Origin of the sequence: Zobellia uliginosa, from assembly GCF_018860745.1 — a bacterium.
Lineage (GTDB): Bacteria > Bacteroidota > Bacteroidia > Flavobacteriales > Flavobacteriaceae > Zobellia > Zobellia uliginosa_B.
Genome location: NZ_JAHKPY010000002.1, coordinates 1 through 230,686 on the forward strand (window position 1 = coordinate 1; position 230,686 = coordinate 230,686).

203 protein-coding genes, 2 tRNA genes, 1 other RNA gene and 1 pseudogene (1 of these 207 cut by a window edge) are annotated in these 230,686 nt (G+C 37.1%); 120 read left to right on the forward strand and 87 right to left on the reverse strand.

The genetic code is table 11. The features are described from left to right. The first annotated feature begins 13 nt into the window (after positions 1–13). The 3 genes from KO521_RS00685 to cmk all read left to right on the forward strand — a co-directional run bounded on the left by KO521_RS00685 (position 14) and on the right by cmk (position 7,628). Positions 14–4,186, forward strand: coding sequence for a galactose-binding domain-containing protein (locus KO521_RS00685; protein ID WP_215938006.1), 4,173 nt, complete (start codon positions 14–16; stop codon positions 4,184–4,186). Positions 4,187–4,485: 299 nt separating this feature from the next. Further along, positions 4,486–6,936: an endopeptidase La gene (gene lon / locus KO521_RS00690; protein ID WP_215938557.1), complete on the forward strand. Its 2,451-nt coding sequence runs from the start codon at positions 4,486–4,488 to the stop codon at positions 6,934–6,936. Next, complete coding sequence (cmk, locus tag KO521_RS00695) at positions 6,936–7,628, forward strand: (d)CMP kinase (protein ID WP_215938007.1); 693 nt, start codon at positions 6,936–6,938, stop codon at positions 7,626–7,628. The genes lon and cmk overlap by 1 nt, the downstream gene beginning before the upstream one ends. Positions 7,629–7,681: 53 nt before the next feature. Here the strand turns inward: cmk and KO521_RS00700 are convergent, their stop codons facing one another. Beyond that, positions 7,682–8,062 carry a LysM peptidoglycan-binding domain-containing protein gene (locus tag KO521_RS00700; protein WP_215938008.1) on the reverse strand — a complete coding sequence of 127 codons (381 nt, stop codon included), beginning with the start codon at positions 8,060–8,062 and terminating at the stop codon, positions 7,682–7,684. A gap of 263 nt (positions 8,063–8,325) precedes the next feature. On the opposite strand from KO521_RS00700, the gene rpsA reads away from it, so the two are divergent. From rpsA to ppk1, 9 genes are all read left to right on the forward strand, one after another. Then, a complete protein-coding gene (gene rpsA, locus KO521_RS00705; RefSeq protein ID WP_215938009.1) occupies positions 8,326–10,158 on the forward strand; it encodes a 30S ribosomal protein S1 in 1,833 nt (610 codons plus the stop codon). A 190-nt stretch (positions 10,159–10,348) separates the two neighbouring features. Beyond that, a complete protein-coding gene (pyrR, locus tag KO521_RS00710; RefSeq protein WP_215938010.1) occupies positions 10,349–10,888 on the forward strand; it encodes a bifunctional pyr operon transcriptional regulator/uracil phosphoribosyltransferase PyrR in 540 nt (179 codons plus the stop codon). A 2-nt stretch (positions 10,889–10,890) separates the two neighbouring features. After that, positions 10,891–11,817, forward strand: coding sequence for an aspartate carbamoyltransferase catalytic subunit (locus KO521_RS00715; RefSeq protein ID WP_215938011.1), 927 nt, complete (start codon positions 10,891–10,893; stop codon positions 11,815–11,817). A 7-nt stretch (positions 11,818–11,824) separates the two neighbouring features. Then, entirely contained in the window at positions 11,825–12,157 is a 333-nt protein-coding gene (locus KO521_RS00720; protein ID WP_215938012.1) for a ribonuclease Z, read from the forward strand. Then, positions 12,154–12,627 carry a DUF3291 domain-containing protein gene (locus KO521_RS00725; RefSeq protein ID WP_215938013.1) on the forward strand — a complete coding sequence of 158 codons (474 nt, stop codon included), beginning with the start codon at positions 12,154–12,156 and terminating at the stop codon, positions 12,625–12,627. The genes KO521_RS00720 and KO521_RS00725 overlap by 4 nt, the downstream gene beginning before the upstream one ends. 4 nt (positions 12,628–12,631) lie before the next feature. Further along, positions 12,632–13,537, forward strand: coding sequence for a ribonuclease Z (locus KO521_RS00730; RefSeq protein WP_215938014.1), 906 nt, complete (start codon positions 12,632–12,634; stop codon positions 13,535–13,537). A gap of 71 nt (positions 13,538–13,608) precedes the next feature. After that, complete coding sequence (gene pdxH, locus KO521_RS00735; protein ID WP_215938015.1) at positions 13,609–14,256, forward strand: pyridoxamine 5'-phosphate oxidase; 648 nt, start codon at positions 13,609–13,611, stop codon at positions 14,254–14,256. 52 nt (positions 14,257–14,308) lie between these two features. Next, positions 14,309–14,794, forward strand: coding sequence for a SixA phosphatase family protein (locus KO521_RS00740; protein WP_215938016.1), 486 nt, complete (start codon positions 14,309–14,311; stop codon positions 14,792–14,794). Next, complete coding sequence (gene ppk1 / locus KO521_RS00745; protein ID WP_215938017.1) at positions 14,795–16,897, forward strand: polyphosphate kinase 1; 2,103 nt, start codon at positions 14,795–14,797, stop codon at positions 16,895–16,897. It begins immediately after the preceding gene. A 58-nt stretch (positions 16,898–16,955) separates the two neighbouring features. Here the strand turns inward: ppk1 and KO521_RS00750 are convergent, their stop codons facing one another. After that, on the reverse strand, positions 16,956–17,537 hold the full coding sequence (locus KO521_RS00750; RefSeq protein ID WP_215938018.1) for a tRNA-(ms[2]io[6]A)-hydroxylase: 582 nt from the start codon (positions 17,535–17,537) through the stop codon (positions 16,956–16,958). Positions 17,538–17,715: 178 nt separating this feature from the next. Here KO521_RS00750 and KO521_RS00755 point away from each other — a divergent pair, with 178 nt between their 5' ends. The 7 genes from KO521_RS00755 to KO521_RS00785 are packed head-to-tail and all read left to right on the forward strand — an operon-like array spanning position 17,716 to position 24,530. Then, entirely contained in the window at positions 17,716–18,573 is an 858-nt protein-coding gene (locus KO521_RS00755; protein ID WP_215938019.1) for an EboA domain-containing protein, read from the forward strand. Between the two features lies 1 nt (position 18,574). Further along, positions 18,575–19,483 carry a TatD family hydrolase gene (locus KO521_RS00760; RefSeq protein WP_215938020.1) on the forward strand — a complete coding sequence of 303 codons (909 nt, stop codon included), beginning with the start codon at positions 18,575–18,577 and terminating at the stop codon, positions 19,481–19,483. Then, positions 19,483–20,385: a UbiA-like protein EboC gene (gene eboC / locus KO521_RS00765; protein ID WP_215938021.1), complete on the forward strand. Its 903-nt coding sequence runs from the start codon at positions 19,483–19,485 to the stop codon at positions 20,383–20,385. The genes KO521_RS00760 and eboC overlap by 1 nt, the downstream gene beginning before the upstream one ends. A 32-nt stretch (positions 20,386–20,417) precedes the next feature. Next, positions 20,418–21,578, forward strand: coding sequence for a 3-dehydroquinate synthase (locus tag KO521_RS00770; RefSeq protein ID WP_215938022.1), 1,161 nt, complete (start codon positions 20,418–20,420; stop codon positions 21,576–21,578). 1 nt (position 21,579) lies between these two features. After that, positions 21,580–22,773 (forward strand): metabolite traffic protein EboE, encoded by a 1,194-nt coding sequence (gene eboE, locus KO521_RS00775; RefSeq protein WP_215938023.1) that lies wholly within the window; start codon positions 21,580–21,582, stop codon positions 22,771–22,773. 3 nt (positions 22,774–22,776) lie between these two features. After that, positions 22,777–24,156, forward strand: a complete 1,380-nt coding sequence (locus KO521_RS00780; protein WP_215938024.1) for an alkaline phosphatase family protein — start codon at positions 22,777–22,779, stop codon at positions 24,154–24,156. Further along, positions 24,153–24,530, forward strand: coding sequence for a transmembrane 220 family protein (locus KO521_RS00785; protein WP_215938025.1), 378 nt, complete (start codon positions 24,153–24,155; stop codon positions 24,528–24,530). Before KO521_RS00780 ends, KO521_RS00785 begins: the two co-directional genes overlap by 4 nt. On the opposite strand, the gene KO521_RS00790 is transcribed toward KO521_RS00785, so the two are convergent. Beyond that, positions 24,502–26,334, reverse strand: a complete 1,833-nt coding sequence (locus KO521_RS00790; protein WP_215938026.1) for a DNA polymerase III subunit gamma/tau — start codon at positions 26,332–26,334, stop codon at positions 24,502–24,504. The genes KO521_RS00785 and KO521_RS00790 overlap by 29 nt on opposite strands. 126 nt (positions 26,335–26,460) lie before the next feature. Between KO521_RS00790 and rnpB the strand changes: the two genes are divergently transcribed. Next, positions 26,461–26,770, forward strand: an RNA gene (gene rnpB, locus KO521_RS00795) — RNase P RNA component class A. A 6-nt stretch (positions 26,771–26,776) separates the two neighbouring features. Here rnpB and KO521_RS00800 read toward each other — a convergent pair. The 3 genes from KO521_RS00800 to KO521_RS00810 are packed head-to-tail and all read right to left on the reverse strand — an operon-like array spanning position 26,777 to position 28,801. Further along, positions 26,777–27,340 (reverse strand): RsmD family RNA methyltransferase, encoded by a 564-nt coding sequence (locus tag KO521_RS00800; RefSeq protein ID WP_215938027.1) that lies wholly within the window; start codon positions 27,338–27,340, stop codon positions 26,777–26,779. Beyond that, entirely contained in the window at positions 27,340–28,173 is an 834-nt protein-coding gene (locus tag KO521_RS00805) for a DUF3822 family protein (RefSeq protein ID WP_215938028.1), read from the reverse strand. Before KO521_RS00805 ends, KO521_RS00800 begins: the two co-directional genes overlap by 1 nt. Then, positions 28,148–28,801 carry a hypothetical protein gene (locus KO521_RS00810; protein ID WP_215938029.1) on the reverse strand — a complete coding sequence of 218 codons (654 nt, stop codon included), beginning with the start codon at positions 28,799–28,801 and terminating at the stop codon, positions 28,148–28,150. The genes KO521_RS00805 and KO521_RS00810 overlap by 26 nt, the downstream gene beginning before the upstream one ends. A gap of 101 nt (positions 28,802–28,902) precedes the next feature. On the opposite strand from KO521_RS00810, the gene KO521_RS00815 reads away from it, so the two are divergent. From KO521_RS00815 to KO521_RS00840, 6 genes are all read left to right on the forward strand, one after another. Then, positions 28,903–30,345, forward strand: a complete 1,443-nt coding sequence (locus KO521_RS00815; RefSeq protein WP_215938030.1) for an ATP-dependent DNA helicase — start codon at positions 28,903–28,905, stop codon at positions 30,343–30,345. A gap of 109 nt (positions 30,346–30,454) precedes the next feature. Then, positions 30,455–31,018 carry a DUF4126 domain-containing protein gene (locus KO521_RS00820; protein ID WP_215938031.1) on the forward strand — a complete coding sequence of 188 codons (564 nt, stop codon included), beginning with the start codon at positions 30,455–30,457 and terminating at the stop codon, positions 31,016–31,018. Positions 31,019–31,115: 97 nt separating this feature from the next. After that, positions 31,116–31,829 (forward strand): 3-deoxy-manno-octulosonate cytidylyltransferase, encoded by a 714-nt coding sequence (gene kdsB / locus KO521_RS00825; RefSeq protein WP_215938558.1) that lies wholly within the window; start codon positions 31,116–31,118, stop codon positions 31,827–31,829. Beyond that, entirely contained in the window at positions 31,820–32,521 is a 702-nt protein-coding gene (locus KO521_RS00830; protein ID WP_215938032.1) for an HAD family hydrolase, read from the forward strand. Before kdsB ends, KO521_RS00830 begins: the two co-directional genes overlap by 10 nt. 6 nt (positions 32,522–32,527) lie before the next feature. Further along, the gene (locus KO521_RS00835; RefSeq protein ID WP_215938559.1) at positions 32,528–33,655 is read left to right on the forward strand and encodes an iron-containing alcohol dehydrogenase family protein; all 1,128 of its coding nucleotides are present in this window, start codon (positions 32,528–32,530) and stop codon (positions 33,653–33,655) included. Between the two features lie 83 nt (positions 33,656–33,738). Continuing rightward, complete coding sequence (locus KO521_RS00840) at positions 33,739–34,272, forward strand: 1-acyl-sn-glycerol-3-phosphate acyltransferase (RefSeq protein WP_215938033.1); 534 nt, start codon at positions 33,739–33,741, stop codon at positions 34,270–34,272. 153 nt (positions 34,273–34,425) lie between these two features. Here KO521_RS00840 and KO521_RS00845 read toward each other — a convergent pair whose 3' ends face one another. From KO521_RS00845 to gcvT, 5 genes are all read right to left on the reverse strand, one after another. Beyond that, positions 34,426–35,136, reverse strand: a complete 711-nt coding sequence (locus KO521_RS00845) for a YebC/PmpR family DNA-binding transcriptional regulator (RefSeq protein ID WP_215938034.1) — start codon at positions 35,134–35,136, stop codon at positions 34,426–34,428. A 122-nt stretch (positions 35,137–35,258) separates the two neighbouring features. Next, complete coding sequence (locus tag KO521_RS00850) at positions 35,259–35,546, reverse strand: 4a-hydroxytetrahydrobiopterin dehydratase (protein ID WP_215938035.1); 288 nt, start codon at positions 35,544–35,546, stop codon at positions 35,259–35,261. A gap of 91 nt (positions 35,547–35,637) precedes the next feature. Next, positions 35,638–36,459, reverse strand: a complete 822-nt coding sequence (locus tag KO521_RS00855; protein WP_215938036.1) for a sugar nucleotide-binding protein — start codon at positions 36,457–36,459, stop codon at positions 35,638–35,640. A gap of 3 nt (positions 36,460–36,462) precedes the next feature. Then, positions 36,463–37,377 (reverse strand): glutaminase, encoded by a 915-nt coding sequence (locus KO521_RS00860; protein WP_215938037.1) that lies wholly within the window; start codon positions 37,375–37,377, stop codon positions 36,463–36,465. Next, on the reverse strand, positions 37,377–38,462 hold the full coding sequence (gene gcvT / locus KO521_RS00865) for a glycine cleavage system aminomethyltransferase GcvT (protein WP_215938038.1): 1,086 nt from the start codon (positions 38,460–38,462) through the stop codon (positions 37,377–37,379). Before gcvT ends, KO521_RS00860 begins: the two co-directional genes overlap by 1 nt. Before the next feature lie 141 nt (positions 38,463–38,603). Here gcvT and KO521_RS00870 point away from each other — a divergent pair, with 141 nt between their 5' ends. Continuing rightward, positions 38,604–40,217 (forward strand): aminopeptidase P family protein, encoded by a 1,614-nt coding sequence (locus KO521_RS00870; RefSeq protein ID WP_215938039.1) that lies wholly within the window; start codon positions 38,604–38,606, stop codon positions 40,215–40,217. Between the two features lie 39 nt (positions 40,218–40,256). Here KO521_RS00870 and thrC read toward each other — a convergent pair whose 3' ends face one another. Genes thrC through thrA form a run of 3 tightly spaced genes read right to left on the reverse strand, consistent with a single transcriptional unit; the run spans position 40,257 to position 44,922 of the window. Further along, positions 40,257–41,552, reverse strand: a complete 1,296-nt coding sequence (gene thrC / locus KO521_RS00875; protein WP_215938040.1) for a threonine synthase — start codon at positions 41,550–41,552, stop codon at positions 40,257–40,259. Continuing rightward, positions 41,552–42,475 (reverse strand): homoserine kinase, encoded by a 924-nt coding sequence (locus tag KO521_RS00880; protein ID WP_215938041.1) that lies wholly within the window; start codon positions 42,473–42,475, stop codon positions 41,552–41,554. Before KO521_RS00880 ends, thrC begins: the two co-directional genes overlap by 1 nt. Before the next feature lie 2 nt (positions 42,476–42,477). After that, entirely contained in the window at positions 42,478–44,922 is a 2,445-nt protein-coding gene (thrA, locus tag KO521_RS00885) for a bifunctional aspartate kinase/homoserine dehydrogenase I (protein WP_215938042.1), read from the reverse strand. Between the two features lie 377 nt (positions 44,923–45,299). Here thrA and KO521_RS00890 point away from each other — a divergent pair, with 377 nt between their 5' ends. After that, positions 45,300–46,856, forward strand: a complete 1,557-nt coding sequence (locus KO521_RS00890) for an NAD(P)H-hydrate dehydratase (protein ID WP_215938043.1) — start codon at positions 45,300–45,302, stop codon at positions 46,854–46,856. 82 nt (positions 46,857–46,938) lie between these two features. On the opposite strand, the gene KO521_RS00895 is transcribed toward KO521_RS00890, so the two are convergent. Together KO521_RS00895 and KO521_RS00900 are read right to left on the reverse strand one after the other, a co-directional pair. Next, complete coding sequence (locus KO521_RS00895; RefSeq protein WP_215938044.1) at positions 46,939–47,340, reverse strand: STAS/SEC14 domain-containing protein; 402 nt, start codon at positions 47,338–47,340, stop codon at positions 46,939–46,941. Between the two features lie 202 nt (positions 47,341–47,542). After that, complete coding sequence (locus tag KO521_RS00900; protein ID WP_215938045.1) at positions 47,543–50,089, reverse strand: ATP-dependent Clp protease ATP-binding subunit; 2,547 nt, start codon at positions 50,087–50,089, stop codon at positions 47,543–47,545. Between the two features lie 256 nt (positions 50,090–50,345). On the opposite strand from KO521_RS00900, the gene gyrA reads away from it, so the two are divergent. Both gyrA and KO521_RS00910 read left to right on the forward strand, forming a co-directional pair. Beyond that, entirely contained in the window at positions 50,346–52,886 is a 2,541-nt protein-coding gene (gyrA, locus tag KO521_RS00905; protein ID WP_215938046.1) for a DNA gyrase subunit A, read from the forward strand. A gap of 43 nt (positions 52,887–52,929) precedes the next feature. Then, the gene (locus tag KO521_RS00910) at positions 52,930–54,192 is read left to right on the forward strand and encodes a tetratricopeptide repeat protein (protein WP_215938047.1); all 1,263 of its coding nucleotides are present in this window, start codon (positions 52,930–52,932) and stop codon (positions 54,190–54,192) included. Positions 54,193–54,273: 81 nt separating this feature from the next. Here the strand turns inward: KO521_RS00910 and KO521_RS00915 are convergent, their stop codons facing one another. Both KO521_RS00915 and KO521_RS00920 read right to left on the reverse strand, forming a co-directional pair. Continuing rightward, complete coding sequence (locus KO521_RS00915) at positions 54,274–55,026, reverse strand: C40 family peptidase (RefSeq protein ID WP_215938048.1); 753 nt, start codon at positions 55,024–55,026, stop codon at positions 54,274–54,276. Positions 55,027–55,050: 24 nt separating this feature from the next. After that, on the reverse strand, positions 55,051–56,223 hold the full coding sequence (locus KO521_RS00920; RefSeq protein WP_215938049.1) for an acetyl-CoA C-acyltransferase: 1,173 nt from the start codon (positions 56,221–56,223) through the stop codon (positions 55,051–55,053). A 121-nt stretch (positions 56,224–56,344) separates the two neighbouring features. Here KO521_RS00920 and KO521_RS00925 point away from each other — a divergent pair, with 121 nt between their 5' ends. The 5 genes from KO521_RS00925 (at position 56,345) to KO521_RS20370 (ending at position 64,241) form a co-directional block, all read left to right on the forward strand. After that, the gene (locus tag KO521_RS00925) at positions 56,345–58,393 is read left to right on the forward strand and encodes an HD family phosphohydrolase (RefSeq protein WP_215938050.1); all 2,049 of its coding nucleotides are present in this window, start codon (positions 56,345–56,347) and stop codon (positions 58,391–58,393) included. Between the two features lie 184 nt (positions 58,394–58,577). Continuing rightward, positions 58,578–58,666 (forward strand) — tRNA-Ser (locus tag KO521_RS00930). Positions 58,667–58,740: 74 nt separating this feature from the next. Beyond that, positions 58,741–58,818 (forward strand) — tRNA-Pro (locus tag KO521_RS00935). 627 nt (positions 58,819–59,445) lie between these two features. After that, on the forward strand, positions 59,446–61,845 hold the full coding sequence (locus tag KO521_RS00940) for a triple tyrosine motif-containing protein (protein ID WP_252729806.1): 2,400 nt from the start codon (positions 59,446–59,448) through the stop codon (positions 61,843–61,845). Positions 61,846–62,144: 299 nt separating this feature from the next. Beyond that, on the forward strand, positions 62,145–64,241 hold the full coding sequence (locus KO521_RS20370; RefSeq protein ID WP_252729807.1) for a family 16 glycosylhydrolase: 2,097 nt from the start codon (positions 62,145–62,147) through the stop codon (positions 64,239–64,241). A 348-nt stretch (positions 64,242–64,589) separates the two neighbouring features. Here the strand turns inward: KO521_RS20370 and KO521_RS00950 are convergent, their stop codons facing one another. Then, positions 64,590–65,330: a hypothetical protein gene (locus KO521_RS00950; RefSeq protein WP_215938052.1), complete on the reverse strand. Its 741-nt coding sequence runs from the start codon at positions 65,328–65,330 to the stop codon at positions 64,590–64,592. A 5-nt stretch (positions 65,331–65,335) separates the two neighbouring features. Here KO521_RS00950 and KO521_RS20580 point away from each other — a divergent pair, with 5 nt between their 5' ends. Next, positions 65,336–68,002: a hypothetical protein gene (locus KO521_RS20580; RefSeq protein ID WP_215938053.1), complete on the forward strand. Its 2,667-nt coding sequence runs from the start codon at positions 65,336–65,338 to the stop codon at positions 68,000–68,002. Between the two features lie 656 nt (positions 68,003–68,658). Here KO521_RS20580 and KO521_RS00960 read toward each other — a convergent pair. After that, positions 68,659–70,032: an FGGY-family carbohydrate kinase gene (locus tag KO521_RS00960; protein ID WP_215938054.1), complete on the reverse strand. Its 1,374-nt coding sequence runs from the start codon at positions 70,030–70,032 to the stop codon at positions 68,659–68,661. A gap of 217 nt (positions 70,033–70,249) precedes the next feature. After that, positions 70,250–72,355 (reverse strand): bifunctional aldolase/short-chain dehydrogenase, encoded by a 2,106-nt coding sequence (locus KO521_RS00965; RefSeq protein WP_215938055.1) that lies wholly within the window; start codon positions 72,353–72,355, stop codon positions 70,250–70,252. Between the two features lie 175 nt (positions 72,356–72,530). Here KO521_RS00965 and KO521_RS00970 point away from each other — a divergent pair, with 175 nt between their 5' ends. From KO521_RS00970 to KO521_RS01055, 18 genes and pseudogenes are all read left to right on the forward strand, one after another. After that, positions 72,531–73,577 carry a GntR family transcriptional regulator gene (locus KO521_RS00970; RefSeq protein WP_215938056.1) on the forward strand — a complete coding sequence of 349 codons (1,047 nt, stop codon included), beginning with the start codon at positions 72,531–72,533 and terminating at the stop codon, positions 73,575–73,577. A 400-nt stretch (positions 73,578–73,977) separates the two neighbouring features. After that, positions 73,978–74,984 (forward strand): annotated as a pseudogene (fbp, locus tag KO521_RS00975) (class 1 fructose-bisphosphatase). Positions 74,985–76,193: 1,209 nt separating this feature from the next. Further along, positions 76,194–77,741, forward strand: a complete 1,548-nt coding sequence (locus tag KO521_RS00980) for a long-chain-fatty-acid--CoA ligase (RefSeq protein ID WP_215938057.1) — start codon at positions 76,194–76,196, stop codon at positions 77,739–77,741. Positions 77,742–77,768: 27 nt separating this feature from the next. Next, positions 77,769–79,208, forward strand: a complete 1,440-nt coding sequence (locus tag KO521_RS00985) for an aldehyde dehydrogenase family protein (protein ID WP_215938058.1) — start codon at positions 77,769–77,771, stop codon at positions 79,206–79,208. Positions 79,209–79,415: 207 nt separating this feature from the next. Further along, positions 79,416–80,288, forward strand: a complete 873-nt coding sequence (locus KO521_RS00990) for an acyl-CoA thioesterase (RefSeq protein WP_215938059.1) — start codon at positions 79,416–79,418, stop codon at positions 80,286–80,288. Positions 80,289–80,582: 294 nt separating this feature from the next. Continuing rightward, positions 80,583–81,164: a Crp/Fnr family transcriptional regulator gene (locus KO521_RS00995; protein ID WP_215938060.1), complete on the forward strand. Its 582-nt coding sequence runs from the start codon at positions 80,583–80,585 to the stop codon at positions 81,162–81,164. 123 nt (positions 81,165–81,287) lie between these two features. Beyond that, a complete protein-coding gene (locus tag KO521_RS01000; RefSeq protein ID WP_215938061.1) occupies positions 81,288–83,102 on the forward strand; it encodes an acyl-CoA dehydrogenase in 1,815 nt (604 codons plus the stop codon). Positions 83,103–83,377: 275 nt separating this feature from the next. Further along, entirely contained in the window at positions 83,378–84,154 is a 777-nt protein-coding gene (locus KO521_RS01005) for an SDR family NAD(P)-dependent oxidoreductase (protein WP_215938062.1), read from the forward strand. A gap of 52 nt (positions 84,155–84,206) precedes the next feature. Further along, positions 84,207–85,421: an acyl-CoA dehydrogenase family protein gene (locus KO521_RS01010; RefSeq protein ID WP_215938063.1), complete on the forward strand. Its 1,215-nt coding sequence runs from the start codon at positions 84,207–84,209 to the stop codon at positions 85,419–85,421. A 26-nt stretch (positions 85,422–85,447) separates the two neighbouring features. Then, complete coding sequence (locus tag KO521_RS01015) at positions 85,448–86,515, forward strand: phosphotransferase family protein (RefSeq protein WP_215938064.1); 1,068 nt, start codon at positions 85,448–85,450, stop codon at positions 86,513–86,515. A 4-nt stretch (positions 86,516–86,519) separates the two neighbouring features. Then, positions 86,520–86,903: a DUF1330 domain-containing protein gene (locus KO521_RS01020; RefSeq protein WP_215938065.1), complete on the forward strand. Its 384-nt coding sequence runs from the start codon at positions 86,520–86,522 to the stop codon at positions 86,901–86,903. Positions 86,904–86,978: 75 nt separating this feature from the next. Next, complete coding sequence (locus tag KO521_RS01025) at positions 86,979–87,734, forward strand: SDR family NAD(P)-dependent oxidoreductase (protein ID WP_215938066.1); 756 nt, start codon at positions 86,979–86,981, stop codon at positions 87,732–87,734. Between the two features lie 5 nt (positions 87,735–87,739). Next, on the forward strand, positions 87,740–88,507 hold the full coding sequence (locus KO521_RS01030) for an enoyl-CoA hydratase/isomerase family protein (RefSeq protein WP_215938067.1): 768 nt from the start codon (positions 87,740–87,742) through the stop codon (positions 88,505–88,507). Between the two features lie 57 nt (positions 88,508–88,564). Further along, entirely contained in the window at positions 88,565–89,563 is a 999-nt protein-coding gene (locus KO521_RS01035; protein ID WP_215938068.1) for an NADP-dependent oxidoreductase, read from the forward strand. A gap of 77 nt (positions 89,564–89,640) precedes the next feature. Further along, the gene (locus KO521_RS01040) at positions 89,641–90,618 is read left to right on the forward strand and encodes an NADPH:quinone oxidoreductase family protein (protein WP_215938069.1); all 978 of its coding nucleotides are present in this window, start codon (positions 89,641–89,643) and stop codon (positions 90,616–90,618) included. Between the two features lie 83 nt (positions 90,619–90,701). After that, the gene (locus KO521_RS01045; protein ID WP_215938070.1) at positions 90,702–91,439 is read left to right on the forward strand and encodes an SDR family NAD(P)-dependent oxidoreductase; all 738 of its coding nucleotides are present in this window, start codon (positions 90,702–90,704) and stop codon (positions 91,437–91,439) included. Between the two features lie 4 nt (positions 91,440–91,443). Continuing rightward, complete coding sequence (locus KO521_RS01050; RefSeq protein ID WP_215938071.1) at positions 91,444–91,908, forward strand: MaoC family dehydratase; 465 nt, start codon at positions 91,444–91,446, stop codon at positions 91,906–91,908. A gap of 64 nt (positions 91,909–91,972) precedes the next feature. Beyond that, positions 91,973–93,793, forward strand: a complete 1,821-nt coding sequence (locus KO521_RS01055) for an AMP-dependent synthetase/ligase (RefSeq protein ID WP_215938072.1) — start codon at positions 91,973–91,975, stop codon at positions 93,791–93,793. A 167-nt stretch (positions 93,794–93,960) separates the two neighbouring features. Here KO521_RS01055 and KO521_RS01060 read toward each other — a convergent pair whose 3' ends face one another. Then, positions 93,961–95,193 carry a hypothetical protein gene (locus KO521_RS01060; protein ID WP_215938073.1) on the reverse strand — a complete coding sequence of 411 codons (1,233 nt, stop codon included), beginning with the start codon at positions 95,191–95,193 and terminating at the stop codon, positions 93,961–93,963. Between the two features lie 56 nt (positions 95,194–95,249). Beyond that, entirely contained in the window at positions 95,250–98,276 is a 3,027-nt protein-coding gene (locus KO521_RS01065) for a PKD domain-containing protein (RefSeq protein ID WP_215938074.1), read from the reverse strand. A 338-nt stretch (positions 98,277–98,614) separates the two neighbouring features. On the opposite strand from KO521_RS01065, the gene KO521_RS01070 reads away from it, so the two are divergent. The 10 genes from KO521_RS01070 (at position 98,615) to KO521_RS01115 (ending at position 109,098) form a co-directional block, all read left to right on the forward strand. After that, positions 98,615–99,049, forward strand: coding sequence for an Hsp20/alpha crystallin family protein (locus KO521_RS01070; protein WP_215938075.1), 435 nt, complete (start codon positions 98,615–98,617; stop codon positions 99,047–99,049). A 273-nt stretch (positions 99,050–99,322) separates the two neighbouring features. Next, complete coding sequence (locus tag KO521_RS01075; protein ID WP_215938076.1) at positions 99,323–99,913, forward strand: DUF6134 family protein; 591 nt, start codon at positions 99,323–99,325, stop codon at positions 99,911–99,913. 67 nt (positions 99,914–99,980) lie between these two features. Beyond that, positions 99,981–101,417, forward strand: a complete 1,437-nt coding sequence (gene cls, locus KO521_RS01080) for a cardiolipin synthase (protein WP_215938077.1) — start codon at positions 99,981–99,983, stop codon at positions 101,415–101,417. A 71-nt stretch (positions 101,418–101,488) separates the two neighbouring features. After that, complete coding sequence (locus KO521_RS01085; RefSeq protein ID WP_215938078.1) at positions 101,489–102,250, forward strand: patatin-like phospholipase family protein; 762 nt, start codon at positions 101,489–101,491, stop codon at positions 102,248–102,250. 260 nt (positions 102,251–102,510) lie between these two features. Next, positions 102,511–105,789 carry a PAS domain S-box protein gene (locus KO521_RS01090; RefSeq protein WP_215938079.1) on the forward strand — a complete coding sequence of 1,093 codons (3,279 nt, stop codon included), beginning with the start codon at positions 102,511–102,513 and terminating at the stop codon, positions 105,787–105,789. Next, positions 105,767–106,834, forward strand: coding sequence for a response regulator (locus KO521_RS01095; RefSeq protein WP_215938080.1), 1,068 nt, complete (start codon positions 105,767–105,769; stop codon positions 106,832–106,834). The genes KO521_RS01090 and KO521_RS01095 overlap by 23 nt, the downstream gene beginning before the upstream one ends. Before the next feature lie 107 nt (positions 106,835–106,941). Further along, complete coding sequence (locus tag KO521_RS01100) at positions 106,942–107,523, forward strand: Crp/Fnr family transcriptional regulator (protein WP_215938081.1); 582 nt, start codon at positions 106,942–106,944, stop codon at positions 107,521–107,523. Positions 107,524–107,609: 86 nt separating this feature from the next. Beyond that, complete coding sequence (locus KO521_RS01105) at positions 107,610–107,960, forward strand: YciI family protein (RefSeq protein WP_215938082.1); 351 nt, start codon at positions 107,610–107,612, stop codon at positions 107,958–107,960. Between the two features lie 13 nt (positions 107,961–107,973). Further along, on the forward strand, positions 107,974–108,417 hold the full coding sequence (locus KO521_RS01110) for a DUF1569 domain-containing protein (protein ID WP_215938083.1): 444 nt from the start codon (positions 107,974–107,976) through the stop codon (positions 108,415–108,417). Positions 108,418–108,426: 9 nt separating this feature from the next. Further along, complete coding sequence (locus KO521_RS01115; RefSeq protein ID WP_215938084.1) at positions 108,427–109,098, forward strand: hypothetical protein; 672 nt, start codon at positions 108,427–108,429, stop codon at positions 109,096–109,098. Between the two features lie 70 nt (positions 109,099–109,168). On the opposite strand, the gene KO521_RS01120 is transcribed toward KO521_RS01115, so the two are convergent. From KO521_RS01120 to KO521_RS01130, 3 genes are read right to left on the reverse strand one after another with little or no spacing between them, the layout of a single operon-like run. After that, the gene (locus tag KO521_RS01120) at positions 109,169–109,399 is read right to left on the reverse strand and encodes a DUF6327 family protein (protein ID WP_215938085.1); all 231 of its coding nucleotides are present in this window, start codon (positions 109,397–109,399) and stop codon (positions 109,169–109,171) included. Next, on the reverse strand, positions 109,396–109,746 hold the full coding sequence (locus KO521_RS01125; RefSeq protein WP_215938086.1) for a hypothetical protein: 351 nt from the start codon (positions 109,744–109,746) through the stop codon (positions 109,396–109,398). Before KO521_RS01125 ends, KO521_RS01120 begins: the two co-directional genes overlap by 4 nt. A gap of 6 nt (positions 109,747–109,752) precedes the next feature. Then, positions 109,753–110,082 carry a YtxH domain-containing protein gene (locus KO521_RS01130; RefSeq protein ID WP_215938087.1) on the reverse strand — a complete coding sequence of 110 codons (330 nt, stop codon included), beginning with the start codon at positions 110,080–110,082 and terminating at the stop codon, positions 109,753–109,755. Positions 110,083–110,244: 162 nt separating this feature from the next. Between KO521_RS01130 and KO521_RS01135 the strand changes: the two genes are divergently transcribed. From KO521_RS01135 to bglX, 5 genes are all read left to right on the forward strand, one after another. Then, the gene (locus KO521_RS01135) at positions 110,245–110,727 is read left to right on the forward strand and encodes a hypothetical protein (RefSeq protein WP_215938088.1); all 483 of its coding nucleotides are present in this window, start codon (positions 110,245–110,247) and stop codon (positions 110,725–110,727) included. Between the two features lie 140 nt (positions 110,728–110,867). After that, complete coding sequence (locus KO521_RS01140) at positions 110,868–111,638, forward strand: sigma-70 family RNA polymerase sigma factor (RefSeq protein ID WP_215938089.1); 771 nt, start codon at positions 110,868–110,870, stop codon at positions 111,636–111,638. A 69-nt stretch (positions 111,639–111,707) separates the two neighbouring features. Continuing rightward, a complete protein-coding gene (locus tag KO521_RS01145; RefSeq protein WP_215938090.1) occupies positions 111,708–112,115 on the forward strand; it encodes a hypothetical protein in 408 nt (135 codons plus the stop codon). A 177-nt stretch (positions 112,116–112,292) separates the two neighbouring features. Next, the gene (locus KO521_RS01150; protein WP_215938091.1) at positions 112,293–112,658 is read left to right on the forward strand and encodes a hypothetical protein; all 366 of its coding nucleotides are present in this window, start codon (positions 112,293–112,295) and stop codon (positions 112,656–112,658) included. Between the two features lie 172 nt (positions 112,659–112,830). After that, complete coding sequence (bglX, locus tag KO521_RS01155; protein WP_215938092.1) at positions 112,831–115,104, forward strand: beta-glucosidase BglX; 2,274 nt, start codon at positions 112,831–112,833, stop codon at positions 115,102–115,104. A 53-nt stretch (positions 115,105–115,157) separates the two neighbouring features. On the opposite strand, the gene KO521_RS01160 is transcribed toward bglX, so the two are convergent. The 15 genes from KO521_RS01160 to KO521_RS01230 form a co-directional block, all read right to left on the reverse strand. Then, positions 115,158–116,561 (reverse strand): NAD-dependent succinate-semialdehyde dehydrogenase, encoded by a 1,404-nt coding sequence (locus KO521_RS01160; RefSeq protein ID WP_194551016.1) that lies wholly within the window; start codon positions 116,559–116,561, stop codon positions 115,158–115,160. Between the two features lie 25 nt (positions 116,562–116,586). After that, positions 116,587–117,126, reverse strand: a complete 540-nt coding sequence (locus KO521_RS01165; RefSeq protein ID WP_215938093.1) for a DUF1566 domain-containing protein — start codon at positions 117,124–117,126, stop codon at positions 116,587–116,589. A 173-nt stretch (positions 117,127–117,299) separates the two neighbouring features. Further along, positions 117,300–117,899, reverse strand: a complete 600-nt coding sequence (locus tag KO521_RS01170; RefSeq protein WP_215938094.1) for a DUF1566 domain-containing protein — start codon at positions 117,897–117,899, stop codon at positions 117,300–117,302. Between the two features lie 15 nt (positions 117,900–117,914). Continuing rightward, positions 117,915–119,534 carry a carbohydrate-binding domain-containing protein gene (locus KO521_RS01175; protein WP_215938095.1) on the reverse strand — a complete coding sequence of 540 codons (1,620 nt, stop codon included), beginning with the start codon at positions 119,532–119,534 and terminating at the stop codon, positions 117,915–117,917. A gap of 186 nt (positions 119,535–119,720) precedes the next feature. Next, the gene (locus KO521_RS01180) at positions 119,721–121,001 is read right to left on the reverse strand and encodes a DUF1566 domain-containing protein (RefSeq protein WP_215938096.1); all 1,281 of its coding nucleotides are present in this window, start codon (positions 120,999–121,001) and stop codon (positions 119,721–119,723) included. Between the two features lie 21 nt (positions 121,002–121,022). After that, positions 121,023–121,499 carry a Dps family protein gene (locus KO521_RS01185; protein ID WP_215938097.1) on the reverse strand — a complete coding sequence of 159 codons (477 nt, stop codon included), beginning with the start codon at positions 121,497–121,499 and terminating at the stop codon, positions 121,023–121,025. Positions 121,500–121,676: 177 nt separating this feature from the next. Further along, positions 121,677–122,735: an ArsO family NAD(P)H-dependent flavin-containing monooxygenase gene (locus KO521_RS01190; protein WP_215938098.1), complete on the reverse strand. Its 1,059-nt coding sequence runs from the start codon at positions 122,733–122,735 to the stop codon at positions 121,677–121,679. Between the two features lie 110 nt (positions 122,736–122,845). Continuing rightward, on the reverse strand, positions 122,846–124,786 hold the full coding sequence (locus KO521_RS01195) for an oleate hydratase (protein WP_215938099.1): 1,941 nt from the start codon (positions 124,784–124,786) through the stop codon (positions 122,846–122,848). Between the two features lie 131 nt (positions 124,787–124,917). After that, positions 124,918–125,481 (reverse strand): HdeD family acid-resistance protein, encoded by a 564-nt coding sequence (locus tag KO521_RS01200; RefSeq protein WP_252729808.1) that lies wholly within the window; start codon positions 125,479–125,481, stop codon positions 124,918–124,920. A gap of 62 nt (positions 125,482–125,543) precedes the next feature. Next, on the reverse strand, positions 125,544–127,145 hold the full coding sequence (locus KO521_RS01205) for an oleate hydratase (protein WP_215938100.1): 1,602 nt from the start codon (positions 127,143–127,145) through the stop codon (positions 125,544–125,546). 362 nt (positions 127,146–127,507) lie between these two features. Beyond that, positions 127,508–128,779, reverse strand: coding sequence for an MgtC/SapB family protein (locus tag KO521_RS01210; protein ID WP_215938101.1), 1,272 nt, complete (start codon positions 128,777–128,779; stop codon positions 127,508–127,510). A 28-nt stretch (positions 128,780–128,807) separates the two neighbouring features. After that, positions 128,808–130,490: an ABC1 kinase family protein gene (locus tag KO521_RS01215; protein WP_215938102.1), complete on the reverse strand. Its 1,683-nt coding sequence runs from the start codon at positions 130,488–130,490 to the stop codon at positions 128,808–128,810. A 14-nt stretch (positions 130,491–130,504) separates the two neighbouring features. After that, complete coding sequence (locus tag KO521_RS01220; protein WP_194534251.1) at positions 130,505–130,891, reverse strand: hypothetical protein; 387 nt, start codon at positions 130,889–130,891, stop codon at positions 130,505–130,507. Positions 130,892–131,163: 272 nt separating this feature from the next. After that, a complete protein-coding gene (gene ftsH, locus KO521_RS01225) occupies positions 131,164–133,137 on the reverse strand; it encodes an ATP-dependent zinc metalloprotease FtsH (protein WP_215938103.1) in 1,974 nt (657 codons plus the stop codon). 1 nt (position 133,138) lies between these two features. Next, on the reverse strand, positions 133,139–133,489 hold the full coding sequence (locus KO521_RS01230; protein WP_215938104.1) for a carboxymuconolactone decarboxylase family protein: 351 nt from the start codon (positions 133,487–133,489) through the stop codon (positions 133,139–133,141). 198 nt (positions 133,490–133,687) lie between these two features. Here KO521_RS01230 and KO521_RS01235 point away from each other — a divergent pair, with 198 nt between their 5' ends. The 3 genes from KO521_RS01235 (at position 133,688) to KO521_RS01245 (ending at position 135,749) form a co-directional block, all read left to right on the forward strand. Then, positions 133,688–134,368, forward strand: coding sequence for a WG repeat-containing protein (locus KO521_RS01235; protein WP_215938105.1), 681 nt, complete (start codon positions 133,688–133,690; stop codon positions 134,366–134,368). A gap of 116 nt (positions 134,369–134,484) precedes the next feature. Then, positions 134,485–135,267, forward strand: coding sequence for a universal stress protein (locus KO521_RS01240; RefSeq protein WP_215938106.1), 783 nt, complete (start codon positions 134,485–134,487; stop codon positions 135,265–135,267). A 50-nt stretch (positions 135,268–135,317) separates the two neighbouring features. Next, positions 135,318–135,749 carry a hypothetical protein gene (locus tag KO521_RS01245; protein WP_215938107.1) on the forward strand — a complete coding sequence of 144 codons (432 nt, stop codon included), beginning with the start codon at positions 135,318–135,320 and terminating at the stop codon, positions 135,747–135,749. Between the two features lie 113 nt (positions 135,750–135,862). On the opposite strand, the gene glk is transcribed toward KO521_RS01245, so the two are convergent. The 6 genes from glk to ppsA are packed head-to-tail and all read right to left on the reverse strand — an operon-like array spanning position 135,863 to position 143,106. After that, positions 135,863–136,936 carry a glucokinase gene (gene glk / locus KO521_RS01250; protein ID WP_252729809.1) on the reverse strand — a complete coding sequence of 358 codons (1,074 nt, stop codon included), beginning with the start codon at positions 136,934–136,936 and terminating at the stop codon, positions 135,863–135,865. 12 nt (positions 136,937–136,948) lie between these two features. Next, on the reverse strand, positions 136,949–137,995 hold the full coding sequence (locus KO521_RS01255; protein ID WP_215938108.1) for a class I fructose-bisphosphate aldolase: 1,047 nt from the start codon (positions 137,993–137,995) through the stop codon (positions 136,949–136,951). Between the two features lie 10 nt (positions 137,996–138,005). Then, positions 138,006–138,959, reverse strand: a complete 954-nt coding sequence (locus tag KO521_RS01260; RefSeq protein WP_215938109.1) for a 1-phosphofructokinase family hexose kinase — start codon at positions 138,957–138,959, stop codon at positions 138,006–138,008. Positions 138,960–138,990: 31 nt separating this feature from the next. Beyond that, positions 138,991–139,680: a 2,3-bisphosphoglycerate-dependent phosphoglycerate mutase gene (locus tag KO521_RS01265; protein WP_194551004.1), complete on the reverse strand. Its 690-nt coding sequence runs from the start codon at positions 139,678–139,680 to the stop codon at positions 138,991–138,993. A 7-nt stretch (positions 139,681–139,687) separates the two neighbouring features. Beyond that, positions 139,688–140,677 carry a 2-hydroxyacid dehydrogenase gene (locus tag KO521_RS01270; RefSeq protein WP_215938110.1) on the reverse strand — a complete coding sequence of 330 codons (990 nt, stop codon included), beginning with the start codon at positions 140,675–140,677 and terminating at the stop codon, positions 139,688–139,690. Positions 140,678–140,697: 20 nt separating this feature from the next. Then, positions 140,698–143,106, reverse strand: coding sequence for a phosphoenolpyruvate synthase (gene ppsA / locus KO521_RS01275; protein ID WP_215938111.1), 2,409 nt, complete (start codon positions 143,104–143,106; stop codon positions 140,698–140,700). 176 nt (positions 143,107–143,282) lie between these two features. Between ppsA and atpD the strand changes: the two genes are divergently transcribed. The 9 genes from atpD (at position 143,283) to KO521_RS01320 (ending at position 150,086) form a co-directional block, all read left to right on the forward strand. Next, a complete protein-coding gene (atpD, locus tag KO521_RS01280) occupies positions 143,283–144,752 on the forward strand; it encodes a F0F1 ATP synthase subunit beta (protein WP_215938112.1) in 1,470 nt (489 codons plus the stop codon). Between the two features lie 17 nt (positions 144,753–144,769). After that, the gene (locus KO521_RS01285; RefSeq protein WP_194551000.1) at positions 144,770–145,159 is read left to right on the forward strand and encodes a F0F1 ATP synthase subunit epsilon; all 390 of its coding nucleotides are present in this window, start codon (positions 144,770–144,772) and stop codon (positions 145,157–145,159) included. Then, positions 145,156–145,488: an AtpZ/AtpI family protein gene (locus tag KO521_RS01290; RefSeq protein ID WP_194534264.1), complete on the forward strand. Its 333-nt coding sequence runs from the start codon at positions 145,156–145,158 to the stop codon at positions 145,486–145,488. The genes KO521_RS01285 and KO521_RS01290 overlap by 4 nt, the downstream gene beginning before the upstream one ends. Then, positions 145,481–145,783, forward strand: coding sequence for an ATP synthase subunit I (locus KO521_RS01295; protein WP_215938113.1), 303 nt, complete (start codon positions 145,481–145,483; stop codon positions 145,781–145,783). Before KO521_RS01290 ends, KO521_RS01295 begins: the two co-directional genes overlap by 8 nt. A 1-nt stretch (position 145,784) precedes the next feature. Beyond that, on the forward strand, positions 145,785–146,510 hold the full coding sequence (locus KO521_RS01300) for a F0F1 ATP synthase subunit A (RefSeq protein WP_215938114.1): 726 nt from the start codon (positions 145,785–145,787) through the stop codon (positions 146,508–146,510). Between the two features lie 73 nt (positions 146,511–146,583). Next, positions 146,584–146,850, forward strand: coding sequence for a F0F1 ATP synthase subunit C (locus tag KO521_RS01305; RefSeq protein WP_158976526.1), 267 nt, complete (start codon positions 146,584–146,586; stop codon positions 146,848–146,850). Between the two features lie 10 nt (positions 146,851–146,860). Beyond that, positions 146,861–147,631: a F0F1 ATP synthase subunit B family protein gene (locus KO521_RS01310; protein ID WP_215938115.1), complete on the forward strand. Its 771-nt coding sequence runs from the start codon at positions 146,861–146,863 to the stop codon at positions 147,629–147,631. A gap of 16 nt (positions 147,632–147,647) precedes the next feature. Further along, positions 147,648–149,177, forward strand: a complete 1,530-nt coding sequence (locus KO521_RS01315) for an alternate F1F0 ATPase, F1 subunit alpha (protein ID WP_215938116.1) — start codon at positions 147,648–147,650, stop codon at positions 149,175–149,177. An 18-nt stretch (positions 149,178–149,195) separates the two neighbouring features. Next, a complete protein-coding gene (locus KO521_RS01320; protein ID WP_215938117.1) occupies positions 149,196–150,086 on the forward strand; it encodes a F0F1 ATP synthase subunit gamma in 891 nt (296 codons plus the stop codon). Between the two features lie 143 nt (positions 150,087–150,229). On the opposite strand, the gene KO521_RS01325 is transcribed toward KO521_RS01320, so the two are convergent. The 11 genes from KO521_RS01325 to KO521_RS01375 form a co-directional block, all read right to left on the reverse strand. Then, the gene (locus KO521_RS01325; protein ID WP_194534270.1) at positions 150,230–151,345 is read right to left on the reverse strand and encodes an ABC transporter permease; all 1,116 of its coding nucleotides are present in this window, start codon (positions 151,343–151,345) and stop codon (positions 150,230–150,232) included. A gap of 25 nt (positions 151,346–151,370) precedes the next feature. Beyond that, positions 151,371–152,486, reverse strand: a complete 1,116-nt coding sequence (locus KO521_RS01330) for an ABC transporter permease (protein WP_194534271.1) — start codon at positions 152,484–152,486, stop codon at positions 151,371–151,373. 35 nt (positions 152,487–152,521) lie between these two features. Continuing rightward, entirely contained in the window at positions 152,522–153,289 is a 768-nt protein-coding gene (locus tag KO521_RS01335) for an ABC transporter ATP-binding protein (protein ID WP_194534272.1), read from the reverse strand. Further along, the gene (locus KO521_RS01340) at positions 153,276–154,205 is read right to left on the reverse strand and encodes an ABC transporter ATP-binding protein (protein ID WP_215938118.1); all 930 of its coding nucleotides are present in this window, start codon (positions 154,203–154,205) and stop codon (positions 153,276–153,278) included. The genes KO521_RS01335 and KO521_RS01340 overlap by 14 nt, the downstream gene beginning before the upstream one ends. Positions 154,206–154,245: 40 nt before the next feature. Beyond that, positions 154,246–155,154: an HlyD family secretion protein gene (locus KO521_RS01345; protein WP_155597167.1), complete on the reverse strand. Its 909-nt coding sequence runs from the start codon at positions 155,152–155,154 to the stop codon at positions 154,246–154,248. A 19-nt stretch (positions 155,155–155,173) separates the two neighbouring features. Then, on the reverse strand, positions 155,174–156,445 hold the full coding sequence (locus tag KO521_RS01350; RefSeq protein WP_215938119.1) for a TolC family protein: 1,272 nt from the start codon (positions 156,443–156,445) through the stop codon (positions 155,174–155,176). Between the two features lie 483 nt (positions 156,446–156,928). Further along, positions 156,929–157,381, reverse strand: a complete 453-nt coding sequence (locus KO521_RS01355; protein ID WP_252729810.1) for a pyridoxamine 5'-phosphate oxidase family protein — start codon at positions 157,379–157,381, stop codon at positions 156,929–156,931. Between the two features lie 92 nt (positions 157,382–157,473). Further along, a complete protein-coding gene (gene eno / locus KO521_RS01360) occupies positions 157,474–158,745 on the reverse strand; it encodes a phosphopyruvate hydratase (protein ID WP_215938120.1) in 1,272 nt (423 codons plus the stop codon). Between the two features lie 188 nt (positions 158,746–158,933). After that, positions 158,934–159,914: an MlaD family protein gene (locus KO521_RS01365; RefSeq protein WP_215938121.1), complete on the reverse strand. Its 981-nt coding sequence runs from the start codon at positions 159,912–159,914 to the stop codon at positions 158,934–158,936. A 3-nt stretch (positions 159,915–159,917) separates the two neighbouring features. Then, positions 159,918–160,700 (reverse strand): ABC transporter ATP-binding protein, encoded by a 783-nt coding sequence (locus tag KO521_RS01370; RefSeq protein ID WP_215938122.1) that lies wholly within the window; start codon positions 160,698–160,700, stop codon positions 159,918–159,920. Next, positions 160,700–161,476 carry an MlaE family ABC transporter permease gene (locus KO521_RS01375; RefSeq protein ID WP_194534279.1) on the reverse strand — a complete coding sequence of 259 codons (777 nt, stop codon included), beginning with the start codon at positions 161,474–161,476 and terminating at the stop codon, positions 160,700–160,702. Before KO521_RS01375 ends, KO521_RS01370 begins: the two co-directional genes overlap by 1 nt. Before the next feature lie 195 nt (positions 161,477–161,671). Between KO521_RS01375 and clcA the strand changes: the two genes are divergently transcribed. The 3 genes from clcA (at position 161,672) to KO521_RS01390 (ending at position 164,316) form a co-directional block, all read left to right on the forward strand. Continuing rightward, positions 161,672–163,003: a H(+)/Cl(-) exchange transporter ClcA gene (gene clcA, locus KO521_RS01380; protein WP_215938123.1), complete on the forward strand. Its 1,332-nt coding sequence runs from the start codon at positions 161,672–161,674 to the stop codon at positions 163,001–163,003. A gap of 205 nt (positions 163,004–163,208) precedes the next feature. Continuing rightward, a complete protein-coding gene (locus KO521_RS01385; RefSeq protein WP_194550986.1) occupies positions 163,209–163,736 on the forward strand; it encodes a general stress protein in 528 nt (175 codons plus the stop codon). Between the two features lie 46 nt (positions 163,737–163,782). Then, on the forward strand, positions 163,783–164,316 hold the full coding sequence (locus KO521_RS01390; RefSeq protein ID WP_194534282.1) for a hypothetical protein: 534 nt from the start codon (positions 163,783–163,785) through the stop codon (positions 164,314–164,316). A 225-nt stretch (positions 164,317–164,541) separates the two neighbouring features. On the opposite strand, the gene KO521_RS01395 is transcribed toward KO521_RS01390, so the two are convergent. The 10 genes from KO521_RS01395 to KO521_RS01440 form a co-directional block, all read right to left on the reverse strand. Beyond that, the gene (locus KO521_RS01395) at positions 164,542–166,914 is read right to left on the reverse strand and encodes a glycoside hydrolase family 15 protein (protein WP_215938124.1); all 2,373 of its coding nucleotides are present in this window, start codon (positions 166,912–166,914) and stop codon (positions 164,542–164,544) included. Between the two features lie 86 nt (positions 166,915–167,000). Further along, positions 167,001–167,366 carry an arsenate reductase family protein gene (locus tag KO521_RS01400; protein WP_215938125.1) on the reverse strand — a complete coding sequence of 122 codons (366 nt, stop codon included), beginning with the start codon at positions 167,364–167,366 and terminating at the stop codon, positions 167,001–167,003. A gap of 20 nt (positions 167,367–167,386) precedes the next feature. Then, positions 167,387–167,602, reverse strand: coding sequence for a hypothetical protein (locus KO521_RS01405; RefSeq protein ID WP_215938126.1), 216 nt, complete (start codon positions 167,600–167,602; stop codon positions 167,387–167,389). 279 nt (positions 167,603–167,881) lie between these two features. Continuing rightward, positions 167,882–168,691, reverse strand: a complete 810-nt coding sequence (locus KO521_RS01410) for a universal stress protein (protein ID WP_215938127.1) — start codon at positions 168,689–168,691, stop codon at positions 167,882–167,884. 349 nt (positions 168,692–169,040) lie between these two features. Beyond that, complete coding sequence (locus KO521_RS01415; protein ID WP_215938128.1) at positions 169,041–169,646, reverse strand: hypothetical protein; 606 nt, start codon at positions 169,644–169,646, stop codon at positions 169,041–169,043. 8 nt (positions 169,647–169,654) lie between these two features. After that, positions 169,655–170,653, reverse strand: a complete 999-nt coding sequence (locus KO521_RS01420) for a YHYH protein (protein WP_215938129.1) — start codon at positions 170,651–170,653, stop codon at positions 169,655–169,657. Between the two features lie 227 nt (positions 170,654–170,880). Continuing rightward, the gene (locus KO521_RS01425; RefSeq protein ID WP_215938130.1) at positions 170,881–171,249 is read right to left on the reverse strand and encodes a hypothetical protein; all 369 of its coding nucleotides are present in this window, start codon (positions 171,247–171,249) and stop codon (positions 170,881–170,883) included. 94 nt (positions 171,250–171,343) lie between these two features. Then, entirely contained in the window at positions 171,344–171,997 is a 654-nt protein-coding gene (locus KO521_RS01430; protein WP_215938131.1) for a hypothetical protein, read from the reverse strand. Next, positions 171,984–172,985, reverse strand: a complete 1,002-nt coding sequence (locus tag KO521_RS01435) for a YHYH protein (RefSeq protein ID WP_215938132.1) — start codon at positions 172,983–172,985, stop codon at positions 171,984–171,986. The genes KO521_RS01430 and KO521_RS01435 overlap by 14 nt, the downstream gene beginning before the upstream one ends. A 42-nt stretch (positions 172,986–173,027) precedes the next feature. Beyond that, complete coding sequence (locus KO521_RS01440) at positions 173,028–173,315, reverse strand: EF-hand domain-containing protein (RefSeq protein WP_252729811.1); 288 nt, start codon at positions 173,313–173,315, stop codon at positions 173,028–173,030. 416 nt (positions 173,316–173,731) lie between these two features. On the opposite strand from KO521_RS01440, the gene KO521_RS01445 reads away from it, so the two are divergent. The 5 genes from KO521_RS01445 to KO521_RS01465 all read left to right on the forward strand — a co-directional run bounded on the left by KO521_RS01445 (position 173,732) and on the right by KO521_RS01465 (position 176,922). Continuing rightward, positions 173,732–175,147 (forward strand): MBL fold metallo-hydrolase, encoded by a 1,416-nt coding sequence (locus KO521_RS01445; protein WP_215938133.1) that lies wholly within the window; start codon positions 173,732–173,734, stop codon positions 175,145–175,147. A gap of 161 nt (positions 175,148–175,308) precedes the next feature. Then, positions 175,309–175,653 carry a rhodanese-like domain-containing protein gene (locus KO521_RS01450; RefSeq protein ID WP_215938134.1) on the forward strand — a complete coding sequence of 115 codons (345 nt, stop codon included), beginning with the start codon at positions 175,309–175,311 and terminating at the stop codon, positions 175,651–175,653. A 53-nt stretch (positions 175,654–175,706) separates the two neighbouring features. Further along, positions 175,707–175,976 carry a heavy-metal-associated domain-containing protein gene (locus KO521_RS01455; protein ID WP_194534292.1) on the forward strand — a complete coding sequence of 90 codons (270 nt, stop codon included), beginning with the start codon at positions 175,707–175,709 and terminating at the stop codon, positions 175,974–175,976. A gap of 93 nt (positions 175,977–176,069) precedes the next feature. Next, positions 176,070–176,276 (forward strand): YgaP family membrane protein, encoded by a 207-nt coding sequence (locus KO521_RS01460; protein WP_215938135.1) that lies wholly within the window; start codon positions 176,070–176,072, stop codon positions 176,274–176,276. Positions 176,277–176,289: 13 nt separating this feature from the next. After that, a complete protein-coding gene (locus KO521_RS01465; RefSeq protein WP_215938136.1) occupies positions 176,290–176,922 on the forward strand; it encodes a Crp/Fnr family transcriptional regulator in 633 nt (210 codons plus the stop codon). 35 nt (positions 176,923–176,957) lie between these two features. Here KO521_RS01465 and KO521_RS01470 read toward each other — a convergent pair whose 3' ends face one another. From KO521_RS01470 to KO521_RS01485, 4 genes are read right to left on the reverse strand one after another with little or no spacing between them, the layout of a single operon-like run. Then, positions 176,958–177,869: a helix-turn-helix domain-containing protein gene (locus KO521_RS01470; protein ID WP_215938137.1), complete on the reverse strand. Its 912-nt coding sequence runs from the start codon at positions 177,867–177,869 to the stop codon at positions 176,958–176,960. 1 nt (position 177,870) lies between these two features. Then, entirely contained in the window at positions 177,871–178,383 is a 513-nt protein-coding gene (locus KO521_RS01475) for a hypothetical protein (RefSeq protein WP_215938138.1), read from the reverse strand. Between the two features lie 58 nt (positions 178,384–178,441). Beyond that, positions 178,442–179,047, reverse strand: coding sequence for a hypothetical protein (locus KO521_RS01480; protein WP_215938139.1), 606 nt, complete (start codon positions 179,045–179,047; stop codon positions 178,442–178,444). Positions 179,048–179,080: 33 nt separating this feature from the next. Beyond that, positions 179,081–180,031, reverse strand: coding sequence for an SDR family oxidoreductase (locus KO521_RS01485; protein WP_215938140.1), 951 nt, complete (start codon positions 180,029–180,031; stop codon positions 179,081–179,083). A gap of 45 nt (positions 180,032–180,076) precedes the next feature. Here KO521_RS01485 and KO521_RS01490 point away from each other — a divergent pair, with 45 nt between their 5' ends. Next, positions 180,077–180,559 (forward strand): Crp/Fnr family transcriptional regulator, encoded by a 483-nt coding sequence (locus KO521_RS01490; RefSeq protein WP_215938141.1) that lies wholly within the window; start codon positions 180,077–180,079, stop codon positions 180,557–180,559. A gap of 106 nt (positions 180,560–180,665) precedes the next feature. On the opposite strand, the gene KO521_RS01495 is transcribed toward KO521_RS01490, so the two are convergent. From KO521_RS01495 to KO521_RS01505, 3 genes are all read right to left on the reverse strand, one after another. Next, positions 180,666–181,394 (reverse strand): hypothetical protein, encoded by a 729-nt coding sequence (locus KO521_RS01495; protein WP_215938142.1) that lies wholly within the window; start codon positions 181,392–181,394, stop codon positions 180,666–180,668. A gap of 305 nt (positions 181,395–181,699) precedes the next feature. Continuing rightward, positions 181,700–183,436: a DMP19 family protein gene (locus KO521_RS01500; protein WP_215938143.1), complete on the reverse strand. Its 1,737-nt coding sequence runs from the start codon at positions 183,434–183,436 to the stop codon at positions 181,700–181,702. A 297-nt stretch (positions 183,437–183,733) separates the two neighbouring features. After that, entirely contained in the window at positions 183,734–186,973 is a 3,240-nt protein-coding gene (locus KO521_RS01505; RefSeq protein ID WP_215938144.1) for a ligand-binding sensor domain-containing protein, read from the reverse strand. A gap of 536 nt (positions 186,974–187,509) precedes the next feature. Here KO521_RS01505 and KO521_RS01510 point away from each other — a divergent pair. The 8 genes from KO521_RS01510 to KO521_RS01545 all read left to right on the forward strand — a co-directional run bounded on the left by KO521_RS01510 (position 187,510) and on the right by KO521_RS01545 (position 195,865). Further along, positions 187,510–188,964 (forward strand): NAD(P)/FAD-dependent oxidoreductase, encoded by a 1,455-nt coding sequence (locus KO521_RS01510; protein WP_215938145.1) that lies wholly within the window; start codon positions 187,510–187,512, stop codon positions 188,962–188,964. Between the two features lie 57 nt (positions 188,965–189,021). After that, positions 189,022–189,159 (forward strand): hypothetical protein, encoded by a 138-nt coding sequence (locus tag KO521_RS01515; RefSeq protein WP_194534311.1) that lies wholly within the window; start codon positions 189,022–189,024, stop codon positions 189,157–189,159. Beyond that, positions 189,159–189,353, forward strand: coding sequence for a DUF6132 family protein (locus tag KO521_RS01520; protein WP_215938146.1), 195 nt, complete (start codon positions 189,159–189,161; stop codon positions 189,351–189,353). Before KO521_RS01515 ends, KO521_RS01520 begins: the two co-directional genes overlap by 1 nt. A gap of 168 nt (positions 189,354–189,521) precedes the next feature. Continuing rightward, complete coding sequence (locus tag KO521_RS01525) at positions 189,522–190,823, forward strand: TolC family protein (protein ID WP_215938565.1); 1,302 nt, start codon at positions 189,522–189,524, stop codon at positions 190,821–190,823. A 43-nt stretch (positions 190,824–190,866) separates the two neighbouring features. Beyond that, on the forward strand, positions 190,867–191,949 hold the full coding sequence (locus KO521_RS01530) for an efflux RND transporter periplasmic adaptor subunit (protein WP_215938147.1): 1,083 nt from the start codon (positions 190,867–190,869) through the stop codon (positions 191,947–191,949). 139 nt (positions 191,950–192,088) lie between these two features. Next, a complete protein-coding gene (locus KO521_RS01535; protein WP_194534314.1) occupies positions 192,089–195,322 on the forward strand; it encodes an efflux RND transporter permease subunit in 3,234 nt (1,077 codons plus the stop codon). 12 nt (positions 195,323–195,334) lie between these two features. Beyond that, positions 195,335–195,640: a hypothetical protein gene (locus KO521_RS01540; RefSeq protein WP_194534315.1), complete on the forward strand. Its 306-nt coding sequence runs from the start codon at positions 195,335–195,337 to the stop codon at positions 195,638–195,640. An 18-nt stretch (positions 195,641–195,658) separates the two neighbouring features. Further along, entirely contained in the window at positions 195,659–195,865 is a 207-nt protein-coding gene (locus KO521_RS01545) for a YgaP family membrane protein (protein ID WP_194534316.1), read from the forward strand. An 84-nt stretch (positions 195,866–195,949) separates the two neighbouring features. Here the strand turns inward: KO521_RS01545 and KO521_RS01550 are convergent, their stop codons facing one another. Together KO521_RS01550 and KO521_RS01555 are read right to left on the reverse strand one after the other, a co-directional pair. Then, complete coding sequence (locus KO521_RS01550) at positions 195,950–198,247, reverse strand: TonB-dependent receptor (RefSeq protein ID WP_215938148.1); 2,298 nt, start codon at positions 198,245–198,247, stop codon at positions 195,950–195,952. Between the two features lie 81 nt (positions 198,248–198,328). Beyond that, positions 198,329–198,706: a hypothetical protein gene (locus tag KO521_RS01555; RefSeq protein WP_215938149.1), complete on the reverse strand. Its 378-nt coding sequence runs from the start codon at positions 198,704–198,706 to the stop codon at positions 198,329–198,331. Positions 198,707–198,778: 72 nt separating this feature from the next. Here KO521_RS01555 and KO521_RS01560 point away from each other — a divergent pair, with 72 nt between their 5' ends. From KO521_RS01560 to KO521_RS01625, 14 genes are all read left to right on the forward strand, one after another. Then, the gene (locus KO521_RS01560; protein WP_215938150.1) at positions 198,779–198,979 is read left to right on the forward strand and encodes a sulfatase/phosphatase domain-containing protein; all 201 of its coding nucleotides are present in this window, start codon (positions 198,779–198,781) and stop codon (positions 198,977–198,979) included. Between the two features lie 63 nt (positions 198,980–199,042). After that, complete coding sequence (locus tag KO521_RS01565) at positions 199,043–200,485, forward strand: sulfatase (RefSeq protein ID WP_215938151.1); 1,443 nt, start codon at positions 199,043–199,045, stop codon at positions 200,483–200,485. Positions 200,486–200,724: 239 nt separating this feature from the next. Further along, positions 200,725–201,465, forward strand: coding sequence for a DUF6250 domain-containing protein (locus KO521_RS01570; protein ID WP_215938152.1), 741 nt, complete (start codon positions 200,725–200,727; stop codon positions 201,463–201,465). Positions 201,466–201,496: 31 nt separating this feature from the next. Next, on the forward strand, positions 201,497–202,705 hold the full coding sequence (locus KO521_RS01575) for a DUF4861 family protein (RefSeq protein WP_215938153.1): 1,209 nt from the start codon (positions 201,497–201,499) through the stop codon (positions 202,703–202,705). Between the two features lie 6 nt (positions 202,706–202,711). Beyond that, on the forward strand, positions 202,712–204,025 hold the full coding sequence (locus KO521_RS01580; RefSeq protein WP_215938154.1) for a sugar porter family MFS transporter: 1,314 nt from the start codon (positions 202,712–202,714) through the stop codon (positions 204,023–204,025). Positions 204,026–204,045: 20 nt separating this feature from the next. Then, positions 204,046–204,876, forward strand: a complete 831-nt coding sequence (gene kduI / locus KO521_RS01585) for a 5-dehydro-4-deoxy-D-glucuronate isomerase (protein WP_215938155.1) — start codon at positions 204,046–204,048, stop codon at positions 204,874–204,876. A gap of 33 nt (positions 204,877–204,909) precedes the next feature. Continuing rightward, a complete protein-coding gene (locus tag KO521_RS01590; RefSeq protein ID WP_215938566.1) occupies positions 204,910–205,674 on the forward strand; it encodes an SDR family NAD(P)-dependent oxidoreductase in 765 nt (254 codons plus the stop codon). Positions 205,675–205,840: 166 nt separating this feature from the next. Continuing rightward, the gene (locus KO521_RS01595; protein ID WP_215938156.1) at positions 205,841–206,710 is read left to right on the forward strand and encodes an AraC family transcriptional regulator; all 870 of its coding nucleotides are present in this window, start codon (positions 205,841–205,843) and stop codon (positions 206,708–206,710) included. 93 nt (positions 206,711–206,803) lie between these two features. After that, on the forward strand, positions 206,804–208,129 hold the full coding sequence (locus tag KO521_RS01600) for an L-fuconate dehydratase (RefSeq protein ID WP_215938157.1): 1,326 nt from the start codon (positions 206,804–206,806) through the stop codon (positions 208,127–208,129). Positions 208,130–208,136: 7 nt separating this feature from the next. Beyond that, positions 208,137–208,913: an SDR family NAD(P)-dependent oxidoreductase gene (locus tag KO521_RS01605; protein WP_215938158.1), complete on the forward strand. Its 777-nt coding sequence runs from the start codon at positions 208,137–208,139 to the stop codon at positions 208,911–208,913. Positions 208,914–208,963: 50 nt separating this feature from the next. Next, entirely contained in the window at positions 208,964–209,821 is an 858-nt protein-coding gene (locus KO521_RS01610; RefSeq protein WP_215938159.1) for a fumarylacetoacetate hydrolase family protein, read from the forward strand. Positions 209,822–209,832: 11 nt separating this feature from the next. Next, positions 209,833–210,621 carry an SDR family oxidoreductase gene (locus KO521_RS01615; protein ID WP_215938160.1) on the forward strand — a complete coding sequence of 263 codons (789 nt, stop codon included), beginning with the start codon at positions 209,833–209,835 and terminating at the stop codon, positions 210,619–210,621. A 5-nt stretch (positions 210,622–210,626) separates the two neighbouring features. After that, complete coding sequence (gene fucP, locus KO521_RS01620; RefSeq protein WP_215938161.1) at positions 210,627–211,949, forward strand: L-fucose:H+ symporter permease; 1,323 nt, start codon at positions 210,627–210,629, stop codon at positions 211,947–211,949. A 66-nt stretch (positions 211,950–212,015) separates the two neighbouring features. Beyond that, positions 212,016–213,179, forward strand: coding sequence for an alpha-hydroxy acid oxidase (locus tag KO521_RS01625; RefSeq protein ID WP_215938162.1), 1,164 nt, complete (start codon positions 212,016–212,018; stop codon positions 213,177–213,179). Between the two features lie 28 nt (positions 213,180–213,207). On the opposite strand, the gene KO521_RS01630 is transcribed toward KO521_RS01625, so the two are convergent. The 9 genes from KO521_RS01630 to KO521_RS01670 all read right to left on the reverse strand — a co-directional run bounded on the left by KO521_RS01630 (position 213,208) and on the right by KO521_RS01670 (position 221,598). Further along, complete coding sequence (locus KO521_RS01630) at positions 213,208–214,635, reverse strand: DUF1593 domain-containing protein (protein ID WP_215938163.1); 1,428 nt, start codon at positions 214,633–214,635, stop codon at positions 213,208–213,210. A gap of 55 nt (positions 214,636–214,690) precedes the next feature. Then, positions 214,691–215,119, reverse strand: coding sequence for a DUF1801 domain-containing protein (locus KO521_RS01635; RefSeq protein ID WP_215938164.1), 429 nt, complete (start codon positions 215,117–215,119; stop codon positions 214,691–214,693). 141 nt (positions 215,120–215,260) lie between these two features. After that, positions 215,261–215,896, reverse strand: a complete 636-nt coding sequence (locus tag KO521_RS01640; RefSeq protein ID WP_215938165.1) for a hypothetical protein — start codon at positions 215,894–215,896, stop codon at positions 215,261–215,263. Between the two features lie 150 nt (positions 215,897–216,046). Continuing rightward, positions 216,047–216,478, reverse strand: a complete 432-nt coding sequence (locus KO521_RS01645; protein ID WP_215938166.1) for a hypothetical protein — start codon at positions 216,476–216,478, stop codon at positions 216,047–216,049. Positions 216,479–216,549: 71 nt separating this feature from the next. Further along, positions 216,550–217,920 (reverse strand): MBL fold metallo-hydrolase RNA specificity domain-containing protein, encoded by a 1,371-nt coding sequence (locus KO521_RS01650; protein ID WP_215938167.1) that lies wholly within the window; start codon positions 217,918–217,920, stop codon positions 216,550–216,552. Positions 217,921–217,924: 4 nt separating this feature from the next. Beyond that, complete coding sequence (locus tag KO521_RS01655) at positions 217,925–218,764, reverse strand: ATP cone domain-containing protein (protein ID WP_215938168.1); 840 nt, start codon at positions 218,762–218,764, stop codon at positions 217,925–217,927. 33 nt (positions 218,765–218,797) lie between these two features. After that, on the reverse strand, positions 218,798–219,703 hold the full coding sequence (locus tag KO521_RS01660; protein WP_215938169.1) for a mechanosensitive ion channel family protein: 906 nt from the start codon (positions 219,701–219,703) through the stop codon (positions 218,798–218,800). 141 nt (positions 219,704–219,844) lie between these two features. Further along, positions 219,845–220,684 carry a universal stress protein gene (locus KO521_RS01665; protein ID WP_215938170.1) on the reverse strand — a complete coding sequence of 280 codons (840 nt, stop codon included), beginning with the start codon at positions 220,682–220,684 and terminating at the stop codon, positions 219,845–219,847. Positions 220,685–220,749: 65 nt separating this feature from the next. Beyond that, a complete protein-coding gene (locus KO521_RS01670; protein ID WP_215938171.1) occupies positions 220,750–221,598 on the reverse strand; it encodes a universal stress protein in 849 nt (282 codons plus the stop codon). A 167-nt stretch (positions 221,599–221,765) separates the two neighbouring features. Here KO521_RS01670 and trxA point away from each other — a divergent pair, with 167 nt between their 5' ends. The 3 genes from trxA (at position 221,766) to upp (ending at position 223,971) form a co-directional block, all read left to right on the forward strand. Further along, positions 221,766–222,065, forward strand: coding sequence for a thioredoxin (gene trxA / locus KO521_RS01675; protein ID WP_215938567.1), 300 nt, complete (start codon positions 221,766–221,768; stop codon positions 222,063–222,065). Between the two features lie 31 nt (positions 222,066–222,096). Then, positions 222,097–223,095 carry a Tll0287-like domain-containing protein gene (locus KO521_RS01680; RefSeq protein WP_215938172.1) on the forward strand — a complete coding sequence of 333 codons (999 nt, stop codon included), beginning with the start codon at positions 222,097–222,099 and terminating at the stop codon, positions 223,093–223,095. A 222-nt stretch (positions 223,096–223,317) separates the two neighbouring features. Then, on the forward strand, positions 223,318–223,971 hold the full coding sequence (gene upp / locus KO521_RS01685; RefSeq protein ID WP_215938173.1) for a uracil phosphoribosyltransferase: 654 nt from the start codon (positions 223,318–223,320) through the stop codon (positions 223,969–223,971). A gap of 40 nt (positions 223,972–224,011) precedes the next feature. Here upp and KO521_RS01690 read toward each other — a convergent pair whose 3' ends face one another. Next, positions 224,012–226,519, reverse strand: coding sequence for a cation-translocating P-type ATPase (locus KO521_RS01690; RefSeq protein ID WP_215938174.1), 2,508 nt, complete (start codon positions 226,517–226,519; stop codon positions 224,012–224,014). Positions 226,520–226,725: 206 nt separating this feature from the next. Between KO521_RS01690 and KO521_RS01695 the strand changes: the two genes are divergently transcribed. The 5 genes from KO521_RS01695 to KO521_RS01715 all read left to right on the forward strand — a co-directional run. Beyond that, positions 226,726–227,808, forward strand: coding sequence for an efflux RND transporter periplasmic adaptor subunit (locus KO521_RS01695; protein WP_215938175.1), 1,083 nt, complete (start codon positions 226,726–226,728; stop codon positions 227,806–227,808). After that, on the forward strand, positions 227,805–229,067 hold the full coding sequence (locus KO521_RS01700; RefSeq protein WP_215938176.1) for an ABC transporter permease: 1,263 nt from the start codon (positions 227,805–227,807) through the stop codon (positions 229,065–229,067). The genes KO521_RS01695 and KO521_RS01700 overlap by 4 nt, the downstream gene beginning before the upstream one ends. Positions 229,068–229,078: 11 nt before the next feature. After that, complete coding sequence (locus tag KO521_RS01705) at positions 229,079–229,753, forward strand: ABC transporter ATP-binding protein (RefSeq protein ID WP_215938177.1); 675 nt, start codon at positions 229,079–229,081, stop codon at positions 229,751–229,753. Positions 229,754–229,935: 182 nt separating this feature from the next. Then, a complete protein-coding gene (locus KO521_RS01710) occupies positions 229,936–230,127 on the forward strand; it encodes a hypothetical protein (RefSeq protein ID WP_215938178.1) in 192 nt (63 codons plus the stop codon). A 62-nt stretch (positions 230,128–230,189) separates the two neighbouring features. Continuing rightward, on the forward strand, positions 230,190–230,686 hold the 5' portion of the coding sequence (locus tag KO521_RS01715) for a L,D-transpeptidase (protein ID WP_215938179.1). The gene runs 490 nt beyond the window's last position; only the first 497 of its 987 coding nucleotides appear in the window; the start codon lies at positions 230,190–230,192; the stop codon falls past the right edge of the window.

Genomic DNA, 230,686 nt, shown 5'->3' on the forward strand with positions numbered 1-230,686 from the left:
TGTCGCCCAAGTCATGGCAACTACTAATGACGGTGGATTCATGGATAATGTTTCAATCACTGTAAAGAAGCCTTTAAATGAAGTAGGTAGATGGAGCGAACCCATACCTTTTGGAATAGTTCCTGTAGCAGTTGCTAACCTTCCAGACGGGAAATTAGTCGCATGGTCCTCAAAGTATAAGGATTATTTTGGCGGTGCTGATGGTTTCACGTATACAGAAATATTTGACCCTTTTGTAGGGGAGAACGGAATGCCTATGGGAGAGAAGCTTACCACAACTAATCATGATATGTTTTGTCCAGGAATAAATAACTTACCTAATGGTATGATATTAGTTACTGGCGGCTCGTCTAACTCAAAGGCTACATTGTATGATTATACCTCGGATACATGGATAGCGACCGATAATATGAATATTGGCAGAGGATATCATGGAGGTGTCACTCTTTCGGATGGTTCTGCAATGGTTATTGGAGGGTCCTGGAGTGGGGGCTTGGCACCGAGTGGAGAGAAAATTGCTGAAATTTGGAGAAAGGAAACAGGTTGGAAGATTCTTACTGGATTAAGAAGTGATATTTTGTTTAACTCTAATGATTTAGCTTTTGAAGAAGAAGGGGTCTATAGGGCAGATAATCACTCATGGCTATGGGCAGCACCAAATGGTAAGGTATTTCATGCTGGTCCCGGTGAAGAGATGAACTGGATAGATGTATCAGGAAATGGTTCGTTTACCAACATTGGTAAGAGAGGTAATGATACATATTCCATGAAAGGAAATACAGTAATGTTCGATATCGGAAAAATTCTTAAAGTTGGAGGTGCCACATCTTATGCGAGTGGAGATTTGGCTAAAGATAATTCTTTTATTATCGATATTAATGATGAAAACAATGTTACGGTTACATCCACATTAAATAATCTTCAATTTAGCCGTACCATGCAAAATAGTGTGGTTCTTCCTAATGGTGAAGTTTTAGTAACCGGTGGATTAAATACAGCAAGAGTTTTTACAGATGAAGGAGCTAGATTAAATGGGGAAATGTATAGTCCAATTTCCAATACATGGCGCACAGTTGCCGGGATGAAAGTGCCCAGAACTTATCATAGTGTTTCAATTTTACAGGCAGATGGAAGGGTTTTTGTAGCTGGAGGAGGACTTTGTGTAACATGTTCAAACCATTTGGATGCGGAAATATATAGCCCACCTTATCTCTTTGATTCTAATGGGGCGTTGGCTGAAAGGCCTACTATTGATGCACCCTTTAAAGTTGACTATAATAGTATCATGGCGGTGACCGGAAGTTCTGATATTCAAGAGTTCAGTTTTATCAGATTATCTTCTTCTACCCATAGTACAAATAATGAACAAAGAAGAATTCCTTTAAGTTTTACAGGGAATGGAGCCTATAATTTAAGCATACCCGATAGAAATCTTTTACCACCTGGATATTACATGCTATTTGGTATAAATGCAAATGGTGTGCCCTCTGTGTCTAAATCGGTTTTGGTTGGAGTACCTACAATTCTAGTTTCAGGAGTTATCGTTTCGCCGGCATCTTTAAGTATGGAATCAGGCTCAACTCAATTAATAACTGCAAATGTTGCGCCATCTAATGCAGACAATAAAAATTTAACATGGTCCTCAAATGACCCATCTATTGCTACAGTTGATGAACATGGACTTGTGACTGCTATTTCATCGGGCACGGCAATTATAACAGTTACGACAGAGGATGGCGGTTATTCCGTAAGGAGCAATATTATAATTGACGGTGAATGTACGTTATCTAATGTGGCTCTTGGTGGAACTGCAATTCAATCAAATACATATGGGGGTGGATTGGCATCATATGCTATTGACGGTAATATTCAAGGTAGCTCAGCATCTTATGCTGGTGCAGATCTTCAACATACAATCAGGGAAGATAACCCATGGTGGGAATTAGACTTGGGATCAGATTATATTATAGATAGTTTAAAGATTTATAATAGAAGTAATGGATTTCATTCGCGATTAAAGAATTTTTATGTTTTTATTTCTGATGTTCCATTTCCTTCAGTATCTACAATTGAAGGTTTAAAAGCTAATACAAATATATTTCAATATTTTTTTGAAGGGTCTGCTTCTGAACTTGAGACAATACCTTTAAAGACTAATGGGCGATTCATTCGAATTCAGGTTGAGGGGAATGGAATATTACATATGGCCGAGGTTGAAGCTATAGGGTGTTTTATTGGCAGCAGTGATTGTGTTGATGTATTACCTGCTGAGATAAGTCCTGCTGGTCCTTTTCGTGATTATCAGGAAGAACAGGCATTACAGGCTATACCAGAAGGAGGAACATGGTCAGGGGCAGTAACTGTAGATGGTATTTTTAATCCAAGGAATGGACCTGGTACTTACACGGTAAGGTATAACTTTCAAGATGAGGAAGGTTGTATTAGCTCAGACGTAAAAAATATTTTAGTCAAAGCATCTTGTGATGGTGTTGCTCCGATTGCAATTAATGCTTCAGGCCCGTTCTTAACATCAAATTCGGTTCAGACCTTGGTTGCTAACCCAGTGGGTGGGACATGGTCCGGAGCTAGTAGTGACGGTACATTCGATCCAGGTGTAGGTCCTGGAACATATTCGGTCACCTATACATATGACAACGGCGAGGGTTGTGTTCAGACTGAAACCATAGAATTGACTGTAAATGCTTTGGACTCCAACTGTGAATTGACGAATGTGGCAGCATTAGGTACGGCCCTTCAGTCGAGCACTTACGGGGATGGTTCGGCCTTCTTTGCCATTGACGGGAACCAGGAAGGAACTACGGCGTCCTACAACAAAGCGGACCTTCAGCACACCGAAAGGGAGGACTACCCATGGTGGGAGCTTGACCTTGGGTCCGATTATCTACTTGAAAACCTTGTGATATACAATCGGAGCGATTCCAACCAATCTCGGCTCCAGAACTTCTATGTATTCGTTTCACAATCTCCCTTCCCTGATGGGTCGAGCCTAGAGGAACTTCGGGACAATGGCGAGGTAACCGAATATTATTTCGGAGGTGCCGCCGGAGCACAGGAGGTCATACCTTTGAATAGCGAGGGTCGATATGTTAGGATAGAGCTATCCGGGAACGGTATATTACATATGGCGGAAGTGGAGATAATGGGGTGTTACCTTGGAGGTCTACCATGTGATGGTATCGATCAGGTCCTGATATCAGATTTGGGTCCGATTGATTATACAGATTCGGTTCGGACCTTGGTTGCTAACCCAGTGGGTGGGACATGGTCCGGAGCTAGTAGTGACGGCACATTCGATCCGGGGGTAGGTCCTGGAACGTATTCGGTCACCTATACATATGACAACGGTGGGGGATGTGTTCAGACTGATAGCATGGAAATAGAAGTTGGTTTTTCCTGTGAATTGACGAATGTGGCAACATTAGGTACGGCCCTTCAGTCGAGCACTTACGGGGATGGTTCGGCCTTCTTTGCCATTGACGGGAACCAGGAAGGAACTACGGCGTCCTACAACAAAGCGGACCTTCAGCACACCGAAAGGGAGGACTACCCATGGTGGGAGCTTGACCTTGGGTCCGATTATCTACTTGAAAACCTTGTGATATACAATCGGAGCGATTCCAACCAATCTCGGCTCCAGAACTTCTATGTATTCGTTTCACAATCTCCCTTCCCTGATGGGTCGAGTCTAGAGGAACTTCGGGACAATGGCGAGGTAACCGAATATTATTTCGGAGGTGCCGCCGGAGCACAGGAGGTCATACCTTTGAATAGCGAGGGTCGATATGTTAGGATAGAGTTATCCGGGAACGGTATATTACATATGGCGGAAGTGGAGATAATGGGGTGTTCTGTGATAAATGAAGCAACTACTCTTAGAGCCTCTATTGAAAACGCTGATTCAGTATCAACACTTAATGTCATTCTATTGGCTCCAAACCCGGTGTCTACTGAAATTAGAATTATGGGGGTTTCCAAAGAAATGATTTCCTCAGTTATTATTTTTGATATGGAGGGTAGGCAAGTTTTAAATGCAGAAAACACCCAAAATGGTTATAGCAATAATGTACAAATTATAGATGTTTCAAAGTTTGTTAAAGGAGTATATCAATTGAATGTAACGTTGATAAATGGTGAAATACACACCAAACCGTTTTTAAAAAAATAATTTGAACATAGATTTTAAAACAACGGAGCTCCTAAAAAGGGGCTCCGTTAGTTTTATAAGATTTATTATTTCTGGTTTTGATGAAAATCATTATCATATTAAAGCCTCTATGGCTTTAAGGATTGAACAAGTTTTTATAGTTAGGATTGTTGTATGGCATAAGAATTGCCAATTAAGCATCGATAGAAAAGGCGTTATACTTGCTTTTAGTAATGATAACAGCGCTTTTAAGGAATATGATGTTAATTGATAACTAAGCGTTCTGTCATTAAAATGACAGAATGACCGCAAATGATACTATGGGAGATCCTAAATTCACGAATTTTGACAATATGTCGCTACAGGCCATTGATGAGGATGCAGAGCTGATACCCCTTTTGACTGCAGAGGATGAGGAAGCAATGAATAATGAGGCTTTGCCTGAAACACTTCCAATATTGCCTTTACGTAACACTGTGTTATTTCCTGGGGTAGTAATTCCTATTACAGCGGGCAGGGATTCGTCCATCAATTTAATAAAAGATGCGAATAATGGGTCTAAGGTTATTGGTGTTGTATCCCAAAAGGATAAGGATACGGAAAATCCAACGGTAAACGACATAAATGTCTTGGGAACGGTAGCCCGTATTTTAAGAGTACTAAAAATGCCAGATGGTAATACTACTGTTATTCTTCAGGGTAAAAAACGTTTTGAAGTAGCGGAAATGCTTACGGAGGAACCCTATATGACTGCAACGGTTAGGGATACCAATGAAGAGAGGCCCAATCCAACTGAGCCGGAGTTTTTAGCTATTATTGAGTCTATTAAAGATTTGGCACTTAAAATTATTAGGGATAATCCAAATATACCAAGTGAAGCTTCTTTTGCAATTAAGAACATTCAGAGCAATTCGTTCTTGATCAACTTTGTTTCGTCTAATCTTAATCTTGGTGTAAAGGAAAAGCAGGAACTATTGGAGATTAATAATCTTCAAGAACGTGCGTTGGCTACTTTAAAACATATGAATCTTGAACTTCAGAAATTGGAGTTGAAGAATGATATACAGTCCAAGGTTCGTAATGATATGGACCAACAGCAGCGCGAGTATTTCTTGCATCAGCAAATGAAAACCATTCAGGAAGAATTGGGCGGTGTTTCTCATGATGACGAGATTTTTGAAATGCGAAAGAGGGCTAAAAAGAAAAAATGGGACGATAAGGTCAAGGAGCATTTTGATAAAGAATTGGCCAAAATGCAGAGGATGAATCCGCAAGTGGCGGAGTATTCTATCCAAAGAAATTATTTAGACCTTTTTCTGGATTTGCCTTGGAACGAGTTTTCTAAAGATAAATTCGATTTAAAAAGAGCCCAGAAAATTCTAGATCGTGATCACTATGGTCTTGAAGATGTAAAGCGCCGCATTATTGAATATTTAGCGGTACTTAAGCTTAGAAACGATATGAAATCACCTATTCTATGTCTTTATGGACCTCCAGGGGTAGGTAAGACATCATTGGGTAAATCCGTAGCTGAAGCGCTTGGGCGCGAATATGTAAGGATATCTTTAGGTGGTTTAAGAGATGAAGCTGAAATACGCGGACACCGAAAAACGTACATAGGCGCTATGCCGGGTAGAATTGTTCAGAGTTTGAAAAAGGCGGGGACTTCTAACCCTGTTTTTATCTTGGATGAAATAGATAAATTATCAAGTAGCCATCAAGGTGATCCCTCTTCTGCCATGTTGGAGGTTCTTGACCCAGAACAGAACAGTGAATTTTATGACAACTTTTTAGAGATGGGATATGACCTTTCCAAGGTTATGTTTATCGCAACAGCCAATAATCTAAGTACAATTCAGCCAGCGCTTCGTGACCGTATGGAGATTATTAATGTTACCGGGTATACTATAGAGGAAAAAGTTGAGATTGCTAAAAGACACTTGCTACCAAAGCAGTTAAAAGAACATGGTCTTACTAGCAAAGATTTAACTATAGGGAAGCCTCAGTTAGAGAAAATCGTAGAAGGGTATACACGTGAATCCGGAGTTCGTTCTTTGGAGAAGCAGATAGCTAAAATGGTACGTTATGCGGCCAAAAATATCGCAACGGAAGAAGAATATGAGGTTAAGGTAACCAATGATGTGGTCGTAAAAGTTCTTGGACCTGCCAGATTGGAGCGGGATAAATATGAGAACAATGATGTAGCCGGAGTTGTTACCGGTCTTGCATGGACAAGTGTGGGAGGGGATATTCTTTTTATTGAGTCGATCTTATCTAAAGGAAAAGGTAGTTTAAATATCACCGGAAACTTGGGTAAGGTAATGAAAGAATCGGCTACCATTGCTATGGAATACATAAAGTCCAATGCGGAGCGTTTTGGTATAAACGCAGAAGTATTCGATAAATATAATGTTCATATTCACGTACCGGAAGGTGCTACTCCAAAAGATGGTCCAAGTGCAGGTATAACTATGTTGACTTCCTTAGTTTCCTTGTTTACGCAAAGGAAAGTGAAGAAGAGTTTGGCTATGACCGGCGAGATAACTTTAAGAGGTAAGGTACTACCTGTAGGAGGAATCAAAGAGAAAATACTTGCGGCTAAAAGGGCTAGAATAAAAGAATTGATTCTTTGTAAAGATAATGAAAGAGATATTTTAGAGATAAAAAAAGAGTATCTTAAGGGTCTTAAATTTCATTATGTTACAGACATGCATGAAGTTATAGATATTGCCCTAACATCCCAAAAAGTTAAGAACGCTAAAAAACTCTAATGTCTAAGATTACGATTGCCATAGATGGATTTTCTTCTACAGGAAAAAGTACCTTGGCCAAGCAACTAGCCAAAGAACTAAACTATGTTTACGTAGATACAGGTGCCATGTACCGGGCAATAACGTTATTTGCTATGCGCAATAATTTTATTGGCAGCGGAGAAGAGCGTTTGGAAGATTTGGTAAAACTGTTGCCCAGAATAAAATTAAAATTCGTTCCCAATCCCAAACTGGGTTTTGCAGAAATGTACTTGAACGATGAAAACGTTGAAAAACAAATACGCACTATGCAAGTTTCCAAATACGTAAGCAGAATAGCCGAGTTGGAACAGGTACGTTACATGTTGGTAGAGATGCAAAAGACTATGGGCAAGGAAAAGGGCATTGTTATGGACGGCAGGGATATTGGTACCGTAGTTTTTCCCGATGCCGAGCTTAAGATTTTTATGACTGCATCTCCACAAGCAAGGGCTACGCGCAGATATAAAGAGTTGTTGGATAGGGGGGAGGAAGTCTCTTATGAGGATGTGCTGGAAAATGTGCAGAAGCGAGATTTTATAGATTCCCACCGCGAATTTTCTCCATTGCGTAAAGCGGATAATGCCATAGAGTTCGATAATAGTGATATGGGGCTGAAGGAGCAATTTGAACGGCTACTTAGTATAGCCGATCGCTGTATTGAGAAAGTATAAAAAAACGTGCCAGAAATTAATCTGGCACGTTTTTTATTTGTTTTCGGTTCTTCTTAGATATTAGGGATAACAAGAACTTGATCAGGGTGTATAACATCTGGGTTAGTCAATACACCTGTGTTAGCAGAAAAAATCTGCTTATACTTCATTGGATCTCCGTAGTATTGTTTCGCTATTTTACTTAAAGATTCGCCGCTTTTAACTGTATGTCTTGCGTATACTGAAGAATCTTCTACCGTGATATTCGCTTTAATGTCTGAGGGACTTTCGCCACCCAATTGCTTGATCTTGTCCCAAAGCAAGTTTTTTTCATATGGGGTTCCGGCTTCACCTTTAATTTTCAGCACACCGTTATCTTCGGAAACATCTCCGTTTTTTATACCCAATTGTTCACCAAGATTCAAAACTTCTTGATATTTTGCTTTAACGCTCATACTTAATACTTTTTAATGGTTAATATTCTTGTCCTAAGATAACGATAAAACCACCATTTTACGTATAAAATAACATAAAAAAAGGTACACAGGCATATGCTGTAAGGAGAAGGTTGGTAAACTAATAAAAAAGATGTATTTTTGCACTCCTTTTTTACAAATTCATCAAGAGCGAAAAGGAAAGATAAAAAATTGACATATAACAACTTCTGCGGTCATTGTTTAACTCTTGTGCCATCGTAGAATACAAATTAAGATCAGCAATGGCTGAAGAAAAAACAACAGCTCAGGTAGAGGAAACTGCTGCCGAGGTTAAACAAGAAGTAAAAGAACAAGCTCCTAAGCAAGACCCAAAAGAATTTTTGGAAAACTTTAATTGGGAGAAGTATGAAGAAGGTATTGAAAAAGTAGAGGACTCTAAATTAGAGGAATTCGAAAAATTAGTAGCTGAAAACTTTGTAGATACTGCTGATGAAGAGGTAGTAGAAGGTAAAGTGGTCTATTTAACAGACCGTGAAGCGATCATAGATATCAATGCTAAGTCTGAAGGTGTTATTTCATTGAACGAATTCCGTTATAATCCTAACTTAAAAGTAGGTGATAAGGTTGAAGTTCTTATTGACATCCGTGAAGATAAAAGTGGTCAATTGGTTCTTTCTCACAGAAAGGCTAGAACTATTATGGCTTGGGACCGTGTTAATGCTGCCCACGATAAAGAAGAAATTGTTAGTGGTTTCGTTAAGTGTAGAACTAAAGGTGGTATGATCGTAGATGTTTTTGGCATCGAAGCTTTCTTGCCAGGTTCTCAAATTGATGTGAAGCCTATTCGTGATTACGATCAGTATGTTGGTAAAACAATGGAATTCAAAGTGGTTAAAATAAACCATGAGTTCAAAAACGTTGTAGTATCTCACAAAGCGTTGATCGAAGCGGATATCGAAGAACAGAAAAAAGAAATCATCAGCCAATTAGAGAAAGGACAAGTGTTAGAAGGTGTTGTGAAAAACATTACTTCTTACGGTGTGTTTGTTGATCTTGGTGGTGTAGATGGTTTGGTACACATTACCGATCTTTCTTGGAGCCGTATCAACCACCCGAACGAGGTTGTAGAATTGGATCAGAAAATCAACGTTGTTATACTTGACTTTGATGAGAACAAATCTAGAATACAGTTGGGTATGAAGCAATTGGAGAAACATCCTTGGGATGCCTTGAGCGACGAAATCAAAATTGGAGACAAAGTAAAAGGTAAAGTAGTTGTAATCGCAGATTACGGTGCATTTATCGAAGTTGTTGAAGGTGTTGAAGGTTTGATCCACGTTTCTGAAATGTCTTGGTCTACGCACTTGCGTTCAGCTCAGGATTTCGTAAAAGTTGGTGATGAAGTAGAAGCTGTTGTGTTGACATTGGATCGTGAAGATCGTAAAATGTCTCTTGGTATCAAGCAATTGACTCCAGACCCATGGACAGATATTACTACTAAATACCCTGTTGGTTCTAAACATTCAGGTATCGTTAGAAACTTTACCAACTTTGGTGTCTTTGTTGAGATGGAAGAAGGTATTGACGGTCTTATCTATATCTCTGACCTTTCTTGGACTAAGAAAATCAAGCACCCATCTGAGTTTGTTTCCGTAGGAGATAAAATGGAAGTTGAAGTGTTAGAATTGGATGTTGAAGGTCGTAAGCTTAGCTTAGGTCACAAACAAACTACTGAGAACCCTTGGGATAAATACGAAGCTGAATTTGCTGTAGATACTATCCATAAAGCGGCTATTACCGATATCGTTGATAAAGGTGCTACCATAGACTTTAATGAAGATATTACTGCATTTGTTCCGCAACGTCATTTAGAGAAAGAAGATGGTAAGAAATTAGGCAAAGGAGACGAAGCTGAATTTAAGATCATTGAATTCAATAAAGATTTCAAGCGTGTTGTTGCAAGTCACACTGCTATTTTCCGTGAGGAAGAGCAACGTAACGTAAAAGCACAACAGAAGAAAGCTGCTGCATCTGCAGACGAGGCTAAACCTACATTAGGTGATGCTAACGAAGCACTTCAAGCTTTGAAAGATAAGATGGAAGGTAAGAAGTAAACCTAATATCTATTCATATAAAAATCCCCATAGCCATTGGTTATGGGGATTTTTTTGTTCAAACCTATCGTACATAATGGGTTTATACAGATTAGGTAGGTACTTTCCATGAAAACGGAATACATTTAGAATGGCGCTTTTTTTCTAAGTAGAATTCCCTACTTTTGTGAAGCTAAACCATTATTGCAGTATGAGCCAAAAGGTACTTCTTTCTGAAAAGGAAATAAACATCATACTCCATCGTTTGGCATGTCAACTCCTCGAGAATCATCTAGATTTTAAAAATACCGTACTTATAGGCATTCAGCCAAGAGGCACTTTTGTTGCTGATAGATTAACAAAAATCTTGAAAGAGGAATATGGCGTAAAGGAAATTAAACTAGGATTTCTAGACATCACCTTTTATAGAGATGACTTCAGAAGAGGAGATAAAACCTTGGAAGCTACCAAAACCAAAATAGATTTTTTAATTGAGGACAAGAAAGTAGTTCTAATAGATGATGTACTCTATACGGGCCGCAGTATCCGGTCTGCCTTAACGGCAATACAATCTTTTGGTAGACCTTCTGAAATAGAGTTGCTTGCATTAATAGATAGACGTTTTAGTAGACATTTGCCTATACAACCCAATTACCGTGGGAGACAAGTTGATGCTATAAACGATGAAAAGGTGAAGGTTCTTTGGAAGGAAAATGACGGTGAGGACGTGATATATTTGATAAATAAATAACAATGGCGGAACTGAGTGTAGAACACTTATTAGGAATCAAATACTTAAATGAGAATGATATTCAGCTCATTTTTGAGACCGCTGATCATTTTAAGGAAGTTATCAATCGCTCCATTAAAAAGGTTCCTTCTCTACGCGATATAACAATTGCTAATATTTTCTTTGAAAACAGTACGCGAACAAAACTTTCCTTTGAGCTGGCGGAGAAGAGGCTATCGGCAGATGTTATAAATTTTTCAGCGGGGCAATCATCCGTAAAGAAGGGTGAGACATTAATTGATACGGTAAACAATATCTTATCTATGAAAGTGGATATGGTGGTTATGCGCCATCCTAATCCTGGGGCGGGAATATTTTTATCCAAACATGTTAATGCATCTATTGTAAATGCGGGAGATGGTGCGCATGAGCATCCTACACAGGCGTTATTGGATTCTTACTCAATTAGGGAAAAGTTAGGTGATGTAGCAGGTAAAAATGTGGTAATCGTGGGTGATATTCTTCACTCTCGTGTAGCGCTGTCCAATATTTTCGCATTAAAATTGCAAGGAGCAAATGTAAAAGTCTGTGGCCCAAAAACGTTGATGCCAAAACATATTGAATCCTTAGGGGTAACCGTAGAGACAGATTTAAGAAAAGCACTAAATTGGTGTGATGTGGCGAATATGTTGCGTATTCAGAACGAGAGACTGGATATTAGCTATTTCCCTACTACACGTGAGTATACCCAACAGTTTGGGGTCAACAAGAAATTATTGAATAGTTTAGATAAAGAGATAGTAATTATGCACCCTGGACCAATAAACAGAGGTGTGGAAATTACCAGTGATGTGGCAGATTCAAAACAGTCCATCATATTAAATCAAGTAGAAAATGGTGTTGCCATTCGTATGGCAGTAATTTATTTATTAGCTTCAAAAATAAAATAATAAAAGTATGATTTTCGATTCAGACGGTTCTACAACTATCGTTTCTCAAGAAAATACAACGCTTTCTATTTTCTTGAAAAACTTAAATGACGCTTACCCTAAAATAAAGAATGACAATATTGTCATAAACCTCTTTTCCTTTTCAAAATTAAAGGCAGATGATGTTCTTGAGTTTTTGCAACTATCGGATTTGCATAAAAAAGCAAAGAAATCGTTTGTTTTGGTAACCAATAAAGTATCTTATGATGAGGTGCCGGATGCTATAATAGTTGTGCCTACAATTCAAGAAGCACAGGATGTAATTGAAATGGAAGAAATTGAACGAGATTTAGATTTATGAGTAACTATCACCTATCTCAAGTTAACATTGCTAAAATGTTAGCCCCTATAGACAGTCCGGTAATGGCTGATTTTGTTAAAGATTTAGATCGTATAAATGCCATTGCAGATAAAAGTACAGGGTTTATTTGGAGATTACAAGGGGATGAGAACAATGCAACAGCACTACGTGTTTTTGAAGATGATTTCTTAATAATAAACATGTCGGTTTGGGAATCTAAAGAAGCATTGTTTAATTTTACATATGCTTCCCAGCATGCAGGGGTAATGAAAAGAAAGAAAGAATGGTTTCATAAAATGTCTGACATGCATATGTGTCTGTGGTATACAAAAGAAGGACATGAACCTACACCTGAAGAAGCAAAAGAGCGTCTTAGATACCTAAATGATTATGGAGAATCTCCTTATGCATTTAGTTTTAAAGGGCAATTTACAGCAGAGGATGCTTTAATATATACGCCCAAGAATTAGAGAAATGAAACTTCAGATTCTAGGTTGCTACGCAGCAACACCGCGAACAATGACCAACCCAACTTCTCAGGTGTTGGAGATTAAGAACCATATGTTTTTAATTGATTGTGGCGAAGGAACACAAGTGCAATTGCGTAAGCACAAGATTAAGTTTTCTCGCATTAACCATATTTTTATTTCACATCTTCATGGGGACCACTTTTTTGGATTACCAGGTCTTATCTCTACATTCAGATTATTGGGAAGGGAAAAAGAACTTTATGTCTACGGTCCTAAAGGCATTAAGGAAGCAATTACACTTTTATTGAAGCTTGGCGACTCGTGGACGAATTATCCTTTGCACTTTCATGAACTGACCAATAGGGAGCCTGAAATAATATTTGAGGACGATAAGATGGTCGTGGAAACTATTCGGTTAAATCACAGGGTATACACTAACGGTTTCCTGTTTAAAGAGAAGCCGGGCGAGCGAAAGCTTAATGTAGAAGCTGTAGAAAAATATAAGGTTGATAGAGCTTACTATCAGAATATAAAAAATGGAAAGGATGTTATTATGGATGATGGTACCATTATTTCTAACGCAAAACTAAGTTCTGACCCGCCTCAACCCAAAAGTTACGCCTATTGCAGTGATACAGGTTACAAACCGGATATTGTAGGTCAAATTAAAGATGCTACTGCGTTATATCACGAAGCTACATTTCTGGAAACCGAGGCACATTTGGCCGTCAAGACTAAACACTCTACAGCTAAGGAGGCTGCTGCTATTGCCAAAGCAGCTGAGGTTGGTAAGCTTATATTAGGTCATTATTCTACCCGTTATAAATCAATTGAACTTTTTAAGGAAGAAGCATTGGAAATATTTCCTAATGTAGTTCTTGCCGATGATGGTAAGTTTTTTGAGTTTTAGTCAGCTTCTTACTTTTTCATTAGCAATCTTTTGCTGAACTTTGATAGGAGAGACCGTATCAAAAAAAAGCTATGCAAAAAGATTTAGGAGATTACCGTAAATCATATGAAAAAAGTGCCTTGATGGAAGATTCTATTTCAGATAATCCAATGGAGTTGTTTCAGAAGTGGTTTTATGAAACAGAAGCTTCAGATGGGGTAGACGAGCCCAATGCCATGACAGTGTCTACTGTTGGTCTGGATGGCTTTCCTAAAAGTAGGGTAGTGCTTTTAAAAAAGTTTACGCACGAAGGTTTTATTTTTTATACCAACTACAATAGTGAAAAAGGGCGGGCTATTGCAGCTAATCCCAATGTATGTGTTTCCTTTTTTTGGCCGAATATGGAGAGGCAAATCATAATAAAGGGCAAAGCGGAAAGAATACCCGAAAATTTATCGGATGGCTATTTTGAATCACGCCCGGATGGCAGTAAGCTTGGGGCTATAGTTTCTGAACAAAGCTCGGTTATCGAATCAAGGGAAGAGTTGGAAGACAAGTTAAAAAACCTTGAGGTTGAGTACCAAGATAAAGAGATAACAAGACCTGAGCATTGGGGTGGGTATATCGTTAAACCAATATCAATTGAGTTTTGGCAAGGTAGACCAAATCGTTTACATGATCGCATCCGGTATTCCTTAATAGATGAATTGGATTGGAAAATGGAGCGTTTAGCACCTTAACCCTATTACTTCGGCCACTCAAAATATTTTTAAAACTTTAAATTTTGGTTAAATGAAAACATTGATAATGGTCAGACACGGAAAATCTTCTTGGGATTATTCTGTGAGTGATAGAGATCGTCCACTACAAGAAAGAGGTGTTAATGATGCGCTTTTGGTCTCGTCAGAATTCAATTCGCAAGCTCAAAACATAGCTGCTGTTTTCTCAAGTCCTGCAAATAGGGCGTTGCATACTTGTATGATTTTTTCCAGACAATTAAACATCCCACTATCATCCGTAGAGATTAAAGATGAGCTGTATGATTTTTCGGGAGAATCAGTGTTTGAGTTCATATCAAATCTTGATGACTCCTTGGATTCGGTGATGATTTTTGGGCATAACCATGCTTTTACACATGTTGCCAATTCTTTGGGAAATACCTATATTGACAACGTTTCTACCAGTGGGCTCGTGCATTTAAAATTCAATGTTGATAACTGGAGTTTGGTAAAAAAAGGAATCACAGAACAAACAATTTTCCCGAAAGACTTAAGATAAATGATAAAGACAAGACCAAAATACATAAATAGAGAAATTAGTTGGCTACGTTTTAACGAAAGAGTGCTTCAAGAATGCGAGGATGAAAATGTACCGTTAATTGAACGTCTTCGTTTTTTAGGTATTTTTTCAAATAATCTTGATGAGTTCTTTAAGGTGCGTTATGCCACGGTGAAACGTATTTTTGAAGCCGGGAAATCTGGTAAAAGTGTTTTGGGAGGAGAAAAGGCAAAAGATTTACTGGTTGAAATTACCAAGTTTGTTATAGAGCAGCAACGTAAAAGTGTTGAGATTCTTAAGAAAATTGAAAACGAACTTGAGGAGCAAGACGTATACCTTCTGAATGAAACAGAACTTTCTGAAGCTCAAGGAAAATTCGTTAAAAAATATTTTGTACAAAAAGTAAGTCCACAGCTCATGACCATTATCTTAAATGATTTGGCAGAGTTTCCAATGCTAAAGGATACCGCAGCTTATCTAGCGGTAAAAATGGTTTTACAGAGTGATGATCGCACCAAGAGTACATTTGAGAAGAAAGAAAAGCGTTACGCGCTTATTGAGATTCCTAAGGGTATTGACAGGTTTGTGGTTTTACCAAAAGAGGGAGATAAAAACTATGTTATTATTTTAGATGATATAATTCGCTATTGTATGGATAGCGTTTTCCCAATGTTCGATTATAAGAGCATATCTTCTCATATGATCAAGATTACCAGGGATGCTGAGCTGGATATAGATAATGATTTGAGTAAGAGTTTTATAGAGAAAATTTATTCTAGTGTTGAGCACAGAAAAATTAGTGATCCGGTACGTTTTGTATATGATAAAAACATAGAAACGGATACGTTAGACTTTCTGAAAGAAAAAATGGGTATTGAAGACGCAGATAGTGTCATACCCGGTGGTAGATACCATAATAAAAGGGATTACATGGGCTTTCCTAGTTTAGGGAGAGAGGATCTTATGTATGATAAAATTGCTCCGCTACCGGTAAAAGGCCTTAGTCTTGAGGGGAGTTTGTTAGAGCAAATTGCTGAAAAAGATTATTTGCAGTATACCCCTTATCACACGTTTTCTTATGTGTTGAAGTTTTTAAGGGAAGCTGCTCTTGACCCTAAGGTAAAAGCAATTAAAATAACGGTTTATCGCCTAGCTAATGATTCTCAGGTTGCCGCATGTCTTTCAAACGCTGTAAAAAATGGGAAACAGGTGACATTGCAAATTGAGCTACGTGCCCGTTTTGATGAACAGGCTAATATTAGATATGCCGAAGAACTGCAAGCAGAAGGGGTAAAACTTATTTTTGGCGTTCCCGGTCTAAAAGTGCACAGTAAGATTTGTATGATAGAGCGCGAAGAAAATGGAATTTTAAAGCGTTATGGTTTTATAAGTACTGGTAACTTCAATGAATCAACTGCAAGAATATATACGGATTATACCTTGTTCACTGCTAATGAGCCTATATTAAAGGAGTTAAACAAGGTTTTTGATTTTTTTGAAACTACCTATAAAATTAATAAGTACAAGCATTTAATAGTATCTCCTCATTATACAAAATCCTTCTTTACAAAACTTATAGATAAAGAAATTATAAATGCCGAGGCGGGTAAACAAGCTTTCATAAAGATAAAAATGAACAGTTTTACTTCGTACAAGATGATTGATAAATTGTACGAAGCCAGTAACGCTGGGGTAAAGATTCAACTAATTGTTCGTGGTATTTGTTGCTTGATTCCTGGAATTGAAGGAATGAGCGAAAATATTGAAGCAATCAGTATAGTAGATAAGTTTTTGGAGCATCCGCGTATGTTTATATTTTGTAATGATGGTGATACTAGAGTGTTTATTTCTTCAGCGGATTTTATGACCCGTAATCTCGAGAACAGAGTTGAGGTGGGTTGCCCTATTTATGACGAAGATGTCAAAAAAGAATTGATCGATACGTATGAGATTTCATGGAACGATAATGTGAAAGCCCGGGTTTTCAATGAGGCACAGGATAACGCTTATCGTGTAAATGATAAGCCTAAGTTACGTTCACAATTTGCTACGTATGATTATTATCTAGATAAATTGGGTTCTAATATTCCTACTACGGAGTAAAGAGTAGTTTACGTTTCAAGTTTTAGGTATTATTTGATTTTACCTAAAGCTTGATTTTTTATCCATGAATACTTTCTTTATTACTTAGGTCTTTCATTATTTCTGCCTCAAAATCTAAGAGTGACTGCCATTTTCTGTCTACTTCCTCGCGGTCTCCATATTGTCTTGCAAATTTTAAGAACATGGTATAATGTCCTGCTTCGCTTACCATAAGTTTATGGTAGAAATCGGCAAGTTCTTTATCTTCCAATTCTTCGGAAAGCAATCTAAAGCGTTCGCAGCTCCGAGCTTCGATTAATGCAGCATATAAAAGACGATGCACCAACTGGGTAGTACGGCTTCCGCCTTTGGGAAAGAACTTTATTAATTGAAGAACATATTCGTCTTTTCTGTCACGTCCCAAACTCTGACCTCTTGCTGTAATCCGGTCATGCACCATTTTAAAATGGGCCATTTCCTCTCGCGAAAGTGCAATCATTTCTTCCACCAACTCAGTATATTCCGGAAAACTTATGATCAAGGATATAGCCGTGCTTGCTGCTTTTTGCTCGCAATACGCATGATCGGTCAAAATTTCATCTATATTTTTCTCAACAATATTTACCCATCTTGGGTCAGTTGGTAGCTTTAAACCTAGCATAATTCAATTTTTCGTAAAATTAGCAAGAATCTTTGTAAACTATAACTTGAATTTAGCATCTTAAATATCATGTTATCCCAAAGAATAATTAGTTTTGTAGATAGTTGTTTTTTATAATGCCGAAAGGTGAAAGAAAACAGGGTTGTTACCACTTATCAAGAAACCCGAAAAACAGAATATGGAATTAACCAAATTAGACCAAGAACTTCAGACTTTATTAAGCAGTAATTTAGACCCTGATACAGATTCATGGTTGCATTCAAAACTAGAACAAATAATTAGTTCAAGTTCTACAAAAGATCTGTACATGACGTATAGCCTATTGGCTAGTAAAATAGATTCAGACACTATTCTGAATTTAAGTCCTGATACAGATGAAGTAACCGAGTATTTGCTTAAACAGAATGCTACCGTACTTCAAATAGCCCGCATTTATCTTTTATTGAAGGTGTTGAAGGCAGATGGTGATTTTTTCGTACCTAAAGTGGCTAACCTTATTCAAGTAGCAGATATCGGAGAGCTGGAAACCTTCTTAAAATTTCTGATTCTGTTACCCGATTCCGAAAATTATAAGCAGACTGCAGTTGAGGCTTTACGAACGAATATTTCCACCATATTTAAAGCCATAAGTATGCAGAATCCATATCCCGCAAAATATTTTAATGATCAACAATGGAACCAAATGTTCCTTAAAGCTGCTTTTATGCAGTTAGATCTTTCTGCCATTTTAAGTATTGATGAGCGAGCGAATAAGGATTTAACACGAATTATATCTGATTACGCACATGAAAGGTGGGCGGCATCCAGAGAAATAGAGCCTTTGTTTTGGCGGCCTGTGGCAGCATTTTTAGATGAAACCTTGTTGAAAGATATGGAGTGCTTGTTCGCAAGTGATAATCTTGTTGAAAATAAAGTAGCGGCACTGTGTTGTTATAATTCTAAAGAGCCAAAAGCCAAAGAGTTATTGGCCCAACACCCAAATTTAAAGGCTCAAGTAACGAATAAAGAAATTACCTGGAAAAATATAAAAGCTTAATATGGAAGATAAAATGATGATAATAGATCCGCATGTACACATGTCATCTAGAACTACGGACGATTATGAAGCGATGGCCGCGGCCGGAGTTGTTGCGGTAATAGAGCCTTCTTTTTGGATGGGACAGCCAAGGACTCAGGTAGGTTCTTTTCAAGATTATTACAGCAGTTTAGTAGGTTGGGAGCCGTTTAGAGCTAGTCAGTTTGGTATTCAGCATTATTGTACCATCGGTTTAAATTCCAAAGAAGCAAATAATGAGGCTTTAGCGGAACAGGTTATTGAGCTTTTACCTCTATACCTGCACAAACAGAATGTGGTGGCCATAGGTGAGATAGGTTATGATGATCAAACTCCGGCAGAGGATAAATACTTCCGTATGCAGCTAGAAATGGCCAAGGAATTGGATATGGTGGTTCAGGTGCACACACCACATCGTGATAAAAAGGCTGGTACGCTTAAAAGTATGGAAGTTTGTCTGGAACACGGCCTAGACCCTGCAAAGGTAGTTATTGACCACAATAACGAAGAAACCGTAAAAGAGGTTTTGGACAAAGGTTTTATTGCTGCATTTACCATCTACCCAAAAACAAAAATGGGTAATGAGCGTATGGTTGAAGTGGTTAAAAAGTTTGGAAGTACTAATATTATTGTAGATAGTTCTGCGGATTGGGGCGTTAGTGACCCTTTGGCCGTGCCAAAAACAGCAAATCTTATGCTGAAAAGAGGTATTGCAAAAGAGGACGTTGTAAAAACCTGTTACCAAAATGCATTGGATATTTTTGGTTCTAACGGCAAAATGAAAGAGGAGCATTGGTTGAAATCCAAAGGAGTAAATCAAGCTCAACTTTTTAATGACAACAGTGTTTTAAGAGGACAAGAACCCAGAGTAGATTCTGATCAGATTACATAATGAATTCCACATTTCTTGGATATGCGCGATTGGCAAGACCTGCTAACTTACCAACTGCCGCCGCCGATATTTTGGCCGGTGTAGCTATTGGAGGTGTTTTTGCAAGCGGTGTAACATCAGATTTTTTAGGTTCAGTGTTGTTTACGCATATCTTGTGCCTTATGTTTTCATCCGTTTTTTTATATGCGGGCGGGGTAATCCTTAATGATGTTTTCGACTTTAAAATAGATCAAGTAGAACGGCCAGAACGGCCTATCCCTAGCGGAGTTGTGCCGATAGCGGCTGCAACGCTATATGGTTCAATTACTTTGGTTATCGGAATTCTGTTGGCCTTTTTGGTATCGAGTATTTCAGGTGGTGTTGCCTTTGCGCTTGCTATGGCTATACTTTTATATGACGGCATTGCCAAAAAGTATGATTTTTTTGGTCCTTTGAGTATGGGTTTGTGTAGAGGGATAAACCTCCTATTGGGAATGTCCATTTTAGGAGATTTCAATTACTGGTTTATGGCCATTATCCCTATTGTGTATATCTTCGCTATTACATTGATTAGTAGGGGGGAAGTGCATGGTGAAAACAAAAACCACATCGTGCTGGCAGGTGTACTTTATGGTATGGTGATTTTGGCCGTTGCATCTATAGCATTTTTATATACGGATGACCTAATATTTTCGTTATTGTTTCTAGTAGTGTTTGCGTTCACGGTGTTAAGACCTTTGGTCAAAGCCCATTCCGTAAACTCTCCTGAGAATATTAAAAAAGCGGTTATGGCAGGAGTTATATCGCTTATATTGCTAGATGCATCTGTAGCTGTTGCATTTTCAGATTGGTGGTATGGTTTGATAATACTGGCCTTATTGCCTATTTCTAAGGGCCTGTCTAAATTATTTGCCGTTACTTAAGGTCAATTGTATTGGCGTTCAAAATAAATTCGATGTTTAAAACAATAGAACAGAAATTTGAGGTTTCATATCAATATGGCCTCCACTTTACCGAAAACTTGTTCGGTATAAAAAACACCTTGTTCAGGGATGTTATCAAAGCTTATAAGAATGAGCCTGTAAAATTACTCTTTGTGATTGATGATGGTGTGGCCGAGGCTCACCCGGAATTAATACAAAACATTAAAACCTACTGTCTGCAATACCAAGAGAATCTGTTGCATACTAAAAGTATGGTCGTTCAAGGTGGTGAGACTTGTAAAAATGATGAGAGTCAGGTTGAGGCTATTCTAAAAGCGGTTAGTGAATACGCTATTTGCAGGCATTCTTTTGTAGTTGTAATTGGCGGCGGTGCGGTTATTGATATGGCAGGTTATGCCGCGGCAATTGCCCATAGAGGTGTAAAACTAATACGTATACCAACAACGGTATTATCTCAGGATGATTCTGCGGTAGGGGTTAAGAATAGTGTGAATGCCTTTGGGAAGAAGAATTTTATTGGAACTTTCGCTCCTCCGTTCGCTATAATTAATGATACGGATTTTTTAAAAACCTTGGAGCAGCGCGATTGGATATCCGGTATTTCGGAAGCTCTAAAAGTAGCACTGATTAAAGATGATGTCTTTTTTGAATATTTGGAAAAAAACGCTCATTTATTAAGAGAGAGAAATATGGAAGCTATGCAGTACACCATCTATAGGTGTGCCGAAATGCATATGCATCATATAGCACAGGGTGGAGACCCGTTTGAGAGTGGTTCTTCCAGACCATTGGATTTTGGACATTGGGCAGCCCATAAATTAGAATATATGACCAATTATGCACTGCGTCATGGTGAAGCGGTTGCAAAAGGAATTGTTCTAGATGTTGCCTATGCTCATTTAGTCGGTTTGATAAATGAGTCCGATTTAAATCGTGTAGTGCAGGTTTTTCAGAATATAGGTTTTGATTTGAGTTTTCCGTTATCTTCTGAGAAAGAAGTAAACGAGTTGCTGAATGGAATAGAAGAATTTCGGGAGCACTTAGGTGGGGAACTCACGATAACGTTAATTTCTGATATTGGCGTAAAATATGATGTTCACGAAATTGATAGGGGAACCATGAAAAATGCATTGGACTTGGTAAACGAAATTTCAAAACTTAAAGTAAAATAGCTTGCGCATAGATAAAAATTTTCAACTTACATATTGTACCAATATCCACCCAGGATTTGATTGGAAGACCACTTTTGATAGTCTAAAGAATCACGTTCCGCAGATTAAGCAAAAAGTAGCTCCCAGCAAGCCTTTCGGTTTGGGGTTGCGTTTATCCAATAAAGCGAGTGAGGAACTTGCTTTGGATTCGAATCTTGCTGAATTTCAACAATGGCTGAGTGAAAACGAGGTATATGTTTTTACCATGAACGGTTTTCCGTATGGTAATTTTCACAACGAACGCGTTAAGGATGATGTGCATGCGCCAGATTGGACCGCGCAGGAAAGGTTGACATATACTAGGCGTATGTTCGATCAGTTAGCGGCTTTGCTTCCTGAAGGTAATACGGGTGGAATTTCAACGTCTCCAGTAAGCTATAAATATTGGCATGCTACAGAAGAAGCGACTAAAACAGCTTTTGAAACGGGAGCAAAAAATATGCTCGAAGTTGCCACCCATCTACATAAAATAGAACAAGAAACCGGAAAATATCTACATTTGGATATAGAGCCGGAGCCTGATGGTATGTTGGAGAATAGTGATGAGGTTCTTCAATTTTTCGCTGATTATTTATTGCCTATTGGTGTTGCCCTAATAGGTGAAAAATTAGGGTTGGATGCTGAAGCTGCAAAGAAATTGATTCACCGTTACCTTACCGTGTGCTATGATATTTGCCATTTTTCATTAGCTTACGAAGAGCCAACGGACACTTTTGAAAAATTGGAAAAAGCGGGAATTGCAATAGGGAAAATTCAAGTGAGTGCTGCTTTAAAAATTCTTTCAAATCCGTCAGGGAATGATGAAATTTGGGAAGCTTTGGCACTTTTTGATGAGCCTACCTATTTACACCAAGTAACTGAAAAGGTGAGTGGTAAGGTAAAAACCTATAATGATTTGCCTATTGTTCTTGAACATAAAAGGGAATTTGAAGAATTACGCGCACATTTTCACGTGCCTATTTTTTTAGAACGTTTTGGAGCTTTGAATTCTACCCAAGACCATATTCTAAAAGTGATGAAATATTTAAAGGAACACCCTGTTTCCGAACATTTGGAAATTGAGACCTACACTTGGGATGTTCTCCCATCTGCTTTAAAGAGAGACCTTTCCGAGTCTATTATAAGGGAGATTGATTGGTTTGTAGATAAGTTTTAGAAGATGAAGAAAACGCTAGTGATTAATGTTGTGGGCTTGACGCAACGTCTTATTGGGGAGCATACCCCATTTATAGAATCCTTTCTTAAAAAGGGAAAATCTGCTTACATAAATCCTGTTTTGCCAGCAGTAACTTGTTCTGCACAATCCACTTATTTGACGGGGAAAACTCCTGACGAACATGGTATTGTCGGGAATGGTTGGTATTTTAAAGATGAGTGTGAAGTTAAATTTTGGCGTCAGTCAAATAAACTGGTGGAAAGCGATAAACTTTGGGACGAACTAAAAAAACAGGATGAACATTTTACCTGTGCGAACCATTTTTGGTGGTACAATATGTACTCTACCGTAGATTATAGCTTAACGCCCAGACCTAATTATTTGGCCGATGGCAGAAAAATACCGGATGTGTATTCTTATCCTCCCGAGTTGAGGGATACGTTACAGGGTGAGCTGGGTACTTTTCCATTATTTCAGTTTTGGGGTCCTAAAACCTCTATAAAATCCAGCAAATGGATTGCTGATGCGGCTATTCGTACGGATGAGATGCATAATCCTACTTTGTCTTTGGTTTATCTTCCGCATTTGGATTATAACTTACAGCGCCACGGACTCAATTTTGAAAAAATCAAAAAAGACTTAAAAGAGATAGATGGAGTAGTGGAGCATCTGGTAAAACATTTTGAGAAGCGAAATACAAGAATTGTACTGCTGTCTGAATATGGTATTACCGATGTAAATAACCCTATTCATTTAAACAGAATCTTACGTTCCAAAGGCTATATTGCTATTAGGGAAGAACGCGGACTTGAACTTTTGGATGCAGGTCAGAGCAAGGCTTTTGCTGTAGCAGACCATCAAATTGCACATATTTATTTAAATGACCCTGCCGTAAAGCTAGAGGTAAAGGCTTTGTTAGAAACAGTTTCCGGAGTTGAAAAAGTACTAACAGGAGAAGAATTGGAAAAAGCCAATTTAAATCATGAAAGAAGTGGAGACCTTGTTGTGGTTGCCGATGCCGATTCATGGTTTACCTATTATTTTTGGTTGGATGATGCTAAAGCGCCGGATTATGCCCGAATGGTAGATATACATAAAAAACCAGGTTATGATCCAGTTGAGATGTTGACTGACCCGAAAGATAAATTGGTAATGGCGAAGGTTATTGTCAAGTTACTTAAGAAAAAAATGGGATTCAGAACGGTAATGAATATCATTCCGTTGGATGCTACGTTAGTTAAAGGATCCCATGGCCGAATACCGGAAGATAAAGCTGATTTCCCGATTTTAATTACGGATCAAATAAATTCCTCATTTAATGATGATATTGAAGCTACGGATGTGTTTGGGATTTTAAAAAACCATATAATGGAAGAAGTATGAAGTATTTCTTTAAAATATTGAGTTCTGTATTTGCGGTCCTTTTTGCTTGGGCGGCTTACCTACAATATAATGATCCAGATGCTACTACTTGGTATATTATTTACGGTTTAGCTGCTTTAGCGTCATTACTTTTTGTAGTTAACCGTTTGACTTTTACTATAGCAACCTTTTTTTGTTTATTGGCCATGATAGGTGCTTATAAACAATGGCCTGTGCAATTTGAGGGTTTTACTATTGGAGAAGGAGATATAGAGAATATTGAACGCGGTAGAGAAGCTTGTGGTTTGCTGATTATAGCAGTAATTATGCTGGTATACGCACTGCGAATTCGCTTTGTAAAAAGGATTAAAGGTCTAAGTCAAAAGTTTTTCTGAGTAAATCTATCGCTGGATTTTTCTCCCTAAGTTTTTCGTATTTTTCTTCAGGTGTAAAAGCGAATTTTTTAGCTACACTTTCGTTGACTGTAATTTTTAGTTCAATGAAGTAGTTGTTTAAGTTTCGCCTTAGGTGCTCCATAAGCCCGTATTGCTCCCGCTCAATTTCTTTTTTCATAGTGCCGTTTGGAAGTTCTATCCAAATGGTCTTGTCCTGAACTAATTTAGGTATATCTGCATTGAGGTTGGAAGCTAGAATTTTCTTTCCTTCCAAATCGATTTTATCAACAAAATCCGCCCAATGTTTTTGCATTTCCTCTTCGGTAAAAGCATCCTTTGGTAGTTTGCTTTCGTCAATAGTTTCGTCTTTGCGACTAAGCTCGTGTTCTTTTTTTGCTTTTAAACTAGAAATAGAAAGTCCGGATACTCGTTTTCCTCCACCTATATTAAGCTTTTTTGCGGGTGTGGCTTTGGGTTGAGGGGCTGCGGTTTCTTCTATTTTAGGTTCGGCAACAGCTATAGAACTAGGTGTTCTTGTTGTTTCTTCTTTTTGGTACTGTGGACTTTCCTGTTTTTTAGTTGTTACAGCTGTTTCTGGAGTAGCTGGTTTGGGCTGTTCCTGAGCCGGTGTTGAAGTTTGTGCCTGAGTTTTTGCAGGAGAATTATTTCCTTTAAAAAAAGAAGCAGGTGCTATAAAATCGATAGTGGAACCGTCTAGGACGTCAGATTCAGAATTTTTTTTTTCTGCCTCAAATCCAATCGAAGCTAATTTCATTAAGGTAAGTTCAACCAGCAGCCGTTGGTTTTTACTGGTTTTATATTTTAAATCGCAGTCATTGGCGATGTTTAAAGCTTGCAGTAAGAACTGCATCCCTGTCTTTTTTGACTGTTCCAGGTAGTTTTGCTTGGCCACGTCACCAACTTCCAGCAAGTTAATCGTGTCTTGATGTTGACAAACCATTAAATCCCTAAAATGAGAAGCTAAACCACTTATAAAGTGATGTCCGTCAAAACCTAGGGATAAGGTCTTATTGAATAAAAGTAGCAACTGCGGAATGTTGTGCTCCAAAATTAAATCGGTTGCCGAGAAATAGGTATCGTAATCAAGAACATTAAGGTTCTCAGTAACTGCTTTTCTAGTTAGTTCTTTGCCTGAAAAGCTAACTACCCTGTCAAAAATAGAAAGGGCATCTCTCATGGCGCCATCTGCCTTTTGAGCTATAATATGCAACGCATCATCATCAGCGACAATACCTTGATTTTCAGCAATATATTTCAAATATTCAGCAGCGTCTTTAACTGTAATTCGCTTAAAATCAAATATTTGACAACGAGAAAGTATCGTTGGTATGATTTTGTGTTTCTCCGTGGTAGCCAAGATAAAAATGGCATGCTTTGGCGGTTCTTCAAGTGTTTTTAGAAAAGCGTTGAAGGCCGATTGAGAGAGCATGTGTACCTCATCTATAATATATACCTTGTATTTACCAACCTGTGGCGGTATACGAACCTGGTCTATAAGATTACGAATATCATCAACAGAGTTATTTGAGGCTGCATCGAGCTCAAAAATATTAAAAGCAAAATCCTCACCTTCCTTTTCTGTACCATCAGAATTTATCTGTTTGGCCAAAATACGGGCACAAGTAGTTTTGCCAACACCACGCGGACCGCAGAACAATAGCGCCTGCGCCAAATGATTGTGCTCAATGGCATTGGTCAACGTATTGGTAATGGCCTGTTGCCCCACAACATCTCTAAATGTCTGAGGTCTATACTTACGTGCCGATACAATAAAGGGTTCCAAAAAAAACTTATGGTTTAGAATTTACATCAACTCAATTATACAAATATAAAATAAGGAATGGTAAGTGCCTTTTATTTCGATAGGATAAAGTCTTTATTTATCAACAATTGTACTAATTTTGCACGTTAAGCAGGCCGCCTTATCGCTGCCGTGAAAACGGGAGAGGAAAGTCCGGACACCATAGTGCAGCATAGCGGGTAACGCCCGTCATCCGTTTAACGGAAAGGACAAGTGCAGCAGAAAGTATGTACAGGTAATGCTGTAGTGAAACCAGGTAAACTCTATGCGGTGAAACGTCATGTAAATCGGTGCTTGAGGGCTGCACGCCCGAGCCGAAGGGTAGGCGGTTTGAGACTAATAGTAATGTTAGTACTAGATAAATGATAGGGAAGGTCCTTTGGGCTTAACAGAATCCGGCTTATGGCCTGCTTATTTTTTTACCTCAGCAAATTTCATTGTAATCTTGGTTAGGAACACTGAAAAAACTAAAAATACTACCCCCGTACTTACGTTTTTCAACAAAATTATCTAGATGTGAAAGATCCATATGACTAGAATGCTCTATAATGAGCAAGCCGTTTTCAGTCAAAAGCTCATTCTTAAAAACCAGTTCCGGAATTTTTTCAAAAGATTCCAAAGGCAAATCGTACGGTGGATCAGCAAAAATTATAGTTGCCTTTTCACGTGTTTTTTCTAAATAAGTAAATACATCATTTTTAAATACTGAAATACCCATTTCAAGAGATTCAGAGGTATCGGTAATGAATTTAACACATCCGTAATCAGCATCAACCGCACTAATACGTTCTGTACCCCTAGAAGCAAACTCGTAGCTAATATTTCCTGTTCCTGCAAATAAGTCAATTACAACAAGCTCATCAAAATAATAACGGTTGTTAAGAATATTGAACAGAGCTTCTTTAGCCATGTCAGTCGTTGGTCGGACGGGTAATTTTTTAGGAGCAGTTAGTCGCTTTCCTTTATGTAAACCTGAAATTATACGCATTAAAAAGCATTTATTACCGTGAAATCAATTGTGTCTTCTGGTCTATCTATACCAGGATGTTCTGTAAATGAAGGGTAGAACATAGATACATCCTTCACGTAATTATAGCATAAATCATATATGTCATCATCCTTTTCAATATCACCGAAAAGTTTAATTGCAACCGATTCCGTATCGAGTTCTAACTGCTCTAAGGTGAATAGCAGGTAATAAAGGAAATCTTCTTTAGTAACGAAATTAAAACTATTGAAGAGTAATAGTTTTTTTGAGGCAATAACGGTAACATCCATTTGCCGTTGAGAAGTATGTATATAGCAAACGGCTTCTTTGCTAGAGGAATGATTGTTAAGCAAGGATTCTACCATTACAGTGCCATTGTGCTTAAAGGTAAATTCGCCAAAAAGGTCATAGATGTAGTTGTTGATGTTAACAAAGGGAACATAAACATTATTCATCTGAAAGCTTTCTAGCTCATCAAAAGCCAAGTGGTCATTGGCTAGTATTTTGGTATTGAATTTTAGGTAATTGGCCAGTTCATCTTCATTAAAAAGAACTTGAGGAACAAGGCTAAATAGATTGTTGCGATGAACTACAACAATTTCTGAAAACTGATCTTCTTCTATATGATGTGAAGAGAATAGAAGTTTTAATCGCTTTAATATTTCATATGGGGTAAGTTCTTTGGCAAAAACTACCTTCTCAGAATTTAAAATGGTATTTGCTACGGTATCAAATACACAAAAAGAAAGTCCATTCAAGCTAACTTGAATGGACAGTTTTTTATAATTCTCCACTGGTTCTCCAGTATTATTTTGATTCTCCTTTTTTGTCATATATAGGGGGCCAGTTACCGCTGGTGCTTACTTCGTCAATAGAACCTACTTTAATATATGCTCCATTAACTTCTTCCACGCCTACTTCTGCTTTCTCTTTCTTAAGAAGGTCTTCTGGCTGATCATAAAGTACTACTTTCTTGTCTACTTTGGCTTCGAAAACCGGAGCTTTATAGTTGCCTTTAGAAAGGATATCAGATTTCATTTCAAATTTCTCACCGCCTTGGGCAAAAGGAACTTCCATTAAAGTCTTGTAACGGTTGTCTCCTTTAAAAAGTGAATCTTTTACTGAAACAGTACCTAAAGTGTCAATGATTTTAACCTCTTTCAAAAGATCGATCTGATATGTTTTATCGAATTCCATATAAGATGAATCTCTCTGTTGAGTAATGGTATACTCAGCAGTATCGATAAACTTGATCAAACTGTTAAAATCTTTTGCGTATTTTCTGTTTACGGTTTTGTAAGCCTCTTGCGCGTTTCTAATATCTTTCAGTTTAGCAATAACCTGCCCAAAACGTTCTTCCTTTACTTTGTTGAATTGGATAGGTCCCGTAACTGATTGGTATATAGCGTATGCCAAACCTACACAAGCTACCCACAGTACAATTTGAATTATGGTCTTCATTTCTCTAGTGTTAATTATATTTTAGTGGTTGTGACAAATCTACAATTTTTTTTCAATCGCAAAAGTTTTTCGCCCAAAAATCCTGTTTATCTTTGATACCTATGACAACGTTGAACGATGCATCATTTTATAAAGTACTAAAGGAAAAATTTCCACACGACCCTACACTCAAACAGTCAATAGCATTACAGAAATTAGCTTCGTATATACTTTCTGACAGAAAGGACGATGTGTTTTTGTTAAAAGGTTTTGCGGGAACAGGTAAAACAACCCTGGTAGGTACCGTGGTTAGTAGCTTATGGAAGACTAGGATGAAAGCGGTGTTGATGGCCCCTACGGGAAGAGCGGCAAAAGTAATGTCTAACTATGCAAATACTCAATCCTTCACCATACACAGAAAAATCTATTTTCCCAAGAAGCAGGGTGGCGGTGGAGGAATACAATTTGTTTTAGCACCCAATAAGCATAGAAATACGATTTTCATAGTAGATGAAGCTTCCATGATTCCGGATGCACCAACAGATTCTAAGTTATTTGGAAACGGGTCTCTTCTGGATGATCTAATTCAATTTGTGTATTCTGGTCATAATTGTAAACTGATCTTAATTGGGGATACGGCTCAGTTACCTCCTGTTCATCTGAATTTAAGTCCAGCACTCGATCCCGATAAGTTAGCATTGAATTATGATAAGGAAGTGGTTAGACTTGAATTGGATGAGGTCGTACGCCAAGCGGAAGATTCAGGTATTCTTGTAAACGCTACTTTGCTTAGGGAACAGTTACAGAGTAGTTTTACAGATGAGTTTAAATTTCATTTAAGCAGTTTTAAAGATATAGTCCGGCTTGTAGATGGTTATGAGATACAGGAAGCAATAGACACTAGTTATTCGGAAAATGGAAAGGAGGAAACGGCATTTATAGTTAGGTCGAATAAAAGGGCAAATTTATACAATGAGAACATCCGTAGCCGAATCTTATACTTGGAAAATGAGATTGCAGTAGGTGATTTTATGATGGTGGTGAAGAACAACTACTTTTGGCTTTCTCCCAATACGGAAGCTGGTTTTATAGCTAATGGAGACGTCATAGAAGTTCTTGAACTCTTTGCTATAAAGGAATTGTATGGTTTTAGATTTGCAGAAGTGAAAGTGCAAATGGTTGATTATCCCAATCAAAAACCTTTTGAAACTGTTTTGTTATTGGATACGATTAAAGCCGAAACCCCTTCCTTACCCTATGAAGAAGGGAATAGACTATACCAAGAAGTGATGAAGGACTTTGCAAATGAATCTTCTAAATACAAGAAATTTTTAGGTGTAAAGAGCAATAAATATTTTAATGCCTTACAGGTTAAGTTTTCATATGCCATAACTTGCCATAAGTCTCAAGGAGGACAATGGAATACCGTTTTTGTAGAACAACCCTATTTGCCAAACGGAGTAGATAAAGAATACCTGCGTTGGCTATATACAGCGGTAACAAGAGCAAAAAAACAATTGTACCTTATAGGTTTTAAGGATGATTTTTTTGTTGATGTGGAATAAGCTAAATTGCAACTTTACAAAGTGCTAATTTTTAGCAGGTTTTAAAATTTTTGAGTAAAAATAGACGCTACTTTTAGCTTCTTACCCATCAAAATAATAGAGTAGTGATATGACATCGGACAGTATAATCAGTATTTTTTTAGGTATTGGGCTTGCCGCATCTGTTGGCTTTAGGGTGTTCTTGCCACTTTTTGCGCTAAGCTTGGCTTCGTATACAGGTGTTTGGGAGCTTAATGAAAGTTGGGAATGGATAGGCAGCCTAGCTTCTGTAATTACCTTGGGAGTGGCAACATTAGTAGAAATTTTCGCCTACTTTGTGCCCTTTGTGGATAATCTTTTAGATAGCTTTGCAGTGCCTTTGGCCGCTATAGCCGGTACGGCAGTTATGGTGTCTACGGTAGCAGATCTAGATCCTGTAGTAACTTGGTCGTTAGCCATTATAGCTGGGGGTGGTACAGCAACAGCCATAAAAGGTGCTGGGGCAACGGGTAGAATAGCTTCTACGGCAACAACCGGAGGGTTGGCCAATCCGTTAGTTTCAACGCTAGAAACAGGTACGGCAGTAGTTGTTACTACGGCATCGATATTTGCGCCGGTACTTGCTGTAATTTTAGTCATTATCATTTTGGTATTTATTTTTCGTATTTACAGAAAATTGAGACCTAAGAGATAAGAATAGATTTTAGAAGAGGTTTACGATTTCTAAATTGGTTTTAGAAGTATGAAATTTAGTAGAAAACAATAATCCACAAAAAGTGAAAATAATAGCTATGATACCGGCCCGCTACGCGGCATCTAGGTTTCCTGCAAAGTTGATGCAGGACCTATCAGGCAAACCTGTCATCTTACGTACATATGAAGCGGCAGTAGGCACTAAATTGTTTGATGAGGTTTATGTTGTGACAGACAGTGATGTTATTTTCAATACGATAACCAACGCAGGTGGTAAGGCACTAATGAGCCAAAAAGAACATGACTGTGGTAGTGATCGTATTGCGGAAGCTGTAACGAACATGGATGTTGACATTATCGTGAACGTTCAAGGAGACGAACCTTTTACGGATAGAGAGAGTTTGGCAAGTGTTTTGGAAGTGTTTAAGAATGATCCGGAAAAGGAAATAGATTTAGCGTCTTTAATGGTTAGAATTACGGATGAAGAAGAAATCGATAATCCCAATACGGTAAAGGTTATTGTGGATAATCGCAATTTTGCCCTTTATTTTTCCCGTTCGGTAATTCCATATCCAAGAAATAAAGAAATTGAAAGTGTCTATTATAAGCATAAAGGTATTTATGCCTTCAGGAAAAGTGCTTTAATGGCCTTTCAGAGATTACCGATGTTGCCTTTAGAAGCTATTGAAAAAATTGAGGCTATTCGATATTTGGAATATGGAAAGAAAATAAAGATGGTTGAAACAACTGTTTCAGGAATAGAGATAGATACTCCAGAAGATCTTAAAAGAGCACAGCAAGCATGGAGGTAGATTACAGTAAAATCACCGTAGTTGGTTTTGATGCCGATGATACCTTATGGGTAAACGAAACCTATTTTAGAGAAGCTGAGCAAAAATTCGGAAAGCTTTTGGAAGGTTACGAAACTATGAATACCATAGACCAAGAGTTGTTTAAAATGGAAATTAAAAACCTAGAGCTCTATGGTTATGGGGTAAAAGGTTTTATGCTTTCTATGGTAGAGTCTGCTTTAAGGCTGTCAAACAATAAGATTTCACAGGCCAAAATCGATGAAATTTTAAATATTGGCAAGGATATGTTGCGCCAACCGGTAGAATTATTAGATGGTGTAAGAGAAGTTTTACGTAAATTAAGCGGAAATTATCGATTGATTGTCTTGACCAAAGGTGATTTATTAGATCAAGAACGCAAATTGGAGCGTTCAGGTCTTTCAGAATTTTTTCATCATGTGGAGGTTTTGAGTGATAAGAAAGAAGAAAATTATCAACATTTATTAAATCATTTACAAATCGATGTAAATGAATTTTTAATGATCGGGAATTCACTAAAATCAGATGTGTTGCCTTTAATTGAAATTGGTGCGCAGGCAGTGCACGTTCCTTTTCATACAACTTGGCAGCATGAGCAAGTAGAGATTAATGATGGCGATTATAAGTATCTGAAAATAAATAAATTATCAGATATATTAGAGTATTTGAAATAGGTTATGATGGAGGTAAAGAAGCATACGCAAGTAAAACAAGCAACTGTAGGTAAGAAAACGGAATTCAGAAATTTTCCAATGGTGCCTAGGGTAGTTTTCGGTAGAGGAAGTTTTAATCAATTAGGCGATATTTTAATGCCCAAAAGAAAACATTCCGATGCCCCTTTTATATTTCTAGTGGATGATGTATTTGAAAATACCGAACTGGCAAAAAGGATTCCACTTATTTTCAACGATCAGATTATTTTTATTTCTGCGGAAGAAGAACCTAAAACGGCACAAGTAGATGCTTTGGTCGATAAAATTAAAAGAGAATATCAAGATTTGCCTAGTGGTATTGTAGGTATTGGAGGGGGAACCTTATTGGACCTGGCCAAAGCAGTAGCCATTCTATTAACAAACAACGGTAGTTCTTCGGAATATCAAGGATGGGATTTAGTTCAAAAACCGTCAATTTTTCATGTGGGGATACCCACCATTAGTGGAACAGGAGCGGAGGTTTCCAGAACTACGGTTTTATTAGGGCCTGAGAAGAAATTGGGTATCAATTCAGACCACACTACTTTTGGACAAGTACTCCTTGATCCGGATTTAACCCAAGGCGTTTCTAAAGAACAATGGTTCTATACAGGAATGGATTGCTATATACATTGTATTGAATCATTAACAGGCACGTATTTAAATGCTTTTAGTCAAAGTTATGGAGAGAAAGCGTTAGAACTATGTAAGGAGGTGTACCTCGGAGATTTATCAGAAGAAGAATCTAGGGATAAATTAATGATGGCTTCGTGGCATGGTGGTATGAGCATAGCCTATTCTCAGGTAGGAGTGGCACATGCGTTAAGTTATGGTTTGGGATATTTACTAGGGGTTAAGCATGGTATTGGTAACTGTTTAGTGTTTCAACATCTGGAAGAGTTTTATCCTGAAGGGGTAGCACTTTTTAATAAAATGAAGGTAAAACATGGTATTGAATTGCCTACCGGTATCTGTGCAGCTCTGACCGATGCTGAGTTTAAGACCATGATAAAAGTAGCAATGAACATGGTTCCCTTGTGGGAAAATGCCCTTGGTAAGAATTGGCGGGATACCATTACCCCTGAAAAACTGGAATCTATCTACAGAAAAATATAAGTTTCTTATTTTAGTTAAAAGGAGAATCACTTCAAAGCAGGTAGTTTTTATCTTAAAAATTCAATTTTCTAAAGTACTTTCCTATGCAAAAGCTAGCTCATTTTATTTACTTTAAGGTGATGGGCTGGAAAATGGTGGGCAAATTCCCCGGTCATTTAAACAAATTTGTGATAGCCGTAGTGCCCCATACCAGTTACGCGGATTTTTTCTTAGGACTGCTGATCAGAAGGATTTGGGGCGAACAAATTAACTTTGTAGGAAAAAAAAGCCTTTTTGCATTTCCGTTTGGGTGGATATTTAGAAAATTGGGCGGAGAGCCTATTGATCGTACCAAGAATAACGATATGGTTTCAGCCACGGTAAAAGTATTTGAAAAGCGAGATAAATTTAGATTAACAATTGCACCCGAAGGTACGCGAAAAAGGGTTGATAAGTGGAAAACAGGTTTTTACTATATCGCTAAGGGAGCAAAAGTGCCAATTGTTTTAATAGCTTTTGATTTTGGTCACAAGCAAGTCAAAATATCAGAACCTTTATACACCACAGATGATAAGGATGCTGATTTTGCGTTGTATCATGAGTTTTTCAAAGGGGTAGAGGGTAAGGTGTCTAGATAGCTGTAATTTTTCTTTTTATTTATCTAGCAATTATTGTTTAAAGCTTCTTCTCTTTGTTTTTTATCTAAATAAGTAAAATTGAAAATGAATAATAACCAAAAAGCGACCTGAGAAATCAGGTCGCTTTTTGGTTATTATAAGCAATGAGTTAAACTATTCCTGCATCGTATGATATACGTTCTGTACATCATCATCTTCTTCAATTTTCTCTAAAAGCTTTTCAACATCAGCAGCTTCTTCTTCAGAAAGTGCTTTGGTTACTTGCGGAATACGCTCAAAGCCAGATGATAGAATTTCTATTTCTCTATTCTCTAATTCTTTTTGAATAGCACCAAAGCTTTCAAAAGGAGCATAAATTAAGATGCCATCGTCATCAACAAAAACCTCTTCTGCACCAAAATCAATAAGCTCCAATTCTAGTTCTTCGGGGTCAATACCTTCAGCGGGAATTCTAAAATTACAGGTATGGTCAAACATAAACTCTACCGAACCTGAAGTTCCCAAACTACCATCACATTTATTGAAATAACTGCGAACATTGGCTACTGTTCTGGTATTATTGTCGGTTGCCGTTTCCACAAGTATAGCAATACCGTGTGGCGCGTATCCTTCAAAAAGCACTTCTTTATAATCACCAAGACTTTTGTCACTTGCTCTCTTAATTGCACGTTCTACATTGTCTTTAGGCATGTTAACAGATTTTGCATTCTGTATAACCGCTCGTAGTTTCGCGTTGGAGTCTGGGTCAGGCCCACCCTCTTTTACTGCCATTACAATGTCTTTGCCAATACGTGTAAAAGCTTTGGACATTGCTGACCAACGCTTCATTTTACGTGCTTTTCTAAATTCAAAAGCTCTTCCCATAATCTGTAACTAAATATTTGTTGAAGATAGCAAATTTAATAAAAATGGTAATGGTTGCAAGTAACCCCGCCGCATCTATTCAAAAGAACTTTGATTATTTCGTTTTTATAGCAAATAATTAGCTATTCACTTTCTATAATTTCTTCAATGCTGTGAGCGAGTTTAAAATCTTTTTCGGTAATACCCTCCGCATCGTGGGTGTTAAGTCTAATATTCAATGAGTTGTAAACGTTGCTCCAATCAGGGTGATGTCCTTGCGCTTCGCATTCAAACGCAATACGGGTCATGACTGAAAAGGCATCTTTAAAATCCTTGAATTCAAAAGAGGTTTCGATTGCACCATCAACATACTCCCAACCATTTAGTTGTTTTAGTTGACTTTCAATTTCTTGCTCCGGTAATTTTTTCATAATGTTCTAATTGGTGTTTGTTTTGTGCTTAAGGTGTATATGAAAATAAGCAATTCTAAAGTCTTTGGCAATAGTTTCTCTGGCTGTAAGGCTAGCGCATTACATGATGGTCAATAATATCCTGATATCCGTATTGTAGGTTTTTCGGTAATTTATTGTCTTTTGGTAAAACAGCAAGATAGCGCTCTTCATTGGAGGTAAAAACCCGTTTGTAAATAGGACTAAAATCGCCAATACGTTCTACCACTTCTTTTATAAAATCTTCATGATGAACAAGGTCTTTACTTCCCAAGTGAAAAATACCGGTTTTGTTCCTATTGATCAAGTAATGAATTTGTTGAGTCAACTTATCATCGTTCGTAACATTTAGCACTAGGTTGGGAAACACTTCAATAGGTGCGTTTTCCCAGATGAACTTTTTGATGCCCTTGATTCTAGGAGAGCTATTACCAAAAACCATTGGAATACGTAGAATAGCCATTTTATTTTGGGGTAGCCTAAGTAACATGTTCTCTATTTTTATCTTCAGTCTACCATATACGCTTTCGGATAAAGTTTTGTCATACTCGTAAGACGGATATTTTCTATAAGTATCGAACACATTGGCGGAAGAAAGAAAGTATAACCTACAATCATTCTCTTTTAAATATTCTACAATATGTTGATGTGCCAATATTTGAGCAGCAAAATTACCACGAACTGCAGAGATAATTATTTGTGGTTTTATATTTTCAAGGATGGTATATATATCATCCTCTTCCATGTCATATTTTACGAATTGTTGATTTTTATCAAATGATCTTCTCGCAGAATTATATGTGCCAAATGTATTAAAATAGGGGCATAGTTCTTTATAGATAGCGTTACCTAAAAAGCCGCTTCCCCCAATGATTAAAATTTTTTTTATCTCCAATCCTTAAAAAATTGAGTGTCCTGTTTTTGTTGTTAATTCCTCTAAGGCTGCCATCCCTAATTTGGAATTGCCTTTTGGATTTAAACCGGGAGACCATGTTGCAACACAGTAGGTATTAGGAAGTAAAGCTACTATGCCACCGCCAACACCACTTTTTCCGGGAAGACCAACTTCAAAAGCAAATTCGCCGGCTTCATCATAAAAGCCACAAGTTAACATTAATGCGTTTATTCGCTTTACCTGGGTTAGATTTAAATAGTTTTTTCCCCTTTGGCAGGTGCCGTGATTCATGAAAATATAAAAAGCATCGGTCAATTGTTTACAGTTCATTTCTAAGGAGCATTGGTAAAAATACAAGTCAAGAACAGAATCTACATCATTATGTAAATTGCCATAGGACTTCAATAAATTGGCTGCTGCGTAGTTTTTAAATCCCGTCTTTTTTTCTGAGAGCGCTACCTTTTCATTGTAACGAATAGAGGTATCATTTGTCAATTCTTGAACAAATTTTAAAAACTCTTCTTTGGGGTTTTTTAAATGAGAGACCAAAACATCTGCAATAACAAGGGCTCCCGCATTTATAAACGGATTTCTAGGGATTCCATTTTCCTGTTCCAAAAGGGATAGGTGATTAAACGGGTCACCAGAAGGCTCAACGTCAACCCTTTTCCAAAGCTCATCTCCAACCAGACCAAAAGAAAATGCAAGAGTCAGTACTTTAGAAATACTTTGAATAGAAAAGCCTTCCATAGCCTGTCCAGCGCTATAAGTATTCTTATTTGCATCTAAAATGAAGATTCCAAATTTTTGTAAATCTACATTTGCCAATTCAGGAATATAGGAAGCAACCACGCCTCTATTGGTAGCTACCTTGGAATTGCCTGCAATTTTATTTATTATAGTTTGATAATCTATCATTATGCTTTGTAAAATGGAGGCTTAACTACGGTTGCAGGTATCGCTTTTTTCCGTACTTGAATGTGTATTTGGGAGCCAATTTCAGAAAAAACTTGAGGGACATAACCTAGACCGATTCCTTTTCCTAAAGAAGGTGACATGGTACCCGATGTAACAACTCCAATTTTATTCCCTTGCCCGTCCACTATATCATATCCCTGTCTGGGAATGCCTCTTTCATCCAATTCAAAACCAATGAGTTTGCGTTCTGGGGCGTGTGCTTTTATCTTGGCCAATGTTTCGCTGTTGACAAAATCTTTAGTGAATTTGGTAATCCAGCCCAAGCCAGCTTCAAACGGAGAAGTACTATCATCAATATCATTTCCGTATAAACAATAACCCATTTCAAGGCGTAGTGTATCTCTAGCGGCAAGACCAATAGGTTTTATACCGTAATCCGCACCAGCATTAAAAACTTTGTCCCAAACTTGTAACACTTCTGTGTTCTTACAATAAATTTCAAATCCGCCAGAACCTGTATATCCGGTTGCCGATATGATTACATTTTCTATTCCGGCAAAATCTGCCACAACAAAATTGTAAAATTTAATATTTGCCAAATCCACGGAGGTAAGGGATTGCATGGCTTCAACCGCTTTTGGACCTTGTATGGCCAAAAGAGAAAATCCATCGGAAATATTACGCATAGCTGCGCCAATCTCTTTATTGTATTTTGATATATGTAACCAATCTTTATCTATATTGGAAGCATTTACCACCAAGAGATAGGTTTCTTCTTTAACCCGATAAACAATAAGGTCATCAACAATTCCACCCGTTTCGTTAGGGAGACAACTATATTGGGCTTTTCCTATGGTAAGTTTAGAAGCATCGTTAGAAGACACTTTTTGGATTAGTTCTAAGGCATTTGGGCCTTCAATCAGAAACTCGCCCATATGGGAAACATCAAAAACGCCTACACCTTTACGAACCGTTTCGTGTTCTACATTTATGCCTTCATAAGAAACAGGCATGTTATACCCTGCAAAGGGTACCATTTTAGCTCCTAGGGCTTCATGGGTCTGGCTTAATGCAGTATTTTTCATTGCAATTCTGTATTTAAGTGTACAAAGCTATTGAAATATTTAACTTTAGTATAATTGTGCTTTATTATGTTTTACATAATCTTTGTAAATTACCTAAGCAAGTATTATAATACTCAAAAACAATCTTTTAAAATAAATACTATGGTGAGACTATTTTACGTATTAGCGATTGTGTTATTGGCTCCTTTAGCGGGTATAGCTCAAGATACTCCGGAAGATTTTCTTTCTGCGGATTTTCACAAAGGGAGAAGGGAAGCGGTACGGAAAATGATGCCAGTAAATAGTGTGGCCGTAGTTTTTGCAAATGCAGTTAGAAACCGAGCTAATGATGTGGACTATGTGTACCATCAAGACCCTGATTTTTATTATCTGACCGGTTACAATGAGCCCAATGCACTACTGCTTATTTTTTCTGAAGACCAGACCGCACAGGGGATTGAAGGTAACGAGTTAATATATGTGCAAGAAAGAAACCCTAGGGCGGAGCAATGGAACGGAAAAAGATTAGGAATTGAGGGGGTAAAAAGTAAACTCGGTTTTGAAGCAGCTTTTAACGGAAGTGCTTTTAAAGATATTCCAATCAACTTTCAGGAATTTGACAAAGTGTTGTTTTTTGATTTTGAAAATGATTATCGGGATTCAAGCGATGAAGCGGATTTGTATAATTTGATTCAAACCTTTAAAACGAAAGTTGATTACCCTGCTGATTTTGATAGTTCTAAAGACAGGTTCTATTCTATGATTACATCTACGGATATTGAGAATAGCGCCAATGTGGCGCAAATTTTAGGGAGATACCTTAACAGGGATGAAAAACTTCAGGAAGATGAACTTATAAGTGGTTTTGTAAATGCCGAAGATGATAAATTAAGAAGTGAAATAAAGGAGAAGGTAAGTTTAAAGCTAGAAGCCAATAATTTAAACTCTTCCATGTTGAATGAAATTTTATCTTCATTACGTGAAACCAAATTGGCGGAAGAAATGGTCTTGTTAAAAAAGGCAATTGAAATTTCAGCTGTGGGCCAAGTGGAAGTAATGAAAGCCATGCACCCAAATATGTCAGAGACCGAGATTCAAGGGGTTCACGAATATGTATATAAAAAATATGGAGCGGAATACGAAGGCTACCCGTCTATTGTAGGAGGAGGCCATAACGGCTGTATTTTGCATTATATTGAAAACAACAAGCCTAAAGTAGGGAATGATTTGGTGTTGATGGATTTAGGTGCGGAGTACCATGGTTACACGGCGGATGTTACGAGAACGATACCTGCTAACGGAAAATTTTCAAAGGAACAAAAACTGATATACGATATTGTTTATGATGCGCAGGAAGCTGGTATTAAGGCAAGTACCCTTGGAGCACCGTTTCAAGCGCCAGGAGAAGCGGCCAGTAAAGTAGTTACCGCAGGTTTGATGAAATTAGGAATCATAACTAAAGAAGAAGATGCACGTATCTATTTTCCACATGGAACTTCGCATTATTTAGGTTTAGATGTTCATGATAAGGGTACGTATCAACCTTTTCAAGAGAATACGGTAATTACTGTTGAGCCCGGTATTTATATTCCAGAAAATAGTGATTGTGATGAAAAGTGGTGGGGTATAGCCGTACGTATAGAAGATGATATACTTATAACGAAAGATGGTCCGGTAAATTTATCGGCAATGGCGCCCAGAAAAGCCGAGGAAATAGAAAAAGTAATGAAGCAGCCCAGTCCGCTGGATCAGTTTGAACTTCCAACTTTGGAGTAATAAAAAATCCCCTAAAATTTCTTTAGGGGACTTTTGTTTTTACCTATTCAAGAGATATTGTTTTAATTCATTATACTCTTTTATTGAGATAGATTTTTTCTCCCTGTCCATCACCTTTTTAATTTGTTCAGGAATAGCAACCTGCTTGCCAATGGTTTCTTCAACAACATCCAGAAACTTCACAGGATGCGCGGTTTCTAAGAAAATACCATAAACATCAGGATGCAACTCTTGATATTTTTTGAGCCCTAAATAGCCTACAGCTCCATGCGGGTCCGCAACATATCCGCTTTCACCGTATATTTTCTTCATGGTCTCTCTAGTTTCGGCATCTGAAAAGGAATACGAAGAAAGGTTTTCTTTTAGAGCTTCAAAATTGTCTTGGTATAAATGTCTAATGCGAATAAAGTTACTTGGGTCGCCCACATCCATAGCATTTGATATTGTTGCAGTAGATGGTTTTGGCTTGTACTCCTCAGTTTTCATGAACTCGGGTACGGTATCGTTTACGTTGGTAGAAGCTATAAAATGCTTTACAGGCATACCTAGACGTTGCGCTACCATTCCGGCACAAACGTTTCCGAAGTTCCCGCTTGGTATAGAAAAGACAATTTCCTTTCCTTGTGATTTCGCTTGTTTGTAAGCAAAAAGGAAGTAGAATAATTGTGGCAGCCAACGTGCCACATTAATAGAGTTTGCAGATGTCAATTGCATCTTTTCTAGAAGCGTTTCATCTAAAAATGCGGTCTTCACCATTTTTTGACAATCATCAAAAGTACCATCAACTCTAAGAGCGGTTATATTCTGACCCAAGGTGGTCAATTGTCGTTCTTGAATGTCGCTAACTTTTCCGTCAGGATATAAAATAACAACACGTACTCCTTCCACACCTAAAAAGCCATTGGCAACGGCACCTCCGGTATCACCAGAAGTAGCTACTAGCACGGTCACATCTTGCTTTTCTCCTTCAGAGAAGTAACCCAGACAGTTGGCCATAAATCGAGCACCTACATCTTTAAAAGCCATAGTTGGACCATGAAAAAGTTCTAAGGTAGAAACGTTTTCTTCGATTTCTACAACAGGAAAATCAAAGTCAAGTACTTTGGCAATGATTTCTCTAAGCCTTTCATTTGGTATTTCCTTGGATACAAATTGATGAATTGCATTAAATGCAATCTCATGATTCGTTAAATCTTCAATTTGTTCAAAGAAACGCTTTGGTAAAGGCTCTATTTTCTCAGGAAAATAAAGCCCTTTATCAGGTGCAATTCCCTTAATTACGGCATCCTTAAATGAAACTTCAGGAGCTTTTTTATTCAGACTGTAAAAATTCATTAGTATATGGTCTTAATTCCTTGACTATTAATTTTAGAAACATGAACATCATAATCTATACCGATGTTCTTGTACACTTCTTTTATTGCCGTTGCAACTTTATTCGCGGTGTCTATACCTTTGCTGAATGCGAAAATAGATGGACCCGAACCTGAAATGCCGCTACCTAAAGCACCAGCCCTTAGCGCCTCGCTTTTGACTTTGTCAAAACCAGGAATAAGAATTGAACGGATGGGTTCAACAATATGGTCTTCTAAAGAGCGTCCTATGAGGTCGTAATCTTCGGTGTATAGTCCGGCTATGAGTCCGCCTACATTACCCCATTGTTTAATGCCGTCCGCCAAAGTAATATTGGTTTTCAGTATTTTTCTCGAATCCGACGTCTTAACTTCTATCTGCGGATGGATTACCGTTGCATACAGGTCATTGGGTGTATGAATGGGTACAACATCCAATGGGCTGTAACTGCGTACCAACGTAAAACCGCCAAATAGTGCAGGAGCTACATTATCTGCATGGGCTACACCACTGGCCAATCGTTCACCTTCCATAGAAAATTGAACGAGTTCAAGCGTTGAAAAAGGTTTTCCAAGCAGTTCGTTCATGGCCCAAACGGCACCTGTGGAACTGGCTGCACTGCTTCCAATACCGCTACCGGCTTTTATTTTTTTATAGATTTCTATTTCAAACCCACCTTCGTAATCACTTTTTTCCAATAATGCCAAACCTGCTACGCCTGCAACGTTTTGAAGCGTTTCCATAGGTAAATCTTGACCTTCAAGTTTGGTGATTCGTATGTCTTTTTCTTGGGTTTTACGAATAACCATTGTGTCGCCTACATTATCAAGAGCGACACCTAAAACGTCAAATCCGCATGAAACATTTGCTATTGTGGCAGGGCAAAATACTTTAATTTCCTCCATAACTAGAAATTTCCAATTCTGATGATATCGGCAAAAATACCGGATGCAGTAACATCGGCACCTGCACCGGCACCTTTTATGATCATAGGCTGATTTGGGTAGCGCTCCGTGTAAAATAAGACGATATTGTCACTTCCTTCCAAGTTATAGAAATCGTGTCCTTTTGGTATAGCCTGTAGTCCTACACTAGCTTTTCCGTCTTCGAACTGGGCCACATATTTTAGTTTGCTATTGGCATCATTAGCTTTTTTATACATGGCCTGAAAATCATCTTCATGCTTTATTAGCGAAGCAAAAAAGTCATTGTTGTTATCCGTGTCAAGGCTTTCTTGTGGTAAGAACGATTTATTTTCGATATCGGTAATTTCTAATTGATTCCCACTCTCTCTAGCAAGAATTAATATTTTCCGCATAACATCAACACCGCTCAAATCTATTTTTGGGTCGGGTTCCGTGTAACCTTCCTCCTGTGCTTGTTTTACGATATCGTGAAAAGTGGTAGTGTCATTAAAATTATTGAAAACAAAGTTTAGACTTCCTGAAAGTACAGCCTGAATTTTGAGGATTTTATCGCCAGAGGCAATCAAATGCTTTAGGGTGTCAATAATCGGTAATCCTGCGCCAACATTGGTTTCGAATAGAAACGGAGCGTTATAAGTACGAGCGAGCGACTTTAATTCCTGATAGTTTTCAAAAGCTGATGAACAAGCAATTTTATTACAAGTTACCACCGAAATGCTATTGCCTAAATAGGTGTTGTATGTTTGAGAAACCTCTGCGCTTGCGGTATTATCAACAAAAATACTATTGCGGTAATTCAACGCGTTCACCTTTTTCATGAACTCAGCCTTGTCCGCTTTTTGACCACTGGTTAGAGCTTCTTCCCAATTTTTAAGGGGAATTCCAGTTTCGTTAAATACCATCGTACGGGAATTGGACATACCAACTACACGTATATTCAACTTTAGGTTTTCTTTTAAGAACTTCTTCTGTTGATATACTTGGTTCAAGAATTTAGAACCAACATTACCAACACCCATTACAAACAGGTTTAACTGTTTTATGTTTTCCTCAAAAAACTCTTCGTGAAGCGCATTAAGGGCTTTCTTAACGTCTTCTTTTTTGATAACTGCTGAAATATTTCGCTCGGAAGCACCTTGCGCAATAACACGTAGATTTACGTTGTTCTTTCCTAAAGTACTGAACATTTTACCGCTCAAACCTTGATGGCTTTTCATATTATCGCCAACCAAAGCTATAATTGCCAAATCTTTTTCTGCGATGACCGGCTTTATTTTTCCGCGTTCTATTTCATATTCAAAAGCGGTGTTTACAACTTCCGAAGCCCTGTCAATATCATCCGCGGAAATGCCCACGCAAATGGAATGTTCAGAAGACGCTTGAGTGATAAGCACTACACTAATTTCAGCTTGGGATAGCACTTCAAAGAATCGTTTGGAAGTACCTGGTATTCCTACCATTCCTGGGCCTTCAAGAGACAGCAGTGCAATATTTTCAACATGGCTTATCCCGCGAACCGTCTTGCCTTTTTCATTCTTGTTTTTAGTGATTAGAGTACCTGCATTATCAGGTTCAAAAGTATTTTTAATGACAATGGAAATTCCTTTTGCCAACACAGGTTGAATAGTTGGTGGGTATAAGACCTTAGCGCCAAAATGAGAAAGTTCCATAGCCTCTTCATACGATATATGTGGTATAGCTTTGGCTTGCTTTACTAATTTAGGATTAGCGGTGAACATACCACTAACATCTGTCCAGATTTCTAAAAACTCTGCATTGATAGCGGCAGCTAAAATGGCGGCGGTATAATCTGAACCTCCACGGCCTAAGGTTGTAGAATTACCATTTTCAGAGGAAGCAATAAAACCTCCCATGACAATTATCTTATGGTTGTCTTTATCAAAAAACTTCGCGCAATTAGCATTTGTCAAATTAAAATTGACATTGGCCTTGCCATTAATATTATTAGTTTTTATAAGTTCTCTGCTATCTACATATCCTGCATTTAAACCTTCTTGAGCAAAATATTCACTAATAATATATGAAGATAAAAGTTCGCCATAGCTCACGATTTTATCTGAGAGTCTAGGTGTTATTTCACCAATTAGGAAAGCTCCTTCTAATAGGGTTTCCAAGGTGTTGATGTCACTTTTCACCTTACTTAGTACCTTACTTTGAGCGTTTACATGTATAAGTGCCTTCGTGGTTTCTAAGTGTCGGTCTTCAATTTCTTTTAAAATTGATTTGTAACCTTCACTCTGCGATGAAGCCAAATATGCCGCATTCAATAAAAGGTCTGTGATACCACCAAAAGCGGATACAACAACAACGGTCTTATCCGTATTTAAATTGGCAACGATATTTTTTACTAATGATATGTTAGAGGCGTTGGCAACGGAAGTGCCGCCGAATTTTAAAACTTTCATGTTAGATGAAATTAACTCTTAAAAATAGATTGGATGCGAAATAACGCAATAACGAACTGATATGTTTTTGTCTACCCCAAAGGGGTTGTGGTGCCAAACGTGTTGATTGAACCATTGGTCGTGAAGAAAAATTCAGTTGATATGTTTGCGATATGCTTATACATAGTAAAAATGAAAGCATCAAATGTAGTACTTTTGGATTCTTAATCAAATTTTTGTTGTTAGTTATTGAGCCTTAATGTTAATTACTTACATTATTCAAATTTTTGTTAGATTTTCGCAATGATTTATGGCTGTAAACCTGTCATTTTAATACAGAACTAACAATTCATAGCTTGGTACATACTTAAGAACCAGATAACTCTATAATTTTTTACATGAAAATTTTTTCTGCAAAGCAAATTTATGAAGCCGACAAGGCAACCATAAAAAAGAACGGTATTTCTAGTGACCAGTTAATGGAAGGGGCTGCTGTACAGCTCTTCAATTGGCTGCATTTAAGAATTCAAGGAGCGCCTGTTAAAATTCATTTGTTTTGCGGTATAGGGAACAATGGTGGCGATGGGATTGCCCTGGCGCGCCATTTACAGGAACATGGTTATAATATAGCGGTATACGTTGTAAATTACAGTAAGAAGCGATCAGATGATTTCTTGCTAAATTTAGACCGATTAAAAGATCGGAAAATATGGCCTGAATTTTTAGAAGAAAATTCCGTTTTACCAGAAATTGGAAGAGATGATATTATAGTTGATGCTATTTTTGGAATCGGTCTGAACCGCGCTCCAGATGCATGGGTGGTTAATTTATTTGAGCATATTCAAAAGTCCCAAGCCTTTGTACTTTCTGTAGATATACCATCAGGATTGTTTACAGACAAGGTTCCAAAAGATGAAAAAGCGGTGGTGAAAGCGAATCACACCTTAAGTTTTCAAGTGCCTAAATTGGTGTTTTTCTTGCCGGAAACCGGAATTTTTACCGAACAATGGGAAGTTTTGGATATTGGTCTAGATCCGGAGTTTTTAACAACTACCGAAACGGAATATGAACTTATAGGTAAAAATGAAATGCTTCCTGTTTACATTCCTAGAGAGAAGTTCTCCCACAAGGGTACGCATGGGCATGGTTTAATTATAGGAGGAAGTTATGGAAAAATAGGAGCCGTACATTTGGCTTCAAAAGCCTGTCTACAATCGGGGAGCGGGCTGGTTACCGCGTATGTGCCCAAATGCGGATATGTACCATTGCAAACGAATTTTCCAGAAGCAATGGTTTTGACCGATGCAGATGATAATCATGTTTCTAAAATCGAATTTAATATAGACCCAACGGTTATAGGTATTGGTGTGGGCTTGGGTAAAGATAAGAACACCGTAAAAGCATTGGACGGATTTTTGACCGAAAATAAAAAGCCCTTGGTTGTTGATGCCGATGCACTAAATATACTTTCTGAGAATAATGATTTGCTTGAAAAATTACCCGCTCAAACCGTACTAACACCGCATCCAAAAGAATTGGAACGATTAATAGGTAGTTGGAAAGGAGATTTTGACAAGCTTGATAAGGCAAAAGCATTTTCAAAAAAATACGATTGTGTTTTAGTGATTAAAGGTTCGCATACCATAACTATTTATAATGATAAAGGATATGTAAACACCACAGGAAACCCTGGTATGGGAACAGGTGGTACGGGTGATGTATTGACTGGAATGATAACCGGATTGATAGCTCAGGGATACAATCCATTAAATGCAGCAGTTTTTGGAGTGTATTTGCATGGTAGGGCAGGAGATATTGCAGTTGAAAAAACAGGGTATCAGGCTCTTACGGCAACTGATGTTGTAGCTAATATTGGTGCTGCTTTTATTGATTTGTTTACACAACCTGAGAATAGACCGGAGGCAAATGAAAATGAAAGGCCACCAGAACAATAGGTCTAAAATAAAGCTAAATAAATATAAAAGCCTCAAGATTAAAATCCTGAGGCTTTTATATTTTTGGTAGAATTATATAATGTTATTTAGCTTTCACACGTCTTTTGACCCATGCTGCTGCATTATCAAATTCAATAAAGAATTTCATAGGTTTTTTGTAGAACAATTTTTCAATTTTAAAGTTGTGCATATCTATCTCCTTAACGGAAACAATTGCTAAAGCCTTTAGGTTGTCCAGTTGTCTCAAATAGGTGTAAATAGTAGGGTCTACGGCGTAAGAATTCTTTCTTAAGCTGATATAGCCAAAGTTTCTATCCCTAAAGTGAATTTCTGAAATTCCTATGATTTGGTAGACTCTTTCCAATGTAAGAGTTGCCCCCTCATCAAACAGCGAAACCATATAGTTTTCGTAAACCTGTATTTTTCCAACATCTAATTGATACTCCCTGACTATAATAGTCTTCTTCGGTCGTCTCACTTTCATCTTAAATATATTATAATGTCCTGAGACGAATGTAGATGTATCGTAACCTATTGAGAAAAATAATAGATTAAAAGCGTAAATATCGTTTATAGTGCTAATGCAAGAATATAAATGTGTTGAGTTTCTTACTTGTAAATTTTATCATAAGAAAAAAGGGAGTCAATTTAATTGACTCCCTTTGCTAACATTTCCTACGTTAAGTTTATGAATTAGAAGATTTTTCTGCTTTTTTAATGTCTATTGTAAGTTCTTCTTTCTTTTCGTCCAGATCCATAAGAATAGTATCGCCCTCTTCAAGTTTAGAGTTTACGATTTCTTCGGCCAAGGCATCTTCAATATACTTTTGAATAGCCCTTTTTAAAGGTCTGGCACCATATTGCTTATCAAAACCTTTGTCTGCAATATAGTCTTTAGCTTTGTCCGTAAGACTTAGCTCATAACCAATATCCTTAATTCTAGCGAACAGTTTACGAAGTTCAATATCAATGATTTTGTGAATGTCTTCTCTTTCTAAAGCGTTGAAAACAATAACATCATCTATTCTATTTAAAAACTCGGGAGCAAACGCCTTTTTAAGTGCGCCTTCAATAACACTCTTTTGATGACTATCTTCTTGAGATTTCATTGCAGAGGTTCCAAAACCAATTCCTTGTCCAAAATCTTTCAACTTACGGGCACCAATATTAGACGTCATAATGATAATAGAATTTCTAAAATCAATTTTTCTTCCTAGGCTATCCGTAAGGAATCCATCATCCAAGACCTGTAATAACATGTTAAAGACGTCTGGATGCGCTTTCTCAACTTCATCTAATAAGATAACAGAATAAGGCTTGCGTCTCACTTTTTCAGTTAGTTGACCGCCTTCTTCGTAACCAACGTATCCCGGAGGTGCTCCTACTAATCTAGAAATAGCGAATTTTTCCATGTACTCACTCATGTCAATACGTATTAACGCATCTTCAGAGTCAAAAAGCTCTTTGGCCAAAACTTTTGCCAATTGGGTTTTGCCAACACCGGTCTGACCTAAGAAAATAAACGAACCAATAGGCTTGTTCGGGTCTTTTAGTCCGGCACGGTTTCTTTGGATGGCCTTTGCAACCTTTGCAACTGCGTCATCTTGCCCTATTACATTAGACTTTATAAGGCTAGGTAATTCGGCTAATTTATTACTTTCTGTTTGTGCTATTCTGTTAACGGGAATACCGCTCATCATAGAAACCACATCAGCAACATTATCCTCGCTAACGATTTCTTTATGAAGCTTACTGTCTTCTTCCCATTTCTCTTGGGCGGTTACCAAGTCTTTTTCAAGACGTTTTTCATCATCGCGTAATTTGGCAGCTTCTTCGTATTTCTGCTTTTTAACTACACTGTTCTTCAGTTCACGAACATCTTCTAGTTGTTTTTCAAGTTCTAGAATCTGTTTGGGAACATCCATATTTACAATATGAACACGAGAACCGGCCTCATCTAAGGCATCAATAGCTTTGTCCGGTAAGAAACGGTCCGTCATGTAACGGTTCGTTAACTTAACACATGCAATAATTGCCTCATCTGTATAGGTCACATTGTGGTGGTCTTCGTATTTTCCTTTAATGTTGTGAAGAATCTCAATAGTCTCATCAACTGTTGTAGGTTCTACAATAACCTTCTGGAAACGTCTTTCTAAAGCACCGTCTTTTTCAATATACTGACGGTACTCATCTAGAGTTGTTGCACCAATACATTGAATCTCACCTCTTGCCAAGGCAGGTTTGAACATATTTGAAGCATCCAAGCTACCTGTTGCGCCACCGGCACCAACAATGGTATGGATTTCATCAATAAAAAGAATAACGTCATCATTCTTCTCAAGTTCGTTCATTACCGCTTTCATACGTTCTTCAAACTGACCACGATATTTTGTACCAGCAACTAAAGAAGCTAAGTCTAGCGTTACCACCCTTTTGTTATATAGGATACGAGAAACCTTTTTGTTTATGATACGTAGTGCCAGACCTTCGGCTATGGCACTTTTACCAACACCAGGTTCACCTATTAATAACGGATTGTTCTTCTTTCTTCTACTTAAAATTTGAGATACACGCTCAATCTCCTTTTCTCTACCAACTACAGGGTCTAGTTTGTTCTCCTCGGCCATAAGCGTCAGATCACGACCAAAGTTGTCAAGTACTGGAGTTTTTGATTTTTTATTTCCTTTTTGCCCCGCAGCAGTACCAAAGCTACCTTCTTTACCCTCGGTATCGTCGTTATCACTTGGGAAAGATTCGGAAGTTGGTGCGTCTACAATATCATCATCACTTGTGATCATAAATTTAAATTGTTCCTTAACTCCATCATAATCTACTTTCAGTTTATGAAGTAGTTTCGTAGTAGGGTCATTTTCGTTTCTCAAAATACATAATAGTAAATGTGCGGTATTGATCGATGAACTTTGGAAAAGCTTGGCTTCTAAAAATGTTGTTTTTAGAGCGCGCTCTGCCTGTCTCGTCAAATGCAGGTTCTTTTTATCTTTTTGCAAAGTGTTCGGGTTTGGGTTGGAAGGGCTAAGAATCTCGACCTTTCTTCTAAGATGATCTAAATCGACCTCCATAGCGTCAAGAATACTAATTGCTTTGCCGTTACCATCTCGTAAAAGCCCCAACATTAGATGCTCGGTACCAATGAAATCATGGCCTAACCGTAGCGCCTCTTCTTTACTATAAGCAATTACGTCTTTTACTCTCGGTGAAAAATTATCATCCATAAATTTATCCTTTCATCTATAAAATTAGTAAAACTATACCAATCTAACGCAAATAGTGTACCTAATATTAGATAAAGTTGGCCTAAATAATGAAAAAGGAATAGGGTTAAAAGGTAACTGGCAATTGAAGCGGTATCTTTTAGTATTGAAAAAGTGTTGATAAATTGTTTAATAAAGAAGTGTGTATGTGCTATAAAGGCTATCATTTTGCGTATATTGGCATGTTTTTTAACTAAAATAATTCTAGGATTTAAAAATGGCAGAAGGAGAAAAATTGATTCCGATTAATATCGAAGAGGAAATGAAATCTGCTTACATCGACTATTCGATGTCAGTCATTGTGTCACGTGCTTTACCTGATGTCAGGGACGGTTTAAAACCGGTTCACAGAAGAGTACTGTACGGTATGTATGAGCTAGGGGTTCGTTCCACCAGCTCTCATAAGAAATCTGCGCGTATTGTTGGTGAGGTTCTAGGTAAGTACCACCCTCATGGTGATACGTCCGTATATGATTCTATGGTACGTATGGCGCAAGAGTGGAGTTTGCGATACATGCTGGTAGATGGGCAAGGTAACTTCGGGTCTGTTGACGGCGATAGCCCAGCGGCTATGCGTTATACCGAGGCCAGAATGCGAAAGATTGCTGATGACATGTTGGCGGATATAGATAAGGACACTGTGGATCATCAATTAAACTTTGATGATTCCTTGCAAGAACCAACGGTTCTTCCTACTCGTGTTCCTAATTTGTTGGTAAACGGCGCTTCGGGTATTGCAGTAGGTATGGCAACGAATATGCCACCACATAACTTAACAGAAGTTGTTAACGGTACTATTGCCTACATTGAAAACAATGAAATTGAGATCGATGAGATCATGACTCATATTAAGGCTCCAGATTTTCCTACTGGAGGTACCATTTACGGCTATGACGGCGTCAAAGAAGCTTTTCATACCGGAAGAGGTAGAGTGAAAATAAGAGCAAAGGCTGTTATTGAAGAGGTTCAAGGTAGGGAGTGTATTATTGTTACAGAGATACCTTACCAAGTGAATAAGGCAGACATGATCAAGAAAACTGCCGATCTTGTTAATGAGAAGAAAATAGAAGGTATATCTACTATTCGCGATGAATCGGATAGAAATGGTATGCGCATCGTTTATATTTTGAAACGAGATGCTATTCCTAATATCGTTCTTAATACCTTATATAAGTATACAGCATTACAAAACTCTTTTAGTGTTAATAACATTGCGTTGGTTAATGGCCGTCCTAGGTTATTGAACGTAAAAGAGATGATCCACTATTTTGTGGAGCATCGTCATGAGGTTGTTGTTAGACGAACAGAGTTTGAACTTAAGAAAGCAGAAGCTCGCGCACATATTTTAGAAGGTTTAATTATTGCATCTGATAACATAGATGAGGTAATTGCTATCATTAGAGCATCTTCTAATGCAGATGAAGCTCGTGAGAACTTAATGGAGCGTTTTAAGCTTACAGAGATTCAAGCGAAAGCCATAGTAGAAATGAGGCTCCGTCAGTTAACTGGTCTGGAGCAAGATAAACTACGTGCAGAATATGATGAAATTCTTTTAACTATTGCAGACCTTAAGGATATCTTGGCTAGAAAAGAGCGAAGAATGGACATCATTAAGGAAGAACTGGAGGAAATCAGAGAGAAATATGGTGATGAGCGCCGTTCTGAAATTAACTATGCTGGAGGAGATTTAAGTATTGAAGATATGATTCCGGATGAGCAAGTGGTTATTACCATTTCGCATGCGGGATATATCAAAAGAACACCGGTTTCAGAATATAAAACCCAAAATAGAGGGGGTGTAGGTCAAAAAGCATCGTCCACTAGAAATGAAGATTTCTTAGAATATCTTTTTGTGGGAACCAACCACCAGTATATGTTGTTCTTTACTCAAAAAGGAAAATGTTTCTGGATGCGTGTCTATGAAATACCGGAAGGAAGTAGAACTTCTAAAGGTAGGGCTATCCAAAACCTTATAAATATTGAACAGGATGATAACGTTAAGGCGTTTATATGTACTCAGGATCTTAAGGATGAGGAATACGTAAACAGTCATTATGTAATCATGGCCACCAAAAAAGGTGTAGTTAAAAAAACAAGTCTGGAGCAATATTCTCGTCCAAGACAGAACGGTATCAACGCTATAGGTGTTCGTGAAGGTGATGAATTGCTAGAAGCAAAACTAACTACGGGTGCAAGTCAGATATTCTTAGGACTAAAATCTGGTAAAGCCATACGTTTTGAAGAAAGTAAGACCAGACCAATGGGTAGAAATGCTTCCGGTGTACGTGGTATCACTTTAGCAAGTGATGATGATGAGGTAATAGGTATGGTGTCCGTACATGATATGGAAGAAAATCTTCTTGTTGTTTCTGAAAATGGGTATGGTAAACGATCTAATATCGATGATTACCGCATTACGAATAGAGGAGGAAAGGGAGTTAAAACTATTTCTATAACTGAAAAAACAGGAGGACTTGTTGCCTTAAAAAATGTTTCTGATTCAGATGATTTAATGATAATCAATAAGTCTGGTATTGCAATTCGTATGAGTGTAGAAGATCTTCGTGTTATGGGAAGAGCTACACAAGGGGTGCGTCTTATCAATTTGAAAGGGAATGACTCCATTGCTGCAGTAGCTAAGGTTATGAAAGATGAAGACGAGTTAGATGATGCCGATGTCCTAGATATAGACGTGAAGGCAGAAGAAGATGGCACGGCTCTTGATAATGAAGCTCTAGAAGGAACAGAAGAAGAATAAATTTGAACCATAATTATAACGCTAATATTTAATTAATTTGAAAATGAAACGTAGATTTTTAATAGTTGCGAGCCTTTGCTTTTGCATGGTAGGATTCGCACAGAAGAACGAGATAAAAGCAGCCGAGAAGGCTATGAAAGCTGGAGATGCAGCATCGGCAAGCAGTGCACTAGAGGCAGTTTCAGGTTCTATTTCAGGAGCTGACCCAAAATTACAGGCACAATATTACTTTGTAAGTGGTAAGGCGTATGCAGATTTGGCAAAAAAAGGTGATGGAACAGCTTTTAAAAAAGCAGCTGATGCTTTTCAAAAAGTAATTTCAGTTGAAGAAGCAAGTGGAAAGAAGAAGTATACCGCTGAAACGCAACAGCACATGTCTGCTTTGAGTGCCGATTTGGTAAACTCTGCTGTAGAGGACAACGGAAACAAAAAATTTAAAGAAGCTGCTGAAAAGTTGTATACTAGCTATAAAATTAGCCCAAAAGATACATCTTATCTTTACTATGCTGCGAGTAGTGCAGTAAATGGTGGTCATTACGAAGAAGCATTGACATACTACAACGAACTTCAGGAAATAGGATATGATGGTAGTGGTGTTGTTTACAAGGCTACGAACGTAGAAACCGGTCAAGAAGAAGAGATGGACAAAACTCAAAGAGATTTGATGGTAAAGTCCGGGACTTACAAAGATCCTAAAGATGAGAAATCTCCTTCTAAAACAGCTGAAATCGTAAAAAACACAGCTTTGATCTATACTCAATTAGGTCAAGACGATAAAGCTTTAGAAGCTTATAAGGCAGCAAGAGCTAACGATCCAAAAGATGTTAATTTAATCTTGAACGAAGCCAATTTGTATTACAAAATGGGCGATAAGGAAAAATTCAAGGAGTTAATGGCCGAGGCAGCATCTGTTGCGCCGGATAATCCAGATTTACATTATAATATCGGTGTAATCAATATGGAGCAAGGTAACTTGGAAGAAGCCAGAGCTTCATACAAAAAAGCTTTGGAAATCAATCCTGGGTACACTAACGCACAATTAAACCTTTCTACAACTTACGTAAACGAAGGTAACGGTCTTATTGACGAGATGAACTCTTTGGGTAACTCTAAGAAAGACATTGCTCGTTACGATGAGTTAAAAGAAAAGAAAGATGGCCTTTTCAAAGAAGGGGCAACTGTATTGGAGGATGCATTAAAATTGAATCCTGATAATCAAGGTATCTTAACTCAATTAAAGAATATCTATGGCGCAATGGGCGACAATGATAATTTCATGAGAGTTAAAAAGCTGTTAGGCGAATAATAAGCCAATAACATTAATATATAAAAATCCCCTAGGAATTTCCTAGGGGATTTTTATTTGCTTTAATTTCGAAAAATAGAATTAGGCAATTTGTTTAATGACCCTAAGTTTATGGGTATAACTGCCGGTTTCGTTATTAAAAATTCCGGTATGATCAATTCGATCAATGCGAACCTTTCCATCTACATGAATAATGTAATTATTTTCCATGATAATACCAACATGGTATATTTCACCCTCATTATTGTCAAAAAAAGCTAAGTCTCCTGCTTCTGTTTCCTCAATAAAACTTAAAGCATGACCTTGCGTAGACTGTTCAGCTGCTTTTCTTAATAAACGATAGCCGTTGATTTTATAGACCATTTGGGTGAAGCCTGCAGCATCAATACCAAAAGGGGTCTTGCCTCCCCATAAGTAGGGGGCGTTTAGATATAGCAATGCGGTCTGTATAAGTTGTGTCTTGTCTTTTTTGTGACCATTACATTTACCATCAAAAGAATGTGAAAGTACGTCACAGTTACTTGTGGACGACCCTAATATTACGGGTAAGAGCACGGAATTTTCCGTTTCAACAAAAGAGATAAGATCGGAAGTGTACCCTACTTTGTCCGAAGATTCTATATCATTATAGGTTTCCTCTGATATAAGAATCATCTGGTGGTTGTTTACCCACCCTTCAAATTTATCAAAAGCAACGCGAATTCGGCTCCAGGCCTTTCTGCGTTCCAAGACTTTAAAGTGTTCGCCGTATACCAATTGTGAAACCATTTCTGATGTTTCATCGGCATATACACGAACGGATACTATACTCAGAGGACAAATTCCGTATTGCATAAGTTTGGTTGAGTGAAGGTCCTGTTATCGTTCTACGATTATTGCAGAAGCGCCACCTCCGCCATTACATATTGCGGCAGCCCCTATTTTTGCATTGTTTTGTTCCAAAACGTTGAGCAGGGTAATAAGTATACGAGCTCCTGAGCACCCTAGAGGATGTCCTAGAGAAACAGCGCCACCATGCACATTTACATTGGTGTCCGTAAGGCCCAACAATTTCATATTGGCTAGACCTACGACTGAAAAAGCCTCGTTAAATTCAAAAAAGTCTATATCTTCTAATGAAATACCTGCTTTGGCAATTGCTTTTGGAAGTGCTTTTGCTGGTGCGGTTGTAAACCATTTAGGCTCTTGAGCTGCATCTGCATATCCTTTGATAGTAGCAATTGGTTCAAGTCCAAGTTTCTTTGCCTTTTCTTCACTCATTAATACTAGTGCTGCAGCCCCGTCATTAATGGTGGAGGCATTTGCAGCGGTTACGGTACCATCTTTTGTGAACGCTGCACGTAATGCAGGAATTTTTTCCATCCTTACGTTTTTAAATTCTTCATCCTCGGAAACGACTATGGGTTCTCCGCGACGTTGAGGCACTTCAACTGGTGAAACTTCGTTGGCGAATTTGCCATTTTTCCATGCATCTGCAGAACGATTGTAGGATTGCATAGCAAAATCATCTTGGTCTTCTCTGCTAAAATTATATTTTGCGGCACATGCATCTGCACATACACCCATGGCTTCTTGGTCATAAACATCAACCAGACCATCTTTTTGCATACCATCAACCAATGTGGCCGGTCCAAATTTTTGTCCGTTTCTCATATGAACATAATGAGGAATAAGACTCATATTTTCCATTCCTCCTGCAACCGCAATAGAAATATCACCCAAGGCTATAGCTTGAGCGGCTTGCATAACGGCCTTCATGCCAGAAGCACAAACTTTATTAATGGTAGTACATGGTACGCTATCCGGTATTCCAGCAAAAATTGCTGCTTGTCTAGCCGGAGCCTGTCCAGTTCCTGCTTGGACAACGTTGCCCATTAAGACCTCTTCAACTAAATTAGGATCAAGATTTATTTTGGCAAGTGCAGCCTTTATAGCTGCGGCTCCAAGTTTTGGTGCCGGAATTGTGGATAAGGCTCCCATAAAACTCCCTATGGGAGTCCTGGTGGCAGATACTATAACTACGTTTTTCATATTAAAACAAGAATTTCTCGTATCACAAAACTAAGAAATTAATAGGCAATTCATTTCGTTGTTTTCATAAAAGCCCTTCGGAAGTTTATAATTTTCTATTTTTGATGCAGATACCTGGCCCATGCGCAATTTTTTGGACAAAATTTTTAAAAACCAATCGCTTCTATATAAGTATTTTCTATACTTGGTTTCGGTGGTGTGTATTGTTTTTTTCTTTCCAAAAGGCGGAAAGTTCAAATATGAATTCCAAAAAGGAAAACCTTGGCAGTATGAGAATCTGTATGCTCCATTCGATTTTTCTATCCAGAAAAGCAGTGACGATATTTCTAAGGAAAGGGAAGAACTTCTCAATAACCAAATAGATTATTTTAGACTGGATACTTCTGTGCGAGATAAGGTTGCTCAAGAATACCAGGATAAATTCACTAACGTATTTACAGGAGAGAGATTTAGTTCTAGCGCCTTGGAGGCTCTAAAGTCTGCTGGAGAAGGTATTTTAAAACAATTATACAAAAATGGAGTTGTAGCAAAAATCAACAAACGCTATGAAAAAGAGCAATTATACATTGTAAAGGATAACCAAGCAGAAAGTGTTCCTATAAATAATCTTGTTCAGATTCAAAATCTGAGACCCATTATTCAAAAAATACTGCAACAGAAAGATTTGGTAATTTATGCTAGAGAATACCAAGATCTTTTTTTAGATATCGTCAAACCAAACATCACTTATGATAAAAGTCTCTCAGAGAAAGCCTTAAACGAAGCGCTTTCTGGGCTGTCTCATACACGTGGAACGGTAGATGAAGGAAAGCTTATTGTAGCAAAAGGAGAAGTTGTTGAAGCGGAAAATCTTAATATTCTCAACTCATTAAAAACGGAGTACGAGTCAGAACTATGGACGGACAATAATTATTACTTTATATTATTCGGTTATACCGTTTTGGTAGCATTGGTATTAATGATGCTCTTCCTTTTCCTTAAGAAATATAGAAAAGAAAATTTTGAAAACAATACCAAAGTCACCTTTATATTCTTTAATATACTTTTCATGGTTTTTGTCACGACCATGGTGGTTAAATATGACGAAGCATACGTATTTGTAGTACCTATATGTATTCTGCCACTAGTTTTAAAAACATTTTTTGATGCCAGGTTAGGCCTTTTCGTCCATGTGCTTACGGTACTTATATTAGGCTTTGTTGTGCCCAATAGTTTTGAATATATTTTTCTGCAGATTATAGTGGGTATTGTTACCATACTTACGGTCTCGGAATTATATAAAAGAGCAAATCTTTTCATATCCATAGGTCAGATTACCTTAATTTATATCGTTGGTTATTTGGCCTTTCATATTATACATGAGGGCAACTTGGATAATATACAATGGTTTACTTTGGGACTGTTCCTATTGAACGGGATGATTACTCTTTTTGTACAGCCATTGATATATGTATACGAAAAAGTCTTTGGGCTTGTCTCCGATGTTTCTTTATTAGAACTAACGGATACCAATTCTAAGCTTCTAAAAGAGCTATCTAACAAAGCACCGGGAACCTTTCATCATTCATTACAAGTAGCAAACCTAGCGGAGGCAGCAGCTAATGAAATTAGCGCAAATGCCATGTTGGTTAGAGTAGGGGCCTTGTACCATGATATAGGTAAGATGAATCACCCTACTTATTTTACGGAGAATCAGATAACCAATGTAAACCCGCATGATGAACTGTCCCCAAAGGATAGTGGAAAAATAATTATAAATCATGTTATTGATGGTATAGAACTAGCTAGGAAAAACAAACTTCCAGATCGCGTGATAGATTTTATACGCTCTCATCATGGAACGACTTTGGTTTACTACTTCTATAAAAAGCAGCAAGAGTTGGAAGAAGGGGTAGAAGAGGCGGATTTTAGATATCCGGGACCAATTCCATTTTCTAAAGAAACGGCAATTCTTATGATGGCCGATTCGGTTGAGGCCGCATCAAAGAGTTTAAAAAACCCAACTTCTGGAATTATAGAAGAATTTGTAGATAAAATTATTGCAGGACAAATGAGCGCTGGTCAGTTTTTGAATGCGAATATTACGTTTAAAGAGATAGAAGCGATCAAAAAGATTTTTAAACAGAAATTGATAAATATTTATCATTTACGAGTGGAATATCCTGAATGATAAAGGAGTACGAAGCTTAAAATGCAGCTAATTTTATTTTTTTTGAAGTCCGATTTGAAATAGTATTGAACTTCTAGAAAAAAATGCAAAAAATAGTTGTGAACTTGAATACTAAAACATACATTTGCAACCGCAATTTTAACCACGGAAACGTGCTAAAATTAAGTTCTTTAAAGAGATTACTGGAGAGGTGCCTGAGTGGCCGAAAGGAACGGTTTGCTAAATCGTCGTAGGTGGAAACACTTACCCAGGGTTCGAATCCCTGTCTCTCCGCAATAGCTGTCAAAGCAAATTGCGAGGGCAGAAATTATTTCTCAAGTATTGATTAAATAAGATAACCATTTTATCGGGGTGTAGCGTAGCCCGGTTATCGCGCCGCGTTTGGGACGCGGAGGTCGCAGGTTCGAATCCTGCCACCCCGACCATTTTACTAAACCTCTTAAATCATATGATTTAAGAGGTTTTTTGTTTACAAACAATCGTTTTGTCTTGACTAAAATAGAAATAAGTTACTTTCTTTGTCAATTATACTAATCTTAGACGATTCACCTTATTAGGTTTTTAAATAGCGTAATCAATATTTACATATAATTTTACTAAATCGGATTATTACTTAATAAATCCTATATTTAATAACGATGTTAAATATTGAATTGAACCATTCTTGTCTTTTTTTTCTTTTTTTCTCAGTTGGACTTCTTTCCCAAGAATTACCTCCCATTCAAAATTATAGCCCAGTCGAATATGGCGCGGGAAACCAAAATTGGTCACTTTCACAATCTGTCGATAAAAATATCTATTCAGCAAATAATGGAGGGTTGTTAGAATTTAACGGTGTCAATTGGAAATTGTATCCTTCCCCTAACGGCACCCCACTTAAGTCTGTAAAGGTTATAGGTGAGTTGGTCTATACTGGATGCTATATGGAATTTGGTTATTGGCAGAAAGACGCATACGGTTCTCTAAAGTACTATTCAATATCGAGTAAGTTGGAAACCCCTTTAATAGAAGACGAGCATTTTTGGAATATAGCGGAATTTGAGGACTGGGTTTTGTTTCAGTCTTTAGATCGGATTTATATTTACAATACAAATAATCAATCTTTTGAAATACTGGAGGCTAGAACTACTAGAGCGGAAATTCTAGAAGTTGACAATAAGGTTTATTTTCAAAAAATTGGTCAAGGGATTTTCACTATCGAATATGGAAAATCAGTTTTGGTTTCTGACCATCAAGTATTAAAAAATGATGTAGTCGTTGGTGCTTTTTCGGTAAATAAAAACAGTTTGATATTGACTGAAAAAGGAGAATTTTACTTTTTGGAACTCAAGGGTCTTAAAAGATGGAATATATCTGCAGATATAGAGTTGTCATCTGTAAATGTGTACAGTAGTGTGCGATTGAATGATGGTTCATTTGTTTTAGGTACTATTTCAAACGGAATTTATCATTTGGATAAAGATGGTAGTATCATTAATCATATTAATCAGGAAAAAGGTTTAAACAATAATACGGTACTATCAGTATTTCAAGACGATGAATTTAATATTTGGTTAGGTTTGGATAATGGAATTAGTGTCATGAATTTAAAGTCTCCTTTCAATGAATACATTGATCATGTTGGAAAATTAGGTGTTGTATACACGGCTGTACTGTTTAACGGGTTTAAGTACTTGGGAACGAATCAAGGCTTGTTTTATAAAAAGGAAGGAGAAGAAGGTAATTTTAAACTAATTGAAAATACAGAGGGTCAGGTATGGTTGTTAAAACAAATTGGTGATACGCTATTTTGTGGCCATAATTCAGGCACATTTACAATCTATGGAAACTATGCTAAGAAAATCTCAAATTTGCCTGGAACATGGGATATCCAACCGGTCAAATCTCATGAAAACTTATTAATCCAAGGAAATTATAAAGGTTTGAGTATTCTTGAAAAAACTAATGGGCAATGGTATTTCCGCAATAAAATAGAAGGTTTTGATAGTGCTAGTAGGTTTTTTGAGTTTGTAAATTCACAACATATTCTTGTCAATCATGACTTTAAAGGGATTTTTGATTTAAAAATAGATACTGGATTTGGAAAAGTATTAGAAGTTGCAAAAAAGGATTCAAAAGGTAGCGGGTCTAGTTTAATGAGGTATAATGATAAAATAATTTATACCACTACGAACGGTGTATTTGAATATATTCAAGAACAACATGATTTTATTAAAGACTCACTTTTAACTAAAAGGTTTTTCAAAGAAGATGACAAAATAATTGGGATACTGAGAACAACTGACGATTCAGAAATGCTTTGGGGTTTTTCTAATAAAAACATAATATGTGTTTCTCCGGGACAGTTCAATGAAGAACCTAAAGATATTAGAATTCCCATACCAATGTTTTTTAGGAAAAGTATGGGTGTGCTGGGTTTTGAATCAATTACATACTTAAAAGATGAGTTGTATCTGATAGGAATTTCTAACGGATATGTAACGTTAGACTTGAATAAGTTAGAGTCAAAAAAGTATAAAATCTCAATAAGTTCTGTTTCTATAGAATTTCATGATGATACAAAGAGAGAAGTAAGATTTAAAGAAGATAATGAATTTAAGTTTGCAGAGAATAACTTAAGCTTTTTTTATAATATTCCTGAATACGATAAATATACTGAAGTTAATTATCAATTTCAGTTAGGCGGTATTTATGATGATTGGAGCAGTTGGTCTACAAATCCGCAAGTTTCGTTTAATAATCTACCATACGGTGACTATATTTTTAAAGTAAAGGCAAGGGTAGGAAATACCTTAACAGAAAATATAGCTTCGTATAAGTTTACAATCGCAAGACCATGGTATGTCTCTCATTTGGCGCTGTTCTTTTATATTATCGGAGCAATTCTAATATCGGCTTTAATTCACAGGTTATATAGGTCTCATTACAATAAACAACAACAAAGAATTTTAAAAGATAATAAGAAAAGTATAAAAAGAAAAAAGTTAAAAGCCGAGAAAAAAATTGTTCAGGTTAAAAATGCACAGTTACAAGAACTGGTAGAAAGCAAGAATAGGGAGTTGGCTATATCTACCATGAGCATTATTAGAAAGAATGAGTTTTTAACAGCAATCAAAAATGAATTGAAAGAAAGCGATCAAATTCCAAAGGTAAAATCTGTTATTCGGACTATCGATAGGAATATCAACAACGTTGACGATTGGAAATTGTTTGAAGAGGCATTTAATAATGCGGATAAAGATTTTCTTAAAAAGGTAAAGAATTTACACCCACAATTAACAGCAAATGACTTAAGATTATGTGCTTACCTAAGATTGAATCTATCATCTAAAGAAATAGCTCCTTTATTAAATATATCTTCTAAAAGTGTTGAAGTAAAAAGATATCGTTTGCGGAAAAAGATGAATTTGCTTCATAAAGATAGCCTTACAGATTACATATTACAGTTGTAAAGGACACAACAATAACTAAAACTACCACTACATTACCCATACATTTGGGTGTTAATTCTCTTTGTTTCTTAACCTATAGTACATTACTAAGGTGTCTTTTAAATGCCTTTTTTATTGTTGATTTATCTATTTTTTCATATTTATTTTAAGTTGTATGTTTTTTGTATAGGTTTTTTTTATGGATTCCTTAAAACTATACAATAGCTTGCAAGGGTAATTAAGTTTTAAAATTCTACTTAATACAATGATCTTTCTCTTTCTTATAATTATAAGAACTAAACCAGTTTAAAATGAAAACTATGAAAAAAATTAAATACATTTTTGTTGTATTTTTTATGATTTTAGTAAGTTGTGATGCTGATGATAATCGCATTGCTGTAGCACTTTCAAATCTAACAGTAAGTCCAGAAGTAAGTGATGATGGTTCGGGTAAAGTCGTTTTTAGAACATCGGCGACTGGGGCCAATGTTGTTAAATATGATTTTGGAGATGGGACAACTGGAGAATCTATCACGGGATATACTACACATACCTATACTAATAGCGGTCAGAATACCTATACTGTAATCTTAACAGCTATTGGTTCGGATGGCAATACTATAACAGAAACCGTTGATGTAACTGTTGATGTTCCAGTAATGAATTCAGACCTTGTAAATTTACTTACGAAGGGTGATTCAAAAAAATGGTTTTTAGCTGCATCACAAGCTGGCCATTTGGGCTTAGGTCCAGCACGGGATGGTATTGATGGAGATTGGTGGTATCCTAAATGGTATTCCTCTCAGGCTTTTGAAAAATGTGGAAGCGAAATTTCTGATTGTTTCTGTGATGATGAGTTAACTTTTTCTGTTGATAGCAATGGTGAGGTTTCTTATGTACTTGATAACAAAGGTCAAACATTTTTTAATGTAGGACATAGAGATGTTGTTGCTGGAACTGAAGAAGAAGATTATTGTTATGACTATGATACTTCAGGTACAAAATCGGTAATTATTTCGACAGTTGAAGGTAATGTTCCTGAAGCTGAAACTACTGGGATGCAAATGGATTTTTCCGATGGTGGGTTTATGAGTTATTATGTAGGTTCTTCATCTTATGAAATCCTTTCCATAAGCGAGAACTTACTTTATGTTAGGACTTACGATACATTGAATCCTGATTTGGCATGGTATCTAAAGTTTTCTGCAGAAGTCTCCACGGATGGAGGTGAAGAAAGTCTTGAAACAATTTTCACCAATTTGGTTTGGTCAGATGAATTTGATGTGGATGGAACTCCTAATACTGATAATTGGACCTATGACCTAGGTGCTGGTGGTTGGGGGAATGGTGAAGCTCAGACTTATACCGATAATCCTGAAAATGTTATAGTTGAAGATGGTGTATTAAAAATTACCGCAAAGGGAACTATTGGTGGGGCAAGTGGTGTTAAACATTATTATGATGATATTACTTTGTTAGAAACAGGTGGCGCTGCGTCCAATTTGGAAGACTTTGAAGGAACTGCCCCGGAATTTAGTGGTTTTGGTGGAGCCTCTTCCACAGTAATTGATAATCCAGATGCTTCAGGTGCAAATACTTCTCTTAAGGTCGCAGAGTCTCTTAAGAATAATGGAGCTGAGACTTGGGCCGGAACTTTATTTGATGTAACAACGCCTATAGATTTAAATACCTATACTAGTATAAGTGTTAAAACTTGGTCTCCTGCAGTTGGTGCAATAGTTAAATTAAAATTAGAAAACCAAGCCAATGCAGACGAGTTCTTTGAAGTAGACGCTCTTTCTACGGTTGAAAATGAATGGGAAACCTTAACTTTTGATTTTAGCGATGCTCCTGTTGGAACATATGATCGTGTAGTTCTGTTTTTTGACTTTGGAGTTAGTCCTGTTGGTGATGCCGCTTATACCTCGGCTCGAATTAAATCAGAAAATTTATATGAGTTTACATATGGTCGTGTAGAGATTAGGGCAAAGCTTCCATCAGCAGGAGGTACTTGGCCCGCGTTATGGGCTTTGGGAGCCAATTTTGATACGGTAGGATGGCCTGCTTGCGGTGAAATTGATATTATGGAACATGTAGGGAACAATTCTAATACAACTTCAAGTGCATTACACTATACTGGTAATTCCGGAGGCAATGCGGTTACGGGTTCAACATCTGTACCAACGGCTACCTCAGAGTTCCACAATTATACGGTAGAATGGACAGCTGATAGTATTAAGTTTGTTGTAGATGATGAGTTGATACATACCAGCTTTGTCAATTCTAGTGATACACCTTTTAATAGCGATTTCTTTTTTATTATGAATATTGCAGTTGGGGGCACACTTGGAGGTACAATTGATACTGCTTTTACTGAAGATACTATGGAGGTTGATTATATCCGGGTTTATCAATAGTTATTAATAATTAAAATAAAAAAAGGTTAGCATGTACATGCTAACCTTTTTTTATTTAGGTAAAACCGTTATTGTAATTTTAATAAATGGGAAGTTCATCAAAAACAAAGCATTAGATAAGGTCACAAAGTCCATGCTCTAGATTTAATTCCAATCCATTTGTTGCGTCCAAGGGATTCTTTGTCCTGTGGAAATCCAATTCTTGTACTTTTATCTTGGGCTCATGGCCATCGAAACCAGTAATAACTCCTTTTTACTCTATTGGTTAGCCTTTACCATAGAACTAAGTATAACTTTAAAAAAATATTCTATTACCACTACATGGGGTTGTTCATTTAAATTTATAATTCAATTTGCTTTCGACTTCCCTTCTTGTTCCAAAGAATCCAAATAGGTGTTGATAAGGTCAATACCTTCATCATGTTTGATGCTCGTACCAATTAGGGGCATAAAATAGCCAGGAATAGCAGTACCCATTCGATCACTAATTTGCGTACGCTCTACATAAATATTACTTTCTGTAAATGGGGTTTCAAAAGTAAAATAGAATTTATCTCCGAAATCTCTATTATAAGAGCCCCCTTTTTGATGACAATGGGCACAATTCACATCTAAGTAAGCTCTTGCTCGTTTCTCCAAAGTCAAACTAGTGTCTGACCAATCAGGAAGTGTAGGAATCTGTGAAACCTCCGGAGCTTCGGCAAGCATATTATTATCCTTAAAAAATTGAAGGATATTCTGCCCATTATGATTAAAATTCATTGCTCTAGCTTTTGGTCCAATAGGTACGATTTTCTCATTAAGCTCGTGACATTGCACACACATTGTATTTGAAGGAACTACATAATCTACTATTCTTGAAACTCCTAGGTCATCAATCCAATCTACCTGAAGACCGTGTGCATCATCATCCAATACGGCATCAGTTTGATCTTCGTTCCAAAAATAATTACGAACCAACCACTCCCCATTCTTTTTAATCAATACCCTAGTTTCAATACATTTTTTTCCTAAGGAAGAATCTCTTTCGTCATTTAGGTAGTAGAAAGTCTTTGCTAGTATTGTATTATCAGGAAAATCTAATAGCATCAACAGTGAGGAATAACCCACAGGGAAAGGTAGATTATTCTATTCATGGTGGTTATTCGATATATAATTGGGAGTTGTTTTTTCATATTCCTTTATTGATTGCAACACGACTAAGCCAAAATCAAAAGTTTGATGAAGCCAGAAAATGGTTTCATTATATATTCAATCCAACCGCTCCATCTGATGTAGATGAGGGAGCTAAACGTTTCTGGATAACAAAACCATTTTTTAAGGAATTCGATCAGCAAACTAAAACGCTCGAAGAATTAATAAATGACCCTGAAAATCAAGCCGAGCTTAAAAAACAATTGGAGCATTGGCAAAACAATCCTTTCAATCCTCATCTCGTGGCCAGATTGCGAAATTCTGCCTACATGCGGTCTACTGTAATGAAATATATAACAAATTTATTGGATTGGGGAGATCAGCTATTCAGACGAGATAGTATCGAATCGATTAATGAGGCGACATTATTGTATGTTATGGCCGCTAACCTATTAGGTGAAAAACCAGATATAACTCCTCCACGTGCAAAACCAAAGGACAGCTCCTTTAATGATATAAAAGACTCACTTGGGCTATTTGGTACCGCAAAAGTTGATGCCGAGTCATTAATCGATCCATTAGAAATAAATGAAGAAACAGTAGTGGACAATCCATTGAGTATGCCTCTTCTTTGTTTACCTAAAAATGATAAGTTACTAGGTTATTGGGATAATGTAGCCGATAAGTTATTTAAGATCCGGCATTACATGAATATTGAAGGGGAAGTCAGACAATTGCCCTTATTTGAGCCACCTCTTGACCCTGCACTTTTAGTAAGAGCTGCAGCGGCTGGACTGGATTTAAATACGATAATGAATGATATAACGGCTTCGTTGCCTAATTATCGTTTTCAAATTATACTACAAAAAGCAAATGAGTTATGCAATGATGTCAAGAGCTTGGGTAGTCAATTACTTTCAGCTCTGGAGAAAAAAGACAGCGAGGAACTGGCCTTGTTGCGTTCAGGACATGAGCTCAAAATGTTGGAGCTGGTACGGGATATTAAAAAACAACAAGTTAATGAAGCAAAGGAAAATTTGAACGGAATATTTGCAAGTAAAATAAATGTTGAAAATAGAAAGGCTTATTATGAGAATAGGCAATTCAAAAATAGCAAGGAATCATCTCATTTGAATTCTCTTAAGGAATCTGCCAAGTATCAAAATTTAAAAAGCTCATATGATATTATTGCTAGTTCTTTAGCACTGGTTCCAAGGTTTACGATTGGGGCATGGTCATGGGGAACCACTTATGGAGGAAAAGAACAAGCCGATGCCGCAAAACTACTTGGCATTTCACTAGGAACAGCATCAAACTATAATTCGATCACAGCTAATATAGCGAGTGTTGAAGGGGGGCATGGACGAAGACAAGATGACTGGGATTTTCAAGCAGAATCTGCCAGGCTTGAACTCAAGCAAATTGAAAAACAAATAATTGCTTCAGAAATACGATTGGCAATAGCCGAGAAAGACCTTAGTAATCATGAAATTCAAATGGATCAATCACAAAGCGTGGATGCTTACTTGCATGATAAATTCACTAATGCTGAGCTTTATAATCATATGGTGACTCAAATTTCCGGCATTTACTTCCAAACTTACCAAATGGCCTATGATTTGGCCAAAAAAGCTGAAAAGAGCTACCAATTTGAATTAGGAATATTTGACAGTAACCTTATAAAATTTGGGCACTGGGATAGTTTAAAGAAAGGGTTATTGTCAGGAGAAAAATTACAATTTGATTTACGCCGTTTAGAAAGTTCTTTCCTTGAGAATAACAATCGAGAGTTTGAGATAACAAAACATATTTCATTACGACGACTTGATCCCCAAAGATTATTGCAGATTAAAGCAACGGGTAAAGTAGATGGTTTAATAATACCTGAGTGGTTGTTTGATTTAGATTGCCCCGGGCATTATAAACGAAGGATAAAGACAGTTGGGTTGTCGATACCATGTATTACTGGACCATATACAAGCGTCAATTGTAAATTAGAATTAGTTTCTAGCAAGATTAGGATAAATGCAGTTAATACTGATGACGATAATTTAATTTCCCAAAACTCCAACATAAACACAATCGTAACCAGTTCCGCCCAAAACGACAACGGCATGTTTGAGGGCAATTTGAGGGATGAACGCTATTTGCCATTTGAAGGTGCTGGAATTGTAGATAGTTCATGGAAATTAGAGCTACCAAAAATGAACCAGTTTGATTACAATACTATTAGTGACGTCATTCTTCATGTTAGTTATACTTCTTTGGTTGGCAATGATGAATTTAAGGAAGATGTAATTGCTGATTATGAGTCAAAATTGAGCGATGTCAATGATAATAATAATTATCGCCTGCTAAGTTTAGAACATGATTTTCCAAACGAGTGGCACAAATTTGTAACCGCTGATGTAGATTTTGATGCTGAATTAAAGAATGAGCATTTCCCCTATTTCGCTCAATCAAACAGACAAATTAAGAGTAAGGAACTATTTCAGATTAGCACTAACGGAGAATTAGTGCCTGTTGATAAACTTATTGATACTATAGACATGGAAATTAAAGTCGAAAACGATATTGAAAAGGAACTGGCCACATTTGTAATTGTAGAGTACTCGATAAATTTTTAGTTTCAATTCGATAAGTTACCAAAAATCGTTTTGTAGACAAGTTTCAAGGCAAACTATCAAATAAAAAAATTGCAATCTCTTCGTAGCAAATTTTGGATTGTATAAAATTAGTCGAATTTATCTTGGTTTAAGATTAACAAAATATATATTCGTAATATCAGAAAGTAAAGCATTTTACTTTAAGTTCATTTAAAATAACGTCAACAAATCGGTCAACAGGTGAGTTTTTGAGATTGTAACTTATTGATATATAATTTAATACGTGGTTAAGTAGTCGTCCTGCCACCCCGACAAAGTAAAACCTCGTCAATCATATGATTTACGGGGTTTTTTGTTTTTAAGTATATCATAAGGGTTTATATGTTTTAATTGAAAACGATAACAAAATCGGATAATAAATTAAAAGGCCCAATCCCAAAAGGAGTGTTAAACTCAATGCCCATTACTTTTGTTTTTATGGAGCTTGCGTCATAATTACTAAGGTATCGTGGCTGCAGTTATATTTTTCGTATTACTTGCCGTGTTTCTGGAAAGGCTTATGTTTTAATTACAGCCACTATCTAGATATTCAAAAGAAAATTTTCTTATCCTTGATTTCGCTTTTTTGCGTAAATCATCTACGGATAGGTAATCTAAATTAAAACTCATTGCCATAGTTACTTTTTAATAAATGGTGAGTGCTTTTTTACAGCATAATTCGTTTTGAGAAATTTGGATTCCAAAACTTTATTTGAAATAATGATTGCAGCACCTAAGGCTGAACCTAGAGAAGAATTTGTAGTTCTAAGTTTCATAGTATTCAAAAACTGGGAAAGTAGTTTAATATAAACTTCATTGTCGCTAAAACCACCATCTATAAAAAGTTGTTTTATTTTAGAGTTTCCAATGGCAATTTTTATACTTTTCTCTTGAAGTAAAACTAATTCTAACAGTAATTGATGGTAGGCCTTATCAAAATTATCATAAGGTATTGAAGTTTGGTCTGGCATGTTTTCAGAAGGTATAGTGTGCCATTTGAACATATGTACAAAATCTCTATTGATTTTAAAAAAGAGGTCTTTGTTGAATTTTATTTTTCTATGGGCATCATGGGGTACATTAAAATGCTCGGATAAAACCTTTACTTGAAGCATGTATTCATTGCCCAAAAATAAGGTGGAAACTTTTACGGAGCTTCCATCTATTCTCATGTTGAAGAGCGAGTTGTTTTTGATATCATCTGGGGTAAGCATTCCTTCGTTGAATGGGTTGATTGATATACTCCACGTCCCGGTAGAAACCAATAAAAAAGGTTTGGTAATACTGCGTATATAGGGAATTAGAGCAGAAGAGCTGTCATGGATTCCTACGCCCATTTTAATTTTATGTCCCTTATAATGAATCAAATTTGTTTTTCCTGAGGGCTCAATAGGAGGTAGCTTTTTATCTATTCCTTCTTTATAAACCCATTGGTGATATTCTTTTTTTTGAAAATCCCAAAGTAAGGTATGACAGCCTATACTGGTATATTCACTCACAGGAATGTCTGTAAATAGGTAACTCAAGTATTGGGGCAGGTGCAATGAATACTTTATCTTTTTAAAAATTTCTGGTTGCGAATTTTTCAGCCAGTATAACTGCATTCCTGTATTTAGCATTCCCATTTTTGGAGAACCTGTTATTCTTGATAGTTTTTTTTCTGGGCCATAAGCTTTATAAAAAGAATCAGAAACATCTTCTTTTATAGGTTTCAAATAATTGTACAGAGGTGTAAGTGGTTTTCCGTCTTGACCAATATGAACCAGACTAGCTCCGTAACATGAAAAGTTTAGGGATTCAATCTCATATTTAGAAGAGTCAAGCATTTTATCAAACACTTCTTTTACCCATTTTTCCAAGGCTTCAAGGTTTTCCGTTGGGTAACCATCTTCATCCTCAATTTCATCAAAACGAGCGTATTCACGATGTACTTCTTGGAAGTTATCATCAAATAGAAAGAACTTTTTATTCGTTCTTCCAATATCAAATACGGCCGTTACTTTCATTTTCATGGTATCATATTTGTGGTACAGGTTATAGGAATTAGCTTTTTAATCTCCAGTGACACTAAATTAATTTTTTATATTAGCTCTTGTTAGTATAGCTGGAATTTGTATTTAAATTAATGGTAGTAAATTCATTTTTATTTACTTCGAGATAATATTTAATATTGAAAAAACACTTCCATGAACCAAGTAATTCATGGAAGTGAAACAAAACTCAAATAAACTATCGTACAAATGCATTGGCCATACCGCCATCTACATTAATAATATTTCCTGTAGTCTTATTCAATACACCAACACAGGCAAAGACCCCATCGGCAATATCTTTCGGATAAATAATTTCGTTCAATAGGTTGCGTTTGGCGTAATGGTTTGGAAGTTCTTCAACTGTAATACCGTATGCTTTTGCACGACCTTCGGCCCAATCTCCTTCCCATATTTTACTACCAACAATAACCCCATCAGGATTAACGGTATTCACACGTATTTTATCACCACCTAACTCTGCGGCTAATAAACGAGCCATATGTTGTTGGGCAGCTTTAGCTGTTCCATAGGCTACATTATTTGGACCTGAAACCAAACCATTTTTACTAGCAATACTAATAACGTCACCACCTAGGTTTTGTTTACGCATAACCGCTACCGCTTGTTTGGCTAGCTCAAATTGACCTTTTACAAGGACGTTTTGAAGTATATCCCAATCTTTCTCCGTAGTATCTTCTAAAGGTTTGGAAATGGCAAGACCGGCACTATGTACAACGATGTCTACACCACCAAATTCCAAACAAGCCTTTTTATAGGCATCTGCAACAGATTCACTTTTTGTTACATCACAAACGGCATAGCTAGCAGTATCTCTAGTATATGTGGCAACGCCTTCTTCCAACCTATCTTCGGCAATGTCCGTTAATACTACATTGGCACCTTCTTCGGCCAACTTATCGGCAATAGCTTTGCCAATACCACCACCTGCACCGGTAACCAAGGCTACTTTACGGGATAAAGGTTTTTCTTTTGGCATTCGTTGTAATTTAGCTTCTTCCAGCAACCAATATTCAATATCAAAAGCTTCTTGTCTTGGTAGTGATGTGTATTCCGTAATAGCTTCTGCACCGCGCATTACGTTAATGGCATTTATGTAAAATTCATTGGCAACACGAGTGGTTTGTTTATTTTTTGCAAAGCTGAACATACCTACACCTGGGTAGATAATTATAACCGGACTGGCATCTCTTACGGCAGGGCTATTAGCACGTTTATGGTTGTCATAATAGGATTGATATTCTTTTCTGTACTGTTCAAAATCAGGATATAATTTAGCAAGAACGGCCTCCGTATTAGAAAGGTCTTCTTTAGCATCTAGTTTTAATACCAAAGGTTGAATTTTAGTTCTTAAAAAGTGGTCGGGACATGAGGTGCCCATAGGCGCTAGGCGCTCCAGGTCGTTACTGTTTATGTACTCAAGAACGACATCACTATCGTTAAAATGGCCGATCATCCTGTTTTCGGAAGAACAAAGGCCTCTAAGCATTGGCATAAGCTGGGCGGCCTTTTCCAGACGCTCCTCTTTGGGAAGGCTCTCTATCTTTTGCCCCCCGAAAACACTTCCGTTGGCCTTTATTTTGTTCTCAATATATTCCGAGGCCATTTCAATGACCTCAAGACTGTTCATGTAACATTCATGAGAAGTGTCTCCCCAAGTAAAAAGTCCGTGGCTGCCCAGAACGATCCCGCGTATACCGGGGTTGTCGTTCAAACATTTTTCCAGTTGAAGGCCTAGGTCAAAACCGGGCCGTTGCCAAGGTACCCACCCCATGGTATCCCCCCAGATACCTTTGGTCACTTTTTCGCTGTCCTTTGCCGCAGCTACGGCTATTAATGCATCCGGGTGCAAATGGTCTATATGTTTAAAAGGGAGCAATCCATGCAATGGCGTGTCTATAGAGGGCGCTTTACTGTCTAAATCATAAATACAATGGTTAAAAAGGCCGACCATGCGGTCCTCATCTTCCAGCCCGCCGTAGACGTTCTTTAGGTTTCTTAACCTTTCCGTATACAGACCTGCTATTCCAGCTTTGGTCAATGTCCCGATATCGCCACCGGAACCCTTGATCCACATGACTTCTACATCATCATTGGTCAACGGGTCTTTTTCAATGGTCTTACAGCTTGTATTTCCGCCACCATAGTTGGTAATCCTTAAATCTGCCCCAAGGATATTTGAGCGATAAAGAAAAAGGGCTACTTGGTCATCGCCCAGTGCAGCGGCTTTCTTTTCATCCCAAAGATGGTCTACGTACTTAAATTGTTGTGCTGTATTTTTCATTTGAAGGGTTATTACGTTTATTGACAAATGTAGATTATCAAATAAAGCTTTGTGTCCTGTACTGTACCGCCTAGGTAAAAAATAAATATGTGTATTTTGGGTAAATTACCAAATTACATCTTTACTATTGTGATATTATATGGTCATTAAAATTGAAAAATAAAGACTTCAGCTGATGAATATATTTAATTTTATTAAAATAAATGAGAGCTCAAGAGTACCCAAATATAGACAGATTGTGGACTCGATTATCTATAATATCTCTGCTGGAAATCTAAAGATGGATGATAAAATTCCGTCTATAAATAGGTTTAGTGAAGAGTATCTTTTATCCCGTGATACGGTAGAAAAAGCCTATAGTATTTTAAGGGAGCGAAAAGTTATTATTTCTATAAGAGGTAAGGGGTATTACATAGCACGAACCAAATTAATTTCAAAAGTTAATATACTTTTTCTTATCAATAAATTGAGTTCGTATAAGATGCGGATTTATAATTCTTTTATAGATAGTATTGGAGGAACGGCACACACCAATCTTTTCATTTACCATTGCGAAGAAGAACTTTTCCTTAACCTTCTGGAAAAAAATAGAAACGCATACGATTACTATGTAATTATGCCTCATTTTAAAACCGAAAAATTAAAACATACCAGTTACACCCCTGAAGTAATTAGGGCTATTGATCAAATTCCAAAGGAGAAATTGATTATAATGGACAACCCTGTGTCTGAAATAAAAGGGAATTTTATTGAGATCTATCAGGATTTTGAGAATGATATTTATAATGCACTTAAGGAAGGTTTTGGTAAAATATCAAAATACGAAAAACTAATCATTACGTACCCGGAAGAATCGGTTTATCCTTATCCCAAGCGAATTTTACACGGATTTAGGAAGTTTTGCAGCGAGTATAATATAGATTTTGAAGTTCTGGACGAAATCTATGATGACATGATTTTGAAAAAAGGCGATTTGTTTATAACGATAAGCGAGTCTGATTTGGTAAATCTTGTCAATCAGATTCGTAATCAAGAATTTGAATTAGGGGGTGATATTGGTGTTATATCCTATAATGATACCCCTTTAAAACAACTGTTGGGAATTACATGCATTTCTACAGATTTTCAAGTGATGGGTGAAACAGCGGGCCGCATGATTATGGACAAGAAAAAAGGTAAGGTCAAGAACCCTTTTCGCTTCATAGACAGGAACTCAATTTAGAAAACTTGCTCAAGTCCAAAGTGCTAGAGATTGCCTATTCAGACTATGGGTCCAGTTTCTTATTGGGTTTCTGCGCTTCCGCTCATAGAGAAGACCTTCTATAATGTCAATTATTATTGTTTTTCAATTTTTATTCTAATTATTGTCACTTCTTACCTTGGCAACTATGCTTTTTAGTCAAACTGTTTTATTCAATTCTGTAAAACAGTATACAGCAGGATGCCCGGCCGATAAACATTATTTAGTTTAGCCACAAATTACAAATTCAAATAAAGGCTACTTAACCATCACTACTTTCTTTATTAAGAACGAAAATGATATTTAATATTTTTTGAAAAATTAGAGAAAGAACTTGTGGAAAGTCTCAACTGTTTTAAAACTAGAATCAAATTTTGATAAAATGACCAATCAAAAAATGACTCTAGGGGAGTTTATTTTTGACAATCAATCGGCTTTTCCTTATTCCATCGGTGAATTATCAAAACTAATTAATGCCATACGTTTGGCTGCTAAAATCACGAATCACGAAGTGAACAAGGCGGGGTTGGTAGATATTCTTGGTGACGCGGGAAATACGAATGTACAAGGGGAAAATCAACAGAAACAGGATGTTTACGCTAACGTTAATTTATACAAACTCTTATTCAAAGAGGTATTGTATGTGGTATAGCATCGGAAGAAGAAGATTTTATAGCCGTAAATAGTCATGACGGAAAAAATAGTAATCAATATGTCATTCTTATTGATCCTCTGTACGGCTCTTCAAATATTGACGTCAATGCATCGGTAGGAACTATATTTTCTATATATAAAAGAACTTCGCCTATAGGCAAACCAGTAGAATTAAAGGATTTTTTACAGCATGGATACAAGCAAGTTGCTGCCGGATATGTTATGTACGGTACGTCTACAATTTTGGTGTATAGTACAGGGCGTGGTGTTAACGGCTTTACCTTAAACCCGGCATTGGGAACTTTTTATCTCTCGCACCCAAATATGCAGTTTCCGGAAAATGGAAGGATCTATTCGGTTAATGAAGGTAATTATGTACATTTTGCTCAGGGGGTTAAGGACTATATAAAGTATTGCCAACGAGAAGAAGAAAACAGACCTTACTCTTCACGGTATATAGGTTCATTGGTTTCTGATTTTCATAGAAATTTGATAAAAGGAGGTATTTATATGTACCCTAGGATCGGCCCAAGACAAAATGGCAAGTTACGGTTAACTTATGAATGTAACCCGATAGCGTTTCTGACTGAACAGGCGAATGGTGTTGCAACTACGGGATATGAACGAATTTTAGATGTTAAGCCAACTGCATTGCATCAACGTGAAGCCCTATTTTGTGGGAGTAAAAATATGGTTGAAGATTTAATTCATTTTGTACGTAGGGACACATTGTAATTTTTGACTGCTCTCGGGAGAGTAGCCTGTTATTCCGAAGATAAATATGTATCACGTTAATTAACACATAACTACTGTATCTTATAAAAAATTAAGTATATGTAATTGATTGTTACATGTTAAGGTGTCTTTGTTGAATTTTGAAAAAACAATAACCTAGTCATTTTCTGGATTAATGTTATTTGAAATCAATTGGTTAGCTTTGATATACAGAAAGCTTAGGAAGCTCTCGTTGATGTCTTAATTGGTGTCTTTTTTTAAAATTGACATATAAAGTACTGGTTTAAAATGGTTTGTGTTCAGGTTTTTAAGCCTGCCACCCCGACAAGAAGCCACTGAGAAATCAGTGGCTTTTTTTGTTTAATTCATTCGGTTCTTTAATTTTTTTAATTGCTATTAAAAGTATCTATTCTACTATTTTAGGTTCCAATATTATTTTGAATGCCATAAAACTGGTTTTCTCAAAACTTCCAGTGATGTATCGTATTTAATACAATGATGTACTGGCTAACAGCTTTTTGGTCAGTTTGGCAATTTTGCTTAAATCCGAGCTATCTTCTTGGCAATCTATAATACTTAAGAGTTATACTGAAATGTTCCGTTTATTGCGGTGAAAGTGTTTTTCCAAATTTTCTACGATTGGTGATGTTTGTTTTGTAGTCACCTGACCTGGATTAATGCTGCAATTTTTAATCTTAGAAGGATTTAACTCCATTAATAAAACTTCTACCAAGTCATTCAAGAGCTTTTTTTAAGGCAAAAAGAAAAAAATTTAGAATACTTAACTAATGATTTTGATGCGCCCGCAACAACAGGATGTAATCAACTTATAATTAAGATGTTAAGCGAATTTGGTGATGAACTTTAATTCAGGCGCTAATGGTAATTCACTCATATTTTTATGTTGGCGTTTGTACAGGAATCTATTTTTATTGTATTATTGTCAAATAAAGTCTATTTTTTTATGAATTAATTATAATTTATCCTTCAAATTTGAAATATCTATAAATATTTAAAATTGTTGGATTGAATACATCTGCTACATGTTACAGGTTTCTAATATTCAGGGTAAGGATTTGAAGTTGTAAATGAGAGCGTGTAAATATTCCCTTTTAAAGCGATTGTCTATAAAAAATGTCTAGTCTAAGGAGATTTTGAACTCCTAAATATCTATCCGTCAAATCTCCTAAAATATAATAAAACTATACTATGCTAAATATCTCTGTACTGTTAGAGGACAGCGCCAAAAAATATCCAAATAAAGATGCCTATATTTTCATGGATACGCATCTTACATATGCCCATACAAATGCTGCTGCCAATCAAATTGCGAATGGACTTAAAGATTTAGGAATACAGCCAGGAGATAAGGTGGCTTTAAACTGTTTAAACATACCATATTTCCCAATGGTTTATTTTGGTATTCTCAAAGCTGGGGCGATAGTAGTACCGTTAAGTGTTCTCCTCAAAAGGGATGAGGTGGAGTATCATCTTAGAGATTCAGAGGCTAAGGCTTTTTTCTGTTTTTTGGGAGCTCCGGGTTTACCAATGCTTGAAGAAGGTTACGCAGGCTTTCAAAAAGCAAATGGATGTAAAGATTTTTTTATAATTACGGCAAAGCCCTCTGATGCTTCGCCCATAGAAGGAGTCAAAACTTTAGGGATGTTCATGGGTGGGCAATCGTCAATTACGGAAACGGTAGCTACCGCTGCGGAAGATACCGCTGTTATTATTTATACTTCAGGCACAACTGGGCAACCAAAAGGTGCGGAACTAACGCATAGTGGTCTTACTTTAAATGCCATTTTGAGTGCTAACTTGCGTCATGGTTCTGCAGATGATACTGTGCTTACGGTTCTGCCGTTATTTCACATATTCGCGATGACCGTTTTAATGAATGCAAGTGTATACAGTGGTAATACTAATGTACTATTACCGCGTTTTGACGCAGAAGCTGTACTCGGACTCATGCAAGAACACAAAATCAACATTTTTGCGGGAGTACCAACTATGTACTGGGGCTTGTTGAATTATGAAAATGAAAAGTTTGATTTAGAAGGCATTGCAAGTAACCTTAGGATATGCATGTCTGGAGGAGCTTCTTTGCCAATTAAGGTACTTGAGGATTTTGAAGCTAAATTCAATGTAGAGATTTTAGAAGGCTACGGTATGTCCGAAGGTTCTCCGGTTGTCACTTTCAATCAGTTAGCTGAAGGTAGAAAACCAGGATCTATTGGAACACCCGTATGGGGAGTAGATGTAAAAATCGTGGATGAAGAGGGTAACACTCTTCCTGATGGAGAAAAAGGAGAGATTGTTTATCGTGGTCATAATGTTATGAAAGGCTATTATCGTGATCCGGAAGCAACGGCTAAAACTATTAAAAATGGATGGTTACATTCTGGGGATGTTGGTATAAAAGATGAGGATGGATTTTTCTTTGTGGTAGACAGAACAAAGGATATGATCATTAGAGGAGGACTGAATGTCTACCCACGTGAGGTGGAAGATGTTATAATGAAACACGAAGCAATATCTATTGTTGCAGTAGTAGGAATTCCTGATGATAGAATGGGTGAACAGGTAAAAGCTTTCGTAGTTTTAAAAGAAGGTATGACTGCAACCGGGGAAGAGATTATAACATGGACCAAAGAGCGCATAGCGGCGTATAAGTATCCTAGGGTAGTAGAATTTTTAGATGCTTTGCCACAGAGTGCAACGGGCAAGATTCTGAAGAAAGAATTACGAAAATTGTAAAAGAGATCAATCCGATAAAAGTTATATATGAACAGCACTACCTTAACTGAACCAGTACAAGTGGAAACGAAAGCATCTGAAATTCTAAGAATTTTCAATGTTCAGAGACAAAATCAGTTTAAAATTGGTAATACATCTGCTTCAGAGCGAATTGCTAAATTAAAGAAGCTACACACGGCGGTTTTAAAATATCGACCTCAAATCAAAGAAGCACTTTTTAATGATTATCGAAAACATCCTAGTGAGGTAGATTTAACCGAAATTTATCCAGTAACTAGTGAGATTAAGGATGCAAAAAACAATTTAAAACAATGGTTAGATGGGGAAAGTGTGAAAACGCCTATTGCGATGTTAGGTTCAAGTTCACATGTAAAATATGAACCAAAGGGAGTTGTGCTGATTATTTCTCCGTGGAATTTTCCTATCAATTTAACCTTTGGCCCACTCGTTTCGGCAATAGCTGCTGGCAACGCTGTAATTATAAAACCATCTGAGATTACACCGCACGCTACTGCCATTATGAAGAAAATTGTAACGGAAGTTTTTGATGAAAATGAAGTTGCACTTCTAGAAGGAGGTGTTAGTACATCAACAGAATTATTGAAACTACCTTTCAATCATATTTTCTTTACAGGTGCACCAAGTATTGGTAAAATAGTAATGAAAGCAGCTGCGGAACACCTAACATCGGTAACATTAGAGTTGGGAGGCAAATCACCTACAATAGTAGATCAGACAGCAGATGTTAACCTAGCGGCCAAAAGGGTGGCATGGGGTAAATATGTGAATAATGGACAGGTATGTATTGCTCCCGATTACTTATTTGTACATGAAAGTAAGAAAGCGGAATTCATAGCAGCCTTTAAAAAACAAATAGAAACGTATTATACAGAAGATGCTTTACAAGAAACTTCGTATAATAGAATTGTAAACCACCACCATTTCGAAAGAGTAAAAGGGTATGTAGATGATGCAATGTCTAAAGGAGCACACTTGGAAGCTGGTGGAAAATTCAACAAGAGTCAAGATTTTATCGCACCTACTTTAATGACCAATGTTCCTGCAGATTCTAAATTAATGACAGAGGAAATTTTTGGTCCCATACTTCCCGTTTTTGGGTTTACAGATATAGATAAAGTTATCAATGAGATTAATTCTCGTGAAAAGCCATTGGCACTTTATATTTATAGCAAAAAGAAAAAGAACATTAATCATATCATAGGTAATACAAGAGCAGGCGGAACATGTATTAATCATAATGCTGCGCACTTTTTTAATACAAATCTTCCTTTTGGTGGTTCAAATAATAGCGGTATTGGAAAAGCACACGGGTTAGAAGGTTTTAAATCTTTTTCTAATTCTAGAGGCGTTTTTAAGCAGCATGTACCTAATGCATTGGATATGTTGACACCGCCTTATACAGATTTTAAGCAAAAGATCATCAACCTAACCATCAAATGGTTTTAAAGCCACTAGTTTGGTTTAGAAGTGTTTTTGGCGATTGTTTTAATCTGAGTAGTTTAATTGGGGAACATATTTTTTAAAATAATATAACCGGATCTATTTAACCATCAAGATGATAATGGCAGCTTTAAAACGAGTCTTAAAATTTATAAGTCGGTTTTTGTTTTATGGCTAAAGCAGTACTTTTAAAGCTCAAATTAATTTTCTTAAATGCAGACAGTTAAAGAATTAATAGAGTTGATAACTCTAAAAAGAATAGATGAAACGGTATTTGAAGGAGAAAACTACCAGGCGCCGTGGGGAAGGGTTTTTGGAGGGCAAGTGTTGGCACAAGCTTTACATGCGGCCTATCAAACTGTTCCGGAAGATCGTATAGCACATTCTTTACATGGCTATTTTATATTGGGCGGAGATTTAGGTTTCCCCATTCGTTATGAAGTAGATACTATTAGAAATGGAGGAAGTTTTACCACAAGAAGAGTGGTGGCAAAACAAAATGGCAAGGCTATTTTTAATATGGCAGCATCATTTCAAGTGGAGTCTGATGGAGTTAGTCATCAGTTTCCGATGCCTAATTTAATTCCACCAGAGAAACTAACAACCAGTCTAGAACAAGTAGAGGAAATTAAAGATTTGTACCCTAGTGCCTATAGAAGACTTAAAGCAATACAGCCCAAGGTTTTTGAGTTTAAACCAGTAGAAAAATTCACGACACAGTTAATAGAGAATGGTTCTCCTTTCTTTAATACGTGGTTGCGTACCTCTGGTAAAGCAGAAATTACGGTACCAATGCAACAGCAACTATTAGCTTATGCTTCTGATTACAACTTGCTTACCACCGCAACTTTACCGCACCGTGAGCAATTGAATAAAGGCGAGACTTTCTATGCTAGCTTAGATCATGCTATTTGGTTCCATCGCGATTTTGATATTCAAAATTGGTTGTTGTATAGTATGGATAGTCCAAGTGCTTCTAACTCTCGTGGGTTTGCTAGAGGTAGTGTGTATGATAGAAAAGGGGTGTTGGTAGCTTCTGTAGCCCAAGAAGGCCTAATGCGTCAAAGCTTATCGCTAGAAAAATAATGTTATTACAAGCCAACTAATTTTATATTGTAAAAACAATACTTTAAATCAAAAAAATAGGAAGGCAAACCTAAAGAATACTTCTTATAAGATTATTCTACAAAGTACGCTTTAGTCAAGTTCATTATATTGATCCATTCCATACAGGAAATAATATTTTCAAATTCTTAAAGTTTAAGGTTCTATTAAAGGAATGTGTTAAAATTTTGCGGTCAATTTTTCGAAATTGCTTATATTTAGGATTCACTCAAAAACGTTTTGGGTCATTCAAAAACAATTTAAAAAGTGGATTCTTTGCAAAATCTTAAAGATAAAATTCTCTCGTATAATAAGGTCGATGATAATGTTTTGGACTATTGGTTGTCACTCTACGAAAGAATTGAACTGAAAAAAGGGGAAGCACTCATTTCTCCAGGGCAAATGGTTAACCGCTTTTATTACTTAGATTCCGGTTGTATCTACTATTACAAAGTTCAAGACGGGGAAACTAAAGTCTTGGAATTTTATACAGAGGGTATTTTTTTTACGGACTTACCCGCATATGTTCAAGGCTCTCCTTCTAGGTATTATTTAAGGGCAACTGAAAATTCAAGAGTATTTGCAATTAAAAAATCAGATGCTGAGAATTCATTTGATAGTTCGCACCAATTGGAAAGATTTGGAAGATTATCAATGCAGGAGGCATTTATGAAATCCTACAGTAGGGTGGAACGCATCAGTAGTCGTACAAACGAAGAACGTTATTTGCGACTTTTGGAAAAAAGACCGGGATTGCTACAAAGTGTGCCTCAATATCTTATTGCTTCTTATTTGGGACTAACTCCGGTAGGTTTATCTAAAATCCGAAAGAGATTAATGAAGGTAAAGCAGGTCTAGCCATCTGTAACTTATTATCATATTTTTCGGGTATATTGAAATGCTTATATGCGGTTTATTAAACTAGTTTAATGAGATTGGGTGAAATATCATTTAAATTGATGTTTCATAAAATATAACGCAATGGCAAATCAATATGTAGATTTAGAAACACTAAAATTCTTATTATATAAGGTAAATAATTTGCAAGATGTTCTGGACCAAGAACGCTATGCAGAATATGATAAAGAGTCGGTAGAAATGATGCTGAACTCAGTTAAAGACTTTTCCGATAAAGAGCTTTACCCTTATTTTAAAGAGATGGATGAGCAGCCGGCGCATTATAAAGATGGTGAAATCGTTGTGCATCCGCAGGTTACCAAATATATGAAAGCCGGTGGCGAAATGGGTTTGATCGCCGGATCGTTTTCGTATGAACATGGAGGTATGCAAATGCCTGCTATGGCAGCACACGCATCTGCTTTTATACAAGATGCGGCTAACAATCATTTACCTGGTTATATTGGGTTGACAGTGGGTTCGGCAGAACTCATTGCCCATTTTGGTAGTCAAGCACTAAAAGACACTTACCTCTCTAATATGTTATCGGGAAAGTGGGGAGGTACTATGTGTTTAACAGAACCGCAGGCGGGGAGTTCGCTTTCGGATATTACCACATCTGCTACACCAGATGGCGATACCTATAAAATTCACGGACAGAAAATATTTATATCAGGAGGGGATTATCAAGGCGCAGAAAATATTGTGCATTTGGTTTTGGCACGTATTAAAGGTGCTCCTGCAGGCACAAAAGGAATATCCTTGTTTGTGGTTCCTAAAAAGAAACCGACTGCTAATGGGGATTTAACCCCAAACGACGTAACTGTGGTTGCTGATTTCGAAAAGATGGGGCAGCGTGGCTATTGTACAACACACTTGTTTTTTGGTGATAAAGAAAATTGTGAAGGTTGGCTGGTTGGTGAGGCCAATAAAGGGCTAAAATACATGTTTTTAATGATGAACGGCGCTAGGATAGGCGTAGGCAGAGGTGCTGCAGCTATTGCTTCAGCAGCTTACCAGGCATCTTTAAACTATGCGAACGAAAGACCGCAAGGGCGTAAACTAACAAGTACTGGAAAAAAAGATGCAAACCAGGAACAGACCTTAATTATTAATCATGCTGATGTGCGTAGGATGTTATTGCTACAAAAAGTAATTACAGAAGGTGCTCAAAGTTTAGTGCTTTTAACTGCAAAATATCATGACCTTTCTATAGCAAGTGCAACTGCAGAGGAGCGTGAAAAATACAGATTGTTATTAGAGATCATGACCCCTTTGGTTAAAACATACCCATCTGAAGCAGGTATTACATCTGTAAATAATGGGGTTCAAGTTTTAGGGGGATATGGATTTTGTTCTGAATATATACTTCAGCAATACTTAAGAGATATCCGTATTTCGGCTATTTATGAAGGCACAACAGGTATTCAATCCCAAGATTTATTAGGTAGAAAAATTACGATGGATAATGGGAAGGCATTAGAGCTACTTTCTGTTGAAATTACAAATACCATCAAAGCAAGTATGGTGCATGATTCTTTAAAACCTTATGCTAAAAAATTAGCTGGAAAATTAGAATTGACCAAACAAGTACTCCAAGGTCTAATGGGCTTTGCCATGAAGGGTGATTATCAACGTTTTCTTGCAGACGCCACTCCTTTTATGGAATTTTTCAGTACCATAGTTCAAAGTTGGTTATGGTTGAATATTGGGCTAGAGTCGCAAAATGCTCTCGTAATTGGTAATAAAGACCACAGTGTAGAATTCTATGAAAGTAAAATTCATGCCATGGAATTTTATTTCAAATATGAACTGCCAAAAACAACAGGTCTAGCAGAAATTCTTATGGATAATGCAAAAGCATTGACTATTGGTACGGATAAAGAGGTCTTTATTTAAAGAAATTAGAGGAGGTACACCTGTCAATTCTCATGTATTCCAATACTAAGGAATACGAAAAAGTAAATGATACTTCAGAATAATGGGAGTTGCACAAATTTAAATTTTCCTTCCTTCATTTGAAGAGGAGAAAGTCTTTTGTCTTATCGTATGAACGCATGGGTTAGTGCCTCCATCCTTAGTGCTATGTTAAGGTAAGAGTCTGTTATAAAATAAATGCAGGGCTTGTCTAAGCGCTATATTTTAAACGAGTAAATAAAAAATGAAACGAACGAATGAATAGTATAAAACAAAAATTCGACCTTACTGGTAAAGTAGCAATTGTTACAGGTTCTAGTAAAGGTATAGGACTATCTATTGCTAGAGGTTTGGCAGAAAATGGAGCCAAATTAGTCATCAGTAGTCGCAAACAAGAGGCTGTAGATGCCATTGCGTCAGAATTTAATGAGGCTGGTCTAGAGGCCATAGGTATTGCATGCCACATAGGTGATGCTGCTCAACGTGAAGCCCTGGTCAAAAAGACAATAGAAAAATTCGGGCGAATAGATATACTGGTAAACAATGCCGCAATCAACCCTTTTTATGGCCCTTTAGAAACTTCTGATGAAGAAGTTTTTGATAAAATCATGAATGTGAATGTAAAAGCCCCATGGTTACTTTCAAATTTGGTGCAGCCACACATGAAGGAGAACGGCAGTGGAAGTATTATAAATATTTCATCGGTAGAAGGGCTCCATCCCGGTTTTAGGTTGGGCTTGTATAGCATGACCAAATCAGCTTTAATTATGCTTACTAAGAATCAAGCCAAAGAATGGGGTAGCTATGGAATACGGTCTAACGTAGTTTGCCCCGGACTGATAAAAACAAAGTTCAGTCAAAGCCTTTGGTCTAATGACAAATTGGTAGAAGGCTATAATCAAATGGTGCCATTAAAAAGAATGGCTGAGCCAGATGAAATGGCAGGGGTTGTAATGTTATTGGCTTCAGATGCTGGTTCGTACATAACTGGTGGTGTATATGCTGCAGATGGCGGATATTTAATTTCGGGATAATAACATATACGAGGTACAAAGAACAAATCACAAAGAAACGACATAATAAAAAATGAATTTCGAATACTCCAAAAAATCTAAAGAACTTCAAGATAAGCTAAACCATTTTGTAGCTGAACATTTGGTTCCCATTGAAAAGGAAGTAGAGGCTTTTCACCATGACCCTGCGAATGCATGGACAAAGTGGCCGGGCTTGGAAGGTTTAAAACAAAAAGCAAAAGATGCAGGATTATGGAATCTTTTCCTACCAAAGACATATGGGGAATTGAGTCCGGGTTTGACTAATATGGAATATGCTCCGTTGGCGGAAATAATGGGACGAATGTTGTGGTCATCAGAAGTTTTTAATTGTAGTGCTCCTGATACTGGTAATATGGAAGTACTATCAAAATACGGTACTCCTGAACAGCAAGAAAAATGGCTCAAACCATTGTTGAACGGTGACATTAGATCCGCATTCTTGATGACAGAACCAGAAGTTGCTTCGTCAGATGCTACCAATATAGAAACTTCTATAGTAGCCGATGGAGATGAATATGTAATTAATGGCCGCAAATGGTGGTCATCTGGGGCAATGGATCCCAATTGTAAGATTGCGATTGTCATGGGTAAAACTGATTTTGAAGCTCCCAGACATATACAACAAAGTATGGTTTTGGTTCCAATGAATGCACCAGGTTTAAAAGTTATTAGACCCTTAACCGTTTTTGGCTATAATGATTCACCAGAAGGTCATGCTGAGATTTTATTAGATAATGTTCGGGTTCCCAAAGAGAACTTATTGGTAGGCGAGGGGCAGGGTTTTGCCATCGCACAAGGAAGATTAGGTCCTGGTAGAATACATCATTGTATGCGTTTAATTGGTATGGCACAGCGTTCACTAGAAATCATGGCACAACGCACAACACAACGTAAACCTTTTGGACGAACTTTAGATACATACAGTAGTATTCGTCAAGATATAGCCAAATCAGCCTGTGAAATTGAGCAAACAAGGCTCTTAGTGCTGTCCGCAGCCGATAAAATGGATAAACTAGGTAACAAAGAAGCCAAAGATTTGATAGCCATGATCAAAATAGTTACGCCAAGCATGACCTTAAAAGTTGTGGATAGGGCAATACAAATATTGGGCGGATTGGGAGTAAGTAGCGATGTGCCGCTGGCGCATTATTTTGCTGCGGCCAGAACGCTAAGATTGGCTGATGGACCAGATGAGGTGCATATGAGTCAGTTGGGAAAAAATGTGATAAAGAAATACATAAAGTAAATTATTTACGAGCAACAGATAACAAAATGAATTTAAAACCCGTCAGAGAAGGTGAGGAATTAGATAAAATAAGACTCAAGAAATTCTTGCTGGAGCATAACTTGATTACTACCACAAAAGATGAGTTGAAGATCAGTCAATTCTCTAATGGTTTTTCAAACCTTACCTATCTTTTAAATATAGATAACAAAGAGTATGTGTTACGTCGTCCTCCATTTGCAGCTCCAAAACGAGGACATGATATGGGGAGGGAATATAAAGTAATTCACAACTTGAATAAGGTTTTTGATAAAGCGCCTAAGGCATTTGCTTACACCGAGGATATTGAACTCATTGGAGCTCCGTTTTATATAATGAGTAAGGTTTCGGGTGAGATTCTTACGGCAAGGGAAGCACGCAACAGACAAGTTTCTCCCACAGAATTCAAGATAATTTCAAATACCTGGTTAGATACTTTTGTGAAGTTTCATGAAGTGGATTATAAAGCTGCAGGTCTAGATGATTTAGGTAGACCTGTAGGGTATGTAGAAAGACAAGTTACCAATTGGGGTAAGCAATATATGGCTGCTGCAACTGATGATGTACCTACTGCAGAAAAGGTAATGAGGTGGATGCATGATCATCAACCAAAAAAGTATGATCACACTTTGATTCACAATGATTTTAAGTATGACAACGTAGTTTTCAAAGATGATTCATGGAAAGAAATTACAGCTATTTTAGATTGGGAAATGTGCACACTTGGTGATCCATTAATGGATTTGGGCACTTCTTTGGGGTATTGGACAACTGCCGCTGATCCTGATTTTATGAAGAAAGGTCTGCAATCGCCAACAGTGATGGAAGGCAACCCTACTAGAACAGATATCGTGCAGCAATATGCGACAAAAAGCGGTCGAAATATAGATAATCTTACTTTTTATTATGCATACGGACTATTTAAAATAGCGGTAATCGCACAGCAAATATATTATAGGTATAAGCATGGGCATACGAGCGACCCAAAATTTGCTTATCTGAATAAAGCCTCAGAATTATGCTGTAATACAGCTTGGCAAGCAATCCAGAAAAATCAAATTGATAACTTATTCTAGCCTTATGAAAAAACGGTGCTATCTAGAGATCAATGAAAAAGAATTTAGTGCTTTTGTAAAATTGCCAAAAGATAATTCTGTGGTGATGCTTAATTTATTGAAGTTTAAAGAACGGGTTTCGGAAACAGGATTGTCTGGTGCTGATTCTTATAAAGAATATATGAAAAAAGCGACTCCCTTTTTTATAAAAGCAGAGGCAGATATTCTGTTTATGGGTAAAGAAAGCACCATGTTGATAGGTCCGGGAAATGAAGGTTTATGGGATAAAATTTTATTGATAAAATACAATTCAATTTCACATTTTTTAGAAATGATACAATCAGAAGGTTATCCTTCTCATTTAAGAAAACAAGCATTGGAAGATTCTAGGTTAATCCATTGTAGTTGAGAGGTAATGCGATAATTGCTTTTTACATGGTTTGAATAAATAATTCAGAAACACAAAAAGTTAAAAAAGGAACAAATGAATGTAAAGGATAAAGTTGTAATCATAACAGGTGCAGGTAGTGGTATTGGTGCTGCTACAGCAAAGCTATTTGGAACTCATGGAGCAAAAGTCGTTGTTTCTGATATTAATATAGGGAATGCAACGAAAGTTGCCGAAGAAATAAATTTACAAGGTGGTATCGCATCCGCTGTTAAAACCGATGTAACCAAATATGAAGAAGTAAAAAGCTTAGTTGCGGATACGGTAAATAAACATGGTAGTCTTGATGTAATGGTCAATAATGCAGGTATTGGTGGAAAGCACCAAGCAAAAACGGCGGACCATACTGATGATGATTGGCATAATGTAATTGCTGTGAACCAAACGGGCGTCTTTTACTGTATGAAGGTTGCAATAAAGCAAATGCTAATTCAAGGTAAAGGAAACATAGTAAACGTAGCTTCACTTGCCGGCATAAAAGCATCGGGTAACAATTTGTCTTACAGTGCCAGTAAATTTGCGGTTGTAGGTATGACAAAATCAGCAGCATTGGAATATGGTAGAAAAAACATACGTATAAATGCTGTTTGCCCTGGGTTTACTCATTCTGCGCTTTTAGAACAATTATTATCCGTAAGTCCGGATATGGGAGACAAGCTCAAACGTTTTATTCCTATGGGACGCTTTGGGGAAGCAGACGAAATTGCAGAGGCAATCTGCTGGTTGGCATCTGAAAATTCCAAATTTATAACGGGAGAAACTATAACACTTGACGGAGGAACATCACTATAAAAAATATGAATACACTAGAAATAACGTATAAAAAAGAATACGTCATAGTACAAATGAACCGCGGAAAAGTAAATGCGATCAATACCGAAATGGTAAAGGAATTGGCAGATACTTTTCATGATTTAGAAAAAAATGTTGAAGTAAAAGGAGTTATTCTAACGGGGCAGCCCCATTATTTTTCTGCAGGTTTGGATTTAATTGAGTTGTATCAATATGACAAGAACCAAATCACTCATTTTTTCAAAATATTCGGGGCATTATATCTTCAATTGGTACAGTTCAAAAAGCCTTTTATCTCCGCAATTACAGGTCATTCCCCTGCAGGAGGTTGTGTGTTGGCTGTTGCAAGTGATAATAGATATATGGCAGAAGGAGACAAGTATGTAATAGGTCTAAATGAAGTAGCTGTAAATATACAGATCAGTCAAAACCTAACAGAAGCATATGCTTTTTGGATGGGCGAAGGTTTAGCGAGCAGATATATTCTAGAAGGAAAATTATTAACAGGTAAACAAGCTTTAAATGCAGGTCTTGTAGATGAATTGGTGCCTTTAAAAAATGTATTGGAACGCGCTGAGCAGCAAATGAATATATACATGAGGGCAGATCAAGAAATTCTTATAAATACAAAAGCAAAACTTCGCAAACATCTTTGGGATAAATTGGACCTAAACGCTGAAACTTCCTTGAAAGAAGCATCCGAGCTTTGGTGGAAGCCCGAAATACGGGCTAAAATGAAAGCTTATGTTGAAAGCTTTTCCAGCAAGAAATAGCAAAAAAACTAATAAAGAGATTTCTGTAAGCAGAAATTTTAAATGTAAAACTAACACATGAACAAACAATTATTATTTATAAAAAGACCACAAGGTGAAGCTAATGCTTCTACATGGTCATTAGAAACCAATCCCATTCCCGAGATTAGTGATGGAGAAATTTTGATAAAACAACATTATGTTTCGTTAGATCCGGCCATGCGTGGGTGGATGAACGATGCAAGATCGTATATAGCACCAATGGAAATCGGTTCGGTAATGAGAGCGGGTTCTGTAGGTGAGGTGGTTGCTTCTAAAAATCCAAAATTTGAAGTAGGCCAATATGTAGCTGGTACAGGTGGTGTTCAACAATATGCGGTAACGGACGGTAAAGGTTTTTATCCTGTAGACCCCAAATTGGCCCCACTACCTACTTATATCGGTTCCTTGGGAATGCCGGGAATGACCGCTTTTTTTGGAATACAGGAAGTAGGAAAGATTAAAGAAGGAGATATAGTTGTTGTTTCGGGAGCTGCGGGTGCCGTTGGAAGTATAGTAGGGCAAATTGCCAAGATAAAAGGCTGCCACGTAGTAGGTATAGCAGGTGGTGCCAAAAAATGCAAATACGTAGTTGATGAACTTGGCTTTGATGCCTGCATAGACTATAAAAATGAAGATGTTAAAGAAAGATTAAAAGTGGAATGCCCAAAAGGGTTGGACGTCTATTTTGATAACGTTGGGGGTGAAATTTTAGATGCTGCACTTGGAAGATTACGGCTACATGCTAGAATCGTTATTTGCGGAGCTATTTCTCAATACAATAATAAAGAAGCGGTAAAAGGACCAAGTAATTATCTGTCGCTTTTGGTAAATCGTGCTAGTATGACCGGTATTGTAGTTTTTGATTGGGCAGATAGATATAAAGAAGGCGCTGAGCAATTAGGTAAATGGATGGCACAAGGGAAAATCAAAAGTCGCGAAGACATTTATGAAGGAATTGAAAACTTTCCAGAAACGTACAACAGACTTTTCTCAGGTGAGAAAATGGGAAAATTGGTATTGAAGGTAATTGAATAATCCCTTTCAAAAGCAGAACGTCTAAGACATCAAAGTTTAAATACGTAAAGCAAAGGGCGAAAACAAAAAACTGAAAAATGAAAGCAATACGATGTAAAACATACGGTCCACCATCTACTTTGGTATTAGAAGAAGTTGATAACTTAAAGCCGGGAGCAAAGGAAGTTTTAGTAGAAGTGAAAGCATGCGGATTAAATTTTCCGGATACCCTTATAATACAAGGTTTATATCAATTTAAACCAGAATTACCTTTTACGCCAGGTAGTGATGTAGCGGGAGTTGTGAAGCAAGTAGGTGAAGGTGTTACTCATTTAAAAGTAGGTCAAGAAGTATTTGGTTTTGTTGCTCATGGTGGTCTTGCAGAAGAAGTTTTGGTACCGGCAAATGCCTGTTTCCCTAAACCACCCCAAATGAATTTTCCAACAGCCGCCTCATTTTTAATGGCCTATGGTACTTCCTACCATGCGCTAAAAGATAGAGGAGTATTGGCAGTAGGAGAAACCCTTCTGGTTTTGGGAGCATCTGGAGGCGTAGGGCTTGCAGCTGTAGAATTAGGTAAATTAATGGGGGCAAAGGTTATTGCTGCAGCTTCAACAGATGAAAAGTTGGCATTATGCAAGGAATATGGTGCCGATGAAATCATAAATTATACAACGCAAGATTTAAAAACAACCATTAAAGAGCTTACAAAAGGTAAAGGAGTAAATGTTGTATACGATCCGGTAGGTGGTTCGTATTCTGAAGCAGCTTTTCGTGGTATTGCTAGAAACGGTAGATATCTGGTAGTAGGTTTTGCTGCTGGCGATATTCCAAAAATACCATTAAATCTTCCTTTGTTAAAAGAAGCGGCAGTAGTTGGTGTTTTTTGGGGGGCTTTTGCAATGAAGAACGCTAAGACAAATATGGAAAATACAATGGCCCTGATGAAATGGCACGCAGAAGGTAAATTGAAACCACACATTCACGCTATTTATGATCTGGAAGATACTTCAAAAGCAATGGAAGAAATGACCAATAGAAAAGTTAGGGGTAAACTGATTGTAAAAGTTGATTAGTGTTTTTCATGAAACACGCTGTATAAAGTTGAAATCTAGTTAATTCTTATATGAATAAACAAGTAACAACAAAAACTATAAAAATGAGATTAAAAAATAAAATAGCAGTAGTAACGGGAGGATCAAGAGGAATAGGTCAAGCCATATCTGAACTGTTCGCCAAAGAAGGGGCGACGGTAATTATCGTAGACCTTTTGCCACAGGGGCAAGAAGTAGCTGATGCTATCAGTTCTAATGGAGGCAAAGCGGAATTCCATATTGTTTCCGTGACAGATAAATCTGCTATAGAAAAACTTTTTGCCGAAATCCATCAAAAGTATGGCAGCCTGGATATTTTAATTAATAATGCAGGTATTACTAGAGATAGAACACTTGAAAAAATGAGTGAGGCAGAATTTGATTCCGTTGTTGAGGTGAACTTAAAAGGTGTCTTTTTATGTACACAAGCCGCTGCCGTTTATATGAAAGCTAACAAGTATGGTAGAATTGTTAGTGCAGCATCTAACGTGGGGTTACGAGGTAATTTTGGTCAAACAAATTATGCAGCCACTAAGGCGGGTGTCATTGCGATGTCAAAAACATGGACAATGGAACTGGGTAAACACGGTATAACGGCAAACGCAGTTGCGCCAGGATTTACCATGACTGATATGGTAGCTAAAATTCCCGAAGAACACTTTGCAGCTATAAAAGACAGCATACCTTTAAAAACAGTAGCTCAACCTATTGATATTGCCTATGGTTATCTGTATCTGGCCTCAGATGAGGCACGCTTCGTTTCGGGCATTTGCTTAACAATTGATGGCGGAACTTCACGATAAGATTATGGCAAAGCTAGAAATTCAAAATTTCAAAGAATTTAGAAAGTTAGAAGGAAAGCAATTGCCAGATGGCGACTGGATGATTGTTACCCAAGAGATGATTAATGATTTTGCGAAAGCAACGGGAGATTTTCAATGGATACACGTTGATGTTGAAAAAGCAAGGAAACACTCACCCTTTAAAAAACCGGTAGCCCATGGTTTCATGTCGGTATCGTTGCTTTCAAAAATGCTGGAAGATGCTATTCATGTCAAATCAGCTCAAATGGGAGTAAATTATGGGCTGAATAAAGTCCGTTTTCCTAGTCCCGTTTTAGTCGATAGTAGACTACGACTGGTGGGAAGCATATCAAATATTGAAAATTATGGCGATACCGGGTTAAAAGTGACTTGGCACTGTACAATTGAGATTGAAGGCTCTGAAAAACCAGCGTGTGCTGCTGAATTTTTGAGTTTAATGTTTGAGTGACCCTTTTTTAGGGGCTTTCCCAATGGTGCTTTTTAAATGATTAACTAAAACAAAATACAAACAAATGACTAGACTGTTCGATCTTCTTTATCATCAATTAGAACATCATCCACTTGACAAATCATTAAATGGTAGGGATACAAATGGAAATTGGCGATCATATAGTTCCAGGGAGGTCGTTGAAGCTGCCGAACAAGCTGCTTCAGGTTTGTTGGAATTGGGTTTACGGCCCGGTGACAAGGTTGGTTTGGTAGTCTATAAGAACAGACCGGAATTTGTGATTATGGATTTCGCTATTCAGATTGTAGGAATGGTGAGCATTCCACTTTACCCTACTATTAGCGTAGGGGAGTATGAGTATATCTTAAATGAAGCCGAAGTAAAAGCTGCTTTTTGTGGTGCGGGTGATTTGTTTGATAAGTTAACCGAATCTAAAAATAAGGTAAATAGTTTAGAGCATATTTTTACTTTTGATGAGCATCCGAAGGGAAGGTTTTGGAAAACTATTTTTAATTCAAAACAGATTGAGAGAATTAGTCAAATAAAAAAAGGTATTGGAGCTCAAGACTTAGCCACTATAATTTATACATCTGGTACAACAGGAAATCCCAAAGGAGTGATGCTTACGCACACAAATATTATGCATGTGGTAAGAGAAACTACACAACATATGGCAGCTAAAACAGGAGACCAAGTGTTAAGTTTTTTACCAATGTGCCATATTTTTGAAAGAGCGGTCCTATTCGTATATATTCAGAAAAGTACGAACATATTTTTTGCAGGAACTGATAATCTAAGTGGCCCTGATGGGGATTTGGCCTCTGTAAAACCTGCAACATTTGCCACGGTTCCTAGATTATTAGAGAAAGTATACGAAGCTATTTATAACAAAGGACTTTCACTAGAAGGATCAAAGAAAAAACTTTTTTTCTGGGCATTGGCATTAACCGATGATTGGGAACCCAATCAAAAACTATCTTTAGGAAAAAAAATAAAATGGAAAATTGCCGATAAGCTGATTTTTAGCAAATGGAGAGAAGCTTTGGGTGGCAACATTAATGCTATCGTAACTGGCGCAGCTCCTTGTCCGGTTAAGATTATGCGTGTTTTTTGTGCAGCGGGCATTCCAATTCGTGAAGGCTATGGACTAACCGAAACATCACCTACATTGACCGTTAATACCATGGAACCAGATGGCGTAATGTTAGGTACAGCCGGGCCAATAATAGATGGTGTTGAAATACTTATTGATCAAGAAAGTGGAGATTACCAAGAAGGCGAAGGAGAAATTTTAGCTCATGGTCCAAATGTAATGTTAGGCTACTACAAAAAATCAGAAGTTAATGCACAGGTTTTCTGTGAAAAAAACAATAAACGTTGGTTTAGAACGGGAGATATAGGCAAGTTGGTAAAAGGGCCATCAGGTCGTGAGTATTTAAAGATTACAGATAGAAAAAAAGAACTTTTAAAAACCTCTGGTGGAAAATATGTGGCTCCGGCACCGATAGAAAACAGATTGCGTGAAGAATTTTTGATAGAGCAAATGATGGTAATTGGTGATAAACAAAAATTCGTTTCTGCATTAATTGTTCCTGCCGAAGAAGCTCTTAGAAACTACTGCCATAAAAAAGAGATTAATTGGACTAGTTTAGAGGAGATCATTCTACATAAAAAAGTGATAAAAAAGTATCAAAAAATAATTGATAAATACAATCCGGAGTTCAGTCACGTTGAGCAAGTAAAAAAGTTTAAACTTATTTCTACTCCATGGCTTCCTGTTCACGAAAATGGGTCAGATGCAGAATTAACACCTACACTCAAATTAAAGCGTAGAGTAATAAGAGAAAAGTTCAAAATTGAGATTGCCGATATCTACAAGGAATAGGTATAAAAAAGAATATTAGAAGTTTGGAATAAACCAGGGAAAAACTTTAGGTTACCAATATTAATAGGGGCTATAATATGTGCGATTGTTTCATCTTATTGTAGGTTACTTACCTTTAAGATTCCAAGAGGTGTACTATACTAGTACTAGTATGATTAACCTATATTCTAATGCTCCAGAGAATTTAGGTATTCATTAATAAGATCAATACCCTCTGTATGTTTTATACTAGTGCCAACTAGTGGCATGAAATACCCAGGTATTTGCGTGCCCATTCTATCGGTAATTTGTGTTCGTTCCAAGTAAATGTTACTTTCCTCGAGAGAGCTTTCGAAAGTAAAAGTGAATTTATCTCCAAAATCTCTATTGTAAGAGCCTCCTTTTTGATGACAATGTGCACAATTTACATCTAAGTATGCCCGAGCACGTTCTTCTAAGGGTAAATTTGTATCTGACCAATCAGGAAGGACAGGGATTTCTGAAACATCGGGAGCCCCAACTAGCATATTGTTATCTTTAAAGAACTGAAGAATATTTTGACCTCTATGCTCAAAATTCATAGCCCTTGCTTTTGGTCCAATGGGTATGATTTTTCCATTGAGTTCATGACATTGTATGCACATGGTATTTGAAGGAACCACATAATCTATGGTTTTCGAAATTCCTAGACTATCAACCCAATCTACCTGTAGGTTATGTGCATCATCATCTAAAACAGCATCTGTCTGATCTTCATTCCAAAAATAATTCCGAACCAACCATTGTCCCTTTTTTTTAATCAAAACTCTTGTCTCAATACATTTTTTTCCTAATGAAGGGTCTCTTTCGTCTTTCAGATAATAGAAGGTTTTAGCAAGTATTGTATTATCGGGAAAATCTAATAAATTACCTCCCTTATAGGTAATTTGCTTGTCCTCTGGTAAAGCCACAACGCGAAGTTTATATGAATAGTCAGTGAATAGGGGAGTACTCATACCATACTCAAATACATTATCATTGAGCTGTAAATCGGACATATTATCTTTAAACAGCTTTAGTTCAGATAATCTGGGTAAAAATTCAGGTACGGCGTAAACCTTCACGGTTGGATTGCCATACGGGTTATTACCGGCAGAAAGTTCATCTTCATTATTTAGACCATCATTATCACAATCACCAGCTAACCATATGAAGTTAGATGAATTAAACGAGGAATATTCCGATGTATGTGGAGGGTCGCAAGGGTTGTTTTTATCCGTACCATTTATTACTTCTTCGCTATCGAAAATTCCATCTCCATCCGTATCAATATCGTAATCTTCAAAATCACCGGAGTAATCCGTGTTACACGAATGAATTCCAACAAGCAAAATGACCAACATAAGTATGAAGGGTAGCTTTGAGCTTTCTGTTTTATTCATTTTGATGTGTTTAAAAAACTCTCAAACATGTTAGTATCATTCTGAGAATATGGTATTTATTTTTGTAATAGTATTTTAAAAATCAGTCTTTTACCTTTATTGGTTTCAAAATTCAGAAAATAAATTTGACCTGAACTCAAGGTTTCTATAGGTATCTCGTATAACCCATTTGAAACTACATCTTTAGCATTATAAATACCTACTATTCTTCCGGAGGAATCATAAAGATAAATTTTAGTAACCTTAACCAAATCAATACCATTATCTATTATTCTAACCCGGGCTACGTCTTTGGCAGGGTTTTTCATTAGTATACCAATAATATTTTCATTCTCTTTGTTTGCATCTTCAACAATAATGGTAGTGCTCTGCGTATGAGTCAACCCATTGTTGTCTTTTACGGTTAAAGAGATTTCATATGAACCTTTTTCACTAAAAACATGACTAAATTCTATCTCGGAAGAAATTGTGGGCCCATCGTCAAAACTCCACGAATAATCTGTTATTTCAACGTCATCTGTAGAATTTGAAGCAGAAAAAACGACTTTTAACGGAGCAGTACCATTTTCAGGACTTGCATTGATTAGAGCAACGGGGTTCTGATTTAGGTTCTTGTTAACCGTAATATTTAGACTGGTCGTATTTTTATGTCCATCTATATCCTTAACAGTCAATTCTACGTTGTATACACCGGCATTTACAAAGGTGTGTTTTGGATTTGATTGAGTAGAGGTTGCGGAACCATCTTTAAAATCCCATAGATAGCTAACTATGGCTTTATCATCAATTGATTTGTCACCTGAAAAAGTTACGTCTAATGGAGCCGCTCCGCTCGTTGGTATTGCACTGGCAACTGCTATAGGGGCAGTATTTGCCTCTGCTAATATTTCAATGGCCGAAACTTTGGGACTATTTACTCCACCTGTACCCGGCAGTGAAGTAAAATTCAGATTAATTTCACCATCTGAAATAGTAATCATGAATGATTTTGCTATGGCAGCCTCGGCACCTGTATCAGCAAAAATATCGTAATTGTCCAAAACTAGATTATCTTCGATATTTACATCAAAAATCCGTTTTCCAATACCACCTTCAGTACCACCCATTGCACCATAATAAATTTCAGCAAAATGCAGTATTACCTCGTACTTTCCATTGGGAACGGGAATTTTATAATTCAAATCACGTTTTGAGTCAAAGCGTTCAGTTTGATATAAAGGAGTTACTTGAGCACTAGAATTAGTATAAGTTTGTCCGTTAAAATAATAATGATCTGCTACAAAGAGATTACCCTCGTAGCTTATTTCAGGTCCGCCAACATTAATTCTATAGGGAAATGTTAACTTATCTCCTTCTATAGGTTCAAAAACTACAATTTTTCCATTTAAAGTTCCTGCCCATATAGTACCGGGAAATATCTCATAATCGCCATTACAAGTAAGACCCAAGGCGTTACCGCCGATTCCCTCTAAAAACGTGGATGTAAATTTCTTTGAGGTACCATCAGCATTTAGTTCTACCCTCCTTATAATCCCTTGACTTGAACCGGCAAGGAGATTTCCTTTGAGAGCTTCATTAAAATTAGAGGCAGTATATTCATCAATACTATTTGTATTCGTAGTCCAAGTAGTAATAGCGTTATCATCTAACCCGTCAGGGTTTGTGACTCCTGGGCCACGCCAATCTCCCTCTACACTATTAGCTGTTACAACTGGTGGCCAATTTGCCGGTAATGCAATACTTGCATTGGTAGTGGAACCTGGAGTAGAGCCATCCGGGTCGTATATTTTTGTTCTAAATATGGACCCGTTCGTTCCCAAATTTTCGGGAGCTGTGAATAGACCGGCACCTATTGGATTTGCTCTTGTAGGATTGGGATGACCTCCATAAAAACTCCCAAAATTATACTGGTCTTTGTTCGTGGTTATTAATTGTAAATGGTCCAGATTGTTCATAAACTCACCGTCACTAGCTGCTGATTCAGAATTACTACCTATTTCCTTTACATTATAGGCGTTGGTTACATTAGAGTTTCCTTCATTTACCGGAAGACCGCCCCACCCGCCATTAGCTCCGTTATCTGTGGCGTAAACCGCGCCAGATTTGGTTATTACTAAATCATATGGGTTACGGTAACCTGGAGAAAAAATCTGCACTGGTCCATCTGGAACGATAATTGCCTGGTTTAAGCCATCATTACCACCCCAAGGGTCATTTTTGTCTACACCGTTATATGCTGGGTTGTTCGGATCAATTATGCCATTAACATTCGGTCTGGAAGGATCATCTAAAGTAGGAAGGTCATAAATGTAACTACGCCCGTTATCATCAAGTACTGGCATTTTTTTTATAGCTGTTAAGTTTATGGAAAGTATGGCTCCTGACAAGGCATATTCACATAAATAGCTGAAATTCATGGATGGCGAACCACCATTTGCATGCCCACCTTGCGCCACAATTAGATAATCTATACCATTAATTGTAGTAAATTCAAGTCCGTTAGTTGCATGGTTTTCTTCTGACCTAGGTAATCCTCTTACCAAATCTATAACATCCCACGCACTACCATTCCATGTAAGTTGGGTAATTACGCCAGAGTTGGTATCAAGATCAACATCTCCAAAGCCACCATCAGATCCCGACCCGACCCGATAATCACTTGAGGTTACGTATAAGACAGGGTTTTCCGCTGTTCCAGTAACGGCTAAACCAGTTGACTCTCTGCTGTTACAATTTGCTGAAGGACCGCTACATGGAGTGCCATCGTCATCATGGTTTGTTATATTCTTTACCCATGCAATAGTTTCCTTTGCGGTTACTACATAATTATCGGACGCATTTCGTTTGACAGTTAAGGCATAAATTGTTCCTGAATATTCCAATACATATAAACGACCATCAGGCCCAAAACTCAAGGAAGTAGTTATAGGAGCCGTACCAAAACCATTAAAGTTTAAGTTGCTCTTTTCAAAATCTATTTGAGCATGTACAGGGTTGGAAATTAAACCAATAGAAATACATAAAAATAGGCCCAGAAAGAATTGTAGACTACTAAAGCAGGGGTTTTTCAAGGTCAATTTCATTTAAAAAAATCAATTTTAAACAATTGGCAGCTATCGATCTTATCGTAAACAATCAATAAAAATGTAAAAATAGTAGCATTGAAATTCTTAAAAAATGACGCATGTCATAAAACTAAATTTGCTGCACTTTTAACGGTTCCGAGCAAAAATATGTGTCCATTTTATAGTTTGAAGTAACATATGTCACATATAGATGACTTTTGGTTAAGGATTTGGTTGTTTCTTTAGACCTTTCATTTTTATCATAAAATTTCATCTACATGACCTAGGTCATTCTCTAAGCTATGCACCTTGTCTAATTTTGGTCTTATATAATTGTTTAACTAAAAATTAGAATTATGTCACTAGCGAAATTTAACAAAAGGCCATGGGGAAACCTTATCACCCCGGATTTTTTCAACAGCGATGATTTTTTTAATGGTGGTTCCTGGTTGAATACAATTCAAGAACCTGCCATGAACGTTAAAGAAAACGATGATAATTTTGAAATTGAACTTGCTGCTCCCGGGTATGACAAGAAAGATTTTAATGTAAGTATTGAGAATGGATGCCTGAATATTTCAGCGGAAAATTCAAACTCAAAAGAAGAGGAAGAAGATACTTATAGCCGGAAGGAGTTTAGTTATACTTCTTTTCAAAAATCGCTCCGGTTACCAGAAAGTGTATTGGACGATAAAATAAAAGCTACCTACAAGGATGGCGTACTAAAATTTAAATTGGCAAAAAAAGAAGAAGCAAAAAAACACACTCCTAAAACGGTGGAAATTTCATAATAAGCACTAATCATTACAAATGCCTTCTTATCAAAACTTATATGCGTCCATGTAGGTAAGTTTGATTTGAGGGCATTATTTTTTTATACATTTTTCTTTCCTAAATTTATGTGGCCCAAGTGTCATTGATTACACCATAATTGTTTTATTAGGATTTCAAACGCTATTTTAAAAGTATTATACCTGTGTTCATATGACATATATCACAGGTATACTGGGTAATATGCGGTAATTTGTACACTAGTTCGTATTCTCTTAGTAAAAAAATGTATTATGATTAAGCAACTGGTATGGCTTATCTTATTTATAGGGCTCACTGGAGATTCAATTTCCAGCGTTACCACCCTTCATTATGACATTGTAATGAAAGATAAGGTAATAGGCAGTTTAGACACCCATAAAAGAACAAAGGGTGACCTCACAACTTATGAAAGTTTCACGAGTATCAAAACCAAACTATTAACAAAAATAGAAGTAGACTATAAATATGATGTAGCCTTCAACAAATCTTTACTCAGAAAGGCAAAAGTCAGTATTGTTGTTAATAACAAACAGCATGCGGAAACCAGTACTTTATGGAAGGACCAACAATACCAAATTATTAAGAACAATAAGGAAAGTAGTATTCAGGACCCTATTCAATATACTACCATCTTAATGTATTTTAAAGAACCCAAGCAAATAAAGCATTGCTATTCAGAACAAGATGGTACTATGAATACCATTATACCTCTCGGAAATAATAGTTACAAGAAAATTAATGCGAACGGTAAAGAGAACATTTACTTTTATAAAAATGGTACTTTGCAAAAAGCTAGTATTGATGGGGGTCTGGTAGATTTTGAATTAATACTACGTGAATAAGTCTTATATTTTACTAAGCCAATCCATGAAAAGACTTTTTTTGAAGTAACCAAATCACGTCTTACAAATGACCATTGCACTTTTTATTTATTTTTCATTGGCCTTGTTCATGGTTATAAGGCTTTTGCTCTATGGCATACGTCCTACAAAGACATTGGGATGGCTTTTGGCCATTTTCACCATTCCCGTAGGTGGAATGTTATTTTACTTTGTTTTGGGTCGTAATAGGCGGAAAAACAAGTTTTATAGGCTTAAGAAAACGGAGGAAATATCAGCCTATCTTAAAACTGTTGAAGATTATTATGATGATGTTGACAAAAATGAAGATTTAAATATTCCCCCTCCAATCAAGAGCCATATTAAATTGGTAAAGCTAATTGCCAAAAACTCCAATTTTTTACCCAGTCTTGGTAATGAGATTACCATATTAAAAGATGGTCCAGCAACCTTTGAAGCCATTTTTAAAGCTTTGGAAAGTGCCCGTAAATTTATACACATTCAATATTATATTTTTGAGGAAGGAGAATTGGCAAATCGGTTTTTGACCCTATTACGGCAAAAAAAGAAGGAAGGTGTAGAAATTAGATTTTTGTATGATGGTTTGGGAAGCAATACGTTAAGTAAATCCTATTTAAATGATTTGGTTAATGCGGGTATAGAGGTATATAGTTTTTTACCCATTAGGTTTAAGCGGTTGCTGTCTTCCATTAATTATAGGAACCATAGGAAAATAGTAATCGTAGATGGTCATATTGCGTTTACCGGAGGTATTAACGTATCCGATAAGTATATTCATGGAGACCCTGTATTAGGGGTTTGGCATGATATGCACTTACGGTTGGAGGGGCCTATTGTAAATAGTTTGCAAGCGGTATTTGCCATGGATTGGAATTTTGCCAGTGGTAAGGATGACATTCTAACGTTAAGTTATTTTTCCGCAATTCCTAAAGTAGGCACTTCAATTGTACAAACGGTTTCAAGCGGTCCCGATTCTGATTTTTCATCTGTACACCAACTTTATTTTTCCTTGATCAATAGGGCAAAAAAATATGTGTACATCGTAAACCCCTATATTATTCCAGGGGAAGCACTTATGGAAGCATTACAAGTTGCAGCTTTAGGCGGAGTTGATGTTAGGATTCTGCTTTCTTCCAATTCGGATAGTTATTTAGTGAAATGGAGCGTGCAATCTTACTTTGAGGCTTTTTTAGAAGCGGGAATTAAGATATATCAATATCCAGATGGTTTCCTTCATAGTAAAGTAATGTTCTCGGATGATCAATTAACGACAATAGGTACGGCTAATTTGGATGTTAGGAGCTTTGAACAGAACTATGAGGTAAATGTATTGGCCTATGATAAAGAGCTTACACAGCAGCTAAAGCATGATTTTTTGAACGATTGTAAAATAAGCCATCAATTAGATTATTCAGAATTCAAGAAAAGACGGAAACTGGACCGTTTAAAAGAAGGCTTCGCTAAAGTCTTTAGTCCAGTTTTATAATATGGTAATGATTTATATCCTCTTTTAATAGCGGTCTGTTTCGTATATTGATAAACCAAGAAAAGTTTAAAATGAATATAGGTCTTGTTTTATCTGGAGGAGGAATAAGGGGTGTTGCGCATATAGGAGCTATCAAGGCCTTGGAAGAGTATGGGATTTTTCCGACCCATATTTCAGGAACCAGTGCCGGAGCTATTGTTGGAGCATTGTACGCAAGTGGGGCCAATTGGTCAGAGATACTTCATTTTTTTAAGACCATTCCTTTATTTCGTACTAAGAAATACGCACGTAGCAAGCCTGGTTTTTTAGACACTGAAAAGTACTATGAAAACTTCAAGCAATTTTTTCCCGAAGACGACTTTGGAGCGTTAAAAAAACCACTTTACGTTACCGGTACGGATATTATTAGAGGAAAACTCAAAATATTTCACAAAGGACAGGTTATACGGCCCGTACTTGCTTCGGCTTCATTTCCGGGAATGTTCACACCCATAAAAATCGGAGATGCATATTATGTAGATGGGGGAGTATTGAACAATTTTCCTATTGAACCGCTTAAAAATAACTGCGATAAAATTATTGGGAGCTATGTAAATCCTCTTAAGAAAATCAGAATTGAAGATTTAAAACATTCGTATACCGTAGTTGAACGGGCATATAAGCTAAAGTCTGCATCTGAGTCCTTACTGAAGTTTAGTGAATGTGATATGATTATCTTACCGGAAGGTCTATCGGAATTTGGAACGTTTGAAATGAATAGTGTTGATGTAATATTTGATTTGGGTTATTTGGCAGCTAAAAAAATCCTCGATAAAAATGGAGGTGTACTCTAAAATAGAGGAACCTAATTTGGTATGTACTGGAATACTAAATCTTAAACATGATTTTTGTCATGTTTCTATAAGGTTGACAATCATATATTTGATACACAACCTAACATGGACACTGTTATCTCAAAATCAATCGACAAGGTATTTTGGCCAAATTATTTGGTCTGGATTATTATGCTCGTTTTTTTAGGATTTATTTATCAATTGGGTCTTCTGTTTTTCTTCAATATAGTCTACTTTGTAAGACTCTTATCTCTTTCGCAATGGTAGAAAAAATCACAGATAACGATCTCTTTAAGGGTATTTTTGAATCTTCGGTAGAAGGTATATTGGTGGTAGCTAAAAATGGTCGTATTTTCAAGGCTAATGCTTCAGTTGAAAAAATGTTCGGTTACAAGTCAGGAGAACTATTGCAAAAAAATGTAGAAGAGCTGGTTCCTCAAGAACTTAAGAAATCTCACACAAGCTTCCGAAGAGATTTTTCGAAAGCACCTACAAGTAGGGCAATGGGAAGAGGAGGAGATTTATGGGGGCTTAAAAAAGATGGAACTAAAATACCTTTGGAAATAAGCCTTAATCCTACAAAAATTAATGACGAGCTTGTTGTTATTGCGTTTGTAATTGATATAACGGATAGATATTTGGCTTTAAAGAAAGCAGCCATTAATATAGAAAAAATGAATGAGGCTCAAAGCCTTGCGCATGTGGGTAGTTGGGTCTGGAACCTGCAAACAAATGAAAGAAGTTGGTCTGACGAGTTCTATAGGATATGTGGTTTGTACCCGGGCGATGAGCGACTTACGGCTAACACCGCATCAGAATTTATTCACCCGGAAGATCGCAAATCTACTGCAGAAGCTGTTGCTTTCGCAATAAATAACCGTAAGCCTTTTTCATATAAAAAAAGAATAGTTAGAACAGATGGTGCTATACGATATATAATGGCTCATGGTAGGGCCTCTTATGATGATAAAGGTACTCCGTTGGAGTGGTTTGGAACAATTCAGGATATTACTGAACAAAGAAATACCGAACAACTATTAGAGGATAATTTGTCTAAAAATAGAGCTCTTTTGGAAGCATTACCGGATATGATGTTCATTTTAGATCATGAAGGCAAATTTTTGGACTGTTATGCCCCAGAACCAGAAAAACTTTTTGCACCTCCAGCTTCTCTAATTGGGGGGCATATAAAGGAATTATTGCCTCAGCATATTTTTAAGGCTGTCCGAGAGGGAATGGATAAAGCCATACGTACGAATGCAATTGAATTTGTTGAGTATGAGTTTGAACTAGAAAATGTTAGACATTTTTACGAGGGTAGAATTGTACCTATGGGCAAAAACAAACTTCTGACCATCATTAGAGATATTACGGAAGAAAAATCTATAGAAAATATCCTTTATGTCCGTAATCGGGCTTTGGCGGCAACCGCAAACGGAATTATTATCTGCGATGCACGAAAGCCTGATTTTCCTATAATTTACGGTAACGAGGCTTTTACAACAACAACTGGTTATGAAAAGGAAGATTTTATGGGGAAGAACTGTCGTTTCTTACAAGGTGATGATAGGGGCCAGGCGGAAATTGAAATAATGTCTAAAGCTGTCAAAAAGGGTGAAGATTGCAGTGTAATATTACGTAATTATAAAAAAGACGGTTCTTTATTCTGGAATGAAATTAGTATAACGCCCATTTACAATTCCAAAAGAGTGCTAACTCATTTTGTTGGTGTACAGAATAATGTTACTGCCCATAAAGTAGAGGAAATATTTAAAATAGGGCAGTCTCATGTTATGGATATGATTATTCAACATGAACCTTTAAAAAGTATAGCCTTTAAGATTATAGAAATTATAGAAACAGCTATTCCGAACTGTAAGGGTTCCATTCTTTTATTGGATAAGGATTCTGGTAGATTAGAGAAATTGGCAGCACCAAGTCTTTCGGAAACTTATACACATGCTTTAGAAAAGATGTTCGTAGCGCCAGATAATGGATCTAGTGGTACGGCCGCATATTTAAAAGAGGAAGTAATTGTTTTAGACACGTTGAGCGATCCTCTCTGGAAATCATTTAGAGAATTGGCTTTGAAGGATAATATAAGTGCATGTTGGTCTTTTCCTATATTTTCTACCAATAAGGAATTACTGGGCACTTTTGCTATCTATTTTCCGATTTCAAAAAAACCGTTGGATACAGAAAAAGAAATCATTTATATTATTACCCAAGCTATTAGCGTGGCTATAGAACAACATAATGCCAGTGTTGCATTAAAAAACAGTAAAGAGGAACTTTTTTATTATGCAGAGTCTTTAGAAAATAAAGTAGCCGATCGTACGGTAGAGCTAAAGGATATGGTTCAAAAATTAGTAGAATCCAACTTAAGCCTAGAAGATCAAATTCAAATTACAAAATCAGCGGAGAACAGTGCTATTACCAGTCAAAAGTTATTGGAGACTATTTTTAAAAATTTCCCTGGTGGTTTTGTTGGAGTAGTTGATCTAGATTTACGCGTCGTATTTCTTGAAGGTGAAGATTTGGAAGCCCTTGGTTTTAAAGAATCAATACATGTTGGTGATACAATAGATGATTTAGAAGTAGTGGCTGCTGATGTCCGAAAAAAAGTAACGCAAAAAATTAAAAAAACCTTAAAGGGAGAGCACTGCACTTTTGAATTGATAATTCAGGAAAAATCTTATCTGGTCAATACTACACCATTGTTCAATGAAGACAGGGAAGTTGAACAGGCGTTAGTGGTTTATAACAATATTTCTGACCAGAAAAGGGTAGAAGTAGAGATTAGGAATACACTAGAGAAAGAAAAAGAGCTTAATGAGCTAAAATCTCGCTTTATCTCAATGGCTTCCCACGAATTTAGAACTCCCTTAAGTGCCATTCTGTCGGCAACAAATCTTATAGAGAGACAAAATGAAGCAGGTCTGGAAGAGAAGAGATTGAAGTATATAACTAAAATCAAGACAAGCATAAAAAACCTTGTAGCTATTCTAAACGACTTTTTGTCCTTAAGCAAATTAGAGGAAGGAAAAGTAATAGCAATACCTACTAAATTTGATTTTGTTGAATTCTCTAATTCGTTGCTAGAAGAGATTTCAGGAATCAAAAAACAAGGACAGGTAATAAATGTCATCAATAACAAGCCTATGATAGAAGTAGGGCTTGACATTAAATTACTGAGGCATATTGTATACAATTTGGTATCAAATGCTATTAAATATTCGGACGATAACACAAAAATCACCCTAAAAATAGAATCCATTGGTACCAAGCTTTTTATAGAGGTTACAGATCAAGGTATTGGTATTCCTGCCGAGGACCAAGGCTATCTGTTTCAGCGTTTTTATAGAGCAAAAAACGCAACTAATTTTCAGGGTACTGGCTTAGGGTTGAATATCGTAAGGCAGTATGTGCTCTTAATGGAGGGTAATATTAGTTTTCAAAGCGAGCTTGACCAAGGCACAACATTTACCGTAGAACTCCCCTTAAATCTATTGAAAAATGAAAAAAGTACTACTTATTGAAGACAATTTAGATGTACGCGAAATGACCGCGGAAATTCTAGAACTTGAAAATTATGAAGTATCTACTGCAAAAAACGGTAGGATTGGCATAGAAAAAGCAAAATCTTTTATGCCCGATGTTATCCTATGCGATATAATGATGCCCGTTGTAGATGGCTATAGTGTTTTCAAAGAATTAAATGAAGATGAATCTACCGCTAGCATTCCTTTTATTTTCTTAACGGCGAAATCTGAAAAATCGGATTTCCGTAAGGGAATGACCATGGGTGCAGACGATTATTTGACTAAGCCATTTGAGGCACAGGATTTAGTAGAAGCTATAGAGGCAAGGCTCAAAAGAAGTTCTTTTTTACGGAAAGAATTTTCAAGAAATGTTAAAGGCATTAATGAATTTATTAAAGAAGCTTCAAAATATCAAAACTTAAAAGACCTTTCGGATAATCGGGATTTGTCTCATTATAAAGCTAAGGAAGAGATTTTTTCAGAAGGAAGTATGGCGCATAGTTTATATTTTATTCAAAGTGGAGAAGTCAAAACATACAAGCATAATGAAAATGGTAAAGAGTATGTGACCGGTATGTTCAAAGCTGGAGATTTTATAGGTCAACTCTGTGTTCTAGGAGATTCTGGACTGTACACAGAAACAGCAGTAGCACTTAATAATTGTGAGATATGCAGTATTCCTAAGAATGATTTTACACAATTATTATTCAATAATAAAGAGGTTTCACATAAATTCATTGGTATGGTATCCAACAATGTGCTTCACATGCAAGAACAGCTTATGGGTATGGCTTTTGATTCGGTTAGGAAAAGAGCAGCTACTGCACTTCTGGAATTGTATGACAAAGGTCTTATTAAAGATGGTGATTTAGGCATAAGTATATCCAGAGAGGATTTTGCAGGTTTGATAGGTACGGCCACGGAAACCGCTATACGGGTACTCTCTAGTTTTAAGGATAAAGGATTAATTCAATTAGGGGAGTCACGTAGAATTATACTTTCAGATAAAAAGCAATTACAGCAAGTTGCAGATTTTGGGTGATGTTCAAAGATTAGTATCTTAGGCAACTAAGCAGTACACTGTGCTGAACATTACCTTGTTGTAGCTAAAGTTTAGTCTTGTGAAGTCTTTAATTACCGTAATAATAGATGGAAGAACCACATTTTTTGAACCACGTTTTTAAAGCCGATGAATTTTCTGTTGAAGAACTGGAAAACATTATCCCAAAATTTAAAAAAGTTGTTTTTTCTAAAAATGATTATTTATTGGAAGAGGGTAAAACAGAGAACGATTATTGGTTTGTAGAGCGTGGTTTTGCCCGATCTTATGTGGTAGATACGGAAGGCAAAGACATCACTACGAATTTTTATTCCGAAGGCGATATTATTATTGATTGGACATCTTTTTTTCTCAGAAACCCCACTAGAGAAAATATTCAGGCTTTGACGGACTGTGTTTGTTGGCAATTAGATTTCAATACTTTTCAAGAACTCTTTCATGGAATACGAAGCTTTAGGGAACAAGGCCGTACTACGCTGGTAAATAGTTACTTCTCGTTAAAAAATCAAAGTGTTTCAATGATAGCGGATCAAGCATTAGAGCGTTACAAAAAGTTGTTAAAGGATAAACCACATATTGTGCAAAATATATCCCTTAAACATATTGCTACTTATTTAGGGGTAACGGACACTTCTCTAAGTCGTATTCGCAAAGAAATTTCTGGAGGATAGCTTTTCTTGCCTTATGACAAGTTTTATTTTTTTTAGTGCCGCTACCTTAGCGGTATTGAATAGTTACAAAATAAAACTTCTACTAAATGGAAAACTTACAAGACTTTATATTATTGTTTCGGGTACTGCCTAGCAACCAACCGCCATCCTCTGAAGAAATTACTGATATGAATCAGAAATGGAGTGAGTTTATAGGTGGTATTGCCACTCAAGCAAAGTTGATTAACGCAACCAGATTAGCTTTTGATGGTATTTTAATAGACGAAAATCTAAGTGTTGTTCCGCACCCTAAAATTGTTGATAATGAAATCTTAAGCGGAACCATGACAATTAAGGCCGCCACGATAAATGAAGCAAGTGCTATGGCCAAAAAATGCCCTATACTTGTTTTGGGAGGTTCGGTAGAAGTACGGTGTATCATATCAATGGAATCTTAAAAACCACTGTATTATGAAAACAATTTTTGATATTAAAACAATAGACGAACTGAAGGCGAGAATTAGTTCTTTACAGGCTAATTCCCCTGCGCAATGGGGAGAGATGGATGCATACCAAATGCTTAAACACTGTACCTTGAGCGAAGAAATGTTTCAGGGCAAAAAACAATATAAACGACTTTTTATCGGTAGGTTGTTTGGTGGTATGGCGTTACGTGGTATTCTAAAAGACCAGAAACCAATGAAAAAAAATCAACCAACACATCCGGAATTCAAAATAAAAGGTACTGGGAACTTTGAAAATGAAAAGGAAAAATGGATGGGTTTATTACAAGATTATGCATCATTTTCAAGCCCTCATATTATCCATCCGTTTTTTGGAAAAATGACATCGGACCAGATAGGAATCTATGTTTATAAACATACAGATCATCATTTAACACAGTTTGGTTATTAAGCAAAGATCATGTTACGGATTCTATTTGTTATTGTTACCCTTCTTGCTCTTATCATATTCTATTTTGGAATAGGTAAGAATAGAAGGGTTTTGGTTACCAGTCTGGTATGGTTGCTTTTTATGGGATTAATTTCATACAACGGCTACCTGGAGAATACTGATGCCAAACCACCGCGGTTTTTATTTGTAATGGTAGCTACTGCTTTTGTAGTTATGATTATTTATAAATCAGTTGATAAGAGTAATATCAAAATTGGTTTTTTAACTGCCGTTCATACGGTGAGAGTACCAGTAGAACTATTTCTTTTTGAATTATACTTACAGGAACAAATACCGGCTTTGATGACCTTCAAGGGATGGAATTTTGATATTCTAATAGGTATATTTTCCTTTTTTATCCTTTTTTATTTGGTTTACAATAAAAAGAACCTACCTAGGTTTATGATGTTGTTGTGGAATATTATTGGGCTACTGTTTTTAGCAACTATAGTTTTCCTTGCTGTTTTTTCCGCTCCATTGCCTATTCAACAATTCGCGTTTGATCAACCCAATATAGCAGTTGTGCAATTCCCCTATGTTTTCCTGCCAACCCTTATTGTACCTGTTGTTTTTTTATCACATCTTTTGAGTATAAAAAAGCTTCTTTACAGATACCCATTAGCTGATGCCCAAAGGAAGTAAATAGTAAAAGATAAAATTGTAGCGTGTTATATGAGCGATTTTATATTAGCAAATAACTAATACATAAAATCTATTGTTTGCGTCTTAACTTATGAAGTATAGTTAATCCTTTGCTTAAAGCAAGGTCTACTGCCAATTGTTTAACAGTAAAACTAGCCGTACTGGCCATATTAACAGGATTGAGGTGACCTTTTGTGCTTTTTAGGTCAAATTTTAGGCTCTCTTTTGCAATCTCTTTTTGGAGCTTTAAAATTTTTAAATCGTTTTCTATTTCGGCAAAAGAGCTATATTTTTTTGTCATGGCGTATTAAAAAAATGTTTAGAGAAATTACGCAATAACGGTCTGTGCAAAATATGTCTAAACAAATAGAACATAATGGCAATTACAACGTAAAAAGTTCCCACAATTAAAAACCCGCTATAAAAGTCTCCCATAGCCTCATTAATAGCTATAGAAACTCCAAGGGAAAACATAAAAACAGCAAGAAATAGAATAGCGCCAATACATAAAGATTGAGTTATTGACGCAACTGAACCTGTAAGAACTTTAAAGATTCTTAGTTTGTAGTACTCCTCACTAATTTCTATATAAGACCTCACATCTGTATCTACATCAATGAGGTCTTTTTTCAATGCTTCAAATGCCATAATGCATTATTTATGTAGTTGAGCGTTTTTCTTTTTTAGGTCTTCTAGTTTTCGCTCCAGAGTAGCGATGATGTCGTCTGCTTTATAGCTCATGTTGCTAATAGTCTCATCTAATTTGTGCTCAAACTCTTCTTTCTTCTCGTTAGCTGATTTTGTCAGCTCATCTTTAGCGTGTGATACGCGGTCCGTTAAGTCATGTGTGGCATCCAAAGCTCTATCTTTTATTTTATGTCTGGTTTCTATCCCTTTTTCGGGAGCATATAAAATTCCGAAGCCTGCACCAATTGCTGCTCCCGTTAATAATGCTAGAAGTACATTTCCACTATCGTTTGACATGATTTCTGATTTTTAATTAATACTCTTTATATACAACAAAATTAGCGTAGTTAATTTTTGGATATCATGACCTAGGTCAGGAAAATTAAAAATATCTACTTGTAATTTAGCTGCAGAGAATGCCCCGACCCAAATATTTGCTATCTCTAAATTAAAATGAATATGAACGTCCCAAAAACAGAACAAAAGCAAGTTTTTTTAAAGTCGTATAGTCAAATTGTAGCCTTAGCAGAAGCCCTTAAAATTGTTCGGCAACTTGATCTTAATCAAATGTCTGTTTCCGTTATAGGTAATCTTGGAGAGGATTATATAAATGATGATTCAGGGTTGACCACGGTTACCGATGAACTACAACTTTTTTTTAAAGGAATTTTAGGTGGGAGTACGGATTTCGATACTTTTTATAACCCGGAACTAGGTAGGCTTTTTGTGGTTGGTTTTTTAGTTTCAACCTTTAAAAACACGGTTGGTAAAAGAGCTATTGGAGTATTGTCCGGAGGACCTTATGGTATATTAAGAGGACTTGGGGTAAAGGAAGCGGAAGCCGTTTCCAGCGTAAAAAAATTAAACGATGGAACTTATCTTCTAGTAGCTAGAGGAGACCGTAGGACCATTGATAAGTTGCAAAAAGAACTTACGAACTGAACGCATAAAATCAGATGTGGTTTCTTGAATACCGATCAGGCTTATGGCCTAAAAGCGATTTAATTTTTATGGCTGACCTAGGTCATAGTTTTCCAACATATTTAGCAGCATATTTATACTGTTAATTTAAAACATATAACATGGACACTCTAGAATATTACGAAAGCAAAAAGGACTTTAACGTATTTGTAGCGAGTACCTTCTCAGACCTTCTAAAATATAGACAAAAGGGAAAACAGTCTTTGTTCAATAATTTATTGTTTAAAGACCTCCATCAGGTAAAACGCTATATCAAAAAAAGAGTAGCAACCGCTTTGAGTAAAGGAAACCTTCCGAAAGGAAAGTACAAAGTAGATGATTTTATCGATCAACTTTTTATTACCGTTTATGATAATTTTAATGAGGTAGCGACCAAGGAAGATTTACACCCATGGTTATTTAAGAAGGCCAACGGGCTTCTAGAGGATTCAATTATGGAGGAAGAGTTTGATGATTATTTCCTTAAAAATATAGATGATTATTCTAAGCCGGAATGGGATGAGATGGAAGAAAAGTTTAGTACGGATGGTGATGGTGATTTGGTCATGTTAGATGAGCTAGACGATATTTCATTACCAAAAAACGATTATGTATTGAACCATGTGTTTATAGAGGATGATAAGAAAGAATTTATGGAAAAACTAGACCGGGAATTGGGCGAGGAAAGTATTAGAAAACATACCCACATGATTTTACATTTCTTGCCATTACCAATGCGCACTGTTTTTGAGTTGGCTACTGAGTATGAGTTTTCTGTAAACCAGATTGCCATGATTCGTAATCAAAGTGTTAAAGAGGTTAAGAAACTTTTAGATAACGCTCGTAAAACTCTTGAAGCCAGTCTTTTTAATAGATATGGTACACAGAAATAAAGTTTTTGATCAAATACATTTTAGTCGGGAAAAGTTCATAACAATATAGTATTATTAAATAAGAGCATTATGGAAACAAAATCACTAAATCCAAAAACAGAATTATTATTAGGGGCAGGCTTGGATGTTCTTCATTTTGAAAGTGAGGAATGGTTAAGCAATATCGCTTTCTATAAAGATGAAGCTAAGTTTTTTGCTGATTTAATAGAAAAAACCAAAACCCAAGATGCCGCACAAACTGCCTTTGGTAAAATCCTTGAAAGTTTGGATACCGTACACACGGAATTATTCGATTATTTAGAGAATGATATTGCGGAGCATGAACGTTTACTTTCTCGGTTAGAAATGGGAGAGCGCGGGCTGTCAGATGCCGTATATAGAGATAAGCATGCACAACTCAAGGGTAGAATGGAAGGTTTTGTAAACAATTTCAGGGAGTTTAAAAAGATGGTTTTTGGATATATAAAGGGTCTTTAACTATTAACTTATAGATATCAAAGTTGTGGGATTTTAGTATCTGTAAGTAATTTTGGCGCTATGTAAATGTGCTTTTAATCGGAACAAGCCGAGTCAAATATTGAGAAATATGTTCTTGAAAACTTGATCTCGGCTTGTTTATTTTCAAATTAAAGTCTAAAATAAAATTGGTCTTATATGGAAGTGTCTATTTATAAAACAGAAAACCGAACCGCAGATAGCATCGATAATTTTATGGATTTTTATTACGGTCTGCATTTGCACTACTTTGCTAGTGACCTTCTATATAAAGGATTGTCGCCCGTACAGATTAGCGCTGCAGTGGCAAAAGCCATGGATATAGCCAAGTCCTCTAAAATGAACATAAGAGAACATTTTAAACCTGTTTTTAGCAGTGTCTCCAATGAGGTTATAAGCGATTGTAAATTATCTCGGTTGGGTTACGGCCTAGTTCTGATGAATGCGGAAACTAAAATCTCTGCAGTAGGGGAATGGCAACTTAAGGTATTGGAAACTTTTCTAAGTGGCGATTATACACACTAAATTTAAAATTTTTTCTGTCTCTGTTTTTATTTATATACTAAATAAAGCAAATATTATTTCTAAAAAATAAATGTTACCGCGCTTTATGTTAGGTGTTTATTGATTAATTAGAGTAAATTCGAATTTGGGTTTGGTATATTCTCTGTAAACCCCTTTTCTATAATAGAACACTATGAAAAATTTCTTGGTAGTAGCATTTAGTTTAGTGGCATTTTGTCAAAGTAATTATGCGCAGAAAGCTTTAGATAATAAGATGGAAAAAAAAATAGATTCTTTAATGGCCTTAATGACCTTGGAAGAAAAAGTAGGTCAAATGAACCAATACAACGGCTTTTGGAATGTTACCGGTCCTGTACCTAAAGAAGGCGACGCTTCAAACAAATATGAGCATCTTAAAAAGGGTTGGGTAGGTTCCATGTTAAATGTTCGGGGCGTAGAGGAGGTTCGTAAAGTACAGAAGATTGTGGTAGAAGAATCTCGCCTCGGTATTCCTTTAATAATTGGTTTTGATGTAATTCACGGATATAGAACCCAAAGCCCGATACCCTTGGCAGAATCTGCAAGTTGGGATTTGGAGGCTATTGAAGCTTCGGCTGCTATGGCTGCGGAAGAAGCCGCCGCTAGTGGCATTACGTGGACCTTTGCACCAATGGTAGATATCTCAAGAGATGCGCGTTGGGGTAGGGTAATGGAAGGTGCCGGCGAAGACCCATATTTAGGAAGTCAAATAGCAAAAGCTCGGATAAATGGCTTTCAGGGTAAAGACCTTTCCGCATCCAATACTATTGCGGCCACGGCAAAGCATTTTGCAGGTTATGGTTTTTCAGAATCAGGTAGAGATTATAATACGGTAGATGTGGGTACATCAACCCTCTATAACATCATTTTTCCACCCTTTATGGCCGCGGTGGAAGCAGATGTTAAAACTTTTATGAATTCTTTCAACATACTTAACGGTATACCGGCTACGGGAAATTCGTTTTTACAAAGAGAGGTTTTAAAGGGCGAATGGGATTATAAAGGATTTGTAGTTACAGATTGGGGGTCAATGACCGAAATGATAACTCATGGCTACTCTAAAGATGGAGAATCTGCTGCAGAAAGCGCTGCCAATGCCGGTAGTGATATGGATATGGAATCCTATTTATATGTTAAGCACTTGAAGAATTTGGTGAACGAAGGAAAAGTGTCTTTAGACAAAGTAGATGATGCGGTGCGTAGAATTCTAAGGGTAAAATTTGAGTTAGGCCTTTTTGATGACCCCTATAAGTACTGTAATGAAGAGCGGGAGAAAACGGTTGTAGGAAGCGATAAAAATATGGAAATAGCTCTTGGTATGGCGGAAAAATCCATAGTGCTTCTGAAAAATAACGACCAGTTATTGCCCTTAAAAAAGAATGGGATCAATATAGCGGTTATAGGTTCATTGGCAGCAGACAAGAATAGTCCGTTAGGTAGTTGGAGGCTTGCTTCCAAAGATAATACAGCGGTTTCAGTATTGGAGGGACTAAAAAAATACAAAGGGAATAAGCTATCTTATGAGAAAGGGGTGGAATTAGTAAAGGGCCAAGAGACTTTTATCAACGAACTAGATATAAACACTACAGATAGAACCGGCATAGCTGAAGCTGTAGAAGTAGCTAAAAATAAAGATGTAGTAGTAATGGTCTTGGGTGAGCATGGTTTTCAGTCAGGTGAGGGTAGAAGTAGGACTAATTTAGATTTGTCAGGTTTACAACAAGAGCTATTAGAAGCTGTCTATGCGGTAAATAGTAACATAGTTTTGGTCTTAATGAATGGAAGACCACTAACAATTAACTGGGCAAATGATAATGTACCAGCTATTGTGGAAGCTTGGCAATTAGGTTCAAGAAGTGGCGATGCCATAGCTAAAATCCTCTACGGTGATTATAATCCTAGCGGAAAACTTCCTATGACTTTCCCTAAAAATGTAGGGCAAGTGCCATTATATTACAATTATATGAGTACAGGTAGACCAAGTAATCCAGGTGATAACCTTGTGTTCTGGTCTCATTATACAGATGAAGCAAATACACCTTTATATGAGTTTGGGCATGGATTAAGTTACACTTCATTTAGCTATGATAAATTAAAATTAAGTGCCAATTCCTTAAACAAAACAGGAGAGCTGAAGGTCAGTTTTGATTTGTCCAATACCGGAAAATACGAAGGCAAAGAAGTTGTTCAGCTATACATACAAGATTTATTCGCCAGTAGAGCAAGACCTGTAAAAGAATTAAAAGATTTTAAAATGGTTTCTCTAAAGCCTGGCGAGACTAAAAATGTAAGTTTTACCATTTCTGCGAAGAAACTAGAATTCTACTCTGCAAATAATAAATGGGAAGCTGAGACAGGTGATTTTAAAGTTTTTATAGGAGGAAGTTCTGCTACGCAATTAGAGTCCGATTTTACATTGAAAAACTAAAAAAAATAGCTTCTAATTTTCAGATACTGAAAATTAGAAGCTATACTCATAAACTAGTAAACGGCTTCAGGGGACGTTGTACGAATCAATTTTTCATTAACGAATTCATAGATGCCCATCGGAGCTTGTTCTCTACCAAAACCTGAATTTTTAGTACCTCCAAATGGTAATTCAGGGGCAATACCGGTAACGTGATTAATATAGACCATACCGGTATCTATTTGTCTTGCTACTTTTAGAGCTTCTTGAGTATCGTTACCAAAAACAGTACTACCTAAACCATATTTGGTAGCATTAGCAAGCGATATGGCTTCATCTATATTTTTGTAACTATAGAGCATAAACACCGGACCGAATATTTCTTCGTAGTACGCATCCATTTCTGGAGTAATGTCTGTGATTATAGTTGGTTCTACAAATGCACCAAGACCATTTACACGTTTGCCACCCATTACAATAGTAGCGTTTTGTTGTGCCGCCTTATTAATTTGGGCAATAACACCTTGTGCAGCTGCTTCCGTACAAAGTGGGGCTACATTGGTTTCTTTATCCATGGGGTCGCCCACTATTAATGTGCTGAAAAAGTCTTTCACTTTAGATAAAAATTCTTCTTTCATACGTTCAGGAACAATAACCCTTTTAGGGGAAACACAAACCTGACCTGCATTCCACATTCTACCTTCAACTGCTGTTTTAACGGCTTTATCGATATCAACATTCTCAAGTACTATAAATGGATCACTACCGCCTAGTTCGAGGGTCGCTTTTTTAACGTTAGATCCGGCTGCGCCTGCAATACTTGCTCCTGCAGGTTCACTTCCTGTTAAGGATACAGCTTTGATTTTCGGATTCGAAACTAATTTTTCAATTTCTTTTCCCGGAATAAAGATATTGGTATACACGCCATTAGGTAAACCAGCTTCTGTGAATAAATCTTCCATAAGCTGCGCACATTGTGGTACGTTCGATGCGTGTTTCAATACCATAGTATTACCCGCCATTAAGTTGGCAGAAGCACTTCTGGTAACTTGATAATATGGAAAATTCCATGGTTGAACGCTCAAAATGGTACCTATAGGTTCGTAAGAGATAAATGCATCTCCCATTTTTACATCTAATGGTTTATCTGCTAATAATTCAGCTGCATTATCAGCGTAGTAATCAAAAATATCTGCCGATAATTCTACTTCATAAATAGACTCTGCCAATAATTTACCCATTTCTAAAGTGGCTAATTTTCCTAATTCCTCTTTACGCTTACGCATTAAAGAAGCCACTTTTTGAATAATCTGAGCTCTTTTTTCAAATGAAGTTTTTTTCCACGATTGGAAAGCTTCGTCCGCTTTATCGATTATTGCCGCTAATTGGGCATCTGTCATTGGTGGAAACTCTTTCACCAATTTGTTATTAAACGGATTTACCGTTTTAATACTCGATGTTTTTTTTGTTGCTTCCATGAATTATATATTTAATGTTAAACATTTAATTTATATCTCTTACAAGTCTTACATAATTGTATGTACGTTCACCGCCTTCACCTAAATTTCCGCCTTCGTATTTGGTATCGAACCGTACGGCACCAGCACCATGAAAATCTTTTCCTTCGTTGTTGACTGCCCTGCCAAAAGCAACATACCAGGCGTAAAAGTAAGGCTCGCCACTTCTAAAATGCGCAGAAGTGCTGGTCCAATAATAACCAAAATCATCAGTGCCGGCTTCATTAGAAATCGGTGTGCAATTGAATATAGGGTCAATAGCTGGACCTTTATTTTTACTGTCTTTGGCATTTGGTGCAAAAGAGTAGTCTACAATACCTTGTAATTCTTTTACATTCGGCAAACGCCAATCGGTATAGTCAGCTATGTTAGCATTTTTAGCATAAACCAAAGCATCTTTCCAATTTAGACCTTTTCCGCTATCTCCTTTTGTCCACATAAGGCCTGTAGCGTTATCAGAAATAGTTCCGTCTTTATTATCGGTAAAATTATTTATTCCATAAACAGTACCTCTAACTGCACGCACATGCTTCAGTAGTGGGTTGCCCGTGGGTCTTTCTCCATTTTGGGGAGGTCTTCCATTTTCAGGAGGTGCCCCTTGGCCTGGAGGAGGCTGGCGATTTGGTGGCGGACCTTTATGGTCTTTCTCCTTATCTGGCGCAGCTGCCGGGTAGGCCTTTATATGCCCTGTAGCATGGTTTACACCAAAAGCAGCATTGTAACCACCTTCTTCTGTGTGACCAATATTGTATTGCTAGACCAGTATTGTTCACTTTTATCTACCTCTTCATTGTTGACAAGGGAAAAATAATTGGTATCTAAATACGGCCATCCAGAATCAAAATTACTAATGGAAAATAATTCTTTTGCAGATGGTATTCGCCAATCATCATGACCACCAAGTTCTAAATTTTCACAATAATCTTTGGCATCTTGCCAATCAAAGCCTTCTGAACTAGGGATTTCTTGCCACATGAGCCCTGAGTTATTATCTGTAATAGTACCATTCCCATTTTTGGTAAAGGACATTTTTTCGCCTTTCAGATAATTAGCATCTTGACCATAAAGAGAATCACTTTCAGAGATAGCATCAAGCACATTTCCATCATTGTCATACAAAGTGTACTGTCCCGTTGCAATCTGTACATAGTTGTTAGTTTTCAGACTATCCTTAGAAATAGTGATTTGAGATTTTTTGTTCTCCTTATTTTTACAACCAGAAACAAATGCCAATGCTGAAAACCATATGATGGACATACTTAGCAAATTTGCCGTTTTTATTGTTGCTAAATTTTTCATGATTATTTTCTGAAGTTAATTACCTCCTGGACCGCCAGTACCTGGTTCTCCTGTTGGTCCCATTTCTCCTCCAATTTGTGTAACCGTGCTACTTATTGTAAATGAATCACCTGAGTCTGTTCCTCCACTATAAGTTCCAGAGGTGTATAATCCATTAACTTCAGTGCCATTGCTTACACTTCCTCCGGTATAGATAGTATACGTTTGATCTGTTTCTAATTTTGCGTTGGAATAAATAATTGTATTTACGCTATAGGGTACTTCATAAGTAAGGGCTTCCGTACCATCTTCCGATTGTATGTTCAATAACTGATTTACATTGACACCATCAAAGATTACTGAGTTTTGTGTGCTTTCGCTCTCTGTAGGGAATGAAGTATTTAGTGCTAACCCTAAAATTGTTCCTCCAGTTATTTTAAATGTATTATCATCACAATCAAAACTGCCATCGGGCTCATCGGTACGAACTGCTATGGCAATGGTCGTACCACCTGTAACGGTAATTCCTCCGTTACTATCAATAGCATCATTAAGCGTGGCGTAAACATAAATATTTCCTCCATTAATATATATATCATCACCTGCATTAAGACCGTCATCGTATGAATTGATGTTCATTGTACCGTCATTAATGGTCAATGTTCCTTTTGCTTCTATACCTTCGCCTTCTGAAGTAGTTATTTCAAAATCACCTCCATTAATTGTTACATATGGCGTAATGGAATCATCGGGTTCTTCCTCGTCGTCAATGTCATACGAAGCTGCAATTCCATCATCAATTGCATTAATAGTAAAGGTTCCGTCGTTGATAATAATATAGCCTTCTTCACAATCCATTGCATCGCTATCTGCTGTTAAATTAAGTGTACCTCCGTCTACAATAATGTAATCGTTGGTGTGTATGGCATCAGATGCTGCTTCTGTAACTGTGATTGTTCCACTAATTACCCTAATATAATCATCACTTGCGATACCGTGCTTGTAGTTTCCTGCAACGTTAAGTGCTCCTGAACCGCTAAAAACCAATTGTCCTTCGCTAAAAAATGTTGCTTTTGCATCTTCATCATCAGGAATATTACTGTAAGTTGATGCATCGGTCAGGCTGTTTGTACCTTCCAAAACAACAAAAATGGTTTTAGAAGATTGGATGTTGACCGCAGGACCATCAGTATTCGCGATACTTAAATCACTTAACGATAATTTGAATTTCTTATCACTGTAAATTTTTAGCATACCATCTGTTGTTGTGCCCGATACTTCGTAAGCCACTTCTGAAATAGTGGAATTAATAGTAACATCGGCACCATCTTGTGTAATAACCACATCATCAGGAACAGGGTTTGTAATTGAAGCCGAAGCGTTAGAAAATACAATTTGTACGGTATTTTCAAAAGTTGCATTTTCTACTAAATCATCTTCATCCGCACCTGTGTTATCGGTATCTCCTTCAGCCGTTCCAGAGGTGTTTGTGTTTGTTATGGTAATAGAAGTGTCATCATCAACTACTTCTTCATCTACCGTTACAGTATCTTCATCATCATCATCGCTACATGAACTAAAAGTTAATATTGAAGCGCTAAATGCTAAAGCAATAAGGAGTAAATTGATATTCTTTTTAATTATTATATTTTTCATCGTTCTTTATCTTTATAGTATAAATATTAGTAAATATTTAATTGCAATTTTGAGTTTTCAGTGAATGCCCTTTAGTTCTCTGTAAACTAGATGTTATGATCTATTTCTGTTTTTATTAATTTTCGAAAATTGTGTGCTTGTATGTGTTGCATAGAATAATCATGGCTTGCATTAGTTGAGTTATTATTATAAATCTCTAACCAACCTTACATAATTATTGATTCGTTGCGCATCACCTTGAGGGCCGTGGCCTTTGGGCCAATCTTTAGGGTCACCAATTTTTGGGTCACTACGCTGCGCACCTGCTCCGTGTACATCCATCCATTTACCATCCATATATCCCATGGCCCTACCAAAAGAAACATAAGATGCGTTTCTACCTTTTGCCTCAGTAGACCAGTTAGAATGTGTTGTACTAGACCAATAAAAAGGGTAGTCTTTTTGACCAGCTTCATTTATGATTTCAGAACAATTAAAAAGTGGGTCTATTGCTGCGGATTCTGAAGTGTTAGGGGAACGGGAATAATCAACGATACTTTGTAGTTCTTTTACGTTGGGCAACCGCCAATCAGAATACCCTGCAAATTCATAGTTTTCGGCATAGTTTAATGCTTCTTGCCATAAGATGCCTTTTTGGTTGTCGTTGTGCATCCACATGAGACCTGTAGCCTTATCTGAGATGGTGCCATTGCCGTTATCTTCAAAATTATTGATACCGTAATTCTTGTTCCCTCTTACATAGGTTACAAAAAACGTTTTATCACCGGGACCAAATGGCATCCTTAATCCGTAACCTTTTATACGACCATCGGCAAAATTGACGCCGAATAACAAATCTCCACCCACATACATGTTAGAACTAGCATATTGAGAGTCTATAATTCGTTCTCTTGCACTGGTGTCTCCGTAAGCGAATTTGAAATAATCGGTATCTATAAAAGGAATTAACCCTTCTAAAGATGAAGAATTATAACCGCTAGGGTCAACACCACTAAAAACTATTAAAGAAAATTGTTCTTTAATGGTAGGCAATCGCCAATCTGTATAGCCACCTAAATTGAAAGAAGCAGCACCAGCTGCTGCCTCTTTATAAGTCATTTTATCACTTGCCGTAATTCTTCCATCGCCATTTGTGTCGGGGCTCTGCTGCCACATTAAACCCGTAACTAGATCAGTTACCGTACCATCATCATTATCTTTGTATTTAGGGATGCTACCAGGGTAATTTGCATTTTGTCCATAAAAATCATCACCAATAGCTGGTGCTTTAATTTCAGTACTGTTGTCGTAGAATTTACTCTGATTTGTACCAACAATAGGGTAATCTAAATTACTCTTGTCATTATGTACAATACTATTAAGCCTTGAGTTTTTACCAGAGCTCAATAACAAAACAATGACTATGAGAACACAACAAAACCCGAATACGATTGATGTCTTTTTTTTAGGTTTTACAATCCGTTTCATAATGGTTCTGTTTAATTTAAATTATGCTAAATGTGAACGTAGCATCCAAGCAGTTTTCTCATGTTGTTCCATCAACCCAGTAACATAATCACTAATACCTTCAGCTTGCCATTTGTCTGAAATTGGTTTTATTTCTTCTCGTAGAAAAATGATAATGCTTTCGTGGTCTTCTAATAATTCTGCGAATACGCTTTGACTGTCATTGCCGCCTTTCGCCTTTTCCGTAAGATGTGTCAATTGAGAATAGTCTTTTAATGTTGCTGGTACATAATGACCCAATGCACGTATTTTTTCAGCTACAGTATCAACCACCTCTTGTTGCTCTTCATACAACGTTTCTAGATAAAGGTGTACCGAATGAAAATCGGGTCCTTCTACGTTCCAATGGAAGTTTAGAGTTTTTGAATAGAGTACAAATTCATCTGCTAATATTTTTGATAATTGATCTGCAATAGCTTGTCTATTTTCTGCTGAAATTCCAATGTTAGGTGTTTTCATTTTTGTAGATTTTTATATATGATATACCAAAGTTATTGAGATTCAAAAACGATTATACTGATACAAATCATGTTATCGTTTTTTAAGAAAACTTTACAATTGCAGTACTAATGGAAGAAAAGACTCCCCTTAATATGTACAGAAATCGGAAACGGAAATATGCTTTGAATGATTTTTTTAGCTATCAGAATTAGAAAGTGTTTCTTTGATTTCTTTTACAGTTTGGCGGGCTGTTTTACCCACGCCGTAAATGGTAGCAGAGGCAAATCCGGTCCAATTACCATAACCTACAAGCCATAAATTAGGCTCTTTGATTGAACGGGTATAGGTAGTCTCTACTTTATTATTTTCTACAACCCCTAATGATTCTATGTGTTTTAAATTAGCTTTAAAACCGGTACACCAGATAATAGCATCAAACCGTTCTTTGGTACCGTCTTGCCAGATAACGCCATGTTCATAAAATTCTTTGAATGGGCGAACGGCATGTAGCACATTTCTACTTCTTGCCTCTTTAACACTTGCTACCATAACTATATTAGCTAAGGAAATACTATGACTGTTTTCTGATTTGACTTTTGATTTCCCTAGAAATTTTTGTGTCGCTTCATTAAAAAGGTAGCGCCCGTCAATATCATCAGGTAGAAACTGAGGCTCTTTTAATGTTACCCATTGTGTAGGTGTCCCTTTTGATACTTCTGCTAATATTTGTGCTCCAGAATTTCCTCCACCTATAATCAAGGTTTTTTTGCCTTTAAAAATATCCGGATTCTTATAATCTGCAGAATGTAGTTGTATACCTGAAAATGTAGTGCTTTTTGGGTATTCTGGTATAAACGGATTTCCTGACGTTCCGGTTGCACTTACTATGGTCTTTGAATAAAAAACACCTTTGTTGGTTTCGGTTTTAAAGAGCCCATTTTCTTTTTCAACTTTAAAAACATCGGTTTGTCTTTGAATAGCAAAATCGTATCTTTTTTCATAGGCAGATAAGTATGCTAGAAATTCTGATTTTGAAGGATATTCATTCTTACCTCTAGGCATTGCCCAACCAGATAGGGAGCTGTACGTTGAAGGGGAAAATAATTTAAGGCTATCCCAGGTTTTTAACCAAGATCCACCAGCTTCTTTTTGATTATCTAATATAAGATAGCTCAACGAGCTTCTTTTTAAAAAATAGCCAACGGATAAGCCTGCTTGTCCGCCGCCTATAATTATAATATCGTATATTTTCAAATCAAGTATTGTTTTAAGATTAAAGCAATCCTTATCGCTGCATGAAAATGGTTAAAAACCAATAAGATAGAATTTACCTTTTTTACAAGGTAATTAAACCCTTTTAAAAGTTAATGCGTAAGCTCTTTTGCCCACCCTTTAATTTTATCTAACTGTTCATAAAGAAAAGAATCATGTTGATCTTCGTCTTCTACTCCTTCAGGTAAAATATGTTCAAAGTAAGTGTTTTTAAGTACACGTTTTAGAACACTTTCTCCAGGAAAAGGTTTGTAATCGTTTAATGCCTTAGCAGCCTTTAATAGTTGACGAATATCATACTGACCAGCAGCAATATCGGGCACTTGCTTATTAAGGTTCAGCAATTTATAAACAGCTATTCTAGCAGTTCTAATTGAAGTGTCTACGGTAAACACAACATCATTAGGCGTTTCTACAAACTGCCCTACAAGACCTAAATTCTTAGAACCATTTGGTACAACTTCTGGTCTGTCTCCTGCAGCCCTAGGCATAAACATTGAGGTAATGTATGGCATGAAACTAGTTTTAACAATGGTATTTTTAATGATAGTATCAACTTTATCTTCTAAACCAATATGAAAACATAACTCAGCTAAAACCTCATTACCTGTACATTGTGGCATTGGTTTTTTACTATAGTTCCCGTTTTTATCCATAAATAAAGCATACACCCATATCACCAGAATATCATCTGGTTGTTCAGGAAAGTGCGGTTGGCGATTAATGGTAAAACTCATTAACCAGTTAGAGTCTGTTATAGTAACAATCCCTCCGGTTGCCGATTTTCCAGAATAGGGGTCGTTTACACAGTATTCTTTTATTTTTTCGGTGAAAGCTGATGGGCGACATGTTAATGTTGCAGATTCCCAAGAAGATTTTTCAACAGAACTGTAGAACTTTTCAGGTTTACCAAATTCAATAGATTTTGTAGCTAAGTTTTTCCATAACTGCCATCCGTCACTTTCACCACTTTTAATACTATCAATTCCCTCTATTGGTGCATTTGTATTATCGCCATAACGAGTGTCTTCTGTCATTGAACCTGTGGTAACAATCACAAAATCGTTTTCAGTTACAGGGATTGTTACTTCTTTATCTTCTTGTTGTGTAATAATGCCTTTAACAACTTTACCTTCCGTATTTATTTGTACATCTAAATCCTTAACGAAAGTGTTGAACTGAATTTTAACTCCTTTAGATTTTAGATGTTCTGTTAAAGGTTTTACAAAGGTGTCATGCTGATTGTATTTTGGAAATACCAAGCATGATAGATCATTAAAACCGTCAATACGGTGTAAAAATCGGTGCATATATAATTTGCACTCTAGTAGACTGTGCCAGTTTTCAAAAGCGAACATGGTACGAAATAGTGTCCAAAAATTACTTTTAAAAAATGAATCACTGAAATAACTTTCGACGGTAACATCATCTAGCTCTTCTTTCTTTTTTAGTAAAAGTTTTACAACAGCTAATTGATCTAGTTTGTTTAAATTAAATTTACTAAAATCTAGTACTTCCCCGTTATTATGAATTAATCTAGCTTTTGAATAATTGGGGTCGTTATCATTTAATAAACGAAATTCGTCTAAAACACTATAAGGTGCTGGCATTTCTAAAGCAGGAATATCTTGAAAAATATCCCATAGATTCTCATAGTTCATTTCCAGTTCTCTACCTCCTCTTATTAGGTAGCCATCCTTAGCATTTCCTGATCCATCTAAAGAACCACCTTCAATGGCAATTTTGTCAAGAAAAATTATATTTTTCCCGGGTATGTGTCCATCTCTTATAAAGTAATATGCAGCAGACAGACCGGCAATACCAGTCCCAACAATATAAACCTTACTGTTTTTGAAAGATTTAGGAGGTATACCTTTATTACGTTGGTAATTTCCTGTAAGATCAGCAAAAGGCATGGGTTGATCTTTAGAATTGCGTACTACTTCTTTACTAGCATCTGGAGCATGATCTACCTGTCCAGGGAATGGTGAAGCGTTTAATACTTTGTCGAATTTTTCTGTTATTTTTCCCATGTTTTCTAATTTTATTTTTAAGTGATACTGCTTTTAAATTTAATAGCAGTGAACGCATTGTATTATGATAAACCTGTCTTTTATATTGAAGCCCCCTAATTAATTGACTATAGTGTTTTCTTAAAGTTGTCTTATAGATTTTTACCCATTTTTTTAAGGTCAAAGCCCAAGAAAATTCTAAATACCCCAGCCGTAATAAACCCGAAGGCAGTCATATACACTAAGCTCAGTCCCGCGTAAAAAGGGTAGGTCAAAATTAAAAGGGAAAGAAGGAGTGTTACTATGCCCCAAAATATAAGCAGGCCCCATCGGGTAACCCCAAATACCTTTAGTTGAAAAGAAAGGCCGAGACTCAGAATACTTTGAAACAGTAGCCAAAAACCCACGAATATGGGTAAAAGCATCATGGTCATAAGTGGATGAATCAAAAGTAATGTGCCAACAATCAGGTCTAAAAGACCTGCTAGCAAATACCAGTTCAAACCTTCCATTACATTTCTATTTGAAATAGCAAAAACGATGTGGAATACACCGGATGCTAAAATGAAAAAGCTAAAAAGCATACTTAAGGATAAATAACTTTCTAATGGGGTACGGATTACCCACACCCCAATAAATAAGTATAGAATACCCACTAAAATAGATATCCACCAGTTCTTTATAGCTTTTTGAGTCGAATCCAATAATGTGTTCATAATTATTTTTTTTATCTTTAGTTATACTATATTTTAAACTGCTAAAGACAATCTATTTTTATTTAATGAAATGCCTTCGCAACGGTTTCCAATTCCACTTTTAATGTTTTATCGAATTTGTTTATTGGCGGAATTTCCAGGTCGATGTCAAGTAATTCATATACTGCCATCTGAGCAGCCCTAACGGAGTATTCAACAGTAAAAACAACATCATCCGGTATTTCTACAAACTGGCTTATAAATGCTAGATTTTTTGAATTTTTGGGTAATGGTAAAGGTCTGTCCGTTTTTAAACGTGGCATGAACATACTGGTGATATAGGGCATTCTACATGGTATACAAATGGCATTGCCAAAAACAACATCATAATCGAATTTTAAATGACCAGCGAGTTCTCTAAGAATTTCTTCCCCTGTACATTCCGTCATTGGTTTACCAACAAAATTACCAACTCGGTCTGGGTGCAGACCATAGGTAAAGAATACCTGTACATCTGATGGTTGATCTTTATAATGTGGTTGTTGGTTTAATGAAAAACTCATGAACCAATTAGAGTCTTTTAGTGTCACCTGGCTACCTGTTCCTGCTTTGTTTCCAGAGAATTTTTCCATCTGGTCAAAGAAAGCGGTGTCTTTTAAGGTTACTGTAAAAGATTCCCAAAACGATTGTGCTATATTGGAATTGAATACTTCAGGTTTGCCAAATCCCGGGTATTTTTTAGCTAATTTTTCCCATAAGGTCCACCCTTGGCTATCTGCTTTTGTATAGAATTTAGGAGCACTTGTCATGGAACCATAACTAGAAGCGTCTGTCATTGAGCCGTTTTGATAGAATACCAAATCGTCATCGTTAATTTTAATTGTTTTGTTATTTCCTGCATTTTCGTAAACAAGGTTTTTTACAATTACTTTTTTGCTTCCTGTTTTTGGGTCAAGACCAAATTCTGTATCCAAATCAGTAACGGTACTGCCTCTCATAAAATTGACACCATGAGATTTAAGCCAAACTTCTAAAGGTAAAATCATGGAATCATACTGGTTATAAACCGTACGTCTAACACCTGTCATGGTTTCAACATTTGGGAACTCTTGCATAAACCTGTGCAAGTAGCGTTTAAATTCTACAGCACTATGCCATGGCGAAAAAGCAAAGCTTGTTCGCCACATATACCAGAAATTGCTTTCAAAAAAAGAAGGTGTAAACCAATCATAAATAGAACTATTTCCTAATTTATCTTCACTAGACTCACTTAATTTAAGAAGCTCCGTACGGTTGGCCATGGTAAGACCAAGTTTAGAAGAATCAACAATTGCCCGATTCTTATCTATAAGACGTGCTTTTGCATTAGATTTCACACGTTCGTTAAACGCAACGGTTTCTTCATATACAGAGGTATTGGGGTCTGTAAGTGACGGAATTGTATTAAATAATGCCCAAGTACATTCATAAATGTTTAAGGTTAACATACGAGAACCACGCAGCGTATATCCTTGCTCAGAATTTCCTCCAGCATCTAAACTACCGCCTAAGACTGGTAAACTTTCATAGATTGTAATATTGCTGCCTGATACTCCACCATCACGAATTAGAAATGCCGCTCCGGCCAGTGATCCTATTCCACCACCAATGAAGTACGCTTTTCTATCACTATTTTGAATATCCATAATAAATTATTTTAGATTATTATTTATTGTAATTCATAGTGGGCCAGTAAGTTTCTTCAGCATCATTATCGCCTCATTAAAGTCTTCTAGTCTATCTAAGAGCTACTCTATTTTGTATGATTTCTTAGCTTTAATAGGGGTTTCAAGTTTACAATTGCACTCACTTAAAAGCCTACTTAAAAAAACCGTATTCAAAGTTATAGGAAGGCGAGATATGATAACCTGACCTAGGTCAGGTACACGAAAAAAAACATGTAGTTTCAATTGAATTTTAGGTAACAATTTGAAGAAAATAATAGCTAGCCATTTAGGTGAAGACGAAATAGAAATTCTATTTAGACGGATGTTTTTTGGACCTACGGCTAAACGTTGTTGGAAAGGATATAGATAACACCTACGAGAATGATGGAGCCAAACGTATAGCCTACGAGCTTTCCTGTAGTTTTTGAGCCCTTAAATATACTGATGCCTAACTTAACGAGCATATTACTTGAAATGGCAGCAATGATAACCAGTGAAGCTAATTCTAGTTTTTCTGAATCCAATGAAAATTTTGCCATGCTTATGGTAATAGCATCCGTATCTGCTAACCCCGAAATTAAGGCGGAATAATACAGACCACTTTCGCCAAAAAATTTGTTACTATAGAAAACAGCAAACAGTATTACGACGTAAATAGCTCCAAAACCAATAGCATTTAATATGTTAAGCGGGTTTCCTAATTTAATATTGGTATCTGGTTTTTTTGTATCTCTTTGGATGAGGACTAACGAGACTACTATACAGATTATGGTCAAAAGGGAAAAGGGGAGTGCCAAATACATGAGAAGGCCTCCATTAAAAATATACGTCAAAAGTGCAAGTCTAGGAAACATAATTGCGGAAGCAATAATGATACCTGCTGCGTATTTTTTTGAGAGCTCGGGAGATTCTTCACTACGGGAGGCATAGCTCCAAGTTACGGCTGTGCTAGATATAAGACCACCTAGAATAGCTGTTAATAATATGCCCCTTTTTGAACCTACATATTTTACTAAAAAATAGCCTATAAAATTTAAAAAAGACACGATTACTACTATAGATCCAATTTCAAACGGGTTCAATAAACCACTGGGGCCGTAGACTTTGTTGGGAAGAAAAGGCAGAATCAAAAGTGATATAATGGAGAACTTAATAAAAGCAAAAAGTTCTTCTGAAGTAATGTTACTTATTACCGTTCGGAACCTGGTTTTTAATGAAAGTAGGGTTACTATTATAACTGCTGTGGCAACGGCATCTCTATAATACTCTGCAGATACCATAATACCCAAAACAAACGTAGCGATCAAGGCTAAGTTGGTGGTTAGCCCTTTACCATATTCTTCCTGTTTCTGATACATACGATTAACTGCCAAAAACAATATAAAAGCACCTAAACTAACGATCAATATCCAAACGGTAAATTTATCGGTCAGGTTTTCTAAAGCGAAACCTAATATGGCAACAATGGGAAAAGTACGGATACCCGCAAACCCTTGGTCTTTTAACTTATCATATTCTCTTTCCAAGCCAATGATCAAACCAATTCCCATACTTATGAGCACACCTAGAAGATAGCTGTCCATAAATTCATTCATACCTTCAAACTTTATCATCCAGTTTTTAGATTAGTGGTTCTAATACTTAAAATTGATCGTTCCTAAATATGGATATTACAATGTAAAAACCCAATACAGCAGATAACACAAAACCAATAGCTCCCAATAACGGAATACCATTTATAAGGGGAGGCATTTTTGCCATAACCAAGATTGAAGACCCAATGGAAAGGGCGGCTATGATTACAGCAAAGACCAATCGGTTGACAGACTTGCTTATTGCCGTTTGAAACTCTGTTAACCCTTTGTGTTCGTGAATTACCACCAGTTTACCATCTTTTATTTTTTTAAGGATGGCGTTGATATCATCGGGTAGGGTGTCTATGAGGTCATTAATATCTTGAAAACGACTTAGGTTCTTTTTAAATAGCCGTTTTAAGCTAAATCTTCTTCGGATAATTTTAGAGGTATAAGGCTCTAAATTATCCGTAATGTTAAAAGATGGGTCTAATTTTCTACCTACGCCCTCTATAATAATAAGTCCTCTTATCAGCATATATAGATAGTGTGGTAGGATGATTCTATTCTCATATAGTACGGTTTTGAACTGGGTGAGAATAGTTCCTATTTTTACATTTTGTAGCGAGATGTCGCTTACTCCAGAAACCAGTTCGTATAAATCTTGTTCTAGTTTTTTGTAATCGGGTATATCTGTTTTAACTGCAATCTTCTCAAGTAAAATAATAATTTTCTTGACGTCTTTTCTTAAGAAATAGAGTAGCAGGTCGCCAAGGGCTTCTTTATCGCTAGGCATTACGGTACCCATCATACCAAAATCTAAGAAGCAAATTTGGCCCGTAGTTGGAAGTACAAATATGTTTCCCGGATGTGGATCTGCATGAAAGAAACCATGCTCAAGAATTTGTTCTATATATAAGTCAACTCCAACTTTGGCTACTGCTATCGGATCTATGTTTGCAGCTTTAAGTGTATTAATTTCAGATACTTTTATCCCGTCAATAAACTCCATGCAAATAATACGATTTGTAGACAGCGGACGATAGATTACCGGAACATGAATCATTTCATTACCCTCAAAATTCCGAGCGAATTTTTCGGTATTATCCATTTCTCGTAAAAACTGAAGTTCTTCCCGAATGCTTTGTTCAAAAGATGCTATAATGCGCACGGGTTGTAAAGCTTGTGCTTGGGTACTATATTTCTCCAATGCTCTGGCAACTTGTTTCATGATCAACAAATCACTCTCAATGACTTCTTCTATATTTGGGCGCTGAATTTTAAGAACCACATCTTCTCCGCTCAATAATTTTGCACGGTGTACTTGGGCCAAAGATGCTGCCGCTAAAGGTTCTGGATTGACGGACAAGTAATAATCGGACAAGGTGATTTCCAGCTCGTCTTCAATAGTTTTTTGTACATCAAAGTTTTTTAAATTAGGAGCGTGGTCTTGTAATTTTTCTAATTCCTTTATGAGCTCAGGTGGAAGCATGTCTTCCCGATTGCTGAAAATCTGGCCTAGCTTTACATAGCTTGGTCCCAGTTCTTCGAGCACCATACGAATACGTTCGTATGTTGAAAAAGAAAGGTTTTTTATGGTATCGGGATGTCCATTCAAATAACTTTTTGGAATCGCCTTTGTGATACCGCTATTTACCAAAACGTCCTCAAAACCATATTTGGCGAGGACGTTGAATAGAGTGGCGTACCTTTTTATTTCTTTTTGTTTCGGAATTTTAAATGCAGCCATATTTAATGGGTTTGTTACATGTATTTTGACAGAAACCGGAAAAAATTCTTTTTAAGATCAGCGTAAATTTGTCTTTGAATTTCCATTTTTTCACGAATCTCTGTATGTGTATTAAACATAGGAACATCCATAGAGTCAGCTTTATCATTACTGTGCTCGGAAATATTCAATTCATGCTTTTCAATCGTTTCTTGTAAATCTTCTATAACATTGCCATGAAGAATAAATTCATTTTGATAATGTTCTAGCTGTGCAAGTACATCCTTATCTGTCCAACGAGTTTGGAGTTCACCTAATCTGTCATTGAAGGTTTTTAATTCGTCTTTCCAGAAAGCGAGTTCAGATTCCCATTGTTTATGTTCAAAGTGTAAATCAGAATTGTAAATTGTTGCTGTTTTCATAACATGTATTTAAAATTATTAATAAAGAATTTCACTTACAATAAAATCTATATTCAAAGGTGTAAATTTCCTAGCATAATAGATATGACCCAAGTCATACTTTGCCAGTATTGTTAACTTTAAATGTAGTATGTAGAAATATGAACATCTAGTTTAGAAAATTATTTTAAAAAATAAGAGGGTACATTATACTTATAATGTACCCTCTGAAAAATGACCTAACGTTTCAATACATTTTTTCAAATGGATTGATTAAACAATGCTTCTTTATTTTAGATGACAGATAATTGGTTATCGTCATTTACATCTACATTATTAGGAATAAATTCTATTCTTTTTCCTAGAATGACTTCTAAATCTTCTTTCTCCGCTACTTCATGCTCAAGCAAATGTTGGGCTAGTTTCTCTAGCTCTTCTCTGTGCTCAACCAATACAGCTTTAGTCTTTTTATAGGCGTTAAGAATTAGAGATTGAGCTTCCTGATCTATAAGCTTGGCCATAGATTCACTATAAGGTTTTCCTACCAGACGATCATTTTGCCCAGATGAATCATAAAAACTGATTGGCCCTATTTTTTCGTCAAGTCCGTAGTAAGATACCATGGCATAGGCTTGTTTTGTTGCTTTTTCAAGATCATCTAAAGCTCCTGAAGAAATCTCGTTAAAAACAATGTCTTCAGCAGCCCGTCCGCCCAAAGAAGCGCACATCTGATCTATAAATTGGGCTTTGGTAACAATTTGTCTTTCTTCTGGTAAATACCATGCGGCACCCAAAGATTTTCCTCTTGGAATAATAGAGACTTTAACCAGAGCATCTACATTCTTCAGGTACCAACTTACAACGGCATGACCTGCCTCATGGTGTGCTACGGTTTCTTTTTCCTTAGGGGCTATGATTTTACTTTTTCGTTCCATTCCTCCAACAACACGGTCCCTAGCATCCATGAAATCATGAGAATGTACTTTTTTCTCCTTTTTACGAGCGGCAATAAGTGCAGCTTCGTTACAGATATTGGCAATGTCCGCTCCTGAAAATCCAGGACTTAATTTAGCCAAATCATGTGGTTTTACATCTCCCGCAAGTTTAAGTGGTCTAAGGTGAACTTTGAATATTTCTTCGCGCTCATCCTTGGTAGGTAGTTCTAGATATATATGCCGGTCAAACCTACCTGGGCGCAGTAGTGCTTTATCCAATACATCCGGACGGTTGGTTGCAGCAATTACAATTACGCCGGTATTGGGTCCAAAACCATCTAACTCGGTAAGTAATTGGTTCAGGGTGTTTTCACGTTCGTCATTAGCTTGAAAAGCACCTCCTTTTCCTCTTGAACGGCCTACAGCATCAATTTCATCGATAAAAATAATACTCGGTGTTTTTTCTTTTGCCCTTTTGAACAAATCTCGAACTCGTGATGCCCCTACACCAACGAACATTTCAACAAACTCAGAACCGGACATAGAAAAGAATGGTACTTGGGCTTCTCCTGCAACGGCCTTGGCCATTAAAGTTTTTCCTGTTCCAGGAGGTCCTACAAGCATAACACCTTTAGGAATTTTGGCTCCTAGTTTGGTATATGTTTCTGGATTTTTTAGAAAATCAACAACCTCCATTACTTCGGTTTTAGCTTCTTTTAATCCCGCTACATCTTTAAAGGTCACGCTACTTTTGGTGTCTTTTTCGGCGAGTTTTGCGGTTGATTTTCCTATGTTGAACATTTTGCCTCCCATGCCACCGGAATTTCCCATCCGCTTTAGCATAAAAAACCAAAATGCCATGATTACCACTAAAGGTAAAATCCATGAAATGGTTGCGCCCCAGCTTGTACGGTTTTGATATTGAATATCTACTTTATCTGCTGGCAGAAAAGAATTTTGGGCTTGCTCTAGTTTTCTTTCAAAGTTTTCTACGGAGCCTATCGTCATTTTATAGCTTGGACTTTGTGTAGCAGCTAATAGACTGTTCTGGGGAGATGTGGCGGCAACAGAATCTTTTTTGACATAAATCTCTGCAAACTCCTTATTAACGACCGTAATTTTAGAAACTTCATGTTTTGTTAAAAGGGAATCTTGAAGAAAAGTCCAAGTAATTTCTCTTGTACCGGAAACGGGACTTGAAAGAAATGTAAACAGCGCAAAAGAACCAAAAACTATGATGAGAATCCAGTTGTAACCAACTTCTCCCCACGAGGGTTTTCTGCCTTTGCTTTCTGGTGAACCAGCATCTTTTCTTTTAGTTTCCTTTTTCATATTATTCTTCTAGTACCACAAATTGATTTAAAGCTTCTAGAGCTTCACAACCGTACATTAGAGCAGGTCCTCCGCCCATCATAACTGCCACGCCAATAGTTTCTAAAATCTCTTCTGAGCCGGCTCCCGCTTTTATAGCATCGTGCACATGAAAAGCGATACACCCATCACAACGAACCGTAATGGCAATGCCTAGCGCTATAAGCTCCTTTGTTTTTGAAGAAAGCACGCCTTCTGCAGTACTGGCTTTATGTAGACTGTTAAAGGAACCAATGGTTTCTGGAATGTTAGCTCCCAATTCTTTTATAAGGTGGGTGAGGTCGTTATAGTGTTTTGAATAATCTTTTATCATGATACATAATTTTAAAAATGATAATCCAAAGCTATCTCAAACCATTATGTTAACAAATGATTTAAATCAGGAGGGCATAGTATTTTTTAAAAGAGGTAGGGGTAATGAATTTCTGGAAAAAATAATACAACTGACGTAGGTCATTTTAAACCGAACATAGCCCATATACCTTTGGAGAACATAAAAAAATATAAAGAAATGAAACGGTTATTTATTATTACGCTAATACTGTCAATACCTATACTGGGCGTTGCACAGTCTGTTGAAGACATTAATAAACCTACGGTTGCGGAATTGGACCAAATTGAGCCTTTTAGTGAAGGTTTGGCCGCCGTTAAAAAAGGAAACGAATGGGGCTTTATTAATGAAGATGGTCAATTGGTTATTGGGTTTAGAGGAGATTTGGTATGGAATAGAATAGCTGATGCCGCTAATTACGGTGTAGAAAGTATTGAAGCTCCTAAGTTTAAGGATGGACTTTGTGCCATTAAAACGATAAAAGAAGATGGAATTGCCCGCTATGGATTCATTGATAAAAAGGGCAAAATAGTAGTACCTACAGAATTTTTAAATGTAAGTCAATTTAATGACGGTCATGCTGTTGGCATCTATGAAAGGAAAGAACTACGGGGCAAAAACCCTTTTCAACTTAAAATTTACGATTATGAATTTACAGAAGTTGTCGTGAACCAAGCTGGAGAAATGCTTTGGCCTATACAGGAAAGAGAAAATATTGTAATGTCTCGAAAGCTATTCAAATTACCGGAGCTTGGGGCTAAAATGATTTCAAAAGATTTATTAGCGGTAAAGGATAAATCTAACAAATGGAAAATTGTAAAGCCAAATCTACAAGTTGAAAATAAAGGAATGGCCAATTAGTGATTTGAACCATATATGATGGATATGGTTATATGACCTTGGTCATATAATTTTTAATAATCTTAGACTAAATTTGAGAGTATGACTTACAAAAGGCATATATAAATACAAACAACATGGGCAAAATTTCAACAATACTGATACCTTTTGATTTTACAAAGGCATCAAAAAAAGCATTAGAATATGCAGTAGGTTTCGTTGGTAGACTAGACGATATAAAAATTGTATTGGCATACGTTTCGGGCAATTGCAATCTTGAATTGTTACCGGAGAATTTCGAAAGGTTAGAGAAAGAATATGCAGGTGTTCTTAAAAATAAGTTGGAATGGGAAATTCAGGACGGTAAGCTCAATAATACTTTAGAGGAAATAGCCAAAAAGGATAAAATTGATCTTGTGATAATGGGTACCTCTGGTGAATGTAAACAGAATAATAAGCAGACAAATACCGCTAATTTTGTTCTAATGGGCAAATTTCCAGTATTGGTAGTTCCTCAAAATTGTCAAGATTTTAGATTAAAGAGTATAGCATTGGTAATTGGAAGGGAAGAGATCGATGATACTAGAAAATTGGAGACTCTTTTAAAAATTGCTCGTAAATGCAATGCCCAGGTTCATGTGCTAACTGTTGAAAACCAACCTATTCTTTATGGTTACAGCGAGGAAGAAGAGAAGAATGAGAGTGCTATAGAATATTATCTTGAGACGTTCTATAAGGAAAGGGTGTTCATTAAAAACGATGATGTGGTAGATGGGATAAATACCTACGCTATAAAGAATGACATAGATGTTGTGGCTATACTCCCACGGATTCACAATAAGAATAGCAATCCTTCAGAAGGGGAGTTAACACAAATGCTAATCTTGGATTCTAAAGTACCTACACTTGTTTTGGAGTAGGTCTTAATTTAAATCACAGTAGAAAGTCATGATTTTTATAATATATACTTATGGAAAATTTTAGAATGAGGCCTAAAGGCGATTTTATAAAAAATAGCAGTTGGCAAGAACTATACGTTTTAGTGGAGCATTGGAAATCCGATCTTTTATTCTACAAGGATGACTTAAAGTTTTTACGGCATCTGGAGGATAAATATTTTCTATGGATAAAAGGAGAAGCAGATTTAGAAAGGATTAGGAGAGCAGGAGAAAGTATCTTGAAGGATACCAGAGATTGTGATGATTTATTAAAAAGAGTGGACAGACATTTATCACGTATATCTGCAATTATTGATGAGCCAGAGAATCAAAATCATAGAGCATTTAGAGAAGAGCACATGGAATTGGAAGATGATATAGCACAATTTATTATAAAGACAAGAAAGAATAGAAGTGAACTATTCAAAATTGTGGAATTAGACGTAGAAGTAGAGAAATTATAGTAGTGGGTAAATAAATGTAATAGGGGTATTTCATTTATTTCTTTAATAGCAATAGGTCTATGATCATAATGGTTAAAGATCTATTGCTTTTTTTATAATAATCAGAAAAGAACCTATTCTAAGAGCATTGCCGCATAATATGCAGCTCCTAGCAAAGCTGTATTGTCATTTAGAATAACATCTACGGGAACCATTTGTAAAAGAGAGTTCATACGTCCAGACTGCATGAAGTTATCTGTAAATACTTCTCTATTCATTCCTTTTATAATCTTGGGCATAATTCCTCCGCCAATATAAATTCCTCCGGTAGCCTTGAATTTTAAGGCAAGTTGAGAAGTTTCTATTGCTAAAAACCGAACAAAAAGATCTAAGGTTTCTCTGCAGACTACATCAGAACCTCCCAAAGCAGTTGAAGTAATTACAGCAGCAGGATCTTCTTTGGCCATTTTTGCTTTAAAAGCATCTGTTTCTTTTTCGCCACTAACATTACGTATCAGTTGATAGGTATCGCGTATACCTTGTCCTGATAGTAAACGTTCCCAACTGACATGACCATATTTCTGCTGAAAATATTTCCATACTTCCAGGTCAAAGTCGTTCCTTGGGCTAAAATCACAATGGCCTCCTTCCGTGGCAAAAGGATGGTATGCAGAGCCGTCCCAAAATAGACCAGCTTCTCCTAAACCGGTTCCTGGAGAAATAATAACGGCATTACCTTCAATTTTTGAACCATATTTTAAATGATCTAAATCCTTTTCCTCTAGTGCGGCCAGCCCATAGGCATTGGCCTGCATGTCATTTATTAAAAAAATGGATTTAAGATGAAGTGCTTTGATGAGCTTTTTGGTATCAATACTCCAAGGGAAATTGGTACCGTGTACTTTTCCTTTGGTTATGGGACCGGCTACACCAAAACATATACTATCTATCTTAGCCATTTCTTCTATTTCAAAATCTTCTATAATTTCTAATAAAGAGGAATGGTTTTTTGTTCTATATGATTTTTGTTTGACCAGAAAAAGGTGTCCATCTTTAAATTCGTAAAGTGCGAGATTCGTTTTAGTTCCTCCTATATCACCGGCTAGCACATTTCCGTTTGTATTGCCTAAGCTCGTTTTAGAGCCTACTGCCAAAGGAATCAAAGATTTATGAGTTAAGGGCAAGGAAGGTTTTTCCGTCATTTTCATAATAGTTTGTTTTTAAGCTATTGTAATTGCGGGGTCTAAGTAGATATCTTGTATAAGATTTAAAAGTTTAATGCCTTCTTTCATAGGTCTTTGGAAAGCTTTACGACCAGAAATCAATCCCATACCACCAGCTCTTTTGTTAATTACCGCAGTACGTGCAGCGGCTGCAAAATCATCATCACCTGAAGCACCACCGGAATTTATTAGTCCAGCTCTCCCCATGTAGCAGTTCGCAACTTGGTATCTGGTCAGGTCAATAGGGTGGTTTGTTGTTAGTTTACTATAGACAAGGTCACTAGTTTTCCCAAAATTTTTCAAAGCATTAAAACCACCATTATTACTTGGCTGTTTTTGTTTGATGATATCGGCCTCAATGGTTACGCCAAGGTGATTTGCCTGTCCGGTTAAATCTGCACTAACAGCATAATCTCTATCTTTTTTAAAAGCATCATTACGTAAGTAACACCAGAGAACGGTGGCCATCCCCAATTCATGGGCACGTTTAAATGCCTTACTTGTTTCTTGAATTTGTCTGTCTGATTCTGGCGAGCCAAAATAAATTGTGGCCCCTACAGCTACGGCTCCCATATCCCAAGCCTGTTCTACTTGAGCAAAATAGATTTGATCAAAAGTATTGGGGTACGTAAGTAATTCGTTATGGTTTAATTTAACCAAAAAAGGAATTTTATGAGCGTATTTTCTAGATACTGCGCCTAGTACACCTAATGTGGAAGCTACTGCATTACAACCTCCTTCAATGGCAAGTTTCACAATATTCTCAGGGTCAAAATACTCAGGGTTTGGTGCAAAACTGGCACCTGCAGAGTGTTCTACCCCTTGATCTACCGGCAATAAGGAAAGATATCCCGTGCCACCTAGTCTTCCATGATCAAACAGTTGTTGTAAACTTCCTAAAACCCGGTTAGATCTATCTGATGATGCCATAATCCTATCATTAAAATCGGGGCCTGGAAGGTGGATTTTATCCTTAGGAATAGTAATACATTCGTGATCTAGTAGATAGAAGGTTTCTTCTTTTAAATATTTTTCAATTTCCATCAGTAGTGTTTTAATTTGTTTCTAAAACGGGTGTTTGCTGTTTTATCCATTCATACAGCTTGTCCGCATCTTCTTTTATACATAGTTGTGTGCCATGGTGCATTGTGGCGGCAGTTCCGCACGCCACGCCATACTGAACCATGTCAACTAAAGATTTACCCCATATAAGGCTCATGACCATTCCGGCCACCATACTATCTCCTGCACCAATAGTACTTTTCTGGTGAACCACAGGAGCTGGTATTTGTACCATTTCATTTTTGGTAGCTAGTAATGCCCCTTTTGGCCCTAGGGATACCACAAGAATTTGGCAATCATTAGTTTTTAAAAATTCTTTCGCCAATGATTTCAGGTCTAAGTCTGTTATGGAGGAAACCCCGCATAACACACCTAATTCTGCCAAGTTGGGTTTGAGCATGTAAACATGGGATTTTGCAGCTTTCATAAGTGCATCACCAGAAGTGTCAAGAATAAAAAGTGCTTCTTTATTTTCTGCTATACGGCTTACTTTTACATAAAAATCGTCTGGTACGTTGGGAGGTAGTTTTCCACTTGCAACTAAATAATCTCCCTTATTTAACTGCAATTCCAATTGCTTTAAGGCATTTTGCCATTCTGCTTCCTTTATTGGTGGGCCGGGCATTCCAAATCTGTATTGTTGATTGGTACTTGTATCCGTTACCGCCAGGTTTTCCCGCGTAAACCCCTCAATGGGAGTTATGGATTGTTCAATGTTTTTTTCATCTAAAAGTTGTTTCAAATATGCTCCCGAAGGACCACCGGAAAAGTAGCTGCAAAGTGATGTGCCACCTAACTTTTTTATAGCTCGTGATACATTTATCCCACCACCACCGGCGTCAAAAGTGGGTTGGGTACAACGTAATTTTGTATTAGGGCCAATTCCTGCCACAGTAGTGCTTTTATCAATTGCGGGGTTTACGGTAAGCGTTATTATGCGGGCCATTTGAATAAATTTTAATACTAGTTTGTTTGTTCTATTTTAATTGGTAATGTTCTATAACATTTAGCTTACCATCAAACTCATACAAGTGCGGAACACCCGTAGCTACTTCTACCTTTGCAATATCTTCGGAAGATATATGCTCTAGATACTCTATAAGAGCGCGCAATGAATTTCCGTGAGCGGATATCAATACGGTTTTACCCTTTGCCAATTCTGGGGCAATAGCTTCAAAAAAGTAATTGACCACTCTTTTTGACGTATCCTTAAGCGATTCAGCCATTGGTAAAACAGAGGTATCCAAAGCCTTGTAATTAGAATCGAATTTTGGATTTCGTTTATCGTTTATAGAAAGACTAGGAGGGGGAGTTGCATAACCTCTGCGCACACTTAAAAAGAATTCTTCTCCAACTTCTTCTAGAACTTCATCTTTGTTCTTTCCTTGCCAATCTCCATAATGCCTTTCATTCAGCTTCCAGCTATATTTGGTGTCTACATGCATCATTTCTGCTGTTTCTAATAGAATCCATGCGGTACGGATGGCTCTTTTTAAATAAGAGGAGAAACAGATATCAATATCAATAAGATTTGATTTAATGAGTTCCCCGGCTTTTTTTGCCTCTTCCATTCCCTCCGGTGCCAAGTCAATATCCGTCCATCCCGTAAAAACATTTTTTACGTTCCATAGACTTTTACCGTGCCTGACCAATATTAATTTTCCCATGCTAGGCTTATTTTATCTCGTTAACACAAGAATCTCCTTTTTCCAAACATTCCAAATTGTCAAAGGTTATTCGTGAAATATTGTTAAGGGCTGTATCTGTCAAAAATGCTTGGTGACTACTTATCAATACATTTCTAAGGGTCATTAAACGCGCCATGGAATCATCTTGAAGAATATCTTCAGAATGATCTTCAAAATAGAGACCTTTTTCCTCCTCATAAACATCCATCCCGAAATAGCCTATTTGACCGGATTTAAGTCCGTTTATAACATCTTGGGTTTTTACCAATCCGCCACGGCCAGCATTTATCAGCATTACGCCTTTTTTCATATCCGCAATTCTAGCCTCATCAATAAGGTGATGTGTTTCTGCATTTAGAGGAGCATGGAGCGTAATGATATTAGATTGCTTGCACAAAGAATCTAAATCTGTGTAAGTAGCATCATATTTTTCTACCAAAGATTTATCTTCAAAAATGTCATAAAGCAATAGTTTACAGCCAAACCCATGTAAAATTTTTGCCACTACACGACCAATTTTGCCTGTGCCTATAATGCCCACTGTTTTGCCATTCATATCAAAACCAACCAGCCCGTTTAATGAAAAATTCATTTCCATAATCCGGTAGTGGGTTCTTACTAATTTTCGGTTTAGGGCAAGCATAACACCTACCGTAAACTCAGCAATAGCATAGGGGGAATATTCGGGTACCCGCGCCATGCGGATACCCAACTTTTTTGCATGCGGCACATCTATATTATTAAAACCGGCCGAGCGTAATGCTACATACTTAACCCCAAGATCATGCAACCTATCTAAGATGGGTGCAGATGCATTGTCTTCTGTAAAAATGCATATGGCATCACATCCTTTTGCTAAATCTACCGTATCTAAAGTTAGATAGGTATCAAACATTTTTAAGGTGTGCTTGTCATTATTGGCATTTTGCAAATAGTCCCTTTCCCAATTATGGACGTTGAATATTGCTATTTTCATTTTTAAGTTCTAAAGTGATATCAATTACTGCTTTCGGCCATACCGTATTCGGTTTTGCTTTTCTCAGCTTTATTAATGTTTTTAATACCTGAAATCAACGCATCAGGATTAAAGGATACGGAGTTAATACCTTGTTCTACAAGAAACTGGGCAAACTCAGGAAAATCACTTGGTGCCTGACCGCAAAGACCAATTTTGGTGTTCGTCTTACGAGCAGATTGAATAACCATGGCAATCATTTTTTTAACTCCTGTATCGTTGATGTCAAAGATGTCACTCAACAATTCAGAATCTCTATCCACACCCAAAGTCAGTTGTGTCAAATCGTTTGAGCCAATAGAAAATCCGTCAAAGAATTCAGCAAATTGTTCTGCTAAGATGATGTTGTTAGGTATCTCGGTCATCATGTAAAGTTGAAGTCCATTTTCACCTCGCTTCAATCCGTTTTTTTCTAAAACCTCTAGCACTTTTGCAGCTTCTTTTAGCGTACGACAGAAAGGAATCATAATTTTTACATTGGTCAACCCCATGGTTTCCCGTACTCTTTTTAATGCTTTACATTCTAGAGCAAAAGCATCTTGGTATTTAGGATTGTAGTATCTAGAAGCACCTCTAAAACCTAACATTGGATTTGACTCTACGGGCTCAAATTCAGTACCGCCTATTAAGCTGGCATATTCGTTGGTTTTAAAATCACTGGTACGAACAATAACATCTTTTGGATAAAAGGCAGCGGCTATAGTTCCAATACCTTCGGCAAGTTTGTGTACAAAATAATCTGACTTGTCTGGATAGTGGTGTGTTAGTTTCTGGATTTTATCCTTAACCGCTTGGTCTTTCAACGTATCAAAATGCTTCAAGGCCATAGGGTGAATTTGAATAGAATTGTTGATAACGAACTCCATACGCATCAATCCCACTCCTGCAGAAGGATAAAACGAGAATTTGAACGCCTGATCTGGATCAGCCAAAATTAGCATAGGTTGCGTTTTTGGTTTTCCTAAGGTAGTTAGGTCCACTTCGGTTTCATTCCATTCTAAAAGGCCATCATAGACAACACCGGTATCGCCCTCTGCGCAAGAAATGGTAATTTCTTGTCCGTCTTTAATGACTTCTGTAGCATTGTTACTTCCCACTATGGCAGCAGCACCTACTTCTCGGGCAACGATAGCCGCATGGCTGGTTCGCCCACCTTGATTTGTAACAATACCTGCTGCTTTTTTGAGAATCGGATCCCAATCGGGATTGGTACGTTCGGTAACCAATATTTCTCCTTTTTGAAGTTTATCAGATTCTGCTGGGCTATGTAGTATACGGGCTTTTCCCGAAGCTATTTTGTTACCCAAGCCCATCCCATGAGTAATTTCTTTACCTTTTTTTAGTAAGGTATAGGTGTTGATTTTTAATTTATTCGTTTTAGCACTCTGAACAGTTTCGGGTCTAGCTTGAACAATGAAGAGTTCATTTGTTTGTCCGTCTTTAGCCCATTCAATATCCATAGGGCGTTTGTAATGGTCTTCAATAATTAATGACCATTGGGCCAGTTTTACCACCTCTGCATCCGTAAGTACATATTGTTCTTGTTTCTTCAGAGGAGTATCAAGATTTATTGTTCCACTACCAGATTTATCATAAACCATGGTTTTTTCTTTGCTACCCAAATGTCTAGAAACAATAGGTTGTTCAATACCGTTTTTTAAGCTAGGTTTAAAAACAAAATAATCATCGGGATTAATGCTGCCCTGAACGATATTTTCGCCCAAGCCATATATGCTGGAAACCATTACCACTTGATCAAAACCAGTATCTGGATCTAAGGTGAAGTTTACTCCGGAAGCTGCCAAATCTGAACGCACCATCATTTGTATACCAATGGATAACGCTACTTTAGTATGGTCAAAGTTGTTATCTTCTCTGTATTTAATTGCACGGTCATTGAATAGTGATGCGTAACATCTCTTACAGGCGTCAATAAGTTCATCTATTCCTTTTACGTTCAAATAACTATCTTGTTGGCCTGCAAAACTTGCCGTGGGTAAATCTTCTGCAGTAGCGCTACTTCGTACCGCTAACGAAATATCACCTTTATATTTTTTAGATAGGGCATCGTATCCTTCTCCAATAGCGTCTTTAAGATCTTTAGGAAGTTCTGTGTCTAAAATAGCTTTCCTTACGCTAGCACCAATCTCCTTTAAGTTCGAAAAATCTGTAGTATTCAATTTTGCTAAAAGACCAAAAATCTCTTCCTGAATGTGTACTTCTTGCAGAAAGTGCCAATACGCTTCTGCTGTAGTAGCAAAGCCATCAGGAATCTGGACTCCTTTACTGGTTAGCTTTTGAAACATTTCTCCGAGAGAGGCATTTTTACCTCCTACAGTTGGTACATCGTTAATGTCAATCTCACTAAAGTGACGTATGTAATTTTTCATCGCTATGTTTTTAAAAGGTCGTTTCCGGCCAAGATTATAGACTACGAATCTCCGATGTTTCCTTGCCAATGTAAATGACCTAGGTCATGGAGGAAAAAAAAGATGGCATGACCCAAATCATTTCAGTTGGAAATTTGGGGCAATACTTTTACTACTTCATTTAGAAGCAAAGATGTATGGCAACGGATATAAATAATAACATCAGTAAATCTATTGTAGGTAAAGTAATTGCCGTACGTGGAAGCGTTGTAGATATTTGGTTCAACAAGGATTTACCCTCAATTAATACCTTAATACATACGGGGCCTGATAATGGTATTGCTATTGAGGTTTTGTCACAATTAGATGATCATAGAATTAGAGGTATAGCCTTAACTCCAACACAAGGTTTGGCAAGGGGAATGAGAGCCGAAACGGATGGTGGACAGTTATCCGTTCCAATAGGGAAAGAGATTATGGGCCGTATGTTCGATGTTTTTGGAAATACTATTGATCATGGAGAAGCTTTACCGGAATTATCCCGAAAAAGTGTACACCAATTGCCACCACCGTTATCAAAACGGTCTACAAAATCTGAAATTTTTGAAACTGGAATAAAGGCGATTGATGTAATGGTTCCCTTACAGCATGGTGGTAACGCGGGTTTGTTTGGCGGTGCCGGTGTTGGTAAAACGGTATTGCTAACAGAGATGATACATAACATGGTGGGGTATCACCAAGGTATAAGTATGTTTTGCGGTATTGGCGAACGTTGCCGAGAAGGGCATGAGTTGTACCATGATATGAAAAAGGCCGATGTATTGAAAGATATGGTGATGATGTTCGGGCAGATGAACGAACCACCTGGAGCACGTTTTAGAGTAGGTCATGCGGCTTTAACAATGGCTGAATATTTTAGGGATGATGAACATCGTGATGTGCTTTTACTTGTAGATAATGTATTTCGTTTTATTCAAGCTGGTATGGAAGTTTCAGGTCTTATGGGACAAATGCCATCAAGATTGGGCTACCAACCAACTTTGGGTACGGAACTTTCAAAATTCGAAGAGCGTATTGCGAATACCAATACAGGAGCAATTACCAGTATACAGGCTGTTTATGTTCCTGCAGATGACCTTACTGATCCTGCTGCGGTACATACATTTTCCCACCTCTCAGCGTCAATTACCTTATCAAGAAAAAGAGCAGGAGAGGGGCTTTTTCCGGCAATAGATTTATTGCAGTCTAGTTCTAAAATGGCAACACCAGGTGTTATTGGCGAGCGACATTATCACCTTTTACAACAAATAAAGCAAACATTAGCTCAATATGAAGAGCTAAAGGATATCATAGCCATGTTGGGTTTGGAGCAACTTTCTGTAACGGACCGTGCCACGGTAAACCGAGCTAGGCGATTAGAAAGGTTCTTTACACAACCTTTTTTTACAACGGAACAGTTTAGCGGACTTAAAGGGAAAGGAGTAAAATTAAAAGATGCGCTTGACGGTTGCGAACGTATTCTTAAAGACGAGTTTAAGGATTTACCGGAAAGTGCTTTCTATATGGTGGGTACTATTGATGAAGCCATAAAAAAGGCAAAAAAAGAACCCAAGAAAGCGGGAAAGAAAACTGATGAGGAGAAAACAAATACTACCGCTAAAGTATAAATCTAGAACTAAAAATAATGGAGCTACATATTTTACTTCCGTTTAAGATATTTCTTAAAATTTCTGGAGTGCTGCGTATTGTGGTAGATACCAATGCGGGTTCATACGGGTTTTTACCCCACAGGTTAGATTGTGTTGCCGCTTTGGTACCTGGCATATTAACCTACGAGACAAAGGAAGGGCAAGATCACTACGTAGCAATGGATGAAGGTATACTAACGAAGAGGGACGGTTTTGTAGAGATATCCGTACGAAATGCAATAGCAGGAGCTGATTTAGGAAAACTTAGAAGTGCCGTAGAAAGTCAGTTTAGAAATTTAGATGAAGAGGAAAGAGATGTACGAAAGGCCGTTGCCAAATTAGAAAGTGAATTTATTCACGGGATTAAAAAACTTCGTCAATCATGAGCAAAAATATAGAGGATAAAAAAAGAAAGAAAGGCTTCTTAGATGAAGTTGATAGTAAAGAAAAACAAATGCTATATGCCCGAAATGAAGAGAAAAGGAGTGAATGGAGAGGTTTTGGCACTTTTGGAATGGTGGGTTGGTCCGTTGCCGTGCCAACCGTATTAGGGGCCGTGTTTGGGGTATGGTTAGATCGGAGATATCCGCAGACTTTTTCTTGGACACTAACCTTATTGCTAGCGGGTTTGTTTGTTGGTTGTGCTCTTGCATGGCAATGGATAGACAAAGAAAATAAATCAATGCACGAACATAAAAATAAGAAAGATGAATGATTTAGTAATAACCTTATTGGTTTTGTTTGGCGGCTCTTGCTTGGGTTTTCTATTTTTTGGAGGACTCTGGTTTACTTCAAAAAAGATGTTATCCTCCAAAAAGCCGGTATTATGGTATTTGGGAAGTTTGTTCATAAGAGTGGGGCTTACTCTTTTGGGTTTTTACTACATGGGCCAAAACAATTTTAAGTATATGTTGATTTGTCTCTTAGGTTTTATAGGCACTCGTTTTATTGTTATTCGTATGACCAAAATCAAAGAGATAAAACCAATAAAACTAGATAAAGAGTATTAAGATGGAACTAAGTCCTGACGAAACGATTTTTTGGCAAAATGGCTTTATAACCATCAACCTTACATTGGTTACCACTTGGGTATTAATGTTTGTATTGGTGCTTGTGTCCGTTTTGGTAACCAGAAAACTACGTACCGATTTAAAAATATCGCGGTGGCAATGTATTTTAGAAATGCTAGTGACCGGTATGAACGAGCAGATAAAAGAGGTTGGACTAAAGAAATCCGAAAAATTTCTGGGTTTTATAGGAACGCTCTTCATTTTTATAGCCTTTGCTAATTTGTGCATTATTTTTCCAGGTTATGAACCTCCTACGAGTTCATTATCTACAACAGCAGCTTTGGCCCTATGTGTTTTTCTAGCAACTCCCATTTTCGGTATTGCAGAAAATGGTGTTTTTCAATATTTAAAAACATTTATAGAGCCTACATTCATTATGCTGCCTTTTAATATTATAAGCGAAATATCGCGTACGTTGGCTTTGGCGGTTCGTCTCTTTGGTAATATTATGAGCGGTGGTCTAATTGTTACCATTCTCTTGAGTATAGCGCCATTGTTTTTTCCGGTGTTAATGACCGTGTTAGGACTTATAACAGGTGTTATACAGGCTTATATATTTAGCATTTTAGCAACGGTATACATAGCTGCGGCAACTGAAGAATCGGATAAAAAGAAAGTAAGAAAGGAACAAGTAAATCATACATCTAAAACAGTAATAGAAGCTTAATAAGGAGGGAAGAAACCCCTTTTCAAAATTTAATTCAAAACTAAAAATTGGTATAACAACAAAATTTAATATTATGGACAATGCTACAATAATCGCAATGGTTTCAATCATTACAGCCGGAATAACAACAGGAATTGGCTGTATGATACCTGCTTTGGGTCAGGGTAAATCTATTTCAACAGCTTTAAGTTCAATGGCCCAGCAGCCAGATGCAAGTCAGACCGTTACGCGTACCCTTTTTGTGGGTCTGGCCATGCTAGAATCATTGGCAATCTATTGTTTTGTGATTTCAATGATCTTGATTTTTGCAAATCCTTTCTGGAACCATTTCATCGCTTAATACCTAAAATATGAAAATCGACTGGTTTACTGTTATAGCCCAAATCATCAATTTTTTGGTGTTAATGTGGTTATTGAAACGTTTTCTTTATCAACCTATTTTATCTTCAATAGATGAACGGGAAACTAATATAAAGAACAAACTCTTGGATGCTGAATCTCAGAAAAAAGAAGCAGCACAAGCCAAAGAAGAATTCAACCATAAAAACGAAACTTTCAATAAAGAGAAGGATGAATTAATGAAGAAGACTGCCGCGGAAGCCAAAACCGAAGGAGATAAGCTAAAGGTAAATGCTAGAAACGAAGCTAATGAGCTTAAAGATAGATTAGAAAAAGCTTTTGCCGAGGATCAAGCTATCAAAAATAATAATATGGCCAAGAGGTTGAAAGGGGAGGTTCTTGACATTGCAAGAAAAACATTGACAGACCTCTCTTCTGTTAGTTTAGAAGGGCAAACAGTAGATGTCTTTTTGAAAAAAATAAATGACCTACAAGCCCAGGAGAAAGCAAAATTTTCTGAGGCTCTAAAAGGAGGTAAGCCCGTATTGGTACAAAGTGCTTTTGCCCTTTCTGCCAATCAACAAGGTTCCATACAAAAAACGATAAGTGGGTTATTGAAGACCGAGAATACCTACGAGTTTAAAACTAGGCCGGAATTGATTACAGGTATCGAAGTTTTAACCAATGGTTATAAATTATCTTGGAGTGTTACGGACTATTTGAAATCTTTTGAAGAAGATATTGAAGCAGATAAAAAGGTTGAAATAGAAGCGAAAGAATAATCGAAATATAAATGAAATGGGCGCAACGGATTATAAAAGTTTAGTGAACGATACGTTTGATGAACTTGCAAAACATACGAAAGATCACGAGTTTAATCTGGCGCCAAAAGAAGTGGGCCGTGTTACCAGTGTTTCTGCCGGTGTGGTAAAGGTGTCAGGTTTACCAAACGTAGGTTATGAGGAGCTATTGAAATTCCCTGGCAATTTGTATGGTATAGCCTTTAGTATTGAAGAAAACGAAATAGGCGCTATTCTCTTGGGAGAAGATTCCGATTTAAATGCAGGAGACCTTGTAGAACGTACAAATCGCGTGATGGATGTACCTGTGGGCAAAGCACTTCTTGGAAGGGTAATTGGGCCTTTGGGAGAACCTATGGATGATAAAGGTGCTATTTCTTATGAGAAAAGATTGCCTATAGAGCGGAGCGCTACACCTATTATGGATCGTTCTGGAGTAAGTATGCCGTTGCAAACAGGTATTAAAGTTATTGATGCATTGATTCCAATAGGACGCGGACAACGGGAATTGATTTTAGGTGACCGCCAAACGGGTAAGACCGCTATTGCATTGGATACCATAGTTAATCAAAAAGATAAAGATGTTATCTGTGTTTACTGTGCTATTGGGCAAAGGGCTTCTGCGGTAGCTAAAGTTATTGCGGATTTAAAGGAAAATGGGGCAATGGAGTATACCATCGTAATGGTTACAGAAGGAAACGATTCTCCGGGGTTACAATATATTGCTCCCTATGCAGCCACTAGTATTGCAGAATATTTTATGCAAATAGGTAAAGATGTACTCATTGTATATGATGATTTAACGAACCATGCTAGGGCGTATCGTGAACTCTCTCTTTTGTTGAAAAGACCGCCAGGTCGAGAGGCTTTTCCTGGGGATATATTTTACATCCATTCCCGATTATTGGAGCGTTCTACGCATTTAAGCGAAGAACTTGGAGGCGGGTCATTGACCGCTCTTCCCATAATTGAGACCGAAGCGCAGAACATGTCAGCTTATATCCCTACCAATTTAATTTCAATTACGGATGGGCAGATTTATCTGTCGCCTAAACAATTTGAGTTAGGTGTTTTACCTGCGGTTGAGGTTGGTAAATCGGTTTCTCGTGTTGGTGGTAAGGCACAATTACCTGCCTACCGAGCCATTGCGGGTGATTTAAAACTAGGATTTTCACAGTTTGAAGAATTGGAAACTTTTGCTCGTTTTGGCTCTCATTTAGATGAAGAAACAAAAAATGTTATTGAACACGGTAAACGTATTAGGGAGATTCTTAAACAGAATGAACTACAACCGTTGTCCGTAGTAGAACAAATAGGGGTACTTCTAACGCTAACCCAAGGTCTTTTTGATACGATTACAATTGAAAATATGCGCGAAGCAGAAAAGGCGGTGATAAAAAGTATAGGCACTTTACCAGAAGCTATTCAAAAAAGTTTGTATTCCGATAAAGGATTGGATGATGCAGGCCGAGAAAGTATGATGGCGGCTACAAAAACTGCACTCAAGGAATTTCAAAAGGCAGAGTAACTCCTAAAAATAATCGCTATGGATTCGTTGGAAAGCTTAACAAGACAGATTACCGGAGCCAAAGAGCTAAACTCCATAGTGCGTACTATGAAGGCTATGGCTGCCGCTAATATTGGTCAATATGAAAGGGCCATGGAATCTTTGGATGATTATTGGACCAATGTGTCTTTAGGACTTGTAGCTTATTTAAAAGCTATTGGTTTGGACAAACAGGATTCTAGACAGAACGAGAACACTATTAAAAGAGAAAAGTCTATTTGCGCTATTGTTTTTGGATCAGACCAAGGTTTTGTTGGGCAGTTTAATGACTCCCTTTCGCAATACGTCCAAGAATCTTTATCTACTCACGGAGGTAAATTGGAAATCTGGACCGTTGGTGTACGGGTACCGTTATTACTAGCGGATATGGGAATGACCGTGACCAAACAGTTTAACCTTCCAAATTCTATAAATGCTATTACCGCTCTTATTGGTTCAATTTTGGTACAGGTAGAGGAAAACCAAGAAAATGGAAATGTGGATGAGTATTACCTTTTCCATAATCACTTGGTAAACGAAGGGTCTTACGAACAAGAAAAATTACGCCTATTACCGCTAGATGCAGAATGGCGCCAGGAAAAAGCACAGCTAAAATGGCCTACTCAAAAACAACCTGAAGTTATTGGTGATAGTAGTAAGCTTATACGCCGTTTAATTAGAGAATATCTCTTTGTAACGCTTTATAAGACCTGTACGGAATCATTAGCTAGTGAAAACTTAAGTAGGTTGAATGCCATGCAACGTGCAGAAAAAAACATTGAAGAACTGTTAGATGATATTGGTAATACCTACCACCGTTTAAGACAAAGTTCCATAGACGAAGAGCTTTTTGATGTAGTCTCTGGTTTTACTGCCTTAAAGAAAGATTAAGAATTAATTCCTTCTAATAAGAAAAAAAAAATAGGGTAATCGTTAATTACGATTGCTTTATTTTTTGCGTTTATATTTTCAATTTTATCTAAAGATTTTCTTGATGTAATTATGGTAGAGGCATAAATTTAAGCCTATCATCTTTAGTCTTTTTTATTAAAAATCCATAGTGAAACAGCTAGGGTAGCAAAGGTTAAACCAGATACTTTTAACAGGTCAGGTAAAATATCCTTTATACCACTACCTTTTGTAATTACCAAGTGAATCATTCTGGAATAATAAGCTTGTGGATTTAATTCAGCCATTGCTTTACCCCATGAGGGCATATTGTCAATAGGCGTTATAAAATCACCAAAAATCACAAATATCATGATGATGAAAAAGGTGAAGAACATGGCTTGTTGTTGGGTATTTGAAATTACCGAAATTAATACGCCTACTGCTAAAAGCAGAAACATTACAACACCTGATAAAAAGAAAACAAGCCACAGACTTCCTACTACAGGTACGTGAAATACAAGGCTGCTTAAAATTAAACCAATAGCAAGAAGTACAATGTTAATAATCCAAACAGGAATAATTTTGCCCATAATAAAATGAGTCTTTCTCATGGGAGTCACATTTAACTGTTCCATCGTGCCTATTTCTTTTTCCTTTACGATATTCATTCCTGACAATAGTATTGTAATCATAACAACCATTGCTACGCACATAGCCGGCACCATGATATACTGACTGATCAGCGCTCTATTATACCAGTATGAATACGGAATACTAACTGTTGCTGCTTTATTGGACAGGCTTTTTTTACTCCATTTTATGGCAACATCTTTGTTTACCGCGCCTATGATTTCGCTGGAGTAAGCATAGGTAAGACTGGCAGTAATAGCATCAATAGCATTAGTAACTAGTTGAACTTTACTACTATGTTCTTTAATAAGTTTTTTTTCAAAATTTGGTGGAAAATGTACAATCAGATTTATGTTTTTGTACTCCATTACCTTATAGGCTTCATCCATGGTTAGAGCAGCCCCTCGGATATCAAAGAAATCTGAACCCTTCATTTTAGAAATAATTTCTCTAGAGGTAGATGATAGATCCTCGTCTACTACATAAACACTAGCATAATTAATGTCACCTCCAGCTGTACCCAATAAGAGAACTTGGATAAAAGGTTGAGACAAAATAATGAGTACCAACAGCGGATTCCTGAAAATTTGGATAAATTCTTTAACGATGATGAATCTTATGATACGCATCTTTCTGTATTTTAAATGTTAATTCTTATTGGAGTCTTGGTTTAAACCGTATGACACTCCAGAAATAAAACACCATTACCATGATTACAAGCATGGCAGTTTCAAAGAAAAGACTACCCCCCTTAGCACCTTGAAGCAGGATGCCCTTACTTATGATATTGAACCACGTTGAAGGCAATAATTTCCCTAACCATTGTAATACCACCGGAAGACTATCTGTAGGGAAAGTCATTCCCGATAAAACTTCTGTGGGCAACATCAACAAAGTCATAGTAATCATCATAGCTGTTAGCTGGGAATTTGCGAAAGTAGATATCAATAATCCCAAAGCAAGAGCTGTAAGAATGTAGAGAACAGTATTTAATAATAAGAGTCCCATACTCCCTGAAACAGGTACTTCAAATACATATTTTGCTGCCCAAATAATGGATAATGCGCTAATGAAAGAGGTTATTAAATACGGAACTATTTTGGCAAACATGATCAGAAATCTATTTATGGGGGTACTTAAAAGTAACTCCAGAGTACCTAACTCTTTTTCTTTAGTAATTGATAACGAGGTCATTAATGCTCCTACGAGTAAAATGACCGTAGACATAATACCAGGTACCGTCATATACCTACCATTAAGATTCTTGTTATACATCATACGTACTGTGGGTATAATGTAGTATCCGGCTCTGCTAGGCGGATTTTTACTTGCAATATGTTTGTTGATTATAATTTTACCATAGGAGATAAGGCTAGGGGAGGTCAATATCTTGGATCCATCAGCAATTAATTGTATCTGTGCATGACCTTCGTGGTGTAATTTATAGCCAAAGTCTTTATCAAAAACGAAGGCCATACGAATGGTACCTTTTTTAAATTCTTCATCAATCTCATCAGAAGTATCCAGGTATTTTACCAATTTAAAAAATTCAGAAGTGCTAATTAAATTGATCAATTCTTTTGAATCGTGGTCCTTGGCATGATCTACAACTGCAATATTAGCATCCTTGATTTCCATGGTCATTACAGAACCAAAAAGTAGTACCAAGACTATGGGTATGCCCAATAGCATCGTTAAGGAACGCCAATCTCTTAGGATATGGAGAAACTCCTTACGAACAAGTCCTTTGAATATCTTGAAATTTTTCATTTTACTTTTTTATAACTTCAATGACTTAAGCCAGATCAGCTTGCAGTAATTGCATGTTCTTTTTCATAACCTCTTGCCAAATGAAGAAATACTTCTCCCATTGTTTCAAGCTTATATTTATCTTTTAAGTTTTGGGGCGTATCTACTGTTATCATTTTTCCGGCTACCATCATTGATATTCGATGACAATATTCAGCTTCATCCATATTATGGGTAGTTACTAAAACGGTTACACCGCCTTCTGCGGTTTCATATATCATTTCCCAAAATTGTCTTCTTATTGAGGGATCAACACCACTAGTTGGTTCGTCTAAAAACACAACATCCGGCTTGTGCATCAAAGCTGTACAGAACGCAAGTTTTTGTTTCCAACCCAAGGGTAAGGAGCTTACGCGCTCTTTTTCAATATGTTCCATTCCAAAATGGGTTAGTAATTCTTTGGTTCGGCTACTAATTTCTTTATTTGTAAGACCGTAGATTCCACCAAAAAAACGCATGTTCTCTTTTGCTGTTAAATCATCATATAAAGAGAATTTTTGGCTCATATAGCCAATGTGCTTTTTGAGCTTCCTAGAATTTTTAAAGATATCATAACCTGCTACCTGGCCTTTACCACTAGTAGGTTCTAACACCCCAATGAGCATACGCATAGCAGTTGTTTTACCGGCGCCATTAGCTCCTAAAAATCCAAATATTTCGCCTTTTTGTACATTGAATGTAATTTTATCGACTGCCACGAAATCATCGAATTTTTTGGTCAGATTTTCAACACTAATGCTATATGTTTTTTCAGGCTGGCTCATAATTTTGGTTTTTAGAGGTAAGTGACATATAACAATCTTCAACGCTTGCTTTTATTTGTTTTATTTCTACATTGGGGGTATCGTTATTCTCCAGATAAGTTTTTATTTCCAATGGATCAATCGTATCACGCTTGTCCGTATAATGTACCCAATCTCCAAAAGGATAAACTGAGTTGGCATGCTTATAAGCCTTTAGCTTTTTAATTATATTAAAGGAATTTCCAGAACGTATGGCATACAAAGGCTTATCAAAATTCGCGATGAGTCCGTCAGGGCTGTTCGTAGCCAATATTTTACCATGATCCATAAGGGATATTCGATCACAGAGAAGGGCCTCTTCCATATAGGCGGTAGAAACCAAGATTGTAATGTTATCTTTCTTTAAGCTTTGAAGCATATCCCAAAGATCTTGTCTGGAAACAGGGTCTACACCTCTGGTTGGCTCATCTAAAAACAGCACTTTAGGCTTATGAATCAAGGCACATGAAAGTGCTAGTTTTTGTTTCATTCCGCCAGAAAGTTTACCCGCTCTTCGCTTTTTAAAAGGTTCGATTTGTTTATAAATATCCTTAATAAGGTCGTAGTTCTCTTCTAAAGTCGTTCCAAAAATAGAGGCATAAAAGTTAAGATTTTCTTCAACCGTTAAATCTTGATACAGCGAAAATTTGCCGGGCATATACCCAATTTGTCGGCGTATATTTTGGTATTGTTTTACAACATCCATCCCTTCTATTTCAGCAGTACCACTATTTGCCAATAGTAGCGTGCCTAGAATCTTGATAAGACTGGTTTTTCCAGCACCGTCAGGACCAATAAGTCCAAACAATTCGCCTTTTTCCACTTTTAGGGAAACTGCGTCCAATGCTTTGACCTTACCATAATTCATTACAATATTTTCTGCTGAAATTGGAGTCATCGTTTTGTCTTAACCGTTAAATTTATTTTTTCTCAACTGATCAGTCCTTTTCAGAACTACTCATGAAATTTATTTCTCCAGGCATACCAATTTTTAAGTACCCGTCATTCGCTACAAGCACTTTAACAGCATAAACCATATCTACCCTTTCGTCTTTAGTTTGAACAATTTTTGGGGTAAACTCAGCTTCGGAAGCAATCCATTTAATGGTACCCTTTAAAGAGCGGTTTTCTTTTTTAGTGTCATCAATCAACACTTCTACTTCTTGCCCTAGTTTTATATGAGGTAGTTGATCACCGCTCACATAAACCTTGAGTGTGATTTCATCTAACCCTGCAATTTTGTATAGGGGCGTGCCATAACCGGCCAACTCCATTTCTTCGGAATATTTAGTAAGAACCGTTCCAGAAATAGGGTTAATAATCAGGCTTTTGTTTATTTGATCATTAATCTGATCTATTTGTTTTTCTATGGGCTCTATTTGGCTTAGAATGCCTCTGTTACCAGTTTCTAATTTTTTACGGGCCGCTTCAATCTCACGGTCTACCACCTCTATATTTCCGGTTATATTGTCTAGTTCTTTTTGGGTAGCTGCTTCATCCTTCAACATATGTTCTACTCTACGCTTTTCACGTAGAATGTTGTTTTTCTGTTCCCTGTAAATGTTTAACTGACTTTGAACATCCATGGTTTGCGCTGTGACCGAATTGATACTGGCAACCAACTGTTGTTTTTTAAGGGATAGCTGCATAGTATCAATATAACCCACTATTGTACCCGCTTTTATTTGCTCTCCTTCCTTTACATTAAAGGAAAGTATTTTGCCTTGGCCTTCAGAGCCAACAATCACTTCATCTGCTTCAAAATTGCCGTATGCATCCGATAATTTCTCGCCGGAGCAGCTTATAAGTCCAAAGCATAAAATGATAACACCTATAAAATATTTCATTTTTTTGTTTATTTAATGGTTACAAATTTCCTTTAGTAGTCAGGTAATTAATTTCTGATTGTATTTTTTGTATTCCGTGTATCTGAAGATTCAATTGGGCCTCAGTTCTTTTGTTAACTTCTATGATGTATTCTGTTGATGTGATTACACCATTTTGAAATTGGGAATAGCTTTTTCTAACGATATCTTCCTGTAGCTCTAATATTTTTTTATCCTTTTCTATAAGTTGGCTATAGGTTTCAATACTAGATTTATCACGGATCGATGCTATGTTGATTTTCTTTTCAAAGTCCTCTTTTTTACTGGAGAGAATTTCTTTGTTAATCTCTAGTACTTTCTTTTTTCGGGATGTTTGTTTCCAATCCCAAAAATTCCATTTCAATCTTGCTCCAACTACATAATATTCTGTGGCATCCGTTTCAAAATAATTTAAAGGGTTAGGGCTCCCGACTCCTAACTGAGCTATACCAGACAGACTAGGCAAAACTTGGGCATTCAATACTTTTTTTTGAGATTCTAAATTTTCCTCCATCAAATCAAAATATTGCTGTTCTGGCCTACTTATATCTTGGCTTAATTCCTGGTCTGCTATAAGTGGTAGTGTAAATTCGGCATCAGGAGAAATAGGTTCTCCTATCCAATCGCTTAACATATCTATCATTGCCTTACGGCCTAATTGCACTTCTAATATTTGTTGTTGAATTTTTAATATTTGCTGATTAAGAATGTTGGCGTTACTCTTAAGCATAGCACCATTTTCTACTTGAGAATTTATTTTCTTAAGTTGCTTATTCAATTCGTCTACTACAGTACCTAGTAATTTTTCATTTTCTTGATAAACCAGTGCATTAAAATAAAGCGTGTTTATCATTCCCTTTATCTCAAACAAATCAACCTCCATTCCCTTTACATTGGCAGCTAATTGTGCTTCTTGCATTTTTTTGGCATTTTTTACATAACCCCCATCATAGATTTTTTGAGAGATATCTAATGTTAAGGTGTATTGGTTTTGAGGAATTTCTGCGATATCCAAACCAGGAATGTCAATACCAATATCCAACACGTCAGATACATAATTATAAGCCCCATTTAAACGCGATTGCGGCAGGTTTAGGGTATTTAAATTTTTGATATTCAGATTTGCTTGGGTTTCATATAATAGCTCTTGTTTTTTAATAGGACTAAGAGATCTGGCTCTCTCTTGACAGTAGTCTAACTCTAAAGTTTGAGAATAGGCCCAGCTTATTGGTAAGAGCATTATAGCTAGTAAAATTATTGAGCGACGTTTCATTATATTGACTTTTAGTACGAACCATCTTTACTGATGATGGCCTTAATTTTATACAAAAGTAGGAGGTAGTATGATTTGTATTTATGATTCAAATCATGCAGAAGGATATTATTTATAAAATTTTTAGTATTGAAGATTTACGATGATTTTTGGCAAGTGATTTCTTATCAAAAGCTTACTTTTTTGCTACTTTATACCTTTTAAAATGCCTAGTTGTGACGCTCAATCATACCTCTGCAAAATGATTAACTAGCGAGAACTTAAATGAGAGAAAAGGCACATAATGTGCAGAGAAGAATAGTGAAGATATATTATATAATATAGTCTGCTTTGACCTGCTATAAAGAAGGTAGAAAATAGAATATGAATAAAAAAAACTGTTTTAAAATGAGTCACGATTTTTAATTCCGTAGCACATTTTAAAACAGCTTTAGGTAATGATCAATATCGAGAATTGATTCTCAATTTGATTTATAATTTTTTTTAGGCCTCCCGACGTTTACCGGTAATCTCAAGGATATTAATCCTGTATACAATAGGATTACCTCTAGTATAGGACTTACTTGAAAATTCATTGATGAACTCTGGGTTTTTATGTTCTTTGCTACGTATAATTGCTTTTACGCCTTCTGTAAATAAATGCAATTTTTGTTTTGCAGTAATACCTTCTAGTTCTTCAAAAGTACCATGAATAAGAGCAGACTCCCAATTAACCATAGATTGTATTTGTTCCACTACCACAGACACAGAATCGTTTTCCCGCATGGAATCTATCTTATGCCCTTCTGCCGTATAGCTTATAATACTGTTGTCTTCAGCATCAAAAAAGTAGGTGATAGGTATAACATAAGGTTTCCCGTCTGCAATATAGGCAAGATGACCACTATAATTATCCCTAAGAACGCGGGTACTTTCGCTAACTGATATGTCCATCATAATTCTAATTTATTATAAAATTGCATGTTCTAAACTATATAAATATAGCATTTACTTCCAAGAAATGTTCTTGTATATGATAAGATACTTATTTATTTCCAACGATATTCTGAGCGCCCTTTAAGCTCATGTTCTATTTCTAATAAACGGTTGTATTTAGCAACACGTTCACCTCTACATGCAGAACCAGATTTTAAATGTCCACCATCCATAGCCACGGCAAAATCTGCTAAAAAAGTATCTTCAGTTTCTCCTGAGCGGTGAGATAGAAAATAACGCCATCCTGCTTCACGGCACATACGCACCGCTTCTATGGTTTCTGTAACCGACCCAATCTGATTTAATTTAATAAGTGCCGAATTAGCGGTTTTCTCGCTAATTCCTCTACTAATATATTTTCTGTTGGTAACAAAAATATCATCACCAACTACTTCGATTTTATCGCCAAATTTTTTGGTGAATTTTGCAAACCCATCCCAATCACCTTCAGAAAGGGGGTCTTCCCATGAGATGATAGGATATTTTTTTAACCACTCACCAGACAGGTCAATAAGCTCATTAGTTGTCATTTTACCGGCACCTGACTTTGTAAGGTCATACTTGTTATCCAAATTAGGAGAAAAGGAATTGGCAGCACTATCAATAGCAACAGACAAATCTATACCAGGTTGGTACCCTGCTTGTTCAATTGCTGCAATAATAAATTCTATAGCTATTTCATTGCTTGCGCAATTAGGTGCAAATCCGCCTTCATCACCAACACTGGTAGCGAGGCCTTTATCTTTCAATATTTTTTTTAGTACATGAAAAGTTTCTGCAACGTAACGTAACCCTTCCTTAAAATCTGGAGCTCCGTGTGGTACGAGCATGAACTCTTGAAAATCTACACTATTATCTGCATGTTCGCCACCGTTTAGGATATTCATGCACGGCACGGGAACACGCAAGGTATTGGATCCGCCTAAATATCTATATAACGGCAGGTTAGATGATACGGCCGCTGCTTTAGCAACTGCCATGGAAACGCCCAAAATAGCATTGGCACCAAGCTGAGATTTATTCTCGGTACCATCTAATTCTATCATGGTATAATCAATATCTTTTTGGTCAACTGCATGCATTCCTATTAGGGCTGCAGCTATTTTTTTATTAACGTTTTCCACGGCTTTTTGAACACCTTTTCCACTGTAGCGTTTTTCGTCATCACGTAGTTCTAACGCTTCGTTCATACCGGTTGATGCTCCTGATGGTACTGAGGCAGAAGCTTTTGTTCCATCATCTAAAGTTACATACGCCTTTAGTGTAGGGTTTCCTCGAGAGTCCAATATCTCGAGAGCCGAAATAGATGTGATTTTTGAATTCATTTTATTGAATATATAGTGATACTTTATCCTTTTTATGTAAAAAAAATATACATCGCAATCAATTGGGAGAAGCACTAATTTCTACCCTGTAATTGTTTTGAGGGTATGAAGGTATTACAGTATTCAAAAATGATGTATGATACAAGTCATGAATGCATTAATTTAAAGCAAACTGATTATGTTTTAGGCTATTCTTTCTGTACTTTTTCTTTCTGCTTTTCTTGTTTTTTGAAATAACCACGGGTCAAGAAATTATGTTTTAATGCTTCCATATTTTCATTGAATTTTAGCACCCCTTCATCTACATTTTTCATTGAATTTTGAAGCTGATGTACCAATGTGGTATCTGTAGCTAGATAGTTGATAGCCCCATCACCACCCTTAATGCGATTAACTACAGTGTTGAGATTTTTAGCAGTTTTTTCAATTTCTATGGAAGAATTTTCAAGATGGGTAAGAACGCTACGTATTTTTTCTCCGGAGAGCGGATCACTCAATAAAGTTCCAACCACACTTTCTTTGGTATCAAAACTTTCTACAAGTGCGTTTAGTTTTTGCATGGTCTCTTGGGCATCATTAGTGGTGTATTTTAGATTGATCAATGTTTGGTTTAAATTATGACCCATAATGGTATCATTAATTAAACGGCCCAGTGTACCTTTTCCGTCATTTATGGAGCGTGTAATAGTTAGCAATTGCTCTGTTAATACCGCGGCATTTTCATTGGTTACGTTTAAGGTATTCATCATGTCTGATGTGGCAGCGTTGCTGTAGGACTTAATTTCATCGCCAGATTTAACATAAGGTGCTTCACCGGTACCAGGAACGATGTTAATAATCATACTACCTACCAAACCATCTGAACCAATATTGGCAATTGAATTGTTTTTGATATGCTTTTGCATTTTATTGTCAATAAGCATACCTACCTGTATGGTGGTATCATTGATCATTTCAATATCTTTTACCGTACCAATGCTAATACCCGCATAACGAACATTATTACCGTTCTGTAGCCCACGTATGTTGTCAAAAGTAACGTTAAGGGTAAAGGTGTTCCCAAACATATTTTGTTTGTTCCCAATCATATAGATGACTATTATTAACAATACCGATCCAATGAGAACAAAAATTCCTAGTCTAAATTTTTCCGATGCTGATTTTTCCATGATCTATTTTTTAAAAAAGGCCTCTATTTTAGGGTCGTTTGATTGTATCAAATCCCTGTATTTGCCCTCTGCATAATTTATACCATCCACCAATAAGATCATCCGATCAGAAATGACTCTAGCACAATCCACATCGTGTGTTATAATTAATGAAGATGTGCCATATTTTATCTGAATGTTGCGCATTAGCTCAATAATTTCTTTGGATGTAATTGGGTCTAATCCGGTTGTAGGCTCATCATAGAGAATGATTTTAGGTTTTAAAATCAAGGTGCGGGCCAAGGCAATTCTACGTTGCATTCCACCAGACAATTCTTCTGGCATAAGGTCAATTGTATGTGCAAGACCAACACTTTCCAGGGCATCCATTACTAATGGCGTAGTATCCTTTATGTTGCCAAATTTTTCTTTGTGACGCCGCATTGGGAATTCTAAGTTTTCCCGTACGGTCATGGAATCATAAAGCGCACTTCCTTGAAATAAAAATCCAATATCGGACCTTAGCACATCTAAGGTTTCACGATCTAAATTCTTTATTTCCTTCCCCAGAACAGAAATGTAACCACTATCTGGTTGCATTAGACCCACTAGACATTTTATCATGACAGATTTTCCAGAGCCGGATTTACCCATAACTACAAGATTTTCACCCTTGTACAGTTTCATATGAAATCCGTCAAGCACCTTATGGTCACCAAAACTTTTATAGAGATCTTTAATTTCTATAATGACTTCTTTTTGGTCCGAAGTCTTTTCCATTACGTCTATGTTCTTTTGATCTTTCATTACACATCAAAAAATATGTTGGATATAAAAACTGCCACAAAATCTATAACGAATAAAAGTAAAGAGGTCATTACTACCGCCGTATTTGCTGCTACACCAACACCTGCCGTTCCTTTTTTACTGTAATACCCCTTAAAACAACCCACCAGTCCAATAGCAAAACCAAAGAAGAATGTTTTAATGAGCGCGGGTATTAAATCGGTATAGGACAGGGCGTCAAAAATAGTATTGAAATACAATTGAAAAGAAACGTTTCCCTTTATGTTTTCTATTAAAGCCGAACCAAAAAGGGATACGGCATCACTTACAACTACGAGTAACGGAAGCATTAATATAGCCGCCATAACCCTTGTAACCACTAAATATTTGAAAGGGTTGGTACCGGATACTTCCATGGCATCAATCTGTTCTGTAACGCGCATGGAACCCAATTCAGCACCTATTCCCGAAGAAATACGTCCCGCACAGACCAAAGCCGTTATAACAGGGCCCAACTCCCGTACAATTGAAATTCCCACCATATTGGGCATCCAAGAAACCGCACCAAATTGAATCATTGTAGGACGTGATTGTAAATCCAAAACCAACCCTATTATGAAACCCGTTACCAAGACCAAGGTTAGTGATCTATACCCAATTTGATAACATTGCCTTAAAAATTCGTTGAATTCAAAAGGTGGCCGTAACGCTTCCTTAAAGAAACGACCTGCAAAATAGGAGAGTTCCCCTATTTCATTTATGGATTGCCTTATCTTATTTGGAGTCTTGATTTTCAAATCTATTTGTTGAATTTGTAGTTGTATGCGACCCCCAAAATTAAACGACCTTCAACCAAATAGGAATGACTTGGGTCATATCTAAACAAATAAAAAATACTGCTTTAACAACTGATCTGTGTCATGCTAGATGCAGTGTGCACCATCTAATTTTGTAGCACCATATTTAATTTGGAAACAGTTTTAGCATAACCAATGAACAATAGAAAAATAAGCCGTGTAGGCTATAGGTTCGTGGATCTAGATGTCAGTAACTATAGACTTTTGTTTAATGCGCTTTTGGTAGGTTTGGTTACCGGATTGTTGAGCTCTGTTTTTAGGCTGATTCTTGCTCGTTTAGCTGCGCTTAGGACAACTTTTCAAATAGGAGAGATTAATCAGGCCTGGCAAAATTGGCTCTGGCCTACGCTTTTCACTTTTTTTGGTATTTGGTTTTCAATATTCTTGGTCAAGAAATACGCTCCTGAAACCGCTGGTAGTGGAATTCAAGAAATTGAAGGCGCACTAGATGGTTTAAGACCAGTGAGATGGCGCAGGGTTTTGCCCATTAAATTTATCGCTTCTATATTTTCCTTAAGTAGTGGTTTGTTATTGGGTCGTGAAGGGCCAACCGTGCAGATAGGTGCTAACGTGGGCAAGATGGCAGAAGACGTTTTTAAGCAATCTGCAGAAGAGGACAACCCTTTAATTAGTGCGGGTGCGGCATCAGGTTTGGCAAGTGCTTTTAACGCTCCTTTTGCAGGTATTATTTTTGTTATTGAAGAGATGAACGGCCATTTTAAGTTTAATTTTTATTCATTAGCAGCACTTATGATCGGCGCCGGTTCTGCAGATATGGTAGTACGGTTGTTGGTTGGGAGCGGACCTATTCTTAAAACAACCATTTTTACTTTTGAAGAATTATCCGGGATATGGTTGTTTGTATTGTTGGGACTTGTGCTAAGTGTTGTTGGAATTATGTTTAATAAGTTATTGATTAGGTCTTTGGATTTATTCAAAAAAATGAAAGTAAGCTATATTACCATTGCGTTGTGTATGGCTTTAATCATTACTGCGGTAGGTTTGTATTCAGAAGATATGATCGGGGCAGGTTACACCACCATTTCACATGTTCACAATAGTTCTTTTACGTTAAAATTTCTTTTAGCGCTGTTTGTTGTCCGTTTTATTCTTTCTGTTCTTAGTTATGGCTCAGGAGTGCCAGGAGGTATTTTTACTCCTTTAATAACTTTAGGGGTCATTTTAGGGATGCTCTTTGGCGGTGTAGCACAACATTTTTTCCCAGATCTGGTGCCTGATCCAGCTATTTTTGGTGTTGCCGGTATGGCGGGCATCTTTGCCTCAACCATTAGGGCTCCACTTACAGGTTTGGCGCTTTCGGTAGAAATGACGGCAAATTATGAGTTGATATTACCATTGATTTTCACTGCGGTTACAGCTTCCGTCTGTACCACAATGTTGGGTAATGCACCGATCTATTCCATTTTACTTAAACGTATTTTGAATAAGGAAGAGACCTCCCTTTAGAAATTGCAACTCTTTATTTCTATATGAAACCTGGTTTGTCTGGCTCGTATCAATCTCAAAAATAAATTACTGTTTTGTTAAAAAAAGACTAAAACCTAGGGTAACTGATCTAGGTCATTCGTATCGCTTATCTATCAAGATAATTTTGACCTATTAAAAGATGATAAGTATTTAAAATTTAATTCATAACTAAATAAAGAAGCATATGAAAAATGGAGTAACAGTCGCTATATGCGATTCGCATCAGAAAGCCGAAAAAGTGGTCAAAGAACTACAACAGTCAGGCTTTGATATGAAAAAACTTTCTATCGTTGGTAAAGATTATCACGAGGAAGACAAAGTTATCGGGTTTTACAATACCGGTGATAGAATGAAAAACTGGGGATCTGCAGGTGCTTTCTGGGGCGGTATTTGGGGCCTTGTTTTTGGCGCCGGTTTTTTCTTAATACCAGGCATAGGACCAGTTATGTTGGCAGGTCCAATCGTATCATCATTAATAGGTGGTCTTGAAGGCGCAGTTGTTGTTGGTGGACTATCTGCTCTTGGCGGAGCTCTTTTTGGTATTGGAGTACCCAAGGATAGTGTGCTACGGTACGAGACCGCTTTAAAGGCAGATAAGTTTTTAGTTATTGCTCACGGATCTTCTGAGGATTTGGAAAAAGCAAAAAAAATAATGTCCGATTCATCTGCAGATGAGGTAGATATTCACTCAAAAGAAGCTGTATCTGTTTAAGTATTAAAAATAATTTTAACTGAAATCTATATTAAATTTTTAAAAGATGAAAACAGTAATATTAAGTGCTATTTTAATGGGATTGGCTTTTCAATCTAATGCACAAGACCTGCTCTTTAGAGCCAGATTAGAAGTAGAAGAAGTACCCGAGTTAGTAGTAACCGCAGTGGAAGAAGATTTTCCGGGTTTCTCAATTGTGGAGTACAATGCGTTGCCTGTAGAATATGTAGAGGGAGATGTTTACATTAACCCAAATATAGATTCTAATGCAGATTACGATACCTTTCAAATAATAATGAAAGAGAAAGGAAAAGAACTGACAGCTACTTATGACAGAGATGGTAACCTTCTTAAAACTACAGAGCATTTTAAAAATGTAGCACTACCATATGCCGTAAGCAGATCTATTGCAAAAGAATATCCAAATTGGAAATTTGAAAAAGATTCTTACGACATGGTTCAATTGGGCAATGGAAAAGCAAAAAAACGTTATAGAGTTATCCTAGAAAACCATGGTAAAAAAATACATGTGCATACGAATGCAAAAGGCAAAATTTTAAATCATCATAAAAAAGCTTAGTATAAGAAAAACACCAGTGGCTTTTTAAGACAGTGGTATTTTTTAGAGTTGGTTGGTAATTGGAAGACAGGCAGCAGAGGTGAATATCACTTTCTACTGCCTGTTTTTTGTTGAATATGTATGATATAGAATAAAAAAAAAGGAGACATCTGCATGTCTACTTTTTTTAAAGAGTAATCTTATTATTCTACGGTTTAATGAGTTTTCTTAATCATCAACCTTTCATTATTCATTTGCTACGATTACAGAATAATTTCTCTGTTCCCACTTGTCTTCTTCTTTCCAATAAAATGTAAATTGTAATGAGGTAGACTGGGTGGTCGTAGGTATAATATTGGTAACGAAAATGCCAAATTTCATATTTTGGGACTCTGTGATAAAGGTGGTTTTCCAGTCGTCATCTGTCCAATGCACCGTACATTCCGTTAAGGTCTCAATTCGTAATGTTTTTCCTTTTGGAAGTGTTCTGGCTCCATTGTCAAAACGCCATATTTTATGATCTGATTTCTTTTTTCGCCTCTGGTAACGTTCAAAAGTTTGGCTGGGCATATCAAAAATATTATTGTGCTGTATAGAAATGCAGAGTTTAATATATTCTGCATGCGCCCAAGTTAAAGGCATGGCAGAACCTGTATGTTCGCCTAAGAATAATCCTTTTTCGGGAATATCAGCTTTGTCCCATATCTGTTCGGGTAATAAACCGTTGTTTGCAAAAGCCTCCATAGCTTTTAAATGCTTAGTAGCCTCTTCTATATTACCTGCCGCTATTTCATAATGACCTCTTTCTCCGGTTAACAACGGCCACGCACGACCTATTCCTGTACCATCATAAGGGTCTCCGTTTTCTTGCTCGCCATAACCATCATTATTATAACGGTACCAGCAATCTCCATTAGGAGTTTCAACCTTTAATTCCGCATCTATAACTTTTAATGTGTTCAGTATTTTTGGGTCATCGGCTGCCCGAAGACCGAACCTAACTAATGCCAAGGCGTCTACACTGATCAGTTCGCTTAGTTTTGTTTTTCCATAATCAGCATGATGGTTTTTAAGTTTAATAGTTCGATCACCCAGTTCCGTTGCAGGAATATCTGAAAAAGGATTTATACGAATATAATACCCTTCTACACCATGTTTTTGGGCCAGGGGAGTACCCGTAACATAGGTACGGTATTCTATAGTATCGTTCCAACTATCTGCAGTTTCCCGGCAATAGATGGCAAAATCTTTTTCGTCACTTATTTCTGCAAGTTCGGCTCCGGCCAATAAGGCGGCAATTTCTGTGGCCATCGTAAAGGGAGAAAAACCACCCTCTTCTTCCCAACGGTCTTGACTGGTATACGGTCCGTTCTTTAAAAGAAATGTAATCGCTTTTTTTGCCAAAGGCCAATATCTTTTCATTCGGTTTATTCCCATTGTATTACGTAAGTAACCTTTGAGGATTTCCAGAATTGGTAGGGCAATTTGATCCATCTGCAGACCATCCCAATTAGGTTCTCCTTGTAACCACATATTCTGTGGCCAACTACCATCTTCATTTTGGGTTGACATCAAATAGTTTACGATACGGGATACATCTGCTTTTGTTTCCAGCGCGTTAAATCCGCCCGCTGTTTCTATCAAATCTCTTGGCCAAACTACATGGTATCCGCTTTTGTCCGAATCTCCTTTTGTACCTCCCCAGGGAATGGAAAGACTAGCGATAATACCTCCAGGAAAATTTTTGGCTTCGTGCATACGTAACATCGCAGCACTCATTTTAAAATTTGAGGCAGGTATATTTGGTAGGGTGTCTTGCCAGGTTTGCCATTCTTGTATATATTTTCTTTTTGCAGTTTCAAAACCATTTAGAATACTTGCCCTTGCGTGATTAGCAGCCTCTAAATAGGTTCTTCCAAAACTTATAGCCAAAACAAAATCTTTTTCTGTAAGATCTATTTCTCCTGTAAGTGCGATATTTCCTTTTTGGGCACTTCCATATTGCCATTTTAATTTTCCGTTTTGACGAATATCTCTCCAACCGTCCGATTTCCCCACATAGCCTACAGATCGTTTTAACCATCTTAAAGAGCAGGCCATGGCCAATGCAATATCTCCGTTCTGGGCAAAGAGCATCTCAATACCCTTGTACTCTCCTAACCATCCTGTATTATTACCGCCTTCGTTATTTAAATGAGGTGCAAGTAATGCAAATAATTTTAAGGGAAGAGTAGGGTCTCTTTGTTCAAATATGATGTGTTGTAGTATCGTATTTCTATAAGGGTCTATAATAATTTCTTTAGTAATCCGGTACTTTTTAAACTTATCCGTATTAACGATACGGTACGCGGGAATACCGTCTTTGAGTGTTTCGATTAGATGTTCTGCATCTCTTTTTTCTTCGGAAAAAAACTCATGTCCATCTGTAACTATAAATCCCATATCGCGTATGCAGGCAATATCTTCACGGGGATAGTAGGCTTCATTAAGTATACCGTGGCTAAGTGTAAAGGTAACATCCGATGCAGAATTGAGAGCCTTACCTATTCCTGCTTTTGTACTAGAAGTCCATCTAGCCTCCATGCCTGGTGCTCCAGGCGCCTCTAATAGTTGAGACATAGTTTTGTTATCAAAAGGTTGATAATTGGTCCTAACTACTTTATTCGTGCATTTCTTCTAGTTGAGAATACTGTTTAAAGTAGAAATCATATTTTAATTATATCGGTAGGGGTTTCGACTAAAATGGTTACATCTCCTCTAAGGGCAATGGGTTGCTTCATGATTTCCGGGTTGTGCCGTATCATTTTAATCCAATCATCCGTAGATAAACTACAATTATGAAAATGTTTTTTGTAGGCTGGATGGTCCTGGTTTACCAAATCTGCGACTTCTATGTTCAAGCGGTCCGCAAATTCCACTATTTGCGTTCCGGTTAGCTTATTTTTTAGAATATCAATTTCTTCAATCGGTAATCCTTCAGATTTGGCATAGGCCAGTGTTTGTTTGGCCCGCACTGAGTTTGAACTGTAGTAAAACGTAATTTGTCTATTTGATGTGGCTATTTCTCCCATAATCTAAATTTTAAACCAAATTAGCTTTGTACTTTATGTTCATCTAAATAATGCTGTAAAAGTTGTTTTAAACTTTCTAGGTATTCCTGCATGACCACTTTGTCCATATGTGGATGTTCATTAACAGGAAGTGTCATTGGGTTTTCATCCAAAGACCTGTAGAGTTCAGGATATTTGGTTTCAATAAGCGTAGTGAGCTGTACGATTTCGCTTAATATTTTATGTAAATTTTTCATGAGATATTTTTAAGTTATTCAAGATATATCCTAGGGCTCGTTTAAGCAATAGATTTCTAACTGATGTTTTGCCTAAAAGCACTGTTCATGCTATAAAATTGCCTCAATCTTACTAATTAATAAAGTGAAAATATATAGTAAAAGTATAATGAAGTAGCGTGAATGGATATGATTTAAATCAGTATAAAAACCATTCTTTACAATTTAAAAATCGCGATGAATACTACACTTGCTTTCATACTCATCGCGATTTAAACCCTCAGATTATGAATACCCCATTCATTTTATCTGTTGCAAAACCATTAATGGTATCTCCGTTTTGTAAGCTATATTTTTTACTACATTTTCGCGGGTCAATGTCTTGAAAAAGCCATGATTGGTTTTCAATATGGCCAACATGCCCATTTGTTTATTTACTTTTTTTATCTGAATTAGTGTATTGGCCACGGAATCTTGCTGTTGAATTTCATAGAAATAGTGTTTTACCCCGCTCAGCGCTTTTCTTAGTTTTTCCTTGTTGGATTTTTGATTATCGCACAAAGTATCTTCCGTCTTAATATGGGCTACATTAAGAGTGGCATTAGAGCGTACCGCCATTTCAATAAGAGGTGAAAGCTCATCCGGTTTGAAGGAATATTTAAAGTCGGTTGCAAAAATTATACCTTCAAGTTCACTACAAACATATGCAGGTGGAACCGATATTACAGGGCATTTTTTTATATCCTTTATCAGTCTAAGTGTATTACTGCCAATAAAAACATCCCGAAAGGCAGATAAGCCTTTGGTACCTACAAAAATATAATCCGCATTCTCCTTAATTTGAATTTGTTTGGTTAAGTTATAAACCGAATCAGTTTCTAAAATTGCCTCAAACTGGTGTTCTACTTTTCTAGGTTGAGATTTTAATTTTTTTACGAGCTGATACAGATCTTCTCTAAAACTCATTTTTGAACCTTCTCCTGAAGGCACATCGTGATAGGCATGTAGGATGTAAAATTTGCAAGCTTCATCCTTAAAAAGAAGAAGTGCATAATCTATGGCTTTTTGCGCATTCTCTGAGAAATCGGTGGGGATTATTATTTTTTTCATCTTATACAAGTATTAAGGTCTAAAGTATCTTTTGGAGTATTTAAACCATTTGTTAATTTGGGGTTATCCGCTATTTCTTTACCATTACCTAAATGCTTCGCTCTTAAAAGCTTTTTTCACAAACGTTACTAATTTATTTTCTGGATACTAAAGATATAGTAGTAAGATAATCCTTACTATGACATATGTCATGAAAGAAAAGAAGATGGTAAAGGGAATCTAGCCGCTAAGAACGGATTGGGGTAGAAAGGAAATCTACTATATTTATTAAACAAAAAAACAGCTACGCAACCTTATATGGCATAGCTGTTTCTGATATGGACCTAAAAATGAATTGTATAGCTACGTATTAGCTATCCTTCTGAGACGAGAACAATTTTTTACCCACCATAATAACGGGGATTGCAGTAAAAAACCACAAATAATTTGTGTTGAAGCCTTCTTTTTTGTCCATAATTTTATGGTCCTTAAATTCAATAGAAGTACCGTAATTATTTTTTTCGGATAGAATAACCTTGTCGGAAACGCCATGTAGAGACAAGGAGAAAACCGTTTGATGGTGTTCGTTTTCCTTGAAAGCATCAATTGTAATAGCTAAGGTGCTGAACTCGTCCGGTAAATCAGAGGTTATAAATTTAAGATCGGTCTGATGGTCTCCCAGTTTTAGTCCGCCATTTAAAAGCTGCACCTGATTACCGTTAACCGTTAAATTAAAATTACCTTTTATATAATCTACCGCTAATTTCTTGTATTCAATAGCTGATAGATTAATGAACTCAACTTCTGGGTAATGTTTGTTCAGCGCTTCTTGAAAACCAGCTTGGCTTATACTAACGTTCAATATTCCCAATTCTTGGTTGACCTCTAAATAGTAGGTAGCCGACAATGGATTGTGGGCGTACGCCATTTTTATGGTCAGCATAGTAAGTAAGCAAAAAATAAAAGTCTTTTTCATAACGCTTCTTATCGGTAACTAAAGCTGTTGCTTGCCGCTACGCCTTTAAGGCATTTTGGAACGTTTGGAGCATCTGTATTACTAGCAACATAATGATAGGTGCCATCTGGGTAATCTGTTGTAGCTGCGGTTCTTCCGCCACAATCATCTAAATCGTCCGGTTCCACCCCATAGGCATATATTGGGAAACCGTCTTTTGCAAAACCTATTAATTTGGTATCAACCACTTGTTCGACCAACGTACATGAAACGTCTGTTATGTTATTAGCCTCCAAGACCTGGTTCATTGTTTCTGCTACAAAATGCCAATGGTAATATCCCGCAGGATCATGATGTCCGCCACAAGGGTCAAGAGAAGGAATGTTACCTGCTTTTTCTCTCCCTGGGTTAGCAACAGAAGGAGGGGCACCGTTAATAGGAGCACCATCTATTGAAACACCAACCAACTCAATCGTATCAATATCATTATTTGAAGAGGCCAATTTTGGTGTTGTAGGAATCAAAAATGTTAATTGCAGGTTGTTATCCGGTGCGGCTTCCAAACAATAGGATAAATCTCCATCAACAGGCCCTGAAGCAAAATCATCAATATTAATGTTGCCCTCGTCATCCACAATGTCATAACCATCTGCTTCCATAGCATTGAACAATTCTGCTTTCATTACTTGAAAACCGGGATTTGTATCTCCGTCATAAACTCCTAGGCCACCAATATCATTGATAGTTTCCGGGCAAAAAGGGCCACTCTCTACAGGGTTGCTTGAAAAAGTCATTTGAAAGCACTCTGCACTTGTGCCATCTTCCAGGGTAGCGGTAACTGTCTCAAAAGATACTAGAGAGGTGCTGTTGAATGCCGCTTCTGTAATTAAATAATCACCACTTTCCGTAGCTGTTTCTGTGTCGGTTTCCGTGTCTGTATCACTATCTGTAGTGTCATCGGAACTACATGAACCAAAATGGAGTGAAATGACGGTCAAGAATCCAAAGATGTAATTGAATTTAATCATGATTATTTATTTTAATTGGATTAATTAGTACGGATTTAATACCGCAAAGACATTTTTAAATTATATGATTATTACAATCAGCATAGGGTTAAATAACACTGCAGAATAGTACTAGATAAAGTGCTATTTTTCCGTATTACTCGATAATCGAGATTAAATACCACTAGGCTTGCCAAGAAAATAAATTGTGTTCCTTTTAGTGCCATGTGGGCTTGCTCCATGGTAGTTTACCTAGCATCTCTTGGTGATCTACCGTGTGATGGACCACGTTCTGGTTTTGGAGCATTTTCTAATTCCTCTTCTTCTAGATAACCATCGTTATTGGTGTCTATTTTTGAAAAATCGTTTTTCAACGGACCGTTTACTTCGCTTTCGGACAATCTCCCATCCTTGTCGCTATCCATTTCTGCCAGCATTTCTTTTAAAGAAGGTCTTTGATGTTTTTCGTTTCTTCCTTCGCCCGGTCGTTTTTCATTTTGTTTTAGATCTATTTGGTTATGCTCCATTTGATCTTTCTTCTGCTTTGAACCACAAGCTGTACATACTGCCAACCCAAGGGTTATAATTCCGATTTTCAGGATGCTTCTATATTTCATAAACTTATTTTACATCAACTTAAACTGATAGATTTTGAAAATTATAAGCTAGATTTTAGCTTGATAATCAAAACCAAAGTGAGCCGTTTATTATTTAATTGCTGGCAAAAGGGTATTTTTTCTTCGATTTAAATTTCTTCGCCATACCAAAAGCTCCGAGTATAAATACAAAACCAAGTACATACCAATTAACAGAGATACCAGCTAAACCAATGGATTTTTCCTGAAGTACAAATTCATTGTTTTTAAAATGTACCTGAGCTGCGTATTGGTTTTTTTTATCCAACGAAAACAAGTTTCTTTTGGAGCCATTTTTCAATACCATAAAGCTACTGGCACTTCTGTTTATATCTTGGAACAGCGTATTTTGCAACTTCACGGTTTCAAAGTTTGCCGGGGGAACAAACTTATAGACCACAATGGTTTCATGCCCTAATTTAATTATAGGTTCAGCAAGGTTTATCTGTTTAGCATCAATATTCAGATGTAGGTTTCTTGATAAAAGCGTACCCATTAATTCTTGAAATTCTTCTGGTGTTTCATAACCTTCAGCTGTGTATTCCGCATGAACCACTTGTTCAAAAGCCGTAAGGGAAGCTCTTATTTGAAGCGTCCAAACGCCATTCTTACCCTCTACTAAAATGGTACTTGATTGTGAAGGGGAGTGGGCAAAGGCCACCATGGGGAGCAGTAGCCATAAGAAGGCTACAAGCAACCCATTTTTTTTGCTGGATTTATTCAATGACATAAGCACCTTTTAAACAGTTAATAAAGTTATTGTTCCCAGCAGCATCAATATGATAATGGTAACCTCTAGTGTCATCTGAGTGACCTCTACAATCATCTAAATCTGTAGACTCGTTACCGTCTGCATCTAACATTTCATAAATTCCATTACCATCCATTGCATAGCCTATTAAAGGCGCATGATCATCATCCTGGTCTATTGTAGTACTATAACCTGTAGCCGCATGATAATGGTATCCTTGGTGTACGTTAATATGACCACCTGCATCATCAAAAGGAGCAAGGGTATAGGCACTTAAAATATTATTTACTGGAGCTGGCGCTGAATATTCTATTCCGTTAAGTGCAACACCACGCGTAGATGGAATTGTACTTGCAGTCATTGGACCGCCACCACCTGTAGAGAAATAGGCATTTTCGGATTGTAAAACAGGGGTAATAGGTATTAACCAAGTTTGCGTAAGATCAGTGATGTAAGAAGGAATACATTCTACACAAAAGTTTTCATATTCCGTACCAACATTTGGGTTAGCGGCATTAATACAATCATCCTCTGTCTCTGTAACATAAATGTCACCATTATCATCATACATCTGCCATTTCTCATCATTATAAAAATTGGCCATGTTCTGAATAAAGGCGCCATCTACATCGTAAACTTCTCCGCTATCCAACCATATACCTCCAGCCTCTGCATTGTCCGTAATATTATCAGGACACCAAGGACCCATTTCATGATCAGTAGGTGTGCTACTGGTTACTATCTGGTAACAATCTGTTTCTGTACCGTCAGATAGGGTGCAGGGTACGGTTGTTATGGTTAAATTATCTGTTGTGAAGTAGTCGGGATCTACATTTACTACAAGTTCCGTAGATACTTCTTCATCAGTACTATCGTCAATAGATTCGTCATCTGAATCACTGCTACAACTATTTAAAGAGAATAGAAAAGCAAAGCAGCCTAAAGTAATGTAAAGCGTATTTTTCATGATAAGGAGATTTTAAATTATAAGTGAGATTATTTTAAATGCTTATTGTCTTTGAGGTCTCTTTCCTGATGGTTTTGGAGCCTTTTCTACTTCTTCTTTTGATAAAAAACCATCTTTGTTGGTATCAATCTCCGTAAACTTTTCTTTTAAAGGACCGTTCACTTCAGTTTTTGAAAGAAGACCATTTTTATTGGAATCCATTTTAGTGAAAATTGCATCAACAGAAGGGGGACCTTGTTTTGCAGGTTTACTGTTAGCTTGTTGGCTCTTGCATGACATTACGAATATTGCGATAGTGGTTACCCCTATTAACATTGCTTTTGTACTCATATTTGTAGTTTTAAGATTCAAGTTTGCAGTTACAAATATTGGAAATGGTTTCACACCAAATGGCTTCTTTAAGTGAATCAACGATAGTTCTCAGTGAATGGACTTAATAGCTCTGTAAAAAGTTTAATGCATGCTATGTATATATTCAATTAAGAGATTATAAATACATTGTAGTAAGATAATAGGCGCCATGATTTAGGTCAAAAAAATAAAGTGCAATCTGAATTTATTTTGAAGAACGGATAATGGTATTATCCGTATTCTTTTTATGACCCTAAATCGTTGTTATTTATTTTTTGAACCTGACGAATATCATTCTTAAACGTCTCAAAGTTTATGAGCTTTGTAACTAAAGTTACTTCGCAGATTGTCAAGTCGTTGTAATTTTATCCCATCAAAAGTAAAAGCAAAATAAAATGAAGATAGAACAGATTTATACAGGATGTTTGGCCCATGCGGCCTATTACGTAGAGAGTAATGGTGAAGCGGCTATTTTTGATCCACTACGTGAGGTACAACCTTATATAGATAGGGCAATGAATGATCATGCAAAAATCAAGTATGTATTCGAGACTCATTTTCATGCGGATTTTGTAAGTGGTCATTTAGACCTAAAAAAGAAAACAGGGGCAGAGATTGTTTTTGGCCCAACGGCAAAACCTGGTTATGACGCTATAATAGCAGAAGACGGTCAAGTTTTTAATGTGGGTGATTATAAGGTAAAGGTAATACATACCCCCGGACATACTATGGAGAGCACTACCTACCTACTAATAGATGAAAATGGAAAAGAGTATGGAATCATTACTGGAGATACCTTGTTTATCGGTGATGTAGGCAGACCGGATTTAGCACAACATGTGCTAGCGGATTTAACGGAAGAGAAGTTGGCAGGTTATCTATATGACTCCTTGCGCAACAAAATTATGCCTCTTAGCGATGATTTAATCGTATTTCCTAACCACGGTGCAGGATCTGCCTGTGGGAAAAAGATGAGTAAACAAACTACGGATACTTTAGGTCACCAAAAAGCTACCAACTATGCGCTACGAGCAGATATGACCAAAGAAGAGTTCATTAAGGAACTACTAACAGGTTTAACAACCCCTCCAGGTTACTTTCCACAGAACGTAATGATGAACATTAAAGGATATGATAGTCTGGACACGGTTATGAACCGAGCGGAAAAACCTTTAACTGCCGAAGCTTTTGAGTTGCTTGCCAATGAAACGGGAGCACTTTTATTAGATACTAGAGATGCCAAAGATTTCGCAACAGGATTCGTACCTAATAGCGTTAATATAGGCCTTGACGGAAGCTTTGCCCAATGGGTAGGCGAGATGATTCCAGATGTGAAACAAGAAATTCTTTTAATTACCTATCCCGGTAAACAGGAAGAGGCTATTACCAGATTGTCACGTGTAGGTTATGACAATACCATTGGATATTTAAAAGAGGGCTTTAAAACCTGGAAAGAAGCCAAGAAAGAGGTAGAGACCGTTAAACGTATCTCACCTAAAGAATTAGAGATAGCCTACGCATCAGAAAAACCATTGGTTATAGATGTGCGTAAAAAAAGCGAATTTGACTCTGAACATGTAATAGGAGCTATTAACGTACCGCTTAATGAAATCAACCAACATTTAGCACAATTTCCAAAGGAAAAACCTTTTGTGGTGCATTGTGCAGGGGGGTATCGTAGTATGATAGCATCGTCTATATTAAAACAAAGAGGTTGGGATAATTTTGTGGATGTAGAAGGTGGCTTTGCAGAAATTAAAAATACGGGCATAAAAGTATCGGAATACGTTTGTCCTACCACGTTACTTTAAAATAAAAGCTAAAACACCAGTAGTTCTATTGTAATAATAGATGGGATTTCTGGCGATAAAACAAAAATAACATTAAAATTTGGTTGGTTATATATGGGGAGACGGTCAGGGCTTATTAGACCGTTTCCTTTTTTTAATCCTTCCTTTAATACATAAAAACTATGTCATTCTTAAGTTCAATATTTGGTAATAAAAGTGAAGCCTCTGATAAAATAGTAATCTTGGATAAAAAAGAGTACGCAACAGCTATTTCAGGTAGCAAAGTGCAATTGGTAGATGTTCGTACGGCTAATGAATTTAGCGGAGGTCATATTAAAGGCGCCAAGAATATTGATTTTTTTAACTCGGCTAACTTTGAGAAATCTTTTCAGAAACTAGATAAGAACAAACCCATTTATGTCTATTGCCGTTCTGGTGCAAGAAGTCAGAAAGCAGCTAGAAAGCTTTTAAATATGGGCTTTACGCAAATTTTTGATTTAAAAGGCGGCTATTCAAGATGGTCGTAAGTTATTATAAAAGAAATGGGTTAAACGTTTGTATAACCAACTAAACCAGCATTATGAAAACAAGTATTATAGTACAAAATTTAAAGTGTGGCGGTTGTGCCAAAACTATTACCTCTAGAGTATCGGAAATAGAGAATATATCCAACCTTTCGGTAGATGTAGAAACCTCTATGGTATCGTTTATGCACGAAGATTTGAACGATGCACTTATGGTTAAGGAGAAATTAAAAGTATTGGGTTACCCATCTATTGATAGCGAAAACTCTATGGTTTCAAAAGCAATTTCTTTTGCTAGCTGTGTAAGCGGAAAAATGTCTAAATAGGGTAGACCCGCCATGGCTTTTCGTACAAATTAAAAAGTAGGTTGGCGTAAGCGTATTTTAAAAAAAACCATCAACAACTAAATTCTGAATATTATGAAAAAAAATATGGGTAGTACAGACCGCATTATCAGATTTATATTTGCTGCTATTGTAGGATTTTTATATTGGCAAGGTAGTATTGGTGGCATTTTAGCTTACGTACTGTTAGCCGTAGCAGCAATTTTTATAATAACAAGTTTTATAAGTTTCTGTCCGTTATACACGATTTTTGGGTTCAAAACCTGTAAAACTAAAAAGTGATAAAGTTTTTAAGATGAACCAGGCACTACAGGATAATTACGGACATATTTTTGAAGATGAACTTCTTCAACAAATCGATAACGTTGCCACGTTTAAGGAAATACCCGAAGGATTTAAACTTATTGAAATAGGGGAGTTCATTAAATCTATGCCGTTGTTGGTATCAGGAGTTGTAAAGGTGTTGAGGGAAGATGATAAAGGAGATGAGCTATTGCTCTATTTTCTTGAACATGGCGATACCTGTGCTATGACATTGAACTGCTGTGTAGGTCACAGAAAGAGTGAAATACGGGCGGTGGCGGAAACAGAGGCAAAACTAATTATGGTGCCCATTAGTAAAATGGAAGAATGGATGGCCAACTACCCAAGCTGGCGTAATTTCATTCTAGAAAGTTACCATAATAGGCTTAATGAATTATTGGAAACACTAGACAGCATCGCATTTTTAAATATGGATGAACGTCTACTAAAATACCTGAAAAATAAATCGCGGGTTACAGGCAGTACTACCATTAACAGTACCCACCAGGAAATTGCTTATGAACTACACACTTCACGCGTAGTAATATCCAGGTTGCTTAAAAAACTTGAAAATATAGGTAAGGTAAAACTAAACCGGTACCATATAAAACTTGTGGAGTTGTAATTTAAGTTCTGTGTCTGTGCAAAGCTTGCCATAGCTTAATTCAATTTATATTTTTCTCTGTACTCGGTAGGACTGATACCTTCTTTCTTTTTGAACAGTCTTGAAAAATAGGGTGGATATTCAAAACCCAATTCATAAGCTACTTCTGCTATGCTTTTACTGGGTTGTAACAACAGGTTCTTAGCTTCATCAATTAACAGCAATTGCAAATGCTCTGTAGTAGTTTTACCGGTTTCTTTTTTTAAAGTGTCGCTGAGGTACCGCTGTGAAACGGATATTTTAGCTGCAATTTGCTCTATGCTAGGAATACCTTTTTTCTGTAATTGACCAGTTTCGAAAAATTGAGATACTTGCAGGTTAAACCGCTCTAGCAAGCTAGTAGAGAGTTCTTTTCTATTCAAAAATTGTCTTTCATAAAAACGATTGGCATATTTAAAAAGCGTAATTAATTGAGAGATAATGATGTCTTTACTAAACTCATCTTGGTTATTTTGGTATTCTATGTTAATATTCTCTACTATAGATTCGATTTGCTTTTCTTCTTTAGGTGAAAGATGTAACGCTTCATTTACCGCATATGAAAAGAAGCCATATTTTTTTATTTGTTGAGCCAGTTCTGTTCCTTTCAGAAAATCTTCATGAAAGTTGATGGAAAAGCCTTTTTGCTCATATACTACGCTACTATCCCATTGCAGTACTTGTCGTGGAGCGATAAAAATTAAAGCGCCGTTGGTGAAATCATAAGTGGTTCTACCGTAGTTTAAATCGCCTTTCACTATTTTCTTTAAACTAATAGAATAGCAATCATTTGTAATTGGAGGTGAACTTTCTTTGGGGCAGGGTAAAAAGTCTTCTCCCCTTGCAGAAAATACACTGAACATAGGATGCTCTGGTCCTGGTAATTCTAAATACGCTATGTACTCCGATAAGGTTTTAAAATGCTGCATATTATGTGTTTATTTCTTTAGCTGCCAATTGTAACTGCTTATTGTACCCATCTATTCTTGCATGCGCCGTACCATCTACCAATAATATAACGACTAACATAGCTATGGCCGTTATCATGCTTGCTCTCCATATAGGGGTGCTAACGAACAATAGGACTAGGGCACAGGCAATAATGATTATAGGTATTGCGGTAAAAACTATCGTGTCGTATTCTTTTAAGGTAGCTTCGGCTCGCTTCAATTCGGCATCTACAAAAGCAGCTGCATCTTTATGGTACGCCTTTTCAAATTGTGTTATTCTTGATTTATTGGTAAAAAATAAGCCCAAACCAATTATCAGAAGTAAGCTGCCTGCTACCAATGTTGGTATAATGTAGGCTCTTGCCATATCTGTCTTTCCCAGTTGCCAGAACCCAACACTCGCCACTAAAAATACCATTCCGAAGAGCATGAAAAACGGAGTAGAAAAAACTTCGGCCTTAGCCCAATCAGTAGCTGCTTTTAAAATATCCATAGCTGATGTTTTAGATAATCTATTCTACTAAATTAAAATTTATACTGGGTTTTTTTACTTATTTCGTTGCCCCAATATTGTTTACAATATTTGCTGGACCTTCTGGAAACCACATTTTAGCCAAAAGATTAGGTACATATCCCACTGGTACATAATCTGCAGTATAGGTAATTTTGGTTATGTCCGGATCTACTTTCGTAAATTCATAAACAACCTTGTAGTTAGCCATTCTCTTAACATCTTCTTGTTTATAATCGTTTGAAACTGCCGTTGCTGTAAAAATAAGTATGTCATCTTTTTTGACCCGATCAATTTTTATGACAATATCGCTATCTGCCATTGGCCATGGTGCATCAAAATAATAATATGCCAACCATTCCTTCCCCGATATTTTTTCTATTTCTTGGGTAACAGGTGTTCTTTTCAAGAATTTTTTATGATTGTTCGTATTGGAAAAATAGGCATCTAGTTCGTCTAAGGTAATGTTGGCCGTTGTCTGGGCAACGTAATAAAAATGGGTTCCTTCCTCTTCTTTGACCAGTTCATATTTTACCGTAGTCCTGCCATCTTTTGCGGTTTTCGTTTTATAGTTTCGGCTTTGTGCAAAAGCATTGATGGACGTTAATAATATAACTACTGTTCTTATATATTTTATGCGCTTCATTTCTCTTAGATTTCAATTATTGGAATCCAACTGTTAAACCTTCCATTCATAACCAACAGCATCTTCTGATACTGACCAAAGCTTTTCCATTACGGGTTTATCTTTTGCGTGTGGCTCTAGCTTGCATTCACCTACCGGGCCGGTCCAATAATTTTTTCCTGTTGGGCCGTAAAAACCTTCTTGGTCCAAATCTGGTTCTGTAGCACACATTAATTCTGGATACGCACCTTTTTCTGCTGATTGTACCATTGGTGTCAATTTCATGATTTGCCACATGAATCTTGTCATTAAGCTTCCACTGGTTTTTATGAGTGATGTTGAAGATGCCCCTGGGTGGCAGGCATATGCTTTTACAGTTGTTTTACCCGCCTCTTTTAATTTATCCTGTAATTCATAAACTGTCATAATCTGCGCCAGTTTACTTTGGCTATATACATCGTTAGGACCATAGTTCTTGTCCCAGTTCATATCATCGAACTTTATGGTCTTAATTCCCATAGTGTACCCCATACTGCCAACAGTTACAATACGACCTTTAGATTCTTCTATACGAGGGTAAAGTAATGCTTGCAGTAAAAAATTACCGTAATGGTTTACCCCTAACTGACTTTCAAAACCATCTTCGGTAAAGGTTTGTTTGGGTACTTGAGCTATTGCGGCATTACAAAGCAAGGCATCTATTTGTGGTACGGTTTTAAGCACCTCTTCTGCAGCTTTTTTTACAGAAGTCAAGGATGCTAAGTCCATTTCTATGTTGGTTACAGGTATTGCATTACCCAATTCTTGCTTTAAGGTTGCTATGGTAATGGTAGCCTTTTTTAGGTTACGGTTCAACATAACCACGGTTGCTCCTTTTTTCAATAATATTTTTGCAGCTTCATAACCTGTACCGCTTGTAGTACCTGTTATTACGAATGTTTTGCCTTTAAGACTTATAATTCTATCGGGTGTCCACCCTTGTTCGCCAAATTGTGTTGTATTCATTATATCCTATTTTTTAACTATCCAATAGAGTAGGACAAAGGTAAAATGGAGGGCCACCAACTTACTTACACACATTTTCGAATCTTGTATACTTTTTGGGGAGATAGTGTCATATGTTCAACCTTGGAAGGTTGTTCATTACCATATCGTATTTTAAACTTTTGGTTTTCTTTTCCCTATTTTTCTAATTCGGACTTATTGATCCTGTTGCCCATTAGTAAAATGGAAGAATGGGTGGCCAACTATCCAAGCTGGCGTAATTTCATTCTAGAAAGTTACCATAATAGGCTTAGTGAATTATGGGAAACGCTGGACAGCATCGCATTTTTAAATATGGATGAACGTCTATTAAAATACCTGAAAAATAAATCCCCGGTTACGGGCAGTACTATCATTATCAGTACCCACCAGGAAATTGCTTATGAACTACACACTTCACGCGTAGTATTACCTAGGTTGCTTAAAAAACTTGAAAATATGGGTAAGGTAAAACTAAACCGGTACCACATAAAACTTGTGGAGTTGTAAAGTGGGGAGTGTAACGGTCTTGTGCTATATAGCGGTTGCAAAGATAGCAAATCTGACCGCATATCACTTGTTCTCAGGAGTGCTCATTATGGAATCATACGTTTTACTATTGGTTACGTAATTCAAATTCTTTTTTTGCAGCTTGTATTTCTTCATCAGTCTTTGTTCTTTGCAGAATCCATTTCACATCTTTGGATTTGAGAGAGGCTGTCGTAAATAGAAATTTTTTGGCCATGATATGCTCATTATTTTCACCATAATTTTGAATGGAAACAAGGTTGGCCTTTATGAAATTCCATCCTTTTTGAAATTGAATATCTGCACTCCTCTCAACTTCGAGACCGGTGCCATTAGGTGATTCTCGGATACATGTATCTTTATATTCAAGATCTCTGTCTATATACATCAAATAATACTTACTACCTACAATCTTGTCCCAGTTCTTTTTGTCAAGCATTCTTTCTTCGGAAACAGGAGATATATAAGCTACAGTAATGCCATATTTCTTTACGTAAATTGGCGGATATAGCTGAGAATATACATCATCGTATGGTGTTTTAAATAGCGGATTTCCCATCATGTCATATTCACCTTTTCCTTTACAGTTCATCATATTAAATTGACTCTCCAAATTAGAGCCCATATGATTATTACCAAGCTCCTTAATGTCATAATCTAGTAAGCTGAAATGAATTGCTCCTGTCTTATCAATGCTGCCAAGTGTAATTTCATCTCCATTTTTGGGCCATTGAACAAGTTCAAATCCTCCGTTGGCATAATCTAATTCTCCTTCAAATTGGTTTTCAATTTTAGGAAATGAAATTTTAGTTTGCAATTGTTTTGTCTTGCATGAATGAAATAAAATAATCGAGATAATTATTATTAGATTCATTTTCATATTCACAACTAAATATTTTATCATCTTATCTGTTTTTCATTCCTGAACGGTTAGTATATGAAACGTAGCGTGCAAATAGACGCTAACTTTTCGGATTATACACAAGCCGAATTTTTATGTTTTGTTCTTACTTTTTTATTTTAAAAGCCAAATTTAAAAATTTGGTGACTTTACAGATACACACAAACCTCTCGTAAAGCCTATAATAGCTATGTTTTATATACATTGTTAGCTATAGTGTTTTATTCAGTCAGCTTTAATTCATATCGAACATAATGTATACTTTTTATTGGCTTTCCACCTTTTAAAGCAGGTTCAAATTTTAGTTCAGACATACTTGATTTTACTTGCTCATCTAACCACATATTGCTTGCAACAGCAAATTTTATGTCCTCGACACTCCCTTTTTCATTAACAAATAAATAGTAACCATAAGATAATGTATGGTCATCACCATATCCATCAAAAATTGATTTTTCCGCCTTAAATTTTTTAGCTATTATTTGGTCATTTATTGGTGTTGGTTGATTGTCAGGAAGTACATAATCCTCATAGTCTTTATAACACCCATCGCATATTTTTGAAATAACATTTGTTTTGACTTTTGGATTTGTAAACTTTGGAAATTTTTTAGATGAAATAGCTTTGCCATTTTCATAAACAGTTTCTTGTTCTAAATTTCCGTTATCATAATAACTTCTTGTAATACCGTTTTCTTTCCCTTCTTTAAATTCTTGTTCTAAACTTACTAAACCTTTTCTGATAGTTCTTGATTTACCATCTCTGAGGTAATTTTTGTATTTAGTCTCGTATATGGTTGTGCTATTAAATGAATTCCATTCGTTTATATAAAGTCCTGTTCCGTTTATCAAAGTTTGCTCTCCTTTTTCATTCCAATAGTTTTCAAAATAGACTTGACCTTCTTTAAAATCTGCTTCCAGTTTTTTACTTCCATCTTTCCAAAATTTCAGCCATTTTCCAGTCCTTGTAGTATTATCAATGAAATTCGATTGCTCTGCAAGTTGCCCATTATCATACCACTCTTTTGATTCGCCAAAGTTTTGGTTGCCATCAGCTTTTTTTGTTTCTAATTTTTTCTGAGCTCCATTTTCATAGAACCATTTATGTATTAGAACTTCATTAGGTTTATCCTTTACAACCTTATATTTTAGTGTTCCATTTTCGAAAAATTCTTCTCGCTCTCCAGTTTGTTCTCCTTCTTTGTATTCTATTCGTTCTTTTAGCTTTCCGTTTTCATAAAAGGATTTGAATTCTCCATTTATTACACCTTGTTCAAGGAAAAACTCTTCTTTAACTTTTTTGTCAGGATAAAAGGTCTTGCATAATCCAGTAAAAGTCAGGTCAAATTCTTTTCCATCTTCGTCAAGACATATTTCGTTTGGGTTTTTACGAATGTAAGATTCAATTAAGGACATTGTCTCTTCATTCATTTCATAATACTTGTCATCAAGCAAAGACATTTCGTCAAGTCTATCATAAAGGTCGCTCCCGAACAAATCACTTTCTTGAGCTTTGTCCATTAGTTTTTTGTTTTTCTGATAGATTTTATCCGCTTTCTTGACAAGGTTGGCCATTTCAGTATCTCCAATATGTTCCAAGCCTTTAATTATTGTAGGAATATAAGGTCCGTAACCATTGTAATAGAATTGTACAAATCCACCATTTGTAACTTGAGCATCTAAATACCACCAATAATAAAGTGCTTTCTGTCCGTACGATAAAGATTTTCCACGTTCAATTTCGTGTTCCTTGTCCTTTATAAATTTCGATATTGGTTCAAGGACGAACCAACCAAAATCAAAACCGTTTAATTTGAAGAATTCACCTTTATTCAGTTCAGGACGAAAATGTTCGGTTTTATTAAATTCCCAATAAGGGTCATTTTCGTTTTGGGCTTTGCAACCGAACAGATTTAATAAGTTCATAATTATTATTGAAATAGTAAGTATTCTTTTCATTCGCGATGTTTCTTCAACATTATAGCTAACGTACGGATATGCGGACAATTACGCATATTTCTCAATATTGGGGTATAAACGTACTTTTTCAGGTATGTTTATTTTGGTAATACCTGCAATATAAATATTTACGTCTTTAAATTCTTACAGAATGGCGGAATAGATATTAAAATGTTTACTTGATACGTAAATGAATTCTTTAAATTCGCGTTCTTTTTTGTAGTAGTACCAACTCAAATATTGGAATTTCTTAGAGGTGTGGGCGAGCCAAAAAGCCTTAAAAATGGTTATAGAAGTTTAGTTTACATTTTTACCTTTAGGTAAACGGATAATAAACGCAGTACCTTGCCCCAGTTCACTTTCAATTTTAATTGAGCCCTCTAGCTTTTCAACCAATGTTTTAATAATAGCTAAGCCCAATCCATGGGAACTTTCCCCATCGGTTGGTCGTGCGGAGAGTTTTTGAAACATTTTAAATGCTTTATTTTTATCAGCTTCAGACATGCCGGGGCCATAATCTTTAAATGAAATCATTATGGAGTCGTTACTGGATTTTACGGATAGGTCAATTTTATTTCCTTTGTTTGAAAACTTAATTGCGTTGGTCATTAAATTATCAAAAATGCGGGTAACCAATTTTTGGTCCGAATGAATTAGGAGTGGTTTTTTATCAATAAACTTCCTCAGTTCTTGATTTTTTTCATCTAACCTGCTTATATAGCTTTTTTCCCATTCTTCTATAAATTCAGAAAGCTCTATATCCTTTAATTCAATTGTTTTTTCAGGGTGATTAACATTGCTCATAAAGAGCAAATTTGTGATTAAGCTATTGCCATTTCTAACAGATTTATGAATGTACCCAATGTATGTTTTTTGTTCATCATCTAAGTTCTCATTACTTTCTATAAGCTGACTAAGACCTTGAATGTTATTAAGAGGACCTCTAAGGTCATGAGCCATAATCCCAATGATTCCGTCCTTTTCTCTATCTAGTTCCTCTAGTTTTTTGTTGTTCTCTACTAGTTCCTTAGTTTGTTTAGAGACCTCTTTTTTAAGCAAAGCTTCTGCTTTTTTCAATCTGTCAACCCGCAAATAATAGACTGTAAAAAGGAATCCGATCAATAATAAAACAACAAGTAGTCTAAACCACAGTGTTTTCCAAAAAGGTGGTTTTATGTTAATAGTCAATAATGTTTCTTGTTCATTCCAAACCCCTTCATTATTGGAGCCTTTAATTTTTAAAACATATGTTTTTGGATCTAAATTGGTAAAAGTAAGATCATGTTTATTGCCATGCGCAATCCAGTTATCATTAAATCCTTCTAATTTGTATTTGTATGCATTATTCTGGGAATTTGTAAATTCTAAAGCAGAAAATTTAAATTTTAAATTGTTTTGATTATGGGATAGGTCTATTGAATCCAATTCGGAAATGGTTTTGCCAAATCTTATAGATTCATTGTTAACTTTAATGTTCGTAAAAACTACGTTAGGGATGTGAGGATTACTTTTAATATCCTTTGGGTTGAAAATTGTAAATCCAGATGTGCCTCCTACTAATAAATTACCATCCAAGCCTTGAGCATGCCCTCCCATATCCAGTATATTGTTTCCGGGTATGGCAATATTTTTGAATTGCATGGTGAGCGGCTTTATTTTAGACAATCCATTTGGGGTTGTCACCCAAATATTACCATCAACGCCGTGTAGAATCCCAAATATGATGTTACTAGGAAGGCCATCGGCTACGGTATATTGCTCAAATTTTTCAGAGTCGGGGTCAAATATTGCTAAGCCACTTCTGGTTCCGATCCATATGCTATTGTTGCTATCACGATACAAGGAACGAACTTTATTTCCAACAATGCAGTTTTCACAATCTTCCTTATTTTCCCATAATTTAAATTCAAAAGTATGGGTGTTGAGCAGAATTAACCCTCCGTCTGTACCTATCCATATTTCTGAGTTGGAAGATTTTAGTACACAATAGGCCGTTAAGCTCGTTAAGATTTTATTGGGCTTATCTTTTGAGTAGATACTCTTAATTTCATTTGTAATTGTATTGTAGGTAACCATACCAGCTCCTACAGTTCCAATTAATAGTATATTATCTTCCGTTTCATGTATGCTTTGTACGTGTCCTATTCTATTTGCTAATCTGTTTTTTACAAAACCCGATTCTAGGATAAATCTATCTTGCTTTGGATTGTATTTATAGAGGCCACCACTTTGCGTGCCTACCCATATGTCATTATTTTTTGAACGTTCAATAACACGTATTCTCGGAATATTAACATCACCTCTGTAATTAAAATCCTTTATATAATTTCTATATAGCTTGGTTTTTGGGTTGAACCGGCTTAGACCATTGTTGGTTCCTACCCATATAGTACCGTCTAAATCTTGCAACATTGCCCGTACGCCATTATGGACCAATGAATTACTATTATGGTTGTCTTTTTCCCAATGACTGAAGTTTAGGTTTTTTAAGTCAAATTTGTTTAAGCCGTTTCCTGTGGTAGCCATCCAGATATTTTTGGATTTATCCACAATGACATCCTCTACGGAGTTACTTCCTATTTTGTATGCAGAATTTCCATCGGACTTATATATTTTTATCTCGTGGGTCTCTATGTTGTAATTCAATAAGCCGCTACCATTTGTAGATAACCAAATACTACCATTATGGTCATTATAAATCTTCCATATACACATTTTGTTAATGGAATATGTATCGGTTACATCCAGTGGTATTTTTTTGAATGGTTTAGTGTGTGTGTCCAATACAGTTAAACCATTGTCCGTACCTACCCAAAGCACGCCGTTTAAATAATATATATCATTTATAAATTCTGAAGGAAGTGCATTTTCATTGGAAGCGCTCAAAGGAGTTTTAGTGAATTTACCAGTTGATGGGATGAAGTAGTAAAGTCCTTGAAACTCGTCCCCCACCCAAAGATTGCCTTTGTCATCTTCAGCCAAGGATTTTACGGAATAGTCACAATTTTGACATGCTTTAGGCTGTTTCCAATGCTGAAAGGTCTGATTGGAACGATTTAGTAAATTCAATCCATTTTTTGTGGCAATCCAAAGTCTTGATTTACTATCCTCGTATATTCTGTGTACTACGTCGCTACTGATAGAAGTGGAATCATTTTTTTTATGGGTAAATCTAGTTATAGCGCCCGTAGTTGTATTGTACAGGTTTAGGCCGCCACCTTCTGTGCCAATCCATATATTGCCATTAGAATCTTCTAATAGACTGGTAATCCAATTTTCTGATATAGTGTTGCTATTCTTCGGGTTGTACTTGAATATTTTAGGTTTGTAACCATCGTATCGGTTTAATCCATTGTTCGTGCCAATCCAAATAAAACCTTTAGAGTCTTCAATAAGACAAGTAGGGTAATTTGAGGAAAGCCCTTTTTCAATATCAATTTTCTCTAAAAACTGATTATCAGACTGAGCGTTAACTCCTAAAATAAAAAGGAGAAATAACGCTGAAGTTAATAATACATTCGTGAGAGAACATTGCATTTGTTAGTTGTTTTTCTATGTAATCATCGTCAATAAAATCTATTACAAAAATTAAAACTGCTTTTTTATCAGGTCAGTACTAGTATTTTTTGCCACGAGCTATTTTTCTATTTTTAGAAAGTAAGGTTGCTATTTTAAAGTATTTATTTTTGAATAAACTAGATTTTGCTTTATGAGTTAATCTATATCTCATGTACTAGCCTTTAAATCTTACTTCAACTTCTTTATCATGTAAAAGCAAGTGTACCGGTATACTGGTATATGTTTAGCCTATACTTGCAATATAAATATTTAAGTATCTAAATTCTTACAAAATAGTGTAATATTTTATAAAAGACTTTGTTCTAGGACGTATGTACAACAGTTATCATACCATGCAACGCTGCAAAACCAAATCTTTTTTGTAACAAAAGTTGCTGTGAGCGCTTTACGAAATATTGAAATTTACAGTATTAAAGTTGAAGATTCCTGTGCAGTTCCAATTCTTTGGACTCACGCTATACTACATAAGCTTTTACTTAAAAAATAGAATCAAAATGTCTAAAATTGTAATACTGGGAGCAGGAATAGCGGGTCATGTGGCCGCTACTCACCTAAGGAGAAAGTTGTCAAAAGAACATGAAGTGGTCGTTGTTTCTCCTAACGGAAATTACCAATGGATACCTTCTAATATATGGGTAGGTGTGGGTAGGATGAAATCGGAAGATATTCTTTTTCCCCTAACACCATTATATAAGAAAAAAGGCATTGACTTCAAAAGGGCCAAGGTGACCACTTTTCATCCAGAAGGAGATACCGAAACTTTAAAACCTTATGTAAACATACAGTACGTTCTTAAGGAAGATCAGGGCAGGACGGAAAAAGTAACCTACGACTATTTAATTAATGCAACAGGTCCAAAATTGGCTTTTGATCAAACAGAAGGGCTTTTGCCCGCAACCAATAAGACCTATTCAGTTTGTACCTATACCCATGCAGAGCATGCATGGCAAGGATTGGACGAACTCATTCAAAGAATGAAGAAGGGAGAAAAAGTAAAAATATTAATAGGTACGGGCCATGCCAAGGCAACATGCCAAGGAGCTGCTTTTGAGTATATTTTAAATGTGGAAAAAGAACTTCACAAACATAATGTACGGGATATGGCTGAAATTACTTGGATTTCCAACGAATATCAATTGGGCGATTTTGGTATGGATGGCGTTTTGTTAAGCTATGGCAGCAACATTATGAAGTCTAGCGAAATGGTGGAAATGGTTTTTGAAGACCGAGGAATAAAATGGATTCTAGGGGCTGGAGTAAATAAAATTGAAGATGGCATAGCCCACTATGAAAATTTGGAGGGCGAGCAAAAATCCGAAACCTATGATTTTGCTATGCTGATTCCTGCTTTTTCAGGTCATGGGTTCAAGGCTTACGATAAAAATAATGTAGAGATTACGGATAAGCTTTTTAAAGGCTTTATGCTGGTAGATGCAGATTACACGCCAAAACCTTATGAAAATTGGAGCGTGCAAGATTGGCCGGAAACGTATCAGAATCCGTCATATAAAAATATATTCGCACCAGGTATTGCCTTTGCGCCACCACATGCCATTTCCAAACCAAGGGTAAGTAAAAACGGTACATCTATTTCTCCGGCACCACCACGTACGGGAATGCCATCCGGAATTACGGCCAAGTTGGTTGCGGATAATATTATAGATGTTATTAAAGGAAAAAAAGAATTACGGCACAAAGGATCTATGGGTAATATGGGTGCGGCATGTATTGCATCTGCAGGGTATGGTATGACCCAAGGAAGCGGAATAAGCATTACCACCTTCCCAATTGTACCCGATTTTGAAAAGTACCCGGATACCCACGGCAGAAAATTGGGCAAGACTTTTGGAGAAATTGGCCTAGCTGGCCACTGGCTGAAACTAGCCTTGCATTATGCTTTTATGTATAAGGCCAAAATGAAACCGTTCTGGTGGCTCATTCCTGAATAGAAATTAGGAGAGAAGGTATTTATTATTGGCAAGTGATTTAATTACAAATAGAAAAAGATGAAAAGAATATCAAAATCAAAACGATTCATTATGAGGAATCCCATTATTCAGTTCTTCAAGTTCATTTGGTTGAGTTTAAAGATATTGATTGTTGTGGCCGGAGGCCATGGTGGCACCCGAAAAACAACATCCTAATGACAAGAAAAATAGTTTGGCTTACAGTGCTTGGCATTGCTGTGGGGGCAATTTCCGAGTATATATATTATTCGGAAATTGGTTGTGTTTCTGGCACTTGTGCCATCACTTCAAAACCTTTGAACAGCACATTATACGGGGCTCTAATGGGAGGATTAGTATTTATTATGTTCATAAAATCTCCTAAGAAATAAATAGGTTATTAATTAGAATCTATAGGTAGGTAAATGAAAGGCGCTTCGGTAAACGAAGGGTCTTTTTTTATTTGGAAAAATGGAGTAACGCATTACTTTTTTGAATGGTAACAATGGTTACTGTGGAGCATAAAAGCTGACTGTAATTTTGTAGAAAATTAAATAATGATGAAGTATATTTTTTGGATACTGATTTTTTTGGGAGGTTCCTTTTACGCACAAGCGCAAGAAACCATACTCATTTCAAAAGCCGAGGTTATTGCAAAGGCAAAAGAAAATAACAACACCCTTAAAATGGCGGAGCAGGATGTTCTGGCAGCTCTGGGTGACTATAAACAAACCAATGCTACGCTGTTGCCCAATATTGGAATTTCACATACGGGAATAGCAACCACCAACCCGTTAATGGCTTTTGGTTCGAAACTTAACCAGTCTATTTTGACTTCAGGTGATTTTGCTCCGGACTTGTTAAACAATCCTAGTCAGATTGAAGATTTTGCTACACGGGTGGAAGTACAGCAACCACTTATAAATTTTGATGGCATATTTCAACGAAAGGCGGCCAAGTCCAAATACAATGCTACCAGATTTCAATCGGAACGTACGCAGGAATATATGTCTTTGGAAATAGACAAGGCTTATATGCAACTGCAGTTGGCCTATAAAACGGTAGCGGTTTTAGAAAAAGCAAAAGAAGCTGCAGTAGAGAACAAACGTATTGCAGACAATAGTTTTAAGCAAGGATATTTACAGAAATCAGATGTTCTTGCCGTGCAAGTGCGGGTAGGGGAAATCGAAAACCAGTTGCAGTATGCCAAGAGTAATATTCAAAATGCTTCTAATTACCTATCAGTTTTAATGGATGATACCACGTATGCCATCTTACAACCCACAGATTCACTTACCGTAACGGTCAATGATTTAGGGCAACAAGAGTTTTCTGAAAACCGAGCGGATATTCAAGCTATGACTTCGGCAAGTGAAGCTTATCGCCAAATGAACAAGGCAGATAAAATGAGTTTTTTACCACGCTTGAATGCCTTTGGAACTTATGAACTTCATGATGATGAAATTTTTCAAGGAGCTTCCAACGGCTATTTGTTCGGTGCCGAGTTAAAATGGAATATCCTAGAAGGCGGCAAGCGCTTTGGAAAAGCACAGAAAAGTAAAGCGGAATACGAGAAATCAAAAATACAATTAGAGCAATATACAGCTGAAAGTCAGGTAGAGCTGAATAGGGCTAAACGTTCGCTCCAAGATGCCAAGAACAACTTGGAGCTTACGGCCCTTGCCCTAGAACAATCCAAAGAATCTTTGCGCATACGTACCAACCGTTTTCAACAAGGCTTGGAGAAAACAACGGATTTATTAATGGCCGAGACCCAATATGCGCAAAAGCAACTGGAATATTACAGCACTATTTTCCAACACAATTATGCCTTGGCTTACGTACAATTTTTGACCCGATAACAAACTACGAATACTTATTTACCTAGTACCTAATTCTAAAACGATGAGAAACAAAAATTATAGCATAGCAGCAGTTTTAACCTTAACACTTGCCTTGGCGAGCTGTGGCGGAAAAGAAACGAAAGCAGTCGCGGACAACTCTCCAGTAGTACCTGTTCAAGTACGTGCAGTTGCTGAAAATACAGAAAATTCATTTGTAACGGCCAGCGGAAAAATCGAGGCGGCCAAAAGTGCCAATATCAGTACCCGAATGATGGGGTATGTAGATAAGATTTACGTGAAAGTAGGGGATAAGGTAAAAAATGGCCAACTCTTATTGAGTGTAAATAATGCAGATGTTTCGGCAAAATTAGCTCAGGTAAATGCAGGAATTACGGAAGCCACAGCAGCCTATACCAATGCAGAGAAAGACTACCAACGCTTTACGAACTTGTTCAATGAGAATAGTGCTTCGCAAAAGGAATTGGATGATATAACCGCTAATTACAATATGGCCAAAGCCCGTTTGGAGAGCGCTAAACAAATGAAGAACGGTGTAAATGCCCAGATGGGGTATGCGAATATCCGCGCTCCTTTTAACGGAGTGGTTACCAGCAAATTTATAAGCGCGGGAGATATGGCCAACCCGGGAATGCCTTTGTTGGAGGTAGAATCGCCTGGGAAACATCAAGTTTTGGCTAGTGTGCCTGAATCCGAGATTTTGGAAATCCAACCCAATACAGAAGTAAGTGTACTCGTAAAATCCTTGGGTAAATCCGTAAAAGGAAAGGTAGTAGAAGTAAGTACGTCAGCAAAGAATACAGGTGGTCAATATCTGGTAAAAGTAATGTTGGAAGCTTCTGATGCCAAAATTTTATCCGGTATGTATGCTACGGTACAGTTTCCTGTGGAAAGAAAAGCAAATGCAACTGCGGTTATGATTCCTACGGAGGCTTTGGTTGAAAACGGACAATTAAGCGGTGTGTATACGGTAAGTGAAACCAACAAGGCTTTATTACGCTGGTTGCGTTTGGGACGTGTTTTTGGCGATAAGGTTGAAGTATTATCCGGCCTGTCCCAAGATGAAAAATACATTCTTTCCTCTGACGGAAAATTGTTCAACGGAGCAAAGGTTAGCATACAGTAAATAAGAATCAAAAGATAACGAGCGGTTGCGTTAGGGATTGCAACGGATACCCCACAGTGTTCTTGATCTGCTTACAGATAAAGAATGCGAGGAGTAGAAGTGAAAAGCCCGCCCGAACGCCCATATAAGATACAAAGCAATGAAAGAAGGATTAGCAGGTAAAATTGCCAAAATGTTCATAGGCAGCAAATTAACAGTGTTGTTAATGGTTGTTTTTATGGTCATTGGGGTGTACAGTTCGTTTTTGATTCCGAGGGAGGAAGAGCCCCAGATAGACGTGCCTATGGCCGATATTTTTGTTGGATATCCCGGGGCGAGTCCTACTGAGGTAGAGTCGCGCGTGATAAAGCCTTTGGAGAAATTGATATCGAATATCAAAGGCGTGGAGTATGTGTACTCCACTTCCATGAAGGAGCAGGGCATGGTGATCGTGCAGTTTTATGTGGGTGAGGATATTGAACGCTCGTTCGTGAAATTGTACAATGAAATCAATAAGCACATGGATGAAATGCCGCAAGGTGTAACGTTTCCGTTGGTAAAAACCAGGGCTATTGACGATGTACCTATGCTAGGGCTTACCCTGTGGAGCGAAAATTATGACGGCTACCAGTTAAGCCAAATGGCGCAGGAGCTAGAAAGTGAGATCAAGAAGGTAAATGATGTGGCGGTTACCCATAAAATTGGTAATCAAGATCGCCAGTTGCGTGTGGTTTTGGATAAGGATAAACTGGCTGCTAGCGGCTTGGATTTCTTATCGGTTTCTGAAATGATCAAGGCGAACAATGCGCAATTAAGTTCTGGAAGTTTTGATAAAAACGATACCGAATTTTTGGTGAATACAGGTAGTTTTCTGGCATCGGTAACCGATGTAGAGAATCTTGTGGTGGGTGTACAACAGAACCAACCCATTTATTTAAAGCAAATTGCCCGTATTATTGATGGTCCTGAAATTCCACAGAGTTATGTATCCTTAGGATTTGGCCAGGCGAGTGATAAGGTAACGGATTACAAATCTGAATACCCTGCGGTTACCATTTCGGTAGCTAAAAGAAAGGGTGCTGATGCGATGAAAATTGCCGATATCGTAATCGATAAGGTAGAGCATTTACGCAGTACATTGATTCCTGATGACGTACATGTAGAAATTACCAGAAACTATGGGGAAACGGCTTCACACAAAGTGTCTGAACTATTGTTACACCTTATAGGTTCTATCATAGCCGTAACCCTTGTGGTGATGTTGGCCATGGGCTGGCGTGGTGGTTTGGTGGTATTTTTATCCGTACCCATAACGTTTGCCTTAACACTATTGAGCTACTATATGCTGGATTATACCTTAAACCGAATTACGCTTTTTGCTTTGGTTTTCGTAACGGGTATTGTGGTAGATGACTCCATAATTATTGCCGAGAATATGCACCGGCATTTTAAGATGAAACGCCTGCCTTTTAAGCAAGCGGCATTGTATGCCATTAACGAGGTAGGTAATCCTACTATTCTAGCAACTTTTACGGTAATAGCCTCTGTGTTGCCTATGGCTTTTGTATCTGGGCTAATGGGGCCGTATATGGCTCCGATGCCTATTGGCGCATCTATTGCTATGATTTTGTCTTTGTTCGTGGCTTTGACAATCACACCTTATTTGGGCTATATTTTCTTAAGGGAAAAAGACAAAAAAGGACAAGTAGAGAAGCCACAAAAACCTTTGGAAGATACCTACATCTATAGGGTTTATAACAAATTTGAGCGTCCGCTTATTGAAAACAAAGGCAAACGTTGGATGTTTCTGGGATTAACTTTCTTGTTGCTCTTAGGGTCCATGGCCTTGTTCTTTACAGAATCGGTAGCCGTAAAAATGCTACCTTTTGATAACAAGAACGAATTTCAAGTGGTTATAGATATGCCCGAAGGCACTACACTTGAACGTACGGGAGTGGTAGCCCAAGAAATTGCGCAGTACCTCTCTACACGACCAGAAGTGGTGAACTATCAAAATTATGTGGGTACTTCAGCACCTATAACCTTTAACGGTTTGGTACGTCATTACGATTTGCGCGGTGGTAGTAATATGGCAGATATTCAAGTAAATCTTATTGGAAAAGACGAACGTTCTGCCCAGAGTCATGATATTGCAAAATTACTACGACCTGATATTCAGAAAATTGCGGCCAAATATAATGCCAACGTAAAATTGGTAGAAGTTCCACCGGGACCTCCGGTATTGTCTACTATTGTTGCTGAGGTTTACGGACCTGATTATGAGGAACAGATTAAAGTTGCTAACAGCGTTCAAAATATTTTAAAAAATACGGACGATGTAGTGGATATTGACTGGATGGTAGAAGCTGACCAAACCGAATTTCAATTTGAAATCGATAAGGAAAAAGCAATGTTATATGGTATTGCGCCGCAGCAAATTGCCTACACCATGAATATGGCATTATCCAATAGAGCGATAACTAATCTATACGATGCCGATGCGACCGACCAAGTAGGTCTGGTGTTGGCTTTGGACGAAAAGGAAAAATCTACTATTGCTGACATTTCGCAATTAAAAGTAACCTCTAAACAGGGGAATATGGTCTCTATATCTGACTTGGTACATATTACCGAGACAACAAGTGCCAAGAGTATCTATCGCAAAAACCAAAAAAGAGTGGTGTATGTAATGGCCGATATGGCAGGAGAATTGGAGAGTCCCGCATATGCTATTTTAGGAATGGAAGAAAAGCTAAAAGAGATAGCCCTCCCACAAGGATATTCCATTAGCGAAATGTATTTAGGTCAGCCGGAATTTGAAGATGATTATACCGTAAAATGGGATGGAGAATGGCAGATTACGTTAGAGGTATTTAGAGATTTGGGAATTGCCTTTTTAGGCGCCATAATTTTGATATATATCTTGATTGTAGGATGGTTTCAAAACTTTAAAGCCCCTATTGTAATGATGGTAGCCATACCCTTGTCGTTAATAGGAATTATTTTAGGCCATTGGATTATGGGTGCGTTCTTTACCGCCACTTCTTTTATTGGAATGATAGCGCTAGCGGGTATTATGGTGCGGAACTCCGTATTGCTGATCGATTTTATAAACTTACGTCTTGACGAGGGTGTTCCCTTAAAACAAGCAGCAATTGAAGCTGGTGCCGTACGTACAACCCCTATTTTGTTAACTGCGGGAACCGTGGTTATCGGAGCTTTTGTTATTTTATTCGATCCAATTTTTCAAGGTCTGGCAATTTCTTTAATGGGAGGGACAATTGTCTCTACCGTATTGACCTTGCTAGTGGTGCCTTTGGTCTATTATCTAATAGAGCGTAAGAATTACCCTGAAGTAAAAATAGAAGAAACAACAGATAAGATTGCGGACTAAAAGAAGATAAAAATGAAACTACTTATAGTAACTGTCGTAGAGGAATTTGAAAAGGATGTCCTGCGGCTATTCAAAAAAGCTGGTATTGATAGCTTTAGCAGTTCAGGTATTGATGGGTATAAAAATCATACCGAAGTATTACGGGCGGCCAGTTGGTTTCCCAGCGAAAAAGAAGGCGTAGAATCTAGTTTGTTCTTTTCTTTTGTTGAAGAAGATAAAATTGATACTCTTTTTATACTAATCAGAGAATTCAATACCACCTTGAAAACTAGTAATCCTATTAAGGGAGCTGTAGTGCCTATTGAAAGGTATATTTAATTTAAAAAAATAATGAAAATGCTAAATACATATTTTAGAGTTATCGTTGGTATAATGGTTTTGTTAAGCGTTGTTCTAGCCGTATACGTAAGTATAAATTGGTTATGGTTTACGGTATTCATAGGGGTAAACCTAATACAATCGGCATTTACAAAGTGGTGCTTGTTAGAAACTATCCTTGTGAAGTTAGGCGTTAAGAAAGAAGGGAAAGGTTGTAGTATTTAAGCTACTGAACCTTTACGGCATATCAAATAAAAAATGCCCCGCTGAACGTTATGTTCAACGGGGCATTTTAGTTTAATAATAAGATTAAAACTTGTACTGAACGAAAGCCGATAGATTTCTTCCGGGGTCATTTATCGGTACACTCTCAAAATCCGCTTGATTGTTGTAAGAGAAATTTAAGTGGTTGTTGTATGTTTTATCAAACACATTTAAAGCTGCAACCCCAATAGTTACATTTTTAAAAGGAACCACGCCTAAGCGTACATCCAAAATATCATACCCATCAGTTACAGTTTCTCCAAAAGAAACAGCAATGTTATCTTGTTTTGATGTTAAGGTATAATTGGCGTTCGCCCAGAATTTTTCTTTTTCAAAACCTAGTTTAAATCTTGTTACCAAAGGCGGTACAAGGGGTAAGGATTCGTTTAAGTCTTTATTTTTGGCGTAGACATAAGATAGCTCTGTAGTAAAATTGAAATTATTTAAAAAATCTACTCCGGCATTTACTTCAAAGCCAGTTTTATAGGCATCATCCAAATTTCTAAAAACCTTTACGCTTGTGGGTTCTTGCGTAGGCATGAACTTTCGGGTTTGGGTGGGATCTATTACGGCCACAATATAATTCTCATAGAAAGAATAGTAGAAAGAACTACCATAATTAAACTGGTCAAAACCATTGGCCTTCAAAGGTATTTTTCCTTTAAAACCAACCTCGAATTGATTGTTTACCTCCGCATCAAGATTAGGATTGCCAATGTATTCATACGAATCTTGCCCAACGCTAAAATGATTGATAAAACGCTCAACCATATTTGCGGAACGAACGCCTCTACCATAGGCAACCTCCATTAAAAACTGACTGGATAGGGCATACTTAATAGATGCCGTACCGCTTATATTATGTTCTGTACGTTTGTCTAAATCAGTATATAATGCAGAAAAATCTGCTTCAGGATCTTTTATATCGGATATCACTCCATCGTAACGTAAACCCGCCGTTAAAATAGTCTTAGGACTGATAGGGTACTTTCCTTCTACGAACAATCCAAAATCATTGATATATGAATCTTGCCAAACCTTATCGGTAAATTCCATTGGTGTTGCCAAGGTGCCCATAGCATTTTGTTTCACCAATCTGGTACGTTGTCCATCTCTAGCAATATGAAGCATATCAATACCGGTAAACAAGGTTAGTTTTTCAGAAGGTTTGAGCTCCAATTCCAATTTCCCTCCTGCGGTTACGGCATCTACAGAAGATACGGCATCTACCATCATAAAAGTTGGGCGCTGCGCATTGTTCATTAAGTGATCCACATAACTGTAATAGACTTTGGCATCTAAGCCTTTGAGTACACCACTTAGGCCATTTAAGTTATAATCCAAAGATAAGATAGAACTATCGTCTGTTTCCGTATCCATGGGCAGTCCGGCATGTAGAACGTCTCTTCCGAATGATTGACGCCAATGCGCTTGCAGCCTTTGGTTTTCGGAAAAGTTATAGCCCACGCGTAATCCATAGTCCAAACTTCTAAAAGACGAAGGAATTTCTATACCATCACCATCTTCATAATTACCAAAATCTCTAAAGCCTACGTTGCCTACCACATCATATTTTTCTGTGGCCTGTTGTAACCGTGCCATAGAAACCAGTGAGTTTCCGTTGGTTTCATAACCACCCTGCACGCTTCCGCTAATGCCGTAGTCTTCAACCCCTGGTTTTTGTGTCACCAAATTAACTATACCACCAAACGTAGCTCCATAGCGTACGGTATAAGGACCTTTAATAATTTCTATTTTTTCTATTTCTTCCGGAATAACATGGGTAGTAATAGGGTCCATCCGGTTCGGGCATGCATGCATAGCTTTTGTGCCACCATCAAACTGCACATTTAATTGTTCATATTGGCTAGCTCTAAATGAGGGGTCAATAGCATAGTTTCCTCGTTTTATCAAGGAAAAACCGTTGAGGTCATTGAACAGGTCGGCAACATTTCTAGGTTGCACTATTTTCTTAACGTAGTCATTGGTTACTACGGCAAATACGGGATCTATTTTCGCGTTACCGGTTACCATTACGCCATTTACTTCAAAGGGTTCTTCTTCTATAAGAAATTGGTTAACGGTATCAGAAGGAGATATAAATTGTTGTATGGTTTTATATCCCATATAGGAGATGGTAACGGTAGTACCTTTTTCAGGAATTGAGAGTTGGAAATTTCCATCAGCGTCTGTGTAGGTAGCTTTACCATTTTGAGCAATGACATGTGCTTCTGGGAGGGGACTGTTATTTTGGCCATCTAAAACCTTTCCGTTGAAATTTTGGGCCATACTTAATTGCCCAATAGTAAACAGTAGGGATGCCAATAGATATTTGAAATTCATAATTGGAATCTATTAAATTATACGTGTAAATACTATCGAATGCGGTTGTCAGCATTCGGAATAAGAAAGTGGAGTATAGTTTTAGACTCTGGGAGGATGCTTGATGCGGTCTGAAAAACGAAAGTTATAATTATCCGTATGGATTAAATCAAAACTATGTGTGGTCAAAACAGATGGAAACCTCACTTCAGAAAGGGAATGCAGAAAAAAAAGTGTTTCAATTTTTAGAAATTCAAGATTTAAAGGGGCGTTTTTTTCTTGACTATCTTGAGCGATTATTTGGGATAATGCACATTTGCCATTACATTGTAACTCTGGTTTGTTCTTGTTTTCGCAAAGGGTTTCAATAAAATCCTCGGTGAACAAAGTATAGTAGCCAATAATCCCTGCAATCTTTAAGCTGCTTGCCAGGGTTATGGCCAAAAATATAATTGATATGATGAGCTGCGATGGTTTCACAGGGCAAATGTAACTGCTACTTTTGGTTTAGAAAGTGACAAAAGTCACCTTAAAGCTGGTTTCTTAAAATAATTGGATAAAAAAGTCCGAATAAAAGACCCGCAAGAATTGAATAATGTATTTGATGACCCTGACTATTCGGAAATAGTAACAGAGCTAAAACAGAAATTAGTAGAGCTTAGAAAGAAATATAAAGATTTTCCAGAGTTGGATCAAGAATATATAGATATCTATAAAGAAATGAATGCCGAAAAGGAAAACGATTTCTGGTAGTCATTATCATCCTGTTTTAAAATAAAAAATAGCGTTCCTATTAAAATCTAAACTAACAGCTCAATGCGAAAAGAAATAATTACGTTTTTTACTTTAATGTGTATGGTTGGCAATGTTATAATTGCCCAGCAAAAAAACGTACTTATTATTTGCGTAGATGACCTTAGACCAGAACTCAATTCGTTCGGGGCAAATTATGTCCATTCTCCAAATATTGATAGCCTAGCATCTGTAGGGCGTGGGTTTAGTCGTCATTATGTAAATTCTCCTAGTTGTGGGCCTTCACGTTATGCTTTTTTGACCGGACAATATGGGTTGGAATATAGAGGGGAATATAATCAATCATTATTCAAAAGAGCGGAAGCAACTCAAGATAAGAGTGCAAGTATAGCTGCTAGTATGCCAGAGTGGTTTCGAAGCAATGGGTACACTACGGTTTCCGTAGGGAAGGTATCACATCACCCGGGAGGAAGAGGTGGTGAGAATTGGGATGACGAGAACATTCCCGAAATGCCCAACGCTTGGGATAGACATCTAATGCCCATTGCGGAATGGGAAAACCCTAAAGGCGCCATGCACGGATTATCTTTTGGAAAGGTGCGCACATCTACTGATAGAGATGTACTAGAGACAGTTGATGCAAACGATAAAAGCTATCCCGATGGGCATATTGCCGAAGAAGGTTTGAGACAGTTAGAGGAATTGGCTAAAGGTGACAAACCTTTCTTTTTAGCGATCGGACTCATAAAACCACACTTGCCATTCGGGGTTCCAAAGCGCTATTTAGACCGCTATGAGAATGCGGATATTCCTCCAGCCTTACATCCAGAAAAGCCAGAGGGAATTACCACTTGGCATGGTTCGGGAGAATTTATGAGCTATAACCGTTGGGATAAAGACCCTCGTGAGGATAAAGATTTCGCATTGAAACTTAAAAAGTATTATGCTGCTTGTGTGAGCTATGCTGATAAACATGTAGGCGATATAATGAAGAAACTAAAAGAAACCGGTGCCGATAAAAATACGATTATTGTACTTTGGGGAGACCACGGTTGGCATTTGGGCGAACATGCCATTTGGGGAAAGCACAGTCTATTTGAAGAGTCGCTGAAATCACCCTTAATTATATATGACCCAAGTATGGGTGATAAAGGGCAGATGACGGATGCCATAGTAGAATCGGTAGATGTATTTCCTACCTTATGTGAAATGACCACCTTGCAAATTCCTGATTTTGCACAAGGCACATCTTTAAAAGCTATTGTAGAAAATGCCGATGCAGAAGGGCATGATGCAGTTGCCTTTAAATCTCATGCAACAACAATTAGAACTGATAAATACCGGTTTGTACAGCATAAGAGTGGCGACGTTGAATTATATGATCACCGAACGCCTGAAGGGGAGCAATTTAATATTTCAAAGGAAAACCCAGAGGTTGTCAAACAATTAAAGGATAAAATGTTAGCCAAAATGGGTAACAAGGCATTTGTGTTTTCTATTAGATGAGTACAGTTTTTATCAATTGAAAAGACAATAAAGTTTAAAGGAGTCAAAATAGAACAGCATAATTATAGGACAGATGTGGTTTACATTAGATACAAATGAAACTCTAGATGCCTATTTTGTTAGTCAAAAAAAATTGAGTGAATTGAAATTGATTTTTCTACTTTGGGCCATAGATTTAACTTAATTTACGGGGCTATAATTGGCAAAGCAGAAAAATATCAAGATCACATAAAACAAAAATGAAGCAAAGAATTAAAAACAAATTAGTAGCTACCGTACTAATAGTATGGGTAATTTCAAGCGCGGTAATTGCACAAGAAGAACAGGTTAAAATTAATGATACATATACAGCAAATGCAAGTTTAGTGTATTTGGATTCTTTTGAATTGGGGATGGAAAACTGGAAGGTAGAGCAAATGCCGGGAGGCACAGTAGGCCTAAAAGATGGAAAGATGGAAATTACGGATATTGCCGGTTGTACTGTTTGGTTGATGAAAGAATTGCAAGGACCGCTTATGATAACCTATGAAGCTTATGTTATAGATGAGGGTGGACCACAGGATCGTGTATCAGATCTAAACTGCTTTTGGATGGCAAAAGATTTAGAGAATCCGGATAATCTTTTTGCTAATTCTGCAGAACGTGGGGGCAAATTTTCAAACTATGACCATCTTAGATTGTACTATATGGGGGTTGGTGGCCACGATAATACCAAAACCCGTTTCCGTAGGTATAGTGGAGATGGTGAACGGCCGTTGTTGCCAAAATATGATTTGTCAAAAGAGAAATATCTTATAGAGGCGAATACGTTGACCCAGATAAAAATTATAGCCTACAACGGAATCATTCAGTACTACCGAGACGGGGAATTAATTATAGAGTATAATGATCCAAACGCATATTCCTCAGGATATTTCGGTATTAGAACGGTTAATAATCACATGACCATAGATAATTTTAAGGTCTATAGTCTTGAATAAAAAATAGCATAGTAACACTAAGATATAATCCATGAAAAGCAACCTATCTATTCCTTTAAAACTCGCTCAGCTATCAGCACTCTGTTTGATAGTGGCTTGCGAACCTGTAGCCAAGAGTGAAACAGTTTCTGTGGCGGTTAAAAATAATCTTGATTTTCCTAGAAATGAAGTCGTGGGCGTGCACATTGAAGATTTATCCGGAGTTCTTGAGAATAATGAAGAGAAACACCTTCGTGTTCAAGAAATTGGAGCCCAAGATTACCTGCGTACGCAATGGATAGATAATGACCAAGATGGAACAAATGACGAGTTACTATTTCAGGCAAATGTAGCGGCTAATGCCAGTTCTGAATATCTCATTTTAGTCGATAGTACAAAAGCTTCTGAAGAAAGCGATGTAATAGCCTATTCGCGTCTCGTACCTGAAAGAACGGATGATTATACATGGGAGAATGATAAGGTTGCTTTCAGGACATATGGGCCAACAGGCGAAAAAGAAGCTTTGGCAGGTGTTCCGGGAAGTACGCTTTCCAGTGGAATTGACTTATGGTTAAAACGTACCGATAAGGCCGTCATAAATAATTGGTATAAGGCACACGAAGGTAAACCTGGTGCTTATCATAAAGATCGCGGTGAGGGGTATGACCCGTACCATGTGGGTGAAAGCCGTGGTACCGGTGGTATCGGTATATGGGAAAACGACAGCCTTTTGGTTTCCAACAATTTTACGGTTTCTAGAACATTGGCAGACGGGCCTTTGCGAACGGTTTTTGAGCTGGACTATGCCCCGTGGAGTGCATATGGAGTAAAGGAGACCAAACGAATCACCCTCGATTTAGGTTCTAATTTTTCTAAGTTCGATATCGCTCTTTCTTCGGAAAAAGAGGTTCCAAATTACACGGTGGGTATTACGTTGCACAAAAATGAAGGTGATGCCGCTATAAACAAAGAAGAGGGGTGGTTCCGTCATTGGGAAACTATAGATAGCTCAAAAGTAGGAGAGGGTATTGTTTTAGACCCTACAATAGTACAAAATGCCATAATCTACAAATCCGATGCTGTAGATCAGAGCAACCTTTTAATTATAACCAAACCTCAAAAAAAACTGACGTATTATGCAGGTTTCGCTTGGGACAAAAGTGGACAAGTTAGTTCTTTAGAAGATTGGGAAAATATACTGAAACAACAGTCTCAGGTTTTGTCTAGTTCATTGTCTGTTTCAGTTAAAAAATCTAAATAAAGCGCTATGAAAACTAAGTTGCTTTTTACCTCTTTTGTAGTGGCCCTAGCGGGATTCTTATTCGGTTTTGATACCGTTGTGATTTCGGGAGCGGACCAACAATTACAGGCTTTATGGGGTACTTCGGACCTTTTTCATGGCACCTTTATTATGTCTATGGCACTTTGGGGAACGGTTTTAGGAGCTATTTTTGCCTACATTCCCTGTGATAAAATAGGCCGAAAAAATACACTGTTGTGGATTGGTGTTTTGTATCTCGTGTCCGCCTTAGGTTCAGGTTTGGCCACTGATCCGTATCTGTTTTCGTTCTTTCGGTTTTTAGGAGGGTTAGGGGTAGGAGCATCTACAGTTGCAGCACCTACCTACGTGTCGGAAATAGCACCGGCAAATAGTCGTGGCCGTCTGGTAGCCTTGTATCAGTTCAACATCGTTTTCGGAATTCTGATTGCATTTATCTCTAACTTCTTGTTGAAGGATTTTGGTTCGGAACCTTGGCGTTGGATGATCGGTATTGAAGCGCTACCGGCATTAATTTACACTTTGGCTATGTTGGGGGTTCCTAAAAGCCCTAGATGGTTGCTAGAGAAGAAAAATGATTTGGAAGAGGCGAAAAGGATTCAATTGGACCTCACGGGTACCGAGTTGGATGAATCGGTCATTCATGAGTTGAAAGCTGAACAAACCGAGAAATCCGCATTGTTTGTTAAAAAATACAAATTCCCTTTAATGCTGGCATTTTTGATTGCCTTTTTCAATCAATTATCCGGTATTAACGCCTTTCTATACTACGCACCTCGGATCTTCAGTTCTGCAGGTTTGGGAGAAAATTCGGCTTTGCTGAGTAGTATTGGTATAGGCGTTACAAATTTGGTATTTACTTTATTGGGACTTTATTTAATAGACAAAGTAGGGCGTAAAGTATTAATGTACATCGGTTCTATTGGGTATATTATTTCCTTAACTATGGTCGGTTTGGCCTTTATGTTAGATTGGGAAGGAATGATGGTGCCAATTTTCCTTTTCATGTTCATTGCCTCGCATGCCATTGGGCAGGGTGCGGTAATCTGGGTATTTATATCCGAGATATTCCCCACAAAATTACGGGCTCAAGGGCAGTCTTTCGGTACCTCTACCCATTGGGTACTCGCTGCATTGATAACCCTCATCATGCCTATTGCCTTGGGTAGTTTATCAAACCCTGGTATTGTATTTTTCTTTTTCAGCGGTATGATGGTACTACAGCTGTTGTTCGTCATTTTCATGATGCCGGAAACAAAAGGGAAGACATTAGAAGAGTTACAAAAAATAATAACAAAATAATTAAATCAAAAAATCAGAAAATGGAAGTTAAGTACGCTGTGCATCCGGATGATGCCAAATTATATGACACACAAAGAATACGAAAAGAGTTTCACAGCTCAGACCTTATGGGAGAAGATGTGATTACCATGATATATACCCATTATGACCGTTTTATGTACGGAACGGCATTCCCAAAATCAAAAAGCCTTCAATTGGAAAGTTATGATGAGTTGAAAGCCGATTATTTTTTACAGAGAAGAGAATTGGGTGTTATCAACGTTGGAGGAAAGGGAACAGTTACCGTAGACGGTGAGGTTTTTGAATTGGAAAATTTAGAAGCTCTATATGTGGGTAAAGGTTCAAAAGAGATAAGTTTTGCGAGTACGGACAATTCCGAGGCGGCGCAATTTTATTTGAATTCCGCTCCCGCACACAAAGAGTATCCAACCAAAAAAGCAACCCGTTCAGATGCTAATATAGTGGAATTAGGTGCTGTTGAAACTAGTAACGAAAGAACATTATATCAGTACATTCATGAAGACGGAATTCAGAGCTGTCAGTTGGTAATGGGGTATACCGAATTGAAAAAAGGAAGCGTTTGGAACACATTTCCACCGCACACGCATGAGCGTAGAATGGAAGTTTATTTCTATTTTGATATTCCTGGTGATAATATTGTAATGCATTATATGGGGCAGCCACAGGAAACACGCCACATTGCTATGAAAAATTTTGAAGCGGTAGTTTCTCCACCATGGTCTATTCACTCAGGTTCGGGTACCAGTAATTACAGATTTATTTGGGGAATGGCAGGAGAAAACAAGGCATTTACAGATATGGATGGCGAACCTTTACAAGGCGTACTTTAAATTTTTTAAAAACGATAGTTAGAACAAATTATGATATTGGATAAATTCAGTTTAAAAGGAAAAACAGCTTTGGTAACAGGGTGTAAACGTGGAATCGGTTTTGCCATGGCGGAAGCTTTGGCGGAAGCCGGAGCGGATATTATTGGGGTTTCCGCTTCATTGGAGCTTTCAGGTTCAAAAATTGAAAATCGCATAACCGAGTTGGGGAAAAGCTTTAAAGCCTATCAGTGCGATTTTAGTGATAGAAAAGCTTTGTATGCTTTTATTAAAAAAGTAAAAAGTGAAAATCCTAAGATAGATATCTTGGTAAACAACGCAGGTACTATTTTAAGACAACCGGCAACCGAACATAGTGATGAGTATTGGGATAAGGTAATTGAAGTAAACCAAAATGCTCAATTCATACTTTCTAGGGAAATAGGAAAAGAAATGGTGAAAAGAGGGAACGGAAAAATCATTTTCACCGCTTCTTTATTGACGTTTCAAGGAGGTATTACCGTGCCAGGCTATGCCGCTTCAAAAGGAGCGATAGGTCAGTTAACTATGGCATTATCTAACGAATGGGCATCTAAAGGAGTAGAGGTAAATGCCATTGCTCCAGGCTATATTTCTACGGATAATACGGAAGCTTTACGAAAAGACGAAGACCGTAGTACATCCATTTTAGGGCGAATTCCGGCCGGAAGATGGGGCGAACCTGAAGATTTTAAAGGCCCCATTGTGTTTTTGGCATCACAAGCATCAAATTATATGACAGGTACCGTTATGTTAGTTGACGGAGGCTGGATGGGCAGATAATAGAATTATAAAATTTTAACTAAAATCAACATTAAAACAAGCAGAAATGAGAATAGTATAACGGTATCTTGTTCACGTTTTTCATATTTGTTTGGGTTTTATGTTGTGAGTAGTTTAGCATCAGTAGATAAAATAGGAGCCTCATTCTATATTAAAATAGTGGTATATGAAACTTCAATTATTGGATAGGACTTCTGTATCTGATCGATCATTTTCGATTAACCATAACTTATATCCAAATTTCTTAAGGGTATGGCACTATCATCCGGAAATTGAGCTGGTCATTATTTTAAAGAGTACAGGAACACGTTTTATTGGGGATAGTATTGAAAAGTTTCAAGAAGGGGAAGTAGTTCTTATAGGCAAAAATGTGCCTCATATGTGGTTGAATGATGAGGCTTATTTTGAACCGGACAGCACACTTGAGGCCGAAGCTTTTGCCATTCATTTTACTCGAGATTTTTTGGGGGAGGGATTTTTTGATATCCCGGAAATGAAACAATTGTCCAATCTTTTAAACAGGGCAAATAGAGGTATAAAATTTAACGCTTTAAATAAAGAATGTGTTGAAAGAATAATGAATTTGATCAATTACGATTCCACTACTCGAATATTTAAGACAATTGAGATTTTAGTTTCTTTATCTAAGCAGGAAGACTACGAATTATTGTCTAGCGCTACCTATGTAAATGATTTTCAACAGACCGATAATTCTCGTATGGATAAGATATATGCCTATGTATTCGAGAATTTTAATGATGGAATTAGCGCCAGTGATGTAGCGGAAATGACAGGTATGAATAAATCTGCATTCAGCAGGTACTTTAAAAAAGTAAATAGAAAATCTTTTACCAGATATCTTAATGAAATAAAGGTAGGTTACGCCTGTAGACTACTTTTGGAGAACAAAGAAAGCATCACGTCCATTGCCTACTTATCAGGATTTAATAATATTTCCAATTTTAATAGGCAGTTTAGGACTATTCATAAAATGGCACCTTCATTTTATCTGAAAAAGCACCAATTAAGGGGCTAATATTACTTATTGGGCAAAAAAAGTATCGATATTGGTATTTCTATTGGTGGTTTATAATTAAGGGTGATACTATTTTTATCAAAATTTTTGATGATGTCCAAAACAACGACAATCACGAATGTTGAGATAAAAGACGTTCGTTTTCCAACGAGTAAGTCCTTAGATGGTTCGGATGCTATGAATCCCGATCCGGATTATTCTGCGGCCTATGTTATTCTTAAGACTAATTCCCCGCAAGGACTAGAAGGTCACGGATTAACATTTACAATTGGTAGGGGTAATGAATTATGTGCCGCAGCAATCCAATCCTTAGCCCCGTTATTGGTTGGGAAAACACTGGAAAGCTTTACGGCAGATATGGGTGCCTTTTGGAAAATGATTACAGGAGATAGTCAGTTACGTTGGTTAGGTCCTGAAAAAGGAGTTATTCATTTGGCAACAGGTGCTATGGTTAATGCGGTTTGGGATTTGTATGCTAAAGCAGAAGGCAAACCTTTATGGAAGTTGTTGGCCGATATGACTCCTGAAGAACTGGTGCGTTGTGTTGATTTTACATACATAACAGATGCCGTTACGCCTGAAGAAGCACTGGCGATGTTAAAGGAAAAAGAAAGTTCAAAACAAGAACGTATTGCTAAACTAAAGCAAGATGGCTATCCAGCGTATACGACTTCGGCCGGTTGGTTGGGGTATTCGGATGATAAGATGAGAAGGCTTTGTAGGGAGGCAAAAGCTGCCGGATTTGACCATATGAAAATTAAGGTAGGGTCCGACTTGCAAGATGATATGCGCCGAGCAGCGATTATTCGTGAGGAAATTGGAGATGATCTTCGGTTGATGATGGATGCGAATCAAAAATGGGATGTAGATGAAGCCATTGAGAATATGGCGGAACTGAAAAAGTTCAATCCGTATTGGATTGAAGAGCCCACAAGTCCAGATGATATTTTAGGTCATGCCAAGATAGCCAAGGCGGTAGCGCCAATTAAAGTAGCTACGGGAGAACACTGCCAGAACAGGGTAATGTTCAAACAGTTGATGCAGGCCAATGCCATAGAAATATGCCAGATAGATAGTTGTAGGGTAGGGGGCGTCAATGAAATATTGGCCATTCTATTCATGGCGGCAAAATTTAATATACCGGTTTGCCCACATGCCGGTGGAGTTGGACTTTGTGAATATGTACAACATTTATCAATGATCGATTATATTGCTATTAGTGCCTCTTTGGAAAACCGTATTATTGAATATGTAGATCATTTACATGAACATTTTTTTGATCCCGTGGTTATCAAAAATGGAGCGTATATGCCACCTAGTATGGCTGGGTACAGCATCACAATGAAACCGGAATCTCTTGCGGAATACAGTTTTCCTAATGGGAGTTATTGGGAGAAGGAATTAAATACAACATTATAAATAACCTATGAAATTTAGTTTAGAAAATAAGTCGGCTGTGGTTACCGGTGGCGGTAGTGGTATTGGGAAAGCCATTTGCTTGGCGCTAGCGGAGCAAGGAGCTATTGTTCATATTTTGGAGTTAAACAAGGAGATTGCTGAGGATACGGTTACTCAAATAGAAAGTATGGGTAGTAGTGCTTTTGTATACTGTTGTAATGTGGCTGTTCAAAGTGAAGTTATTGCGGCATTTGAAGAAATAAAGACAAAAGGTTCTATTGATATTTTAATCAATAATGCTGGTATTGCGCATATTGGAAATTTGGAAAATTGTAAAGAAGAGGACTTAGACCGCTTGTATGACGTAAATATCAAGGGTGTCTATAACTGCATGTACGCAAGTATAGAATCATTAAAAAAGTCTAGTGGAGTGATTGTAAATATGGCTTCAATTGCTTCCTCCGTGGGGATTAATGATAGGTTTGCCTATTCCATGACCAAGGGGGCGGTATTAACTATGACGTATTCCGTGGCCAAAGATTATTTGGCAGATGGTATTCGGTGCAATTGTATTTCCCCAGGTAGGGTGCACACCCCTTTTGTAGACGGGTTCATAAATAAAAACTATCCCGGTAGGGAAAAGGAGATTTTTGAAAAGTTATCAAAAACGCAGCCAATCGGCCGAATGGGAAAACCGGAGGAAGTCGCTAATTTGGCGGTATACCTTTGCTCGGAAGAAGCGTCATTTATTACGGGAACCAATTTCCCTATAGATGGTGGTTTCGTTACCTTAAACGGTTCATAAAATATATCCTTTCAAAGGAAAATAGACACATATCAACATAAAGAATAAAGATGAAATTAATAAGATTTGGAAGTATAGGTGAAGAAAAACCAGGAGTGCAATTAGATAACGGCACACGGTTGGATGTTTCTGAATTTGTTTCAGCAGATTATAATGAAGCGTTTTTTGGAACTAATGGCATACAAGAATTGAGCGATTGGTTAGAAAAGAACGAAAGAAATTGCCCGGTGGTTTCTGATGCTGTGCGTTTAGGTTCACCATTGGTACGCCCTTCAAAAATTGTATGTGTAGGCTTAAACTATGCCAAGCATGCAGCGGAAAGTGGTATGGCTATTCCAAAAGAGCCCGTACTTTTCTTTAAAGCTACTTCTGCTATTGTTGGACCAAATGATGATGTTATCATTCCTAAAAACAGTGAAAAATCGGATTGGGAAGTAGAGCTTGCCGTTGTTATTGGTAAGAAGGCCTCTTATGTAGAAGAAAAAGATGCATTAGACCATGTAGCCGGTTATGTCTTGCATAACGATTATAGTGAGCGTGCTTTTCAGATAGAAAAAGAAGGCCAATGGTGCAAGGGAAAAGGATGCGATACTTTTGCGCCTATAGGACCTTTTATTGTCTCTGCAGATGAAATTAAAGACCCAAATAATTTGGATCTATGGTTAAAATTAAATGGAGAAAAGATTCAAGACAGCAATACTTCAGATTTTATTTTCAACGTACAAGAAGTAGTAAGTTACATTAGTCAGTTTATGACTTTATTGCCAGGCGATATTATTTCAACGGGAACACCTTCTGGTGTCGGTTTGGGTTTCAATCCGCCTAAATACCTAAAGGCAGGTGATGTTGTAGAGCTTGGTATTGAAGGGTTGGGAACCTCTAAACAAAACATAAAAGCATATCAATAAATAGAGAATATATGGATCTAAACTTAAAGGACAAAGTCATTATTGTAACCGGCGGTTCAAAGGGAATTGGTCTGGCTATAAGTCAGATTCTATCCAAAGAGGGAGCAATTCCTTATATAATAGGTAGAAACAAACCGAATATTATTGGGGTGGCCAAAGAGATTGAAAAAACCGGTGGGCAAGTGGGTTTTGCCTTTGCAGAGTTAACGGATCCAGAACAATGTAAAGTGGCCGTAGAACAGGTCATTTTAAGATTCGGAAGGATTGATGGACTTGTAAATAATGCGGGGGTCAATGATGGTGTTGGTTTGGAAAATGGTAATTATAAAGATTTTATGGCCTCGCTACATAAGAGTTTGGTCCATTACTATTTAATGGCGCAGTATGTACTTCCTGAGCTGAAAAGGAATAAAGGGGCAATCGTAAATATTGGCTCAAAAACATCATTTACCGGGCAAGGTGGAACATCGGGCTATGCAGCTTCCAACGGAGGAAGAAATGCACTCACCAGAGAATGGGCTGCGGAACTTTTACCTTATGAGATCAGGGTGAATGCTGTAATAGTGGCGGAATGTTATACGCCATTGTACGAAAGATGGATCAATACTTTTTCGGAACCGGAGAAAAAATTGAAATCCATTACGGACAATATTCCTTTGGGAAACCGAATGACGGAAGCTTCGGAAATTGCGAATACCGTGGTTTTCTTATTATCCGATGTTTCGAGCCACACTACAGGGCAATTAATTTTTGTTGATGGAGGATATACCCATTTAGACCGAGCAATTACAGCCGAATAAAAACCATGAAAAACGACCAAAAACCAGCCGTAGTTCCTAGGGAATTACTAGTACCTTTTTTATTGATTACTTCCTTGTTTGCCCTTTGGGGGTTTGCCAATGACATTACCAACCCCATGGTGGCAGCTTTTAAACGAATTTTAGAACTGAACAATACTCAGGCATCTTGGGTGCAAGCGGCTTTCTACGGAGGCTATTTTACTATGGCTCTGCCTGCGGCTTATGTGGTGAAGAAATTTAGTTACAAAGTCGGTATTTTGGTTGGACTGGGTTTATATGCAGTTGGTGCACTTATGTTCTACCCTGCAGCAGCCATGGAGAATTACGTATTCTTTTTATTGGCATTGTACGTTTTAACTTTTGGGCTAGCATTCTTAGAAACCACTGCCAACCCCTATATTCTGGCCATGGGCGATGAAGAAACGGCGACTTTACGTTTAAATTTGGCGCAAGCTTTTAATCCACTAGGTGCGCTTTCGGGTTTATTCGTAGCTCAATTTTTTATACTAGGCGCATTGCAGTCGGATGATGTTTCGGAAGACGGTTCGTACATTTATAATACATTGTCAGAATCGGCAAAGGCAGCCGTAAAAACATCCGATTTAATGGTAATCCGGAATCCATACGTGGGCTTGGGGCTGTTCGTTATTTTTATGTTCGTTATCATTGCCATAGTAAAAATGCCAGAAGGCAAGAAGGAAAACCAAGTGGTTGGGTTAGGAGAGTCTATAAAACGAATATTTAAAAAAGAACGTTTTGTAGGGGGTATGATTACTCAGATGTTCTACGTGGGTGCACAAATTATGTGTTGGACGTACATTTACCAATATGCAGAGAACATTGGTATTAACAATACGGATGCCGTAAACTATGCCTATGCCGCACTGCTGATTTTTCTTCTGAATCGGTTTTTGTGTACATACCTGCTTAAATTCATCAATTCCGGAAAACTGTTAATGATACTCTCTATCACGGCAGTTGGCTTTTGTGCGGGAACTATTTTTATACAAGGTGAAGTAGGATTGTATTCATTGGTTATGGTTTCCTTTTGTATGTCTTTGATGTTCCCTACCATTTACGGAATTGCACTAACGGGCTTGGGCGATGATGCTAAATCGGCTTCGGCATTTTTGGTCATGGCTATTGTTGGTGGGGCATTTATGCCTATGTTACAGGGGCTAATATTAGATATTGGAGGTTCTGGTTACAGTGATGTTGTCATACTTGGTGTACCAGAAGTAAACTTCTCTTTTATACTACCTATGCTTTGCTTTTTTGTCGTGGCTTTTTACGGTCATCGGGCTTATAAAAAGTATGGTTTAGAATAAAAATTTGATTTCAAGGTTTCACGGTAATGCAAAAACTGGCATGCTGTTCAAATTATAATAATTATCATGGGAAAAAAAATAGCAAAAGGGTTTGATTCACGGTATCCTTCCGTAGATGATTTGCGATATAAGGCAATGCGAAAGATTCCGAAGTTCGCTTTTGAGTATTTGGATGGCGGTTGTAATGAAGATGTAAACCTGCATAAGAATACTTCTGAAATTAGGGATGTGGAATTGTTACCGTATTACCTCAGTAAGCATACAAATTCGGAAATGAAAACCGAACTTTTTGGCCATATTTATGATGCTCCTTTTGGCATTGCACCTGTGGGTCTGCAGGGTCTTATGTGGCCCAATGCGCCTGAAATATTGGCCAAAGCTGCTTTTAAACATAATATTCCCTTTGTATTAAGTACGGTAAGTACAAGCAGTATAGAACGTATTTCCGAAATTACAGAGGGGAATGCTTGGTTTCAATTATATCATCCTACGGAAAATAAGTTGCGTGATGATATTATAAAAAGGGCAGCGGCTGCGGAATGCCCGGTTTTAGTTATTCTGTGTGATGTACCCACATTCGGTTTTAGACCACGAGACATTAGAAACGGATTGGCGATGCCTCCAAAAATGTCTGTAAAAAATATTCTTCAGATTATGGGAAAACCAGAATGGGCATTGAAAACGCTAATTCACGGACAGCCCAATTTTGAGACTTTAAAACCCTATATGCCCAAGGGGCTGGATTTAAAACAATTGGGCAAGTTCATGGACCAAACGTTTTCGGGTCGATTGAACGAAGAAAAAATCAAGCCTATTCGCGATATGTGGCAAGGAAAATTGGTACTTAAAGGGGTAGCCAATGAAGCTGATGCGGAAAAAGCGATACGATTGGGAATAGATGGGGTAATTGTTTCCAATCATGGGGGAAGACAGTTAGATGCAGGCGAATCTACCATAAGACCTTTATCTAGAATTGCCGAAAAATATGGAGATCAACTTACGGTAATGATGGATAGCGGTATTCGCTCGGGGCCGGATGTAGCCCGTACATTAGCCAGTGGCGCCAAATTCACTTTTATGGGTCGCTCGTTTATGTACGGTGTAAGCGCTTTGGGAAATAATGGAGGAAACCATACCATTTCTTTACTAAAAACGGAACTACAACAGGTTATGGAACAAATTTGTTGCGAAAGGGTAGAGAACTTCCCAAATCATTTAATAACAAAATAGAATTCTGTTACATCAATTTTATTTCTTGTTAAGGTTTAACTGTCACAACAATCCGCTTATAGCTGCATAGTGCAGGAGTTCCTTTATCGGTCACTTTAAGTATCACATGAAAACTTGTTTCTTCTTTTACTCTTGGGGCATTTATATGAGCTAAATGTGCATTTTGTGTACCTTCAATTTCAATAGGATTTTTATAAGTGCCTGCTTCCGGATAATCAAACCAAAAAAAACTTAAGTGATCCCCATCCGGATCATAACTGTCAAAAGCATCCAAAGTGAGTTTTTCACCTGATGCAACGGTTAATTGAGCTTTGTGTTTCAAAAGGATAACCGGAGCATGATTTGCTTCGGAATAACGTTTCGTACACCAATCCATACGAGCGGCAAAGTCATTCTGAAAATCATCTCTCCAACGCCAGAGAGATACTTTATCGCCTTTGAACGCAGTGGTGTCTAATCTTACTGATCTACCATAATCATTTGCTAAATACGGACTGTATTTATCCTCGGCATTTGTCCATATTTTTCTCCTTTCAACTTCAAATGGAACACCGGAGTTTCCTTTTTTTCGACCGGAAAAGAAAGGTTTGTAAAATTCATACCTACCGCCCCATCCACCCCAGTTAGGATGTTCTGGAAAATTCAATCCGTTTGGTATGAGGGATAAAAATGCAGGAGTATCGCCTTCAATGCCCCATGCTACATCCGGATATGATGTACCTAGCGGTCCATGGGCTTGTTGAATATTTTCTGCAATCCAAGAATTACTAATTTTTGAATTGTCTATATTTTCAATAATGGTCATCATACCATTCCACGTGGCGTTGCTATAATCGTCACCAGGGCTCACAACATAAAAAAGATCGGGAAAATTGTTTCTTATCCAAATACCACTATCATCCTGATCGGAAATGGCGTAAACGCGTAATTTAGAAATAAGCAGCTTTTGTTCATCTTCTGTTTTTGTATTCCTGATTTTAAACAAAGCTTGAGCCAATGTGTTGGAACCACCCCATACGGAAATCCATAATGGGCGTTCATCTTCTTCCTCAAGCGTATCAATAATTAATTTTGAACCTTTGGAATCTTGCCCTTCCCCAACTCCGAGCATACCATAAACGGGCAGACCCATTTCTACTACATCAGCTAGGCTTTGAGCATCGGGAAATTGGGAGTTATGAAGCTTTAAGTTTGGCTGCACTTCTGCATAAGCATTGAGTATTTTATGAATAGATTCTGGGTGAACGGAATCTTTAAGCCAACAAGAAGTAGTTGCTACAATACCCTTAATATCAATCTCATTGGAATATAGGAGTAGGCGCACTAATGATTGCGTATCATCAGGGTCTGCTTCTATATCCGTCAATATAATTGCTCTGTTTTTTTGAAAAATTTCTTGTGCAGAAAGAAAGCTGCCATTCAATAAAAGAAACAAGAAAAAAAATAATTTTTTCATAATGGTAATAGGTTAGTGTAATTGGCGATTTTAGAAAAAAGCGATTATTGTTTGCTTAAATCCCTAGGGTAGGCAGGTGTTTTACTTTGTGGTAAGTTAATGCAGCTTTAATACAATAGGTAAGCTCTTCGGCAGGAATTTTACTATCCAGTTTAAAAACTATAGCTCTCTTTCCTTCAAACTCAAAGGTATCCTTAAAGACCGTTTTAAAAGTTTCAACTAGTCTACTTGTGCATTTAAAATAGAGTGCATATTGGTTTGGAGACTTTGCTTTCCAATCCATTCTTATGGTACTTCCTATTTTAGTAAGGTAACTGGGTTCTCCCCATTTTAAGGTTTCCTCTAACTGGGAAATACTTTCAATGTTCTTGGCTGTTTCTAAAACCAAATCCCGTAATGCTAACATTTGGTTGCGCACGGAATCCGGGTACCTATTGAAAACCGCCTCTACTTCTGGATTTATCTTTAGCTTTAAATCTTCCATGGGTTCTGGAGTTAATAACGATGTTCATATAGCTGCGAAGGCTAAAAATAGCGATTACCGTCCGAATAGAAATGGATATGGAGAACTAAAACAAAAGATTTACAAGTGATAAAATGTATTTAAAAGGACTAATTTAGAACCCTATTTTTCTTTTCTAAAGATTAGGTCTTGCTCTTCCATAGCACCAACCACCAACTGTATATAGTCATCTACAGCTTTTTCAATATTCTTGGGGTCTGTTATATCTATACTGCCTCTCCAAATCATAGAACGGTCTTTACCGGCGCAGATACAATAGAGCGTAGTTTCTGCATGGTATAGGTTAAAATCGTCGTAGTAAGTGTCATCGTAATAAATATCCTGATTTTCCAGATAATCTTCATTGAACCCACCTTTGTAATTATCCAATTTGGATATGGCATCCAAAAAGCTTTCACGGTTTTCAGAACCTGTGATTTTAGTAAATAAAATGGCATCAAACCCCTTATCTAAGAGGCTTTCTTCTACGGCATCTAGTTCTTTCTCGGTTTTTCTGGAATCCGTAAATGAAACATCAAAAACATCTAGACTCTGCATGGACTCCACATTTCTTTTAGTAAATTCTTTCTGCAGTTTAGACTCAAAGCTTTCCCTTGCCTCTTGGTTTTGGGTCATGCCAACAATAAGTACTTTCTGGGCATCGAATAAAACAATATCAGGATTTTTCCAATTCTCTACCAAACTGGTTGAAGAGCAACCAAATGCAAGGAATACGCATAATACCAAGAATTTTTTCATAACCTTTTTTTCTTCAATTATTCAACTCTTAATACAGTTTTACATTGAACGAGTGGCGCATAAGAGTTAATTGCAAGATAATGGTTATAGGAGCAGTTTTTGATGATTATTGTCATTTATTGACGCATCAAAGATAAATCGAAACCGGTTTTAGGGTTTTCTTTTTTTCAATACGGTACCTGCATAATTGAATATGTCAGATTTTAAGGCACCAAATTCTTTAACGTATGTTTTTACCTTATTTTGTAAACTTGCATGAAGTTTGTAAAAATTCTCATCGCATTTACTGGCGCTGCATTCCAAAATACCCGCCAACATTTGTTGATGTTCCCGTATTTTAGCAAGGGTTTCTTTTTTGGCATTTCTAACTTTCCGTAAGCGTCTTTTGTGATTTTCTAACCATTCAAAAAGGGCAGGAGTATCCGGTTCAAATACATAAGAGTCCAATAACCTTTCTAGGAAAACAACTTCATTGTCTAAAAAACGAAGATTTGATTTCCATTGCTGAATCTCTTTGTAAAGCTCACTTTCTTTTTTTCGCCTTGTCCAGCTTAAATTTTCTATTTTAAATTTTTTCACCATTATTCCTGATATATTTCCTAAAATTAAAACCTACGGAGACCTTAGACAATGACCTGTGTCAGGTAGATGAATTATAACAAAATTTCTTTGGTCTCGTTTAGTTTTGGAATATGTACCCGCCAATTGTAAATGTCTTTAATCTTAACACGGAAAGCATCTAGGGAAGAAGGTTCACCATGAATAAGAAATACTTCTTCGGGTACGTTTTTTATATCTTTCATCCAATGAAGGAGTTCTTTTTGATCCGCATGACCGGATAAACTTTCTAGGTGATGTATTTTTGATTTTATGGGATAATATTTTCCAAATAGCTTTAGCTCATATGCACCATCTAGAAGCTGTTTTCCCCTTGTGCCTTCTGCTTGGTGCCCTACCATAAGTATGGTGGTAGTAGAACGCCCCATGAACTGTTTTAGATAGGTAAGTACTCTTCCACCTGTAACCATGCCGCTGCCCGCTATGACAATTTTTGGTCTGGGGTCGTCAATTGTTTTCCAAGTATCCGCATACGAACTTATAATATTAAAATGTGTGCACATAGCTTGGTATTCCTTACTGGATAGTTTGTGCCATTCTGGAAAACGTTCAAAAACGTTTAAAACGTTATTGCCCATAGGACTATCGATAAAAATTGGAATATTGGGTATTCTATTCTTTTTGAAGAGCTGCCATAATAGGTACATGAGCGACTGTAAACGCTCTACAGCAAAGGAGGGAATAATTAGATTTCCTCTCTGGTTAAGGGTTTCTTTTACTAGCCTGACTAAAATTTCTTCTACATCTTCTTCAGGATGTAATTTGTTTCCATAGGTACTTTCAACAAAAAGATAATCTGCCCATTTAGGGTGCTCTGGGGGCACTAACAACGGGTCATGTTCACGACCTACATCCCCTGAGAAAACAAATAGCTTACCAAAAATTTCTAATTCAATGAATGTGGCACCAATAATATGGCCGTTATATCTAAACTTAAATCGTATGTTTTCAGAAAGTTTGATCCACTTGTCTTTTTCTTCTGCGGAAAATAAACTTATAGCCCGCTCTGCTTCTGTAATCGTATAAAATGGTTTGGCGGGAGTGTGTTTGCTATAGCCTTCCTTATTGGCTCGCTCTGCTTCTTCTTCGTGAATTTTTGCGCTATCTAAAAGTATAATCTGGGTTATGGCCAAAGTTGGGGGCGTACCTATAATTTTTCCGTGAAATCCCTCCATTACCAATCGCGGAAGATATCCTGTATGGTCTAAATGTCCGTGCGTTAACAGTACCACATCAATTTTTGAGGAATCTATTGGTAATGGTTCCCAGTTCAATTTTCGTAATTCTTTCAATCCTTGGTACATACCACAATCTACCATGAGATTGAGTTCTGGTGTTTCTAAATAAAATTTAGATCCCGTTACCGTACCCGATGCGCCTAAAAAGTGAATCTTTACTTTGTTCATAGTTCTAAGGATTACAGAGTTGTTCTATTTCGCTAAGTATTTTTACCTTACGCGTGTTGGATACGCCCAAATGGTCCAATAAAAATTTCTCTTTCCAGAGCTGCCGGCAGAGCACTACATCCCTGTTGAGTAAGAATTTTTTTTCGCGATTGGTTAGAATGGTGGAAACCGTAATGGGATAAAGCCCCAGTCTATCTATGCGGTCTTTAATACCATCATTTAATGGATAATCCCAACTTAAAAGATATAAACTGGCACATTTACCGTATTTCAAGGCATCTGAGGTGAAACGTGTATTGGTTACCACCCAACCGTCACTTAGCGATTTGGTTTCACTTTTCTTGCTTTCCCAATGTGCTTTAACATCATTGTAACGGGAGTGTATATAGAGCGGTATTTTTACATTACAATTGCGTCCTTCCTCGCTATGAAACTTACATTCGATAATGGTAACAAGGTTGTTTTTTTCGGCTATCACATCAATTTCATGTGTAACACAATTCCCGTTCAATATAACATCTACTTGGGTTTCAAAGCCGGAGTAGGTCAATAATGCTCCTATAAAACGTTCAAAAGGAAAGCCTGTTGGACCCAACTCATAAATGGCTTTTTTCAATTTGTATTTAGATGCAAAGACCGATTTCTTTTTTTTCAACAAAGCAAACGCCCTGTTGTAAATTTCATTGGTAGATATGCCTTCATAAAGTTCATCGCGTACTTGATCGACAATATGCTCAACCAACTCATGATTTGCCCCAGTATGTTTTAGGGAGTTGCGAAGCTTATCCATAGAAAAATGGGCTTTTACACCTGATGATTTTATTATATCGATTTCCTTTTTCATAAGTTGAGTTATTAAAGGGGGATGAAATCTATTTTACACTGAGCTCTTTACCTGAACATTTACGTCTGGAATTTTTAGTAATTGTAGCGTAGTAGAGGCTAACACAACTTTGCCGTTAGAGGCGAATATTGATTGTTGAATACGCTCAAAAAGTTGATTCTTTGTAATGCGTCGTCGTTTATAATCCGTTATATACCTTAGGTTAATTTCAATCCAATTATCGGTAATTTTTAGTGCTACGGTTGGTTCTAGAGTAGCGTCTTCAATATAATAATGGGCGACCATTTCTTTCCATTTTGTCAATGAGTTTTTGGTGTATTCAGAAAGTAGATCTGTGGCATCATCCAATATAATTTTTTTCGCTAATGCAATATTAGACTCATAGGTAATCATAATATTTAGCTCATCCCATAGAAAGGGAAAATCCATGGAGTAGTTTTTAATGGGACCTTTAAAAACAAAAGAATTACTGATTTTTACAATTCGCCCAGAATAGTTATCGCTACTTACCCATTCTCCCAATTCCATAAGGGTCGTGTAAATACTATCAATATCAATTACATCGCCTTTTATACCGTTAATCTCAATTCTATCACCAGGTTTATATACACGGACAAAAAAGATGTAAAATGAGCCTGTTATACTTAAAATGAGCTCTTGTAACGTAAAGGTAATTCCTGCGGTAAATAGGCCAATAATGATTGTATAGTCCGCTATACTTTTTACGGTAAAAGAAATCAATATTAAAAAGAAAATCAAAAAGTAACCTACCAGCTCAACACCCTTTTGGGCCTTGTACCTAATGGTTACATCACTAATACGTTTTTTAAGCAGCTTCCTTAGAAAGCCAATGGAGAAAACAATAAAGATAATCCATAACAAAAGTTTTAAAACCTTTGCGGCTAGTGGGTCCTTTAGAAAATTGAGTAGTGCGTCCATGAATGTTTTTTATAAAACTTATACGGAGATATTGAGAAGCTTTTTATTATAGAAAGACCACGGTTGAGATATTAAAAAAATAGTGGTTCTGTAAGTATTCTTCTTTACCCAAGTTCCAATTTAATTCATTGTTAGGTTCTTTTAATGCAATGCCAAAATAGGAACGGTAGCATCATAACCTATTTCTTTTACTAAGGGTCTGGAAAAAATACTTTCAAAGAAAAAGTGTCTATGGTTAATAAAAGCAATCATATCACTATCTCTACTTTCCACAAAAGAAGTTATTCCATCTGCTACATCTTTTTCGGTCAGGGTATGAAAACTGTGGGCAACTTCATCTAAAATATCTCTTAGTAATTGTTTGTTTTCTTCTTGCTCAGGTTTTAGAAATGGTTTTTTTGAAATATGAAGTACCCTAATGGTTGCTTCATGCATTTTTGCAATTTCAATGAGGTATCTTAACTCCCTTCTTTTAAAGACCGATTTAAAATCTGTTGGGAAAACAATTTCTTTTGGAGAAGTGAAACGTACCTCCTTAGGCACCGCTAAAACAGGACATTCAGAGACAATTTCCATAGTTTTTACCGTATTGCTACCAAAAATAACGCCTTTTGCACCAGAAGCACCCTTGGTTCCCATTACCACTAAATCAATATCCTTATTAGTGATTGTCTGTTTTAATGCAGCAGATAAAAAGGTGTAAGTAGGTATGGTGTGATAGATATGTTTTGGGTTGTCATGATGTAGCGCAAGCATATCTAATAATTTTACGAAATTTTCTTCTGATTTGGCTTTTGCAACCTCAAACTCCGCGCTGCCCGGTTCGGGTATAATGAGCGTATCAGTAGTGTAGTTTTCTAGCTTAAAAACATTCAAAAAATAAAATTCGCAATTTAGTTTTGCGTACAGGTCAAGTGCATATCGCACTGCATTGAGCGCATTCTTGGAAAAATCTGTGGGCACCAATATTCTTTTGTACATGATATTACTACTTAAGTTGTTTTCGTAAAATTAAATCGTATGTACGTTATTCCCTATGATTATAATCAGCCTTTAAAAGGTAATATTAGAAAAGGAATACTAGAGTACATGCTTACATTTTTTACCACTGGTTCGTTCATAATGCGCTCAAAAAAATTGTGTTTGTAATGTACCATGGCAAACAGGTCTATGGCTGAGTTATTCAAAAAATCATCTATAACCGTTGCTTTATCTGCAAAGGCCTGTTCCCAGTGAAAACTATGAGGTGTGTTTTTAAGGCAAAGCTCCAGCATTTCTCTGTGAGATTCTTGTTCTTTACTCAAATCTTCCTCTTCGTTAATATGCATGACCTTAACTTTGGCGCCCAGTAGATTAGCAAGAAACAAAAGTGGTGCAGTGGTTTTTTTTGTGCATCCCTTCTTATAATCCGTTACAAAAGCAATGTCTTTTGGTTTCTGAAATTCAAGCTGCTTAGGAATGGTCAGAACAGGGCATTGGGTTATGGTATTTGCCACTCGTATGGTATTACTTCCGAAGAAAATTTCTTTTGCTCCCGTATAGCCTTTACTGCCCATAACTACTAAATCAATCTCAAAGGCGTTGAGCATCTGGTGTATGGTTTTTACCAAATTACCCTTCTTTGAAATGGTCTCGAACTTGTGTAGGGAATTCTCATTATCCAATATAATTCTATGTTCCAGAGACTTCATTTTTTCATTGGATGTGGTAGCTAGTTCATCAAGAAGTTTTTTACCTACTAAGAACTCGTTAGCCCCATCAACAGGACTAAGGTTGTCATAGACATTTAGTAGATAAAAGGTGCATTTAGTTGATACTAATAAGCGGGTAGCATAAAATAAAGCACAATATGCATTGTTGGAAAAGTCCGTAGCAACCAATATATTTTTCATCATTGTTATTTTTATAGTTGACCAGTTCCTGTAAATATTGATATTACATGAACGCCTATGTAATTTTAGATTCTTACATAAAACTAATTGAGAATAATATAAAAAACCATGACATTCGTCAGTTTTGGCAACGTCAATTTTTAGTACTTTTAAAAATCAAATTAATAGAAATGAAAAGTAGTTTTAGCGAGATTATAAAATCTGACACACCGGTGCTTGTAGATTTTTTTGCAGATTGGTGTGGTCCTTGTAAAATGTTGGCACCTATTTTAAAACAGGTTAAAGATGAGTTGGGGGAAGGTGTTAAGATTGTAAAAATTGATGTAGATAAGAACCAGCCGCTAGCGGGCACGTATAATGTGCGTGGTGTACCCACAATGATTTTGTTTAAGAACGGAAAGCAAGTTTGGAGACAATCGGGTGTTTTACAAAAAAATGATATCGTACAAATTGTAAAGTCGAATTCTTAATTCGATTCAATCGTATCCAATCCTACCAAAAATGAAAAAATACTCTATCTTTTTACTGATTGTCATTTTCTTTTCTAGTTGCAAAGAAAATCAGAAGGCTAAAATTGAATCTGCCCAAAATATTGAAGTAATTCAAAATACTGAAACCCAAGAACCGCACCCTGGAAAAGTAATTATGGAGCGGGAATGTTATTTGTGCCATAATCCTAAGGCCAAAATGGCTGATAGGTTTGCGCCACCTATGGAGGCAATTAAAAGGCATTATATAGACTCTACTGTTTCTCAGCAGGAATTTACGGAGGCTTTGATAAAGTGGATAAACGACCCGGAAACAGAAACCAAGATACCTGCAGCACACAAAGAGTTTGGGCCTATGCCATATTTGCCCAATCGTGAGGATGCTTTAATCAAGATCGCAGATTACATCTACAACAATGAATTGGAACGTCCAGAAGGTTTTGAGGAATATTTTAAATCTTCGTATAAGGAAGGGACTGGTTTGGAAGACTGTAACTGTTATGGAAGCCCAGGACCGGAAAAAGTGTATGGAACCATAGGCATGGCCTATGCGAAAGAGGCTAAGAAAGCACTAGGTAAAAGTCTTACAAAAGCTATTCAGGAAAAAGGAACTGTTGGGGCTATTGGATTTTGCAATCTTGAAGCTATGCAAATTACGGATAGCGTTTCTTTGATGAAAAATGCTGTCATTAAAAGAGTTTCAGATAAATTAAGAAATCCTAAAAATAAAGCCACACCCAAGGAATTGGAGTATATAGACTGGTTTAAAGAAGTTGTAGCATCTGGTGATGAAATTGAACCTGTTGTTGAAACCAAAGACGGCGAAGTGTCTTTTTATTACCCAATTACAACCAACGCACTTTGTTTACAATGTCATGGCACACCAAATAAACAAGTATTGCCAGAAACCATGGCGGCCTTGAACAAACTATACCCCAATGATATGGCAGTTGGCTATGATGTAAATCAAGTGCGAGGTATGTGGAGTATTGAATTTTACAGTGATAAATAATTGTATTGGTAGCAATTGTATAATACAGATAATTAGTAAATAGGTAGTTCTTCAGAATCTGTTTTTAGATTATTGAAAAAAGGGTTTTGTAATCTACAAGACCCTTTTTTTATTGTTATATTTTTCTCGGTTTACGATTTAGATGTACCTTTTGAGCATATTTAAAAAGTAACATATTCTTGTTATAAAATATAACCATAATTCAAATCAGATATTCATTCTATGACAGTCCATAACCTTGGCGAAAGCAATTCGCTCATGAACAAATTTATCGCTGAAATTAGAGATGTAAACATCCAAAAAGATGCGATGCGCTTCAGACGGAATGTTGAGCGTATTGGGGAAGTACTGGGTTATGAAATGAGTAAATCGTTTCAGTATGAAAGTAGTAAGGTAACCACTCCTCTAGGTACTAAAGAAATGTCTCTACCAACGGATAAAATAGTGTTGTGTTCCATTTTACGTGCTGGATTGCCATTACACCAAGGACTGTTAAATTATTTTGATGAGGCGGAAAATGCCTTTATATCTGCTTATAGGCATCACAAGGGAGACGAGGATGCCTTTGAAGTTATCGTAAATTATTTTGCTGCACCTTCTTTGGACGGTAAAATTCTAGTACTTACAGACCCAATGTTGGCTACCGGACGCACTTTGGAAAATGTACTAAAATCGCTTAAAAAACATGGTACGCCTTCTCAAATTCATATTGTTTCCGTTATAGGGGCACAGGCTGGTATTGAGTACGTGCAAAATGTATTTCCTGAAAACACCCATTTATGGATTTCAGCTATAGACGCGGAATTGAATGCAAGAGGTTACATCATACCCGGAATAGGCGATGCTGGAGATTTGGCTTACGGTCAAAAGATATAAGGCGTAGTGCGGGGAACGTATTCTTTCCTAAAGACTTGATCTAATCTTGTGTGGCTTTAGCCCGTTTGCCCATTTTTACCAATTCATACCACAATACGGAAATACTTCCCGCTAGCAGACTTATTGATAATTGATTTAAGGTTAACGTTTTAAACTCAAAAAAGGCAGTTAATGGTGGCACATAGAGCAGGAGTGCGGAAAGGGCTATAGTAACTCCTATAATCAATCCTACAAGGTTGTTTTTATATTTTAAAGTGGTAAACAATGAGAAGTAAAATGAACGGTTTACCAACGTTAAAAAGATATTGGCAACAATCAATACCATAAAAACCATAGTACGTGTAGTAGCTTCATTAAAACCTTGTTTTACAGCATATTGATATATTATTAACGACCCCAAAGTTATGGCCAAGCCTTGTATGATGCTGGTCCATAGCTCATTAAATTTAAAGAATGTGGTGGTGAACGGCCTTGGTTTTTTAAGCATGGTGTTCTTCTCCATGGGTTCGTTTTCGTAAATAATGGAGCAAGTGGGACCCATAATCAATTCCAGTATTATTACATGCGATGGTGAAAATATGGACGGATATATCCACCGCAAGGCCAAAGGAATAAATACCGTTAGTATTATAGGAATATGGATAGAGATAATATACTGAATCGCTTTTTTAAGGTTTGTATAAATCTTTCTTCCCATGGCAATGGCATCCACCATTTTAGATAAATCGTCATCTACCAAAATCAATGAGGCGGCCTGTTTGGCAATTTCAGTTCCCTTTTTGCCCATAGCAATACCAATATGAGCGGCTTTTAATGCAGGACCGTCATTAACGCCATCACCCGTCATGGCCACTACTTCATTATTTGCTTTTAAAGCATTTATTATTCTAAGTTTAGCTTCGGGAAACATGCGACTAAAAACTTGGATGTCTTTGACTTTAAGTTGTAACTCGGTATCGGATAATTGCATTAATTCATCACCGGACATGCATTTGTCATATCCAACAAAATTTATTTCTTTGGCAATGGCAACAGCTGTGGCAGCGTTATCTCCGGTTACTAGTTTTACGTTAATTCCTGCTGTATCAAAATCTCTAAGTACCTGGTTGATATTTTCCTTTGGAGGATCATAGAAAACTACAAGGCCTTTAAATTCAAAAGAAAAATCTTGCTGATGTTGGGGGAAGTCGGTTCCCTTGAAAGCGGCTTGTCCCACCCCCAGTAATCTATATCCTTGCTCGCCCAACTCATCAATCGTAGCGTAAATAGATTCCTTTTCGTCATGCGTAAGGTTAGAAAGTTCAATTAGGGCTTCCGGCGCACCTTTAGCAGCAATAATACGTTGGCCTGTTTCATTTTCGAACAAATGCGTCATCATTGGTGGTTTACCCCCCAAAGGATATTCGTGTATCATATGATAAGTTGGCCTTTCATCTATGGTGGTCTGCTTTGAATAGGCCTCATGTAGTGCAATTTCCATGGGGTCAAAAGGAATAGGCTCACTAGCCCACATGGCAACGGTAATCAGTTCTTTTTCTTCTTTCCCTAATTGACCTTTTACAGTAGAAATTTTACCGGATTTTAAGGAAAACAAACCAGCCAGACTCATTTTGTTTTGGGTAAGTGTTCCTGTTTTGTCGGTACAAATTACGGTAGCGCTACCCAAGGTTTCAACGGTTTTCATTTGCTTCACGACAACCCCTAATTTCATTAACCGCCATGCGCCTAAGGCCATAAAAGTGGTGAACGCTACCGGTATTTCTTCAGGAAGAATACTCATGGCAAGGGTCAATGCTTTTAGTAAGCTATCCAATACATTATGAGAGTTGTAATAATTAATGCCCCAAACCAGCAGAAAGGTGATACCGCCCCAAATAGCCATATACTTTACAAAATTGGCGATCTGCAATTCAAGGGGAGTCTTCTCTTCTTCAATAGTAGCTAGGCTGTTGCCGATTTTCCCTAATTGGGTATGGTTGCCAATTGCGGTTACGGTTGCTATGGCAAGACCACTGGCTACGGTAGTGCCACTAAAAATAGTATTGTCAATAGAAGAAGCATCTTTAAAAAGCGCAAGGGATTCTCCGGTTAGAATGGATTCGTTAACTGAAAAATCGTTGGAGTGAATAATAGAGCCGTCTGCGGGAACCATGGTACCCTCTTCAACGATCAGGCTATCACCGATTACGAGTTCTTCACTGGGAATTTCAATAGTTACCCCATTGCGAATAACGCGACAATTGGGTTCGGTAAGGTTCTTTAATTTCTCTAAGGCTTTCCTACTTCTAGAATCTTGGTATAGGGATATGGAACCCACAAGAAGTATGGCAACGACCATAAAAATTCCATCGCCATGATTTCCGGTAATAAAATAGATAGAAGAGGCAACAAGTAACAAAAGAATCATAGGTTCTTTCACGATGCTTTTGAGCGCATCTAGAAATCCATTTTTTTCTTTATAGGTAAATGAATTGGCTCCATGGGTCTTTCTAGACTTTAAAACTTCCTCATCCGTTAGTCCTTTAATACCAAAATTTTCGACGGCCATGACAAATTCTTTTTATAAAAATAAGTGGAATTATAGCTGTATTTAATTGATGAATATTGATTTATAGCTCAATAGAAAAGAGCTATCGCTGCTAAAACCGTAATTCAAATTACAAATTATCGTATTAGAATGACCTTTTACATGATTTATCTCATGTTCTAAGAATGGAATTTCAACTTAATTTGAATAGTGGCAAATTCTATAGTATGCGTTATCTATTCATTTTGGTTTTGGTGTTGGTATTGCAGTCCTGTGGTGAAAAAAAGGAGAAAATTTTCCCGAGGAAAACAGAGCTGACCGAATCTGTCTATGCTTCAGCAACCATTCAGCCAGATAGTTTGTATCAGGTGTATTCCGCAGTAGGCGGAATTTTAGACCGTAACTTGGTGGAAGAGGGCGATGTGGTAAAAAAAGGAACCCCCTTATTACAGATAATCAATAACACGCCTAAACTGAATACGGAAAATGCTAAACTCTCATTACAATTGGCACGAGAGAATTATAAAGGAAGCGCTGCAGTGCTAGATGGTATCAAAGATGAGATACGGGCCGCAGAGCTCACCTACTATAATGACTCCATCAATTACTTCAGGCAAAAACGGTTGTGGGAGCAGAAGATAGGCTCAAAATCAGATTTTGATACACGCAAATTAACGTATGAGCTTTCTCGTAATAATTTAAAATTGTTGCAAAGCAAATATAGGAGAACGAAGAATGAACTGCAGACTCAGGTAAATCAGGCACAGAACAATTATGAGCAAGCAAAAATCAATACCGAAGACTTTACCGTCACAAGTAAAATCAATGGTAAGGTTTATGAGCTTATGAAAGAATCGGGTGAAATTGTAAACATTACGGAGCCTGTTGCTGCGGTAGGTAGCGATGCGGTTTTTATCATTAAAATGCTTGTAGATGAGGTTGATATCGTAAAACTAAGTTTAGGCCAAAAAACTTTGGTAACCTTAGATGCCTATGAAAATCAGGTTTTTGATGCTACGGTTACCAAAATATATCCGCGAAAAGATGAACGGTCTCAAACCTTTACGGTAGAAGCTAGTTTTGATAAACCTCCAAAAAAATTGTACCCTGGTCTTGCAGGTGAAGGCAACATTATTATCGCTAAGAAGAAGGGGGTTTTGACCATACCTAAAGATTATCTGATGGAGGGTAACAAAGTGCAAACTGAAAATGGCCCTGTAGGCGTTTCCGTAGGGTTGCAGAATTTGGAGTATGTTGAAATTATGGAAGGCATCAGCGAAAGTACAGCGCTTATTAAACCTGAGCAATGATAAATTGGAGTGTTATATTGAATATTGCCAAGACACATTTGGTAACAAAAATGAAGTCGACAGCTACGGCAGCTCTTGGCGTTACTTTTGGTATCGGCGCATATATTACAATGATTAGCTTTATGACAGGTTTAAATGATATGCTAGATGGGCTGGTATTGAACCAAACCCCTCACATACATCTATACAATGAAATTGAGCCAAGTGAAACCCAACCAATATCCTTGTACGATGAATTTGAAAATTCTATGAACGTAGTGCATTCCATTAGACCTAGACAAATTCAGAAAAAGATTCACAATGCATTGCCCATTCTCAACTATTTAAAACAAGATAAAGACGTAAAGGGGGCGACACCTCAGTTACAGGCTCAAATCTTCTATTTGTCGGGTTCAATTGAACTAAGTGGCGCTTTGATCGGTATTAATGTTATGGAGGAAACCCGACTTTCTAGCATGGGCGATTATATCGTAAACGGAACGCCAGAAGCCCTTAAGAATACGGATAACGGAATCTTATTGGGTTCTGGTCTTGCTGAAAAAATGTCTTTGTCAGTTGGGGATAGGGTACAAATTAGTACCGTAGGGGGAGCTATTTTTCCTCTTAAGATCGTGGGCTTTTATCAAAGCGGGGTTGCAACTGTAGATAACAGTCAGAGTTTTGCCAATCTCAAGACCGTACAACGTATTATGGGTGAGGCACAAAATTATATTACCGATATTAATATTAGATTAAACGATATTTCTTTGGCTCCGACATTGGCCAAACGGTTACAAAAGCAATTTATGGTAAAAGCAACGGATATCAATGAGGCCAATGCACAGTTTGAGACCGGTTCTAATATTAGAAATCTTATAACCTATGCGGTGTCCATAACGCTGTTGATTGTAGCAGGTTTTGGTATTTACAATATACTCAACATGCTTATTTATGAAAAAATGAAGGATATCGCCATTTTAAAAGCTATTGGGTTCTCTGGTCTAGATGTACAGCTTATTTTTATGAGTCAAGCTATGATTATTGGGCTTGTCGGGGGCGGATTGGGTTTGATCATTGGTTACGTGCTTTCCCGAGTAATAGATAACCTGGCTTTTGAAACCTCGGCTTTACCAACAATTACAACATACCCTGTTAGTTATAATTTAGGTTACTACGTTGTGGGCCTTGTTTTCGCGTTACTTTCTACTTTCGTGGCCGGTTGGTTACCTTCTGCAAAAGCAAGACGCATTGATCCGGTAATTATAATTCGTGGAACTTAAAGCGTGATAAAATGGAGTATGTTCTAGAAACGAAAGATATAAATAAGCACTTTTATAAGCCAAAAGACTTTCATGTACTCAAGGATATTTCTTTTGCGGTAAGAGTAGGGGAGTTTGCATCTATCATGGGAAAATCAGGTTCAGGAAAGTCTACTTTGCTCTATATTCTCTCCACAATGGATACGGAGTATACGGGAGAATTGTATCTCAACCATGAGCTGGTTACCGGAAGGCACCACAATGAACTATCGCGAATGCGAAATAAACATATTGGTTTTGTATTTCAGTTTCACTATTTGTTATCTGAATTTACGGTATTGGAGAATGTAATGCTTCCCGCAAAAAAACTAAACGAGAAATCGCATACAGCTATTGAGCGAGATGCCATGCAGAAGCTCGAAATGCTAAAAATCGATTATTTGGCTCATCAAAGGGCGTCACGTATATCGGGTGGTGAAAAGCAACGTGTGGCCATTGCTAGGGCTTTAATAAACAACCCCGTAATTCTTATGGGAGATGAACCAACTGGAAATTTGGATAGCCATAATGCGGACAATGTATTTCATATTTTTAAAAAATTGAAGGAAGAAGAAGGTCTTTCACTTTTGATCGTAACCCATGATGAAGACTTTGCAAAACGAACGGATCGTATTATTCAAATGGAAGACGGACGAATCATTTCTTAAAACCTCGGAACAATATTACTGACAAAAATCATGGTATAGGTAGTCCATAGTTTTTACTTTTGATTATGTCCAAAAACTAGGGTCATAGTAAAAAAACTAAAGATTTCTCCGGGAAACACATTGGCTTTGGAAGTTATAGGCGAATGTGCGGAAACCGATAAAAAGCTAATCAAAAGTTTTTTATGGCAAAGGTTCAAAAAGGATATAGTCCTCTAAACGTCTTAGTAAACTTAGATGCGCTAAAAGTCAGTAAAAATAAGAGTAAGGAGTTTATACAAGTAATTTATTCAAGTCTCCAAAGAGGGTATCGAAAACGTTATTTTGATATGTCTCAGTTAGATGAAGCGTTTGATTTTGTAGCACCCAATACCTAATACATTGGCTATATTAGGCGGAATATAGGTGTTGTATATGTAGCCCAAATAATATGTCCCCTATGGTGAAAAACCAAAAAGAACCAAAGTCCTTTCAATTTTTAAATGTATCACGTATTCTTTTCGTCATACTACTGTTCTTTTGCGTAGAAGCTTGCAAAAAAGCTACGAAAAAAGTAAAAGAACATGATGCTATACCGGCTGAAACGTTGGGTGATACCATAGCTACTCCTATTAAAAAACCGAAAACATATGAGGATATAAAAGTTAAAAGGAATGTAAGGATAGCGGAGTATTTCCAGTATTTGGATTCTTTAGTGGTACGCTATGACTCTATAGTGCCATATCCGCTTTCTGAACATCTTTTGGTGCGGAATAATCCTTGGGTTATAGATACATTAGCGAATACCGATTACTACCGTATGATGGAGCGGGACTCTTTTGTATATGACCAAAGACAAATGATAGCACTACCCAAAGGAAGTGTGCTACATCTTCCGGATTCTACCAGCGCTTGTCGCATTTTAGATGATTTTGCAAATACGGAAATAGAAGTGAA

Coding starts and splice junctions, on each gene's coding strand:
- KO521_RS00880 (WP_215938041.1), bottom strand. CDS start 42,475: ATGGAGGAAATTAAAGTATTTTGCCCTGCCACAATAGCAAATGTTTCA.
- KO521_RS01365 (WP_215938121.1), bottom strand. CDS start 159,914: ATGGAAAAATCAGCATCGGAAAAATTTAGACTAGGAATTTTTGTTCTC.
- KO521_RS01410 (WP_215938127.1), bottom strand. CDS start 168,691: ATGAAAAAAATAATAATCCCCACCGATTTCTCAGAGAATGCGCAAAAA.
- KO521_RS00980 (WP_215938057.1), top strand. CDS start 76,194: ATGCTAAATATCTCTGTACTGTTAGAGGACAGCGCCAAAAAATATCCA.
- KO521_RS00780 (WP_215938024.1), top strand. CDS start 22,777: ATGAAGAAAACGCTAGTGATTAATGTTGTGGGCTTGACGCAACGTCTT.
- KO521_RS01150 (WP_215938091.1), top strand. CDS start 112,293: ATGGAAGTGTCTATTTATAAAACAGAAAACCGAACCGCAGATAGCATC.
- KO521_RS01385 (WP_194550986.1), top strand. CDS start 163,209: ATGAAAAATGGAGTAACAGTCGCTATATGCGATTCGCATCAGAAAGCC.
- KO521_RS00950 (WP_215938052.1), bottom strand. CDS start 65,330: ATGCTATTAGATTTTCCTGATAATACAATACTAGCAAAGACTTTCTAC.
- KO521_RS01290 (WP_194534264.1), top strand. CDS start 145,156: ATGAGCAAAAATATAGAGGATAAAAAAAGAAAGAAAGGCTTCTTAGAT.
- KO521_RS01695 (WP_215938175.1), top strand. CDS start 226,726: ATGCGTTATCTATTCATTTTGGTTTTGGTGTTGGTATTGCAGTCCTGT.
- KO521_RS01345 (WP_155597167.1), bottom strand. CDS start 155,154: ATGAAATATTTTATAGGTGTTATCATTTTATGCTTTGGACTTATAAGC.
- KO521_RS00870 (WP_215938039.1), top strand. CDS start 38,604: ATGGTGAGACTATTTTACGTATTAGCGATTGTGTTATTGGCTCCTTTA.
- ppsA (WP_215938111.1), bottom strand. CDS start 143,106: ATGAAAAATTACATACGTCACTTTAGTGAGATTGACATTAACGATGTA.
- KO521_RS20370 (WP_252729807.1), top strand. CDS start 62,145: ATGAAAAAAATTAAATACATTTTTGTTGTATTTTTTATGATTTTAGTA.
- KO521_RS00895 (WP_215938044.1), bottom strand. CDS start 47,340: ATGAAAGTGAGACGACCGAAGAAGACTATTATAGTCAGGGAGTATCAA.
- KO521_RS00685 (WP_215938006.1), top strand. CDS start 14: ATGGCAACTACTAATGACGGTGGATTCATGGATAATGTTTCAATCACT.
- KO521_RS01485 (WP_215938140.1), bottom strand. CDS start 180,031: ATGAATACAACACAATTTGGCGAACAAGGGTGGACACCCGATAGAATT.
- ftsH (WP_215938103.1), bottom strand. CDS start 133,137: ATGAAAAAGGAAACTAAAAGAAAAGATGCTGGTTCACCAGAAAGCAAA.
- KO521_RS01570 (WP_215938152.1), top strand. CDS start 200,725: ATGAAGCAAAGAATTAAAAACAAATTAGTAGCTACCGTACTAATAGTA.
- KO521_RS01595 (WP_215938156.1), top strand. CDS start 205,841: ATGAAACTTCAATTATTGGATAGGACTTCTGTATCTGATCGATCATTT.
- KO521_RS00965 (WP_215938055.1), bottom strand. CDS start 72,355: ATGAAAAATACAGCACAACAATTTAAGTACGTAGACCATCTTTGGGAT.
- KO521_RS01490 (WP_215938141.1), top strand. CDS start 180,077: ATGGAGGGCCACCAACTTACTTACACACATTTTCGAATCTTGTATACT.
- KO521_RS01325 (WP_194534270.1), bottom strand. CDS start 151,345: ATGCGTATCATAAGATTCATCATCGTTAAAGAATTTATCCAAATTTTC.
- KO521_RS01425 (WP_215938130.1), bottom strand. CDS start 171,249: ATGAAATATAGAAGCATCCTGAAAATCGGAATTATAACCCTTGGGTTG.
- KO521_RS01030 (WP_215938067.1), top strand. CDS start 87,740: ATGAATACACTAGAAATAACGTATAAAAAAGAATACGTCATAGTACAA.
- KO521_RS00715 (WP_215938011.1), top strand. CDS start 10,891: ATGGCGGAACTGAGTGTAGAACACTTATTAGGAATCAAATACTTAAAT.
- fucP (WP_215938161.1), top strand. CDS start 210,627: ATGAAAAACGACCAAAAACCAGCCGTAGTTCCTAGGGAATTACTAGTA.
- KO521_RS00850 (WP_215938035.1), bottom strand. CDS start 35,546: ATGAAAAAATTACCGGAGCAAGAAATTGAAAGTCAACTAAAACAACTA.
- KO521_RS00925 (WP_215938050.1), top strand. CDS start 56,345: ATGCGCAATTTTTTGGACAAAATTTTTAAAAACCAATCGCTTCTATAT.
- ppk1 (WP_215938017.1), top strand. CDS start 14,795: ATGATAAAGACAAGACCAAAATACATAAATAGAGAAATTAGTTGGCTA.
- KO521_RS01215 (WP_215938102.1), bottom strand. CDS start 130,490: ATGGCTGCATTTAAAATTCCGAAACAAAAAGAAATAAAAAGGTACGCC.
- KO521_RS01285 (WP_194551000.1), top strand. CDS start 144,770: ATGGAGCTACATATTTTACTTCCGTTTAAGATATTTCTTAAAATTTCT.
- KO521_RS01510 (WP_215938145.1), top strand. CDS start 187,510: ATGTCTAAAATTGTAATACTGGGAGCAGGAATAGCGGGTCATGTGGCC.
- pdxH (WP_215938015.1), top strand. CDS start 13,609: ATGCAAAAAGATTTAGGAGATTACCGTAAATCATATGAAAAAAGTGCC.
- cmk (WP_215938007.1), top strand. CDS start 6,936: ATGTCTAAGATTACGATTGCCATAGATGGATTTTCTTCTACAGGAAAA.
- KO521_RS01310 (WP_215938115.1), top strand. CDS start 146,861: ATGAAAATCGACTGGTTTACTGTTATAGCCCAAATCATCAATTTTTTG.
- gcvT (WP_215938038.1), bottom strand. CDS start 38,462: ATGAAAAATACTGCATTAAGCCAGACCCATGAAGCCCTAGGAGCTAAA.
- KO521_RS01535 (WP_194534314.1), top strand. CDS start 192,089: ATGAAAGAAGGATTAGCAGGTAAAATTGCCAAAATGTTCATAGGCAGC.
- KO521_RS01670 (WP_215938171.1), bottom strand. CDS start 221,598: ATGATGAAAAATATATTGGTTGCTACGGACTTTTCCAACAATGCATAT.
- KO521_RS00860 (WP_215938037.1), bottom strand. CDS start 37,377: ATGATAGATTATCAAACTATAATAAATAAAATTGCAGGCAATTCCAAG.
- KO521_RS00960 (WP_215938054.1), bottom strand. CDS start 70,032: ATGAAAATGAAAGTAACGGCCGTATTTGATATTGGAAGAACGAATAAA.
- KO521_RS01400 (WP_215938125.1), bottom strand. CDS start 167,366: ATGGGAGAAATAGCCACATCAAATAGACAAATTACGTTTTACTACAGT.
- upp (WP_215938173.1), top strand. CDS start 223,318: ATGACAGTCCATAACCTTGGCGAAAGCAATTCGCTCATGAACAAATTT.
- kduI (WP_215938155.1), top strand. CDS start 204,046: ATGGAAGTTAAGTACGCTGTGCATCCGGATGATGCCAAATTATATGAC.
- KO521_RS01680 (WP_215938172.1), top strand. CDS start 222,097: ATGAAAAAATACTCTATCTTTTTACTGATTGTCATTTTCTTTTCTAGT.
- KO521_RS01185 (WP_215938097.1), bottom strand. CDS start 121,499: ATGAAAACACCTAACATTGGAATTTCAGCAGAAAATAGACAAGCTATT.
- KO521_RS01475 (WP_215938138.1), bottom strand. CDS start 178,383: ATGGATATTTTAAAAGCAGCTACTGATTGGGCTAAGGCCGAAGTTTTT.
- KO521_RS01270 (WP_215938110.1), bottom strand. CDS start 140,677: ATGAAAATAGCAATATTCAACGTCCATAATTGGGAAAGGGACTATTTG.
- KO521_RS01690 (WP_215938174.1), bottom strand. CDS start 226,519: ATGGCCGTCGAAAATTTTGGTATTAAAGGACTAACGGATGAGGAAGTT.
- KO521_RS01430 (WP_215938131.1), bottom strand. CDS start 171,997: ATGTCATTGAATAAATCCAGCAAAAAAAATGGGTTGCTTGTAGCCTTC.
- KO521_RS00835 (WP_215938559.1), top strand. CDS start 32,528: ATGGAGGTAAAGAAGCATACGCAAGTAAAACAAGCAACTGTAGGTAAG.
- KO521_RS01005 (WP_215938062.1), top strand. CDS start 83,378: ATGAATAGTATAAAACAAAAATTCGACCTTACTGGTAAAGTAGCAATT.
- KO521_RS00740 (WP_215938016.1), top strand. CDS start 14,309: ATGAAAACATTGATAATGGTCAGACACGGAAAATCTTCTTGGGATTAT.
- KO521_RS01010 (WP_215938063.1), top strand. CDS start 84,207: ATGAATTTCGAATACTCCAAAAAATCTAAAGAACTTCAAGATAAGCTA.
- KO521_RS01180 (WP_215938096.1), bottom strand. CDS start 121,001: ATGAAACGGATTGTAAAACCTAAAAAAAAGACATCAATCGTATTCGGG.
- KO521_RS01300 (WP_215938114.1), top strand. CDS start 145,785: ATGGAACTAAGTCCTGACGAAACGATTTTTTGGCAAAATGGCTTTATA.
- KO521_RS01130 (WP_215938087.1), bottom strand. CDS start 110,082: ATGTCAAACGATAGTGGAAATGTACTTCTAGCATTATTAACGGGAGCA.
- KO521_RS01205 (WP_215938100.1), bottom strand. CDS start 127,145: ATGGATATTCAAAATAGTGATAGAAAAGCGTACTTCATTGGTGGTGGA.
- KO521_RS01090 (WP_215938079.1), top strand. CDS start 102,511: ATGGTAGAAAAAATCACAGATAACGATCTCTTTAAGGGTATTTTTGAA.
- KO521_RS01120 (WP_215938085.1), bottom strand. CDS start 109,399: ATGACAAAAAAATATAGCTCTTTTGCCGAAATAGAAAACGATTTAAAA.
- KO521_RS01515 (WP_194534311.1), top strand. CDS start 189,022: ATGAAAAGAATATCAAAATCAAAACGATTCATTATGAGGAATCCCATT.
- KO521_RS01445 (WP_215938133.1), top strand. CDS start 173,732: ATGAAGATAGAACAGATTTATACAGGATGTTTGGCCCATGCGGCCTAT.
- KO521_RS01110 (WP_215938083.1), top strand. CDS start 107,974: ATGAAAACAATTTTTGATATTAAAACAATAGACGAACTGAAGGCGAGA.
- KO521_RS01500 (WP_215938143.1), bottom strand. CDS start 183,436: ATGAAAAGAATACTTACTATTTCAATAATAATTATGAACTTATTAAAT.
- KO521_RS01395 (WP_215938124.1), bottom strand. CDS start 166,914: ATGTCTCAACTATTAGAGGCGCCTGGAGCACCAGGCATGGAGGCTAGA.
- kdsB (WP_215938558.1), top strand. CDS start 31,116: ATGATACCGGCCCGCTACGCGGCATCTAGGTTTCCTGCAAAGTTGATG.
- trxA (WP_215938567.1), top strand. CDS start 221,766: ATGAAAAGTAGTTTTAGCGAGATTATAAAATCTGACACACCGGTGCTT.
- KO521_RS01145 (WP_215938090.1), top strand. CDS start 111,708: ATGGAAACAAAATCACTAAATCCAAAAACAGAATTATTATTAGGGGCA.
- KO521_RS01175 (WP_215938095.1), bottom strand. CDS start 119,534: ATGAAAAATATAATAATTAAAAAGAATATCAATTTACTCCTTATTGCT.
- KO521_RS00920 (WP_215938049.1), bottom strand. CDS start 56,223: ATGAAAAACGTAGTTATAGTATCTGCCACCAGGACTCCCATAGGGAGT.
- atpD (WP_215938112.1), top strand. CDS start 143,283: ATGGCAACGGATATAAATAATAACATCAGTAAATCTATTGTAGGTAAA.
- eboC (WP_215938021.1), top strand. CDS start 19,483: ATGAATTCCACATTTCTTGGATATGCGCGATTGGCAAGACCTGCTAAC.
- KO521_RS01350 (WP_215938119.1), bottom strand. CDS start 156,445: ATGAAACGTCGCTCAATAATTTTACTAGCTATAATGCTCTTACCAATA.
- KO521_RS01195 (WP_215938099.1), bottom strand. CDS start 124,786: ATGGGAAAAATAACAGAAAAATTCGACAAAGTATTAAACGCTTCACCA.
- KO521_RS01630 (WP_215938163.1), bottom strand. CDS start 214,635: ATGAAAAAATTATTTTTTTTCTTGTTTCTTTTATTGAATGGCAGCTTT.
- KO521_RS00805 (WP_215938028.1), bottom strand. CDS start 28,173: ATGACAAAAAAGGAGAATCAAAATAATACTGGAGAACCAGTGGAGAAT.
- KO521_RS01600 (WP_215938157.1), top strand. CDS start 206,804: ATGTCCAAAACAACGACAATCACGAATGTTGAGATAAAAGACGTTCGT.
- gyrA (WP_215938046.1), top strand. CDS start 50,346: ATGGCAGAAGGAGAAAAATTGATTCCGATTAATATCGAAGAGGAAATG.
- KO521_RS01700 (WP_215938176.1), top strand. CDS start 227,805: ATGATAAATTGGAGTGTTATATTGAATATTGCCAAGACACATTTGGTA.
- KO521_RS00845 (WP_215938034.1), bottom strand. CDS start 35,136: ATGGGAAGAGCTTTTGAATTTAGAAAAGCACGTAAAATGAAGCGTTGG.
- glk (WP_252729809.1), bottom strand. CDS start 136,936: ATGAAAATGACGGAAAAACCTTCCTTGCCCTTAACTCATAAATCTTTG.
- KO521_RS00730 (WP_215938014.1), top strand. CDS start 12,632: ATGAAACTTCAGATTCTAGGTTGCTACGCAGCAACACCGCGAACAATG.
- KO521_RS00815 (WP_215938030.1), top strand. CDS start 28,903: ATGACAACGTTGAACGATGCATCATTTTATAAAGTACTAAAGGAAAAA.
- KO521_RS01075 (WP_215938076.1), top strand. CDS start 99,323: ATGATTAAGCAACTGGTATGGCTTATCTTATTTATAGGGCTCACTGGA.
- KO521_RS01015 (WP_215938064.1), top strand. CDS start 85,448: ATGAATTTAAAACCCGTCAGAGAAGGTGAGGAATTAGATAAAATAAGA.
- KO521_RS01450 (WP_215938134.1), top strand. CDS start 175,309: ATGTCATTCTTAAGTTCAATATTTGGTAATAAAAGTGAAGCCTCTGAT.
- KO521_RS01085 (WP_215938078.1), top strand. CDS start 101,489: ATGAATATAGGTCTTGTTTTATCTGGAGGAGGAATAAGGGGTGTTGCG.
- KO521_RS01545 (WP_194534316.1), top strand. CDS start 195,659: ATGCTAAATACATATTTTAGAGTTATCGTTGGTATAATGGTTTTGTTA.
- KO521_RS01105 (WP_215938082.1), top strand. CDS start 107,610: ATGGAAAACTTACAAGACTTTATATTATTGTTTCGGGTACTGCCTAGC.
- KO521_RS00830 (WP_215938032.1), top strand. CDS start 31,820: ATGGAGGTAGATTACAGTAAAATCACCGTAGTTGGTTTTGATGCCGAT.
- KO521_RS01220 (WP_194534251.1), bottom strand. CDS start 130,891: ATGAAAACAGCAACAATTTACAATTCTGATTTACACTTTGAACATAAA.
- KO521_RS01465 (WP_215938136.1), top strand. CDS start 176,290: ATGAACCAGGCACTACAGGATAATTACGGACATATTTTTGAAGATGAA.
- KO521_RS01065 (WP_215938074.1), bottom strand. CDS start 98,276: ATGAAATTGACCTTGAAAAACCCCTGCTTTAGTAGTCTACAATTCTTT.
- KO521_RS01260 (WP_215938109.1), bottom strand. CDS start 138,959: ATGGCCCGCATAATAACGCTTACCGTAAACCCCGCAATTGATAAAAGC.
- KO521_RS00970 (WP_215938056.1), top strand. CDS start 72,531: ATGAATATATTTAATTTTATTAAAATAAATGAGAGCTCAAGAGTACCC.
- KO521_RS01655 (WP_215938168.1), bottom strand. CDS start 218,764: ATGAAAAAGGAAATCGATATAATAAAATCATCAGGTGTAAAAGCCCAT.
- KO521_RS01035 (WP_215938068.1), top strand. CDS start 88,565: ATGAACAAACAATTATTATTTATAAAAAGACCACAAGGTGAAGCTAAT.
- KO521_RS01575 (WP_215938153.1), top strand. CDS start 201,497: ATGAAAAGCAACCTATCTATTCCTTTAAAACTCGCTCAGCTATCAGCA.
- KO521_RS01095 (WP_215938080.1), top strand. CDS start 105,767: ATGAAAAAAGTACTACTTATTGAAGACAATTTAGATGTACGCGAAATG.
- KO521_RS00820 (WP_215938031.1), top strand. CDS start 30,455: ATGACATCGGACAGTATAATCAGTATTTTTTTAGGTATTGGGCTTGCC.
- KO521_RS01070 (WP_215938075.1), top strand. CDS start 98,615: ATGTCACTAGCGAAATTTAACAAAAGGCCATGGGGAAACCTTATCACC.
- KO521_RS01645 (WP_215938166.1), bottom strand. CDS start 216,478: ATGGTGAAAAAATTTAAAATAGAAAATTTAAGCTGGACAAGGCGAAAA.
- KO521_RS01020 (WP_215938065.1), top strand. CDS start 86,520: ATGAAAAAACGGTGCTATCTAGAGATCAATGAAAAAGAATTTAGTGCT.
- bglX (WP_215938092.1), top strand. CDS start 112,831: ATGAAAAATTTCTTGGTAGTAGCATTTAGTTTAGTGGCATTTTGTCAA.
- KO521_RS01440 (WP_252729811.1), bottom strand. CDS start 173,315: ATGAGTACAAAAGCAATGTTAATAGGGGTAACCACTATCGCAATATTC.
- KO521_RS01610 (WP_215938159.1), top strand. CDS start 208,964: ATGAAATTAATAAGATTTGGAAGTATAGGTGAAGAAAAACCAGGAGTG.
- KO521_RS01470 (WP_215938137.1), bottom strand. CDS start 177,869: ATGCAGCATTTTAAAACCTTATCGGAGTACATAGCGTATTTAGAATTA.
- KO521_RS01460 (WP_215938135.1), top strand. CDS start 176,070: ATGAAAAAAAATATGGGTAGTACAGACCGCATTATCAGATTTATATTT.
- KO521_RS01100 (WP_215938081.1), top strand. CDS start 106,942: ATGGAAGAACCACATTTTTTGAACCACGTTTTTAAAGCCGATGAATTT.
- KO521_RS00890 (WP_215938043.1), top strand. CDS start 45,300: ATGAAAATTTTTTCTGCAAAGCAAATTTATGAAGCCGACAAGGCAACC.
- eno (WP_215938120.1), bottom strand. CDS start 158,745: ATGAATTCAAAAATCACATCTATTTCGGCTCTCGAGATATTGGACTCT.
- KO521_RS01210 (WP_215938101.1), bottom strand. CDS start 128,779: ATGATAAAGTTTGAAGGTATGAATGAATTTATGGACAGCTATCTTCTA.
- KO521_RS01340 (WP_215938118.1), bottom strand. CDS start 154,205: ATGACTCCAATTTCAGCAGAAAATATTGTAATGAATTATGGTAAGGTC.
- KO521_RS00915 (WP_215938048.1), bottom strand. CDS start 55,026: ATGCAATACGGAATTTGTCCTCTGAGTATAGTATCCGTTCGTGTATAT.
- KO521_RS01245 (WP_215938107.1), top strand. CDS start 135,318: ATGGAAAATTTTAGAATGAGGCCTAAAGGCGATTTTATAAAAAATAGC.
- thrA (WP_215938042.1), bottom strand. CDS start 44,922: ATGAAAGTTTTAAAATTCGGCGGCACTTCCGTTGCCAACGCCTCTAAC.
- KO521_RS00900 (WP_215938045.1), bottom strand. CDS start 50,089: ATGGATGATAATTTTTCACCGAGAGTAAAAGACGTAATTGCTTATAGT.
- KO521_RS01265 (WP_194551004.1), bottom strand. CDS start 139,680: ATGGGAAAATTAATATTGGTCAGGCACGGTAAAAGTCTATGGAACGTA.
- KO521_RS01635 (WP_215938164.1), bottom strand. CDS start 215,119: ATGGAAGATTTAAAGCTAAAGATAAATCCAGAAGTAGAGGCGGTTTTC.
- KO521_RS00910 (WP_215938047.1), top strand. CDS start 52,930: ATGAAACGTAGATTTTTAATAGTTGCGAGCCTTTGCTTTTGCATGGTA.
- KO521_RS01230 (WP_215938104.1), bottom strand. CDS start 133,489: ATGATAAAAGATTATTCAAAACACTATAACGACCTCACCCACCTTATA.
- KO521_RS01550 (WP_215938148.1), bottom strand. CDS start 198,247: ATGAATTTCAAATATCTATTGGCATCCCTACTGTTTACTATTGGGCAA.
- KO521_RS01115 (WP_215938084.1), top strand. CDS start 108,427: ATGTTACGGATTCTATTTGTTATTGTTACCCTTCTTGCTCTTATCATA.
- KO521_RS01050 (WP_215938071.1), top strand. CDS start 91,444: ATGGCAAAGCTAGAAATTCAAAATTTCAAAGAATTTAGAAAGTTAGAA.
- KO521_RS00720 (WP_215938012.1), top strand. CDS start 11,825: ATGATTTTCGATTCAGACGGTTCTACAACTATCGTTTCTCAAGAAAAT.
- KO521_RS00810 (WP_215938029.1), bottom strand. CDS start 28,801: ATGAAGACCATAATTCAAATTGTACTGTGGGTAGCTTGTGTAGGTTTG.
- KO521_RS01530 (WP_215938147.1), top strand. CDS start 190,867: ATGAGAAACAAAAATTATAGCATAGCAGCAGTTTTAACCTTAACACTT.
- KO521_RS01370 (WP_215938122.1), bottom strand. CDS start 160,700: ATGAAAGATCAAAAGAACATAGACGTAATGGAAAAGACTTCGGACCAA.
- KO521_RS01200 (WP_252729808.1), bottom strand. CDS start 125,481: ATGAACACATTATTGGATTCGACTCAAAAAGCTATAAAGAACTGGTGG.
- KO521_RS00785 (WP_215938025.1), top strand. CDS start 24,153: ATGAAGTATTTCTTTAAAATATTGAGTTCTGTATTTGCGGTCCTTTTT.
- KO521_RS01660 (WP_215938169.1), bottom strand. CDS start 219,703: ATGGACGCACTACTCAATTTTCTAAAGGACCCACTAGCCGCAAAGGTT.
- KO521_RS01135 (WP_215938088.1), top strand. CDS start 110,245: ATGAACGTCCCAAAAACAGAACAAAAGCAAGTTTTTTTAAAGTCGTAT.
- KO521_RS01520 (WP_215938146.1), top strand. CDS start 189,159: ATGACAAGAAAAATAGTTTGGCTTACAGTGCTTGGCATTGCTGTGGGG.
- rpsA (WP_215938009.1), top strand. CDS start 8,326: ATGGCTGAAGAAAAAACAACAGCTCAGGTAGAGGAAACTGCTGCCGAG.
- KO521_RS01435 (WP_215938132.1), bottom strand. CDS start 172,985: ATGAAAAATACGCTTTACATTACTTTAGGCTGCTTTGCTTTTCTATTC.
- KO521_RS01315 (WP_215938116.1), top strand. CDS start 147,648: ATGGGCGCAACGGATTATAAAAGTTTAGTGAACGATACGTTTGATGAA.
- cls (WP_215938077.1), top strand. CDS start 99,981: ATGACCATTGCACTTTTTATTTATTTTTCATTGGCCTTGTTCATGGTT.
- KO521_RS01170 (WP_215938094.1), bottom strand. CDS start 117,899: ATGAAAAATTTAGCAACAATAAAAACGGCAAATTTGCTAAGTATGTCC.
- KO521_RS00800 (WP_215938027.1), bottom strand. CDS start 27,340: ATGCGTATAATTTCAGGTTTACATAAAGGAAAGCGACTAACTGCTCCT.
- KO521_RS01540 (WP_194534315.1), top strand. CDS start 195,335: ATGAAACTACTTATAGTAACTGTCGTAGAGGAATTTGAAAAGGATGTC.
- KO521_RS01455 (WP_194534292.1), top strand. CDS start 175,707: ATGAAAACAAGTATTATAGTACAAAATTTAAAGTGTGGCGGTTGTGCC.
- KO521_RS01045 (WP_215938070.1), top strand. CDS start 90,702: ATGAGATTAAAAAATAAAATAGCAGTAGTAACGGGAGGATCAAGAGGA.
- KO521_RS01305 (WP_158976526.1), top strand. CDS start 146,584: ATGGACAATGCTACAATAATCGCAATGGTTTCAATCATTACAGCCGGA.
- lon (WP_215938557.1), top strand. CDS start 4,486: ATGGGAGATCCTAAATTCACGAATTTTGACAATATGTCGCTACAGGCC.
- KO521_RS00990 (WP_215938059.1), top strand. CDS start 79,416: ATGCAGACAGTTAAAGAATTAATAGAGTTGATAACTCTAAAAAGAATA.
- KO521_RS01240 (WP_215938106.1), top strand. CDS start 134,485: ATGGGCAAAATTTCAACAATACTGATACCTTTTGATTTTACAAAGGCA.
- KO521_RS00840 (WP_215938033.1), top strand. CDS start 33,739: ATGCAAAAGCTAGCTCATTTTATTTACTTTAAGGTGATGGGCTGGAAA.
- clcA (WP_215938123.1), top strand. CDS start 161,672: ATGAACAATAGAAAAATAAGCCGTGTAGGCTATAGGTTCGTGGATCTA.
- KO521_RS01160 (WP_194551016.1), bottom strand. CDS start 116,561: ATGGAAGCAACAAAAAAAACATCGAGTATTAAAACGGTAAATCCGTTT.
- thrC (WP_215938040.1), bottom strand. CDS start 41,552: ATGAATTTTTACAGTCTGAATAAAAAAGCTCCTGAAGTTTCATTTAAG.
- KO521_RS01505 (WP_215938144.1), bottom strand. CDS start 186,973: ATGCAATGTTCTCTCACGAATGTATTATTAACTTCAGCGTTATTTCTC.
- KO521_RS01650 (WP_215938167.1), bottom strand. CDS start 217,920: ATGAACAAAGTAAAGATTCACTTTTTAGGCGCATCGGGTACGGTAACG.
- KO521_RS01355 (WP_252729810.1), bottom strand. CDS start 157,381: ATGATGGACATATCAGTTAGCGAAAGTACCCGCGTTCTTAGGGATAAT.
- KO521_RS00700 (WP_215938008.1), bottom strand. CDS start 8,062: ATGAGCGTTAAAGCAAAATATCAAGAAGTTTTGAATCTTGGTGAACAA.
- KO521_RS00750 (WP_215938018.1), bottom strand. CDS start 17,537: ATGCTAGGTTTAAAGCTACCAACTGACCCAAGATGGGTAAATATTGTT.
- KO521_RS01415 (WP_215938128.1), bottom strand. CDS start 169,646: ATGAAAAAGACTTTTATTTTTTGCTTACTTACTATGCTGACCATAAAA.
- KO521_RS01605 (WP_215938158.1), top strand. CDS start 208,137: ATGAAATTTAGTTTAGAAAATAAGTCGGCTGTGGTTACCGGTGGCGGT.
- KO521_RS01615 (WP_215938160.1), top strand. CDS start 209,833: ATGGATCTAAACTTAAAGGACAAAGTCATTATTGTAACCGGCGGTTCA.
- KO521_RS01580 (WP_215938154.1), top strand. CDS start 202,712: ATGAAAACTAAGTTGCTTTTTACCTCTTTTGTAGTGGCCCTAGCGGGA.
- KO521_RS01705 (WP_215938177.1), top strand. CDS start 229,079: ATGGAGTATGTTCTAGAAACGAAAGATATAAATAAGCACTTTTATAAG.
- KO521_RS01235 (WP_215938105.1), top strand. CDS start 133,688: ATGAAACGGTTATTTATTATTACGCTAATACTGTCAATACCTATACTG.
- KO521_RS01125 (WP_215938086.1), bottom strand. CDS start 109,746: ATGGCATTTGAAGCATTGAAAAAAGACCTCATTGATGTAGATACAGAT.
- KO521_RS01255 (WP_215938108.1), bottom strand. CDS start 137,995: ATGGAAATTGAAAAATATTTAAAAGAAGAAACCTTCTATCTACTAGAT.
- KO521_RS01335 (WP_194534272.1), bottom strand. CDS start 153,289: ATGAGCCAGCCTGAAAAAACATATAGCATTAGTGTTGAAAATCTGACC.
- KO521_RS01320 (WP_215938117.1), top strand. CDS start 149,196: ATGGATTCGTTGGAAAGCTTAACAAGACAGATTACCGGAGCCAAAGAG.
- KO521_RS01140 (WP_215938089.1), top strand. CDS start 110,868: ATGGACACTCTAGAATATTACGAAAGCAAAAAGGACTTTAACGTATTT.
- KO521_RS00770 (WP_215938022.1), top strand. CDS start 20,418: ATGTTTAAAACAATAGAACAGAAATTTGAGGTTTCATATCAATATGGC.
- KO521_RS01055 (WP_215938072.1), top strand. CDS start 91,973: ATGACTAGACTGTTCGATCTTCTTTATCATCAATTAGAACATCATCCA.
- KO521_RS01640 (WP_215938165.1), bottom strand. CDS start 215,896: ATGAAAAAATTCTTGGTATTATGCGTATTCCTTGCATTTGGTTGCTCT.
- KO521_RS01025 (WP_215938066.1), top strand. CDS start 86,979: ATGAATGTAAAGGATAAAGTTGTAATCATAACAGGTGCAGGTAGTGGT.
- KO521_RS01295 (WP_215938113.1), top strand. CDS start 145,481: ATGAATGATTTAGTAATAACCTTATTGGTTTTGTTTGGCGGCTCTTGC.
- KO521_RS00760 (WP_215938020.1), top strand. CDS start 18,575: ATGGAAGATAAAATGATGATAATAGATCCGCATGTACACATGTCATCT.
- KO521_RS01665 (WP_215938170.1), bottom strand. CDS start 220,684: ATGTACAAAAGAATATTGGTGCCCACAGATTTTTCCAAGAATGCGCTC.
- KO521_RS01405 (WP_215938126.1), bottom strand. CDS start 167,602: ATGAAAAATTTACATAAAATATTAAGCGAAATCGTACAGCTCACTACG.
- KO521_RS01060 (WP_215938073.1), bottom strand. CDS start 95,193: ATGAATAAAACAGAAAGCTCAAAGCTACCCTTCATACTTATGTTGGTC.
- KO521_RS01625 (WP_215938162.1), top strand. CDS start 212,016: ATGGGAAAAAAAATAGCAAAAGGGTTTGATTCACGGTATCCTTCCGTA.
- KO521_RS01040 (WP_215938069.1), top strand. CDS start 89,641: ATGAAAGCAATACGATGTAAAACATACGGTCCACCATCTACTTTGGTA.
- KO521_RS00985 (WP_215938058.1), top strand. CDS start 77,769: ATGAACAGCACTACCTTAACTGAACCAGTACAAGTGGAAACGAAAGCA.
- KO521_RS01390 (WP_194534282.1), top strand. CDS start 163,783: ATGAAAACAGTAATATTAAGTGCTATTTTAATGGGATTGGCTTTTCAA.
- KO521_RS01525 (WP_215938565.1), top strand. CDS start 189,522: ATGAAGTATATTTTTTGGATACTGATTTTTTTGGGAGGTTCCTTTTAC.
- pyrR (WP_215938010.1), top strand. CDS start 10,349: ATGAGCCAAAAGGTACTTCTTTCTGAAAAGGAAATAAACATCATACTC.
- KO521_RS01420 (WP_215938129.1), bottom strand. CDS start 170,653: ATGATTAAATTCAATTACATCTTTGGATTCTTGACCGTCATTTCACTC.
- KO521_RS01565 (WP_215938151.1), top strand. CDS start 199,043: ATGCGAAAAGAAATAATTACGTTTTTTACTTTAATGTGTATGGTTGGC.
- KO521_RS01710 (WP_215938178.1), top strand. CDS start 229,936: ATGGCAAAGGTTCAAAAAGGATATAGTCCTCTAAACGTCTTAGTAAAC.
- KO521_RS01000 (WP_215938061.1), top strand. CDS start 81,288: ATGGCAAATCAATATGTAGATTTAGAAACACTAAAATTCTTATTATAT.
- KO521_RS01480 (WP_215938139.1), bottom strand. CDS start 179,047: ATGAAGCGCATAAAATATATAAGAACAGTAGTTATATTATTAACGTCC.
- KO521_RS00725 (WP_215938013.1), top strand. CDS start 12,154: ATGAGTAACTATCACCTATCTCAAGTTAACATTGCTAAAATGTTAGCC.
- KO521_RS00755 (WP_215938019.1), top strand. CDS start 17,716: ATGGAATTAACCAAATTAGACCAAGAACTTCAGACTTTATTAAGCAGT.
- KO521_RS01330 (WP_194534271.1), bottom strand. CDS start 152,486: ATGAAAAATTTCAAGATATTCAAAGGACTTGTTCGTAAGGAGTTTCTC.